The 218,778-nt window shown below is 57.4% G+C and carries 153 protein-coding genes, 1 tRNA gene and 1 riboswitch (1 of these 155 running past the window's edge); of the genes, 74 read left to right on the forward strand and 80 right to left on the reverse strand.

What is annotated here, in order from left to right; translation table 11 throughout:
• Nucleotides 1–207, forward strand: the end of a protein-coding gene (locus tag HB393_RS09785) for an outer membrane beta-barrel protein (RefSeq protein ID WP_213804985.1). 390 nt of this gene lie to the left of the window's left edge; only the last 207 of its 597 coding nucleotides appear in the window; its start codon lies beyond the left edge, outside the window; the stop codon is at nucleotides 205–207.
• A gap of 76 nt (nucleotides 208–283) precedes the next feature.
• Here the strand turns inward: HB393_RS09785 and dinB are convergent, their stop codons facing one another.
• Both dinB and HB393_RS09795 read right to left on the reverse strand, forming a co-directional pair.
• A complete protein-coding gene (gene dinB, locus HB393_RS09790; RefSeq protein ID WP_213804986.1) occupies nucleotides 284–1,417 on the reverse strand; it encodes a DNA polymerase IV in 1,134 nt (377 codons plus the stop codon).
• A gap of 37 nt (nucleotides 1,418–1,454) precedes the next feature.
• Entirely contained in the window at nucleotides 1,455–1,700 is a 246-nt protein-coding gene (locus HB393_RS09795; RefSeq protein ID WP_213804987.1) for a hypothetical protein, read from the reverse strand.
• A gap of 734 nt (nucleotides 1,701–2,434) precedes the next feature.
• Here HB393_RS09795 and HB393_RS09800 point away from each other — a divergent pair.
• The 5 genes from HB393_RS09800 to HB393_RS09825 all read left to right on the forward strand — a co-directional run bounded on the left by HB393_RS09800 (nucleotide 2,435) and on the right by HB393_RS09825 (nucleotide 5,560).
• A complete protein-coding gene (locus HB393_RS09800) occupies nucleotides 2,435–3,436 on the forward strand; it encodes an alpha/beta hydrolase (RefSeq protein WP_213804988.1) in 1,002 nt (333 codons plus the stop codon).
• Nucleotides 3,437–3,513: 77 nt separating this feature from the next.
• Nucleotides 3,514–3,711, forward strand: a complete 198-nt coding sequence (locus HB393_RS09805; protein WP_345945121.1) for a Ku protein — start codon at nucleotides 3,514–3,516, stop codon at nucleotides 3,709–3,711.
• A gap of 523 nt (nucleotides 3,712–4,234) precedes the next feature.
• Nucleotides 4,235–4,984: a hypothetical protein gene (locus HB393_RS09815; RefSeq protein WP_213804990.1), complete on the forward strand. Its 750-nt coding sequence runs from the start codon at nucleotides 4,235–4,237 to the stop codon at nucleotides 4,982–4,984.
• A complete protein-coding gene (locus HB393_RS09820; RefSeq protein ID WP_213804991.1) occupies nucleotides 4,981–5,295 on the forward strand; it encodes a helix-turn-helix transcriptional regulator in 315 nt (104 codons plus the stop codon). The genes HB393_RS09815 and HB393_RS09820 overlap by 4 nt, the downstream gene beginning before the upstream one ends.
• The gene (locus HB393_RS09825) at nucleotides 5,288–5,560 is read left to right on the forward strand and encodes a hypothetical protein (protein WP_213804992.1); all 273 of its coding nucleotides are present in this window, start codon (nucleotides 5,288–5,290) and stop codon (nucleotides 5,558–5,560) included. Before HB393_RS09820 ends, HB393_RS09825 begins: the two co-directional genes overlap by 8 nt.
• Nucleotides 5,561–5,716: 156 nt before the next feature.
• On the opposite strand, the gene HB393_RS09830 is transcribed toward HB393_RS09825, so the two are convergent.
• Entirely contained in the window at nucleotides 5,717–5,938 is a 222-nt protein-coding gene (locus tag HB393_RS09830) for a helix-turn-helix domain-containing protein (protein ID WP_213804993.1), read from the reverse strand.
• A 155-nt stretch (nucleotides 5,939–6,093) separates the two neighbouring features.
• On the opposite strand from HB393_RS09830, the gene HB393_RS09835 reads away from it, so the two are divergent.
• Nucleotides 6,094–6,672, forward strand: a complete 579-nt coding sequence (locus HB393_RS09835; RefSeq protein ID WP_213804994.1) for an HD domain-containing phosphohydrolase — start codon at nucleotides 6,094–6,096, stop codon at nucleotides 6,670–6,672.
• Nucleotides 6,673–7,166: 494 nt separating this feature from the next.
• Here HB393_RS09835 and HB393_RS09840 read toward each other — a convergent pair whose 3' ends face one another.
• Together HB393_RS09840 and HB393_RS09850 are read right to left on the reverse strand one after the other, a co-directional pair.
• Nucleotides 7,167–8,093: a LysR family transcriptional regulator gene (locus HB393_RS09840; RefSeq protein WP_213804995.1), complete on the reverse strand. Its 927-nt coding sequence runs from the start codon at nucleotides 8,091–8,093 to the stop codon at nucleotides 7,167–7,169.
• 1,248 nt (nucleotides 8,094–9,341) lie between these two features.
• Nucleotides 9,342–10,589, reverse strand: a complete 1,248-nt coding sequence (locus HB393_RS09850) for a site-specific integrase (RefSeq protein WP_213804997.1) — start codon at nucleotides 10,587–10,589, stop codon at nucleotides 9,342–9,344.
• 532 nt (nucleotides 10,590–11,121) lie between these two features.
• Here HB393_RS09850 and HB393_RS09855 point away from each other — a divergent pair.
• From HB393_RS09855 to HB393_RS09870, 4 genes are all read left to right on the forward strand, one after another.
• Entirely contained in the window at nucleotides 11,122–12,090 is a 969-nt protein-coding gene (locus HB393_RS09855) for a sugar phosphate isomerase/epimerase family protein (RefSeq protein WP_213804998.1), read from the forward strand.
• 63 nt (nucleotides 12,091–12,153) lie between these two features.
• A complete protein-coding gene (locus HB393_RS09860; protein ID WP_213804999.1) occupies nucleotides 12,154–13,422 on the forward strand; it encodes a Gfo/Idh/MocA family oxidoreductase in 1,269 nt (422 codons plus the stop codon).
• A 101-nt stretch (nucleotides 13,423–13,523) separates the two neighbouring features.
• A complete protein-coding gene (locus tag HB393_RS09865; RefSeq protein ID WP_213805000.1) occupies nucleotides 13,524–15,056 on the forward strand; it encodes a M81 family metallopeptidase in 1,533 nt (510 codons plus the stop codon).
• 44 nt (nucleotides 15,057–15,100) lie between these two features.
• Nucleotides 15,101–17,374 carry a PQQ-binding-like beta-propeller repeat protein gene (locus tag HB393_RS09870; protein ID WP_255550953.1) on the forward strand — a complete coding sequence of 758 codons (2,274 nt, stop codon included), beginning with the start codon at nucleotides 15,101–15,103 and terminating at the stop codon, nucleotides 17,372–17,374.
• Nucleotides 17,375–17,398: 24 nt separating this feature from the next.
• Here HB393_RS09870 and HB393_RS09875 read toward each other — a convergent pair whose 3' ends face one another.
• Nucleotides 17,399–18,538 carry an ROK family protein gene (locus HB393_RS09875; RefSeq protein ID WP_213805001.1) on the reverse strand — a complete coding sequence of 380 codons (1,140 nt, stop codon included), beginning with the start codon at nucleotides 18,536–18,538 and terminating at the stop codon, nucleotides 17,399–17,401.
• A 472-nt stretch (nucleotides 18,539–19,010) separates the two neighbouring features.
• Between HB393_RS09875 and HB393_RS09880 the strand changes: the two genes are divergently transcribed.
• The 4 genes from HB393_RS09880 (at nucleotide 19,011) to HB393_RS09895 (ending at nucleotide 26,230) form a co-directional block, all read left to right on the forward strand.
• Nucleotides 19,011–22,361 (forward strand): carboxypeptidase regulatory-like domain-containing protein, encoded by a 3,351-nt coding sequence (locus HB393_RS09880; RefSeq protein ID WP_255550954.1) that lies wholly within the window; start codon nucleotides 19,011–19,013, stop codon nucleotides 22,359–22,361.
• A 114-nt stretch (nucleotides 22,362–22,475) separates the two neighbouring features.
• Nucleotides 22,476–23,618, forward strand: coding sequence for a TIM barrel protein (locus HB393_RS09885; RefSeq protein ID WP_213805002.1), 1,143 nt, complete (start codon nucleotides 22,476–22,478; stop codon nucleotides 23,616–23,618).
• A gap of 123 nt (nucleotides 23,619–23,741) precedes the next feature.
• A complete protein-coding gene (locus tag HB393_RS09890) occupies nucleotides 23,742–24,545 on the forward strand; it encodes a c-type cytochrome (protein WP_213805003.1) in 804 nt (267 codons plus the stop codon).
• Nucleotides 24,546–24,556: 11 nt separating this feature from the next.
• The gene (locus HB393_RS09895) at nucleotides 24,557–26,230 is read left to right on the forward strand and encodes an acido-empty-quinoprotein group A (protein WP_255550955.1); all 1,674 of its coding nucleotides are present in this window, start codon (nucleotides 24,557–24,559) and stop codon (nucleotides 26,228–26,230) included.
• 50 nt (nucleotides 26,231–26,280) lie between these two features.
• Here HB393_RS09895 and HB393_RS09900 read toward each other — a convergent pair whose 3' ends face one another.
• The 3 genes from HB393_RS09900 to HB393_RS09910 all read right to left on the reverse strand — a co-directional run bounded on the left by HB393_RS09900 (nucleotide 26,281) and on the right by HB393_RS09910 (nucleotide 29,027).
• A complete protein-coding gene (locus HB393_RS09900; RefSeq protein ID WP_213805005.1) occupies nucleotides 26,281–27,129 on the reverse strand; it encodes a sugar phosphate isomerase/epimerase family protein in 849 nt (282 codons plus the stop codon).
• Nucleotides 27,117–28,100: a Gfo/Idh/MocA family oxidoreductase gene (locus HB393_RS09905; protein ID WP_255550956.1), complete on the reverse strand. Its 984-nt coding sequence runs from the start codon at nucleotides 28,098–28,100 to the stop codon at nucleotides 27,117–27,119. Before HB393_RS09905 ends, HB393_RS09900 begins: the two co-directional genes overlap by 13 nt.
• 198 nt (nucleotides 28,101–28,298) lie before the next feature.
• Nucleotides 28,299–29,027, reverse strand: coding sequence for a DUF1080 domain-containing protein (locus tag HB393_RS09910; RefSeq protein WP_255550957.1), 729 nt, complete (start codon nucleotides 29,025–29,027; stop codon nucleotides 28,299–28,301).
• 180 nt (nucleotides 29,028–29,207) lie between these two features.
• On the opposite strand from HB393_RS09910, the gene HB393_RS09915 reads away from it, so the two are divergent.
• The 3 genes from HB393_RS09915 to HB393_RS09925 all read left to right on the forward strand — a co-directional run bounded on the left by HB393_RS09915 (nucleotide 29,208) and on the right by HB393_RS09925 (nucleotide 32,415).
• Nucleotides 29,208–29,777, forward strand: coding sequence for a sigma-70 family RNA polymerase sigma factor (locus tag HB393_RS09915; protein ID WP_213805007.1), 570 nt, complete (start codon nucleotides 29,208–29,210; stop codon nucleotides 29,775–29,777).
• A gap of 8 nt (nucleotides 29,778–29,785) precedes the next feature.
• Nucleotides 29,786–30,127, forward strand: coding sequence for a hypothetical protein (locus HB393_RS09920; protein ID WP_213805008.1), 342 nt, complete (start codon nucleotides 29,786–29,788; stop codon nucleotides 30,125–30,127).
• Between the two features lie 1,022 nt (nucleotides 30,128–31,149).
• Complete coding sequence (locus HB393_RS09925) at nucleotides 31,150–32,415, forward strand: heparan-alpha-glucosaminide N-acetyltransferase domain-containing protein (RefSeq protein WP_213805009.1); 1,266 nt, start codon at nucleotides 31,150–31,152, stop codon at nucleotides 32,413–32,415.
• Nucleotides 32,416–32,490: 75 nt separating this feature from the next.
• On the opposite strand, the gene HB393_RS09930 is transcribed toward HB393_RS09925, so the two are convergent.
• Complete coding sequence (locus HB393_RS09930) at nucleotides 32,491–34,638, reverse strand: PQQ-binding-like beta-propeller repeat protein (RefSeq protein WP_255550958.1); 2,148 nt, start codon at nucleotides 34,636–34,638, stop codon at nucleotides 32,491–32,493.
• Nucleotides 34,639–35,097: 459 nt separating this feature from the next.
• Nucleotides 35,098–36,285, reverse strand: coding sequence for a substrate-binding domain-containing protein (locus tag HB393_RS09935; protein ID WP_213805011.1), 1,188 nt, complete (start codon nucleotides 36,283–36,285; stop codon nucleotides 35,098–35,100).
• A 245-nt stretch (nucleotides 36,286–36,530) separates the two neighbouring features.
• Between HB393_RS09935 and HB393_RS09940 the strand changes: the two genes are divergently transcribed.
• The 3 genes from HB393_RS09940 (at nucleotide 36,531) to HB393_RS09950 (ending at nucleotide 43,791) form a co-directional block, all read left to right on the forward strand.
• Nucleotides 36,531–37,979 (forward strand): arabinose isomerase, encoded by a 1,449-nt coding sequence (locus HB393_RS09940; RefSeq protein ID WP_213805012.1) that lies wholly within the window; start codon nucleotides 36,531–36,533, stop codon nucleotides 37,977–37,979.
• 337 nt (nucleotides 37,980–38,316) lie between these two features.
• Nucleotides 38,317–39,735, forward strand: coding sequence for a glycosyl hydrolase family 39 (locus tag HB393_RS09945; RefSeq protein ID WP_255550959.1), 1,419 nt, complete (start codon nucleotides 38,317–38,319; stop codon nucleotides 39,733–39,735).
• Nucleotides 39,736–40,434: 699 nt separating this feature from the next.
• Complete coding sequence (locus HB393_RS09950; protein WP_213805013.1) at nucleotides 40,435–43,791, forward strand: carboxypeptidase regulatory-like domain-containing protein; 3,357 nt, start codon at nucleotides 40,435–40,437, stop codon at nucleotides 43,789–43,791.
• Nucleotides 43,792–43,982: 191 nt separating this feature from the next.
• On the opposite strand, the gene HB393_RS09955 is transcribed toward HB393_RS09950, so the two are convergent.
• Nucleotides 43,983–45,248, reverse strand: a complete 1,266-nt coding sequence (locus tag HB393_RS09955; RefSeq protein WP_213805014.1) for a glycoside hydrolase family 27 protein — start codon at nucleotides 45,246–45,248, stop codon at nucleotides 43,983–43,985.
• Nucleotides 45,249–45,673: 425 nt separating this feature from the next.
• Here HB393_RS09955 and HB393_RS09960 point away from each other — a divergent pair, with 425 nt between their 5' ends.
• Complete coding sequence (locus tag HB393_RS09960; protein WP_213805015.1) at nucleotides 45,674–46,789, forward strand: M48 family metallopeptidase; 1,116 nt, start codon at nucleotides 45,674–45,676, stop codon at nucleotides 46,787–46,789.
• Nucleotides 46,790–46,921: 132 nt separating this feature from the next.
• On the forward strand, nucleotides 46,922–48,787 hold the full coding sequence (gene htpG / locus HB393_RS09965; RefSeq protein WP_213805016.1) for a molecular chaperone HtpG: 1,866 nt from the start codon (nucleotides 46,922–46,924) through the stop codon (nucleotides 48,785–48,787).
• Nucleotides 48,788–48,912: 125 nt separating this feature from the next.
• Here htpG and HB393_RS09970 read toward each other — a convergent pair whose 3' ends face one another.
• The 6 genes from HB393_RS09970 to HB393_RS09995 form a co-directional block, all read right to left on the reverse strand.
• On the reverse strand, nucleotides 48,913–49,653 hold the full coding sequence (locus HB393_RS09970) for an SDR family oxidoreductase (protein WP_213805017.1): 741 nt from the start codon (nucleotides 49,651–49,653) through the stop codon (nucleotides 48,913–48,915).
• Nucleotides 49,654–49,950: 297 nt separating this feature from the next.
• Nucleotides 49,951–53,259, reverse strand: coding sequence for a maltose alpha-D-glucosyltransferase (gene treS, locus HB393_RS09975; RefSeq protein WP_213805018.1), 3,309 nt, complete (start codon nucleotides 53,257–53,259; stop codon nucleotides 49,951–49,953).
• 60 nt (nucleotides 53,260–53,319) lie between these two features.
• Nucleotides 53,320–55,323 carry an alpha-1,4-glucan--maltose-1-phosphate maltosyltransferase gene (locus HB393_RS09980; RefSeq protein WP_213805019.1) on the reverse strand — a complete coding sequence of 668 codons (2,004 nt, stop codon included), beginning with the start codon at nucleotides 55,321–55,323 and terminating at the stop codon, nucleotides 53,320–53,322.
• 114 nt (nucleotides 55,324–55,437) lie between these two features.
• Nucleotides 55,438–55,857, reverse strand: coding sequence for a VOC family protein (locus HB393_RS09985; RefSeq protein WP_213805020.1), 420 nt, complete (start codon nucleotides 55,855–55,857; stop codon nucleotides 55,438–55,440).
• Nucleotides 55,858–55,979: 122 nt separating this feature from the next.
• Entirely contained in the window at nucleotides 55,980–57,410 is a 1,431-nt protein-coding gene (locus HB393_RS09990) for an ATP-binding protein (RefSeq protein ID WP_255550960.1), read from the reverse strand.
• Nucleotides 57,411–57,495: 85 nt separating this feature from the next.
• Nucleotides 57,496–59,142, reverse strand: a complete 1,647-nt coding sequence (locus tag HB393_RS09995) for a response regulator (protein WP_213805022.1) — start codon at nucleotides 59,140–59,142, stop codon at nucleotides 57,496–57,498.
• Nucleotides 59,143–59,423: 281 nt separating this feature from the next.
• Here HB393_RS09995 and HB393_RS10000 point away from each other — a divergent pair, with 281 nt between their 5' ends.
• Nucleotides 59,424–60,080, forward strand: coding sequence for a response regulator transcription factor (locus HB393_RS10000; protein ID WP_213805023.1), 657 nt, complete (start codon nucleotides 59,424–59,426; stop codon nucleotides 60,078–60,080).
• A gap of 130 nt (nucleotides 60,081–60,210) precedes the next feature.
• Here HB393_RS10000 and pruA read toward each other — a convergent pair whose 3' ends face one another.
• Together pruA and HB393_RS10010 are read right to left on the reverse strand one after the other, a co-directional pair.
• Complete coding sequence (pruA, locus tag HB393_RS10005) at nucleotides 60,211–61,839, reverse strand: L-glutamate gamma-semialdehyde dehydrogenase (protein ID WP_213805024.1); 1,629 nt, start codon at nucleotides 61,837–61,839, stop codon at nucleotides 60,211–60,213.
• Nucleotides 61,840–62,024: 185 nt separating this feature from the next.
• Nucleotides 62,025–65,579, reverse strand: coding sequence for a polysaccharide deacetylase family protein (locus HB393_RS10010; protein ID WP_213805025.1), 3,555 nt, complete (start codon nucleotides 65,577–65,579; stop codon nucleotides 62,025–62,027).
• A gap of 117 nt (nucleotides 65,580–65,696) precedes the next feature.
• Between HB393_RS10010 and HB393_RS10015 the strand changes: the two genes are divergently transcribed.
• The gene (locus tag HB393_RS10015; protein ID WP_213805026.1) at nucleotides 65,697–67,148 is read left to right on the forward strand and encodes a glycosyltransferase family 39 protein; all 1,452 of its coding nucleotides are present in this window, start codon (nucleotides 65,697–65,699) and stop codon (nucleotides 67,146–67,148) included.
• Between the two features lie 237 nt (nucleotides 67,149–67,385).
• Here HB393_RS10015 and HB393_RS10020 read toward each other — a convergent pair whose 3' ends face one another.
• The 4 genes from HB393_RS10020 to HB393_RS10035 all read right to left on the reverse strand — a co-directional run bounded on the left by HB393_RS10020 (nucleotide 67,386) and on the right by HB393_RS10035 (nucleotide 70,449).
• A complete protein-coding gene (locus HB393_RS10020) occupies nucleotides 67,386–68,063 on the reverse strand; it encodes an outer membrane lipoprotein-sorting protein (RefSeq protein WP_213805027.1) in 678 nt (225 codons plus the stop codon).
• Between the two features lie 77 nt (nucleotides 68,064–68,140).
• Nucleotides 68,141–68,536 carry a hypothetical protein gene (locus HB393_RS10025; protein ID WP_213805028.1) on the reverse strand — a complete coding sequence of 132 codons (396 nt, stop codon included), beginning with the start codon at nucleotides 68,534–68,536 and terminating at the stop codon, nucleotides 68,141–68,143.
• Nucleotides 68,536–69,864: a serine--tRNA ligase gene (gene serS, locus HB393_RS10030; RefSeq protein WP_213805029.1), complete on the reverse strand. Its 1,329-nt coding sequence runs from the start codon at nucleotides 69,862–69,864 to the stop codon at nucleotides 68,536–68,538. The genes HB393_RS10025 and serS overlap by 1 nt, the downstream gene beginning before the upstream one ends.
• Nucleotides 69,865–70,095: 231 nt before the next feature.
• The gene (locus HB393_RS10035; protein ID WP_218623933.1) at nucleotides 70,096–70,449 is read right to left on the reverse strand and encodes a hypothetical protein; all 354 of its coding nucleotides are present in this window, start codon (nucleotides 70,447–70,449) and stop codon (nucleotides 70,096–70,098) included.
• 749 nt (nucleotides 70,450–71,198) lie between these two features.
• On the opposite strand from HB393_RS10035, the gene HB393_RS10040 reads away from it, so the two are divergent.
• The 6 genes from HB393_RS10040 to HB393_RS10065 all read left to right on the forward strand — a co-directional run bounded on the left by HB393_RS10040 (nucleotide 71,199) and on the right by HB393_RS10065 (nucleotide 82,070).
• Entirely contained in the window at nucleotides 71,199–72,860 is a 1,662-nt protein-coding gene (locus HB393_RS10040; protein ID WP_213805031.1) for an alkaline phosphatase family protein, read from the forward strand.
• A gap of 50 nt (nucleotides 72,861–72,910) precedes the next feature.
• The gene (locus HB393_RS10045) at nucleotides 72,911–73,816 is read left to right on the forward strand and encodes a dihydroorotate dehydrogenase (protein ID WP_213805131.1); all 906 of its coding nucleotides are present in this window, start codon (nucleotides 72,911–72,913) and stop codon (nucleotides 73,814–73,816) included.
• A 26-nt stretch (nucleotides 73,817–73,842) separates the two neighbouring features.
• Nucleotides 73,843–75,432, forward strand: a complete 1,590-nt coding sequence (purH, locus tag HB393_RS10050; RefSeq protein WP_345945125.1) for a bifunctional phosphoribosylaminoimidazolecarboxamide formyltransferase/IMP cyclohydrolase — start codon at nucleotides 73,843–73,845, stop codon at nucleotides 75,430–75,432.
• 185 nt (nucleotides 75,433–75,617) lie between these two features.
• Nucleotides 75,618–77,714, forward strand: a complete 2,097-nt coding sequence (locus HB393_RS10055; RefSeq protein ID WP_213805032.1) for a tetratricopeptide repeat protein — start codon at nucleotides 75,618–75,620, stop codon at nucleotides 77,712–77,714.
• Between the two features lie 133 nt (nucleotides 77,715–77,847).
• The gene (gene dgt / locus HB393_RS10060; RefSeq protein ID WP_213805033.1) at nucleotides 77,848–78,990 is read left to right on the forward strand and encodes a dGTP triphosphohydrolase; all 1,143 of its coding nucleotides are present in this window, start codon (nucleotides 77,848–77,850) and stop codon (nucleotides 78,988–78,990) included.
• Nucleotides 78,991–79,427: 437 nt separating this feature from the next.
• Nucleotides 79,428–82,070 (forward strand): polysaccharide lyase family protein, encoded by a 2,643-nt coding sequence (locus tag HB393_RS10065; RefSeq protein ID WP_213805034.1) that lies wholly within the window; start codon nucleotides 79,428–79,430, stop codon nucleotides 82,068–82,070.
• 27 nt (nucleotides 82,071–82,097) lie between these two features.
• Here the strand turns inward: HB393_RS10065 and HB393_RS10070 are convergent, their stop codons facing one another.
• From HB393_RS10070 to HB393_RS10085, 4 genes are all read right to left on the reverse strand, one after another.
• The gene (locus HB393_RS10070; RefSeq protein WP_213805035.1) at nucleotides 82,098–84,737 is read right to left on the reverse strand and encodes an AMP-binding protein; all 2,640 of its coding nucleotides are present in this window, start codon (nucleotides 84,735–84,737) and stop codon (nucleotides 82,098–82,100) included.
• 52 nt (nucleotides 84,738–84,789) lie between these two features.
• Nucleotides 84,790–89,298, reverse strand: a complete 4,509-nt coding sequence (locus HB393_RS10075; RefSeq protein WP_213805036.1) for a glucoamylase family protein — start codon at nucleotides 89,296–89,298, stop codon at nucleotides 84,790–84,792.
• Between the two features lie 25 nt (nucleotides 89,299–89,323).
• Nucleotides 89,324–91,150, reverse strand: a complete 1,827-nt coding sequence (locus HB393_RS10080) for an ABC transporter ATP-binding protein (RefSeq protein WP_255550961.1) — start codon at nucleotides 91,148–91,150, stop codon at nucleotides 89,324–89,326.
• A gap of 95 nt (nucleotides 91,151–91,245) precedes the next feature.
• Nucleotides 91,246–91,323, reverse strand: a tRNA-Glu gene (locus HB393_RS10085).
• Between the two features lie 723 nt (nucleotides 91,324–92,046).
• On the opposite strand from HB393_RS10085, the gene HB393_RS10090 reads away from it, so the two are divergent.
• The 5 genes from HB393_RS10090 (at nucleotide 92,047) to HB393_RS10110 (ending at nucleotide 100,783) form a co-directional block, all read left to right on the forward strand.
• The gene (locus tag HB393_RS10090) at nucleotides 92,047–93,150 is read left to right on the forward strand and encodes an efflux RND transporter periplasmic adaptor subunit (protein ID WP_345945127.1); all 1,104 of its coding nucleotides are present in this window, start codon (nucleotides 92,047–92,049) and stop codon (nucleotides 93,148–93,150) included.
• 93 nt (nucleotides 93,151–93,243) lie between these two features.
• Entirely contained in the window at nucleotides 93,244–96,513 is a 3,270-nt protein-coding gene (locus HB393_RS10095) for an efflux RND transporter permease subunit (RefSeq protein WP_213805037.1), read from the forward strand.
• A gap of 93 nt (nucleotides 96,514–96,606) precedes the next feature.
• Entirely contained in the window at nucleotides 96,607–97,992 is a 1,386-nt protein-coding gene (gene fahA / locus HB393_RS10100; protein WP_213805038.1) for a fumarylacetoacetase, read from the forward strand.
• Between the two features lie 181 nt (nucleotides 97,993–98,173).
• On the forward strand, nucleotides 98,174–99,307 hold the full coding sequence (hppD, locus tag HB393_RS10105) for a 4-hydroxyphenylpyruvate dioxygenase (RefSeq protein WP_213805039.1): 1,134 nt from the start codon (nucleotides 98,174–98,176) through the stop codon (nucleotides 99,305–99,307).
• A 558-nt stretch (nucleotides 99,308–99,865) separates the two neighbouring features.
• On the forward strand, nucleotides 99,866–100,783 hold the full coding sequence (locus HB393_RS10110; RefSeq protein WP_213805040.1) for a patatin-like phospholipase family protein: 918 nt from the start codon (nucleotides 99,866–99,868) through the stop codon (nucleotides 100,781–100,783).
• Nucleotides 100,784–100,803: 20 nt separating this feature from the next.
• Here HB393_RS10110 and aceB read toward each other — a convergent pair whose 3' ends face one another.
• Together aceB and HB393_RS10120 are read right to left on the reverse strand one after the other, a co-directional pair.
• Nucleotides 100,804–102,417 (reverse strand): malate synthase A, encoded by a 1,614-nt coding sequence (aceB, locus tag HB393_RS10115; RefSeq protein ID WP_213805041.1) that lies wholly within the window; start codon nucleotides 102,415–102,417, stop codon nucleotides 100,804–100,806.
• Nucleotides 102,418–102,483: 66 nt separating this feature from the next.
• Entirely contained in the window at nucleotides 102,484–103,254 is a 771-nt protein-coding gene (locus tag HB393_RS10120; protein WP_255550962.1) for a fumarylacetoacetate hydrolase family protein, read from the reverse strand.
• Nucleotides 103,255–103,401: 147 nt separating this feature from the next.
• Between HB393_RS10120 and msrP the strand changes: the two genes are divergently transcribed.
• The 4 genes from msrP (at nucleotide 103,402) to HB393_RS10140 (ending at nucleotide 108,241) form a co-directional block, all read left to right on the forward strand.
• The gene (gene msrP / locus HB393_RS10125; protein ID WP_213805042.1) at nucleotides 103,402–104,394 is read left to right on the forward strand and encodes a protein-methionine-sulfoxide reductase catalytic subunit MsrP; all 993 of its coding nucleotides are present in this window, start codon (nucleotides 103,402–103,404) and stop codon (nucleotides 104,392–104,394) included.
• Nucleotides 104,395–104,692: 298 nt separating this feature from the next.
• Nucleotides 104,693–105,394: a protein-methionine-sulfoxide reductase heme-binding subunit MsrQ gene (locus HB393_RS10130; RefSeq protein WP_213805043.1), complete on the forward strand. Its 702-nt coding sequence runs from the start codon at nucleotides 104,693–104,695 to the stop codon at nucleotides 105,392–105,394.
• Nucleotides 105,395–105,557: 163 nt separating this feature from the next.
• On the forward strand, nucleotides 105,558–107,642 hold the full coding sequence (locus HB393_RS10135; protein WP_213805044.1) for a DUF1800 domain-containing protein: 2,085 nt from the start codon (nucleotides 105,558–105,560) through the stop codon (nucleotides 107,640–107,642).
• Between the two features lie 17 nt (nucleotides 107,643–107,659).
• Nucleotides 107,660–108,241 carry a cupin domain-containing protein gene (locus HB393_RS10140; RefSeq protein WP_213805045.1) on the forward strand — a complete coding sequence of 194 codons (582 nt, stop codon included), beginning with the start codon at nucleotides 107,660–107,662 and terminating at the stop codon, nucleotides 108,239–108,241.
• A 1-nt stretch (nucleotide 108,242) separates the two neighbouring features.
• On the opposite strand, the gene HB393_RS10145 is transcribed toward HB393_RS10140, so the two are convergent.
• From HB393_RS10145 to HB393_RS10165, 5 genes are all read right to left on the reverse strand, one after another.
• A complete protein-coding gene (locus HB393_RS10145) occupies nucleotides 108,243–108,689 on the reverse strand; it encodes a cupin domain-containing protein (protein ID WP_213805046.1) in 447 nt (148 codons plus the stop codon).
• A 9-nt stretch (nucleotides 108,690–108,698) separates the two neighbouring features.
• Nucleotides 108,699–110,090 (reverse strand): Gfo/Idh/MocA family oxidoreductase, encoded by a 1,392-nt coding sequence (locus HB393_RS10150; protein WP_213805047.1) that lies wholly within the window; start codon nucleotides 110,088–110,090, stop codon nucleotides 108,699–108,701.
• 42 nt (nucleotides 110,091–110,132) lie between these two features.
• On the reverse strand, nucleotides 110,133–111,362 hold the full coding sequence (locus tag HB393_RS10155) for a Gfo/Idh/MocA family oxidoreductase (RefSeq protein WP_213805048.1): 1,230 nt from the start codon (nucleotides 111,360–111,362) through the stop codon (nucleotides 110,133–110,135).
• Nucleotides 111,363–111,548: 186 nt separating this feature from the next.
• Nucleotides 111,549–111,896, reverse strand: a complete 348-nt coding sequence (locus HB393_RS10160; RefSeq protein WP_213805049.1) for a hypothetical protein — start codon at nucleotides 111,894–111,896, stop codon at nucleotides 111,549–111,551.
• Nucleotides 111,875–112,438 (reverse strand): sigma-70 family RNA polymerase sigma factor, encoded by a 564-nt coding sequence (locus HB393_RS10165; protein ID WP_213805050.1) that lies wholly within the window; start codon nucleotides 112,436–112,438, stop codon nucleotides 111,875–111,877. Before HB393_RS10165 ends, HB393_RS10160 begins: the two co-directional genes overlap by 22 nt.
• Before the next feature lie 107 nt (nucleotides 112,439–112,545).
• On the opposite strand from HB393_RS10165, the gene HB393_RS10170 reads away from it, so the two are divergent.
• Nucleotides 112,546–113,007, forward strand: a complete 462-nt coding sequence (locus tag HB393_RS10170) for a DUF6249 domain-containing protein (RefSeq protein ID WP_213805051.1) — start codon at nucleotides 112,546–112,548, stop codon at nucleotides 113,005–113,007.
• Between the two features lie 64 nt (nucleotides 113,008–113,071).
• On the opposite strand, the gene sseA is transcribed toward HB393_RS10170, so the two are convergent.
• On the reverse strand, nucleotides 113,072–113,911 hold the full coding sequence (gene sseA, locus HB393_RS10175; RefSeq protein ID WP_213805052.1) for a 3-mercaptopyruvate sulfurtransferase: 840 nt from the start codon (nucleotides 113,909–113,911) through the stop codon (nucleotides 113,072–113,074).
• A gap of 90 nt (nucleotides 113,912–114,001) precedes the next feature.
• Nucleotides 114,002–115,369, reverse strand: coding sequence for a hypothetical protein (locus HB393_RS10180; protein ID WP_213805053.1), 1,368 nt, complete (start codon nucleotides 115,367–115,369; stop codon nucleotides 114,002–114,004).
• Nucleotides 115,370–116,048: 679 nt separating this feature from the next.
• On the opposite strand from HB393_RS10180, the gene adh reads away from it, so the two are divergent.
• Both adh and HB393_RS10190 read left to right on the forward strand, forming a co-directional pair.
• Complete coding sequence (adh, locus tag HB393_RS10185) at nucleotides 116,049–117,590, forward strand: aldehyde dehydrogenase (RefSeq protein ID WP_213805136.1); 1,542 nt, start codon at nucleotides 116,049–116,051, stop codon at nucleotides 117,588–117,590.
• A gap of 5 nt (nucleotides 117,591–117,595) precedes the next feature.
• On the forward strand, nucleotides 117,596–117,973 hold the full coding sequence (locus HB393_RS10190; protein ID WP_213805054.1) for a DUF779 domain-containing protein: 378 nt from the start codon (nucleotides 117,596–117,598) through the stop codon (nucleotides 117,971–117,973).
• Between the two features lie 19 nt (nucleotides 117,974–117,992).
• Here HB393_RS10190 and pdxH read toward each other — a convergent pair whose 3' ends face one another.
• The 9 genes from pdxH to HB393_RS10235 form a co-directional block, all read right to left on the reverse strand.
• The gene (pdxH, locus tag HB393_RS10195) at nucleotides 117,993–118,592 is read right to left on the reverse strand and encodes a pyridoxamine 5'-phosphate oxidase (protein WP_213805055.1); all 600 of its coding nucleotides are present in this window, start codon (nucleotides 118,590–118,592) and stop codon (nucleotides 117,993–117,995) included.
• 63 nt (nucleotides 118,593–118,655) lie between these two features.
• Entirely contained in the window at nucleotides 118,656–119,390 is a 735-nt protein-coding gene (locus HB393_RS10200; protein ID WP_213805056.1) for a PIG-L family deacetylase, read from the reverse strand.
• Nucleotides 119,387–120,148, reverse strand: coding sequence for a ribonuclease HII (locus HB393_RS10205; RefSeq protein WP_213805057.1), 762 nt, complete (start codon nucleotides 120,146–120,148; stop codon nucleotides 119,387–119,389). Before HB393_RS10205 ends, HB393_RS10200 begins: the two co-directional genes overlap by 4 nt.
• Before the next feature lie 128 nt (nucleotides 120,149–120,276).
• Complete coding sequence (gene rplS, locus HB393_RS10210) at nucleotides 120,277–120,633, reverse strand: 50S ribosomal protein L19 (protein WP_218623934.1); 357 nt, start codon at nucleotides 120,631–120,633, stop codon at nucleotides 120,277–120,279.
• An 87-nt stretch (nucleotides 120,634–120,720) separates the two neighbouring features.
• Nucleotides 120,721–121,563 carry a tRNA (guanosine(37)-N1)-methyltransferase TrmD gene (gene trmD / locus HB393_RS10215; RefSeq protein WP_213805058.1) on the reverse strand — a complete coding sequence of 281 codons (843 nt, stop codon included), beginning with the start codon at nucleotides 121,561–121,563 and terminating at the stop codon, nucleotides 120,721–120,723.
• Nucleotides 121,564–121,600: 37 nt separating this feature from the next.
• Entirely contained in the window at nucleotides 121,601–122,191 is a 591-nt protein-coding gene (rimM, locus tag HB393_RS10220) for a ribosome maturation factor RimM (RefSeq protein ID WP_213805059.1), read from the reverse strand.
• Nucleotides 122,192–122,301: 110 nt separating this feature from the next.
• On the reverse strand, nucleotides 122,302–122,604 hold the full coding sequence (locus tag HB393_RS10225; protein WP_213805060.1) for a KH domain-containing protein: 303 nt from the start codon (nucleotides 122,602–122,604) through the stop codon (nucleotides 122,302–122,304).
• A gap of 416 nt (nucleotides 122,605–123,020) precedes the next feature.
• Nucleotides 123,021–123,275 (reverse strand): 30S ribosomal protein S16, encoded by a 255-nt coding sequence (gene rpsP / locus HB393_RS10230; RefSeq protein WP_213805061.1) that lies wholly within the window; start codon nucleotides 123,273–123,275, stop codon nucleotides 123,021–123,023.
• Nucleotides 123,276–123,458: 183 nt separating this feature from the next.
• Nucleotides 123,459–124,328 carry an alpha/beta hydrolase-fold protein gene (locus HB393_RS10235; RefSeq protein WP_255550963.1) on the reverse strand — a complete coding sequence of 290 codons (870 nt, stop codon included), beginning with the start codon at nucleotides 124,326–124,328 and terminating at the stop codon, nucleotides 123,459–123,461.
• 163 nt (nucleotides 124,329–124,491) lie between these two features.
• Here HB393_RS10235 and HB393_RS10240 point away from each other — a divergent pair, with 163 nt between their 5' ends.
• The 3 genes from HB393_RS10240 (at nucleotide 124,492) to HB393_RS10250 (ending at nucleotide 127,418) form a co-directional block, all read left to right on the forward strand.
• Nucleotides 124,492–125,202, forward strand: a complete 711-nt coding sequence (locus HB393_RS10240; protein WP_213805063.1) for an alpha/beta hydrolase-fold protein — start codon at nucleotides 124,492–124,494, stop codon at nucleotides 125,200–125,202.
• A gap of 53 nt (nucleotides 125,203–125,255) precedes the next feature.
• Nucleotides 125,256–126,236, forward strand: a complete 981-nt coding sequence (locus tag HB393_RS10245; protein WP_213805064.1) for a hypothetical protein — start codon at nucleotides 125,256–125,258, stop codon at nucleotides 126,234–126,236.
• Nucleotides 126,237–126,314: 78 nt separating this feature from the next.
• Complete coding sequence (locus HB393_RS10250) at nucleotides 126,315–127,418, forward strand: carboxylate-amine ligase (protein WP_213805065.1); 1,104 nt, start codon at nucleotides 126,315–126,317, stop codon at nucleotides 127,416–127,418.
• Between the two features lie 6 nt (nucleotides 127,419–127,424).
• Here the strand turns inward: HB393_RS10250 and HB393_RS10255 are convergent, their stop codons facing one another.
• Complete coding sequence (locus HB393_RS10255; protein ID WP_213805066.1) at nucleotides 127,425–128,534, reverse strand: VWA domain-containing protein; 1,110 nt, start codon at nucleotides 128,532–128,534, stop codon at nucleotides 127,425–127,427.
• A gap of 159 nt (nucleotides 128,535–128,693) precedes the next feature.
• On the opposite strand from HB393_RS10255, the gene HB393_RS10260 reads away from it, so the two are divergent.
• Nucleotides 128,694–129,776, forward strand: coding sequence for an aminopeptidase (locus HB393_RS10260; protein ID WP_213805067.1), 1,083 nt, complete (start codon nucleotides 128,694–128,696; stop codon nucleotides 129,774–129,776).
• A gap of 46 nt (nucleotides 129,777–129,822) precedes the next feature.
• Here HB393_RS10260 and HB393_RS10265 read toward each other — a convergent pair whose 3' ends face one another.
• From HB393_RS10265 to HB393_RS10275, 3 genes are all read right to left on the reverse strand, one after another.
• A complete protein-coding gene (locus HB393_RS10265) occupies nucleotides 129,823–131,169 on the reverse strand; it encodes an MFS transporter (protein ID WP_255550964.1) in 1,347 nt (448 codons plus the stop codon).
• Between the two features lie 301 nt (nucleotides 131,170–131,470).
• On the reverse strand, nucleotides 131,471–132,544 hold the full coding sequence (locus tag HB393_RS10270; protein ID WP_213805068.1) for a LacI family DNA-binding transcriptional regulator: 1,074 nt from the start codon (nucleotides 132,542–132,544) through the stop codon (nucleotides 131,471–131,473).
• A gap of 40 nt (nucleotides 132,545–132,584) precedes the next feature.
• Complete coding sequence (locus tag HB393_RS10275; RefSeq protein ID WP_213805069.1) at nucleotides 132,585–134,798, reverse strand: glycoside hydrolase family 3 C-terminal domain-containing protein; 2,214 nt, start codon at nucleotides 134,796–134,798, stop codon at nucleotides 132,585–132,587.
• A 291-nt stretch (nucleotides 134,799–135,089) separates the two neighbouring features.
• Here HB393_RS10275 and HB393_RS10280 point away from each other — a divergent pair, with 291 nt between their 5' ends.
• Nucleotides 135,090–137,498: a glycoside hydrolase family 31 protein gene (locus HB393_RS10280; RefSeq protein WP_213805070.1), complete on the forward strand. Its 2,409-nt coding sequence runs from the start codon at nucleotides 135,090–135,092 to the stop codon at nucleotides 137,496–137,498.
• Nucleotides 137,499–137,515: 17 nt separating this feature from the next.
• Here HB393_RS10280 and HB393_RS10285 read toward each other — a convergent pair whose 3' ends face one another.
• From HB393_RS10285 to HB393_RS10325, 9 genes are all read right to left on the reverse strand, one after another.
• Nucleotides 137,516–138,862 (reverse strand): O-antigen ligase family protein, encoded by a 1,347-nt coding sequence (locus HB393_RS10285; protein WP_213805071.1) that lies wholly within the window; start codon nucleotides 138,860–138,862, stop codon nucleotides 137,516–137,518.
• A gap of 28 nt (nucleotides 138,863–138,890) precedes the next feature.
• Nucleotides 138,891–139,781, reverse strand: a complete 891-nt coding sequence (locus HB393_RS10290) for a polysaccharide biosynthesis/export family protein (protein ID WP_213805072.1) — start codon at nucleotides 139,779–139,781, stop codon at nucleotides 138,891–138,893.
• On the reverse strand, nucleotides 139,782–142,082 hold the full coding sequence (locus HB393_RS10295; protein WP_213805073.1) for a polysaccharide biosynthesis tyrosine autokinase: 2,301 nt from the start codon (nucleotides 142,080–142,082) through the stop codon (nucleotides 139,782–139,784).
• 189 nt (nucleotides 142,083–142,271) lie between these two features.
• Complete coding sequence (locus tag HB393_RS10300) at nucleotides 142,272–143,423, reverse strand: acyltransferase (RefSeq protein ID WP_213805074.1); 1,152 nt, start codon at nucleotides 143,421–143,423, stop codon at nucleotides 142,272–142,274.
• Nucleotides 143,407–144,675, reverse strand: coding sequence for a glycosyltransferase (locus tag HB393_RS10305; RefSeq protein ID WP_213805075.1), 1,269 nt, complete (start codon nucleotides 144,673–144,675; stop codon nucleotides 143,407–143,409). Before HB393_RS10305 ends, HB393_RS10300 begins: the two co-directional genes overlap by 17 nt.
• Nucleotides 144,672–145,808, reverse strand: coding sequence for a glycosyltransferase family 4 protein (locus HB393_RS10310; protein WP_213805076.1), 1,137 nt, complete (start codon nucleotides 145,806–145,808; stop codon nucleotides 144,672–144,674). Before HB393_RS10310 ends, HB393_RS10305 begins: the two co-directional genes overlap by 4 nt.
• Nucleotides 145,805–146,761: a glycosyltransferase family 2 protein gene (locus HB393_RS10315; protein ID WP_213805077.1), complete on the reverse strand. Its 957-nt coding sequence runs from the start codon at nucleotides 146,759–146,761 to the stop codon at nucleotides 145,805–145,807. Before HB393_RS10315 ends, HB393_RS10310 begins: the two co-directional genes overlap by 4 nt.
• Nucleotides 146,762–146,840: 79 nt before the next feature.
• Nucleotides 146,841–147,941: an endo-1,4-beta-xylanase gene (locus HB393_RS10320; protein ID WP_213805078.1), complete on the reverse strand. Its 1,101-nt coding sequence runs from the start codon at nucleotides 147,939–147,941 to the stop codon at nucleotides 146,841–146,843.
• Nucleotides 147,942–148,035: 94 nt separating this feature from the next.
• Nucleotides 148,036–148,968, reverse strand: a complete 933-nt coding sequence (locus tag HB393_RS10325; protein ID WP_255550965.1) for a WecB/TagA/CpsF family glycosyltransferase — start codon at nucleotides 148,966–148,968, stop codon at nucleotides 148,036–148,038.
• 501 nt (nucleotides 148,969–149,469) lie between these two features.
• On the opposite strand from HB393_RS10325, the gene leuB reads away from it, so the two are divergent.
• Together leuB and HB393_RS10335 are read left to right on the forward strand one after the other, a co-directional pair.
• Nucleotides 149,470–150,588, forward strand: coding sequence for a 3-isopropylmalate dehydrogenase (gene leuB / locus HB393_RS10330; protein ID WP_213805079.1), 1,119 nt, complete (start codon nucleotides 149,470–149,472; stop codon nucleotides 150,586–150,588).
• A 324-nt stretch (nucleotides 150,589–150,912) separates the two neighbouring features.
• Nucleotides 150,913–151,236: a hypothetical protein gene (locus HB393_RS10335; RefSeq protein ID WP_213805080.1), complete on the forward strand. Its 324-nt coding sequence runs from the start codon at nucleotides 150,913–150,915 to the stop codon at nucleotides 151,234–151,236.
• Here HB393_RS10335 and HB393_RS10340 read toward each other — a convergent pair.
• Nucleotides 151,220–152,002 (reverse strand): SDR family NAD(P)-dependent oxidoreductase, encoded by a 783-nt coding sequence (locus HB393_RS10340; protein WP_213805081.1) that lies wholly within the window; start codon nucleotides 152,000–152,002, stop codon nucleotides 151,220–151,222. The genes HB393_RS10335 and HB393_RS10340 overlap by 17 nt on opposite strands.
• A gap of 261 nt (nucleotides 152,003–152,263) precedes the next feature.
• On the opposite strand from HB393_RS10340, the gene HB393_RS10345 reads away from it, so the two are divergent.
• The 4 genes from HB393_RS10345 to HB393_RS10360 all read left to right on the forward strand — a co-directional run bounded on the left by HB393_RS10345 (nucleotide 152,264) and on the right by HB393_RS10360 (nucleotide 158,733).
• Nucleotides 152,264–153,784, forward strand: a complete 1,521-nt coding sequence (locus HB393_RS10345; protein ID WP_213805082.1) for a CehA/McbA family metallohydrolase — start codon at nucleotides 152,264–152,266, stop codon at nucleotides 153,782–153,784.
• Between the two features lie 185 nt (nucleotides 153,785–153,969).
• The gene (locus HB393_RS10350) at nucleotides 153,970–155,346 is read left to right on the forward strand and encodes an alkaline phosphatase family protein (RefSeq protein WP_213805083.1); all 1,377 of its coding nucleotides are present in this window, start codon (nucleotides 153,970–153,972) and stop codon (nucleotides 155,344–155,346) included.
• A 76-nt stretch (nucleotides 155,347–155,422) separates the two neighbouring features.
• Nucleotides 155,423–156,964: a CoA-acylating methylmalonate-semialdehyde dehydrogenase gene (locus HB393_RS10355; protein WP_213805084.1), complete on the forward strand. Its 1,542-nt coding sequence runs from the start codon at nucleotides 155,423–155,425 to the stop codon at nucleotides 156,962–156,964.
• 791 nt (nucleotides 156,965–157,755) lie between these two features.
• Nucleotides 157,756–158,733: a zinc-dependent alcohol dehydrogenase family protein gene (locus tag HB393_RS10360; RefSeq protein ID WP_213805085.1), complete on the forward strand. Its 978-nt coding sequence runs from the start codon at nucleotides 157,756–157,758 to the stop codon at nucleotides 158,731–158,733.
• Between the two features lie 70 nt (nucleotides 158,734–158,803).
• Here HB393_RS10360 and HB393_RS10365 read toward each other — a convergent pair whose 3' ends face one another.
• The 4 genes from HB393_RS10365 to HB393_RS10380 all read right to left on the reverse strand — a co-directional run bounded on the left by HB393_RS10365 (nucleotide 158,804) and on the right by HB393_RS10380 (nucleotide 164,641).
• The gene (locus HB393_RS10365; protein ID WP_213805086.1) at nucleotides 158,804–160,372 is read right to left on the reverse strand and encodes a DUF4157 domain-containing protein; all 1,569 of its coding nucleotides are present in this window, start codon (nucleotides 160,370–160,372) and stop codon (nucleotides 158,804–158,806) included.
• A gap of 188 nt (nucleotides 160,373–160,560) precedes the next feature.
• A complete protein-coding gene (locus HB393_RS10370; protein ID WP_213805087.1) occupies nucleotides 160,561–162,216 on the reverse strand; it encodes a hypothetical protein in 1,656 nt (551 codons plus the stop codon).
• Between the two features lie 266 nt (nucleotides 162,217–162,482).
• Nucleotides 162,483–163,844, reverse strand: a complete 1,362-nt coding sequence (locus HB393_RS10375; RefSeq protein WP_213805088.1) for an aminotransferase class III-fold pyridoxal phosphate-dependent enzyme — start codon at nucleotides 163,842–163,844, stop codon at nucleotides 162,483–162,485.
• Between the two features lie 74 nt (nucleotides 163,845–163,918).
• Complete coding sequence (locus HB393_RS10380) at nucleotides 163,919–164,641, reverse strand: GntR family transcriptional regulator (protein ID WP_213805089.1); 723 nt, start codon at nucleotides 164,639–164,641, stop codon at nucleotides 163,919–163,921.
• 304 nt (nucleotides 164,642–164,945) lie between these two features.
• Between HB393_RS10380 and HB393_RS10385 the strand changes: the two genes are divergently transcribed.
• The 5 genes from HB393_RS10385 (at nucleotide 164,946) to HB393_RS10405 (ending at nucleotide 174,397) form a co-directional block, all read left to right on the forward strand.
• Nucleotides 164,946–168,368 (forward strand): TonB-dependent receptor, encoded by a 3,423-nt coding sequence (locus HB393_RS10385; RefSeq protein WP_213805090.1) that lies wholly within the window; start codon nucleotides 164,946–164,948, stop codon nucleotides 168,366–168,368.
• A gap of 99 nt (nucleotides 168,369–168,467) precedes the next feature.
• Nucleotides 168,468–169,784: an acetylornithine deacetylase/succinyl-diaminopimelate desuccinylase family protein gene (locus HB393_RS10390; RefSeq protein ID WP_255550966.1), complete on the forward strand. Its 1,317-nt coding sequence runs from the start codon at nucleotides 168,468–168,470 to the stop codon at nucleotides 169,782–169,784.
• Nucleotides 169,781–171,235, forward strand: a complete 1,455-nt coding sequence (locus HB393_RS10395; protein WP_213805092.1) for a sodium:solute symporter family protein — start codon at nucleotides 169,781–169,783, stop codon at nucleotides 171,233–171,235. Before HB393_RS10390 ends, HB393_RS10395 begins: the two co-directional genes overlap by 4 nt.
• A gap of 40 nt (nucleotides 171,236–171,275) precedes the next feature.
• Nucleotides 171,276–172,367 (forward strand): P1 family peptidase, encoded by a 1,092-nt coding sequence (locus HB393_RS10400; RefSeq protein WP_213805093.1) that lies wholly within the window; start codon nucleotides 171,276–171,278, stop codon nucleotides 172,365–172,367.
• A gap of 71 nt (nucleotides 172,368–172,438) precedes the next feature.
• A complete protein-coding gene (locus HB393_RS10405; protein ID WP_213805094.1) occupies nucleotides 172,439–174,397 on the forward strand; it encodes a hypothetical protein in 1,959 nt (652 codons plus the stop codon).
• 65 nt (nucleotides 174,398–174,462) lie between these two features.
• Here the strand turns inward: HB393_RS10405 and HB393_RS10410 are convergent, their stop codons facing one another.
• From HB393_RS10410 to HB393_RS10425, 4 genes are all read right to left on the reverse strand, one after another.
• The gene (locus tag HB393_RS10410) at nucleotides 174,463–175,443 is read right to left on the reverse strand and encodes a class I SAM-dependent methyltransferase (protein ID WP_213805095.1); all 981 of its coding nucleotides are present in this window, start codon (nucleotides 175,441–175,443) and stop codon (nucleotides 174,463–174,465) included.
• A gap of 131 nt (nucleotides 175,444–175,574) precedes the next feature.
• Complete coding sequence (locus HB393_RS10415; protein ID WP_213805096.1) at nucleotides 175,575–176,756, reverse strand: hypothetical protein; 1,182 nt, start codon at nucleotides 176,754–176,756, stop codon at nucleotides 175,575–175,577.
• The gene (locus tag HB393_RS10420; RefSeq protein ID WP_218623935.1) at nucleotides 176,753–177,913 is read right to left on the reverse strand and encodes a hypothetical protein; all 1,161 of its coding nucleotides are present in this window, start codon (nucleotides 177,911–177,913) and stop codon (nucleotides 176,753–176,755) included. The genes HB393_RS10415 and HB393_RS10420 overlap by 4 nt, the downstream gene beginning before the upstream one ends.
• Before the next feature lie 71 nt (nucleotides 177,914–177,984).
• Entirely contained in the window at nucleotides 177,985–181,575 is a 3,591-nt protein-coding gene (locus HB393_RS10425) for a carboxypeptidase regulatory-like domain-containing protein (protein ID WP_213805097.1), read from the reverse strand.
• A 346-nt stretch (nucleotides 181,576–181,921) separates the two neighbouring features.
• Here HB393_RS10425 and HB393_RS10430 point away from each other — a divergent pair, with 346 nt between their 5' ends.
• The gene (locus HB393_RS10430) at nucleotides 181,922–183,817 is read left to right on the forward strand and encodes a beta-galactosidase family protein (protein ID WP_255550968.1); all 1,896 of its coding nucleotides are present in this window, start codon (nucleotides 181,922–181,924) and stop codon (nucleotides 183,815–183,817) included.
• Between the two features lie 108 nt (nucleotides 183,818–183,925).
• Here HB393_RS10430 and HB393_RS10435 read toward each other — a convergent pair whose 3' ends face one another.
• The 3 genes from HB393_RS10435 to HB393_RS10445 form a co-directional block, all read right to left on the reverse strand.
• On the reverse strand, nucleotides 183,926–186,550 hold the full coding sequence (locus tag HB393_RS10435) for a glycoside hydrolase family 3 C-terminal domain-containing protein (RefSeq protein ID WP_255550969.1): 2,625 nt from the start codon (nucleotides 186,548–186,550) through the stop codon (nucleotides 183,926–183,928).
• Nucleotides 186,551–186,574: 24 nt separating this feature from the next.
• Complete coding sequence (locus HB393_RS10440) at nucleotides 186,575–189,154, reverse strand: glycoside hydrolase family 2 protein (protein WP_213805099.1); 2,580 nt, start codon at nucleotides 189,152–189,154, stop codon at nucleotides 186,575–186,577.
• Nucleotides 189,155–189,224: 70 nt separating this feature from the next.
• Nucleotides 189,225–190,592 (reverse strand): alpha-L-fucosidase, encoded by a 1,368-nt coding sequence (locus HB393_RS10445; protein WP_213805100.1) that lies wholly within the window; start codon nucleotides 190,590–190,592, stop codon nucleotides 189,225–189,227.
• A gap of 211 nt (nucleotides 190,593–190,803) precedes the next feature.
• On the opposite strand from HB393_RS10445, the gene HB393_RS10450 reads away from it, so the two are divergent.
• Nucleotides 190,804–191,589, forward strand: a complete 786-nt coding sequence (locus tag HB393_RS10450; RefSeq protein WP_213805101.1) for a DeoR/GlpR family DNA-binding transcription regulator — start codon at nucleotides 190,804–190,806, stop codon at nucleotides 191,587–191,589.
• Between the two features lie 23 nt (nucleotides 191,590–191,612).
• Here the strand turns inward: HB393_RS10450 and HB393_RS10455 are convergent, their stop codons facing one another.
• Nucleotides 191,613–193,814 (reverse strand): glycoside hydrolase family 20 zincin-like fold domain-containing protein, encoded by a 2,202-nt coding sequence (locus HB393_RS10455; RefSeq protein WP_345945130.1) that lies wholly within the window; start codon nucleotides 193,812–193,814, stop codon nucleotides 191,613–191,615.
• A gap of 13 nt (nucleotides 193,815–193,827) precedes the next feature.
• Nucleotides 193,828–194,502, reverse strand: coding sequence for a histidine phosphatase family protein (locus HB393_RS10460; protein ID WP_345945132.1), 675 nt, complete (start codon nucleotides 194,500–194,502; stop codon nucleotides 193,828–193,830).
• Between the two features lie 33 nt (nucleotides 194,503–194,535).
• Here HB393_RS10460 and HB393_RS10465 point away from each other — a divergent pair, with 33 nt between their 5' ends.
• From HB393_RS10465 to HB393_RS10505, 9 genes are all read left to right on the forward strand, one after another.
• Nucleotides 194,536–194,754 carry a CbtB domain-containing protein gene (locus tag HB393_RS10465; RefSeq protein WP_213805103.1) on the forward strand — a complete coding sequence of 73 codons (219 nt, stop codon included), beginning with the start codon at nucleotides 194,536–194,538 and terminating at the stop codon, nucleotides 194,752–194,754.
• A gap of 28 nt (nucleotides 194,755–194,782) precedes the next feature.
• Nucleotides 194,783–195,511, forward strand: a complete 729-nt coding sequence (locus HB393_RS10470; RefSeq protein WP_213805104.1) for a CbtA family protein — start codon at nucleotides 194,783–194,785, stop codon at nucleotides 195,509–195,511.
• 62 nt (nucleotides 195,512–195,573) lie between these two features.
• On the forward strand, nucleotides 195,574–196,347 hold the full coding sequence (locus HB393_RS10475; RefSeq protein WP_213805105.1) for an SDR family oxidoreductase: 774 nt from the start codon (nucleotides 195,574–195,576) through the stop codon (nucleotides 196,345–196,347).
• 85 nt (nucleotides 196,348–196,432) lie between these two features.
• Nucleotides 196,433–196,625, forward strand: a riboswitch (cobalamin riboswitch).
• 244 nt (nucleotides 196,626–196,869) lie between these two features.
• On the forward strand, nucleotides 196,870–201,231 hold the full coding sequence (gene cobN / locus HB393_RS10480; protein ID WP_213805106.1) for a cobaltochelatase subunit CobN: 4,362 nt from the start codon (nucleotides 196,870–196,872) through the stop codon (nucleotides 201,229–201,231).
• Nucleotides 201,231–202,925, forward strand: coding sequence for an ATP-binding protein (locus tag HB393_RS10485; RefSeq protein WP_213805107.1), 1,695 nt, complete (start codon nucleotides 201,231–201,233; stop codon nucleotides 202,923–202,925). The genes cobN and HB393_RS10485 overlap by 1 nt, the downstream gene beginning before the upstream one ends.
• A 311-nt stretch (nucleotides 202,926–203,236) precedes the next feature.
• Nucleotides 203,237–204,820: a PQQ-binding-like beta-propeller repeat protein gene (locus HB393_RS10490; RefSeq protein ID WP_345945134.1), complete on the forward strand. Its 1,584-nt coding sequence runs from the start codon at nucleotides 203,237–203,239 to the stop codon at nucleotides 204,818–204,820.
• 499 nt (nucleotides 204,821–205,319) lie between these two features.
• On the forward strand, nucleotides 205,320–205,718 hold the full coding sequence (locus tag HB393_RS10495) for a PQQ-binding-like beta-propeller repeat protein (protein WP_255550980.1): 399 nt from the start codon (nucleotides 205,320–205,322) through the stop codon (nucleotides 205,716–205,718).
• Complete coding sequence (locus tag HB393_RS10500; RefSeq protein WP_213805109.1) at nucleotides 205,669–206,883, forward strand: PQQ-binding-like beta-propeller repeat protein; 1,215 nt, start codon at nucleotides 205,669–205,671, stop codon at nucleotides 206,881–206,883. The genes HB393_RS10495 and HB393_RS10500 overlap by 50 nt, the downstream gene beginning before the upstream one ends.
• 223 nt (nucleotides 206,884–207,106) lie before the next feature.
• Nucleotides 207,107–208,063: an aldo/keto reductase gene (locus HB393_RS10505; RefSeq protein WP_213805110.1), complete on the forward strand. Its 957-nt coding sequence runs from the start codon at nucleotides 207,107–207,109 to the stop codon at nucleotides 208,061–208,063.
• 360 nt (nucleotides 208,064–208,423) lie between these two features.
• Here the strand turns inward: HB393_RS10505 and HB393_RS10510 are convergent, their stop codons facing one another.
• On the reverse strand, nucleotides 208,424–209,638 hold the full coding sequence (locus HB393_RS10510) for a hypothetical protein (RefSeq protein ID WP_213805111.1): 1,215 nt from the start codon (nucleotides 209,636–209,638) through the stop codon (nucleotides 208,424–208,426).
• 168 nt (nucleotides 209,639–209,806) lie between these two features.
• On the opposite strand from HB393_RS10510, the gene HB393_RS10515 reads away from it, so the two are divergent.
• The gene (locus tag HB393_RS10515) at nucleotides 209,807–210,133 is read left to right on the forward strand and encodes a PilZ domain-containing protein (protein ID WP_345945135.1); all 327 of its coding nucleotides are present in this window, start codon (nucleotides 209,807–209,809) and stop codon (nucleotides 210,131–210,133) included.
• 3 nt (nucleotides 210,134–210,136) lie between these two features.
• Entirely contained in the window at nucleotides 210,137–210,922 is a 786-nt protein-coding gene (locus HB393_RS10520; RefSeq protein ID WP_213805113.1) for a response regulator transcription factor, read from the forward strand.
• Between the two features lie 35 nt (nucleotides 210,923–210,957).
• On the opposite strand, the gene HB393_RS10525 is transcribed toward HB393_RS10520, so the two are convergent.
• The 4 genes from HB393_RS10525 to HB393_RS10540 all read right to left on the reverse strand — a co-directional run bounded on the left by HB393_RS10525 (nucleotide 210,958) and on the right by HB393_RS10540 (nucleotide 215,378).
• Nucleotides 210,958–211,545: a YceI family protein gene (locus tag HB393_RS10525; RefSeq protein ID WP_213805114.1), complete on the reverse strand. Its 588-nt coding sequence runs from the start codon at nucleotides 211,543–211,545 to the stop codon at nucleotides 210,958–210,960.
• Between the two features lie 121 nt (nucleotides 211,546–211,666).
• The gene (locus HB393_RS10530; RefSeq protein WP_213805115.1) at nucleotides 211,667–212,941 is read right to left on the reverse strand and encodes an MFS transporter; all 1,275 of its coding nucleotides are present in this window, start codon (nucleotides 212,939–212,941) and stop codon (nucleotides 211,667–211,669) included.
• Between the two features lie 452 nt (nucleotides 212,942–213,393).
• Nucleotides 213,394–214,323 carry an AraC family transcriptional regulator gene (locus tag HB393_RS10535; RefSeq protein WP_213805116.1) on the reverse strand — a complete coding sequence of 310 codons (930 nt, stop codon included), beginning with the start codon at nucleotides 214,321–214,323 and terminating at the stop codon, nucleotides 213,394–213,396.
• Nucleotides 214,324–214,478: 155 nt separating this feature from the next.
• The gene (locus HB393_RS10540; RefSeq protein WP_213805117.1) at nucleotides 214,479–215,378 is read right to left on the reverse strand and encodes an NmrA family NAD(P)-binding protein; all 900 of its coding nucleotides are present in this window, start codon (nucleotides 215,376–215,378) and stop codon (nucleotides 214,479–214,481) included.
• Between the two features lie 309 nt (nucleotides 215,379–215,687).
• On the opposite strand from HB393_RS10540, the gene HB393_RS10545 reads away from it, so the two are divergent.
• Nucleotides 215,688–216,455, forward strand: a complete 768-nt coding sequence (locus HB393_RS10545) for a phenylalanine 4-monooxygenase (RefSeq protein WP_213805118.1) — start codon at nucleotides 215,688–215,690, stop codon at nucleotides 216,453–216,455.
• Between the two features lie 140 nt (nucleotides 216,456–216,595).
• Nucleotides 216,596–217,174: a DUF296 domain-containing protein gene (locus tag HB393_RS10550; RefSeq protein WP_255550970.1), complete on the forward strand. Its 579-nt coding sequence runs from the start codon at nucleotides 216,596–216,598 to the stop codon at nucleotides 217,172–217,174.
• 210 nt (nucleotides 217,175–217,384) lie between these two features.
• Here the strand turns inward: HB393_RS10550 and cobA are convergent, their stop codons facing one another.
• Entirely contained in the window at nucleotides 217,385–218,164 is a 780-nt protein-coding gene (gene cobA, locus HB393_RS10555) for a uroporphyrinogen-III C-methyltransferase (RefSeq protein WP_213805119.1), read from the reverse strand.
• On the reverse strand, nucleotides 218,161–218,778 hold a 618-nt coding region (locus tag HB393_RS10560; protein WP_255550971.1), incomplete at its 5' end, for a bifunctional precorrin-2 dehydrogenase/sirohydrochlorin ferrochelatase. The genes cobA and HB393_RS10560, both read right to left, overlap by 4 nt.

Here is a 218,778-nt window from a genome sequence, read left to right on the forward strand (position 1 = left end):
TTTCCTCCTGATTCGAGACATCCCGAAAATGGATCCGTCGCAAATCTAGCCTATAACATGTGGGCGGGTGGTATCGGTGCTGATTATCACCTTGGTCCCTCTACTAATTTGCGTCTGGATTATGAACTTCAAAACTGGAATGCATTTCCTCCCCATGGCTTAAATCCACAGGTATTGAGCATCGGAGTGGCATATCGCTTTCATTGATGTCGCGACCCGCATGATCTTCGCTTGATCAGTCGCGGAGGTTTATTCGTATGGAACAGGCTTTCTGTTCCAACGGCTATCGCAGCAACTCGCCGGTATCGACGAGCAGCACGTCTTCGCCCGCCATGCTAATTTCTCCATCGCCTACTGCGGAGAATAGCGGAGGGAGGGTCTCCACATCGCTCTGAAAGTTACTTAGACCCACGCCCACCAAACGATAGAGCTGTTGGGGACCGAGGTCGACGCGACGACAGAGCGTCAACGCGATGGTCGCGAACTCTTCGCAAGACGACACCGGCGCCGTGACGGTCAGGCTTCGCGTCAGGGATCTGAATTCCTTGGTCTTCAACTTGAGGCCAACCGTCTTCGCTCCACGAGCGTTGTCGCGTGAAGCAGACCATACCTTTTCAGCCAGGTGTCGAATGTGAACTTCGCATTGCTCCAGAGGAAGATCTTTGGCGAAAGTGTCCTCTGCCGAGATTTGTTTACGCATCCGGTTGGAAACCACCGGGTTGTGGTCGATCCCGCGTGCCAACTCGTGGAGACGCGAACCATAGCGTCCGAAGTGTTCTTCGAGAGTAGACATCTCCATCGCATAGATGTCCCCGACGGTCTTGATGCCCACCTGGGCCATTCGGTTCTCCGTGACCTTGCCCACGCCGGGAATCCGGTCTACCGTAAGCGGAAGCAGGAATGCCTGGACCTCGTGCGGCTGAATCACGAATTGGCCATTCGGTTTCTTCCAGTCGGAGGCGATCTTTGCGAGGAACTTATTTGGTGCCACGCCAGCCGAGGCGGTGAGGTTCAGTTCGTCCCATATCTGCCGTCGAATCGCCTTTGCCACCAGTGTTGCAGTCGGCAACCTCAACTTGTTTTCGGTCACATCGAGATACGCCTCATCGAGCGAGAGTGGCTCGATGGCATCGGTATGGCGTTGAAAGATCTCGCGCACGGCCTGCGAGGCGGCTTTGTAGCGTGTGAAGTCGGGAGGAACAAAGATGGCTTCCGGACAAAGACGTTCGGCATGGACCGCAGGCATGGCAGAACGTACCCCGTACCGCCGAGCTTCGTACGAAGCCGCGCAGACGACTGACCGCTTGCCCTTCCATGCGACCACCACCGGTTTGCCTCGTAAAGACGGGTCGTCACGCTGCTCGACAGACGCATAGAACGCATCCATATCGACGTGCACGATCTTCCGGGAACCCATAACGGAATGCGTGTCTCTGATAGACGTATCGATTTCTTCAGGCATGGCAGAGCTCACAGGAACCGTAATGTTCGGAGAACGTCTCCCATTCGAGAATGCCGGCAAACGCCGAATTGTGAAGATTGATCAAGTCGCCAGGTTTAAGAAAGGCGAAGTCAGCGGGACGTGCTTCCGCAAAGGCCCGGAGAAGAGTCGTTCCCTCGGAACAGGGTAAGTTCTCGTCCATCGGAAACAACACCCCAAGCCTGTCGGCTAGGCCGTCATTTGAAACTCGTTGCGCCATCTGCTCTCCGTAGGAACCTCGCGACCATTGTTTCATGTTCGCCTTGCATTCGCCTACCCGATTCTATCTCTCGGCATGGTCGGAAGGCTCGGAGGAAGGGTCGTCTTGCTGAAATCTTTGGCCGGGAGGAGTTGCACTCCTCGCCTGTCTCCAGCCGCTGCGCGTCTTCCGCCCCCCTCCTCAGCGGGACGTTCCTTCCCGCAGCGCCCTCCCTGTAATTCCTGTGCACTGACGCGCACGAGAAATTGAGGCAACATGACAAAGAATTTTGGCTCGGCCCAGCTCGGGGACACAAAGTGAAAGTACGGATTGTTCAGGCTTGCAAAAGAAACGAGGGCTATTCAGGAATACGAAGGCGATCAATAATCCTCGATGGCGAATTTGAAAAGACTTTAAAAGAAACTCCTGAATACCGACCTGGTGGGGCGCTTGCGGTGGCTGTGATCAGGCTGGATAAAGGCCAAAGTGTGAGAGAATTGCCTTCCTCAAATGAAGTTTTAACCGACTGACACACGTTTTTTTGCATCGAAGGAAGGCTCAGTTCGGCCTAACCCTTACCGTCAAGGCCGCGACTCAGAGCAGGATTGAGTGGTATGTGCAGTTGAAGCTTGGTAAGCCACATTGTGCTCCGTAACTACCAGTTGTTCACGCGGAGAATCTCAAAGAAAACCGAGCGAAATGGAATTTCGAACGTCTGTCTTTAGAGGTACAAATTTCATTAATAGAAGGCCTAATTGCCACATTTACGGAAAATGAGTGTTCTCCTGCTCAGCTGCGGGCTCACATATGCACAGCGCAATGTGCCAGATTCCACTGACCACAAAGTGGAGTTTGTTACGGTAGAAACCGGAGTAAAGCTGGAGGTTCTGGATTGGGGTGGAACAGGACGTCCAGTTGTTCTTCTCGCAGGTTTGGGTGATGACGCGCACGTCTTCGATAAGTTTGCGCCCAAGCTGACTGACAAATATCACGTTTATGGAATCACCCGGCGAGGTTTTGGCGCTTCGGACACACCACCTGTGATTGAAGGAAGTTATGCGGCGAATCGGTTAGGTGACGATGTGATTGCGGTATTAGACGAATTGAAGCTTAGCCGACCAGTCGTGGCAGGGCATTCAATCGCAGGAGAGGAGCTGAGTTCTATCTGTAGTCGATATCCGGACCGAGTCGCAGGTCTAATCTACCTAGATGCTGGCTATCAGTATGCGCTATTCGTCGCCACGCAGAGGGACTGGACGATTGACGGAAACGAATTAAAGAGGAAGATCGATGCGATTGGGAAAGCGACGACTCCGCAGGAGCAGCGAGCGCTCGTAACAGAGCTGATAAAATCAGATCTCCCTCTATATGCGGAGGACATGACTGTAAGGCTCAAGAGGCTGCAGGACATTCCTGATCGACCCGTTCCTCCAGAGGCGCAGACCAAAAGTCGAGCCTTCGTAATTCCATCTGCTGTTGTGGCGGGAGAGCGCCGATACACGCAAATTCGCTGTCCAGTGCTGGCCATCTTTGCTGATCCGCACCACATCGTCCCGGCGGTGCCTGCTGATCCGAAAGGAGACGCGGAGTTTGCGGCGAGGGATTTAGCAAAAGTGCAGGCCCAATCGAAGGCGTTCGAGTCGCTCGGATCGAATGTTCATGTCGTTAGAATTCCTGATGCTGATCATTATGTTTTCTCTTCGAATGAGTCAGATGTGCTCAAAGAGATCAACGCCTTTATTGCGACCCTCCCATAAAGGGTAGACCCGACATTGTGTCACACAGTCATCTAAGCGAACGGCAACATTCAACTTGAAGTCTGGAGAACCCGCGGGTGCCGTCCAAGCACACGATCGAAGTCACGCAGTTTGTGGATGCGAACGAGCTGAGCCCTGAGTACGTGGAGAAGCCATACTTCGTGGTTCCCGAACCGGATAGCGTCGAGGCCTTCGCAGTCGCACGGAAGGCTCTGATGAAGACCGGCAAGGTCGCGATCGGAAAGATCTCGTTCAGTTACTCGAGCCGTATGTAGACGGTCCCCCCTTCGGCTCCCGCCTCGCTTCCGATGGTTTCAGAGCTCCAGATTCACACCCAATATCAGTATCAATCCAGTCCGCCAGCCTCGCGTGGTCCCGAGAGCCGTAAATTACGGAAAGATGCGAATGGAATTGGCAGTTCAATCCGTCTGTTTTTTTCGCTCGACTTTCTTCTTAGGCGCGGCCTTCTTGCGCGGTCTGCCACCGGGATCGGGAACGTAGGCCTCTACATCCTTCCGGCTGACAAACGTCTTTCCCCCAAATTTCAAAGTCCGAAGCCGGCCACGGAGCAATAGACTCCCTATTGCCTGCCTCGATACGCCACGCAGGCGGGCGGCCTCAGACGCACTAATCCAGTCGTCGGGGTTTTCTCTCTCAAAACCTATTGACACTGACAATATGTTTTGTTATTCTCCTTATGAGTTTAGTCACGGTTTAACTATAGCTGCGACGACGCACCTGTGTGCGCCGATGCAAACCCTTGTTTTCAAAACAGCTCTCTATCTCTGGAGGTCTGCCATGAAATGGGACTTTCGTCATCACCTGCTGCTGCAGATTGAAATGCTGCGCGGCGGCATATCGTGCGAGGAGTTCAGCGAAAGGCTCGGCGAGATGACCGAGCGCCGCCTGGCTCGCTACGTGGCCGGTAAAACCCACCTACAAGATAGCGAATTTAGGCTGATCGCTAAGGCCCTCAGCATCGACGCCCAAACACTCGCGCAAGCCTGGGCATCCTCTCTCGGTCTGCGTGTCTTCAACACCGATGCCGTGAGCCAGATGGTCCAACGGGCCTATTGTCGGTGGCGCCAACATTCACGTATCTCCGGTGTCCCTTCCAGCCCGTCTCCTATGGCCATTATTCGAGCCAGGTATGCCGATCGGCTTCCGATGAAGACTCCTCCTCTCCGGTTTGGTGCTCACTTTCGTAGCCGTAGTAGAAAGGACGCCCGGGAAAATCGGGCACGATTCGCGCGTGCTTACGAGATGCTCGTCGACTCTGTGCATGGTGGCTTGGCCTCTCGGGAGATCGGAGCGATGCGCGGAATCAGCGGTGAGCGAGCGAGACAACTCATGGTTTGCGCCGCTTACATATGGGCGAGTAGCGAACGGATCGACCTCTCCGACAGATCTGTCCCTTTCAAAAATGAGGCGAAGTTCGTGAAAAATCTCTACGCGGGGTTGAGGTTCTTCGCCCAACAACGATTCTATGACCTCGCTGCTGAGGCCTTGGCGAAGGGACCAGTCGTCGACGGAGACCAGATTCCATGAAGAAACAGACGGATGCTGCTGCTTTGGAACAGTACAGAAAAGAACATGATCGTTGTCTCGGCATCGCTACGATCGAGTTTCGAACGGAGAAGGGCCTGTCTCAAAGCGAAGTCGCGAAGCGAGCACTAGTTTCCGTTCTGTGGATCCAAAGGCTGGAGACAAATGAACTCCACACAGACTACACAATACGTAGGCTGGACCAGGTTGCCGGTGCCTTGGGGATCGAGCTCTATGACTTGTATAAACGCGTGAGTGAGATGATGGGGCCACCACCCTGGCTGAAAGGGGAAGGTACGCAAAACGATGAGTAACCCGAAACGTGCTGTGCTGGTGATCGATGAGGCCGAAGGAAAACGAATCCGCCAGTTGTCTTTGGCAGAGCCTTACCCAAGGTCCCAGGATATCTATCTAACCGTCGAGTTTGACGATGAGACGGAAATCTTGATTGAGGTGGGGTGTCGTCCGTGGTTTGGTATCACACATCTTGCCCGTGACGCACATGGGGAACTAGAGCCAGTGAAACAACCGTTGCGTGGATCAATCCGTTCGCTCACAAAACAAAAGAGCGGTCAGTGACCCCAGCGGCCGACCAACGCTCTTAGCGAAAGAGCACGAGTTTCTACGTTGATAAGTCCGGCACCGCGGCTGTTCCCGGGTGAATGCTTGCAGCTTGCCTAAGTAGATCAGTGGCCCCACAAATCCAGGCGTTACGAACGCTCAGGACTATTGTCTTTAGGGCAGGGAATCGAAGAGTTCTTTGGTCCTGACTGAAAGGGCCAGGGCCAATTTCACTATATTTTCAAGGGCCACGTTGCGCTCGCCTCGCTCGACTCCGCCGACGTAATTTCTGTGCAGACCTGCACGTTCCGCAAGTTCCTCCTGAGAGTAACCGCGCTGTTCGCGTAAAGCTCGGAGTGCTTTCCCGAAAATGGATTTCGTCGAGGGCTTAGGCACACCATAATATTTTTCTCTTGACCACTATGAGTCTACACACTATGAGTACATAGGCTTTTTCTGACGAATCAGCCTATGTACTCGCCCAAAAACATTGCCGGAAGAGGTGACCTATTAAATCCTTAACTTCAGTTTTGACCCAGGTGCAGCATTGGATGAAGGTTGCCTACGATTACGATCCATTGCTGTACTGGCACAGCTTGCATGTGGCGAGCTTCGCAGCGCCATTCACTGCGTACCTTGGATACCCTCCTCAAGATCAATATCGAATCGTTCAGGCCTCGCTATTGCACGATCTCGGAAAGATCTATATCCCGCATTCGCTCCTGAACAAGCCTGCACCTTTATCCGCAAGGGAGTTTGGAGAGGTGCAGCGTCACCCCGAGATCGGCTACGCGCTGCTCGCAGAAGAGGTACAGGACGATCTGATCCTCGACGTAGTGCTACATCACCACGAGCGCCTGGACGGTTCGGGCTACCCGGATCGGCTCCGGGGAACGGAGATCTCCGACTCAGTGAGGTTGGTTACCATCTGCGATATCTACGCCGCCATGACGGAGGTTCGTCCTTATCGAGCGCAGTTGTCGGCTCAGAAAGCATTCCAGACGATGTGGAGTATGACCGACGGCATCGATTCGATGCTACTAGATGTATTTAAGGATTCCCAGATCTGGAAAGAGCGCGAGCCGAAGCTGGCGGAACTATGCCCCATCGATTATAAGCGCGCGAACTAATCGGACAGTGATCGATGGTTATGCGGGATCCGCTATAAATACACTGCAATCGAGAAGCGGATTTGAGGCTGGCCCGCGTCCTGCGAGACCTCTGTGCTCTTCCACTTCACTTCCCAACAAAGCTTCTGCAGAGAATTCCGTAAGGCATTTCTTATCGATAGTTCGTTTTTAGTGTCGAATCGTTTGTGAGACGTTGACGAATTCCTGAATAGGAGAAAAGATGTTGCCAAAGGATCGGAAGGAGATTAGATGATCGAATGCGCCGAATTGGAAAATAAAGTGATCAGGAGTCTGAAGATCTTTCAGGAGCCCACTCCAGAAATACATATTGAGTTTGCCGATGGCACAATCTTTTCCGCTAGTCTGAACGCAACCTTGTCCGTCGACGCAAAGTGTATTCGCGACGAAGGCGGCGAACCAATAGTGCTAACTCAATACACCCCTGCAGTCTGAATGCTTATCGAATTGTCGCTTCTAGCCGCAAGGTCGGAGTTCTATGCCAGTCTTTGCAACTGGGATCCTTTATTCCGCAGAGCCCTCAGGTAGCTTCTGACGAAGCTGTTCACCAGCCTAGAATCATTGTCAGCTCGCAAAAATAGCGAAGTGTGCAGGACCAACTCCTCATCCCTAAGCGGGCGAAAGACGATCCCATCCTCCCGTGCTCGAAGGGCGGTCGATTGAGTAAGGAACGTGATGCAATCCTGTTCCAGAATCAACGGATACGCCTCCTGGGCAGTCAGAATGTGCTGCACTTCTTTGACGTTGATCCTCTGTCGACTGACGATCTCGAAGATTCTTTCGTACAGAATGGGATGGACCGTTTTGGAAAACACGGCCCAGCACTTGTCTGTGAGTTCCTGAAGCGCTACTGTCGCATTCAACGCGCGTGGATCATCTTCACTCAATGCGACATACAAGGGAGCGGATGTGAGTGGAGTGTTGGTTAGACTCCTTGGGGTTCCCGCCTCGGTCGCGATGGCGAAGTCCACTCTTCCGGTTGCGACCGATTGCACCAGGTCAAGCGAAAAACCGCTTTCGAGGTGTACCTTGACGATCGGGTACTGGGGAAGTTCTACCGTGAATAGCGCCGTGATCAGATCGGGGTCGGTATACGGAGTCCGGCCTACCGAGATGACTCGCTCGGCTCCATTCTCCGCAGCGCGTGCAAGATGGACCGCACGTTGCGCATGAAGGACAGCCAACCTTGCTTCGCGCAGAAATTCCTCGCCGGCCAGAGTAAGCGCAACGCGCCTCTTGTCTCGTTCGAACAGCGCGAACCCCAGATATTTTTCAAGCTCGCGGATTTGTTTTGTTAGTGCGGATTGGGTGATGTGTAGACGATTCGCAGCGCGCGTGTAGTTCAATTCATCGGCGAGTGCGATCACAGCCTCTTGAAAGCGAACTTCGACAGCGGTAGACATGAGACCCCTTTTCTCTGTTAGGAAGGGACGTTCACGTTCTGCCACGGGCATCCTCGTTTGCCCCGAGGCTTTAGATCGCCACATTTGCCTGTGGAAATCTCCCAGCCATTTTCCTCTTTTGTGAGGATTTCGTAAAGACCACCTGGATCCACGACTCCAGGAATCGAGCGAGGTCTCACATCACTGCGATTTCAGAGACGCATTATTTCGCGAGCTAAGCGTCGTTATTCCACAATGGAATGACACTCTCCCGAAATTTCATTGGACGATTGGGACTTGAAGCGCGACCCTCGCTTGTAAGAAAGGCAACGCAGCACTTGCGTGCAGAAGAGGAGTCATCATGTTCCACGAGAAGAAGCCACCGGCGAGTGCAGGAGGGCCAGATGGCCGTCCCCAAATCGACAGGGAGCTCTTGCTTGATAGCCATCAAGCGGCGGCCATTTTGAAGGTTCATCCGAGACTTGTGCATCGGGGCGAGATCGCCACCGTGCATGTAGGGAAGCTGTGGAGCTTCAGGGCATCGGCGCTTGCAGAATGGATCGACAGAGGACTTGCAAGCTAACGCTAAAAACATCGCAAAATCGGCCAATGGGATGCACAGTTGTTTACGAACAGTCTTGAGAGCCTGCCAAAGGCGTTAGGCCACGAGATTTCGCAGCAGCGCGCCTATAGGCCGGAGTATGCTATCGCTCACCCGAGCAGCAGATCACACCAGCGCTGGACAGAGAGGCGAGCATGGTTTGGAGTTGAGTCTTTGAAAACGTCCCAGTTGAGGGATGAGGCGTCATGGTAGGCAAATCACGGTAGCTCAAGACGGGGACGTTCAGAACACGCAAGAGAATCTTGTAGAGGAGATGAAACTATGTCGGCGGAATGGGACATTAATTTCGAGAGAGGCAAGGTTAAGTCGCGACAACGGGAGTACAGAGGGACAGAATTCAGGGATGGTCTCAAAAAGCTTCCCCAGCGGGTCACCGTGGCACCCGAAGACAAGCTGCTGGTGAGCCGTGAAGAGGCCGCTCAACTTCTGTCTATTAGCCAGCGTGGTCTTGACTACCTTGTGGCGTCGAAACGTTTGCCGATCCGGAGAATCGGAGGACGAGTTCTTATTCCCGTAGCCGACCTTCGGAAGTATGCTCGCTGTGATCATCCGGAACGAATCGTCGGCTGAAGCGGTGCGGCACACTTCATTTGCATGGGGGAACGATCACGTACGGTTAACCCGGATCACACCGATAACCTTGCGGATCAAGCTGCTCTTTTGCTGTTCAAAATGGATACAGCATTCTCTAGATGTCGTTGGTCCATGTGGGCATAACGCGCAGTCATCTGGATTGTTTTGTGGCCGGCGAGTTCCTGGATCGTCTTAAGGGGAACGCCAGCCTGGGCTAAACGGGAACAAAATGTATGCCTGTTGTCGTGCCAGCGGTAGTTTTTCACCTTGGCCTTTTTGAGCGTTTCAATCCACCACTTCTTGTTATCGCCGATCCCAAATATGGAATCCGAAGGAGCCTGATTGGGCATGTCTTCAGCGCGATTCTTGCGCGACAAGTCCATGGCAAGAAGCGCCCTAAATGCCCCATAGACATCGTCGTTCATAGGTATATAGCGAACTTCACCGTTTTTTGTCTCACGGACTGAAATGCGGCGACGCTCGAGATCCACGTCTGGCCTCTGAAGGCCATACTGCTCGCCCTTCCGCATACCTGTCCCAAGTGAAATAGTAAGCTCATGGATGCGATGCTCCAGCCGTTTCCGCATCTGCTTGTTCAACGTTGGGCAAGCGTCCACCGCATTCTGCAAGACCTTACGGATTCTTTCTTCTTCCTCCTCGCGCAGAAAGCGAATCACACCGTTGCCGATTTTTTTCTGTTTTACATCGCGAGCAGGATTCACTTGAACCTTGTCCCGTTCCTTGCCATAGCGGTATATGGACGAGAGCGTGACCTTAAGGCGATTGCGAGAAGCTGGAGCTAATGGTTTACCCGTCCTGTCATTTTTTACGGAGTCAAGCCAATCTGCGAGTTCAGGCGGCCTGATCGATGCAGCCACACGATCTCCGAACTCCCGCTTGATTAGGCCGATGCGGTAGACCGGATTCCTTTGGTCTTTGTACTCTTTCGGATTACGCTGGATATGGCGCAATAGGTCATCGCACAACTCGCTGACTGTGACCGAACCAGTGACGATCGGGGTGGCTCTCAGATCGTTAGCGGTCTGAGGTTTCTCTTTGGCTGTCTTTGGAATGTAGCCTTCTCGATCATCCCTGATCTTATGAATCGTGGCCAAATGAGCAATCGCCTTTTTCATGCCGGCCTTGTTGGGGCCAAAAGACTTCTTTACGCCAACGCCCTTGACCTTATAGCGGGCGTACCAGTAGCCATTGCGTTCATAAAGGCCAGGGAAATCCTCATGGGCGAACATTGAACCGATGGTCCTTGCTGTAAGGTTGGCAGCCACATCCACCTCCAAAATCTCGGCTTCAGAATACGCCAAAGTGGCACACCTTTGGTACACCACGGCCAAATTTTAATGCAGGATATTGCAACTGTTTTCAAAATCAGGAAGCATCACTAAGCCGAGTTATTACAAGGCATTAGACGCATCGGCCTGCAATCCTTCGAAGTGGAATGCAATGCCTTGAGCGCACTCCTAACGCGAAGGTCGCAGGTTGGACTCCTGCCCGGGCCACCACTCAAGTTATGACAACTACGTGGTTTATGTAGAGGGCTTGTTTTTGCTGTGGGTCCTAGGTATGTGCTGTTCTCGGCGCGTGGAGTGCGGAGTCGTCTTGTTGGCTCACCACGCTTAGGGTCAGACTAAACGCTATGGATAGGCGTTTGGTGTTGACACTCGGGGATAGTTCTCATAACCTTCATCAACCAAAGCAATCATTTTGATCGACTTTCGCAATCGCTCCGGGGAGATAGCTGGGATTATCCGGGGTGAATTAGATCACTTATTGAAATAAATCAAATGAGCCGCGTTTTTGCAATGCGGACGTTGCCGTAGTTTCTGGAGGTTCTGGATGCTTCGACGAGAGTTCTTGAGTTCTGGATTGAGCGCGGGACTTCTCTGTGGAGCCAGTGCTACGCCGGCGGGTGCGTTGGCTCGGGCGATGCTTTCTGCCGACTCTGCTTTGATGGAGATGGCGCCGGTTACCTGGAAGCCGATGGCTCTGGGGTTGCTGATCAAACCTGCACGCGATCCTGAGGGAACTATTGGACGGGTCAAGCAGCTTGGATTTTCTAACTGCTTTTTCTCGTTGGACGACTATCTGGGTAAGTACACGAAGGCTCTTGCCGAGCAGTTACACGGACTGCTCGATAAGTATAGGGTTACAGCGACTACGGCGGAAGTTGTTCAGCCTGGACCTTTGAAGTGGAACTTTACCGAGGGGCCTGCGACGATTGGCGTGGTCCCGCGGGCGACACGGACGGCGCGTGTGGACGCGTTGAAGCAGACCTCAGATTTTGCAAAGCTGCTTGGCATTCCGTATGTGCAGACGCATTGCGGGTTCATTCCTGAGGATCCTGCAGATCCGCTCTATGAAGAGACGGTGCTAACGATTCGCGGCCTTGCGGAGCACTGCGCGGGGAACGGTCAGTCTTTTCTGATGGAGACGGGGCAGGAGACTCCGACGACCATGTTGCGGGTTATTCGGGATGTGAACAATCCAAGTCTCGGAGTGGGGCTGGATACGGCTAACCTCATCTTGTACGGCAAGGCGAATCCTGTCGATGCGGTCGATATTCTTGGTCCGTATATCAAGAGCATGCATGCGAAGGACGGTCGATGGCCTACCGATCCGGCGAAGCTTGGGCAAGAGGTGGTGATTGGAGAGGGGCTGGTTGATTTCAAACAGGTCTTCGTCAAGCTCAAGAAGCTGGGTTATACAGGAGCGATTACTATCGAGCGTGAGACGTCGGGCCCGCAGCAGGTGGAAGATGTGAGGCGGGAGAAGATTTATCTCGAGCGCATCCTTTCGCAGATCTAGCTACAGGTTTGGTCACATATTTCGTCACAGGTCTGCAATGGTCAGGCTGGGAGAATCTAGGACATGGATCGAAGGAAGTTCATAACGAAGGCGGCGGCCGCTTCAGGACTTTTGATTTTGAAGTCGAAGACGGTGTTTGGGTATCAGGCCAACTCCGCTGTGCGTCTCGGGCTGCTTGGTTGCGGCAATCGCGGGACCTCGGTCGCCACCTCGTTTGCGAATAATACGGGCGCCCGCATCGTCGCGCTGGCGGATATCTTTCCTGACCAGTTGGCGAAGGGGAAGACTCACTTCGATGCGGTGAATGGCAAGCTTGGACATGGAGCGATCGATCCAAAGCTTATGTTTCGTGGGCATACTGCTTACCAGCAGCTTGCGGCTTCTTCTGAGGTGGATGCGGTTCAGATCTCGACGCCGCCCTGGTTTCATGTTGAGCATCTGGATGGCGTGGTGAGTGCGGGAAAGCATGCTTATTGCGAGAAGCCTGTGGGCGTCGATATTGCACAGACGGAGCGTGCGCTTGCCATTGCGAAGCGGGTAGACGGCAAGGTGAGCATGGATGTTGGGTTTCAGATTCGCAGCGCTCCGCCGTTTGTTGAGATTGTGCGTAGGATTCATGCGGGCCAGATCGGCAAGATCGCTGCGATCTCCGCGCACTACAACGCGCCTGCTTCGAGTTATCCGGATCGCACAGGCATGGCTGCGGATGAGCTCAGGTTGCGGGATTGGTTGTGGGACCGGACTCTCTCTGGAGATATCCTGCTGGAGCAGAATATCCATGTGATCGATGTTTGTAACTGGATCATGGGGGCTCCTCCGATCAAGGCCGTGGCGAAGAGCAGCCGCATGGCGGTCAAGCACTTCGGCAATACTTCGGATAACTATGAGGTGATCTTTACTTATCCGGGTGAGGTCGAGCTTAGCTTCTCCTCGACGCAGTTTGGGCATAACGGCTACTTCGATGTCGCAGAGCGGGTCTTCGGCGATGCGGGTATCGCCGAGGCGCCTTATTCCGGGCCGTTGCGCATTCTGGGGGCCGATCCGTGGACATGGGATGGAAGTGAAGCTCAGGATAATGCACCTGGCAAGTTCGCCGCGGACGGCGCGTTTACGAACAACCTGGCCCTCGCCGATCCTATGAAGGACCGCAGCTTTATCGAGAGCATTACTTCGGGTAAGTTTCATAACCAAATTGCGGCGGGTGTGGAGAGTGCACGCAGTTGCATGCTGGGCCGTCAGGCGGCGGTGTTGGGGCGCGAGCTCACCTGGAGCGAGATGATGAAGCACCCGGAGAAGTATTCGCTCAACATGGATGTGACGAAGTTCAACTAGAGGTTCTTGCAGCGATGGTTCGGTTGTGGAGGCGTTTTATGCGTGGGCCTCGATGTTCTCTCAAGCTATGACGTTCAATTTATTAGTAATGGAAGGAAAGTGTGAAGAGACGATCTTTCTTGAAGACGGCATCGGCGGCGACACTTATCTCGGCAGTCTCGCGGACTCTCCTGGCGGCTGCACCTAGTGGGCAACCACGGATCGCCTTCGGCGGCATCGGTATTGAGTCGAGCACGTATAGCCGCATTCGTGCGCGTATGGTGGATTTCAGCGTGCTTACCGGAGATGCGCTGACCGACTCGCAACGTTTTGCCTTCCTCAAGAAGTACCCCGTTCCTTTTCTTCCTACCGTGGTGGCTGCGGCTACGCCGGGTGGTCCTGTTGAGCGTGCGACGTATGACACCATTAAGGCAGATTTTCTGAAGCGGCTGAAGACGCTGCTTCCGTTGGATGGACTCTTCCTGCCTATGCACGGCGCCATGTTTGTCGATGGGATGGAGGATGCGGAGGGAGATTGGATGGAGGCGGCGCGCAAGGTGGTGGGACCTGATTGCCTTCTGTCGGCCAGCTACGATCTTCACGGCAACGTCAGTCAACGCGTCATCGATAACATCGATATGTTTTCGGCGTTCCGCACGGCGCCGCATATCGACCGCGAAGAGACGATGCAACGCTCCTGCGCGATGTTGATGCACTGCATTGAGAAGCGCATTCGTCCGACGCTTGTTTGGGCGCCTATTCCTGTCCTCATGCCGGGCGAACGGAGCAGCACTACCTGGGAGCCGGGGCAACGTCTCTGGGCACAACTGCCGAAGCTGAATATGGAACCGGGGATCCTCGATGTCTCTCTGTTGGTCGGTTATGTGTGGGCCGATGAGCCTCGTTCCTCGGCGAGCGCGGTTATCACAGGGACGGCGGTGGCGACGGAGAAGAAGATCGCGGTTTCACTGGCGCAACAGTATTGGGATGCGCGCAAGGAGTTTCAGTTTGGCACCGAGACGGGAACGATTGATTACTGCATCGAGCGTGCGATGAAGGCTACGACGCATCCGGCGATTCTGGCTGACTCGGGCGACAATCCGACTGGCGGCGGTACGAGTGATCGTGCAGAGGTGCTTGAGGCGCTGCTTCGCTACAAGGCGCAGAACACGGTCTTCGCCGGGATCACCGATCAACCTGCTGCAGACAAATGTTATGCCGCAGGCGTTGGAGCTTCGCTGCCCCTTTCGATTGGCGGGACGCTCGATCCACTTGGCAGCAGGCCGGTTAAAGCGAACGCCAAGGTGGTGTTTCTAGTGCCAACCAAAGATCCGTTGGAGCGGGAGGCGGTGGTTCAGATCGAGGGGATTACGTTGGTGCTCTCGGCCAAGCGTAGACCCTACCATGACATCGCGGACTTTACGCGGCTGGGGCTGAAGCCCGATACCTACAAGATTATTGTCGTTAAGTCGGGGTATCTGTCACCGGAGCTCGCCCCGCTTGCAAACCCAAGCCTGATGGCGCTGTCGGATGGTTCGATCAACCAGGACATCGTTCATCTGCCGGCGAACAAGCGCCGAATTCCTTCCTATCCGTTCGTCGCGGATCTTACCTTTACTCCCAAGGCGATTGTCTCTGCTCGCGCGCCGGCCTGATCCCTGCCATGAGATGGTGTTAGAGGCTGCTGTGGAGATACGTCATGATGCGTTGTAAGACACTGTCGAAGTTCTATGATGTTCGAGTCGCTCTGCGGTTCTCGATCCGGGGAGCCGTCTTATTTGTAGCGCTCGTGGTTGCGAGTTTTCATGGGCGAGCATTTGCACAGGACTCTGCGAACCGAACCGCCAAATCCAGTGCGCATACGACGTGGAGTGACTATGGAGGCTCTGCGGATGGTGCGCAGTACTCGGCGCTGCGTCAGGTGAGTCGCTCCAACGTCAACAAGCTGCAAGTAGCGTGGACTTATCCCATTGGAGACGATAGGAAGTACTCATTCAATCCGCTGGTTGTGGATGGGGTGATGTATGTTCTGGCTAAGAAGAACAATATCGTTGCGTTGAACGCTGCTACGGGCAGGGAGATGTGGACTCACCCGACCGATTCGAGTACAACTCTGATCACCAATCGCGGGATTAATTACTGGGAGAGCAGCGATCGGTCTGACCGGCGCTTGCTCTTTGCACTCAATAACTCGCTTCAGGCAATTGATGCGCGGACGGGGCAGTCCGTTACGAAGTTTGGCGTGAATGGCCATGTGGATCTGCGCGAGGGATTAGGACGCGATCCGAGGAGTCTCACGTTAGTGCAGTCTTATAACCCTGGGCGCATCTTTGGTGACTTGTTAATTCTGGGTTCCGCGACGAACGAGGAGTACGATTCGGGTCCTGGCGATGTTCGCGCCTATAACGTTCGGACGGGCGCCCTCGCCTGGACCTTTCATACGATTCCACATCCTGGCGAGGTTGGGTATGAGACGTGGCCGAAGGATGCATGGAAGACTGTGGGGGGAGCCAACTCGTGGAGCGGGATGGCGCTGGATGAGAGGCGCGGCATTGTCTATATTCCGACGGCGAGCCCTAAGTACAACTTCTATGGAGGGAATCGGCCGGGAGCGAATTTGTTTGGCGACTGTCTGCTTGCGCTGAATGCTCGGACTGGAAAACTTATCTGGTACTTCCAGATGGTTCATCACGATATCTGGGATTATGACAACGGGACGACTCCGATGCTGGCCACGGTTCGGCATAACGGCAAGATGGTTGATGTTGTGGCTCAGGCGGGCAAAGTAGGGTTCGTGTGGGTGTTCGATCGTGTGACGGGAAAGCCGCTTTGGCCTATTGAGGAGAGACCTGAACCTAAGTCGGATGTTCCGGGAGAGGAGACGTTTCCTACGCAGCCGTTTCCTTCAAAGCCACCTCCGTTTGCGCGTCAGGCGTTTACGGTGGCTGATCTGAGTCCTTTCCTCGAGCCGGCTGAGCGATCACGACTAGAGGAAGAGATGCGGGGTGCTCGTAATCAAGGGCTCTTCACGCCACCAGGGCTGGGCAACACTGTCGAGATGCCAGGGAACAATGGTGGTGCGAACTTTGGTGGCTCGGCGATCGATCCTGCGAACGGAAACTTGTACGTCGTGTCTAAGGACCTGCCTTCAATGCTTAAGCTCGAGCTGGCGAAGGAGATTGTGCGTGGGGGTTCTGCGGAGGCCCAGGGGCGGTCGATCTTCGAGGCGAACTGCAGTCTGTGTCATGGTGCGAAGCTTGAAGGGAGACCGCCGGCGATTCCTTCGTTGATTGGTGTGGGGTCGAGGTTGCCGGGGGATCGGATCGGAGGCATTGTGAGGCATGGACAGGGGCCGATGCCGTCCTTTGCTAAGTTGTCGGATGCGGATCTGCATTCGTTACTGGCTTACCTTTCGCGTCCGGATCTTGCGCCCGCGGCTGATACAGCCTCGAATGCTACAGCTACGAAGCCTGCCGCTGTTGATCCATTGACCACACACTACAAGAGTGGCTTTGGATTTATGTTCGCTAGCAGCGGTCTTCCTGTTATTTCGCCGCCGTGGACTTCTTTGACGGCTTATGACTTGAACTCGGGTACTATCCGGTGGAAGATTCCTTTAGGCGAGGTTCCGGAGTTAGCGGCTAAGGGGTTCAAAGATACCGGGTCCCAATTTCCGAAGGTGAATCCAGTGGTTACTGCTGGAGGGCTGATCTTTACCGGTACGCGCGATCGCAAGGTGCGCGCTATCGATTCGGCGAGTGGAAAGGTGCTGTGGGAGGCTGAGGTAGATGCTGCTGTTGAGGGAATGCCCGCGGTGTATGAGGTAGGTGGGAGGGAGTACATCGTGTTTTGTGCTGCCGCACAAGCGACTACCTACACGCATAACGTTCCTGGGCATCCGGCTTCTCAGGCTCCGATTCCTGGGGCTTATGTTGCGTTTGCCTTGCCTGACGCATCTGCCAGGCATGAGTGATTTACGTATCGTGATTGGTTACAATTAGAGTGATGTCAGGTATTCGAAGGCGGCGATCGATGCAGCGCTGCGTGGCAGGAAGCCCGGCTCTGCATCCATGAATAAGATTTGAGTCGATCCGAGGAAGCGGGGGAGGATGTTGTTTTCGATCGTCTGCCGAATTGCCGTTCGGAAGACACCGTTTTCAAAGCCCTCCATGTCGGTGAAGAGGATGCACTGGGGGTTGTTGATGTGGACCAGGTAGGCTATGCCAGCGCCTAGCGTTGCTCCGGCGGTGCGGAGGAGCCGGCTTGCCTCTGTGTTACCTTGTACGGCTAACACCTCGAGGTCGCGCATGCCGTTTATGGAGAGGCCGCATGCTTTGGCTGCAGCACGAAGCGCGAACCCACCGGCGATGGTCTCGAGGCAGCCATTGCGTCCGCAGTGGCAGAGTGCGCCCTTGGGATCGATGGTGATGTGGCCGATTTCGCCTGCGCCACCGTCGTGTCCGCGATAGAGCATGCCGTGCATGTAGTGGGCAGAGCCGATGGAGCGGCCAAGAATAATGCTTGTGAAGTTGAGGTAGTCGCGGGCGCGGCCGAAGAACTTTTCACCGACGGCGGCGGCGTTCGCGTCGTTGTCGACCCATGCGGGGAGTTTCAAGGCTGTGCCGATGAGCTCTGAGATTGGTACGTCTCGCCAGTTGAGAGCCGCTGAGTAGCGGCAGATGCCTAGATCCGAGTTCACGATACCGGCGACAGCGATGCCGACGCCACGTACTCGGCTGCGGGGGATTGCTGCATCGCGGAGGAGGGTCGTGTAGTTCTTGCGGACCGCGGCTGTAACTTCGGCAGGTGTTTTGCAAAATGGAATTGTCTGCCGCGCGAGGATGTGACCTTGTAGGTCAGTGACGACCATGAGGGTTGCTACCTCGGAGATGCTGATTCCAACGAAGTAAGAGTGAGATGACTGAAGACGGAGCTGTACGGAGGGTCTGCCCCGTTTGCCTGTCTGGGGTAGCAGTAACTCGACAAGTAGTCCTTGTTGCAGAAAGTTCTGGCTAACTTCCGTAATCGAAGCGGGACTAACACCGGTAATCTCGGCGAGTTCGGAGCGTGAAAGCCGTTCGTGTTGCAGGAGCGCAGCAATTGTCGCGCTTCTAGCTGACCGTAAGTACGGGTTCAACGGGGTTTCCTCCTGGATGTTACTGCTCGGGTATTTCAGGATGACTGGCTCCGGCTATAAAAACCAGCAAAAAGTGACTATATGCTTGACGCTATTCCGTGTGCCGCATATGATCCACCTACCGAAACGTTCTCCAAAGATTTAGTTCTACATCGTAGCGCGCCCCGCAACAGAACTGGACTTTATTTTTTTACTTAGTAAATAAATACGTCAGCCTGAAGCAGGGAAGCGCCAGATTTGTAGTTGTTCCGAGTCATCCGAGCATCAGGACTCGGAGGTGACACATTGTCTCGTTCGGCTGAGAAGTAGAACTTCGTAACGAGATTAAGCACAAAGTTACGGAGACGTTGTTCTACCGTCGGACAGCACTTAGGCCCAGTTTGGTGTGACACGAAGTGATCGGATAACTACAAAGAAGCCTGTGGACTTACAGGTACAACAACATCTGCTGCAGAACCTAGGAGGCCTGTACATGAAGAACTCTTCGAAGAATCATATGTGTACGGAGATCGTAACTGGATCGGATAGAAGCAGCGCGCGCCTTGGATTTGCTAGATGCCTGAGGCAGTGCATCGTCTGGGGTGTCCTTGCATGCGCGGCACTTTCGGGCGTGCCGCTGCTTGCGCAGAGCACTACTGCGGATGTGGTTGGTACTGTGACGGACATCAGCGGTGCTGTGGTCCCGAATGCAACGGTTCAATTGACGGATATTGAAACCCACGAGACGCGTACGGCGACCTCTGGATCTTCAGGGGAGTACACCTTTACTTTGTTGAAGCCAAGCCGCTACTCGCTCACAGCGAAGGCTCCTGGATTCAGCTCGTTCCAAATATCTTCGTTCGGATTGGCGGCAGGGGACCGCGCCCGTGAAGACTCGCACCTGACGGTGGGCTCCGAAGGCGACGTGGTTACGGTTGAGGCGGCTGCCCCGGCACTCCATACGGACACCGCTGCGCTCATCACCACTGTCACGGAGAAGCAGACGCAGGAGCTGCCGCTCAACGGCCGTAACTACATCAACCTAGTGCAGCTTACGCCTGGAGCCACGGAAGGGCTGAACAACGGTCTCGCCAGTGGCAACCGGCCCGATGATCGCCGCCAGACCTCTTCGGTCTCGGTCAACGGCCAGGCCGATGTTATCAACAACCAGTTGATTGATGGCATGGACAATAATGAGCGCGTCATCGGCTCCATTGGAGTACGTCCCTCTGTTGATGCCATCCTAGAGGTCAGCGTGCAGACCAACGTCTTCACCGCTGAGGTGGGCCGCACCGCTGGCGCCGCCATCAACGTGATCACCAAGTCTGGCAGTAATACGCTCCATGGCTCTATCTACGAGTTCTTCCGCAACGACGTGCTGAATGCGAATCCGTTCAAGTTTGGTGCGGCGATTCCGAAGCCGAAGTACCGCCAGAACCAGTTTGGCGGCAGCCTTGGCGGACCCATCTGGAGGAATCGTACCTTCTTCTTTGCCGACTACGAAGGCCTCAACATCGTCCGCAACCTGAACCCGACGACGACGACTGTACCCACTCTTTTTGAGCGCCAGAACGTCGGTAACTTCACGGACAGTTGCACGGTTGTTGCAGGAGTACGGACCTGCACGCAGACGAATCCAACCGTAACTGCTATTGATAGAGTGGGACTTCAGTACTTCAACCTGTTCCCGCTGCCGACCAATAATCTGACTGCCGGTAACTACATTGGAACGCCACGCAACACGCAGTTCGCCAAGACGGCCGACGGCCGCATCGACCATCGTTTCTCTGATGGCGACTCAGTCTATCTGCGTTACACCTATAACTCTGCGGATACCAATATCGGCAGTCTCTTCCCGCTGGTGAATTCGGCTGCCGGGAGTATCTTCCCGGGCGGCAATCTCGGTAGTTATCCCGGCCCTGCCGTTGCGCGTGCGCATCAGGCGCAGTTGAACTATATCCACACCTTTACGCCGAGTGTCCTCGTTGAACTGAAGGCGGGCTACACGTTGCTGGACAACGCGCAGTTTCCGCTGAACTTCGGCAACAACATCAACACGGCCTTCGGCCAGCCCAATATCAACGTGGATACCCGCACGGCTGAGCTCTCCGCGGTGACGGTGACTCAAGGCGCCAACCTTGGCAATCGTCCTCCCATCATTTATCACGAGAATACCTTTCAGTACGAAGGCATGGTCACTTACATTCGCGGCAAGCAGACGATCAAGATCGGCGCTGGCGTCATCCGCCGCCAAGGCAAGACCACGCAGACCGATACCGCCAATGGAAACTGGACCTTCCAGGACTTCTCTACGCTGCTCTCTGGAGACTATGTCAACGGCGGCCGCAACTCCATCCTGTACACGCCGCATAACTTTACCTGGGAGCCGCATGGCTTTGTCCAGGACGATGTCCACCTTACGACGAACCTGACGGTGAATCTCGGTGTCCGTTACGATCTGTTTACTCCGTACGTCGAGAAGAACAATATCCTGTCGAACTTCGACACGACACAGGGAATTATCGTGGTCGCGGGGCAGAATGGCGCTTCGAGGACAGGTAATGTCCGTACCGACTATAGCAACGTTGCTCCGCGTGTCGGCTTTGCCTATACGCCTCTTCCGAAGACGGTAGTACGTGGCGGCTTCGGCATTACCTATGCTCCGGAGAACATGACCTCGGGCGCCGCACTGGTCAACCAACCCTTTACTGCGACCTTCGGTCCCTTCACGCCGGGGCAGGCTGTCACTGCCCCGAACGGTGGTCCGCAGTTCGCCAAGTTCGCCGGCGGACTGCCGTCCCCTACCGTTAACAGCGCGACCAACCCGAGCGGTAGCGTCACGGCTGCACTAGATCCGAAGTTCCGCTCTACCTACATCGAACAGTTCAACCTAACGGCAGAGCGGGAGTTTGCGGGCTTCGTCGGCAGCGTTTCCTATGTGGGTGAACTTGGCCGCCACGTCGGCTACTACCTGTCGGACTACAACACTGTTACGCCGTCGATCTGTACCTTCACGTCGACAGCCCCGGGATGTCCCGCAAATTACAACTTCAACAACTTCCGCCGCTTTCATGCGACGGTTCCCAATGTCACCAGTATCCCGCTCCTTACTAGCAATGCGATCTCGAACTATCACGCGATGCAGGCTGTGTTGAAGCGCCGGTACAGCAAGGGACTCGACCTGCAGGTGACCTATACGCTGGCTCGCCTGCTGGATGACGCTGAGACCATCTCCAACAACGGCGGCAATGGTTTCGGCTCCCTCGCAGAGAACATTCCCACGCTGGAGTACGGCAACGGCAACCTCGATGTGCGTCACCGCTTTACCCTCACCTTCAACTACACTCTGCCCTTTGGGAAGGGGACTCACGGCTTCGTTGGTACATTGGTTAAAGGATGGCAGGCGAATGGCATCACGGTTTGGAACACCGGCATGCCGTTCTCTGTGACCAACGCGAATAACCGCTCGGGTACGCGTCCCAGCACCACTAACTCGGACCGTCCCAATCAGACCGGCTCCGGCAAGGTGGATCACCCGACGATCGCACGCTGGTTCAATACCGGCGACTTTGTCCCCCAGCAGTTGGCCACCTTCGGCAATCAGCGGCGCAACCAGCTCTATGGCCCTGGCCTGCAGCGTGTGGACCTGTCGGTATTCAAGAACTTCGACCTCTCCGAGCGCCTGAAGCTGGAGTTCCGTACCGAGGCCTTCAACGTGCTCAATACCGCACAGTTCGCCAATCCGACCGCCTCGCTTGGCAATGCGCTGAACGGTCAGATCACCGCCACCTCCCTTGCCTATAACCCGCGATTGATTCAGTTCGCAGCGCGATTGAAGTTCTAATACTGATCCTAGGGCGACTCGTTATGAGTCGCCCTTCTTTTCGTTGTCCTCAGGGCAGCGGCGTCGAGTTGTTGAAGGTCGGAATCGATACTTGTTTTCTAAGGAGTTCGTGCGATGAGTCTAAGCAATGGAGTACGCGGTAATCTGGATCGACGGAAGTTTTTGCAGGGCGCCGGTGGAAGCCTGGTGGCAGGTCTCATGATCGACTCCTTGAGCAGCAGCGCCGAAGCTCAATCTGTTACCCCCGAATCCATCGTCCATGCTGGTGCTTCTCGTCCACTCACAGACAAGGAGAAGGTGGCCCGCATCGCCTCTAATAGCTACCCGATTCGTTACATCTTCAAGACCCATGGCAATATCGGCGAGAAGGATACTGTCGCCCAGATGAAGAAGAAGTATGGCGAGATCACCATGCTCGATTATCCGGAGTTTACCAAGAAGACTTTCCCTGGAGTCTACAAGATGGATCTATGGTCCAGTCTGTTCGGCGATGCGGAGGATGACAGCCAATACGTCAAGAGCACGATTGTGGGTTATGACGGGACGAACCGGACGGTGTCGGAGTTTGATCCGTCCAGCGCTTCCGGCAGGAAGTGGCTGGAAAAGATGGCTAACAAGCAAGTCACTACCGGAACGCAGTGTCACCATATCTCAAACAATGCACCACGAGATATCTGCGAGTTGGATCCGGAGAAGCGCAAGGTGGGTGTCGAGGTGGCTAAGAAGTGGCTGGATGGCGCCGCGATACTTGGCGCGAAATCGATGCGTGTGAACAGTGGTGGGCCGAGAATTGCACCGAGTCCACTTCCGAATGCAAGCAGTTATCCGAAGAATAATTCGATCGAACAGTATCTGGCTAATTGCATTGAGTCTTTCAAAGAGATGGCAGATTACGGCGGCAAACTCGGAGTCAAAGTGACTTTGGAGAACCACTGGGGCCTGACGGCGAACCCGATCAACATCAAGATTATTATTGAGGAAGTGAATAATCCCTTTTGTGAGGCGTCTCCTGATTTCTGTAACTGGGAGCATAAGTATCTTATGTACCATGCGCTGCAGGATCTGGCCCCTTATGCCCACACCACAGTGCATGCAAAGTACTGGGATCGTTGGGATCAGCCGGATGTTCAACGGAACGTAAGAATTATGTTGAATAATAACTACACAGGAGTCTTTGCCCTGGAGTATGAAGCTGGTCCGTGGGATGGGATTGAAGGTGCACAGCATCTCTATCGCGAAGTGATGGCAGCGCTATAGCGAGCGATTAGGATAGATTGGTACTTCGCAAAGCAGAGTACAGGTTGCTTGAGGTTGAGGGGGTTCATGCGTTTCAAGACTCGTTCGTTGATCAGGGTTATGGTGGTGCTCTTGGTGAGCTCCATGACCTGGATCTTGGCGCAACAGCCTGAGGCTGGAAGGGCAAGCGAGCAGCAGGAGGCTGCGGGATTCGTGCCGGGACAGAAGCGGGTACAGATCGATCCTGCACAGGTGGCCCGCGGTAAGACTCTTTTCGGAATCAACTGCCAGGCGTGCCATGGGCAGGATCTGCGGGGCGGGGATTTGGGTGGTCCTAATCTGCTGCGTTCTCAGGTGACTCTGAGCGACAAGGATGGAGAATTAATCGTCCCCGTTATTCAGGGATCCCGCCAGGCAATGGGTATGCCGGCGATCGGGCTGAACATGGAGGACTCAAAGATCGTAGCCGCTTATATTCGCAGTGTTATCGGAACGATCGGCAGGCAAGGTGCGCCGCCAGGAAAGCAAAAGCCTCCTACGATTGTGGTCGGCAATGCGGGCGATGGGCGCGCCTATTTCATTTCAAATTGTGGGAAGTGTCACTCTGCTGAAGGCGACTTGCAGGGGGTTGCCTCGCGAATCACCGATCCGAAGGTGCTTCAGACTGCCTGGCTGCAGGGCGGTAGCCTTGCCGAGGCTCACGAAGGGGCGTTGGTCAAAGCCACGATTACTCTCCCGACCGGAGAGAAGGTGGACGGGACATTGGTTCGGGCCGATGATTTTCTCGTTACTGTAAAGCTAAGAGATAGTACGATCCGCACCTTTCGCAGGGACGGCAACGTGCAGGTGACTCTTCTCGATCCGCTGAAGGCCCATAAGGATTTGTTGCCGCTGTATACGGACAAAGATGTTCACGATATAACTGCTTACCTGGTTACGCTGAAATGATTCGAAAGTGCATGCTGCTCGTAGTTTCGCTTCTACTATTGCCGATCTCATTGATCGCGCAGGGTGGTGTCGTGGCGCCCGAAGATCTGCTTAAACCATTGGAGGACTCTTGGCCGACCTATAACGGCGATTACACTGGCAGACGTTACAGCGCCTTGACCCAGGTGAACCGTGCGACGGTCAAGCAGTTGACGCTGGGATGGATGTCGCAGATGAGCCCGGGAGTTGATGCTCCTAAGCCAAATGGTGGCGATCAACGGCGTGGCAGTCGTGATGTCGTGCGCTCGATCGTCGGGGGTGAGGGCCCGGGCGATATCTCGATCAGAGGCGGCTCCATCAAAGGGTCGGTGTTGGAGGTGGATGGTACGTTGTATGTCACCATGCCGGATAATGCCTGGGCCCTTGACGCGCGTGATGGGCGCCAGTTATGGCATTACTTCTGGAAGACGAGAGGTGGCACGCATATCGGCAACCGGGGCTTCGGTATGTGGAAGGGCTATTTGTTTATGGAGACGCCGGACGATTACCTCGTCTCTCTCGATGCCAAGACAGGCACGGAGCGCTGGCACAAACCTATCGCCGACTTGAACCAGGGTTACTTCGCAACGCCGGCTCCTATCGTGGTTGGAGATCATGTTCTGGTGGGCGTTGGCAATGACATCGATTCGCCGGGGTTTCTGCAATCCTTCGATGCTGAAACAGGCGACCTGCAGTGGAAACACTATACGGTGCCAATGCAGAAGGGCGACCCGGGGGAGAGCAGTTGGGCGAGTCTGGATGCGGCACGGCATGGCGGCGCGCAGACGTGGATTACGGGAGCGTACGACCCCGAGACAAAGCTTTATATCTTCGGGACAGGTAATCCGACGCCTGCTTATACTACCGGCGTACGAGGTGACAAAGACAACCTCTTCACTTGTTCGTTAGTCGCGGTGAACGTCGATACTGGTAAGATGGCCTGGTACTATCAGACCTCTCCACATGACATGCACGACTATGATTCGGCGCAAACCCCGGTGCTGGTGGATGGCATGTTCCAAGGCAAGATGCGGAAGATGGTTCTGACGGCCGCACGGAATGGGTACTACTTCACCTTGGACCGTGTTACGGGCGAGCCTCTTGTGACAAGCAGATATGGCTTGACGACGAACTGGGCGAAGGGCTTTACCCCTACGGGCGCTCCTCTGCACGATCCCACGAAGGACGCCACGGTCGGAGGGTCGTTGGTGTCGCCGAATTCCAGCGGGACGGTGAACTGGCAGCCCCCTGCTTTCTCCCCGGAGACAGGCCTGCTGTATGTGTATGAGGTCAACTCGTTTTCGATCTTCTATCTGACGGATTTGGATCCGCGTGGTTCGATGGGGTTAGGTGGAAAAGAAGAGGCACAGATTGGCTCAGCCGGGAGTTACCTGACTGCAATCGACTATCAGACAGGCAAAGCTGCATGGCGACATCGTTACTTCGGCGGCGGTGCCAGCGGTGGGGTGCTGGCAACAGCAGGTGGATTGGTATTTTCTGGTGATGGCTCGGGGAGTCTTGTCGCGCATGACGCGGCCACCGGCGACCCTCTGTGGCACACTCGCGTCGGACAGGTTACGAATGCGCCACAGACTTACATGTTAGACGGCCACCAATATGTTATTTGCGCAACGGGCGACATGCTTTGGTCCTTCTTACTTTATTAGGGTAGAAGATCGTTGGCGCTGTAAGGCATGAAAGATAGATAGGACTAGAGTCATAATTCAAGTTCCGCTTTCCATTGTTTCAACCGCGACACAGCTGTGTGAATATCAGCGATTCTCTTTTCACGATTGGGCTCTTCTCGCTCGATGCTTAAAAGACCTTGATATCCGATCTGCTTCAATTTTCGCAAGAACGCGGGGAAATCTACTTTCCCGTCCCCGAGGACGCATTCCGCGCCAAGAAGCCCGGAACCGGCTACAGGCGATGTAGCATCCTTGCAGTGAACGGAAGTTACGTGCGGACTTAGGATATCCAGTGCCGCCAGAGGATCACCTGAGTCGTACATGATCATATTTGCGGGGTCAAAGTTTACTTTGAGGTTCGGTCTTTCTACATTCTGGATAAATGAGAGTAAGACGTCTGCCGATTCCTGACCTGTTTCCAGAACAAAATTTTGGTTATTGCCTCCGCAATAGTCACATAACACTTGAGTTAGTTCGCGTAAGTCGGCATAAAGTTTGTCGTCCGAATTACTTGGGATAAAGCCTATATGACACGATATGGCGGAGATCCCAAGGGTGTGAGCGAAGTTGGATACGGCCTGGGTTCTTACAATTCGATCTGGTCTCAGGTCTGGTGTGGTAAATCCTACTGTCTTGTGAATCGTCTCCAGGTTCGAATAGTCTTCCCCTGCGTAGGAGCAGACAGCACTTGTGATCGCTAGCTGAGATTCTTTCAGAACAGCAGTCCACTGATCGACGACTACATCGCACACTAAATCGGGAGGCACGCCGAGTTGTCCGGCTGACAGGCTAAAGGCATCAAGCTCCCCGAGGAGGTTCCCGATATTTTGTTCTGTCCAAAAGACTAACCCAGTCTCCATTGGTGTTATTTCTCGCAAGATATTTCCTTTCCGTTTTGCTCTCTCGATGTTCTGAGTAAATTCGCGAATCGTACTGCCTGTGCGGACTCTAAGGGGGAACAGAGTTCTGGAGCTACATTGTTTCTGCAGCATTCGATGAAATATGTTAGCTCGTCGAGATATGCGTCATGCTCGGGTATCTCGACAGACTGTTCTCCAAAGGGAAGGTGGAGGGTGAGTTTTTCTTTTTGTAAAGAAAGGGTTTCTTCAGAGCCCGCAATCTCAAAACCGGCAGAGAATGGGACCTCCGGAGCAAACCATCCTCCTTCGATCAATACCTCCAGACCGTTGGCATAGTGTAGCTTTCCGCGCATTGTGTCGATCTCGCCCTGGGCTACTGCGCTGACAGACGTGGGGTGGCCAAATAGCTTGAGCGCTTGATCGATGTCGTGGCTAAGGAGGTCGAGAATTGCTCCGCCGCTTTGCTCGCCTCTCGAAAGCCAGTTACTCCATTGCGGATATCCGGTCGCGCGACTCATGGTGCATGCTTTTACTATGCCGTGACAGGTTGTCGAGACAAACGAGGAGGCATAGCGATATGGAAACATGAAGCGTAGCACCTGTCCCACCATGAAGATGCGATTGCTTCTACTCGCCGCTTCCAGCATCTCATCGCAGTCAGAGGAGTTCAGCGCCATTGGTTTCTCGCAGAGCACATGTTTTCCGCTCTCGAGAGCACTGAGAACTACCTCTTTATGAAGATAAGTTGGCAGACATATGTCGACGGCATCGATCTCTGGATCGAGAAGTAACTGCCTCCAATCGGAGTGCCATTTGACGGAGTCAGGCAAGGTAGCGGTCTTAAGGTGATGTAAATTACCTCTCGCCGGACCGCCTGCTACTGGTCGTGTGCGAGTGGCTACCGCGGTAAGCGTGGCATTTTCTATCCGCTCGATCGCGGCAAGGTGAACGCCACCCATAAAACCGAATCCTATTAATCCAATTCTCATTGTTCTTTGACCCCGCTAACGAGTGGCCACTTACGACCGTAAGCACGCCGGCTGCTTGTGCGGCTCAAGCGATGAGCGCAGATGAAATGGAGTATGCGAGCTGGATGATTTGTCCGCATTGGAGGTTAACCAATGAGAACACAAGCGAACGCGTTTGAAACTGGTACAAGAGACTCGGCGTAGGGAAAAGGGAGTGCCTCAGCGGGCTGAGAGATCTCGTATCCAAAGGTCCTTGAACTGCATGTTCCCGTCGCCACCGGAGTGAAGCTGGAGCGCAATCTTGCCGTCAGACGAACTTGGCTTCGGATCGGTAAAATCGACCATTTGCACACCATTTAAACGGGACCTATAACGATTCCCGATTACTTCGACAAGGTAGTCATTCCACTCTCCCATCCGTACGACGCCTTCGTTTTCCGGAGAAGGCCAAACAACCCAGCCTCTACCATCCTCGGCGTAGACGCCGCCTGTGTGATGCATCATTTTGCAATCGATCTCAAATTGCATGCCTTGTGTCGTGTCTACCGATCCTGGTTTGAACCCCGTGTGGAAAAATACACCGCTGTTGCCGTCGCCGACGCATTTGAAACGCAAAGAGAATTGAAAGCTCTTATAGTCCTTATCGGTCTCGAGATATCCGTAGGCCTTTGTGAGCCCCTTGCCGTGAATCAGCCCATCCTCGGCGGTCCAGCTTTCGGCACCGATCTTTTTCCACCCCGATAAGTCGTTTCCATTGAACAGAGAGATCCAATCGTTGCCGGGAAGCACGATCTTCTGTTGTGCTACGAGAACAAGTCCCGCCGCCATCGTTACAGCCAGGACCAAAGCACTGGCGGAGAGCCACCTTTTAAGCCAAAACCGTGCGCTCTGAGAGCGTCCCCTATGCTCGTTGTCAGAGCCGGGTGGAACAACACTGTAAGTGTTCATAGAGACCTTGATCCTTTCAAATAGGTGCAATTGCTGGCAATCGTACCATAGCGCTCAGTCACCTTTGCCTTTGAGTGCGGGCAAAGATAGATTTCTTCCGTCTCATACAATATTTCTCAGGCTCGCCCGTTAACACCTATAGACCTACTGAGCTTCACCGGTCAGAGCCAGAGGAGCAGAATGCCCAGCCGCGACGCGACGACCGCCGAGCAGGATCAGTTCATTGCGGAGGCATTGAAGCGTGACGAACCGCGGCTGCGAAGTTTCATTCGTCGGCGCGTGCTGGATACCGGAGACGCTGAGGACGTACTGCAGGACGTCTTCTATGAATTGATTGAGGCCTATCGGCTGATGAAACCGATGGAGCAGGTAACTGCATGGCTGTTCCGAGTAGCTCGAAATCGCATTACGGATCTGTTTCGCAGACAGAGGACTGCATCGTTGAACGATCCGGTTGCCGAAGATGGAGACTCCGGTGCGTTTGAAGATCTGTTGCCCTCGCCTGATGCGGGACCTGACGCGATCTATGCCCGGAACCTGCTTTTCGATGCGTTGGATGAGGCTTTGAACGAACTGCCGGAGAATCAGCGAGAGGCATTTATTGCGCACGAATTGATGGGCCGTAGCTTCAAAGAGATTTCTGAAGAGACAGGAGTGAGTGTGAACACACTTCTTTCCCGGAAGCGTTATGCCGTGCTGCATCTGCGGCTTCGGCTGCAAGAGATGGATGAAGATTTAGGAACAAAATGAGGAAAAAGATGAAGATCTATCGGATGTTGAGGGTGATTGTAATCGTTGTTGTAGCAAGTATTTTCTTCGGCTTTGTGATCCAGCATCTTTGGAACTGGCTGATGCCTGCCATCTTCGGTTTGCGGCCGATCACATTTACGCAAGCACTTGGTCTTTTCCTCCTCAGCAAGATCCTCTTTGGAGGATTCCATCGTCACTCTGGTGGTCGCGGCTGGAGACGGCATATGGAAGAACGATGGTCGCAGATGAGCCCGGAGGAACGTGAGCGATTTCGCTCCGGAATGCGTGGCCGCCGCGGCTGCGGATTTGGTTCACGTTCTGAGCCCAGCCCACAACAGGCTCCGCAGTGAACGGAATTATTGAATTCGATGTTTGCAACGTTGAAAAAAGTGCTTTCGTGAGAAGGTCGGGATCTGATGAGCGAGATGGAATTAGAACGCACCAGAGGCATTGAAGCTGAATCTCGGGATATGCGGGAGGCCGCTGGTAATCTAGGAGATAGACTTCGTCAGGAGTCTGGGATGGTTGGCCCAACGATCTCGAGCCGCACCAGCCTGAGCGAGAACATATCTGACAGTCGAGGGTTAGCTTCCACGGCCGAATTTCTGCCGCCTCACGAGCGTCTTGTTCAACTTGAGGGGGAGAACTTTCGCTTGAGGCGACTTGTAACGGAGTTGCTGATCAGGAATCAACAACTCCGTGAGCTGTTTTTGAACAGTTGAAGAGTTTGTGCTGCAGAGGACATGAATCCGGTAGGTTGATCTGCATCCGCTGGAACGTCTTTGTTCTCTTCCACTCTCACGTCTGAGGAGGATCAACGATGAGCCTGATCGGCCACGTTGCACGTATCTTCTGGCCAGGATCTGAGAGGACTACCTCACAGAATCTAACGGTATTTTCGCATGTATCGCTGCGCAGTTAAATTCGCAGACAAGTTATGGCCAAACTCTCCTAGTGCGGGCTACAAGAAGTTGACCTTTACATAAATTTCAGTCTTTAGGTATTGCCGTATTCTTCTGAAAAAACACGCGAAACCCCTCCTGTTGTGGGTGCGAAGAAAAATGCGTTCTTGGAACTATATGCCACACCTCATAGAAGAGTTGAGATGATGGCCTCGGAATTCTGAGGCAAAGCGGGCGGCGTTGTTAGGTGCCGTGGGTTGATTCAATTGGTATTCTTTTCATTATTCTCAATGGAGAGCGGGGATGAGAATGCAGGTGGACCTGTTATAAGAGGCGGCAGCGTGATGTCGGCGCCGTGTTCGCGTCCCGGCCTAGTTGTCAGCGTTGGAATACATCGGCTCCTCAATTGTTACTAATAAAGGATTCCATGGCGGGTACTGCTGGCGTTGGGGAGTTCTTGGGAGAACAGCATGAATTCAACTGCCACTACATACATCAGCGAGTCTCCGCTACGTCCTAATCGCGTCGCGCCCCAAGACCGTCCTATCCAGGTCAAGAAGCCTGTCGAACGCATCCCATCCGTCGATGTGCTTCGAGGGTTTGCCATGATTCTTATGGCGCTCAACCATACCCAGATCTTTTTCTTCTCAGGCGAGCACGCGATGCCTGCTCTTCTTAATTCAAATTTGCCCTTGTTCTTCACTCGTTGGACTCCCGGTTTTTGCGCACCTGTCTTTGTCTTTCTCGCTGGAGTTGCAGCGTACCTTCAACTCCAGCGGGGTAAAACCAAAGCCGAGTTATCTCGCTTCTTGTTTACGCGGGGTCTGTGGCTCATTTTGCTCGAAGTGACGATTATCAATTATGGTGCGTTCTTTGCACTGACTTTGCCAGTCCTGCAGGTCTTCTGGGCCCTTGGCATTTCCATGGTCATGCTTGCCGGCCTCGTCTGGCTCCCCATGCCGATCATTGCCGTTATAGGGATTACTTTCGTTGCTGGGCACAATGCGTTTGATCACGTACGTGCTGCTTCTCTTGGAAGCTGGGCTAATCTGTGGCGCCTCCTTCACGAGACGGGCCTGCTTTTATTTGCGGGCAAGCCCATTGCTTTTGTTGCCTATCCTGCTATTCCTTGGAATGGTCTCATGATTCTAGGCTTCTGCTTTGGCGAGATCATAATCTTGCCTGCAGTTCGTCGTATTCGTATCACGGCGATAAGTGGGGCTTGTCTTCTTATTCTCTTTCTAGGCTTGCGTGGCCTGCACGCTTATGGAGATCCCACGCAATGGAACGCTTCGACTGACGTTGCCACCAGCATCAAAACGTTCTTAGGCGTAAGCCATAATCCGGTGTCACTGCAGTTTTGTGCGATGGCGATCGGGGTTTCATTGCTATTTCTTGCATGGTTGGACTCTTTGCTCGTAGCTGGAAGGTCTTCGTGGCTTCGCAAATACGTCGAGGTCTATGGAGGTGTACCACTGTTTTATTACCTGCTTCATATCTATGCTCTTCACGCCTTATCGATCATCCTATGCGCGCTAACGGGACATGACTGGCATGTTCTTGCTGCACCTCTCCCACAACGTATGAAGATGCATCTTCCTGATGGATACGGTTTCGGCCTGCCTGGCGTTTATCTGATTTGGATTGCGGTGGTCACAGCTCTCTACTGGCCTGTTCGGCAATATGCAAACTACAAACGCGCACATCCGGAAAAAACATGGCTTAGCTATCTCTAGTTTTGTACACAACTAGAGCCCTTGGACGTCGGAAGCTGTTATGCGATCTTCTGTATACAGGTAGTGCGATACGCCTCAGTGAGGCAGCAAGCCGAAGATGGCTACACCGGTTTGGGTTCCGATGTACACCTTGCCATTCACGACGAGCGGCGTAATGAACTTGTTACCATTTCCAAAGCCATCGCGCGTGCCCGCCGCCTGGCTGCTGTTGTAGAACTCATGAGCCAGGTTTGTCGGGTCGTATGCGTGCAGAACTGCCAGATTGCTGATGGACGACTCCACCGCCCACACGATTCCATTTTGGAGTCCATTGGCTGAGATGGCCGGTGTGGTGCCAGGGTGAGCAAATCGTGCCACCGACAGGCTTGATGGAGTCGTCGCCATCTTCGCGTTAGTCAATGGAAAGGCCTTCAATGCGTCGCCATCCGCTCCGTAGTAGAGCACGTTGTTGAAGTAGGAGGGCGTGGTGTAGTTCAGGCCTGCCAATTGCCCTGTGATCTTCTGGTAGATATTACTGTCCATGGGAGCGCTGGAAGGATTGAATTTTCCTAAATTGTCCCTGTCAGCCAGATAGATGTTCTTATCCTTACCCGCTCCTACGATTAGATGACGAACCACTCCGTTTGCATCCTTCAGGTCAGGCAAGAGCAATGCACCACCCGACCCTAGATCCAAGTCCTGGCTGGACTGCGATACGGTGTTGTAGGATTCGAAGTAGTCGGCCACGGCTAGCTTGCCAGTTGTCGCTGTCAGCTTCAGCATGGCGTTGCCATAGTCTCCGTTTGCTGGGAACCCATTCGTGTCAAGAGTGGTATCGAACGTGCCATTTGCATCGAGTAGATAGATATTTCCACTGCTATCAGCGGCCAATCCATTGCCACTCATCCAGACTGATCCCATGTGGCCGTTGGGTGTTAGATTCAGGAGTTGGGTTTGCTTCAGGGTCGTCTCGCTATATGCCATGATCCATCCGGTATAGAGGCCCGCGTCACAATGTGAGGTCCAGCCGGTGTAGATGTTGCCGTTGAGAAGGAGTAGAGCCGCACGCTCCGCATACTGAGACGGGTCGAAGACCACGCTGCCATTGTGAGAGTTGTCCCCGATTCCGGGAGTGCTTCCAGTAATCTCCGTTGGGCTGCCGGTAATCTCTACGCCTGTCACGATATCGAGTGCGTGCAATCTCTGGTGGTAGATTCCATTTGTATCTTTGCTCATAGCGACCGTGAAGATAGTGCCGTTCACGCCTTGCTTCCTATCAATTACTGGCGTGGAGGTAATTCCTATTTCAGTTGTAATCTGGCTGCAGCCGTGGTCGTCGCTTGTCACCTCTCCGCTCGGAATGACGGATGTCTTCCATAGTTGCGTGTTGGTATCAGCATCAAAGGCGTATAGGCTGCCATGCTCGGTGGCCACATACAAGACATTGCGCAGCAGACCTGCGACAGTCAAGTTAGCAAGATAAAGAGGCTCGGCGTCTACCTTTCCGTCGACCGTATCGAAGCCGATCTTGCCGAACTGGGTTGAATTCACGTTGGCCGGCGTCAGGATGGTCTCCTGCGAATTCAGCCCATCGCGAGCGATGTTGTAATGATAGGTAGTTACATCCGGAGCGGCGGTTATTTGGGTGGCCTGCACGGTTAAAGGAAGCGATGCAATATGAGTAGTGCTGCCGGATGTTCCGGTGAACGCAACTGTCGACGTTGTTGCGGCGGCACTGAGAGATGCCGTTAGGGTTGTACTCTGAGCTGTGCCAGGAGCTAGAGTCAGCGTGGCTGGGTTCGCCGTTACACCCGTGGGAAGTCCTGTGATCGCGACATTCACCGTGCCAGTAAAAGAGTTGACTGCATTGGCTGTGACACTTACTGGGGCACCTACAGCTCCTGCCACGATGGTGAGTGATGTGGGCGATAGTGTAAGCGTGTAGTCCGGCGGTGCGGAGATGGTTGCCGCAACAGTAGCTGTATGGGTAAGTGCCGCCGAAGTTCCGGAGAGGGTGAGCGTCGCGCTGCCTGCAGTGGCAGTGGTGGCGGCCGTCACCGTTACGGTTTGTGACGTTCCTGGTGTTAGAGTCAACGTTGCCGGCTGTACAGTTACGCCTGGGGGCAGCCCTGCAATCGTGACTGTTACCATCCCTGCAAAACTATTAGTTGGAACTGCGTTCACGCTGATCTTTTGTCCCGCTCCACCCGGAACCAGTGTGATCGCCGCTGGTGTAGAAGACAATGAAAAGTCTGCTTTGGAAGTGGTTTCGTCGTTACAAGAAATTAGAGCAAAACAGAGAACCAAACTTAGACATGCACCAAGCACCTTCGGAAAAGAGCCCATATCAACCTCTCGGCAGATCATTTAGCTATCAGTCAGATTGAAACTATACTCGCCCTTTCCGACGACTTGTCACAGAGATGTCTTTAAAAGATAAAATCACTTTTCGTATGGCTTCGATGGGAAGAACTCTCTGCTGATATGCCTGACGAGCGACATCAATGCAGTTGAGTAGGGGAAGGAGTTAGAAGTAACTCTTTTCTGGGGCTTAAAGATCCATGCCGCCGAGCTTAGACTCTTGTTCCACCGAAATACAAATTCAACGAAAATGAGCAAAGTGATACAGCTTTATATCTCGTCCGGCGTACGGAATTGGTTATCTTTCGTTTAGATATAAGGTGATTGATCCGATGAACGTGATCAATGCCAACTGTACAGTAGAGAGTCGCCGTCACCTGCAGTGATCAGCTTGTCGTTGGGATAGAAGGAATCGACGTTTTTCGATGTGATCATCTGATGCCGCACAAAGGTAGCAGATGGGATTGCCTTTCCTTGCAGCTTGTCCAGCGCTAAAGAGAGTACAGCTTCACCATAGCGCTCGGGAAAGTATGCGACGGAACCCACCATGCGCGAACCCGCCCGCCGCATCTCTCTTCGGGCCTCGATGCTGCTGTTCTGTCCGACGGCAAGGCAATTTGCCCCTTGCCCGGCCTCTTCAAATGCCTGTAAGGCTCCAAGGCAGCTAGGGTCGTTCAATGCGCCAATCAGGACATGCTTCGCCTTGACATGCTGCAGGTAGCGCCGTGTTACTTGCAAACTATTTTCAAAGCGGCCATTGCCATTGATGAAGCGAACCCTTTGGTCTGGAATTTTGGGAAGAATCTCGCGAATGCCGGCGAGCATACCAGTAAGTCTTGATCGCGGAAGGGGCCCTGCCATGGCTAACTCCAACAGAACGACCTCATCCACCTGACCGCGCCACTCTTGGACAGCCGCGTGAGCCAGGGAGTGCCCTGCGATCAAGCCAGCTCGGTAGTTATTCGCGCCATAGTAATCAGCGCCCGGATGCGGGATTTCAATTGCGATGATGGGGATGCCCGCTTCTATAAGTTTGGACGCAACGACGGACGCACTCTGTTGGTTTGTTTGAAACTCGATTACCAAGTCGACATGTTCGCGAACGAACATCTCCGCGTTGCGGATTGCAACGGTGGGACTGTATCGGTTGCTCAACTCGAGCAAGTCTACACCTACTTCATAGGCATGGCTGCGGATACTGTCTGAAACCAGGCGCGAAAAAGAAAACTCCTCGCTCTGCGAAGCGTAACCGATGCGGTAGCGAGTATGTCTCCACCGCTCACTAACAGCTCGGTATTGGTTCTTCGCAGGCCGCTCCAGCATGCCTTGCTCCACTAAGGTAGCCAAGAGACGGAAAGCGGTTGTCCGACTGAGATTTGTAGTCGCGACGATATCGCTGAGCGTAAGTGTGGACTGGCATTGCTGAAAACATTTGAGAATATCGCACGCGCGCTGCACGGCCTGAATGTTGTAAACCGAGGATGGAATCGAAGTGAGCTTGGCCGGTTCGACTTTTACGCTCTTCTTCATTGGCTCGCTTTCTTTGCGCTCACATCCTATACCGAACTCCTATGATAATTCCACAAAATGGAAGACGATGTATCGCCCGAGTTGCGTATTTCTACAGTATTGCTGGCCCTTTCCAGGCGGCCTGCGCACAACGAGTCGCCGATTTTTTTTCCTATTATTTCGTCTAGTGGAATTCCATAAATATAAAAATAAAGCTAGTTGCCGCCTCCACAGCACCCATAAGCTTCTCTTCGTACTAGGGAGAGATGAGGCGAAGAGTGGAGATCGCTGTTAAAAAGCTTCGCGTGGGTTTGGCAGGCTTCGGTCTGGAGACCTATTGGCCCCAGTTTGAGGGCCTTGAACAGCGCCTCCGCGGTTATCTTGGTGTGGTTGAACAGAAGGTTGAAAACCGCGAGCGGATTGTAATTAATTTGGGCTTGATCGATAGTCCCACAAAGGGCGTCGAAGCAGGACATGTGTGCCGTCGTCAGGACATCGACATCCTTCTGGTCTACATCACGACCTACGCACTCTCTTCTACGCTCCTTCCTGTGATCTTGCGGGCAAAGGTTCCCGTCATCCTCCTGAATCTGCAGCCGGATGCAGCTATTAATTATGGCCGGCTAAATCAGATGGAAAGTCGCACCGCAATGACCGGTGAATGGCTCGCCTATTGCAGCTCTTGTCCAGTACCAGAGATTGCGAATGTCTTACGGCGGCTGAACATTCCTTTTCACCAGGTGACTGGAGTGCTGCACAACGATCCTGCGTGCTGGACCGACTTGGAGGGATGGCTTAACGCTGCGCAGATCACCAAGAGGCTGAGTCATAGTCGTATGGGGCTCATGGGTCACTACTATAGCGGCATGCTCGATATCGCCACGGACTTAGTGCAGGTAAGTGGTCGCTTTGGGACACATGTCGAGATCCTCGAGGTCGACCAGTTGAGTGGGTTACGACGCGAGGTGACAGAGCGGGAGACAGGGATTAAGGTCGAGGAGTTTCGCAGCTTCTTCGCAGTCGACGAAGATTGTCCGCCTGAGGAAGTAAGCCGTGCTGCGACCACCGCAGTCGCATTGGACAAAATGGTAGCGAACAACTCATTGGATATGCTGGCTTACTATTACATGGGCTCCGGTGTAGGAGAGAACGAGAATACGATGAGTTCTATCATTCTTGGCACCTCCGTGCTCACTGGCCGCGGGATCCCAGTGGCTGGGGAATATGAGGTCAAGAACGTCCTTGCCATGAAGATTATGGACGAGTTGGGCGCGGGAGGCTCGTTCACCGAGTACTACGCGATGGACTTCAACGATGATCTTGTCTTGATGGGCCACGATGGCCCTGGTCATCCGCGCATTGCGCAGGATAAGATTCGCGTGCGTCCGTTGCGGGTGTACCACGGTAAGGTCGGCCGGGGTCTGTCGGTCGAAATGACGGTGAAGTACGGACCGGTCACGCTACTCTCGGTTGTTGAGGATAAAGAGAGAGGCTTCTCGTTGTTGGTAGCTGAAGCAGAGAGTGTCGCTGGTCCAATTCTAGAAATCGGCAACACTAACAGCCGCTACAGATTCTCGTTGGGAGCGCGCGGTTTTGTAGAGGCGTGGAACGCTCGCGGTCCTGCGCATCACTGTGCCATTGGCGTTGGGCGCTGGGGAAGGCAGCTAGGTCAGCTGGCGGAACTGATGAACTTAGGTTTCCACCAAGTCTGCTAATGAGTGTAGGAGATAGTCGAAGGTTCAAGGATGGAAGTGCCGTCTATTTCATAGCATGGAAGATCGGTGAGAGAACAATTGTTGCGAATAGCTCTTACATCCTAATAATTGGTTACGCAATGTGATTGTATGTCCACGATGTGGAACACCTTTGATTCTTAGAAAGTTGTTGTCATACCCGGGCGGACTCTCTAGTCTCCGGCGCGTATCTACATATAAAGCTTGTTCGTTACGAGGAGACTTCATGAGGAACTTCCGTTCCCTTTTCATTACAGTGGTGCTCGGTTGTATCAGTACACCGATTGAGCTCATGGCTCAACAACCCTCGACGCCGGAGTTGAAGATCGATTGGTCCAAGACGGCCTTCGAATCCAAGTCGACGCCCACACTTCAGGTGGTAGTAAACCCGCAGATTCTTCGCGGTTCTACGATGCATGATGGAACCTTCGCCGCGTTGAAGATGTTGGGTGCGGACTATGTCCGTTATGTCCCATGGCTGCCTTATCCTAAACAGGCCGTTGCTGAACTCGATCCGCCCACTAAGGACAAGACATCTTGGAACTTCAAGTACATCGATCCGGCTCTGGAAGATTTTATGAAGGCGACGGAAGGCCACTCCGTCGTGATGAACTTTAGTACCATGCCAGCGTGGCTCTGGAAGACCGATAAACCAGTCACGTATCCGGACGACCCGAACCAGGTTTATTGGGAGTACACGCAGGGCACGGAACTCCGCGATCCTTCCATGAAGGAGGCTGCTGATTACTACGCACGGCTGTTGAGTTGGTATGAAAAAGGCGGCTTTACGGACGAGAACGGAAAGCACCACGAGTCCGGCCATCATTACAAGTTCGCTTACTGGGAGGTGCTGAACGAGATCGACTTCGAACATCACTGGACGCCCGAAGCGTATACGAAGTTCTACGATGCTGTGACCGCGGCCATGTTAAAGGTCGATCCAGACATCAAGTTCATGGCTGTCTCTTCCGCCAGCCCGCGAACACATGGACAGATGTATGAGTACTTCCTGGACCCGGCGCACCACGCTCCCGACACTCATCTGGATTTCCTCACATACCACTTTTACGCATCGCCTCCTGAATCCGAACCCTTCTCGGCCATGCAATATACCTTCTTCGATCAGGCAGATGGATTTTTGGCGACGGCCCGATATATCGAACAGATTAAGCACCGCCTTTCGCCGAATACGAAAACTGACCTCAATGAACTCGGCGTTATCCTGCCAGAGGACAGTAAGAGCAATCGTATTCCCGGCTATAAAGCGAAGCCAGAGCCAGAAGGATATTGGAACCTTGCTGGTGCCATGTATGCCTATATTTACATTGAGGGGGCAAAGATGGGTATTGATGTCCTCGGTGAATCGCAGTTAGTGGGTTACCCAACGCAGTATCCCAGCGTGAGCATGATGAACTACAACACCGCCAAGCCCAATCCTCGGTTCTGGGTATTGAAGCTGTTGAAGGATAACTTTGGTCCTGGCGACCATATGATGGAAACGGCTGAGCACAACAGAGATCTCGCCGTGCAAGCGTTTGGAACTGCAAAGGGCAAAAAAATACTAGTGATCAACAAGCGTGGCGTGGCCCAGGAGATCACGTTACCGGAAGGTACGGCGGCCACCTCGGTGAGCTACGTGGCTCCTTCTACCGGCGATGGCCAACCCGGAGTAAAGCAGATGCAAGGAAGTAAAGTGCAACTCGAACCGTACGAAGTCGCTGTGATCAGCGTCCAGTGACGGACCATTCGTCAAGTGAAGAGGACTGCCGCTAGTTTGTATCGGCGGCAGTCGTATCTTCAGCGTAGTCGCATGTAAGTCATTGCCGGCGGAAGTGGTCGGACCGGTTACGCTCGAACAACTGCGTGGGATTGAACCTTAGCTGCGAGGACGACATCGTTAGAACAACCTCGATGCGGAGCAAAGTGTGCCTATCGGCTGGACACTGCACCCCTGATCGAAGGATTTCGTCCTCTCTCTCTCACTCTATAAGTTCGGTAGGTGGAATAGATGACGGACGCATCGTGAGTATCGAATGCGGGCTGAGCCAGCCTATCAGCTTCAATCGCTTCACTGAGTGAAAGTCTAGCGAGTGGAGGAAAAGAGACTCAGCACTCTAATCCGCTTCGCCATATTTGAGGTTACTCGTTCACGCACGGGAGTTAGGCGTGAAGAAAGGCGTAGCCTGTTTCATCTAGAAATGGGTACCTTTCTTCACCGCATTGCACTCCTCTGTAACCTCTGTCGTCTGTCTTTTGCCGCAGAGGTTACGAACGCATAGGGAATCGTCTCGAAAGTGATTCGCGGCAAAAAATGTATCTTGACAGTCTTAGGAGGTTATGGATAGCATCCTCCCCGAATGAGACGTCTCAGAAAATCTCATATCAGGATCAGAACCTGGGTTCCCTTATGGCCCGGACAAATTTGGAGGCTTCACCAATGAACATCTCAACCACCCAGGATCGGCTCAAGCGGAAGGATGCATGCATCGTTAGCCGTGAGCAGACGTCCAAGCAGATTGGTGCGGGAGACGCCGTGCTGGATACTTTGCGTCGCACGTCGTTCGCGCTCCTAATGGCAGCCATGCCTCTTGTTGCGCTCAACGTCATCGTTCCATCGGCATTTGGGCAGGCGAGCTCAAGCTCCGACGCGGTGGGCAGGGTCACAGACACGAGTGGCGCAACCGTCCCCGGTGCAGTGGTGCATGTGATAAACAATGCCACGGGTGCCGAGCGCACAGCGACCACCAATGACAGCGGAGATTGGTCCATTCCCAACCTCCCGCCTGCGAACTATCGTTTGCGTGTCGAGAAGCAAGGCTTCAAGAGCAGCGAAATTACTTCATTGGACGTGGAGATTGGCAAAGCTGCAAATGGCTCTGTGACTCTGAGTGTTGGTCAAACCACCGAGACCGTGGAAGTGACCACGATTCCTCCACAGTTGCAGACCCAGGAGGCGACAGTCGGGCAGGTCATCAACCAAAAGCAAATCAACGATCTGCCATTGAACGGCAGAAATGTGCTTCAGCTCGCGACGCTTGCACCGGGCGTCTCTCCGCCGCAGACCGGCCAGACCGGCAGCCCAGGCCGTTTCGGTACACGCAGCTTGTTCATCACTGTCGATGGCGGTCGCGGTAGCTCCACGAACTATGTGCTGGACGGAACCTATGTCCGTTCGGTTCGGTTCAATAACATGTCACTGCAGCCGAACGTAGACACGCTGCAGGAGTTCAACCTCCTGCGTAACTCGTTCTCGACCGAGTACGGTCAGGGACAGGCGGTTGTCTCGATGGTAACGAAGTCAGGATCGAACTCGATCCACGGCACCGTCTATGACTTCGCTCGCAACAGCATCTTCGACGCCCGCAATTACTTTGCAACGACGGCCACGAATCCGGTAAAGCCACATTTCTCCCGTCAACAGTACGGCGGTACGGTTGGCTTTCCTATCAAGAAAGACAAGCTGTTTGTCTTCGGCGGGTTCGAGGGGCTTCGCACCAATCGCGACACGCCCGTCTACGGCGTCTTCCCAACGCAAGCGCAGCTTGGGACCCCTGCTGCATCCAACCAACTGGCGCGAGTGATGAATGGCACCTTCCCGGTACCCACTACCCCGAACGGGGCTGCTACCATCCTCGGCCAATATAACTACAGTGCAACCCCCACCACGACCGACAACTACGACGAATATACGGTGCGTGCCGACCAGACGTTATCCTCGCGCAACTCACTCTTTGAGCGGTATGTGGATTTCAACTCTCTCCAATTCCTACCTTCGGTTCAGGGTGGAATCAATAACAAGCTTATCGGTCGCAACGGTGTCCTCGGGCACACCTTCCTCATCACGCCGAATATCGTGAACGAAGTGCGCATTGGATACAACGAGTACTTCAACTTCGAACTCGGTGTCGGGTTTCAGCCTGGCACGAACTTCGCTTCCCAAGAGGGTCTAAAGTTTGTCACAGGACTTACGGACCCGACCCAGTACGGTCGAGCCAACGTCACCATTACTCCCTTTACCAACGTCTTCGATAACGTCACGAATCAAGGTGGCAACGAGAACATTCTCAGCCTCGGCGACTCGCTCAGTATCGTCAAAGGAAAACATACATACAAAGTAGGATTCCAGTTCCAAAACCGCAGGGTCATCCTGATCGCGGATAACAATGCCACTGGTTCTTTCACCTTTGGTCCGTGCACGGCAGCCACGGCAACCGGCAACGGTACTTGTGATGCAACAAACAAGATCAATCCGATAACCGGTGCACTCTACACCGCGCTGGAGAACTATCAGCGTGGTTATTGCACCTCTGGCTGCAACGGCAACTTCGGAACCACACGCGGTCACTATCGTGATAACACCTACGGCGCGTTCTTCAGCGACGTTTGGCAAGTGGGTCGTCGCGTGACGATCAACGCAGGTCTGCGCTGGGAATATAACTCTCCGTTCGTCGAGCAAAACGGTCTGGAAGGCACGTTGGATCCTACGACAGGGAAGATCAAATACAGCAAGGTTCCCGCATTCATTCCACAGGCTTTCCTTCCGTTTGTTGTTACGGACTCCACATACAGTCCCGGTATCATCAAGCCCAACAAAAAAGGATTCGGCCCACGTCTCGGTATCGCCTATGAAGCACACCCTGGAACGGTCTTTCGTGCCGGTGGTGGCATCTACTTCGACAACATCAACACCAACGAACTGCAATTTACTCGTTACGCCGCGCCGCTGTACTACCAGCAGTCGCTCAATAACCAGTTCGTTCAAAACCTGTTCCCTGACCCCACACTTGGATCCGCCGGACTGCCCGCACCGTTCTCCATTCGCCCCAACAACTCGACGCCGTACACGATGGAGTGGACCGCCAGCTTACAGCAGGATCTGGGCCATGGCGTCATCATGGAGCTTGCATACACAGCGAGCGGAACCCGCAAGCTATGGAAGCGGTATGACCAGAACATGGACCTGCTTTCCCCTGGGGTCAATGCCGCTGGCGCGAGTAACACCACGAACGTAGGGGTCCGTCCATTTCCCCAATATCAGCATGGGGTTTTGACCAGTGCCACTGCAGCCTCGGCCAACTTCAACGGTGGCTCCGTAAAGGTTGAGAAGCGGGCCAAGAACGATGGTCTCTTTGTGCTGGGTAGCTACCAGTGGTCGAAAAATCTCGATAACAACTCGGGTGAGGTAGAAGCGAACGATACGGCGTACTCGACCGACTTTTCCTTCGATCACTCCTACTCCCGCTTCGACGTCCGTCACCGCGCTGTGATCAGTGGAGGTTACGAACTCCCGTTTGGCAAGGGACACGCCATGTTGCAGAAGGGAATCGGTAATGTTCTGGTGGGAGGATGGTCGCTGCAGCCGGCGATTCAGCTTCGCACGGGATATCCCTTCTCGCCCTCTCGTTCGGGTGTCACCTTCGGCACCTACACTCCTGGACGTGTGAACCTGGCGCCTGGACGTACGTTGCAGAGCGCCTACAAGAACAGTCCGTCGATCTCTAGTTGGTTCGACCCTACGGCTTTTGTGGATCCAGGCGCAACCGTGCAAGGCAACGTGAGACGCAATACTCTCCGCGGACCGGGTACGGCTCAGGTCGACCTCTCGGCCATCAAGACCTTCCAGATCGTCGAGAGGCTCCATCTGCAGTTCCGCGCCGAGGCTTACAACATCATCAACCGTGGGATCTTCTCGCAACCCGCTTCAAACATCTCAACCACCAGCACGGTTGGCAAGATATCGTCCACTTCAGCAGACAACCGCAGCATTCAACTCGCGGTCAAGCTGTTGTTCTAAAGAAGTATTAACGGATCATAACGGTAAGTCTGAATTGAAGCCTGACAGACTCCTCTGGGAGTCTGTCAGGCTTTTCAGCATCAACTGAACTAACCACGCGCGGCACGATCAACGCGACTTCAATGACTGGACGTGTTTCCGGTGCCGCGCAATACGCGCACTCAAACTTATTCGCTACGAAGCTTTGTAAATCATGGACGTCTCAGTTCCAGGAGCTTACAGCCGTGAGGCGGTAGCACCAGATGCACTGAAGCTGACGTATCGCCATCGGTTTGAGACCAGAGTTCCCGTGTCTTATAAGAATCTCCGGGGAGATTATAGAAAGCATAGGGACGATCGATATTGACCGGCATGTCACTAAGATTGAAGAGCGCAAGATAGAGAATGCCTGGTCTGCCCTTCGCGCTCCATGTGACAGTATTTCCTTCGCGGGCGACCTGTCTCTGTTCATGGCCGAACTGATTGACATCGATGACATCTTTGTTTGTCAGAAGTTTGGTGGTCCAATCGTCGAGCTTCGTAAGATTAGCCCCGAGAATCAAAGGCGAACGTGCGATGGCCCAGAGAGTAAGCATCGACTGTTGTTCGTCGGTTGTAAGACGCGTGTTACGTGCCTTACCTTCTCCCGGCTCCGGACCTAGATAGCCAAGAGGCAGCATATCGGCGTCTGGCCAGTTGCCGGGGCGAGCGTATGAACTCCAGGCAGCCGTAAGCTCAAATTGGTCATGAACGCTACGCGGGAATGCCTTCGGATTAGTCCAATAATCCCAGACATCATCGGAGATGCGCCACATCTGTGCATACGAAGCGACTTCGCGAGCCAAACCAGGAGAGGTTGGTCCGGGCGACAGACTGAGGATGATCGGTCGTCCAGTCTTGAGAATGGCCCGATGGATCATGCGAATCTCTCCGGGTTTGTAGGGATGGTCGGAGATGCAATCGACTTTAAGAAAGTCAACTCCCCAACTGACGTACTGCGCAAGAAGCGAGTCGTACCATGCCTGACCCGCAGGTGTGTCGCGGACTCCCCAGTTGGTCGGGTCCCACGGACAGGCATCGGTCTTATCCGCTACATCTTGTGCGTGGAAGCGACTGCCTGCGACTGGAAGGTTGCGAACAACAGACTCACGCGGAATACCGCGAACGATATGGATTCCAAACTTCAATCCGAGCGAATGAACATACGCTCCGAGAGCAGCGAAGCCAGTATTGCGTCCGTTACTCAATGACGAAGGAAAGCGGGCCGGTACAGGGATGTAGCGACCATTTGCGTCAAGCTCAAAGATCAACTTCTCGGGAGTTGGACGATCCAGTGGATTCTTCATAAACCAGCCCTCGTCGATGACGGCATAGTTCCAACCGAAGGGTTTCAGAACCTTCGCTAGAACATCGACGTTGTCGCGGAATTGCGACTCAGTGATGGTGAGGCCGTAAGAGTCCCAACTGTTCCACCCCATAGGCGGCGCCGAAGCGACTATCGTCCGAGACGGATTAATGGGTGCAGGTACTTGAGCGATGGCGGTTATATATGCGGCAACGGTACCAAGAGCGAGAATAGAGCGAAAGCGAAAGGACCTCGGCAAGATGAAGATCTCCCTTACAAGGCTAGTTTCTATGCGAAGATAGTACGCTTTGCGGGATAGTTTCGGCGATCCAGTGATTCGTTCGATGGTTGACGAACATTTGCATTAACGATACTGTTTTATTGATAGCATATTGTAAGTAATCTTATGGCGATTCAATAATCTCGGGGCAATTAGGAGCTGGCATAACCATCCCCCTGAATGATTCAACGAGAGACAGTGACGGTACGAACGCAAACGTAAGCCGGAACACCCTCCCTCACAAGCAGCCGGCGGGCCTATCTCCCACCGAGAGACCTATGCGAAATCTTCTCTTAGCCGCCCTTCTTCTCCTTACTCCGGTTGGTTACGCTCAGACGCAAGATTCGACTCCGAAACAAACAGCAAATCCTCCCGCCGATCCTCCCACCACAACGAAAGCTGAAACCGAGACCAAACCGGCTACAGCGAATGCTGCTAAGCCATTGCCATCCCCCGGCGACTCGCTCGATCCAAACATCAAGCCCGGAAGCGAGGATGACGTATCCGCCGTTGGAACTCGAAACATCGGCGGCCGTGGCATGAGTAACTGGTACTCTGTCGATTGGGAGATTCGTGCCGGTAAGCAGTACTCCATGGAGATCGAGAAGTCCGCCCATCTCGTCACAGATCCCGTTGTTGCAGAGTATGTCAACCGCATCGGTCAGAACATCGTCAAAAACTCCGACTGCAAGGTGCCCTTCACCATAAAGGTCATCGACTCGGACGAGATCAACGCCATGGCTCTTCCCGGCGGCTACTTCTACGTCAACTCCGGTCTCATTATGGCTGCCGATGAGGAGGCCGAGTTGGCCGGAGTCATGGCCCACGAGACGGCCCACGTCTGCGCCCATCACGCGGCCCGCCAGATGACCCGCATGAACTACGCTCAGATCGGTTCGATTCCGTTAATCATCTTTACCCAGGGCTCCTGGACTGGCTACGGCATCTATGAAGCCTCGCAACTCGCCATTCCGATGGCATTCCTCGAGTTCTCACGCGAACATGAGGCCGAGGCCGACTATCTCGGTGTCCAGTACATGTATAAGGCTGGCTACGATCCACAGGCCTTCATCCAATTCTTCGAAAAGCTCGACGCCCTCGAGAAGCACAAGCCGGGAGTAATTGCCAAAGCTTTCGCCGACCACCCGCAGACGCCCGATCGCATCGCCCACTCCGAAGATGAGATCGCCACTATCCTTCCTGCGAGGCCCGACTATGTCGTCAACACCTCCGAGTTCGACGACATCAAGGCCCGCCTGGCTCGCCTCCAGAACAAACGTAAGATCACCGATGGCAAAGGAGGAAATAAGCCCACCCTTCGGCGAGCTGGCGGTACCAATAACGATCCCAACTCCACGGGCGACGACCGCCCCACTCTGGGACGCCGTAACTAACTGTTAAAACTTGGTTTTTGCTTCCAGAAGGCGACTGGGAATAGTCTCTAAAGGGTCGATTCCATAGAACCCTCCCAAATGGCGGCGACTCCGGAAGCTCTCGTTTTATATTTGTTATGGTGATAAATACCTATGTCTAAACGCGAATTTCAGACCGAAGTCAGCCAGCTATTACAACTGATCATCCACTCTCTTTATTCTCACCCTGAGATCTTCCTGCGGGAGCTCATCTCCAACTCCTCTGACGCTCTCGATAAGCTCCGCCACCTCACCCTCACAGAGGATAGCTATAAGGCTCTTCCTTTTAACCCACGCATCGATCTAGAGCTGGATGAGGAGAACAAGACCCTCACCATAGCCGATACAGGCATCGGCATGAATGAGGAGGAGCTGGTCTCCCATCTCGGCACGATCGCACGCTCTGGCACGAAAAACTTCCTCTCTCAACTCTCAGGAGACGCGAAGAGAGACTCGAATCTTATCGGTCAGTTTGGAGTAGGCTTCTACAGCGCCTTCATGGTCGCCGACAGCATCGAGGTCATCTCCCGCAAGGCTGGCGAGGATCAGGCCTGGCGCTGGGTCAGCGATGGTAAGACCGGCTTCGAGATCGAGCGTGCAGAGCGTCCCACTGCCGGCACCACCATCCTCCTGCACTTCAACGAAGAAGGCAAGCAGTACGCCAATAGCTGGCGCCTGCAAGAGATCGTGAAGAAGTACTCCAACCACATCGCCTTTCCCATCTTTCTCACCTACGACAAGAGCGAGTGGGACGAAGCCGAAAAGAAGTCGACTAAGATCCGCACCACGGAACAGGTCAATGCCGCCAGTGCGCTCTGGCGTCGTCCCAAAAGTGAGCTCAAAGAAGAGGACTATAAGGAGCTCTACAAATCTGTCGCGGGCGGTTGGGAAGATCCTCTCTTCTGGTTTCACACCAAGGCGGAAGGAAGCCTCGATTACACGACCCTCTTTTACGTGCCGTCTAAAGCGCCCCTTGATCTCTACCAGGCTGAATATAAGGTTGGCGTCAAGCTCTACGTAAAGCGCGTCTTCATCATGGACGACGCCAAAGAGCTCCTGCCCCAATATCTACGCTTCATCCGCGGCATCATCGATAGCGAAGATCTCCCCTTGAACGTCAGTCGCGAGATCCTGCAGCAGAATCGTGTGCTAACCAGCATCCGCACTGCCAGCGTCAAGAAGATCCTCTCCGAACTGAAGAACATCGCGGCCAATCAGCCCGAGCAGTATCTTAAATTTATAACCGAGTACAACCGTCCCTTGAAGGAAGGTCTTCACGGCGACTTTGCAAATCGCGAGACACTGCTCGACCTCGTCCGCTTTAAATCCACCAAGGTAGAGGGCCTCACCAGCCTGGCCGACGTGAAGTCGCGCATGAAGGAAGAGCAGAAGAGCATCTACTACATCACCGGCGGAGCCGAACCTCTGCTCCGTACCTCGCCTCTTCTTGAGATCTACAAGAAGAAGGATCTCGAGGTTCTGATCCTCGACGACGACATCGACGAAATCGTCTTCTCCGGCGTCGACAAGTACGGAGACATCGACCTCAAGGCCGTAAACAAAGCCTCGACGAGCGAAGATCTGAAAGACGAGGCCGAGCCCGAAAAGGCCGAGGCGCTTCAGCCGCTGCTAGATAAGTTAAAGGCAACGCTTGGAGAAAATGTGAAAGAGGTGCGCGCCTCCGTGCGTCTTGCGGACAGCCCCTCCTGCATAGTCTCTGACGAAGAAGAGCCTTCCATGAAGATGCAGCAGATGTTGCGTGCGATGGGCCAGACAGATATACCAGCGCTTAAACCCACGTTGGAGATCAACCCGGATCACGAGATCGTCAAGAAGCTCCTCGCCCGTTCGGACGATGCCACCACCCAGGATGCGGCGTGGTTGCTCTTTGACCAGGCTCTTCTTATGGAGGGCGTCCCACTCCAGGATCCTGCCGCCTTCGTTCAGCGTCTTAACCGCATCTTAAACCTGTCCATCTAGACGCTTTCGTGCGGCTGCGTTAACACGCAGCCGCCTTCTCCTTTCGAAGAAAAAACCTCCCGTGGAAGCTTCTCAAAGCGCCACGGGAGGTAGAGAGATCGACAACCTGAAGACTGCGAAGCAGTTTAGGCAAAGCCGCCATTGACGCGAATTACTTGGGCGTTAACCCAGCCGCCATTCGGTCCGAGGAGAAAAGACACCATATTGGCGATATCTTCTGGCTGCCCAAGACGTTCGAGAGGCGACAGCTTTTTGAAATCTTCAACCTGGGCATCCGTCTTGCCCTTGAGAAATAGATCCGTTGCTGTAGGCCCGGGAGCCACGGCATTTACCGTGATGTTTCGGCCGCGCAACTCATTGGCGAGCACACGGACCAAACCTTCGACTCCCGATTTGGCTGCGATATACGCTCCATAGTTCGGGAACGACTTCGCGAGAACACTGCTTGAGAAAGCAACAATTCGTCCTCCCTCTGGAAGGTGTTTTGCCGCCTGAGACAGAACTAGAAAAGCTCCGCGCAGGTTCGTAGCGATCACCTTGTCGAAGGTCTCAACGTCTCCGCCGGCGATCGGAAAGAGAGGCATGATTCCTGCAGAATTAACCACTGCGTCCAGGCGGCCAAAGACCTGGATCGTCTCTCTGAAGATATACTCCACATCGGCGGCAATGGCGACGTCGCCCTTCAGGGCAATAGCTGTTCCGCCGTTGGAGGTTATCTCCTTCACCACCTCCTGTGCCTTTTCGGAGTTTCCGGAGTAGTTAACGGTTACAGCAAAACCATCCTGCCCCAACCTCTTCGCCACCGCATGTCCGATTCCTCCGGTGGCACCCGTCACGATAACTGTCTTAATCTTTCCATCTGCCATAAATGCTCCTTCTCCATTTCTACGTTAGGTCATGTAAAAATCTTCTTGCCAAAGCGCAGCGAATGAACGCCCTTCAGGACGACTGGGAAGACGAAGCCTCTTATCCCGGAGCAAGAACCAACAGGAACGAACTTATAATCTGCTGCTACTCATCGCGACGGCATTGAACTAAAGACGTTATAGATATCTGCAGTAACAGGATCATAAACAGCCGTTACAAAATCCCAACCGCTACAAGTTCTGGATAAGTGGAACCGCTTTTATCGACCCATGTCACATCCCACCAGGTAAGCACTACTATGGCAACGCCAGAATGCCTGCCAGTGGGATGCGAACCCACAACGGTCGATTATCAAGCTCATACAGAAGCTCGTAAAGGGATTTCTCCAGAAGATAGGCGTTGAGCAACACCTGAGCCTGCTGTGGCTGAGGGAGCAGCTTTGAATTGGTCGAGTTCATCGCCTGTTGGTATGCCTGGAGAAACTCTGTAGAGACCGCATTCTGCCAAAGACGAGTCCACGGCTCCAGGTTCTTCGCATCGTCAGGCCTGCGTTGAGCAAACGCATTGAGCCCGGCATAGGCCGCATAGCTGAAAGAACGAAGCATGCCCGCCACATCCTTCAAGGGAGATTGTTTGGCCCGCCGCACGTTCAGCGGTCGAGCAGGCTCGCCTTCGAAGTCGAGGATGACGTAGTCTCCCCGGGAGCGAAGCACTTGCCCAAGATGATAATCCCCATGGATACGGATGCGTTGGCCAGCCTCTTCGGGACTAGCCGATGCAATTGCTTGGACTCTGCTCAGCAGCTCGATCCGGCGGCTCAAGACCAGCGCTGCGCCGTCCGTGGTGGACTCAGCCAACTGGGACATGCCGCGCTTCAACGCCGATAGGGAGCGAGATATTTGTTCCTCAATTCGTTGCGCATCGGAAGCCATATCCGCTGCAGTGAAAGCCTCCGCATGAAAAGCAGGATCGTTGGTCGGTGTGGCCAGCGCGAGATGCATCTCTGCGGTGCGTTGTCCAAGCCGCCTTGCAGCGTCAAGATACAACCCCGCATGTTCACGAATCACGTCTGGAAGCTTACCCTCTGCGAGAAAGCTGGGACTGGACCCCAGATCCTTCGGCGGCGGTAACGTCGCGACGCCGTCGTAGTACTGAGAGAGCTCCTCGAGCGTCCACTGCCACCCATCACCCTCATTCTCGACCAGACCTTGCAGCATCGCGACCGTGGCAGGTTCACCGTTCTGGGTGCTAAGCGTGATACTGCCCAGGAAGGGAGCGATGCGTGGAAAGTGCGCCGTCTCCGTAAGAAATCTACCGATCTCGGTATCTGGATTTTCCCCAGGCTCAAGACGGCGGAAGAGCTTCATGATCAGCTTCGCGTCATAAAGGATCGAGGTGTTCGATTGCTCCGCAGACCCTACGCGCGCCGGTAGCGGTCCATCTCCGCGAACCTCGGCAAACGCGCTGCTCTTCTGACCGCGAAGCGTACCAGCCCTGGTCTTAAGTTCGCCATTCGTCTCAATCAGAGCGAGGATCGCTTGACGAACATCCTCCCGGCCCACAGCGTCATGCAGAATCGCTGGACCATTCGGCGTGGAGACCGTAGCGACGATACTCGCCGGATCGGCGGCCCGGATCGTCTCAGCGGCCTCGTCCGCGCTGATCGCGAGAGGCAACTGATATGCATCGGTACTACCGTCGCTATACGTCACTTCAAGAAACACCAGGGCCGCGTTGAGACCTGGAAGTTCAGCCGAATCGATCACCTGAACGCTTTGGATAACTTTGGACTTCGCCCCGAACCACCGTTGCCGGGGCAGGTAGGTATCTTTCAGAAGCGCCAACGCAGGTCCAGTCAGTGCCTCTTCGATGCCCTCATGAGCGAGATGGAGAATCGTCTCCTTCTCGGGCGCCTGCGGAAGCTCGGGCACCAGAGGAGCAGGTTGCAATTCAAGCCACAGGAAGGAATAAGGCGCCAGCGTGAGCGGATACGGTTGTGAAGTGATGGCCGGGAAGGTGACATAGCCAAGCATCTCAACCGGTATCATTCCCGCGAACTTATTGAGGTCCAGAGAAACAGGTTGTGAGAAGCGAGACAGATTCGCGACACACAGCACAGTCTCCGTCATCCCGTTCGTTGGATCGTCATAGCGGCGGATGTAGGCAAGGATCTTCCGGTTCTCTGGATCGAGAAACTCCTGCGTCCCGCGTCCAAAGACGTGGAAGAGCTTCCGCAACGCGATCATGTTGCGTGTCCAATGCAGAAGCGACGACTGATCAGACTGCTGAGCCTCGACATTGATCGACTGATAGCCCCACACCGGATCCGTAATAACAGGAAAATAAAGCCGCGCCGGAACAGCCGTAGAGAAGCCCGCGTTTCGATCCGAGTTCCACTGCATCGGAGTGCGCACGCCATTGCGATCGCCCAGGTAGATATTGTCACCCATGCCGATCTCGTCGCCGTAGTACATAATCGGCGTGCCCGGAAAGCTCAACAACAGAGAGTTCAGCAGCTCGATGCGGCGGCGATTATTGTCGACCAGCGGAGCGAGTCGCCGACGGATACCCACGTTGATGCGCATGCGCGGATCGGCCGAGTAGGCCAGATACATATAATCGCGCTCATCGTCCGTGACCATCTCCAAAGTAAGTTCATCGTGGTTACGAAGAAAAAGACCCCACTGGCAGATCTCCGGAATAGCTGGCGTCTGCGCCATAATATCCGTGATCGGCAACCGATCCTCCTGCCGCAGCGCCATGTAGATGCGCGGCATAAGAGGGAAGTGGAATGCCATGTGGCACTCGTCGCCATCTCCAAAGTAAGGACGGACATCGGTAGGCCACTGGTTCGCCTCCGCAAGAATCAAGCGGTTGTCATAGTCTTCATCGATCGCCGCGCGAATCTTCTTGATCGCCGCATGAGTCTCAGGAAGATTCTCACAGCTGGTACCATCTCGTTCGACCAGGTAAGGAATCGCATCCATGCGAAGAGCATCGACACCCATGTCGAGCCAGAAGCGCATGGCCTTAAGCACCTCTTCGATCACCGCCGGGTTATCGAAGTTCAGATCCGGTTGATGCGAGAAGAAGCGATGCCAGTAGTACGACTTTGCAACCTCATCCCAGGTCCAGTTGGACTTCTCCGTATCGGTGAAGATGATGCGGGCGTCCTTGAAGAGCTGATCCGTCTGCGACCACACGTAGAAGTCTCGCTCAGGCGATCCAGGCAGCGCTTTGCGCGCAGCTTGAAACCACGGGTGCTGATCGCTCGTGTGGTTGATGACCAGTTCGATCATCACCTGCATACCACGCAGATGGGCCGCATCCAGAAACTGCTTGAAGTCGTTCAACGTCCCATAGCTCGGATTGACGTCGACGTAGTTCGCGATATCGTATCCGTCATCACGTAGCGGAGAAGGGAAGAAAGGCAACAGCCAGAGGCAGGTAACGCCAAGGTCCTGGAGGTAGTCCAGTTTGGACATCAAACCTGGAAAATCACCTATTCCATCCGCATTCGAGTCCATAAAGGCTCGTACGTGAATCTCGTAGATGATGGCGTCTTTATACCAAAGCGGATCGGTAGCGCTGCCGGCTTTTTTCACTCGTTTGCCTCGTACTGGATGACTCTATCGAAAGAATATCGTTGAATGTTGTTAGTGAATTTACGGCTTTACGGATGTACCGATTCGAAAGACGTGCGCGGGCATTACATCCGGTCGCAGCGCGACATAGTTGCTCCGGTCACGCCACTGGTAATGCGCGCCTGTAAGCAGATCTTCCAGATCGAATACCTCATTGTGAGGAACTGCGAGCCTTTTGAGATCGAGGTCAATCCAGCCGGACTGCTCCTGCGTAGGATCGAGATTGACCGCTACCAGAATCCGATTGTCCCCAACCGTCTTGCTGTAGCAAATAATCTGCGGATTATCCACCGGATGAAAGTGTAGCGATCCATCGCTCTGCAGCGCCACATTGTCACGACGAATCCGATTGATCGTAGTGATCAGAGGAGCAAGACTGTGGCTCGCCGAGCGGTCCCAATGCCGAATCTCGTACTTCTCGCTGTGGAGATACTCTTCGCTTCCTGGCTTGGCAGGAGCATTTTCACCAAGCTCGAAGGCCGGTCCATAGATCCCGTAGTTAGCTCCCAGCGTAGCCGCGAGAATCAGCCGCTGCACAAACGCGGGCCGTCCGCCAATCTGCAAAGCCGCATGAAGAATATCGGGCGTATTCGGCCAGAGATTGGGATGAAAGAAATCCGTTACCGGAGGCTTGGTAATCTCTTCGAAGTACTCTTGCAACTCCACCTTGCTGTTACGCCATGTGAAGTAGGTATAAGACTGCGTAAATCCCGCCTTCGCCAGCGAGTACATGACATGCGGACGAGTGAAAGCCTCTGCCAGAAAGATCACGTCCGGATTCTTCTTATGCAGATCCGCGATGCACCACTCCCAGAAGGGAAGCGCTTTGGTATGCGGATTATCGACACGGAAGATGCGTACGCCCTGCTCAATCCAATAAGCGAACACATCCCGAAGAGCCTCCCATAGCCCCCTCCAATCCGAAGATTCGAAGTTCAATGGGTAGATGTCCTGATACTTCTTCGGAGGATTCTCAGCATACTGAATCGAACCGTCGGGACGCACGGTGAACCAGTCGGGGTGCTCCGCAACCCAGGGATGATCCGGCGAGCATTGAAAGGCAATGTCGAGCGCAATCTCCAGTCCAAGTTCTTTGGCATTAACAACCAGAGCCTTGAAGTCGCTCAACGTTCCAAGCTCCGTATGGATCGCCTTGTGGCCACCCTCCTTGGCTCCGATCGCCCAAGGACTACCCGGGTCACCCTCTGCGCACGTAACACTATTATTCGGGCCCTTGCGAAAAGCCGTCCCGATAGGATGAATCGGCGGCATGTAAAGCACATTGAAGTCCATCTCCGCGATACTAGGCAACAGAGCCCTTACATCCGCAAAGGTCCCATGGCGACCCGCATCGGGAGCGGTTGAACGTGGAAAAAGTTCGTACCAGGATGAGTAGCGTGCTCGCTCGCGATCGACCCACACAGGCAACTCTTGCGGATAGCGCATCACAAGCTTGGGATCGGGATACCGTGCAGCTAACGCTGGAACCTCATCGCTGATCGGGTACTCATACACGGCGGCATGATTTGCAGCCAGAGCTTCGAGATCGGCAGCCGTCTGAGCAAAGAGCTTTCCATCCGCCCCCTTGGCGCGCTGCGCAAGTTGTTTCAGCAAAAGAGCCCCGGTCCGCAACGCCAGCGGAATGTCCTGTGGCTCCACCTTCGCTGTAGTCGAATCTCCCGTACCGGTCTGAGCCGCCAGCCGCTTCTGTAGATCGGCACACCACGTATCGAAGTGATCCACCCACGCCTCAAGCGTGTACTGCCAGTCCCCCAGTTCTCCTACAGAGAAGGACGCGGACCAAAGATCGTTGTTAATCGGAACAAGCTGGGTAGAGTGCCAATCGGTCTCACTTGCATGCCGAAACAAGAGCCGTCCTGTCACATGATCGTGGCCATCGCCAAAGACGGCGGCGGTTACGGTTACAACGTCACCAAGAATCCGCTTTGCGGGGTAACGCCCGCAATCCACCTGCGGACTCACCTCTTCAATCACAACGCGTTTGCGGCCTTCAAGAGGTTTCATATCACCTGGATTTCAAGAACACTTAACGGTCTCGCTACAGTCGCCCCTCAGGCTTCCACGGGAGACACCTTGTTAGAAAGGATGCATAAAGGAGCACATGCGTTTGCTGGCAACCTACTTTGCGAAGAGCTGGCCCAGATCCGCGAATGCCTTGAACTCCAGAGCATTGCCCGACGGATCGAGAAAGAACATCGTAGCCTGTTCGCCAACCTCTCCTTTGAAGCGGACGTAAGGCTCAATGACAAACTCTGTGCCCGCCTCGCGTAACCGCTCCGCCAACGCCGTCCACTGCTCCATAGCCAGAACCACTCCGAAGTGTGGCACCGGAACATCGTGCCCATCCACAGGATTATGGTGCGTCTTCTCCGAAGCAGAGGCTGGTTTGAGGTGGGCTACAATCTGGTGGCCAAAGAGGTCGAAGTCGATCCACTGCTCGGAGCTGCGGCCCTCGGGGCAGCCCAGCTTAACGCCATAAAACTCGCGTGCCGCATCAAGATCGGTTACAGGAAAGGCGATATGAAAGGGGGTAAGCAAGGCATTCTCCTCTCGCCATCATACTGCGGGTCGTCGGAGAAAAGGATGACAGCAAAACGCACAGATCCACCCATACAAGTCATGCCAGCAAACGAGACGACCGAAGCAGACCTCCGGCCGGTTTAGGCTCGGCTCCCTGCCTCTGCGGGTAACCGCACCACAAACTCGGTACCGTGGTCATCGGAGCTGAAATGGATCGCCCCACCGAACTGCTCTACGATGCGATGCACGATCCCCAGTCCCAGCCCAGTCCCCACACCCACCGGCTTGGTCGTATAGAACGGATCGAAGATATGCGGCTGAATCTCCAGCGGAATCCCGCTTCCATCGTCGCGAATGGAGATGCACAGATCCGTGTGTAAACCATTGGAGGCCGAGTCCACCTGTTCCCGCCAGGTCTTCACATGGATGTGTCCTTCTTGTGGCACGGCGTCAATCGCATTATCCAGCAGGTTCGTCCAGATCTGGTTGAGCCCGGAGCAATCCGTGCGAAGCGGTGGCAGATCCGATGCCAGCTCTTTCTCCAGCACCACCTGCTTCTCGCGGAGCTTGTGGCCCAGCATCACCAGCGTCGCATGAATACTTCCGTTCACATCCAGATCCTGCCGCTGATTCTTGCCCTCATAGGCGTACGCCTTTACGGCCTTTACGAGGTCGGAGACCCGCCCAATGCTGTCCTCGATCGTTCCCACTAGTTGCATACTAGAGACCATCGCCTCCAGCCAGCTCAGCGCATCGGAGAACACCGGCCCCGGAAACTCGCTTCTCGCGCACTCCAACTCCTTGGAGTCGATCCCCACCGCCACCAGCGTCGGAGCCAGCTTCCAGGCATTCTCAATCTGGGACTCCTCCATCCACTCCACCAGCGCATCTTCGGCATCGCTTTGTTCGAGCGAGTTCATCATCAGGGGACGCTTTACCGTCAATACCTGCTCCTGCAACTCAAACAGGCACTCCTTCTGCTGCACGCTCATGCTGGTCTTGCTGAACTTCGCGGTAAGCTCATGGAGCCGCATCAGATTCTCGCGCAACTGTGATGCTGCACGCGTGGCCGCCGCTCCAGGATTATTCAACTCATGCATCAAACCCGCGGCAAGCGTCCCCAGCGAAGCCATCTTCTCCTGTTGAATCAGCCCGCTCTGCAGCTTCTGCAGCCGAATCGCCATATTGCCGAGAATCGCCTTGCGCACCTGGGGGCAGGAGGTCATCAACTCCCAGAACTCGTCTTCCGTGAACTTCATCAGCCGGCTCGGCTTCGTCGTCACATAGCTGCCCGGATTAGGACTGTTCGAAAGCAGCGGAAGTTCGCCGAACGTAGCTCCGTTCGAGAGGGTCGCAAACGTGATGTCCCGCCCATCGGGAACGGTCTTGTAGACGCGCAGCTCGCCACTCAGTAGCAGCCAGAAGTGGTGCTGCATCTCGCCTTGGCGAGCGACATGCTCCCCAGCAGGAAGATCCACCTGAGCGATGTCGTGCATGCACGAGAGCTCTTCTTCGCTCAAGGAAGAGAGGATATCCACCTCGCGCAGCTGCGCCAGTAGTTCGGGGCTCATGCTTGCCGTGACTTCTTCCGTTGCGAGATGCGTCTCTTCGTTCATAGGATTGCCTGAATTCTCAAAAAAATCTCTCTCTCCAACCTCAAAGGCTGGCCAGATACTGATGCACAAACTGGATCGCGATCGAACCTTCCCCTACAGCCGACGCACAACGTTTTACCGAGTTATAACGAACATCCCCAGCCACAAAGATGCCGGGCACACTTGTTTCGAGCAGATAGGGCTCTCGATCCAGCGGCCATTTTGCACTGCTCTTCGTCTTCAAGTCCGGCCCCGCCAAAACAAATCCCTTGCTGTCGCGTGCCAGTCCCTGCGGCAGCCAATCCGTCTTAGGAGCCGCCCCGATAAAGATGAATAGCGATGACGTCGCTCTAGTCTCGTCCCCACGGGGAGTCCTGACCGTCAGGCACTCCAGATGGCTATCTCCAGCCAACGCCGCCACCTCGGTGCACGTCTCGACAATGATGTTCGGAGTATTCGCAATCTGGTCGATAAGGTACTTCGACATGCTGCTCTCGAGCGACTGCCCCCGAACCAGCATGTGGACCTCCTTCGCATACCGCGCGAAGTGCATCGCCGCCTGTCCCGCTGAATTGGCTCCGCCCACGATGTAGACGGTCTCTCCGGAACAGCCCATGGCTTCCGTCTGAGCGGCCCCATAGTACATTCCTGCCCCGCTGAACCGGTCCCCACCCGGCACATCCAGCTTGCAATAGGCGACGCCTGTGGCGATCAGGCACACATTGCACGTCACCTCGCGGCCATCGCTCATCTCCACGATGTGGTACTGGTTCTCCGTACGAACCCCCGTCACCCGCTGCGTCAGGAACTCAGCTCCCAGTCGCGTCGCCTGCAGGAAGGCTCGCTTCGCCAGCTCCTCGCCGCTCAATCCCGCAGGGAAGCCGAGGTAGTTCTCGATCCTGGAACTGGACCCCGCCTGTCCGCCCGGAGCCTCCGGCTCGACGATCAGCGTCCGCAGCCCCTCAGAAGCCCCATACACCCCGGCAGCCAGCCCCGCAGGACCAGCGCCCACGACGACCACGTCGTAGAACTCCTGTTGAGCTTGAGTCCGCAGACCCACCTTACCCGCCAGCTCCGTAGTCGTAGGCTGAACCAACGCCGTGCCGTCCCCAAACAGAACTACCGGCAGCTTCGTATCGTCGATCCCTTTTTCCTTCAACAGCTCCAACGCCTCCGGAGCCTGCTCAGGATTCATCCACTGATAAGGAATTCGATTCCGTGAAAGAAAATCTCGAACCATATGGTCCGCCGGGGACCATCGCACCCCGATCACCCGAATTCCTTCAAACGGAGCCTTGTACCCCTGCTTCCAGGCTTCCAGGAGGTCGTCCAGAACCGGATAAAGCTTCTCCTCCGGTGGATCCCAGGGCTTATTCAGGTAATAGTGAATCTTGGCGGAGTTAATCGCCCGGATCGCCGCCTCGGTATCGGCGTAAGCGGTCAGAAGCACACGTTTAGCATCTGGAAAGATCGTCAGAGCCTGCTGCAGAAAGTCCACGCCGGTCATTCCCGGCATCCTTTGATCAGAAAGGAACAGCGCTACGATCTCTTTGCGTTCCTTCAACTGGCGGCAGATATCCAAAGCGGCGCCGCCCGAAGCCGCGCGGACGATCCGGTACTCTTGTCCGTAGTGGCGGCGCAGGTCTTGGACCACCGCCTCCAGAACGCTGGTATCGTCGTCGATTGCGAGCAAAATTGGCTTAGGCATGATTCTTTTCTATCACTAGCGAGGCGCCGGCCCCATTCTTCTCTGTATTCGATTCCCACAGGCTCCCAAAGGTGCAGAAAACAAATCCTGTAAAAAGTACAACTTCTGCGTTAACCTCAACTTATAACTCCCCCATTGGATCGGAAAGCATATCCGAATCGGCTCCCCCGGCCCCTTGTTGTTTGTTTGAATAACAGAACTCTTCTTCCACTGTTCGCCAATTTGGTCGATAAGGGAATTTGCAGGGCAAATACGCCCACAGCAGGAGACCGAACCAGACCATGATCCGAATCATTCTCGCCGATAACCAGGCCATCTTCCGAGCCGGAGCCGCACGCGTCCTCGCACTGGAGGAGGACGTTCGCATCGTCGCTCAATGTGATGACCCCGGCCGCCTAAATCTCGCCATCGAAGCTCACCATGGCGCAGTCGTCCTGGTCTCGTCCACCCTTCATCTCGACATCCCCGCCTTCATCGTCCAGGCTCGCGCCCTCGAGTCCCGCCTGGTCCTTGTAATCGAAAACACCGAGACCATCCCTGACGAGCTCTGCTCCTCGCTCGAAGGCGTCGTCTGCCGCAACATCAGTGGCCCAGACCTCGTCGATTGCATCCGCCGCGTCGCCCGCGGCCAGCGTTGGGTTCAGCGAACCAACGTCACCACCATGCAGATCGCCGACACCGTAGGCACCCGCGTCCGCGACCGCCTCACCCCCAAGGAGATGCAGATCGTCGCCCTCATCGTCCAGGGCTGCAAAAACAAGGAGATCGCCCTCCAACTCGGCACCAAGGAGCAGGTCGTCAAAAACTACCTGCGCAGCATCTACGACAAATCCGGCGTCTCTGACCGCCTCGAACTAGCCCTCTTCACCATCCACCACCGCGCCCTGGCCGAAGCCGCCGGAAGAGCCGGCAAACTCCTCCAAATGAAATCCGCCTGAAAGCAAAAAAAACACCATCGAACAGCAGCATTAGACAGGGCAGCGCAACAGCAATAACCGCTCTTATCAGCCGTTATCCCTGGAATCACCGTTACGCCGTAAGGTTCTCGCACAGCCGTCAACCTTACGGCTAAATCCCCATAGGCTCATCCTCAGCCTCAGCAGCAACCCCAACCTTCTCAGCAACACTCTTAGCCTGCGTAAACAGCAGCAGGTAGTCCGGCCCCCCAGCCTTGGAGTCCGTTCCACTCATATTGAATCCCCCAAACGGATGTGCCCCAACCATCGCCCCGGTGCACTTCCGGTTCAGGTAGAGATTGCCCACATGGAACTCCTCCCGCGCCCGCTCCAGCTTCGTCCGCGACTTCGAGTAGATCGCCCCCGTCAGCCCATACTCCGTATTATTCGCAATCTTCAGCGCCTCATCGAAGCCCTTGGACTTGATCACCGCCAGCACCGGTCCGAAGATCTCCTCCTGCGCAATCCGCGCCGCAGGAGCGACATCCGCAATCACCGTAGGAGCGATGTAATAGCCATTGGACTCCGTTTCCATCGCCTCGCCCCCGATCAGCACCCGCCCTTCACCCTTGCCGATCTCGATATACTCCAGCACCCGCCGGTAGGCCTTCTCGCTGATCACCGGTCCCGCCGCGAAGTTCTCCACCGGATCGCCCACCTTGATCTTCCTCACCCGTTCGACGAGCCGGTCGCAGAAGCTGTCGTAGATGCTCGCATCTACAATCACTCGCGAACAAGCCGAACACTTCTGTCCATTGAACCCAAACGCACTCGCCGCCACACCCTCGACCGCCGCGTCCAGATCGCAATCGCTCTCCACCAGGATCGAGTCCTTCCCACCCATCTCCAGAATCGTCCGCTTGATGAAGATCTGTCCCGGCTTCGTCTTCGCAGCCTGCTCGTGAATCTCTAATCCCACAGCTTTGGACCCCGTAAACGCCACAAAACGCGTCTGCGGATGCGCAACCACGGCCGCGCCAAAGTCCGGCCCCTCCCCAGGACAGAAGTTCACCACCCCATCCGGTAGACCCGCCTCCTGCATCAAGTTGAAGAACCGTGCCGCAATCGTTGAAGCATCCACCGAAGGCTTCAAAATCACCGTATTCCCACACACAATCGCCGCCACCGTCATCCCCGCCATGATGGCGAACGGAAAGTTCCACGGGGGAATCACCGCACCTACCCCCAGTGGGATATAGCGTAGCTGGTTCCGTTCCCCAGGGAACTGGATCGGCGTCTCGGCCCGGTCCAGCCGCAGCGCCTCGCGTCCATAGAACTCCAGAAAATCGATGGTCTCGCCCACATCTGCATCGGCCTCCGCCCAGTTCTTGCCGACCTCATAGGTCAGCCACGCGCAGAACTCGAACTTCCGCTCGCGGATCATATCCGCCGCCTTGAACAGCAGCGCCGCCCGCTCCTGCACCGGAACCCGGCTCCAACTCGCAAACGCCTTCTGGGCAGCCTCCATGGCCACGGCAGCATGCTCCACCCCCGCCCGCTGATGCACGCCGACCACCTGATCCGGGCGCGCCGGATTCTTCGAGATGATCTTCTCCTCGGTCCGCAGCCTCTTCCCACCGATCACCATGCCGTACTCGAGCCCTAACTGGTTCCTCACCTCGGTCAGCGCCGCCTCCATGGCGCGTCTGTTATCGCCGTTGGAGAAATCGACAAACGCCTCATTCACAAACGGGGCGCGCACAATGGTGTCAGGAGGGGAAAAAAGATTCGCAGTGGCCATCTTTCGGCTCATTTCTAGCGCACAAAGCGCTGGGTAATTTTGACGCAGGGCAGGGAAGCATAGAGGCCTTCGGAATTAGCGCAGAGCTTTAGCCCTACGAAAAACCTCTGATGTTGGTGGGGCTTCAGCCCCGGGCACTCTTCATAGCGACGACCCTAATCCATACGCCCGCAAGTCAATTCGAGCTACACGCTCTCCGTCAGTTTATCGGTTTCCACGGACATCTGCGCCGTGCGCTCCAGCTTGTCCCAATTGAAGGGCTTACCGTCGATCGCCCGCTTCAGCGTCTTGAACAGCACCACCGAGAACACCTGCCTGTAAGTAAACCGCTGAATCCAGATATGGACCAGCAGCCACCCGTCGCCCTTGCTCGCCGGATGCTTCCTCTCCAACGCAAACGCCAGCGCCGAAGCCATGAAGTCGATCATCAGGAAAGCCCCGAAGTACGTAATCAGCTTGTACAGGCTCGCCGTCGAAGCCGTGTCCGGATGGAAGTGAAGATCGATGAAGTAATGCACGATCCCCGCGACAAACATCAGATCGATAAACGGAGACAGCAGCGGCAGCAGGATCTGGAAGATCAAAATATTCGGCAGCGCAAACAGCCCCATCGCCCGGTGCTTCGAGATCGCGCCGCGATGCTTGAAGATCGCCTGCAGAATCCCGAACGACCACCGGAACCTCTGCCGCATCAGCCCGTCCACATTCACCGGAGCCTCTGTAAACGCCAGCGACCGGTCCTCATAGATCACCGAGTAGCCTTGTTCGAGGATGTTCATTGTCAGATCCGCATCCTCGGCCACAGTGTTCGAGTGGTAGCATCCTCCGGCCTTGACAGCCGCCGTCCGCCAAGCTCCAATCGCCCCCGGAACCACCATCACCACATCGAAGAGATCCAGCGCCCGCCGCTCGAAGTTCTGGCTCGTGATGTACTCCAGCGCCTGCCAGCGCGTCCACAGATTCACCCGGTTGCCCACCTTCGCATTGCCCGCCACCGCGCCGATCTTTGGATTGGCAAAGTGCGGCACCAGGTTCGTAATCGCGTCATGCGCAATCACGCCATCCGCATCGATCCCGACGTAGACCTCCTCGTCGGTCGTCTCCAGCGCAAAGTTCAAAGCATCGGCCTTGCCGCCATTCGGCTTCGTAATCACCGTCAGCCGTCCGGAGGCGATATCGTTCGGATAGGCCTCACGCGCCACATCGTAGGTCCGGTCCTTCGATCCGTCGTCGATCACCACGATCCGTATGTTCTTATAGTTCGACATCATCACCGAACGAATCGTCCGGACGATCACCTTCTCCTCGTTATAGGCAGGAATCAACACCGCCACCCGCGGGTTGTAGTCCTCCGTCGCGAAGTTCTTGCGCTTGCGGAACCGGTCCAGAACCGCGCACACCCCAATGATGATCAGCCGCGCACTCATCAGCACGTCGCCGACGAAGAACATCCACACCACAAAATTAGTAAAGAAGCCGTAGAAGAAGAACGCGACCGAGTCCACCCGCGCCTGCCAGCGCTGCTTCGACGTCAGGGACGGCATCACCTGCTCCCGCGTCTTACCCACCAGCTCCGACACCGGAACGATCTCGTATCCCCTCGCCCGCAGAGCCTGGATCAGCACCGGCAACGCCGCTACCGTCGGCGCTCGGTCCCCGCCCCCATCGTGCATCAGGATGATCGATCCCTTCGCCCACGGTCGAGCCTCCATGGACGCAATCTGTTGGAAGACGCTATCCGTGATCTCCTGCGGAGACTTCCGCGGATGCTCATCCCAGTCGTTCGTGTCGATCTTGTTCCCGATAATGACGTAGCCCAGCCCCTGAATCCGCTCTACCGGCGCCGCCTGATCGTTCGTATCCGGCTCCTGGTCGATCGAGTACGGCGGACGGAAGTACAGCGGCTGTACCCCCAGCTTCGCCGCAAACAACCGCTCCGTCAGATTCAACTGCAGGTCCATCTGCTTGGTCGAGATGTCGCTGATGTCCGGATGCGTGAAGGTGTGATTCCCGATCTCATGGCCTTCCTGGTACACCCGCTTCATCACTCCGACGTTGTTCCCCGCCACCTCGCCGATCATGAAGAACGTCGCATGCACCCCGTACTTCTTCAGCACATCCAGAATGCGCGGAGTCCACTCCGGATCCGGCCCGTCATCGAAGGTGATCGCCACCTTCTTCGGGTGATACCCGTACTGCTCCACCGTGTACGAGAGCGGATACGAGTCCATCGACTCATCCGTGATCGACCGGTACTGCGAAGGCACCGCATTGTCGTCATCCATCGTGACCGTGCGCCGTCCCGCCTGCGGCTTCCGCGTCACCTTCAGAACGTCTCCCTCGCCCTCGGTATCCACGTCATACCCCGGCTCCACCTGCGCCAGATCCTTCACAGGATCGGCATGCAACGGCGAATCCCAGACCTTCCACAGCGAGTCATCCTCTTGCCCCAGCCGCCAAAGCGCATACGTCTGCAGCCCCAGCGCCCGCGCCGCCCGCATCTCGTTCAACACTGTCACCGCATCCAGAAACCACACCTGGTGCCGCACATGCGCATCCACATCGTCATACGCAAAATGGACATTCAGCGAATCCCCATCCAGCTCAATCTGCGACTCAGAGTCCGCCGCCGCCTGCCAGGCCTCCTGCGTCGAAAGATTATCCACCCGCAGCACCTTGTCCGGAGCCTGTGGACCCGGCTTGGCGCCCTTCTTTCCTCCCGCCGTAGGAGGAGGAAGCGCCATGGTCCAGTCATACCCATAGCTCCCCATCGAGCAGATGATCTTCTCCTTCGGAACGATCTTCAGCACCGCCCGCAGGTTGTCGATAAACCAGTCCTGCGAAGCAATCGGCCCAGGCCCACTCTCCGACTGGTGCTGGTCATAGTTCATCAGCAACAATCCATCCGCGTGGTCCGAGATCGACTTCAAGTCGAAGTCGTCATCCCCCACCGGAGTATTCACATACAGCCTCAGCTTGCGCGGATGGAAGTCGTTATACAGCTCCGTAATCAGTGCCAGAAACCCCGGCTGCGCCTCCGTCGGAATCTCCTCAAAGTCCAGCGACAACCCGCGATAGGTAGGGTTCGCCGCCAAAAATATATCCATCTTCCGGATGAAGTTGGCTCGCGCCGTCGGGTTCGAAAGAAAGTCCCCTACCGAAGGCAGAAAGATCCCCTTCACCGGGTCGTAGTTATTCACCAGCGGGAAGACCTCGGTATCCACACCCTCTCCCACGATCGTTCGGGCTACCTTGTTTTCGCGGTCCACCGAGTGCACGCCCGCCTGATCCACCACCGCATACGGACGGTTATCGATCGTATACGCCGTCAGGTTCCCGTCCGGACTCACCACATGAATCCACTCCGGAAACAGCAGATCGATCTGCTTCACATGCTGCTTCAGCGACGAGTAGCTCGCCGGGTCATCCTCCACGTAGTAAGCCGCCCGCAGACCCTCACCCGAGTTCAACGGCACATCCGAAGGGCTCAGGTCCGTCTTGCGATGCGCCGACCGGTGCAGTTGCTGTCCCGGCTTCACCACCGGCACCGGAGGCGTCGCCAGCGCGCGGTAGTTCCGCTTCGGAGTCGACAGCAGCAGCTCCGGCAACGGCTTCATCCGCAGCACCCCGGCCAGAAACAGAGTTCCTAGCGCAAGCCCCAGTAGGGCAAGCACATCGAAAATGCGTCGAAGCCGCTTCCATCGTTTGCGTTGCGGATCGTAAAAGACTGGCTTGTTCATTTTTGGGGTTGCAGGCTGCTCTCGCCGGTGCGGCTAAGCTCATCGTATGCAGACGACTCGCCCGCGTCAACGCGTCCTCTGCCTGTCTCCTCTTTCCTCACAGTATGATGCTGCTACATGACCTCTGAGGAATCGATTTCAAGGCCACGCAGGCGTCTCCAAAGCCTGTCCATCGCCGCGGCCCTGACCGCCGGACTCCTCCTGCGTCTCTGGTTCATCCTCCACGCCGCCCGCATCGCCGGCGACACCCTCATCTACGGCGATATAGCCCTCAACTGGCTCGACCACGGCATCTACGGCTTCACCCAGACCGCCGCCCCACCCCTCCCCACCCTTATCCGCCTCCCCGGCTACCCGGCCTTCCTGGCCCTCTGCTTCACCGTCTTCGGCCGCGAGCATTACACCGCCGTCATGATCGCCCAGGCCTTCATCGACCTCGCCACCTGCCTCATCCTCGCCGTCCTCGCCGGACGCCTCTTCGGCCGCCGCGCCTTCCACGCCGCCCTCTGGTTCGGAGCCCTCTGCCCCTTCACCGCCAGCTACGTCGCCGCCCCCCTAGCCGAGACCCTCACTCTCACCTGCATCGCCGTCGCCTTCTACGCCCTCCACCGTTGGCAGCATCTCTACCGAACCCAGCCCCAGGCCGCCCTCTCCAATCGCTGGCTCTACCTCCTGGCAGCCTCCCTCGCCTACGCCATCCTCCTCCGCCCGGAACAAGGCCTCCTAGCCGTCGCCATCCTCCCCGCAATCCTCTGGACCACTCTCCGCTCCAAACCCACCCCCAGCCTCCTCCACCGCGCAGCCCCCGCGCTCCTGGTAGCTGTCCTCACCCTCCTGCCCCTGGCTCCCTGGACCTTGCGCAACTGGCATACCTTCCACGTCCTCCAACCCCTGGCCCCCCGCTACGCCACCGACCCCGGCGAGATCGTCCCCCTCGGCTTCCAGCGCTGGTACCGCTCCTGGGCCATCGAATTCACCTCCACCGAGGACGTCTACTGGAACTACGACGGAGCCCTCGTCCAGCTCAGCGACATCCCCACCCGCGCCTTCGACAACAACGCCCAACTCCTCGCCACCAACGCCCTCCTCGACGAGTACAACCAGACCGCCCGCACCAACCCCACCCTCGACGCTCGCTTCAGCGCCCTCGCCTCCGAGCGCATCCACGCCGACCCCCTCCGCTACTACCTCGCCCTCCCCGTAGCCCGCCTGCTGAACATGGCCCTCCGCCCCCGCACCGAAATGCTCCCCATCGCCCTCGAGTGGTGGAAGTTCCGCGAACACCCCGCCCAATCCATCCTCGCCGCATCCTTCGGAGCCCTCAACCTGGCCTACTTCATCCTCGCCGGCCTCGGTCTCCGCCGCTGGAGCCGCCTCACCCGCAACGGCCTCCGCTGGAACGGATACCCGACCCTAGCTAAGGCCATGATCGCCACCATCGCCCTGCGCTCAGCCCTGCTCATGACGCTCGACAACTCCGAGCCCCGCTACACCCTGGAGTTCTTCCCCATCTTCATCGTAGCCATAGCCGCCCTCTTCACCACCCAGCGCACGACCGAAGCACCCTAAGATGCAAGTTGCATCAAGCCACAGAGCACAAGCTTGCCCCGGCAGCGCGCAAACTTGCCCCGTATGAAATTGACCATCACCCCAAGAGCGCAGACTTGCTCCGTATGCAATTGACCATTACCCCAAATTTGTCATCCTGAGCGAAGTCACTCGCAGCTTCATCGCGAGTGACGCAGTCGAAGGACCTGCGGTTTGCCCGCAGCGGCACAGAATCCCACACCAAGTCACAGCCAGAAATTAACTACAACTACCCTTGCACTTAATCTCATAAACCTTCAAATCAACCGGCCGGTTGTACTTGATATTCAAATAAGTAGCAGTCTGCTTATCCCCCGAGGGAGCAATAAACTCCTGCTTCAACGCCACCCCGCGCTCCAGATCCATCCACAAAGTCACCTGGGTAAACGTCCCCTTCACACTAGGATCCTTCGGCACCAGAACCAGCTTCTCCACCTTGACAGGCTTGCCATCCGTCAACGACTCAGACCCCTGGTCATCCACCGTCCAGGCCTTCAACAGATCCTGCCCGCTCCCGCCAAACCCCAGCGTAAAGAAGGTCTCGAACTTCGCCTGATTCTCCGCCGCCGCGATCACCTGCAGATGATTCGCTCCCGGGTCATACAGCTTGACCTTGCCATCCTTGTACTCCACCACCCGAGCGTAAGGCGGCAGAATCTTCAACCCCATCTGCGTCGCCGCGCCCTTGCGAATAAAGTAGACGCTTCCCACCTGCGTCGTCGTCTCGCGTACCACCCGCTCGTAGATATCCCGATGCAGGTCCGCCTCCGCCGATTGGAACTTCGCGCTCGCCGCATCCAGCTTGCGAATCGTCTCCGTCAACTGCGGAGATCCCTGTCCCCAGGCCTGCAAACCAGAGACCGCAAAAGCAACCGAGAAGGCCAAACCGAAACTCATTCGACGTACATTCAATCTTCGCAAGGAATACTCCCAATCCGTCTCCGGACTTTGATGCAATTCAAGCCGTTGAGGTACTACCGCAACACCCACGCATCGTATGCAATCACCTTGCCCTGGGCATCCACCACCGGCTCATACCGCTCCAGCGTCACCTCGCCTGAGATCGGCTCCACCACCCTCAGAATCGCCGCCCTCAACTCCGCATCTGTCTTGGCTCCGCCGATCTCATCCGCGCGCACCTGGTACACGAACCGGCTGCTCGTCCCCACCATCCCGGCCTCTTTTACCAGAACCTCGCTCGCATGCAGAGCCACAGTCTCCACCGGCTTGTCCTTGAAGTCGATCACATGCGGCGACAAAAACAGGAACAGCAGTATCAGCGTCACCATCACGTCATAGTGAAAGCTCCCGCGCTCATACGTCCAGAAGAAGTAACTCTTCACCACTTGCCCAACCGATCGTCTTGCCATCAGCCCTTGCCCTTCTGCTTGCCGATCACGGTATCGCAGTTCATATACGGCACCAGCGCCTCCGGAACCTCGACCGTCCCATCCGCCTGCTGGTAGTTCTCCAGAATTGCCAGATACGTCCGTCCAACCGCCAGCCCACTCCCGTTCAAAGTGTGAAGAAACTCCGTCTTCTTCGCTCCCGCTGGACGATACCGGATATTCGCCCTCCGCGCCTGGAACGACTCACAGTTCGAGCACGAAGAGATCTCCCGGTACAGCCCTTGCCCGGGTAGCCAGACCTCCAGATCGTAAGTCTTCGAAGAAGTAAAACCCATGTCCCCGGTGCAAAGCAACATCCGCCGGTAGGGAAGCCCCAGCAGCTCCAGCACTCGCTCCGCATCCCGGGTCAGCCTCTCATGCTCTGCGGCGGACTCCTCCGGCTTTGCAAACTTCACCAGCTCGACCTTCTGGAACTGGTGCTGCCGAATCATCCCGCGAACATCCTTGCCATAACTCCCCGCCTCACTCCGGTAACAAGGCGTATAGGCGCAAAAAGAGATCGGCAACTGCGCCTCCTCCAGCGTCTCGTCCCGAAAGAGATTCGTCAGCGGAACCTCCGCCGTAGGAATCAGCCAGTGATCTCCATCCTGAAACACCCCCGCCTCATACGCACCCTTGTCGTCGCAATGAAACAGATCCTCGGCAAACTTAGGCAACTGCCCCGTCCCGAACAGCGACTTCGAGTTCACCATATTCGGCGGCAGCACCTCGGTATACCCATGCTGCCCGGTATGCAGATCCAGCATGAAGTTCGCCAGCGCCCTCTCCAGCCGAGCCCCCTGCCCAAACTGCACCACAAACCGCGATCCCGAGATCTTAGCCGCCCGCTCGAAGTCCAGAATCCCCAGCGCCTCGCCAATCTCCCAGTGCGACCGGGCAGGGAAGTCGAACTCCGGTTTATCCCCCCACACCTTCACCTCGACGTTGTCATGCTCGCTCTTACCCACCGGCACATCGTCCTGCGGCAGATTCGGCAGCGTCTGCATCGTCTCCCGCAGCCGCTCATCCGCTTTCGCCGCCGTGGTCTCCAGAGACTCCAGCTCCACCTTCAAAACGCGCGTCTTCTCCGTCAGAGCGGCAGCATCCTCGCCCGCCCTCCGCAGCTTCGCAATCTCCTCGGTCAACTTGTTCCGTTGCGCCTTGAGCGTCTCCACCTCGGTGATAGCCTGCCGGCGCTCACGGTCCACCACGACAAAATCGCCCAGCGCCACCGCAGGATCCATCCCACGCGAACGCAGCTTCTCCTCAACCAAGGGCAAATTTGCCCGAACAAATCCCAAATCGATCATTCCCGCTATTCTACCGTCTCCATCCCCACCACACGCCCCGATAGTTGCTGCTTGTTTTCACGCCCTTGCTGTCGATCGTCGTGCTTCTTTGCCGTTGTTTGTTTTACGCCGTCATCCTGAACGTAGTGAAGGACCCTGTATTTCACCGCCATGTCTGCCCGTGGGATCCACGCATTAAACAAAAAGCCCCACACTCAAACGAGTGCAGGGCTTTGCTAAAAAAGAAACGAACTAGTACCGAGGCCCAGGACCACCCGGTCCACCCCCGCCCATCAAGTGCCGCACGCCGACATCATACCCACGCCGGAAGCCGTCCTTATAATCCCGTCTCAAAGACCCTCCAACAGGAGGATGACGGAACTCATCGCGGTTATTCACATTCGGCGGCCGATGGTTCTCGAAGTCGCGTCGCGCCCCTTCAATTCCATCCCGGAACCCGCGCTGCTGGACGTCACGAAACTCCCGCGGCGGAGCATCCCACCCTCCACCCGGTCCACCCTGATAATTTCCCGGCGGCGGGCCCTGCGGCGAAGCATACTGCGCTTGTACCGAGACTGCACCAGCCATAAGTCCTACCGCTAACATGCCGAAAATCTTCTTAATGTTCACTGTCGTACCTGCCTTTCAAACTGTCAGAACATACACCAGCGTCATTAGAGTAAGGAACCCCTCCCACCGTTGCTCCACCCCATCAAATCAACCCACCACCCCACAAAAGCCCTCTTCACCCAACCCCAACCGCCGGGTGCCCCATCCTTTTTGCAGTTTTATCGCAAATAGGGTGGGGTATCGTGCGAAGCGCGACCGCCTATTCCATAAAGCACCAAAGCCCGGGTGGGGAATCTCACACAAGGGCCTCCCGTTCTTCACCAACCCCAACCGCCCGGGTGCCCCATCCTTCGCGCCTTTGTCTCTAGCGAAGGGTGGGATGTAAAACTTCCCTCCTGCCTCCTTCCTCAGCCCAAACTCCCATCCGAATAAATAATCTTTAGTCTCACCCTCAAAAAACCCAGCAAAACCAAATGTCAACCCCCAAACCCACCCAACCCCAACAAAACAAACCGAATAAACTTGCAAGCGAGTTTCAGCCAATCCCATAAAATAGAAACTAGAGATCGAAAAAGAGCAGGCCGGTCCAAAACCGGGCCTTAACTCTTTAGCTGACACAAATTTGGACGCAACCCCTGCAATCTCAATAATTTGAGTCGGCGGGGTGCGCCCAACTGTGTGGAACAAAACCGCTTACACCCAGGCAAGGGGGGGAGGCCCCCCGGAAAGGAGAGAAGGATGCAAACAACAACCCGCAACCCGGCCCAACCGTTTACCCTAACCCTATGCGAAAGTGCGTCGTCGTTGCTCTTCTCTCCCTGCTGCCCTTGGTCCCCGCTGTCTCCCACGCCGACGCCTACCACGCCAAGCCCAAACTCGTCGTCATCCTCGTCATCGACCAGTTCCGCGGCGACTACCTCGACCGCTACCGCTCCGACTTCAAGACTCCCAGCGGCTTCAACCTCTTCCTCAACCGCGGAGCCCACTTCACCGACTGCTACTACGACTACGCCAACACCATGACCGCCCCCGGTCACTCCACCATCGGCACCGGAGCTTACACCGACGGCCACGGTATCTCGCTCAACGAGTGGTGGGACCTCAAGCGCTCCACGACTCACCCCGTCAGCTCCGTGGAAGACGAGCGCTACGCCGTAGTCGGCGACCCAGACTCCAAAGACGTCGGAGCCTCGCCCCGCAACCAGCTCGCCTCCACCGTCGGCGACGAGGTGGTCCTCGCCTCTGGCGGAAAGTCCAAGCTCTTCGGCATCTCCCTCAAGGACCGCGCCGCCATCCTCACCTCCGGCCACGCCTCCAACGGAGCCTTCTGGCTCGACCACGCCAGCGGCAAGTTCGTCACCTCCACCTACTGGGCCACCGAACTCCCCCCCTGGGCCCAGGCCTTCAACAACAGCGGCCGCGCCGCCCAGGCCCTCCACGAGGCCGGAGCCCAACCCGGACACTTCTATGAAGAGGTCGGAGCGACTCCTGCCTCCGTGACTTACCTCCTCGACTTCGCCAAATCCCTCGTCTCCGGCGAGCAAATGGGCCACCACGATACCACCGACGTCCTCACCATCAGCATCTCCTCCACCGACATCCTTGGCCACAAGGTCGGCCCCGACGCGCCCGAACAGCGCGCCATGATCGACGCCATCGACGTCGACCTCAACGACTTCTTCACCTGGCTCGACAAGCACGTCGACGGCGGCATGGCCAACGTCTGGGTCGCCCTCTCCGGCGACCACGGCGTAGCTCCAGTACCCGCGGTCGCAGCCAAAGAGGGAATGCCCGCTACCCCCTTCAGCTCCCCCAAGCTGATCGCGGCCCTGGAAGTCAGCCTCAACAAGCGCTACTCTCCCGGCAAATCCACCAAATACATCCTCGGCGGAGAACTCCCCTACATCCAGATCGATCCCCGCGCATTCACCGCCCTCAAGATCACCGAGGCCGAAGCCGAGCAGACCGTCGCAGACATGCTTCCCGATGCCCTCGAATCCACCCTGCCTCCAGCCCCTGAAGGCGTCAGCCAGACCCGCCTTCCCCCTCGGCCTCTCATCCGCCGCACCTACACTCGCCTCCAGATGGCCGCCGGACAGATCCCCGCGACCGACGAGGGCCGCCTCGTCCTGCACAGCTACTCGCCCAACGGCGGCTGGTACGTCATGTTGGCCCCCGGAATGTACGAGATGGCCTCCGCCTCAGGGACCAACCACTTCACCCCCTACTCCTACGACCGTCACGTCCCCCTCGATCTCTTCGGCTCCGCCTTCATCCCCGGCACCTACCACGATCGCGTCGCCCCTATCGACATAGCCTCCACGCTCGCCTCGCTGCTGCGCGTCAACCAACCCTCAGCCGCCGCGGGCCGAGTCCTCACCATGGCGATCCGCCCCGAACCAGCAGCCTCCTCCCGAACTCCAATAAAGGTGGCCCCAGCCAAGTGAGTCAGCCGCCCGTACCCGCCAAAGCCCCCAAAGCCCCCAAGGGCCCCGACATGCGAGTCACCCTCGCCGGAGTCGAACTAGCCTCGCCTGTCATCGCCGCCAGCGGGACCTTCGGCTACGGAGTCGAGTTCGAAGAGATCCTCTCCCTCGACAAGATCGGAGCCTTCGTCACCAAGGGCCTCTCCCGCGAGCCGATGGCCGGCAACCCGGCCCCACGCATCATCGAAACCCCCGCCGGAATGATGAACGCCATCGGCCTGCAGAACATGGGCGTCCAGGCCTTCATCGCCGAAAAGCTCCCCAAGCTCCGCACCATGAAGGGAGCCGTCGTCATCGCCAACGTCTTCGGCTACACCATCGAAGACTGCGTCGAAGTCATCCACGCCCTCAACGACGCGCCCGGCGTAGCCATGTACGAACTCAACGCCAGCTGCCCCAACACCAGCCACGGAGGAATGGTCTTCGGCACCGACCCCGACTCCCTCTACAACCTCGTCCTCCACTCCAAGAAGGCCGCCAAGCGCCCCTTGATGGTCAAGCTCTCCCCCAACGTCACCGACATCGGCCTCATGGCCCGCGTCTCCTCCGACGGCGGAGCCGACGCCATCTCCCTCGTCAACACCTTCCTCTCCCTCTCCATCGACATCGAGACCCACCGTCCGCGCATCGCTAACGTCACCGGCGGCCTCTCCGGACCCGCCATCCGCCCCATCGCCGTCCGCATGGTCCACGAGGTCCGCCGCGCCGTCCGCATCCCCATCGCCGGAATGGGAGGCATCGTCCGCGCCGAAGATGCCGTAGAGTTCATGCTCGCCGGAGCCACCGCAGTCCAGGTCGGCACCGCCAGCTACGCCGATCCCCGTGCCGTAGAAAACATCGCCACCAACCTGAAAAAATGGTGCACCAGCCACAATATTCCCCGCGTCTCCGAACTTACCGGCGCAGCCATCCTCTAACTCACACCGAAAGCTAAAATATCCAAGTGCCTACCGATCTCAAGCCCATTCGTCGCGCCCTCCTCTCCGTCACCGATAAAACCGGCCTCATCGACTTCGCCCGCGCCCTCGTCTCTCACAACATCGAACTAGTCTCCACCGGAGGAACCTCCAAGGCCCTCCGCGAAGCCGGACTCACCGTCCGCGACATCTCCGACCTCACCGGATTCCCCGAGATGCTCGACGGCCGCGTCAAGACGCTCCATCCCAAGGTCCACGGCGGAATCCTGCACATCCGCGACAACGCCGAGCACGTCGCAGCAGTCAACGCACACGCCATCGAGCCGATCGACATGGTCGTCGTCAACCTCTACGCCTTCGAGAAGACCGCCTCCAAACCCGGCGTAGCCTTCCACGAGATCGTCGAGAACATCGACATCGGCGGCCCCTCCATGGTCCGCTCGGCTGCCAAAAACTTCGCCGACGTAGCTATCGTCACCGCCACATCCGACTACCCGCTCCTGGCCGAGGAGCTAGCCGCGAACTCCGGCTCCCTCACCCACGCGACCCGCTGGCGACTCGCCAAACAGGCTTTCGCCACCACCGCCGCCTACGACGCCGGAATTGCCTCCGCCCTTGAGTCCATCGCCGAGCCCTCTGGCCCTGCAGTCTTCGTGGAATCCCTCCCCCAGACAATCCGCGTCATCGATCCGCTGGTCTCCACCCTCCGCTACGGCGAGAACCCCCACCAGAAGGCCGCTCTCTACACCGACGGCAGCGGCAAAGGCGTAGCCTCCGCCCTACAGCTCCAGGGCAAGGAGCTCAGCTACAACAACATCGTCGACCTCGACGCTTGCTGGGAGCTGGTTAGCGAGTTCGACTCCACCAGCGACGCTGCGGTAGTCATCATCAAGCACACCAACCCCTGCGGAGCCTCCACCGGAGCTACCGTCCTCGAAGCCTATCGCCGCGCCCTCGAGGCCGATCCCGTCTCCGCCTTCGGTGGTGTCCTCGGCATCAACCGTGAGGTAGACGGCGAAGCCGCGGAGGAGATCGCCAAGCTCTTCGTAGAAGCCATCGTCGCCCCCTCTTACACCCCAGAGGCCCTGGCTCGCTTCGCCTCCAAGAAGAACCTTCGCCTCCTCCAGATCACGCCTGCCGATACCCCTCGCGTCCTCAAGCAGGTCTCCGGCGGTTTGCTCGTTCAGGACGCCGACCGCCTTCGCATCGCCGAGGCCGATCTCAAGATCGTCACCGAGCGCCAGCCCACCCCCGAAGAGCTCCGCGCCCTCCTCTTCGCCTGGCGCATCTGCAAACACGTCAAATCAAACGCCATCGTCTACGCCCGCTTCTCCCAGGGTCACGGTCAGACCGTCGGAATCGGCGCAGGGCAGATGAGCCGTGTCGACGCCGCCCGCTTTGGCGCGATGAAGGCCATCCTGTCGCTCACTGGCAGCGTAGCCGCCTCCGACGCCTTCTTCCCCTTCGCGGACGGCCTTGAAACAGTCGCCGAAGCCGGCGCCACTGCCGTAATCCAGCCCGGAGGTTCGGTCCGCGACGCCGAGGTCATAGAGGCCGCCAACAAACGAGGCATAGCCATGGCTTTTACAGGAATACGACATTTTCGCCACGGATAAATGTGCTGAAAGCGCTGATAATAGGAGGAAGGCCCTCGCACCACGGCTATAATCACGGAAATCCGGGCCAGGCTGTACGAGTGGTCTTCCTCGGTGCTGCATCCAATACTGTAACGGTACCGTCTAAAAGGTGTCTTTCGTTCTGTTTCAGTACAGGCCAACAACGGCCGAGGAAACCACACTTCATGACCTTGTCTCAGCGCGCACCCCGTCTTCGCCCCTTCGGTCTTCTTTCGGCGTCCGCCCTTGTTCTTTTTACGGCTTCAACTTTGTACGCCGAAAAACCGGTTCCGCAAGCGGCAGCACCCCAGATCCAAGATCGTTCCGCTGCCTACTATCACTACGGACTCGCACACCTCTACGAGGATCTAGCCGTCAACGCTGGTCGATCCGACTACGCGACCCAGGCCGTCGAGGAGTACAAGCTCGCCCTCACCGCAGATCCCGACTCGCCGCTCCTCCAGGACGGACTCGCCGACCTCTACTTCAAGATCGGCCGCATCCGCGAGGCAGTCACCGCCGCGCAGGAGCAGGTTAGCCGCAACCCGAATGACATCGACGCGCACACCCTTCTCGGCAAGGTATATCTCCGCTCTTTGGGAGATATGCAAAGCGCTCAGTCCGGCCAGATGCTGCAACTCGCCATCGCGGAGTACGAAAAGCTAGCCCAGCTCAAGCCCAACGACGTTGAGGTCCACCTTCTCCTGGGTCAGCTCTACGGCTTCAATCACGACTCCGCCAAGGCGGAGCAGGAGTTCAAGGCCGCTCAGAAGATTGACGCGAACTCCGAAGAGGTCGTCCTCAACATGGCGCGCCTCTACAGTGAGCAGGGCGATGCCCAGCGCGCCGCGGATACTCTCAGCTCCGTCCCCGTCGGAGACCGTTCGGCACGGATCGAGTACGCCCTCGGCATCAGTTACGATCAGCTCCACAAGTCCAAGGAGGCTATCGACGCCTACCGCCGGGCCTGCGATCTGGATCCCGACAACGTCGACTCCCAGCGTGGTCTAGCTAACGCCCTCCTCGCCGACGGTCAACTGGACGAAGCTCTCAAGAACCTCAACGCCATCGTCGCAGCCGAGCCCCAGGACGCCGTCTCCCAAATCCACATCTCCGAGATTCAGCGCCGGCAAGGGCACTACGATGAGGCGCTCGATACCCTCAAGAAGGCCAAGCCGCTCGCGCCTGACTCTCTCGAACTTACCTATAACGAAGCCTTGATCTACGACTCTCTCGGCCGCTACGACGAGGCCACAGCGGTTCTCGTCAAACTTCTCGAGGGCTCCGCTCATACCGACGGCAAGTACTCCGACGCCGAGAAGGCCAACCGCGCAATCTTCCTCGATCGCCTCGGAATTATCTATCGCGAGCAGAATAAGACCACGGAAGCGGTAGCGGCTTACAAGCAGATCCTCGATCTGGGTGGCGACTTCGTCAAGAGCGGTTATCAAGGCGAGATCGACTCCTATCGCGACGCTCATCAGTGGAAGGAAGCGACCGCTGTCGCTGCCGATGCCGCGAAGGCTCTTCCCAAGGATCGTCAGGTTCAGTTGATGTACGCAGGCCAGCTTGCGGATATAGGACATCTCGAGCAGGGAATCACCCTGGCTAACGCTCAACTCGCTCCCGCACCCGGCAATCCGGACGACCGCGACGTCTATCTCGCTCTCGCTCAGATTTATACTCGTACCAAAAACTTCAAAGGCGCCTCCGAGCAGATCGAAAAGGCTTCCGCTCTCGCAATGCGTCCTGAAGAAAAGCTTTACGTCAGCTTCCTCCGTGGAACTCTTTACGACCGCGAAAAGATGTACGACCAGGCCGAGGCCGAGTTCCGCAAAGCGCTCGTCATCGACCCGAACAATGCGACCGTATTGAACTATCTCGGTTACATGTTTGCCGACCGCGGCGTCAAGCTTCCCGAGGCTCAGGCCCTGATCCGCAAGGCAGTCGATCTGGATCCTCAGAACGGCGCTTTCCTCGACTCTCTTGGCTGGGTTCAATTCAAGTCCGGCCAGTACGCCTTGGCGGAAGAGAACCTCCGCAAGGCGAACGAACGGATCAATACCGACCCCACTGTCCACGATCACCTCGGCGAGGTCTATGAGAAGACCGGCAAGCTCAAGCTCGCCGTCGCTCAATGGGAGCGCTCCATGACCGAGTACGCCCGCTCTCTTCCGGCGGACGCTGATCCTGCCGACGTATCCAAGGTTCAGCGCAAACTCGAAAACGCCCGGGTCAAGCTGGCCAGGGTCACACCGACAGCCGATAAGACGGCAAAATAGCGAAACGCCATCGCCGCAATCCTTCCCTGGATTGCGGCAGACTCTCACCCATCCGAGACCGCCGCTGTCCGCTTCGAACGGACCAGCGGCGTCTCCGTATCACGCACCGGATTCGTTACACTTATTAGAGAACATGGCAGGTCCACTCCAACTCTGTGCCGTCACAGGAGATGAGCACAACCCTCTCCTTGCACGGGTCTATCCCGCGCCCTCCCGTGCGTCGCGCACCTCCTTCCAGCGCGACCGGGAGCGCATCGTGCAGGCTCGCGCCTTTCGTCGCCTCGCCGGCAAGACTCAGGTCTTCACCAGCCGCGCCTCCGACCACTTTCGCAGCCGCCTCACCCACACCATGGAGGTCGCGCAGATCGCCCGCGCGACGGCCTCCACCCTCGGCCTGAACGAGGACCTCGCCGAGACCTTGGCTCTCGTCCACGACATCGGACATCCTCCCTTCGGACACGCGGGCGAGCGAGCCCTCGACGAATGCCTGAAGCGCCACGGACGCCGCTTCGACCACAATCTCCATGCTCTCCGCATCGTGGAGCACTTTGAGCAGCGCTACGCAGCCCACCGCGGCCTCAATCTCACCCTCGGCGTACGCGAAGGCATCATCAAGCACTCCCGCGACTACAGCGCGGAGCAGCACCCCGAGCTAGCCTCCTACTTCCTCGGCGAGCGCCCGCCCCTCGAGGCTCAGATCATCGACCTCGCCGACGAGATTGCCTACCTGACCGCCGACTTAGATGACGGCGTAGAGTCTGGCCTCCTCGACATCAACCACATCTGCGACAACGTCCAGATTCTGGCCCGCTGTTATAGCGCTGTCGCCAAACAGCACGTAGGAGTAGATCAGAAGTACCTCTTCAACGAGGCTCTGCAGTTGATGCAGAACATCCTCACCGACGACCTCATCCACACCACCCTCGAGAACACCCGAGTGCTGGGCGCGACCTGCTTGGACGACATCAGGAGCCACCCTTCGCGGCTGGCCATCTTCTCCCCGCAAGTGGAAGCGGAGCGGCTTCAGGAGAAGCAGTACCTCTACGACACCCTCTATACCTGCACCGTACTCGAAAACGAGCACGACAAGGCCGAAGAGGTCGTGACCTCTCTCTTCAACTATTGGATCGAAGAGCCCGAAGAGCTTCCCCCCTCCTACTTCGAAGAGGTCCAGACCGAAGGACTCGCCCGTACCGTCGCCGACTACATCGCGGGCATGACCGACACCTTCATCCTCCTGCAATACGCCGAGATCAAACGCACGATCCGTCGCTAGAGCGAATCCGAAGACCGTAGAGGCATGCCATCGCCTCCAGTGGTTGTCAGTGAAGTGAGATTCTTGGTCATTGCCAAGACAAGATGAGACCAGATGTTCCGTTAAGGGACTGGGATCATTGTGAAACGAATCCTCTTGCGGCATTGATCTTAATTTCACGAAATTATTCGCACCCATCTCCAAAACTCTATTGACGGTCGCGAGTTTTGCGCTTATCGTTTCGGTCGTTCTTAAACCAATAGAGAGACAGTTTCTTCATGAGCTACACCTCTGTCCGGAACGCGCGAATCTTACCCACCGACCATCCTGCACAACCGCATAAATTGTCTTCGCTTAGTACAAGCTGACCAGGCAACACGCCTGAATCAAGAGCGCCTGTCTTTAGGCAGAACCATGGATGAAAACCTTTGAGGGAACCAATGAAAGCAGAAAAGCTTATGCGCACTCCAGCAATCCATTGCGCCCGGATCGCGGTCTTGATTCTGGTTGGTCTTCTCGCTTCGCCCGCGAACGCCCAAGCCAATCCCGATGTGCAGGTCCTGCTGGATGGCGCGCCCGCGGCGGTCGGTACCTACTCGTTCCCATTTCCATCGGGTTCGTCAGGACTCGTCCTCGATAACGGTCTCGTTCGATTTACCTTCAACGGAAAGAACGCCACGTCGAAGACCATGCTGGCACTCTCCATCGTCGCCAACGGCCAGGAGCTCGCGCCGCTTGACGGGCAAAATTCTTTCTACGTCGACGCCAGCGGCGGCACACCCAGCCTGTCCTGTTCCCAAGTCAAGATACTACGCAACTCCGCAGACCTGGTCGAAGTAGCCTTTGTCGATACGACCACAGCGACTCTGCGCCCCGAACATCACCTCATCATGCGTCGCGGTAAACGCGGTCTCTACGGCTATGTCATCGAGACCGCCGCCAGCGCGTTCAGCATCAGTGAGCTTCGCGTCGTTACCCGTTGGAATCGCACGCTCCTCGATCACGTCTTCAACTGGGAGCGAGGCAGCCCGGACGCGCCTGGCACAGCATTGAACGGCCAGCAGCCTACCTACGCGTACCTGGCGACTCAAACCAACATCCAGGATGAGACATGGCGGGTCGATGGCATCAACAATCCTGCTCTGCCCCCTCCCGATAGCAACTCTGGCAACCTTCCCAACGGCTACGTCTATACGAAGTACAACTGGTCTCTCTACCATCACGAGAACCCTATGTTCGGCCACTATGGTCACGGCTATGGAGCCTGGCTTACACCGTTGGGAGGCGTCACGGATCAGACGCTCGCCGCGTTTTATGGAGTCGGTCCCAATCACCAGGATCTGGCCGTACACCAGGACGGAATTGTCTTGAATTATTTTGGAGCGAACCACTACGGTCTGCCCAGCTACCCTCTGCCCGCTGGCTATAAACGCCTCTATGGCCCCTGGTACTTCTTTGTGACGGTTGGAGACCCCGTCAATCCGCAGAGTGTCCTTCGCGATGCCTACGATGTTGCGCAGGAAGAGATCGCCGAAAATCGTGCAGGCTCCGATTGGATGAATGATCCTCTCTACCCAACGCCGGCGCAGCGCACGACCGTCACAGGCCATCTGCAGATCGCCGACGGAAGACCGGCTGATGGCTTCTGGGCTCTGCTCTCCACTCAGAACGTCACCGACGTCTACACCATTCACGAGCCCACTTACTTCGTAAAGACCGACGCCAATGGCAACTTCACCATTCCTGGTGTCCCTCCGCCATGGGCTCCCGGCACGACGAACCCCGGGAGTTACACTCTCTACATCTTTGCCAGCAAGGGCTCCATTACGGACCAGTACAAACAGACCGGCATCACCTTTAGCGGACCTACAGCAGATCTCGGCACTATCGCGTGGACTCCGACCAATCGCACCACCTTCCTGTGGCAGATCGGCAAAGCCGATCGCATGGGCGGAGAGTTCGCTCTGGCGACGAATCCCGCCGACGGATCGAACCCCCGCGCCTATGAAAAGCCATCGCAGATACCAGGAACGCTGACGTATACCGTCGGCAGCAGTTGGGAGCCGAAGGACTGGTACTACGCACAGACCAACGCTGGCACCTGGACCATCAACTTCAACCTCTCTCGTCTCTATACCGGAACTGCCTTTCTCACCGTCTCAAGCTCGATGCAGCAGGGCAGTGCGCCCACGGTGGCCGTCAATGGCTCCTCCGCCGGCATCACCGGTTCGTTGCCAACCAATAACGACTCCACCATCGCTCGGCAGACCGATCGCAGCGGATATCCACGCTTGGCCACTCTTTCCTTCCCCGCATCACGGCTTGTAGTCGGCGCTAACACGATAACGCTCACGCGTGGCGCAGGCTCGGCGGCCGGAAACGGCCTGGGCTGGGACACCTTTGTCATGGAGGTCAACGAAGGCATCTCGCCTCCGGCAGCTCAACTCGCCGGCCAGGTGGTGGGCATTACCGGCACCTCCACAAGCAACGTCGTAACGCTGCAGATCAACAATACTGGCGCGGGAGACGCGAACGATGTTCGTCTGGATGGCTTCACCTTCCCACAAGCGGGCGCCTCTGATACACCAGCCATTACCGGTCGAGACCCCAATCGATTTCCTGTTCCGATCGTCAACAATATTCCCGCGGGAGGCTCGACGACAGCAACCGTTCAATTGGATTTCAAGAACGTTCCGCACTCCGGTTTCAATGCGGTGATTCCATTCAGCGCCAACGGCGGCAGAGTCCGGGGCAAAGTAAATGCCAGCGTATCGCCCGTCATCGCTGGGAGTGTCAATCTGGTGACCACCTCCACCATCGCAAAGCAGGGAGACGGCAGCTACCTGGGAACGGTGAAGATCACCAACCTGGGCAGCGGAACAGCGCAAAACGTGCAGTTGACGAGTGCAGCTCTGGGTGCGGCGGCAGGATCGGCCGTGCCGAACATGATCGGCAATATCGCACCCGGCGGTGGCCCGGCAGTCGTCACTGTAGTGTTCCCCGCAAGTGCAGGCGCTACGGGCGCAGCCGTGCTTGAAAAGTTCTCAGGAAGCTATACCGGTGGAACCTTCAGTGGCACGCTGCGCTGGGTCTTGCCATAGAGAGGCCAATCCATCCCGAATCGCAGATCACTCTGAGGCCGCCTGCTTGATAAGGCGGCCTAGAGCTTCCTCTAACGCGCGAGTCAAATCTTCTGGTTCTACCGCTTCATCCATCGCAATAGGATCTCCGATCCGAATCGTAAGCTGTCCCGAACGAAACCAACGACCGTCTCGCCGCATCTTCCCTAGGCCTATCAGAGCTATCGGAAGAACGGGGACTTGTGAGTCGTGCGCCAGCAGGCCAATGCCCGGGCGAAAGGACGCCATCTCTCCGTCGTCGCTGCGATGCCCCTCCGGAAAGATCAGCACTGAATAGCTTCGATCGAGAGCTCGACCCGCATAGGCAAAACTACTCCGAAAGCCGCGCAGTCGCGGAAGAGGAAACGTGTTGAAGAGCCCAGTGATCAGCCAATACGCAAACGGAGCAAGAGCGTTCCTCCACCAGTCTCCTTGATTGCGTCCCTTCCGGAAGTCCAGCAGCATCTCTCCAGCCATCGCAACGCTGACGCGCCGCCGTAGCCGGCCAGGAAGTGCATACAGAATCAGAGCCCCATCGTATGCCGTGACGTGATTTGCAATCAGCAGAAAAGGCCCGGCAGGCAGGGAAGTGAGATCGTTCACTATCTTCGGCGCAGCCAGAAACCAAACGAGTGGACGCATGACCAACTCCACAAACAAGACTCGTACGATCTGCACGGGAAGCGCCCAGGGCCACTCGGGATAGATATGCTCACTGGCGATAGTGCCTACTTGTTTGGGAGCTTTGTGCGATGAGGCCTTCGGTTTGGTCTGCTGCTCTGCTAGGTCTGTCGATTCGTCGGAAGCAATGCTGATCGGAGGATGACTCGTGTAAGCCGATGACGCGGACTCGACCAAGGTGCGAAGTTCTTGAAGTGTCTCTACCTCCGCCATAACATCATCCGAGAGCTCAACTCCAAGCCTCTGCTCCAGAGTCGACTGCAATTGCACTCTGCCAAGGCTATCGAGGTGCAAATCCTCCGAGAGCCGACGAGTAGCATCTCCGCTCGCAACTGGCTCACCGGTGATGGACTCGATAACCCGAAGCAACTCATCTTTGTTGTAGCCGTTAACCTCTTCCAGGGAATGCTTACTCTGATTGAGAGCTGTGCAAGCCCACTCAGCCACCGCACGGCGCAGAAGCTTCCCTGTGGAGGTATACGGAAAGCTAAGCTCAGGCCAACGCAGGAAGCGGCGAATCTCCTGAAAAGAAGCTAACCGGTCGTTGGCACGCCGGACCGCGGTTTGTAACTCGGCATCATCGCCCGAGAAGAGTACAACCGCGACCGGCTCAGAGCCTCCGCTGGCCTCGCAGGACACCACCACGCACCCTCGCACGCCCTCTTGATTCGAAAGCGCGTTCTCAAGATCGGCTGGATGGATGTTCATGCCCGAAGCGGTAACAATGACATCCCCCTTTCTTCCAACGAAGCGGAGGTCGCCGTTTTCATCCTGCTCTGCGAGATCGCCGGTAGCAAGCCATTGTTCTTCGCGCGGCTTCATCTCTCCGCCCTGCCACGTCGCAGCAGAAAGCATGCCTCCACGCACCAGAATCTCGCCGTTCTCAAGGCGTAGCTCTCGCCCGGGAAGCGCCTTGCCGATCGTTCCGCGGCTGATATGCAACGGATGATTGAGAGTGATCAGCGCAGCCGTCTCCGTCATGCCGTACCCCTGGATAAGTGCGAAGCCCAGAGAGTTCCAGAAGCGCTCCAGGTCCGCGGATAACGTGGCTCCGCCACAGATGAAGGCCCAGAACTTCAAGCCGAAAGCGCGATGAACCCGTCGAAACCGCCACCAGCGCTTCCATGCCGGCAGACTTTGAGACCCATCGAGTTCTGCTCCAAGCTCAGGGAAGCGGCTCTGCAGATGCACACGCAGCAGATGCAGCACTCGCGGAACGGCAACCAACACGGAGATCCGTTCGCGATGAATGACCTCCACCATGCGAGCCGGCTCCAACTGCGACTGAAAATGCACCTCCGCAGCCAGCAGACAGGGAATGTAGAGACCCATGAACTGCCCAAACACATGACTCAATGGGAGTGTGTGAAGAAAGCGGAGCGGATGCACCACGCGCTCGTACTTACTATACTTAACAATCTCCTCTTCAATAGGACCAAGGCTCGCCAGCACATTGCCATGCGTATGCACGATTCCCTTTGGCTCGGAGGTCGTCCCTGACGTAAAGACGATCTGAAATGGAGTCTCCGATTTAACCGTTGGATGAACGTCAAACAAGGCCCGCTCGGGCAGGCTTCGATCGAAGTCAGAGAAGCTCAACTGAGAAGTCCCAGCTCCTAACGTCCTTATCAACGCTGCGTCTCCAACGATCAGCTTTGGAGTAGTGTCTGCGATCACCCGGTCTGCAAATCCACATACCCCAGCCGCATCCAGAGGAACGACGACAACACCGCGCAAGAGACACCCGAAGAAGGTGCCCACCCACTCTGCACAGTTCTCTCCCCAGAGAACCACACGTTCGCCCGGTGCAATACCTTGCCGCTCAAGCTCTGCGCTGAAGCGCCCAGCCAAAATGGCAAGATCCTTATAGCTCGTTCGGTAAGTCCGGTTCCCACGGTGCAACACAAGAGCCGTCTCATCTCCATGATCGCGGAACTCTGCAACGAGACTGGCAAGATGCAAACGCATAGCTGGCGGCTTCACTCTTCCATACAGCGAGAGAGCTCCAACGGCAACCGGACTACTCCGCTTTGGCGCTCTCTGTCGATAGGGTTCGTGTCTCAAGACTCTTGAGTGTCTGCCTGCTCAAAGGACGCTCATGCAGCAGAAGCTCCGCGGCCCTCACCTTGGGATTCGCATGGAACCAATTCTGGAACGCGTTTCCGCATAGCAGGTTGGTGATCGCGAGTAATGACATCCCCTGGTGATGCGCCATCCACGACCGCACCATCTGTGGCTCGCCCCCATCGATATAGTCGGCAGCTTCATAGAAGCCGTAGCCTCCAATCCAACCCATACCGGCCATTCGGTGCAGGTTTGAGAGAGCCTCCTCCCGGCCGAAAGGCAACGCCAGGAAGGTGGAGTATGGCGAGATGATGGGTCCGTCCTCTGCTCCATACTTCAGTGCAAGCTCAGGAATGCCCCACGCCTGATATCCATACCGCCCCTGCGGATCGGTCTTGGCAAAACCCGACTCTGAGATGCCCCAGGGAATCCCGCGAACATGCTGCCGTTGTATCGCAACAGAAGACTCGAGCGAGCGCGAGATTAGAGTATCCGGAAAGCTGCGCATCCACAGCGTAGGCATCAGGTACTCGAACATCGTGCCGGTCCAGGAGAGCAATGCCGCCCGTCCCTTGACCAGCGAGTGGGTTCGATCGAGCCGGAACCAAGCCTTCTGTGGAATATCGCCACTCGCCACCGCCAGGAACGATGCGATCCGAGCCTCTGAGGCAAGCAGGTCGTAACAGGCGGAGTGAATCTCCTGCGTCTGCCCATCGAATCCGATTGAGAGTAACTGCCGCGACTCCACAAAGAGAAAGTCGTACCGCATCGCATCCGCATGCCGCTCTGACTCCTGCAGAATACGGTGGACGCTCCCATCCAACTGCGTAATGCCGGCAATCGCATCCGGCATCAGCGTCCGCAGCGCGACCGCCAACTCGCGTTCTGACGAGCCGTCCGAAGCGGAGGCCGCCAGCTCACTCAATCGCGAGTCCATCGCATGCGCGTACTGCACAGCACGCTCCAGCGTCGGAATCACTGCATTATCAGGGTCGCTGAAGTGCAGCACCCCGAACAGCGGAGTGAACTGCGGCAGCAACCACGGAGTGCATGTACTCACGAACGCAGCCAAAGCGTCGCGCCGCCGGATCATCTCCTGCTCTTGCCAGCCGGTGATAGACTCCTGCGAAGTGTTCGCCTGCAACACCGCCGGCTCCGACTCCTGCCACTGAATCAACCAGGCCACGGCCTCTCGAAGAGAAGCATCCTCCTGGAACGATGGCGCCTTGCTATTCCGCTCGTTTCGCTGCAACATCCGCACCAGCGAGACGAAAGACTGCATATCCAACAGCGGAAGCTTCAGCAGCTCAAGCGTCCCACCATGCAGCGCATAGAACGACGCCGCCAGATTACCGCTGTCGACAGTAGATACGATATGAGGCGCGATAGGCCGCAGCGTCTCAATGTCGTACCAGTTATAGATATGCCCGCGCTGCTTCTCAAGACGATCATAGGTGGCAAGCGTCTCCGAGGTGGCAAGCGCAAACTCAGGCAGAGTAAGGAAGCCAAGGCGAAGCGCAGCCTGACGCGCATTTAGCAACATGCCGAGATTGGTCGGAGACAGCTTGCGAACCTGATGCAACCCCTTCTCTTCAACGTTGTCCGGAATCAGCCAGTGATTTTCAGCTCCGCCAAACTCCCCAAAGTAGCGCCAGATGAGAAGTGCCTGCTCCTCCAGAAAGCGCTGCTCTTTAGCAGGCAGAGCCCCGGCGACCTTACGAGGCGGAGAGTTTAGCCATCCCGCGATGATCGGAGCCAACGCCCACAGGAACAGAATCGGCCCGGCAACATAGAGTGCCCGATAGTGCACCAGCGCCACAACTCCACCCAGCACAAAAGAGACCAGCGGACAAAGCTGCAGATAGAGATCTAGCGTACTGCCCGATTTACCAGTCTCAGCCTGCGCCGCAGTCTCCCACTCCAGCAGCCGCTTGCCTGTCACAAACCGCCGCACGAGCGAGCGCGTAATCGCATCGAGAGAGAGCAACGTCTGGTGAGGGATGAAGACCAGCGTAAGAAGATGGAAGCCCAGCGACGCGAAGAAGGTCCGAAAGCCATCCATCGCTCCTGCCGTACTCAGCTTGAGAGCAGCCCGGCCCAGGTTGAATCCAAGCTGCACAAACACCGGCACCAACATCAACGCCAGCGTGACCAGCGTCCAGTACAGCGCGCCGCCTGGCAAAAACAGCCAGCCCGAGACCAGCAGCAGAAAAGTAATCGGCTCAATCAAGCTGCGCCGCAGATTGTCGAAGATCTTCCATCGCGAGATCGTGCTGATGGGGTTGGAGACCGACTTACCCGACTCATCCGGCACCTTGCTGAACAGCCACTGCGTAATCTGCCAGTCGCCCCGAACCCAACGATGCTTCCGTCGCGTATGAGCAGAGTAGTGCGATGGATAGTCGTCGATCACCTCAATATCCGTAGCAAGTCCCGCCCGTGCATACGCACCTTCAATCAGGTCGTGCGAGAGCAGGGCATTGCGCGGGAATCGGCGGTCCAGCACCAGGTGCAAGGTCGAGACCTCATAGATCCCCTTGCCGGTAAAGATGCCCTCTCCGAACAGATCCTGGTACACATCGGACACCGCACGCGTATAGATGTCATAACCCGTCTCGCCCGAGTAGAGTGCCGCCAGCCGCGACCGCGACGCCGAAGACACACTCACCCCCACCCGGGGCTGCAGAATCCCATAACCTGCCGTAACGATGCGACGCCGCGGATCGACGATCGCCTGGTTCAGCGGATGCGCCATTGCGCCAATCAAGCGTGCGGCAGTGCCTCGCGGCAACTGCGTGTCGGAGTCCAGCGTAATCACATACCGAACCTTCTGCAGCACATGAACCGGTCCCGCCTTCAGCGGAAAGCTATCGAACTCCCCCAGCAGCAGCTTATTCAGATCCAGCAGCTTGCCACGCTTGCGCTCCCACCCCATCCACACGCCTTGCCGTGTATTGAAGACCCTATGCCGATGCAGCAAGAGGAAGCAGCCTGCGTTCTCCGCGCCATACTTGCCGTTCAGCTCATCGGTAAGATGGATCGCCAGCTCGACCAGGCTATTGCGATCCTCCGGCTGCGGCCGCTCCTCCGAATCCGGCAAGTCAGTCAGCAGACCGAAGTGAAGATGAGGATCGTGGTTGGAAAGATACCGCGCCTCCAGGTCCTCGAACATCTCCCGTATCTGCGCCTCATGGATCAGCAGCGTAGGCACGACAACGAAGGTGGTCTCCTCTTCCGGAATCCCCTTCGCAAAATCCAGCTTCGGCAACGCCCGCGGAGCCAGCATTGCGCTCACCGCGTTATTCACCAGGTCGGATGCACCCTGCGTCGCCGGCAGCAGTGCCAGAAGTAGAGTCCCCATCACCGGTAGGAACTCATGATGCGGCACCAGCGGAGCAATGAACGCCGCAATCAAACCGATCGACAGAACGTAGATCCCGAAGATGTACACATCGACATTGTTCTTCCGCAGAAAGCTCCGCAGCCGCTCCTTAGGAGGAGCGTGATAGCCGATACGCCGAGAAAGCTCCTCGAAGCCCTCCTCGAAGAGGTAGTAGCCAACATGCGACATACGCAGCGTAAGCCGCGGATTACTCCCAGACCGCGCCGCTGCCTCCCGCGTCATCTTGAGCACTACCTGCGCCAGCTCAGTCTCGCTGCAGTCCGAGTCCTTGGCCAGCTCGGCGACACGCTGCCTGTAGGTGCCGCGAGTCTCCTCCTCCATGCGCGCATACGCGCCCGCCGGATCCTCCGCAAGCACTCCGTTGAACGCCACCACCTGCTCCAGCAGCAACTGCCACTCGAACTGATTCAGACGCCTCATGCTATGGATCGGCGCGGAAAAAGGCGACTCCTCAATCGAAGGCATCGGCCCTGCACTCGGCGCATAGGCCTCATCGGCCCGGTCGAGAATGAACTCCAACTGCGCGAGCTTCAGCGCACCGGGAAGCAAGAGCACCTCGGCCAGCAGCAGCGGATCCTCCCGCTGCACAACGCCGATATAGAGCGCGAGAGACTCCTGCGACCAGATACCCTCCGCAGCCGCGATATATTCCTCCGCCAGATTCACCACACGAGGCACTGCTCCGTCCGGCACCTTGACATAGGGAACCTTCTCGAACTGCCTCCGGCTCGCGGTCAGCCCCGTAAGCACCGCCTCGAACATGCGGCCGCTCTCCAGGAACTCCAGCGTCGGCGTCAACTCTTGTGACGTCACCAACGCCTTGCAGGCGCGTAGCCGTTCCGCAAGACGAAGCAGCAATTTCTTCAGACGCGCATCGAGATCGGCCGCCCGCTTGGCAGGCTGTACCTGCTGCATCTTCGTTGCCAGATGAGCGGCATGGTCTCGTAGCACGTCATCGGAGACGAACGGGCGCTCCGGCAAGCCGGCCACCTTCAAATCGGATACTGGTGCCGTCGGAGGAAGCAACTGCTCCGTCCCTGGATTGTTTTCAAGCTCGGGCATGAATCCTTTCCAATTACCTGCAGACTTAACGATAGCTCGCGGCTTGCATCTCGAACATCTGTGCGTAGAGTCCGCCGGAGCTCATCAATGTTTGATGATTCCCCTCTTCGATCAATCGGCCCTCTGACAGGACCACAATCCGGTCCGCGATCCGAACCGTGGAAAAACGATGCGAGATCAACAGCGCCATCTTTCCCTGCGTCAGCTCTGCGAACCGTTCGAACACCTCAAGCTCGCTTCGTGCGTCCAGCGCCGCCGTCGGCTCATCGAGGATCAGCAGTTGAGCCTCACGAAGATACGCTCGCGCCAGAGCCATCTTCTGCCACTCTCCGCCAGAGAGCTCGACACCGCCCTCAAAACGCCGCCCTAGGATCTGATCATAGCCATGCTCCAGCTTTTTCACCACAGTATCCGCAAGGCTCTTGTGCGCTGCTATCTCGATCGCCTCCCGCTGCTGCACCTTGTTGACGCTCCCGACCGCGATATTGTCGAGCGCGCTCATCTCGTAGCGCATGAAATCCTGAAAAATAACTCCGATCTCGCGATGCAGATCCTCCACCGAATAGTCCCGCAGATCGACTCCGTCCAGCAGAATCTGCCCCTCCGTCGGATCGTAGAGCCTCGTGATCAACTTCACGATCGTAGTCTTCCCCTGGCCGTTCTCGCCGATCAGCGCGACCCGCTCCCCCGGAGCCAGCGTAAAGGTGAAGTCGCGCAATACCGTGCGCGACGTCCCCGGATAAGTAAAGGATACGTTGCGGAACTCGAAGCCCCTCTTGATCGGACGCGGCGCCGGCAAGGCATTCGGCTTGGAGGCGACCGTCCCCTTCATCTCGAAGAAGGCGACCAGATCCGTCAAAAACAGCGCCTGGTCCGCAATTCCCGAGGCCGTAGAGAAGACCTGCTGCAGATTCGAGCTCGCCTGCTGGATCGCCGTCGTAAGGAAGGTGAACTGCCCAATATCGTAGCCGCCCTGGATGGTCCTCCAGATGACGTAAATATAGGCACCGTAGTAGCCCAGCGTCCCGATAATCCCCAGCAGCCCCCCCACAATCAGCTTGGAGCGGGAGAGAGCGACGTCCTCACGGTAGATCTGGTTGGCCAGCACCTGGAAGCGCTCGGTAAAGAAGGTGCTAAGCCCGAAGAGCTTGACCTCTTTTGCACCCTCCCGGCTGCCCGCGACCTGCCGCAGATAGTCCATCTGCCGCTTCGCCGGAGTCTGCCGGAAGTTCTTCGCATATCCCAGAAAGGCATAATGGGTCTCGCCCAGGAACGATGGCAAAACTCCCGCCGCCAGCAACAGCACCAGCCAGGGCGAAGCCCACGCCAGCGCCACCGAGAAGATCACGGTGGTGATCACCTGCTGCAGCAACCGGCCCATCTGCTGGATCATCGCCAGACGATCCGTCGCCTGCACCCGCGCCCGCTCCAGCCTGTCGTAGAAGACCGGATTTTCGTAGGTCGTCAGGTCCAGCCGCGCGGCCTGCTCCATCACCTTCACGCTGACGTACTGCGTATAGCTGTTCGCGAGGAGCGAATCGGTGTAATCCACCGCCCGCGTTATCAGACCTAATCCGACGTTGAGTCCGACCTCGATCCCGACCAACTGCCAGAAGTGCGGGGAAAGAGGACGTCCCCGAAGCACATCCGCGATGCCGTTGATGATGTATTGGGCGACCTTCGCAATCAGGAACGGCAGGGAAGCGACGACAAGCCGCAGCAGTATTCCCCAGCTCACCGCCCCTTTGCTCGATTCCCAGAGGATATGCAGTACAGGCGGCATGTTCCGCAGCGCCCGTAGACGATCGCGCCATGGACTCGTGGCGCCTACACTTTCAGCGGTTTTGTCCATAAATTTCTGCTTGGCTCCCCACGCTCTCTAGCTAGTCCGATGCTGGCTGCCTTGGTCAGGTTGGTTCGCCGATGGCTGCAGAATCTCGCGGTAATTGGCGTCCCCGACAAGATTCGAACTTGTGTTGTCGCCCTGAAAGGGCGGTGTCCTGGGCCGGGCTAGACGACGGGGACGCGATGAATTGGCGGTAGCGCCCACATTCCGCTACCAGGGTCAACGCTAACAATATCTCTACCCCCTGTCAAAGCTTCGTCCCGGCAGATTGAGGCGGAATTTATGATAGAAAAGAGCGTAGCCACTCTCTCCAATCTCTTTCGGCCGCGGCCCCAGGTACTGGGTCGTCGGTATACCTCATTGCTGGTCTCATAATCTCATGCATAACCAAGCCATGCGTGATCGGCCTCTTCGTAGTCAGTGGAGCGGCGACGGTGCCACAGTTCGACAAAGAAGCGTTAAGAATCCATCAATTCCGTCCCTGTCCTCACTTCGCTGTCGCCGAAGCGCAAGATTGGCGGACTTATAGACGGTACGATCCTAGCCCGCCGCTCAGGGAACTCTTATATTCTCCCCTTTCCGTCGCTTGACGGTATCCCAGGAAGCTTTGAAGAAAATTCCCGAAAAATCATTGCGCACCCTTAACTGCCTTAGTTCATCTAAGTAAAGAAACCTCTACTTGTTACATGCTTTCTTCCCGGCGGGATCCGCCTATTGCACCGCTTTGTCATGCTCTCAGGTTGGTAATGTTTATCGAGAAACCATGCAGAAGCTGCAATAATTGGTAACCTCCCGGGTCATTCGTATGCCTTCCGACGCCTCGGCTAAACTGAAGAGCGGCCACGGCCTCGATTCGGAAAAGTTTTTGATGTATCGCTTTTGAAAGATTAAGGAGAAGCACTGTGTCACAGACCCTCCAGACCCGTCGCACCCTGCCCGTAGCTCAAATTGCGTTCGGCAGCGTACTTGCATTTCTTATTGTTGGCTGCAAACCTGCCGCTCCTCCTCCGCCCGCCATGCAGGCTATGCCCGTTCAGGTCGCTCCGGTCACACTCTCGCCTGTACCGAACTCTGACGTCTACGTCGCGACCATCAAGAGCCGGCGCTCTGCCACCATGCAGCCCCAGGTGGACGGCAATTTGACCCGTATCTATGTTAAGTCTGGCGACTCGGTCAAAGCCGGCCAGATTCTCATGCAGATCGACCCCCTGAAGCAGGTCGCGACGGTGCAGTCCCAGCAGGGAACCGAAGCCCAGAAGAAGGCCGTCTATAACTACAATCAGACCGAGGTAGAGCGCCAGCGCAAGCTCTACGAGTCGGGCGTTACCTCGAAGCAGAGCTACGATCAGGCAGTCCAGGCCTACGAAAACTCCAAGGCCGACCTCGACTCCTCCTCCGCTCTCACCGGCACCCAGAAGCAGCAGCTCGCCTACTACGAGATCCGCGCGCCCTTCGCCGGTATCGTGGGTGACGTCCCCGTCCACCTCGGCGACTACGTCTCTCCGACCACCCTCCTTACCACCGTCGATGAGAACAAGGACCTCGAAGCCTACATCTACGTTCCGACCGAGCGCTCCGCTCAGCTTCGTCAGAACCTCCCGGTCGAGATCCTGGATACCGCTGGCAACGTGCTGCTCAAGTCCAATATCAACTTCCTCTCCCCTCAGGTAGATAACGGCCTCCAAAGCATCCTCGCCAAAGCCCCCGTCCCGCATACCTTGCAGATGCTCCGCAACTCCCAGCTCGTCAAGGCCCGTATCACCTGGAACACCGCTCCTGCCCCCACCGTGCCGGTCCTCGCTGTGACTCGCGTCGGCGGACAAGCATTCGTCTTCGTCGCAACCCCCAAGGGCGATGGCTTCGTCGCTCATCAGGTCGCGGTGACGTTGGGTGAGACAGTCGGCAACACCTATCCGATCCTGGCTGGACTGAAACCTGGAGACAAGGTCATCCTCTCCGGCCTGCAGTTCCTGCAAGATGGCGCGCCCGTCAAGCCCCTGGGCTAAGCTCGCGCCCGTCTGCCTCCGTGGAGCCGGCATCTCGGCTCCACTCAGTTCTTCGCACACCGCCCGGGTAAAGTCCCCGGTCAGAGGTTCATCTTGGTAGATTTTTTCATTCGACGCCCGATCTTCGCCACGGTCTGCGCGCTCCTCATCGTTCTTGCGGGAGCCGTCTGCATTCCCACGCTGCCGATCTCTCTCTATCCGCAGCTCGCTCCTCCACAAGTCGTCGTAACCAGCAACTTCATCGGCGCCAACTCCAAGGACGTAGAGTCTGCCGTTACGACCATCCTTGAGCAGTCCATCAACGGCGTCGAAGGCATGCGTTACATGAGCTCCACCAGCTCAAACGACGGCACCTCCGCCATCACTATCACCTTCGATACCGGCTACGACCTCAACATCGCCGCCGTCGACGTTCAGAACCGCGTCGCCTCCGCGCAGGGCCGCCTTCCCGCCGTCGTCAATAACACCGGTATCACCATCACCAAGGCCAACGCCAACTTCGTCCTCGCGGCCGGCTTCATCTCGCCCGACCACTCGCTCTCCCAGGCCTTCATCTCCAACTACATCGACGTGTACGTCAGCGACGCGCTCAAACGCGTCCCCGGTGTAGGAGCCGTCATTATCTTCGGCGAACGTAAGTACGCGATGCGCCTCTGGCTCGATCCCAATCGCCTCGCCGCCCGCGGTCTAACCGCGCTCGACGTCACCAACGCTCTCGCCGAGCAAAACGTTGAAGTCGCTGCCGGACAACTCGGCCAACAGCCCTCCGATGAGAAACAGCAGTTTCAGATGGCGGTTCGCGTCGTAGGCCGTCTCACCGACCCGCATGAGTTCGAAAACATCATCATCAAGAACAACGTCGCCAACGGCGGCATCGTCCTGGTTAAGGATGTAGGCCGGGCCGAGATCGGCGCCGAAAACTACAACACCGACCTCAAGTTCTCCGGCGGTGAGGCCATCGGAGTCGGCGTCCAGCAGCTCTCCAACGCCAACGCCCTCGACGTCGACAAGCGCTGCCGCGCCGTCCTCGCCGAGCTCGAAAAGTCCTATCCCCCAGGCATGAAGGGCATCATCGCCGTCGACACCACCACCGTCGTCAGCGACTCCATCCGCGAGGTCGTCCAGACCATCGGCGAAGCCATCATCATCGTCATCATCGTCATCTTCCTCTTCCTGCAGGACTGGCGCGCAACCATCATCCCCGCGGTTACCATCCCCGTCTCGCTGATCGGCACCTTCGCCTTCATCAAGGTCTTTGACTTCTCCATCAACTCGCTCACCCTCTTCGGCATCACCCTCGCTACCGGGCTCGTCGTAGACGACGCCATCGTCGTCATCGAGAACGTGCAGCGCCACCTCTCCGGCCACGCCATCATCCCGGAGCGCTCCGAGCAAGTCGATCCCGACCCCTACGCCCCCGACGTCATCACCGAGCAGAAATCCTCCGTCGCCAAGGGCATGGAGACCACCTCGGACGACCCACACCGCGCCACCAGCATCGCCATGGCCGAGGTCACCAGCGCCGTCATCGCGACCTCGCTCGTGCTCATCTCCGTCTTCATTCCGGTCAGCTTCTTTCCTGGCACCACCGGCATTCTCTACAAACAGTTCTCGCTGACGATCGCCTTCTCCATCGCCATCTCAGCGTTCAACGCCCTCACCCTCTCCCCGGCGCTCGCAGCTATCCTGCTTCGTCCGGAGCAGAAGCACACCGGCCTCATGGGCCTCTTGCTGAACCCCATCGAGCGCTTCATCCAGTGGCTCATCCGCATCTACGCCAAGGCCGTGACCTTCGTCGTCCGCGTCCGCTACGCCATGGTGGTTCTCTTCTTCGCGGCGCTTGCAGCCACCGGGTACATGTACAACCATGTCCCCACGGCCTTCGTCCCGCAGGAAGACCAGTCCTACTTCCTCATCATCATTCAGACGCCGCCCGGAGCCTCCCTCAGCTACACCTCGGAGTTTGCCGACCGCGCCGCCGCCCTGGTCCGCCAGAACGAGGGCGTCTTCGGCACCTTCTCCGTCATGGGCTTCTCTCTCTCCGGCGGCAGCTCACCTAACTCCGGACTCATCTTCGCCCCGCTCAAGCCCATCGATGAGCGCACCAAGATGGGAGCCAAGTTCACCGCCCGCGACATCGTCGCCGACGTCGGACCCAAGCTCTTCGGCGTCCCTGGCGGCATCGCCTTCGCCGCCGAGCCCCCAGCCATCGCCGGCATCGGTACCGTCGGCGGATTCCAGTTCATCCTCCAGGACGCCGGACGGAACACCTTCGGCGACATCGACCGCGTCGCCCACACCATCGTCGGTGCGGCTCGTGCCCCGGACTCCGGTCTCACCGGCATGAACACCACCTTCACCTCGAACGACCCCCAGCTCCTGGTCAACATCGATCGTCAGAAGGCCAAGACCATGGGCATTCCCTTCAGCCAGATCACTGCGGCCCTCAACACCTTCATGGGCTCCAGCTACGTCAACGACTTCGACTTCAACAACCGTTCCTACCGCGTCTACGTCCAGGCCGATCAGCAGTTCCGCAGGACCTCGCACGATCTGCGCGAGTACTACGTCCGCTCCGACAGCGGTCAACTCGTCTCCCTGGATAACGTGGCCTCCATCTCCGAGACCTCCGGTCCCCAGGTCATCAACCACTACAACCTCTTCCGCTCCGCCGAGATCGACGGCTCACCCGCCCCCGGCCTAAGCTCCGGCCAGGGCCTCGAAAAGATGCAGCAGCTCTTCGAGAAGAACAAGCTCCAAGGTATGACCTCCTCCTGGACAGGTCTCGCGCTCGAAGAAGTTGAGTCCGCTGGCAAGGCCATCATCATCTTCGGCCTCGGCTTGCTGGTCGTCTATCTCACCCTCTCGGCCCAGTACGAGAGCTTCGCCCTCCCCTTCATCATCCTGCTGGCCGTACCCATGGCCATCTTGGGAGCTCTCTCACTGGTCGCCGCCCGTGGCTTGGTCGACGACGTCTACGTTCAGATCGGTCTGGTCATGCTCATCGGCCTCTCCGCCAAGAACTCCATCTTGATCGTTGAGTTCGCAGAACAGCTCCTCGGTCAGGGCCGTTCCATCATCGACGCCGCCATCGAGGCGGCCGAACTTCGCCTCCGCCCCATCCTCATGACCTCCATCGCCTTCATCCTCGGCGTATTTCCGCTCTACGTCGCGACCGGCGCCGGCGCCTACGGCAGACACTCCGTAGGAACCGCGATCATCGGAGGCATGGTGCTCTCCACCATCCTCAACCTCTTCTTCATCCCGGTTCTCTACGTGATCCTGAAGACCATCCTCGGCCGCTTCAACAAGAAGGCTCCGCGAAAGGGCGGGGAAATAGCCCCAGCCCGGTCGGCCCACTAAAAGCCGCCGCACTCTGAACTGAAGAGCCACGTCCGGCCCCCCGGACGTGGCTTTTTCACTTCACCCCCAGCCCATCCCGGCTATCATCTCTCGATGACTCAGCCTCCCCCCATCACCTCTCTCCAAACTCAAAGCTGGGTCTTCGGAGCCAACGACCCCACCCTCGGCCTCGGCCTCACGCACCTCCCCTACTGCGCCTTCCAGCATCCCGAGACCGGCGCCCCCCACCTCGGAGCAGTGATCGGCGCCTGCATCCTGGACCTCCACGCCTGCAGCGCCACCGGCCTCCTCGACGAAAGCCCAACCCTCGCCGCCGCCTGCCTCACCTCCACCCTCAACGCCTTTATGGCCCTCGGCCCTGCAGCATGGTCCACCCTCCGCACCCGGCTCCAGACCCTCCTCCGCACCGGTGTAAAACAAGAAAGAAAGAAGACCGAAGCCGCTCTCCTCCCCCTCCGCGACACCACCTTCCTCAAACCCGTCGCCATCCCCAACTACACCGACTTCTACGCCTCCATCTTCCACGCCACCCGCGTCGGTCGCCTCTTCCGCCCCGACCATCCCCTCCTTCCGAACTACAAGCACGTCCCCATCGGATACCACGGTCGCACCTCTTCCCTCATCCTCAGCGGCACCCCAGTAACCCGTCCCTACGGCCAAAGCAAACCCGATCCCTCTCACCCCGACATCCCCAACTTCTGCCCCACCACAGCCCTAGACTACGAGCTCGAACTCGGCCTCTACATCGGCCAGCCCAACCCGCTCGGAACCCCCATTCCTATCGACCGCGCCGCCTCCCACCTCTTCGGTGTCAGCCTCCTCAACGACTGGTCCGCCCGCGACCTCCAATCCTGGGAGTCCCAACCCCTCGGCCCCTTCCTCTCCAAAAACTTCGCCACCACCCTCTCCCCCTGGATCACCCCGATGGCCGCCCTCGCACCCTTCCGTGCCCCATCCCTCCCGCGCCCCACAGACGACCCCCAACCCCTCCCATACCTCCTCGACCCAACAGATCAGCAAGCCGGAAACCTAAATATAAAACTTGAAGTATCCCTCCTAACTGAGGCAATGCAAGCGAAAAACGCAAACCCCTTCACCCTAAGCCGATCCAACTCCTCCGACCTCTACTGGACCCCAGCCCAACTCATCGCTCACCACACCAGCAACGGCTGCAACCTCCAGATCGGCGACCTCCTCGGCACCGGAACCATCTCCGGCCCCTCCGAAGACTCCGCCGGATGCCTCCTCGAACTCACCCGCAACGGAGCAATCCCCCTAACGTTACCCAACGGCGAAACCCGCACCTTTCTCGCCGACGGAGACGAACTCATCCTCCGCGCCTACTGCACCTCCCCCAACCACCCCCCAATCACCCTGGGCGAGTGCAGAACCACAATCCTCCCACCAAACCCAAACCCAAACAAACCAACCAACCTACCCAATAAAAAAACTCCAAACATCTCCCGGAATCACCCATAGCCTCAACCAAATCGGTGTCATCGTCTTAAATCGGTGTTAAGCCGTTGTAGTTGTAATCAGCTTTGCCGTAGCTCTTATCAGCAGTTATCCCAATCATCACCGTTACGCCTTCTCCACCCTAGCCAACCAACCCCCAGTCGGCATATCCTTCCGCGAGCAGCGCATCACTCGGAGATCGCCCATGTCGACGACCACTCGCCCCGACCCCTTGAAGCCCACCCTCCCCACCGACTTCCTTCCCCTCAAAGGGACGGACCACATCGAGTTCTACGTCGGAAACGCCCGTCAGGCGGCCTACTTCTACCGCGCCGCCTTCGGTATGTCCCTGGTCGCCTACTCCGGCCCCGAGACCGGCCAGCGCGACCGCGCCTCCTACGTCCTCCAGCAGGGCAAGATCCGCTTCGTCCTTACCACCGCCCTCCGTTCCGACTCCGAGATCGCTCGCCACGTCCACATCCACGGTGACGGCATCCGCTCTATTGCCCTCTGGGTCGACGACGCCCGCCAGGCCTGGATCGAGACCACCATGCGCGGAGCCCGCAACATCCAGGAACCCGCTACCTCCTCCGACGAGTACGGCCGAGTCACCACCGCCAGCATCGCAGCCTACGGGGATACCATTCACACCTTCGTCGACCGCGGCCACTACAACGGACCCTTCCTGCCCGGCTTCCAAACCATCCATTACGACGCGGTAGTCCGTCCCGTCGGCCTCCTCCACATCGACCACTGCGTCGGCAACGTCGGTTGGAACTCCATGAATCAGTGGGTCGACTTCTACTCCCACGTCATGGGCTTCGGCCTCTACCAGCACTTCGACGACAACGACATCTCCACCGAGTACTCCGCTCTCATGTCCAAGGTCATGGCCAACGGCAACGGCTACGTCAAATTTCCCATCAACGAGCCCGCCGAAGGCCGCCGCAAATCCCAGATCGAGGAGTACCTCGACTTCTACCAGGGCCCCGGCGTCCAACACATTGCCTTGGCCACCGCCGACATCCTCGCCACCGTCTCCGCCATGCAGGACCAAGGAGTCCAGTTCCTCACCATCCCCCACTCCTACTACTCGGAGCTGCAAGCCCGCGTCGGCGCCATCGACGAACCCATCGACGAGCTCGAACGCCTCGGCATCCTCGTAGACCGCGACAACGAGGGCTATATGCTCCAGATCTTCACCCGCCCCGTCGAAGACCGCCCCACCGTCTTCTACGAGATTATCCAACGCAAAGGCTCCCGCAGCTTCGGAAAGGGAAACTTTAAGGCTCTCTTCGAAGCTATTGAAAGAGAACAAGATCGCCGCGGCAACCTATAGGGGCATTCTTTCAACCTAGTCAACCGCCCGGGTGCCCCATCCTTCGCGCCTTTGTCTGTAGCGAAGGGTGGGATGTAAACCTCAACCCAGCCACGCACCCATCTTCGACAGTCTCATACTCGCTAAGTTGGGCATCGCGAAAGCACCAGACCAGAGTGAATCAAAGCTGAAAACAACAGATCGACCGCATCGCTCTTGCCTTCACTTTTATTTCCCGAAAACCCCAGCAAAGTCACATGTCAACCCCCAAAATCACCTAACCCAAACAAAATCATCAACATCCAAGTGGCACTTTAGTTATCCCCAAACCCATAAAATAGAAACAGAAGAAAAACTCCGCCCAGCGCGGAGAGCATCACCAGGCTCTTTCAAATGCATAGGCGATCGAAGTCCCACCCTAAGCCAAATCAAATGAATAATTTGACCCAATTAGCCGGGGGAGGGGTCTCCACCAGGCACCCCAACCGGAATAACCGGCAGCCGTAACGTGTTCTATCCACACATCCCAGTGGGCGAATACCACACCCCGGGATGAAAAACATTCCTGGAGATAGGCCGATGACGGACGCTCTTGTTCTAGGTGCAGGCGGCTTAACAGGCATCGCATGGGAGACCGGACTGTTAGCGGGACTCTACGATGCCGGCATCGACCTCACCGATGTCACCAGCATCACCGGCACCTCGGCAGGCGCGGTAGTCGGAGCGAATCTGGCCTCGCTGGACTCCGGACGAAGCTTGGAAGCCCTCTACAAGACCCAGATCCACGCCTTGACCACCGGCACCGGAGAAGACTCCTTGGCCGTCCCGGATCTCTCCGGCGTTCGCGCCGCCTTCGCCAAGTTCCACCAGACCAGTAAAAGTCTTCACGAACTGCGTGCCGCCATCGGACAGAAGGCCCTGGAATCGATCGCCCAAGGCGGAGAGGAACGGCGTAACCTCATCCGCGCATGGATGCCGCACGACAAGTGGCCCGAACGCGATCTGCGCATCCTAGCCGTGAACGCCCTCGACGGCCACCTCAAGATCTGGGATCGAAACTCTGAGGCGACGCTGCTTCAGGCCGTCACATCCAGTTGCGCCATCCCTGCGGTCTATCCGATGGTGGAGATCGCAGGAGGCCGCTACATGGACGGTGGAGTCGGCTCCACCACTAACGCCTCGATCGCCGAAGGATTTGAGCTCGTGATCGTCATGGACCCGATAGGCGACTCCCGCGGCGTCAGTCGCCTGCAAGGAGAAGTAGAGCAGCTCGAACGAGGCGGAACCCGCACCCTGGTGATCGTCCCCGACGAAGAAGCCATCCGGGCCCTTGGGTCGTCGCCGTTGGATCCCAGCCTCTGCGTCGCGGCAGGTCAGGCTGGCCGCAAACAGGGAAGACGTGTCTCAGCCGCCGTAGCAGCAGCCCGCGAGAAGATCGAAGATGCCTTCTTCGATCTTCCCCGGCAGCAACGCAGAAGCGCCCCGCGTTATCAATAAGATAAAGCGGAATACTTCATCTAGTGCTGGAGGGTTAAATCTTCTGTCGCAAGAACTCGAGCATAAGCTGGAACTGTAAGGAAGTCCTGGAAATGTGGAGCCTTCACCAGCTCCCGCATCAGGAAGCCCGCATGTTTGTAAGCTTCAAACCGCTTCGCATCCACGCGAATCTCCGCGAGTCCCAGCTCCCGGTCGATCTCGCTCTCCACCAGCTCCGCAGTCACGGTCCGGCCATCCGCCAGCACCGCGCCATGATGAACCCACTGCCAAAGCTGCGCCCTGCTGATCTCCGCCGTCGCCGCATCTTCCATCAGGTTGAACAGTGGCACGCATCCGATCCCGCGCAGCCAGGCCTCGACATACCCGAGTCCAACCGCCACGTTCTGCCGCAAACCCGCCTCGGTGATCGAGCCCTCCGGCACCTGCAGCAGATCCTCCGCGGTCGCCTCGAAGTCCGGCAACTGCTTGTCGATCTGGTTCGGCTGCGGCATCACTCGGTTGAAGACCTCCAGCGCCACCGGAACCAGCCCCGGATGCGCCACCCAGGTCCCGTCGTGCCCGTCGGTGGCCTCGCGTTCCTTGTCCGCGCGAACCTGCGCCAGCGCCTTCTCGTTCGCCTCGGAGTCGGTCTTGATCGGGATGAACGCGCTCATCCCGCCCATGGCGCTCACGCCTCGTCGATGGCATGTCTTGATCGCCAGCTTCGAGTAGCTCCGCATGAAGTGCGTCGTCATCGTTACCTGCCCCCGGTCCGGCAGCAGAATCGTGGTGTCACCCGCAAACTTCTTGATAAAGCTGAAGATGTAATCCCATCGGCCGCAGTTCAGTCCAGCGGAATGGTCCTTCAGCTCCCACAAGATCTCATCCATCTCAAACGTAGCCAGAATCGTCTCGATCAGAACTGTCCCCTTGATCGAACCAGCCGGAATCCCCAGCTCCCGCTCCGCCTGCACAAATGCATCGTTCCAAAGCCGGGCCTCCAGATGACTCTCCATCTTCGGAAGGTAAAAATAAGGTCCAGAACCGCGAGCCAGCAGCTCCTTCGCATTGTGGAACGCATACATCCCGAAGTCGAACAACGATCCGCTGACCGGCTCGCCATCGACGTGCATATGCGCCTCATCCAGATGCCATCCCCGCGCCCGCACGAACAAAACTGCAGGATCGTCGATCAGCTTGTAGCTCTTGCCAGTCTTCTCATCGGAGAAGGTAATCGTCCGCCGAACCGCATCTCGCAGGTTGATCTGCCCCTCGATCACGTTCTCCCACGTTGGAGTCGTCGAGTCCTCGAAGTCTGCCATGAACACCTTCGCGCCCGAGTTCAGCGCATTGATGATCATCTTCCGCTCCACTGGCCCGGTAATCTCCACGCGCCGGTCCAGCAGGTCCTTAGGAAGCGGAGCGACTGTCCACTCACTCTCCCGGATCTGCTTCGTCTCCGGGAGAAAGTCCGGACGCTCGCCAGCGTCCAGAGCAGCCTGCCGCACCACGCGAGCCGCCAGCAGCTCCTTGCGTCTTCCGTTGAATGCCCGCTGCAGACCGACCACAAACGCCACCGCTTCGGGTGTTAGGATCTCCGCATACCGCTCCGTCACCGGAGCCCGAAACTCCACACCTGCACCGAAATCCGCCATTGCCTGCCCCCGATAAAATCGTTGATTTGTAATCTCCCGCGAAGCGGAAGCACCTGCTTTAGTCAGTTACTCAAACCGCAGTCCGACATTGCCAGCCGTATCGAACCGCACATCCACCGAAGTCCCAGCACTCGCTTGAATATTGCCAGTCCAGCTTCCCGTCGTGATCCACTGTCCGGCCTTCAACCCGCCCGTTCGTGCTGCTCCTTCGTTCGCCAGATACGGCAATAGACGCAGAAAGTCTCCCGAAGTATTCGAGCCCGTCCGCTCCACCCGCACTGCGCCGTCTACTGCCAGAGTTACATGTTCCTTCGTAAAGTCGATGCTCTTCCAATCCGCCACTGCCGGCCCAAAGATCAAGCCACCATGCATCTGTAGATCGCCAACCATCGAGAGCTTCACCGCAGCTACAGGATCGACCAGCCCACTTTCTAATTCCTCGATGACCGGATGACAGCTCGCGATCGCCGCGATGACCTCGTCCCGCGTATAAGGTGTCGCGCGCGGCGGAAGATCCTTCCCCAGCAGAAACGCGATCTCTGCCTCCAGCCCTCGGTATCGGTGCGTAGAGGCGCTCAACGCGACTCCACTCGGCTTCAGCCAGATCTTGGGCATCGGTCCGAACATCGGCGTCGCCTCTGGCGTTGGAGCCCCGATCTTCCATCCGCCGATCTCACCGTAAGCCGCAGCGATCGTATCCTGAACGAAATAAGCCTCATCCTGTGTCACCGGCTGCAACTCCGCCGGCAGATCCACCATCGGGTCCATCGTCCGGCGAGCATTCAGAAGCAGGTTTGCTGCTTCAATCAGTTGTCCTTCGCGAGCGCCATTCATCATCCATCCAGTTTGCCATTATCCGTCGCGTCTGTCTTCCCGCGGATTTTCCAATCTGTTGTCCCCTCAATGGCGTAATGTAGCCAGAGAACCCTTCAGCGTGCTCACAGAGTCCAATTAGCAGGCGATTTCAGTGAGAAAGAGACCAGCATGCTTCTCCGCAACTCCGGCTCCGCAAAGACCACCATTCGCTCCTCGGATATCACTCCAGAGCAGACCTTCCATCAGCATAATCAGGCTCGCCGCCGCTTTCTGGCTGGCGCTGGAACCCTTGCCGCAGGAGCGCTGGCGACTCGCTACATGCCAGACCTCATCAGCCCAGCGTCCGTCGTTCACGCGGCTGGAACTCCGCTTAAGACCGTCCCCGGCAAGTACAACGTAAACGAACCCCAGACGCCCGAATCCAAATCCACGACCTATAACAACTTTTACGAGTTCGGTACCGATAAGTCCGATCCCTCCAAGAACGCTCATACTCTCCGCACCCGCCCGTGGACCGTCCAGATCACCGGAATGGTAAAGAAGCCCCAGACTCTCGATATCGATTCCATCATGAGCTATCGCCCTATTGAGAGCCGTGTCTACCGCCACCGTTGTGTCGAAGCCTGGTCGATGGTCATCCCCTGGGACGGCTACTCTCTCTCGGAACTCATCAACTTCTGTGAGCCGTTGCCCAGCGCCAAATTTGTTCAATTTCTCTCTCTCGTCGACAGGAAACAGATGCCCGATCTTCCGGGCGGATACGACTGGCCCTACTCCGAAGGCCTCCGCATCGATGAGGCCATGCACCCTCTCGTTCTTCTCACCTTTGGCTGCTACGGCAACACCTTGCCGAATCAGAACGGAGCCCCAATCCGGGTCGTCACGCCCTGGAAGTACGGCTTCAAGAATGCAAAGTCCATCGTCCGTATCCACTTCACCGATAAACAGCCCAAGACGACCTGGAACCAGCAAAGCTCCGAGGAGTATGGCTTTTACTCGAACGTCAATCCGACCGTGAACCACCCTCGCTGGTCGCAGGCCCACGAGCGCCGTATTGATGCCTCGTCCTTCCCCCACAGCATCCCTACGCTCCCTTTTAATGGCTACGCCGATCAGGTCGCGGGTCTATACAGTGGTATGGATCTAAAGAAGTTCTTTTGATTTAGCCAAAAGTTGTAGCCGCAAACACGATCGAAAGAAATCCTTTCTTCGGCCTTAAGCGTCTGTCTTAACAACACTGCCATTTCTGTTACTTTGTGACATACGAGGATATCCTCGGCCTGTTCTCTCCTTGACCCTTCATTCTCTGAATCAGAGTGGAGGGTCATCCTTTTTGGGGCTGCGGATTGTTAATCATATGAAGCATCCATCAGTCAGTTAGTCCATCCAATAAAGCACTCTCGGCTTATTGTGCCGGAGTTCAAGCTACACTTAACTTGTCGCACCATCGTCCAAATTCATGCCCAAACGCGCCATCCTAGCCATCAAGATCTTTCTGCACCTCGGCCTGTTGGCTCCCTTTGCCTACCTGTTGCAAATCTCCCGCAATGGCACGCTCGTGCAGAACGCCGATCCCGTCAACTACATCACCCATTTCACTGGTGATTGGGCTCTCTATATCTTGCTTGCCTCACTCGCAATTACCCCTTTGCGACGTCTTTCGCCGCAGATTGCTTTCCTCATCCGTTTCCGCCGTCTTATCGGCCTCTACGCGTTTTTCTATGCCTCTTTGCATCTGGCTACTTACATCTTTCTCTTCAGCGGCTACGACCTTCCTACCGCTCTCATCGCCCTCAAAAACGGGCAACCGGGCGAACTTGTCACTCAAGCGAAGTTTGTCTGGCCGACCATTTGGGACGATATCCGCAAACGCCGCTTCATCCAGGTAGGCTTCGCCTCCTGGGTTATTCTCTTGTCCCTTGCGTGCACTTCGCCTGCGTTCATCATGCGCGCCATGGGTGGCAAGAACTGGCAGCGCCTCCACCGCCTTGTCTACGTGGCGGCCATCGCTGCTGTCGTCCATTTCTGGTGGCTCGTAAAATCGGGCGTGCGAACTCCCTGGAAGGTCACTGCTGTGCTCATTCTGTTGCTCGGCGCTCGTCTGGCCTATACTGCTCTCAAAGCTCGATCCAAACCAACGCCCAAGCTCGCAACACAATAATCGCGAAGACTCTCCCTTTCACGAAGTGCCTTCGGGGCTACAAGCAATTGCGAGATCCGGTCTTCCTTGTTCTTGTCCAGAAGGAGGCTTAAAGTGGTGTCAATTCTGGTTTTGGCGCAACTTACCATCCCAAATCCCTGTCTAACTAAGACAGAGGTACAGCATGCACAAACGACACCTCGCCCTCTTTGCAGTTGTGTTTAGCATTACCCCTCGCTATTTACCAGCTCAGGCTGCCTCTCAACCTCATGCCGGTAAAACGGCTAAAGCGAAAGTCGCTGTTGTCTCCAAGCCTGCGCCTCTCATCCCACTCAGCCAGCGGGATCGTGCCGTTCAGATCGTCAATCGCTTCACCTTCGGCTCGCGTCCAGGGGATGTCGAGCGTGTTCTTGCACTGACTCCTGAAAAGTGGTTCGATCAGCAGCTCAACCCCGCAACCATCAACGACGACGTCCTCAATCGCCGGCTCAACGATTACTCCACCCTCAATCTTCCACCTGACCAGGCTCTTACTCTCTTTCCCGACCGTGGCATGATCCAACAGGTTGTTGAAGGGAAGCGTCCCTCTCCGACTGATCCATTACTCGCCGCAATGTACGAGGTGCAGATCTTCAAGTTCAACCACGATAATGAGCTCAAGAAGATTAATCCCGACGGGACTCACGCCTTCCCGCAACCCACGGAAGCCGAGCTTGCCGACCAGAAGAAGACAGACCAGGCTACTGCGGCTCGTATCGCTGGAGAGCTCTTCTCTCTGCCGAAGAACCAACGCATGGCCGCTCTCGTCAAACTCCCGGTCGCCGATCGCATCGCCTTCACTAGCTATGTTGCAGGCGACCAGAAAAATCTTCTTCTCGCCGAATTCAATCCCCGCGAGCGAGAGATCTTTTACGCGATGAATGCCAACATCGGAGCCTCGTATCAGATCATTAGCGAGCTCTCTCAAGCAAAGCTCCTCCGGGCTATCCTCTCTGAGCGCCAGTTGCAGGAGGTCATGACCGACTTCTGGTTCAACCACTTCAATGTCTATATCGCAAAAGATTCCGACCAGTGGTATACCACCAGCTACGAACGCGACGCCATCCGCAAGAACGCCCTAGGCAAGTTCAGCGATCTGCTCCTTGCCACTGCTCAGTCGCCTGCCATGATGGTCTACCTCGACAACTGGCTCTCCATCGGCCCTGACTCGATCGCCAACGGCGTTAACCCTGCTAACCCGAAGTCCAAGAGAGGAGCCAAAGGGCTCAACGAAAACTATGGCAGGGAGGTCATGGAGCTCCATACCATCGGGGTCAACGGTGGTTACTCTCAGGCGGACGTTACCTCTCTCTCGGCTATCCTCACCGGCTGGGGAGTCGACCGGCCAAACCAGGGCGGCCCCTTCCTCTTCGATCCTAAGAAGCACGAGCCTGGCCCCAAGCAGTGGCTTGGACACACCATCGATGGCTCACCCGCGAGTCCCACCCCGAGCATCGACGGCATGAAGCAGGGAACTGAAGCTCTCCGGATCCTCGCGTCCAGTCCCAAGACTGCGCACTTTATTAGTTACAAATTGGCCCAACGCTTCGTCGCCGACGAGCCCCCGCCGGCGCTGGTCGATCGCATGGCGGCTACGTACCTCTCTACCGACGGTGATATCAAGGCCATCCTGCGTACTCTGGTTCAGTCGCCCGAGTTCAACTCCAAGAAGTACTTTCGCAATAAGGTCAAGACTCCCGTGGAGTTTCTCGCCTCCGCCTTCCGCACCACCGCGACGGACCCCTCGAACCCTGGCGCTCTCGTCAACACCCTCAAGACGATGGGCATGCCGCTCTACTACGCTCTTCCGCCAACCGGATACTACCTTACGGCTGACCATTGGATGAACTCCACTGCGCTGGTTGACAGGCTGAACTTCGCTTATGCTCTCACCGGCAGCAAATTTTCCAATCAGAAGTTCGACTCCGCTCACGTCATTGCCCTTGGCCTCATGGCCCAACCCGCCACTGTCTCTGCGGCTGCCCACCCTCATCCGAAGTACTCGGAGGCGGTACTCACTCAGCCAGCAACGATAGTTGCCACGGAACCCGCAGGCACGGATTACGCTCTTCACATCCTCGAGACCACTCTCACGGGAGCCGATGTCTCTCCTCAGACCAATCAACTCATTCACAAACAAATAGCCGAGATCCCTCAGACCAACTCCACGGAAACCCTGAACCTGCTCACTGCCCTGGTGATGGGTAGCCCAGAATTTCAACTCCGCTGATAAGCGCCGAGAAGTCCATGACCCACCTCGACCGTAGACAATTCGCCACCGGCATGGTCGCCGCAGCCATAGGAGGATGTTCCGTGTCCGTATCATCTCCCACGCCCGAACAGCTTCACCTCAAGCCCAACGGATGGGTCCCCAACAATACTCTGCCAGTTCTGATCTATCGCAGCGCCGTGCCGGCGACATCGCACGATCCAGCCTCTGAGATGGAGCGTCTCTTCACCGCTCATCAGTGGCCTCCACAGTGGCGCAACGGTATCTATACCTTCCATCACTTCCACTCCACTGCGCACGAAGTCCTCGGCATCGCTGCGGGACAGGTCAACGTAGTTCTCGGAGGAGAAGGCGGCTCATCGGTCGTCGCTAAAGCAGGCGACATTCTCGTCCTGCCCGCAGGTACGGGCCACTGCCGCATCTCCGCGTCTGATGACCTCCTGGTCATCGGCGCTTATCCTGAAGACGAGCACTGGGATATCTGCCGCACCGCGCTCACACCCGAGGCGCTCGAACGCATGAAGCACGTTCGATATCCAGCCTCCGATCCCGTCACCGGCCCCGGAGGCCCACTGCCAACGCTCTGGAAATCCGCCTGAGTTATTCCTTGGGCGTCTTGTCTGTACGCCAGTTGATGACGTGGTACTGCGCGGGTGTGTTCCCCACGTTACGTAAGGCATGCGTGACATTCGACGCATTGAAGATGATGGAGCCCGGCCCGAGCCGCTTCCACTCGCCATTTACCAGCGCCTCCACCGTCCCCGTATCCAGCAGTACCAGCTCTTCGTTCGGATGCTTATGTGGCGGATGCGAAGCCAGCCCTGGGTTCAGCGTCGTCACATGCATCTCCAGCTCGTCGAGCGTCGCCGTCGGACCCTTCACCACCGCACGGCTCTCTCCGACCGGCGTCTTTACTACGGTCAACTTGTTCCAGTCGTAGACCGACTCGCCGATCAGCGGGCTCGCCGCGCCGACCCCTGCGACGGCGGCTAGCGTCGCCGTCATCACTACCAGACCTACTGCAAAATCGCGCCGCGTGATGATCATCAATAGCTCCTAGGCCCAACTGCTCTTTTCAAACGTGTACGGCGATCGTTGCGGCCGCGACAACATCGCATTCGCACTCTCATCCCCCTTGAAGCGTTCTCGCTCGGGGTCCCAGTGCAGCCTGCGCTTGGTCTTCATCGCGATGTGGTGCAGCAGGCAGGTCGAGCACGCCCGATGCCCAATCTCCACCGGAGCCAGCGGCTGTCGCCGCGTTCGAATCGACTCCAGCCAGTTCCCATGGTGCTCCGGACTCGTCTCCAGATGGATCTCATCCGGCCCGATCACCGAAGTCAGTATCTTCGGGTCGCTCGCCATCAGGGGTTCGATCTTCACTGCTGGCCCAGCCCCTGCCGTCGGAGTGGTCATCTCATCGCGAGTCACGAACAGCCATCCCTTCGTTCCCACCCACTTGATGCCGTTCGGAAAGTCTCCCGAGATATCCATGGTTACGCCGTTCGCATAGATCGCATGCGTCAGAAACTTTCCATGCACGTTCCAAAGCCCTTGCGTGGGGAACTCCGCCTCGCCCCATATCTCGACAGGTCCGGTGTACTCCGTGTTCATCCCCCAGTGCGCCGTGTCGACATGGTGTGCGCCCCAACCCGTGATCATCCCCGCTCCGAACTGCTCCATCCTCAGCCAACCCGGCCGATCGAAGCCCGACTGCGGCATCACCCGATCCACGGTATAAGGAGCCTCAGGAGTAGACCCCAGCCACGCGTCGTAGTCGAATCCCTCCGGTACCGGCATTACCTTCGCGTCGCCACCCGCAGGGTCTCCCGGCAACCCGATCTCTACATGTGTTACATCGCCGATGCGTCCGTTCCGTACCAGCTCGCAGGCCCTGTGAAACTGCTTCCACGACCGCTGCTGGCTCCCTACCTGCAAGATTCGCCCCGAAGCCTGCACTGCATCGCTCAGGTAGCGACCCTCTGCAATCGTCAGCGAAGCCGGCTTCTGCAGATACACATCCTTGCCGGCCCGCACCGCCGCTGCTGCTAGAATGGCGTGTTGATGATCCGGTGTAGAGATCACCACTGCATCGATATCCTTGTTCGCGAGTAGCTCGTGATAGCTCTTGTACCCTCGAACCCCGTCATAGGGCTTACCGTTCTTGCCGGTGTAGAAGTCGTTGACGAACTTCTTACCCAGCTCCACCCGCTTCGCATCCAGATCGCACACCGCGACCACGCGTGCGCCGTTGTTCTTCAGGATCGCAGGTAGATCGTGACCCCGCGAGATCCGTCCCACCCCGATCGCCCCTACCGTAATCTGCTTGCTCGGAGCCATCTGTCCGAGAACATACGAGGGCACAATAACCGGAAAGCCTGCCGCGGCTACTGTGCCCGTTGCCGTCTTCAAAAAACGCCGCCGCGAAATCTCAGCAACACGCCACGCCATGGTCGTTCTCCTTTAGAGCAATTGCGGTTGAGCCTTCTGCGACTAAGCCTTCAACGTCACATGCTGTGCCTTCATCTGCGCCCGCACTACGAGCTCAGCCGCCAGCAGGCACTGTGTCTGATCCTGTGCAATATGCGTGCGGTTCACGATGTCTGCGACAAACTGTGGCCCAAACGGCAGCCCAACGTCGTTGCAGTCGATAAACCGCGACTGGTTCTTGTCAACGATGAACAGGTTGTTCCCCTGCTTCGCGCGCGCCACATCCGTGTACTTCCTCACCTCGATGTAGCCTTCCGTTCCCAGGATGAAGAGCCTTCCATCGCCCCAGGTCCCCAGGCCATCTGGAGTGAACCAGTCCAGCCGCACATAGCCAAAGCCCCGGTCGCCGCGCAGCATCATATCGCCGAAGTCCTGGAACTTGGGCTTCTGCGGATGCGCCGTATTGGCGACTTGCGACGCCACCACCTCGGCTTCTTTCGATCCCGTATAAAACAGGAACTGATCCACCTGGTGCGAACCGATATCGCACAGGATGCCGCCATACTTCACCGGCTCCCAGAACCAGTCCGGCCTTCCGCCAGCGCCACCCGCATAGGGATCGGCGCCCTTCTGCACGATCTGGTGCGGCGCAATGTTGATTGTCTGGATCACCCGTCCGATTGCGCCCGCCTGCACTAACTCTCCGGCCTTTACCGCGGCTTTTACTTCTAGCCGCTCGCTGTACAGGATCGCGTAGATGCGCTTGGTCTCCGCGATCGTCTTGCGAATCTCCTCGATCTGCTCCAGCGTCGTCGCGCCCGGTTTATCGCTCAGATAATCCTTGCCTCGCTTCATCACGCGAACGCCCAGCGGAGCACGCTCATTTGGAATCGTTGAGCTCAACACCAACTGGATGGACTTGTCGTCCAGTATCTCTTCTTCCGACTGCACCATCTTCACGTCAGGAAATCTCTTCTTGAACCCTGCCACCTTGTCCGGCTCCGCCCCGTACGCCGACACCAGCACCCCACCGCCCCGCTGCACCGCTCCTACCATCCCGTAGATGTGGTCATGGCTCATCCCGCAGACGGAGAACTTGATCGAATGCTTCGGCTTCTCGCCCTCCTGGTCGAAGTACTCCCCACGTCCTGCCACCTCGTGGACCACCCGTGGATCTGCCGGCGCCATTCCGAATGCGCTCTCAGGAAGACCCGCCAGCAAGCCAGCCGACCCCAACACTCCACTTGCCGCCGTCTTCAAAAAATTACGCCGTCCCACAATCTCTTCGCTCATTTGGTCTCCCGATGCCCTTCCGACAAAGTCTTCGGCCATTTCTTTCGCGTCCCGGAGAAAACGATTTTTTGGCCACAACAAAATTACGTTGCCAAGCCTCTCTTGGCAAACGACGAGCCTTCCATCCGCTCTTATCAGCGCTTTATCCTTTGGATCACCGTTAACGTCTTACGGTCAAAACCGGGCCTACCGCATCCAGTCCCGCCGCATCCCAGACCACATCGCCAGCAAAATAAACTGCCCGCAAAGCACCCACTCCAGTCCCACCCAAACAGCCGATCCAGCTCCCGCACGCGGCGCAAGCCCCAGCATCGCCACAAGCAATAACACCATCCCCACCCACACCATGCCGAACCCATACCGAGTCCGCCGCACCGCCGCCGTAGCCGCTATCCGCACTGGCGCCTGACTCGCCACCCGAGCCGCAAACCCCGCAGGGATCCTCACCGCTGGCTGACGCTCCAGCGCTCGAACTACTCGCCGTTCAAACTCCTCGGCTGCGTCGCCTGCTGTCATCCTCGATTCGTCGTCCATGCCACCCTCCTCTCCTCGACCTGCTGCGCCTGAATCCCCTCACGCAGCTTCTTCCGTCCGCGGTGCAGATGAGTCCGGATCGTCCCAATCGGCATACTCAACGCCAGCGCAATCTGCTCATAGGTCCGTTCTTCCTGATGATAAAGAACCAACACCGTCCGTTCCACACCGCTCAGCCTTTGCAACTGCTCCTCCACCACTTCTTGAAACTCACCCTCCTCCATCTGCTCCTCGGCGTTCCGATCCGGATGCTGCAGCCTGTTCTCCCAACCTCCGTCTTCATCTGAGATCGAGACCATCCTCTGCGTATCCTTCCGTCGCCGCTTCCACTCATCCTGAGCAACGTTTACCGTGATCCGGTAGAGATACGTCGTAATCAGAGCCTCTCCGCGAAACTGCGACAGCGCCCGGAACAGCCGCAGAAAGACCTCTTGCGCGAGATCGTCCAGATGTTCTCGGCTTCCCGTTAGCCGCAACAGCGTCCGAAACACCATCGCCTGGTGCTCGCGGACCAGTTGCTCGAAGCTGAGGTTGTTGTCCAAGCAGGGTTAGACCATACACCACTCTCAAAGTTTCATGAAGCCCAATGAAACTTTGAGAACCATCTCAGGTCTAACGCGGGCAGAAACTGAAATCAGGAGGAAGCACCATGGGAGTCTTTACTACGCCCTTCATCGTACCGCTCGGCGCCTTCACGGTCGCCATCGTGGCCATCGTGGCGGTAGTCGTCGGCCGAGTCCAATTCCGTAGAGTCAAGGCGGAACAACGTATGGCGATGATTGCGCGCGGCATGTCTATCGCCGACATCGAGCGCCTCATCGGGACCAAAGAAGAAGAGGATCGTCCCGCCGGCCTCAGAGATCCGCTTCGCAGCCTGGCCAATGCTCGCCGCGCCGGGATTATTCTCGTCTCCTCCGGCGTCGGCATCATCCTCTTCCTGGTCACCGTCAGCGTCGTGGTCCAGGAGCGCGACGTTCTAGCCGGAGCTGCTACCGGACTTGTCCCGCTGGCCATCGGGATCGGCTTCTTCATCGACTACAGCCTGCAGAAGCGCGAGTTGTCGCGCTTCGGTCTTGAGGTGGAACCTTCTGCTGGTTCAAGCATCGGTTAGCGACTTATCTCGTGCCCAATAGATCCTGGCAGATTGCAGGCTTTCCTGTAGGGAGCAATCGAAGTTAGGTATTCTTCTCGATCACTGCCTCCGGATGTTGGGCGTATTCGGCCCACGATCCGTCGTACAGGCTGACGTGTTCTGCTCCGGTGATCTCCAGGCCGAGTGCGATGACAGCGGCTGTTACGCCAGAGCCGCAGGATGTGGTGATTGGTTTCGTCATGTCCACGCCTTTGGTGACGAAGACTCTGTGGAGCTCTTCGGCGGGTTTCAGACGTCCGTCTTCGACCAGTTCGGTGAAGGGGAGGCTGGTCGCTCCGGGCATGTGGCCGGAGCTGAGTCCGGGGCGAGGCTCTGGAGCGGTTCCGGCGAAGCGGCCTGCGGAGCGGGCGTCGAGGATCTGGGTGTGTTCGGCGATCTCCTGCTGGATCTGGGTGAAGTCCTTCACTGCATTCTGGTTCAGCTTGGCCTCGAAGCTGGCCTCGGCGCGATGGACCTCGCCAGATTCCGTGGGGAGATCGGCTTCTATCCAGGCCTTCAATCCGCCGTCGAGGATGTAGACTTTCCGGGCTCCGAAGGTGCGAAGCATCCACCAGGCGCGAGGCGCGGAGAAGATGCCTTCCTGCTCGTAGATCACGATGGTCATCGCATCGCCGATGCCGAGCGCTGCCATGTCGCGCGAGAAGGTCTCGGGTGCGGGAAGCATGTGAGGCAGCGGCGTTGCGTGGTCGGAGAGCGCTTCGATATCGAAGAAGACAGCTCCGGGAATGTGCTTCGCGAGGTATCGAGCGCGTGTGTCTACGGGCGGAGTTACTCCGACTGGGGGCAGCGTGGCGTCGAGGACTACGGTGTTGGAGTCCTTGAGGCTGCTGGCCAGCCACGAGGGAGTTACGAGAGGATTCATCGAAGTTGCTCACTTTCTTTGGCGCGATCGTCTGATCGATGGCGTGGAAGGTCGGTCTGTCAGCCGTCGTTCTGGAAGGCTATTTCCAGATCATACCGCTGCCATCTCCTCTTGCACTCTGCGTAGGATCTCGGGTTCCTCCAGTGCCTTGAGGGGCTTGAGGAGGTGGCGAATCGCGGAGAACAGCTCGTGGAAGGCTGCGTCGCGGGCTGCGATGCGGCTGACGGCGCCGCGAAACCTGAGTTTTTCTTCCAGGTCGAGAGGGCGTTCTCCGCGTGTCTCGGGGTAGGCGAGGTCGGGGAGGGCGGATGTCTCCCAGGCGTCTTCGATGAGGAGTTCGGCGTTGGCCAGGAAGGTCTGTCCTAGCTTGGCGAGCGGGTCCTTCTCTGAGGATTGCAGTTGAAGCAGTTGCTGCAGCATATTCGCCTCTTGCAGGGCGACGGTCATTCCCTGACCGTAGACAGGATTGAGGCGGCAGATTGCGTCTCCGATCGGGAGCAGACCGCGTGGGAGGTCGCGGAGTCGTCCGAAGTGCCGCCAGACGCTCTCGCGGAAGCCGAACTGTGTGATCTCGCCTACGCGCGTTGCGTTCTTGATGGCGTCGTAGATTGAGGATGGCTCGATCTGCTGCGCGTATTTCAGGAAGCCATCGCCGTCGAATGGAGGGACGTCGTTGCCTCTTCCGATCAGCAGGACCTGCCAGCGGTTATTCTCCGCGGCGTAGAGGTAGCCGTAGCGAAGCTGCACCGGTGGTTTCGGGTAGGTGAGCATGATCTTGAACTCACCGGCGGCGACGGGAGCGCTGAAGACAGCGCTGGAGTAGTGCGTCTCCATTCCGATCACAGTCTCTTTGGGAAGCGCTCTGCCTGTGGCCTTGAGGAAGGCCAAGGTGAGCGTTCCGTGGGCGGAGGCGTCGACGACTAGATCCGCCAAGAGTGTCGTCGGAGTTCGGGTGCTCTCCGGAGCTCTATCGCGGGTCTGGTATGAGACTCCTATGACGATGCCGCTGCCGGATGCGCCCAGGATCTCCATGACGCGGCAGCCTCCGCGGATGGTGATCTTTCGGTGCTGCTCGACTCTTCTGCGCAGCGTTAGCTCCAGCAGGGGCCTCGACATTGCGTAAGAGTGCCATTCGAAGCGCTGCCTGGGAGATTGTCCCTGGCCGAGACGCTCAAAGAGGACGTCGTAGCCTGGGTTGAGCTTTACGGCTCCCGCCTGGGCGAGGTCGCGGCCGAAGCCGGGAAGGAGATCTTCGAGCGCTTTCAACCCTCCGGCGAGGAGTCCGTGGGGATGTCTTCCCTGGGGGACGCCGGTTCGGGGTATTGGAACGGCTGGGAGGCTATCCTGCTCCAGAACCACCACCTCGTCGAAGGAGACCGTGAGTGCCTGGGCTGCTGCCAATCCGCCGATACCGGCACCGATCACTACTGCCCGTTTGCCAACTTTTGAGCCTGCCATTTCCTACGTTCCTATCTCAGTTCTCGTTCGGTCCCATTTGGTTTGGACACCGGATCGAGGAGGATTATTCCTCTCTGCGCTCTGTGGCCCATCCTGTCCCGTCCCGTACTCTATGCCCCTCTCCGAGGGGTACCCCCCCGGGGGGTATTTGGGCGTAAGTGGCGTATTTGCTTACGCTTACGGGCAGCAATCTCTTCCATGTGACAGATTCTAAACGGCTTGTGTCCAAATACGTCAGCCAGCTTGAGTTAGAGCTGTTTGAACTCGGTCTGCTCCCCGGCACAGATTAAAATACTGAAGCCCGGCGAGTTTCGCCGGGCTTCTTTTTTCGATCCTGTTTCTATTTTAGAAGATGGCACAAAACTAAAGTGCCACTTGTAAGTCCTTGTCGGCGGTTGGTTAGCTTGTTTTAGGGCTTGACATGGGTTTTTGTGGGGGATTGAGGCGAAGTTTTCTGTAAGGGCTTGTGGGCGGTGAGTTAGGCGGAGCCTTCGCGGTTGGAACGAAGCTGGTGCCGAGTTGAGCTTGGTTGAGCTAGTTTCTTTCCCAAAATAGAAATTGGTGTGGAAGACATACCCAACGGAGGCTTGCCGGGCGTATCGTGTTCCCCGCGAGCGGGAAGCTCTTCTCGCGCGATTGTATAAAGTTTCAATCCGAAGGAGCATCGCCCATGTCTACCATGACATCTTCTGTCTCCGCGACACCTAAAGTTACTCCGGGCTCCTATGGCTTTCCCGTCACGTTCCGTCCACGCTATGGCAACTTCATCGGAGGGCAGTGGCTGGAGCCCGCCTCGGGGCTCTACTTCGAGAACGTCACACCCATTACGGGTGAGGTGCTGTGCAAGATTCCACGTTCCAATGCCGTCGACATCAATCGCGCCCTGGATGCCGCCCACGGCGCCAAGACTGCCTGGGGCAAGACATCACCCGCGCATCGCGCACGCGTTCTCGAGCAGATCGCCCAGCGCATGGAGGACAACCTGGAGATGCTGGCTACGGTCGAGACGTGGGACAACGGCAAGCCTATCCGCGAGACGATCAACGCGGATCTGCCGCTGTGCATCGACCACTTCCGTTACTTCGCGGGCTGTATACGGGCGCAGGAGGGCGGGATATCGCAGTTGGATGACGATACTGTCTCTTACCACTATCACGAGCCTTTGGGCGTGATCGGGCTGATCATCCCGTGGAACTTTCCGCTTCTGATGGCTACGTGGAAGCTCGCGCCTGCACTTGCTGCGGGCAATGCCGTGGTTCTCAAGCCCGCGGAGCAGACGCCTCTCTCGATCCTGGTGCTGATGGAGTTGATTGGGGACCTGCTGCCTCCGGGTGTCCTTAATGTCGTCAACGGGCTGGGCGTGGAGGCAGGGAAGCCGTTGGCCTCGAGTCCCCGGGTCAACAAGGTGGCGTTCACAGGCGAGACGACGACTGGCCGTCTCATCATGCAGTATGCGTCGCAGAACATTATCCCGGTGACTCTGGAACTCGGCGGGAAGTCCCCGAACATCTTCTTCGAGGACGTGATGCGAGAAGACGACGCGTTCTTCGACAAGTGTCTAGAAGGTTTTACGATGTTCGCCTTCAACCAAGGCGAGGTCTGCACCTGCCCCTCACGCGCACTGATCCAGGAGTCGATCTACGATCGATTCATGGAGCGCGCACTGGGGCGGGTGAAGGCCATCAAGCGCGGCAATCCTCTGGACAAAGACACTATGATCGGAGCGCAGGCCTCTTCCGAGCAGTTGGAGAAGATCCTTTCGTACTTCGATATTGGGGTGCAGGAGGGTGCGAAGGTGCTCATCGGCGGGCATCGCTCGGAGATCGGTCCGGAGTTCGCCAAGGGCTTCTACATCGAGCCGACGATCTTTGAAGGTCATAACAAGATGCGGGTGTTTCAGGAGGAGATCTTCGGGCCTGTCGTGTCTGTTACGAAGTTCAAGAATGAAGAGGAGGCGCTTGCGATTGCGAACGACAGCCTCTATGGATTGGGGGCTGGTTTGTGGACTCGCGATACCAATCGCACCTACCGCTTTGGCCGTGGTATCCAGGCGGGGCGGGTGTGGACGAACTGCTATCACCTGTATCCTGCGCACTCGGCGTTTGGAGGGTATAAGCAGTCCGGCATTGGGCGGGAGAATCACAAGATGATGCTGGACCACTACCAGCAGACGAAGAACCAGTTGATCAGCTATAGCCCCAACGCGGTAGGGTTCTTCTAAAGAGCATGCCGCGCCTCCCGGACCAGGTTCTTGCCACCGACGCAGCTATCGCCCTTATCGCCACGCTTCATGACAAGCATGGCGACCTGATGTTTCATCAGTCGGGCGGTTGCTGCGACGGGAGTTCGCCGATGTGCTATCCGCGAGGGGAGTTTCTGACCGGCGAAGAGGATGTCCTTATGGGCACGCTGGGTGATACGCCGTTCTATATCAGCCGCCCGCAGTTCGAGTATTGGAAGCACACCCAACTGATCCTCGATGTGGTTCCGGGCCGGGGCGGCATGTTCTCGCTGGAAGGTCCGGAGGGGGTTCGCTTTCTTATTCGCTCGCGGGTCTTTACGGATGAGGAGATTGTTCAGCTTCGGGAGGCTGCGCGTATCTGATCGCGGTTGACGGCGATGCTTACGGGAACAGCCTCTCCGCGGTCCAGCCAGCGCTATCGCGGAGGAATAACATTCGATCGTGCAGGCGGTCGGGGCCTTCTTGCCAGAACTCGATTCTCGAAGGGGATAAGACGTAGCCTCGCCAGAAGTCTGGCCGCGGAATCTCTCCGGGATAGAGGGCTTCTAGCTCGCGTACACGCTCTTCCAGAAGCTGGCGGCTCTGCAATGCGTGGCTTTGCTGCGAGGCGGCGGCTCCCAGTTGGCTGCGACGCGAGCGGCTGTGGAAGTATGCATCGGCCTCGGTGCCGGGCAGCTCGGTTACGGTGCCGTCGACTCTTACCTGGCGGCGCAGCGACTTCCAGTGAAAGCACATGGCGGCCTGCGGGTTCTCGGCTAGCTGCGTCCCTTTTTGGCTTTCGGCGTTGGTGAAGAATCCGAAGCCGCGTTCGTCCAATTGCTTGAGCAAGACCATGCGCACCGATGGCGCGGCTCCGACTGTTGCTGTGGCTAAGGCGGCTGCGTTCGGATCGTTCAACTCTGTCTTCTCCGCCTCAGAGAGCCAGACTCGAAACAAGGCGATGGGGTCGGAGAGATCCTCAGCAGGGAATTCATCGCTCATGGTTGGCTCCCTCTGGTGCTGGCCTATTGTCGAACGCCCAGCCGCGCAAGGGAAGGGATGAGGTCACGACTCTTTGAGCCCCTCGAACAAATCGTCCGACAATTTGGCGGCGTGCATTCCCTCGGTGGCGATCAAGGTATAGAGCTCTTCGGAGCCGTACTGCTCGAATAGCAGCCTGGTCGTCTCCATGACGGGTCCTTGAGAAGGATGGTTCCGGAAGGCCTCGGCCTTGCGCTGCTGGACGCTGCGGATATCGAGCTTCACCGTCCAAGGCGAAGGCAGAGGCACGGGGCGGTCGGGGATGAAGAAGTTTGCGGTCGCGTAGAAGAGCCGCCGGGGTTGAAAGGGTGTCGCGAGATCGGGGTACCGTTTGGCGCGGCCGGCCCAGTGGAAGGCCGAGGTGGTGAGGGCCGAGACGATCATGTGGTCGTTGTGGGTGTTGAGGCCACCGTCGCCGCCGAAGGTGATCACGACGTCCGGCTTGAAGCGGCGCATGCGCTCTACGAGCCGGCCTGCGGCTTTGGAGAAGTCGACGAACTCGAGCCGGCCATCCTGGTAGTCCATCAACTCGTGGTGGGTTACGCCCAGGACCTTGCAGGAGGCGGCGAACTCGTCTCGCCGTATCTTGCCCAGGGCTTCCCCTGAGGCGGCCTCGCCACGGTAGGTGGCGGCCTGTCCGTCGGTGAGGCAAAGGACGTAAGTCTCGATTCCTCGATCGGCGGCGGTTGCGAGGGCTCCACCAAACGCAAAGCACTCATCATCGGGATGGGCCCCTACACACATCATCTTCAAGCTCAAAGGATTGCATCCTCCAGATCGTCTTCTTCAAACATCAAGTCGCCCGTCAACTGCTCTTCCAGGAGAGCATCGGGATCCACGGCCCAGACGGGAGCAAAGCTGCGGCGATGCAGCGCGCAGGGTCCGTGCTCCTGCAACGCACGCCGGTGTTGCGGGGTTCCGTATCCTTTGTGAGAGGCCAGACCATAGACCGGGTGCACGAGATCCAACTCGCGCATGAGGCCGTCGCGGTGCACCTTGGCTACGACCGAGGCTGCGGCGATGGAGAGGCTTAACGCGTCGCCGTAGAAGAGACGGGTCTGCGCGCACATGTGGTCGATTCGCATCGCGTCGATGAGGAGGTGGTCGGGCTGCACGGAGAGGCCTTGTACCGCGGCCAGCATTGCGAGGCGTGTCGCCTGATAGATGTTGACGCGGTCGATGGTCTCGGCGTCGATCTCTGCGACGGAGACGCAGAGGGCCATCTTGCGAATGCGCTTGTCGAGCTTCTCGCGGTCTTCGCGGGTCATCTGCTTGGAGTCTTTCAGGCCAGCTTTGGCGAGAGAGGCCATCCGCTCGGGGAGGACGACGGCAGCCGCTACGACGGGGCCGAAGAGCGCTCCACGGCCTACTTCGTCGACTCCGGCGATGCTCTGAAAGCCGAGGTGGCGCAGGGCCTGCTCGGGTGCATCGCTGCAGACGAGCTGCTTCAACATCCGCTGCTTCGCGGCTGCTTTGCCTAGAGTCTTCGTCCTGGGAGTTGGGGAAGTAAGTGCCATGCCCTTCCGTCTCAGTCTATATCGGCTGCGGCTCTGTTGCTGAGTGGAAGGTTCGAGGTTAAAGACAAAGCCACGACCCGAGGGCCGTGGCTTTTTGTGAGAGCAAAATCTTAGAGGAAGCTGGAGGGTTACTTGGCGCGCTCGACTTCGCGCAGACGAGCAGCCTTACCACGCAGACCACGGAGGTAGAAGAGCTTCGAGCGGCGAACTTCGTAGGAACGAACTTTTTCAACCTTGTCGACGACCTTGGAGTTGAAGGGGAAGATACGCTCGACACCCTGACCGAAGCTCATCTTGCGCACGGTAAAGGTGCCCTGCGCGCCCTTGCGGCAGGCGATAACCATTCCTTCAAAGGCCTGAAGACGTTCTTTCTCGCCTTCTTTGATCTTTACTTGAACGCGGACAGTGTCGCCAGGGGCGAACTGCGGTAGATCGGTCCGCTCTAACTTGGCGGCCAGCTTCTGCATGATTGGATGAATTGACATGACTACTTTCCTAATCTGAACTCGAATCCTTAGTGTACACGAAAATTGGCTTCTGAGGCGCGTAAATGCTGCATCTACTGGCTCGGATTACGCTTTGTCCTTGATGGGGGAATCCGGGTTCCGTTCGTCGCGGAGCTGGCGGAGGATCTTCTCATCTTCTTTGGTAAGAGCCGCTTTTTCGAGTAGATCAGGGCGGTTGCGGAGGGTTTTTTCGAGGGACATGCGGCGTCTCCAGCGACGGATTACGTCGTGATTGCCGCTCATGAGGGCTTCGGGGATGGGAATGCCACGGAATTCGGCGGGGCGGGTGTAGTGCGGGTAGTCCAGAAGGCCTCCGGAGCCGTGAGTGGAGCGGGGCGGGCCGTCGGCTGTTCCGGGGGTGTCTGCTACTTCATCCGCGCCGAAGCTCTCGAAGCGGGCTGAGTCCGGGTTTCCGAGGGCTCCGGGGAGTAGGCGTACTACGGCGTCGATTACTACCGCGGCTGCCAGCTCGCCGCCGGAGAGGACGTAGTCGCCGATGGAGATCTCCTGGTCGCAGAGGAGGTCGTTGATGCGCTCGTCGATGCCTTCGTAGCGTCCGCAGAGGATTACTACGCGATCTTTTTGGGCCAGATCGTGCGCCAGCGCCTGGGTGAAGGGTCGGCCTTGTGCTGAGAGGAGGATGACTGTCTCGCGGGTTGGGTCGCGTTGAGGCTTTGCTGTCATTCCTAGGGACTCAAATGCGTCCCAGATGGGCTCTGCCTTCAGCACCATGCCCTCGCCGCCGCCGAAGGGACGGTCGTCTACGGTGCGATGGCGGTCGTGGGTGAATCCACGGAGGTCGTGGGTGTGGACCTCGACCTGTCCGGTGGTCTGAGCGCGCTTGAGGATGCCGTAGTCCAGGGGACCCTGGAAGAAGCCGGGAAAGATCGTAAGAATATCGAAGCGCATGTAGGACTCTAGAAGAACGGTGTGCGTGAAAGAGGGATTAGCGGTTTACGTCGAGCAGGCCTACCGGGAGGATCATATCGACACGTCTTGCTTCGGCGTCGACTCGTACCAGGAAGTCTTTTGCGAAGGGAACCAGGAGCTCGTCGCCGTTGGGACCGGAGGAGCGGAGGACCAGCATGGGGGCTGTCTCTTCGAGGCGGCGGAGGCCGTCCGGGGTGGTCGCGAACTGGACGTCTTCGATGATCCCTACGGGCTCTGGGCCGTCATAGACGGTGCAGCCTACCAGGTCGCTGATGTAGTTGGCTTCCTCGTCGAGAGGGAGGCGCTCTTCGTGCGGCACGATGACTTCCAGACCGGCGAGCTTTTCAGCGTCGGAGATGGAGTCGATGCCGGCGAGCTTTAGGACTACGCGTCCTTGATTCTTGCCGACGGGGAGCCAATGCGATTCCACCTCGGCGGCGCGTGCCTCCGAGGTGTCTCCATTGAAGTCTTCTACTGCCAGGTATACCCGGCAACGATCTGTAAACCGTTCGGGGAAATCGGTATGCAATTCTGCCAACAATTCTCCTTTGCGCCCTTGCGGGCGCAGGAGTTGTGCCAGAACAATCCAATTCGAGTCATCTTCCATGAATAGAGCATGACACCGGATACTGCTCTCGGCCAGCAACCGCCTAAAAAATCAGCGATTGCTGCAACGAATGCCAAGATCAAAGAGGGAATTGCATCCTGGAACGAAGCTCAGGAGGCCAGGCTCTTTGTCTCGTCTTCGATGATGTCCAGAGCGAAACGATGTTTCATTTTCATGCTGGCGGCGCTGAGGATCGTACGCATCGAGCGTGCTGTCCGTCCTTGCTTGCCAATAACTTTCCCCACGTCGGTCGGAGCGACGCGCAGCCGAAGCAGCGTGCCCTCTCCATCTTTTAGAGCCTCAACCAGCACCTTATCTGGGCTGTCGACCAGTGCGCAGGCAATTCCCTTTACCAGTTCAACCATGTTCTGTGAAAGCACATCGGTTGCTGCCAGCGTATCGGTATCCGTCATTACCATCCTCCTCGGTCCCGGTGCAGCACTCCCTTTATTTAACCCGTTATCTCCATCTGATGCGAGATGTCCGTGTATCAGGCAGAACGCAACAAAGGTTTATGAAAGCGTCTAACCAAAACACTTTCCAGGGCACGAGCAAAAATAAAGCAAGAGTGCAGCGAAACTTTTATGTATGGCTAAAGTTTACAGGAGGAAGAGGGGATTTACATGTAATAGAATCAACAAGATAATAAACTTTGGGAACCGCGTTTCGGTTCCCAAAGTTTATTATCGATTGTGTACTGAAGTTGTAGGAACTGTATATAAAAGCGTGATTTTGCAAGATCGACTTGAGGCGACAGGACCAAAATCATGCTTAAATCTCATCGTTTGGATTCGGAAGGGGGTCCCTAAAGATTCGAATCTGGTTACTTCTAAGCGGCCGCAGTAACCGTTTCAGTTACCGGTGACGCAGCAAGCAGTTTGCCGACGCGATCTGAGAGCTGGGCTCCATTACCGGTCCAATAGTCGATACGATCCCGCTTGAGATCGACGGTGGCTGGGTTGGTGCGGGGATTGTAGGTGCCGACGACTTCGACCGAACGTCCGTTGCGGGCGCGGTCCTTTTCGATCACAACGATACGATAGTGGGGCTGCTTACGCGCGCCAACGCGCGCCAAACGAATCATCAACACTGGGAATGCCTTTCAAAACATTTTAATTGGGCAAAAGAGAGAATCACCGACAGTCGATTTTCAGTCCGTACCCGGGTGGGGGCCGCAGAGCAGAATCACCCAACATCTAAGTATCGCGGATATTACGGTTTTCCGCAATCATTCCCAGCGAATTTAACTCCATTTCCCGGCAACGAGCTATCTTGTTGTCCCTTTGGGTGTGCGCGATGGGAAGAGGAAGCGCAGCACGTCTCCCAGGCGTTTTGCCCAGGCGTCTTCATCGTGCACAGCGCCTGCGGCTTTCATGTACATGAGATCGGCGCCTGCCTGCCATCCCTGCTTGAGAAGCTGCTTGTAGAGCAGATCTGCGTCGCGCACATGGCGTGCTCCTTCGGCCATGCCTATGTCCATCCATATCTGCAGGGTGGGTTTTGGGTTTGCCTGATTCACGATCTCAAGGATGCTGCGATGGTCCCACCAGAGGGAGGGCGACAGGACCGCAAGCTTGCCGAAGACGCCAGGATTTTCCAACCCCAGGTAGAGCGAGATCAGACCTCCAAGCGAAGATCCGCCTAGTCCAGTCGATGTGGCTTCGGGGCGGGTTCTGAAGGTCTCGTCGATGAAAGGCTTTAGCTCCTCTATCAACAGGCGTCCGTAGCTCCGGCCTTCACCGCCTCCCATCTTGAAGTCGCGGGTCGGCGTATATTCGGCCATCCTTCGGAGCCCTGTGTTGGCTACGCCGACCAGGATGACGGGCTCGATCTCTCCTGCCGATGCCAACTTATCCGCCGTCGTCTGTGCTTGCCAGGTTCTGCCGGGCAGATAGGAGGTTAGGCCATCGAAGAGGTTCTGGCCGTCGTGGAGATAGAGGACGGGATAGCGATGATCTTGATTGTCAAAGTATTGGGGAGGCAGATAGACCATGATGTCCCGCGCACCGGGGAGGATAAGGGAGTGAAGCTCGTAGACCTTATATCGCGGATTGGCCAGGAGATCCGGGGAGGCTGCCTTCTTGCGGAGGAGACGCAATTCTCCGGAGCCGGCGGGGACACTTGTCGAATTCTGCATGGACTCAGCGTCCCTCATCGAAGAGGGAAGAGACCAAGGAGGGAAATCCTTCGTCGCCGCAGCTGGTTCCTATTCGGAAGGAACTCTCCCGCAGGGTACTGCTTTGGCTACGGCAAGTAGGAAACTGCTCTAACATGGCATCAGGTTAGCAGAGGCTCCGCCTATGAGACGCGAATATCAAAAGTGGTTCTCCCCTTCACTCGAACGCGAGATGGAACTCCTCACCTTCGGGCATGCCGGTATGCCGGTCCTTGTCTTTCCTACTTCCTGTGGTCGCTTCTTCGAGTTCGAGGACCGAGGCATGGTCGGAGCGATCCACGAGAAGATCGAGCGCGGGCATCTGCAGTTGATCTGTGTCGACTCGGTGGATTCGGAGAGCTGGTACAACCGCGATGTTCCGCCGCGCTGGCGTATTGCGCGCCATGTGCAGTATGAGCACTACGTGATGCAGGAGGTTCTGCCCCTGGTTCGCAGCGGCAACCGTACTCCCAATGTCGCCGCTATGGGGTGTAGCTTTGGCGGCTACCATGCCCTCAATATCGCGCTGCGGCACCCGGATATCTTCCAGTCGGTTCTCTCTTTGGGAGGTGCATTTAATCCGGTGAACTTCCTCGACGGATACTACGACGACGACTGCTACTACAACCTTCCGATGCATTACATTCCGAACACTACCGATCCCTGGTTCCTGGATCGCTATGGCCGAAGCACCTACATTCTCGCTACGGGCGTGGAAGACCAGTGCAAGGGAGAGAACGAGCGGATGGCCGATGTTCTGCGGGCCAAATCCATTCCTTGCCGGCTGGATGTCTGGGGCGATCATACGGGCCACGATTGGCCATGGTGGCAGCGCATGGTGCAGACCTACCTCTAGAAGATTCGACGAAGATACGTGGCAGCGTGGCAGTCCTCACACGGAGGTACTACTTGAAAAAGATCGGCGTCCTGTTCGGCATGGAGAACACCTTTCCAAGCGCCCTGGTAGACAAGATCAACTCGCTAGAACTCAACGATATTTGCGCGGAGTTCGTACACTTGGGTGGAGTCACCATGGCGGAGCCCTCGGGCTATGCGGTGATCGTCGATCGCATCTCGCACGATATGCCGTTCTACCGTGCTTATCTTAAGAACGCTGTTCTTACCGGTACGCAGGTGATTAATAATCCATTCTGGTGGTCGGCTGACGATAAGTTTTTCAACTATGCCCTGGCGTCCAAGCTGGGGGTTGCGGTGCCGCGGACTGTCTTGCTTCCGCATAAAGAGTATCCGCCGCAGATCAATACAAAGTCGCTTCGCAACCTGGAGTTTCCTTTGGATTGGGACGCTATCTTCGACTACATCCAGTTTCCGGCCTTCCTCAAGCCCCATGACGGAGGGGGATGGCGCGATGTCTTCCATGTCCACAACCGTGAAGAGTTTTTTGTGGCTTACGACCAGACTCGCGATCTTTGCATGACGCTTCAAGCGGCGGTCAACTTCAAAGAGTACTTTCGGTGTTACGTAATTGGCCAGACGCAGGTCCACATCATGCCGTACGATCCGCGCCGTCCTCATGAGAGCCGCTATGTCCTCGATGCTCCGCCCTACGATAAGAAGCTGCTCAAACGGGTCGAGAAGGATGCACTGACGCTGTGCCGGGCTCTGGGCTATGACCTGAACACGGTGGAGTTCGCTGTGGAGGATGGGATTCCTTATGCCATCGACTTTATGAATCCCGCCCCGGATGCGGATCTTCATTCTGTTGGTGAGGCTAACTTCAAATGGATCGTGGATGCAGTGGCCAAGTTGGCTGTTGAGAAGGCTCAGAGTCCGAAGACGCCTGAGCTTCGTTGGGCTGCTTTTCTTGGTGTAGGGAATGAGGTCGCCGCGCCTGCGTCTGCGGTCAAGAAGGCTGCAAAGAAAAAGTAGTACGAAACCTCCGGCCTCGTTTTATTCATTTCATTCGCATTGATCCGTGTTAGGTTGTTCATCTCGACTGAGGGCACAATGCGTCCGTCCTTTACACTAGGCATCGAAGAGGAGTACCAGACGATCGATCCGGAGACCCGCGATCTTCGCTCGCATATTGCGACGGAGATGCTGGCCAAGGGCAAGCTTCGCCTGGAAGAGCGGGTGAAGGCGGAGATGCACCAGTCGGTCATCGAGGTAGGCACACGCATCTGCCAGAACATCCAGGAGGCAAAGGAGGATCTCTTCGATCTGCGCCGCAACATGGTGCGGCTTGCAGAGGAGCATCATCTCGTCCTGGTCGCGGGAGCTACGCATCCTTTTGCAGACTGGCGTGTGCAGGAGATTTATCCCGATCCCCGGTATGCGCAGGTGGTCGAAGATCTTCAGCTTGTGGCGCGGGCTAACCTGATCTTTGGGTTGCATGTCCATGTCGGGATTGAAGACCGCGAAGCGGCGATTCGCATCATGAACTCGCTGCGGTATTTTCTTCCTCATATTCTGGCGCTTTCGACTAACTCACCGTTCTGGCTTGGCATGGAGACGGGTTACAAGAGCTATCGCGCGAAGGTCTTTGAGAACTTTCCGCGGACGAATCTTCCGGATAGCTTCAGCAGCTACTCGGAGTTTGAGAACTACGTCGCGCTGCTGATCAAAACCAACTGCATCGACAATGCAAAGAAGATCTGGTGGGACGTTCGGCCGCATCCCTTCTTCAATACGGTGGAGGTTCGGATCTGCGATATTCCGCTGACCGCGCAGGAGACGATCGCGATCGCCGCGCTGATCCAGGCGACGGCGTGCAAGCTGTGGCATCTCCACTCCTGCAACCAGGACTTTCGACAGTACTCGCGGGCTCTGCTGATGGAGAATAAGTTTCGCGCGGTTCGCTACGGCCTGGATGGCAAGATGATCGACTTTGGAAAGCAGCAGGAAGTTCCGGCTCGCGACCTCATCCTTGAGTATCTGGACTTTGTTAAGGACACGGTGGAGGAGCTGGGGAGTCAGAAGGAGATCGCCTATATCCACACCATGCTTGAACAGGGTTCGGGCGCTGATCGTCAGTTGAAGGTCTTTCGCGAGACGAACGACCTGAAGGCCGTGGTCGACTATATGGCCTCTGAGACTAAAGCTGGACTCTAGCCAGGCTTAGGGCTTTGGCGCTGTGGCTGCCTCTTCATCGACCCAATAGCCGTTGCGCGCTGTTACGGTTACGCCCTTGTATTCGCTTAGGGTTACTCCGATGGCGTGCAGACCGGCGTGCGGTGCTTGCGGATGAAAGCTCAGTACGTAGCGGTTCGACATGTGGTTGGAGATTCTGGTTAGATCGCGCTCGAGGCCTTTGAGATCGCTGAATTTGAAGTACTCGCCTCCGCTTACTCGCGCTACGGTCTCGGGGACGTTCTGGCGGAATCCGTTTCTTGCGGCGATCGCTGCCATCTTCGCCAGACGCAACGGGGGTGCGAGCAGGCTCAGGCAGTCATAGGCTTGCGTTGCTTTGTTCCTCTTCGCCGCTGGATCTGCGTTGGGATCGTCGGCCATGCATCCGCCCGGGGGCCCAGGCTCGCTGCTGCCCAGCATCTCGCCTGTCTCATGCTTCATCTGGGAGCGCGTGCTGGAGAAGCCGAGGCTGTAGATGGCGGTGTTGGTGTCGCTGATGGTTCGCAGGGCTTCGTCGGCCTTCAGGTGGCTGCCGTGGTCGATGGTCTCGCTGATGAGCAGGATCGCGCGGCGGTACTGCGGGGGTTGTTTGGCGAGTATCTCGACGGCGAGGCCCAGGCCGTCGAAGATTGCGCCGCCGGCGTCTCCTTCGGCCATTCTCTCGATGGTGGAGCTGACCTTGTCCAGATCCTGGGTGAAGTTTTGCGAGACTCCGGCTTCGCTGTCGAATTCGACTACGGCTACCTTGTGGGGCACTCCACCTACTACGGCTTCGATCAATGGGCCCAGCCCGCGGTATTTGTCCATCTGAGGTACCGCGGATCCGCCGGTCTCGATGACTACGACCAGGGCCAGCGGCTCTCCGCCGGTGTCCTCTTCGAGGGAGATCTTCTGTTCCACGCCGTCGTCTGTGACGACAAAGTCCTTTGCCTGCAATGTGAAGACGGGCTCGCCCGCCTTCGTCGTAACGAGCGCGGGCACCAGCACCAGCGTTGTGCGCGAGGTGAGGGTGGGGGTCTGCGGCTCCTGTGGCGGCGGGTTCTGCGCAAAGAGTGCCGGTACCCACAAAAGCAATGCTGAAGCGAGAAGCTTGCGCATGAACACCTCCAGATAAGTCTAACGTCCTCTATGACAACCCGGCAGCTACGACTTTTGCCGCAGGCTTATGACACCAACGGGCCTCTCTGAGGTCACGTTTCTTCCTATCGACAACTGCACCAAACGTTTACTCTAGAAGCATATTGGAGTAACCGAACCATGACATCCATCGTCGATCAGGAAGCACTCCAGGCAGGTGAATCCCAGTCCGAGGCCCTTCGCAACACCCCTTTCCCCACTGATTTCATTCCCGGTGCGCGCAATGCTGTGACTACTTGTCTGCGTATTCAGCCGCACGAGAAGGTTACCCTTATCACCGACCAGAAGTGTTTGGCGATCGCGGCTTCGCTGGCCTCTGAGCTCGACCGCATTGGCTGTACCTGGAACGCTTTCGTTCTTGAAAATATTGCTCCGCGGCCGCTTGCTGGAATGCCTGTGGAGGTTTTGGCGGATATGGAGTCCTCGGGCGTCAGCATCTTTGCGGTGGAGGTTCAGCCCAATGAGCTTCGCAGCAGGATGGAGATGACCGATGTCGTCAATCGCCGGCGCATGCGCCATGCCCATATGGTCAACATTACCGCCGAGATTATGACCCAGGGGATGCGGGCTGACTTTCTTGCCGTCGACAGTCTGAGTCAGGCTGTGCTCGATCGCGTCCGTCAGGCCACGTATGTTCGCGCTACTACGCCTGCTGGCACGGATATTCATGCGGAGCTCTCTCCCGACTATCGGTGGTTCAAGACGTCGGGCATTATCAGCCCTGAAAAGTGGGGAAATTTGCCGGGTGGGGAGTGCTTTACCTCGCCGCTTGAAGTGAACGGCGTGTTCGTTGTGGATGGAGTTGTTGGCGACTTCCTGTGCGCACGCTACGGGATCCTTCGTGAGACGCCGCTTACGATCCATATCGAAGGCAATCGAATCACGAAGATCTCTTCCAAGAACAAGGATCTTGAGCGCGACTTCTGGGCCTATACCCATACCGACGAGAACTCGGACCGGGTTGGGGAGTTCGCCATTGGGACTAACATCGGCGTTGATCATGTCATCGGAAATATTCTTCAGGACGAGAAGTTTCCGGGCATCCACATTGCTTTTGGAGATCCCTATGGAGCTCATACGGGAGCGCCCTGGAAGTCTTCTACTCACATCGATGTTGTGGGGCTGGAGTTCAATATCTGGCTTGGCAATGCAGCTGGGGAAGAACAGATCATGCGGGACGGCCAGTTCGTCATCGACGCATAACTTCGTTGCGGTTGCATCTGGAATGCAGATGCAACCGCCCGAAGATTTAGATGATTGAGGAAGACTGAGCCAAGCTTCCATCCACTGCAATGTCGCCGCTATATCGATCGGACAGGTATTTGACTGGCGCGAGGAGCGTAACGAGCAGCCCCATGCAGGTGACGGCGGCGATGTAATGCGCCGGTCCCATTCGATTGAGGTGGACGAGCCATGAGACAAAGAGTGGGGTCACTCCGCCGAAGATGGCGTAGGCGATGTTGTAGGAGAAGGAGACTCCGCTGAAACGAACGGGCGCCGGAAATGCGCGAACCATCAGAATGGGTGTCAAAGTGACGGCCCCTGCCCCGATTCCGGCCAGTATGTAGAGCGGCAGCAGCGCGGAGGGCATGCGGAGGGCTCCGTAGTAGAGACCGTAGGTTGCGACGATCAACAAGAGCATCATCGGAACGGCCACGCGGCGTATCCCGAAGCGGTCTGTCGCGACACCCACTGCCAGTGCGGAGACACAGAGTCCTGCTGTACCGCCCAAGTTTGCTAATTGTGTTGCAAATGGCGGCAGTCCGAAGGATTTTTGCAGTAGCGCCGGAGTCATCAGGATCACGACGACAATTGCTGCCGTAAGCGTCCAGGTACTTAGAATCGATGCAAGCACTGCCAGTCCGTGGCTTTTCAGGACGGTGCGCAGTGGAAGATCGCGGGAGACGGCTGCGCGCATTCTAATTTGCTCAAATACAGGGGTTTCCTGGAGCCAGCGGCGGAGGAACATTGCGATGAAGCCGAATATTCCACCGATCACGAAAGGGACCCGCCAGTAGCCGTCGATCATTTGGGCCTGGGTGAACTTCAGATTCATGCCAGTCGCAACCAACGAACCGAGCAGGATACCGCAGGTCAGTCCGCTGGTGAGCAGACCCACTGCGAGTCCGACCCTGCCGCGCTCCGCATGTTCGGCGACGAAGACCCAGCCACCAGGGGCTTCGCCTCCGATGGCGATTCCCTGGAGAATGCGCATCGCAAGTAGAAGCAGCGGGGCGGCTACGCCGATTGAGCTGTAGGTGGGCAAGAACCCGATCAGCAGGGTAGGAATCGCCATGAGCAGAACGCTGAGTGTGAACATGCGCTTGCGGCCCTGCTTGTCGCCGAAGTGCGCCATCACAACTCCACCTAAGGGACGAGCGAGATAACCGGCTGCGAAGAGACCGAAGGTCTGGGTCTGACGCACCCAATCCGGAAGGCTCGCAGCGAAGAATACTTTGCCGATTACGGTGGTGAAGAAGACAAAGATTACAAAGTCGTAGAACTCAAGCGCACCACCAAGCGACGCGAGGGCAAGCGTGCGAGCCTCTGAAGCTGTCGAAGGAGGATTCGATAGGGGGGAGTAATTTTTCATCATGGCTTCTTTCAAAGAAATCTGACTTTTGCCGGTTGGCCGCACCGCTCGAAGGCAGTCCGACTCTGCATCTCCCGTTACATCCGATCGTCGTCCCTGGAACCAACTGGAGGATGAATGGATGTACGGCGAAGGCTCAGCTAGTAGCACTCTTGCATTAGAGACACCTTTATGGCGTTTTTATTCCAAAGAAATATCTTCATTTTTCATTTTTTCTATCATTTTTCTATGACGTTTTTGGAGCGCAGGTTGAGATCCACGAGGTTAGGGTGGACCATTTCGTTGCGGAGTTTGGTTCAGGTCTTTATTCGACGGGCGGCTTTTGGCGAGTGGATTTTCGCTGTTGTCGCACTAGGCCGGTCGATTCCCGGATCATCAGTTCGGGTTCGAACATGATGGTGTCGGGATAAGGCTCGTGTGGATGCTGAATGCGTTTTACGAGCAGTTGCGCGGCCATCTCACCCATTCTGCGCAGTGGCTGGCGGATGGTGGTCAGGCTTGGCGTGTGATAGGCGGCGCTGGAGATATCGTCGAAGCCGACGACGGAGATATCCTGCGGGCAGCGCAGACCGGCATCGACGATGGCACGAATGGCGCCGATGGCGGCGATATCGTTGAAACAAAAGATCGCAGTGAAGTCGCGGCGCGAGGCCAGGAGATCGCGGACGACGGGATATCCAAGCTCGGGAGACCAGGAGTTTGTCCTGATGTGGACGCATAGCTCCGGGCGTATGCGGATGCCGATCTTTTCTGCGAACTGAAGGATGCTCTGCCAGCGGGACTCGGAGTCGAGGGCGTGAGGTTGACCCTTCATAAAGGCGATATCCCGGTGTCCGAGGTCGTAAAGATGCTGTAGAGCAAGCTGGGCGGAGTGGTCGTGGTCGAGCATGGCATTGCAGACGCCGCGCATCTTTTTGTGACCGGAGATGGAGACCACGGGGACGTCGAGTGGTGCGCGCAGCAACGTGTTTACCAGGAGAAAGCCGTCGACGGCGCGCTCTGTGAGCAGGCGGGGATACTCGTCGATGAGATCGGGTCTTCCCTGGTGGCTGACGACGAGGTGCAGGTAGCCGGTCTGGAGAAGGTGCTCTTCCACCCCATTCATGACCATGGTGAAGTAGCCTTCACTGAACTCCGGCACAATGACGCCGATGGTGAAGGTCTGGCGGGTGCGAAGCGAGCGCGCGAGAAAATTGGGCTTATACTCGAACTTCTTTGCCGCCGCGAGGACGCGCTCCCGCGTTTTGAGCGCGATGCTCTTCGCGCCTGGCGCATTGTTCACCACCAGAGAGACGGTTGCAGGGGAGAGACCGAGATGTTCGGCCAGGGTCTTAAGGCTGATGGGGCGATCTTGATTCTGAGATATCGGTCGCTTCATGGGATGGGATAGTTCTACCACTCCGAAGATGCTATCGACATCAGCGAATTTGTGTCACTCCCTTAAGTAACGCTGTGTCGGATGCACCACCTACCGCGATTCTGTACTCTCCCGGCAGCAGCTTCCACTGGTTAGCGGGGACATCGAAGATGGAGATGTAAGCCGGGTTGAGGGGCAGGGAGATGAGCTTCGATTCGCCTGCCGCGAGGGGAATACGCTGCCACGCGGCGAGGCGTTGGAAAGGCTCTTCGGAGCTTGCGGGAAGCGTTACATAGAGCTGAGCGATCTCGGCGCCGGGGAGCTTTCCGGTGTTGGTGAGGCGGAACTGGACGCTACGTTTTTCAGCGTCGATCCTGAGGTTTGAGTATTGAAATGTCGTGTAGGAGAGGCCGTGTCCGAAGGCGAAGAGGGGTTGCCGGTGCTTTATCTCAAACCAGCGATAGCCTACGGCGACGCCCTCGGGGTAGGTCATGTCAAAGCCGGTATGCGTATCTTCACTAAGCTCTCGCCGTGGCTTGTTATCTTCGGTCATGCCGGCGATGCGGGGCTGCGGCAGATCCGCGTCCTGCTTTGCGAAGGTGATGGGCAGCTTGCCGGACGGGTTCACCACGCCGAAGAGCAGGTCCGCGATGGCCTCTCCGCCGCCGATCCCTGGATACCATGCGGCAAGTACGCCGCTGACATTGCCGATCCAGGGCATGGAGACTGGACCTCCGGTTTCGAGCACGACGATGGTATGGGAATTGGCCGCCGCGACTGCCTGAATGAGCGCGTCCTGGGCGTCGGGCAGGGAGAGGGTCGGCGAGTCTACCGACTCGGACATGTATTGGGTTACGAAGACGATGGCCAGATCGCTCGAACGGGCTAGTTGTGCGGCTTCCGCGGGTTGTTCGCCTGATGCGTACTTCACAGCGACGTGGGGAGCGAGTCTTTGAATCGCCTTCAAGGGCGAGGAAGGGAAGTAGACCGGCTTGCCCCAGAGCGCGGAGCCTTGTTCTGGAGCGATGGCGTTGCCGCCGGGTGCGTCGACCTGCGCGGAGCCTCCTCCGGAGAGCACTCCGACGTCGGCGTGGCCTCCGATTACGGCGATGGTGTGAAGGGTAGCGGGATTGAGTGGAAGCTGGTGGCCCGCGTTCTTGAGGAGCACGATGCTCTCTTCGGCGATGTGACGGGAGTCGTCCTTGCCGCGAAAGGGATCGACCACGCTACGAACAGGAGGATGGTCCACGACGCCGGCGGCGAACATACTGCGCAGGATGCGGCGATTCATATCGTCGAGGCGATCCATCGAGACTTTGCCGGTTGCGACTGCTTGTTTGAGGGGAGCTCCGAAGAAGTCGTCTCCGGGTAGTTCCTGATCGAGGCCGCCGTTTGCAGCCTGGACGGTGCTATGGGTGGCCTCCCAATCGGAGAGGACCCAGCCTTTGAAGCCGAAGTCTTTCTTCAGCACTTGATTCAGGAGGTAGTCGTTCTCGCAGGCGTGAGCGCCGTTGACCAGGTTGTAGGAGCACATGACGCCAGCGGGGTGGGCGAGCTTGATGGCGATCTCGAAGGCGAGCAGATCGGTCTCGCGCATGGTGCGCTTGTCCATCTGCACGTTGACGACGCTGCGGCCGGTCTCCTGGTCGTTGAAGGCGAAGTGCTTGATGTCTCCCATGACCTGTTGCGACTGCACGCCGAGCGCCAGTTGTCCGACGATATTGCCGGCTAGCACCGGGTCTTCGCCTACATATTCGAAGTTCCGGCCGTTGCGGGGTTCGCGGGTGAGGTCGACTCCGCCGCCGATGGACATATTGAAGCCTTGCGCCCGCAACTCGCGGCCTATGACCTCTCCGTAGAGGTGTGCCGCACTCTCGTCCCAGGTGGCGGCGAGCGCCATGGCGGAGGGGAGCAGGGTGGCATAGCGGCTTTCGGGAGCGGCCATGCGGACTCCTACGGCGGAGTCCGCGAGATTGATATCGGGGACGCCGAGCCTTTCGATCCCGGGGACGTAGCCGGCTCCCATGTTCGAACGAGGCGGTACGGGGGCTCCCTTACGCAGCACGCCCCAGCCCGTTCCGTGTACCAGGCTTAACTTTTCTTCGAGTGTCATTTTTTCCAATACCATCTCGGCGCGACGGTCGGCGGACAAGGTGATGTCCATCCAGGGCATCTTTGCGGGCGCAGGGGCCGATTGGGCAAAGGCGGTGGTCCAGGTAAGGCAGATGGCAGCCGATATGACTGTCACAAGACGAGCAGGGAAGATATCTTTCATTGCCTAGTCCAAATCTCGCGGCGCTTGCTTTAGTAGGCTGCGTCCGCTGGAAAGAGGTTGTCTTTGATGACTGCGCGTTGTTGCGCCGTCGCTCTACTCTACGTCGCGGCGCACTGAGTTGTGAAGCCGTATGAAAAATATAAATCGATATAGTAATGGAGAATTGATAGCTATACAGACTAACCGCGTGCAGTTTAGAGTACCGAGACAAGCTTCCAATTGTGACGGCATCGGCTCTGGGGGATGTCCGCAAACATCCTTCGGCGAAACATAGAAAGAGATAATGACCGCATGAATGTATCGAAGACCCTTGCCCTCCCTGGCTGGACCCTTTATCGCCACTCCGTTGTTGCTGGCTTGCTTGGGATGCTCGCTGTGTTGCCGGTCGCATATGCCCAGGAGCTTCGCTTGAGCCGTGCCGAGGCGACGGTGCTGGTGGAGCCCTATGCTCCGAATGTCGTTCGCGTCAGCATCAGCCTGCGCAAGGAGGACGCGCTTGCTGCACCGGGGTATGGCATCACGGCTGCCCCGGCGGCTAAGGGCTGGAGCGTCGAACAGGGCAAGTCGGGCGATGTGCTGCGATCTTCGCGGATGATCGTTACGGTTGCGCCGGAGGGTGGAAGATCCGTCCGCACGGGCACGGCGGCTGATATTGCTAAGTTCTTCAATGGATCGACGCCTGGGGTAGGGATCTCGATTACTACTCCGGAAGGCGCTTCGCTTCTGCAGATGCATGGCTGGCAGATGTCCGTGCCCAACCACAAGGACGGCAACGCCGACATTCTGTACGACCGCCGCCCTACGGATCCGCCTTTCTTTCAGGTCGGCGCTACCTTCGCTTCGCCGCCGGACGAGCACTACTACGGTCTGGGCCAGAACCAGGAGGGATTTCTGGACCGCCGCGGGCATGTGCTGCGGTGCGCACATGACTATAACGCTCCGTCGGGGCAGAGCGTCTGTGTTCCGTTCGTGGTTACGAACAAGGGCTATGGAATTCTCTGGGACAATCCCTCGGCTACGACGGTGGCCTTTGGATTCAACGACTCCACGCGCTGGACCTCGGATGTCGGGCAGCGGGTCTCGTTCTTTGTCATCGCTGGTGCGACCTATGACGAGGTTTACACGGGCTATCGGCTGCTGACGGGGGATACTCCCATGCTGCCTAAGTCCGCCTATGGCTACATTCAATGCAAGCAGCGCTATACCAGCCAGGAGGAGTTACTGGCTGTAGCGAAGGGCTATCGCGACCGCCATCTGCCTATCGACGATCTGGTGATCGACTGGTTCCACTACACGAAGATGGGTGAGATGGATATGGATCCCTCCAAATGGCCTGATCCTGCCGGGATGAACCGGCAACTCCATGCGATGAACTTTCATACGATGATCAGCGTGTGGCCGCGTTTCGTACCCGAGTCGCGCTTCTACGATACGGTTTTGAAGAACGGATGGTTTGAGAAGCTTGCCGATGGCACACCTACCAATGGTCTGCCCTATGATCGTGCTGGATCGGACATTGATACCACCAACCCCGATGCTGCGAGATGGTACTGGAACGTCGTGAAAGAGAACTATGTGAGTAAGGGTTTCGATGCGTTCTGGGCCGACGAGACTGAACCAGATCTACCTCCGAACGGAAGTTACTTCCATGTCGGTCCTGGGACGCAATACTTCAACGTATATCCGCTCTTTCACACTGCAGCCTTCTATAACGGCTTCCGCAAAGATCTGCAGACTAGGGCGCTTATCCTGGCGCGCGATTCCTACATCGGCGCGCAGCATAATGGCACGATCTTCTGGTCGTCGGATATCAGTGGGAACTGGGATACGCTCAAGCGGCAGGTCCCAACTGGAATCAACTTCGTAGCCTCGGGGATGCCCTATTGGAGCACCGATATTGGTGGCTGGCAGTATCTTCCGTCTACCCACACCCCGGAGCGTGCGCCCTTGCTGGACCCCTCCGATGCACGAGATAACGTTGGGCACTACGATGACTATCCGGAGCTCTACGTTCGCTGGTTCGAGTATGGTGCGTTTCAGCCGAACTTTCGTAGCCATGGCAGCCGTCCGCAGAATGAGGTGTGGTCTTACGGTAAAGAGGCAGAGCCGATTCTGGCGAAGTACCTTCGGCTTCGCTACCAGCTTATGCCGTATCTCTACACGCTGGGCCACATGTCGCATGAGACGGGAGCACCCTTCATGCGCGGCCTATTCATGGATTTTGGCGATGATCCGAAGGTCGCGAACATTGGAGACGAGTATATGTTTGGGCCGTCGCTTCTGATTGCGCCGGTGACGGAACAGGGGCGAACGACACGCGAGGTCTATCTGCCGGCCGGAACTGACTGGTACAACTTCTGGACGAATGAGCGGCTGCAAGGTGGCCAAAGGGTCACTGTGAACGCACCGATCGATACCATTCCGGTCTTCGTGCGTGCCGGCTCTATCCTGCCGCTGGGTTCGGTTGTGGAGAGCACAAATGAGGTACAGAAGATCGCAACTCTGCGGGTCTTTCCTGGGAAGGATGCGGACTTCGATCTCTATAGCGACGATGGAACCACTTATGACTATGAGAGAGGCAGATCGGAGTTGACACACATTCATTGGTCCGACGCCGCCAAGAAACTGACGCATACAGGCGCAAGACTGAATGTGGTCTCGGAGCAGAGTCTAGTCGACGTTGTAGGAGTAGCGCGCTAAGTGATGGTGAAGCTGTATCAGCGAAGCTGGGATGCCAGCAGGCGTTTTCGTTCCAGTTTCAAACCTACGCAGGCGATTACAAACATCAGCGAGCCAAGATGCTTGGGCTCGAAGAGGAAGCTTTCGTCCAGGTTGTAGATGAGAGTGAGGATAACGATGATGAGATACCACTCCACTGCTCGAAGCAGGCCTTCGTCTCGGGAACCTAAGAGGCAACTCAACCCGTCGCGGAAGGCAAAGCCGAAGATGAGGAGCACGAGGGCGAGCCCTATGACGCCCATCTCCAAAGTTACGTCCAGGAATCCGTTCTGTGCTTGTCCTAAGGCCCACGTTACAGTGAGGATGATGCGATAGGACTCGCCTTTGAACCCAAGCCAGAACGCCTGATATCCATAGCCTAGTAAGGGCCGTTTGGCGATCGAGCCGAGGACGGCGTCCCATATCTCGGTGCGGCCGGTCAGGGTTACATCTTTTCCCAACAGGCTGAACAGGAATGTGGGCTCGAGGACGATCATTGCAATGACAGAGCCGAAGATCACCGCGAATACGATGAAGGTGACGAAGTAGTCTTTCTTGCGAAAGCCGCGAAGGATATTCGTCACTACCGCATAAGCGATGTAGACCGCAGTCAGCATATAGCTGGTTGCGGCCCTGGAGAAAGCGATGGCGACTAAGCAAAAGAAGATCTGCGAGAGGCGTAGGGATCGAAAGAACGAGGTGCGAGGACGGTACGCTACGGCCACGGTCAGGAAGAACAACGCCATGTTGCCGAGATAGTTCTTCGCGCTGAAGATGCCTTTCCAGGCGCTGGAATGGCCGCCCATCAGGTCTCGACCGTACTGGGGCAGACCGAGCGCAAACAAGATGCTTGCGACGATCGTACCGGTACCGAGGACGAGGAAGATCTCCATCACCTCGTTGAAGGTGTATCGAGACATGATGTAGAGCATCAGAAAGATGCCCCCCAACAAGACGGTGCCGGAGCTGATCGTTCTTGTAACCTGCTGCGATACGGGTGCGAGAAGAATCGCGACTATGGGAAAGATCGTTATCAGCCTGACCTTGAGGCTGAGCCTGCGGATCGACTCATGTCTGCGAATGACGAAAAACATGCAGGCGGCAAAGATCAGGATATTGCCGAGGCGATCTATGATAGCTCCTCCCGCCGAGCTGGTCATCACAGCCCGCATGGCGGTTCCCCCGTTTACGAAGGGAGATACGCCGTCGAGGGCGAAGTAGAGCAGCGGAGCCAGGAGGCCCCAGGTGGAAGCGCGGCCCCAGAACTCATCTGTTGCTTCGGTCTTACTTGCTGGCCGTCTATGCTCGCCGGCTATGGGCGGTCTAAGAATTTGCGCGGTTGCCAAATTAGACTCCTCGTTGGTAGTAGAAGGTCTAATGCGTATATACGACAGCCGAGGTGGCCGATGCCAGGATCGATTGACCGTTCACAACAACGTTGCGCATAAAGCTGAAGGGAACATAGATCACGTCATCCGGCTTCAAAGCTATGTCCGCCTTTTGGCCTTTCTGCATCGCGTTCACTGGAAGATCGATCTCTTCAACTCCACCTGGAGTTTTGCGGACCAGCTTCGACTTGCTTACCGCTGCGGTATGATTCGCGGAGCCAGCAAGCGAGATGGCCTGCAGTACGGTCATCTGCGAGTTATTGGTGTTTACGGGATAGCCACCAGGCTTCAAGACGTCGCCGAGAACATAGACAACTGCAACCTTGGGTACGATCACCGTATCGCCCGGGTAGACCATTGGATCGTCATCCAGAGCGGTTCCGGCGGTGTTGGAGTAGTAGTAGTCGAACTTCTTATCTGGGTCGCCGTGACGCTCAATTGTTATGTGCCGATCTGCGGCGTCGGTTAGACCTCCGGCGAGGGCCAGTACTTCGATTACTTTGCGGCGAGTATCTGTTTCGTAGAGCCCAGGTTTTATTACCTGTCCCATCACTGCTACGTTTTGAGTGGCGTATAGATCTACTCTCACCGTCACCTGCGGGTGCAACATGATGGCTGAAGCGATCAGGCTGCGTTCGATCTCTTTTGCAGCCTGTCCCGGTGTCATGTTGCTTACTTTTACGTTGCCCAGGAAGCTGAGCGGGATATCGCCGGAATCGGTGACGCGGGCGCGTTGCTCCATCTCTGGCGTGTCATAGACCTGGATGTGTAACGTATCGCCAGGTCCGATCAGTAAGGTCTCCTTCTGGGCTAGCGAACTCTGGGTTACGGAAAAAACAAAGAAGGATAGAGCGAAAATTAGAGTTAGCTTCTTCATTTAGGTCCTCACAGATTCTTTTCCTAGATACTCATAAAATACATGGCCGGCCGCTGGCTGTTCGCGCACTCCATTGACCAAGACATTGATTTTACGGTTCCTCTCAGACGGTACAGATTCCAACATCTGGTAGCTCCGCTCAAGTGCAGAGAGGGGTGTCTTTTGATGGCGGGCAATGAGAAGAACTGAGTCGACGAACGAGCTTAGAACAACCGAATCCGTCACCGGCAGTACGGGGGCAGTATCCAGAAGGACTAAGTCATACTGTGACTCCCATCCCTTCAGTAGTATCGCCATCATGTCCGACGACAGGAGCTCCGCAGGATATGGCGGAATAGGTCCAGCGGGCATCAGATAGAAGCCAGGAACCTCGGGCACGGGAATGACGGCAGAGGCTCCATAGTCGTCCGAGAGCCCAGTCAGAACTGTGCTCAATCCAGTCTCCACATTGATCTGCAGATCCCGATGCAGACGCGGTCTGCGGAGGTCGGCATCGCACAGTAGAACGCGCTTTCCCTGTTGTGCAAACAGAATGGCGAGATTCCAGCTTATGAAGCTTTTACCTTCTCCTGCCAACGGACTTGTAACCATGATCAAGCGTGGAGGCGAGCCGCTTCTGGATAGCAGCAGGGAAGTTCGCAGCGAGCGAAGGGACTCCACGAAGATAGAGCGAGGGCTGTCCAGAGTTGGCAGCCTCACGATTGGAGAGTTGGCCACAGGATTGGACTTTGCAGGGAGACCCGAATACTCCTTCTGGTATGGAAGTACGCAGAGCGGCATCTCACCAAGGCCGCGTGAGATCTCACGTACGTCTTGAATCTTCGCGTCCGTTACATCACGCAGCAGCGCAGCGGCAGCACCGAAGAACAAGCCTCCCGCAATCGCTCCGATCAGGTAGAGCAACGTCACGGGCTTAGCTGGTTTGTCGGCGGCCCGACCGGGGTCGACGATCGAGATATTCGTCGAGCGGAGTCCAGCTAACAGTCCCGACTCTTTCAGGTGACGTAAGAGATCGTCATACAACGAGCGGCTCTGTTCGGCTTCCTGTTTGACCATCTGATATTCGATGGTCTTGTTGTTGAGCATCTCAGCCTGACTTCGGTCAGCCTCGAAGTCTTTGCGGGTATTCAGCTCTGTCTGCTCAGCGACGACAAAGTCGTTGCGTGCGCGCTCTGCGACTCGACCTACTTCCGCATGGATCGCTCCCTTTACCGCATTCAGATTGCCGCGTAGCTCGGAGAGTTTCGGGTAAGAGGCTCCAAACTTCGCTGAGAGCTCATCCAACTGACCTTGTAAGTTGGCCTCCTGCAGTCGAAGGTTTTGAATCAGTGTTAGTGAGCTGCCGATTCCCGAAGAAGAGCTTGCCAGGATGGTATTTCCGCTCAATCCCGAGATCATCTCAGGGTCGCCGGTCTTCACGACGTCGTAGATCGCGCCCTTCAGGATGCGATTTGATTTTGCCTGTGACATCGCCTGCGTTGCCATCTGCAACTTGTCGAGCGTTGGGCTGTAGACCTGGTCTTTTCCTTCTCTATCGACCTCTCCCAGAGCGAAGACGCCGGAGTCCTGGCGCAATTTGACGACCTTCGACTGCAACTCTTGCGTCTGAGCGCGCAGATCTCCAAGCTGCTCGTTCAACCATGTCGAAGCTTGTGTCGTTGCGTCATAGCGTGCCTGAAAGCCGCTTTCGATCAGGGCTTGCAGCATGTGGTTCACAACTGCCGCTGCCAATTGGGGATCGGGGCTCAGATACTCCACGTCGATGAGACGGGTTCCATCGACTACTTTTACGGTTACCTTGCTGTGAAAGGTAGTTAGAACTCTCATTCGGCGATGAGGGGAGTTCTCGAGAGTCGCTCCTTTGGGGTCTGGCTTTCCTTTTTGGCTTAGCAAGCCAAAGACCCAACTGATGGGACTCCACTTCTCCTTGTAGTCATCCGTCTGCTCAAGGTGAAGCTCGTTGATCACGCGAAGCGCGAGCGAGTCCGATGCCAGGATTTTGGCCTGCGTCTGCAGGACCATGTTCTCTTCAAGAGCGTCGGAGGGAGCATCCGCGCCGGCAGTCTGCAGGCCAAGGGAGCTGATGGAATCTTTTTGTACCTGAATCTCCCCGACCGACTTGTAGCGTCGCGTTGACACCATCAATGCGAGGATCGCGAGCAGAAGGAAGACGGCGACGCTGCTATAGATGATGATACGGCGCCGCCACAACATCATCCATATCTCACGAAGTGTGAGTTCCGGCGTCGATGGGCCGACCGAGATAACGGTATTCGAAGATTGAAGTGCGAGCTTATCCATATGGGCCTTCCTTTAAGGTGAATAGAGAGTTGGTGGCAGGAGGCTAAGGATCAGGTTCGGCAAAAGTATTTCAAGGTCATGATTCCGTTATAAAAATTTTATCTTCCCTTAAGTCATACGAGCTAAATGTAAGAAGGTGATTTATCTGGCACAACGATTTGTTGAAAATATTCCCGACAAATATGCTCCTTAGACTGGCCTGCTGAGAACTCTGGCGAAGCGATCCTTTAGTCGCAGAAAAGGTGACTCGACCCATCGATACGAGGCGAATGCCAAAATGATTGTGAGAACAAATCCCACAGCTTTGGTGGCGAGGATCGCAGTTCCCGATACCGGATGAAAGAGACCTTTTGCCAGGAGTAGTCCTGTCAGATGCAGCAGGTAAAGCCCATAACTGACCTTGCCTAGACTTACCACCCAGGAACCTGTTAATAGTTTGCTTCGGCTATGGAGACAACCGTAGAGCATCGCTCCTGCGGCGAGTGAGATGATCAATCGTCCCGGAACTTCGCGCATGCTGATGGGGCCTGGTTGATCCGTCAGCCAGGCGGAGGCGAGAATCCAGCCTAGGAGACCGCCGCTTACCAATAGGAGACGTGCAAGGGTTCCAAGTTTTGGCAGACGATCTGCGAAGAGCGCAATCAGGATACCGAGAGCGATCGAATCACAACGTGCGGTGCTGCCGTAGTAGATGAATCCTCCACTGATCCCCGCAACTACAAAGACTGCACGGCATACCGTCGCGAGAATAAACATAACGATGGCCGATATGATGATTCCGCGACGCTCGAGCACCTTCACCATCAACGGCCAGATCAGGTAGAACTGCTCTTCGATGGAGACGGTCCACAGAGGAAACGCGATAGACTCTGGCCGCCCGAACACTGCATGTACCCAGTTGCCGACGAAGAGAAGATAGCCTGCGACGTAATACCACGGCAGATTCTGCTTCGCTACCGTATGCGAGAGTCCAATGCCCAAAGCTATTACCAGGAAGTAGAGTGGCCAGATCCGCAGGATCCGTCTCAGATAAAAGTATTTGAGTGAGATTTCACCAGTCTCCTGTTTTTCTTTCAACAAGAGGGACGTGATCAGGAATGCACTTAGCGCGAAGAAGAGGTCGACGCCTGCTGCTCCGGCCTTGACTGTCGCACCCCAGAACCATGGAAGCGGCAGATGCAGACCATGGTAGAAGCTAGCTTCGAATGGCAATGTGTGACACAAGAACACACCAAGGAATGCATAGAACCGTAGGCCATCGAGCTCCGGCTGGTAGAAGCGGCGTGCCACCGGTGCCCTTGATGATGCAACTTCACTCACGATCTCAGTTGATAGACCCACCGGCAACGCTCCTTCCATCATATTTCGCGGTTGATTGAGGCAAAGATTCGGACGGGAAAGCGGCGGGCGCTCCCTGCAAGGAATAATTGGGGATGCTGTTCCCCTCGTTTGCTAGATGTCTCTTCGGCGAGGCGATGATATCTCCGAAGAGGTCCTCGAGGCGCTTCGTTTGAAGCGCCAAGTTGAAGCGCTCCACTACTCGTCTGCGACCCGCGAGGCTGAAGCGCTGCCATAGCTCGCCGTCTTGCAGCAATCGCAGGATGGCTTGGGACAGTCCGTCAGGATCGTTTTGTGCGACGAGGAGACCGGTCTCTCCATCTTCTACAGCCTCCGGAATCCCGCCGCTTCTTGTGCTGACGACCGGTAATCCCATGGCCTGTGCCTCGATAAACACGATGCCGAAGCCCTCTGCATCGCCCGAAGCAGCAACCAGACTCGGGACACAGAAGACCGACGCCTTGGCCATCCATTCCTTCACGACGGCGGGTGGCTGCGATCGCAAAAATCTGCAGCGGACTTGCCGAGCCGCGGCCAGCTCTTCGCAGGCCGCACGAAGCGGGCCGTCCCCGATCACGATCAGTTCGGCTTCGGGGCAGTCTCGCTGCACCTTGGCCATGGCTTCGATCAGGCTGGCGCAACCTTTTTTTTCTACCAACCGCCCGACAAACAAGACTAACTGCCCCTCGCGTTGAGTCGAAGGAGGCTGGAACTCCGTAATGTCCACACCGATGGAGTGAACAATTGTGCGATCGGCAGGATATCCGCGTTCAATAGCTCGCGCGCGGACATATGCAGAACAAGCCACGAAGAGCGCGCCTTCCTGCTGTAACTTGGCGCGTCCTTTCAGGTACTCGCGTCCAAGACGGGTCTCGCCCAGGACATTGTCGTTTATTGTTACGTCGTAGCCGTGCAGTGCTGTCACGAGTGGCACGTCAAGCTGTTTTGCAAGACGCATCGCTGCGTAGCCATCCAATGCAAAGTGCGCGTAGACGAGCCTAGGCGATTGTGTCTGAAGTCGCGCGAGGTTATCGGCTGTGGGGCCCAGGTAACGGAAGCGCAGCTCGCGAAGTTTTCCCCACTGGCTGCCATTGTCGGCCGTCCAACTCCTATCTTCAGGAACTTCCAATCCGGCTACCCTGCGCCATCCTACGAAGTAAGGCTCAAAGCGCCGCATTGCCGCAGCCTGGGTGACGATAAAGGTCTCGGAACGCGGCAATAGTTGAATGCGGAAGATTACGATTCCCTCACTCATAGTGCCACCATGCTTGTGTTTGGAACGGTCCCGAGTACGTGACTGTAGATTCGCTCGTACTGCGGTACGATCTCTGTCCAAGAGAATCGCCGTGTCGCATTGCGCGCTGCCTCTCCCATGGTTGCTATCTGTCTTGGCGATATCTCCAGCGCGCGCATCAAGTATGCAGAGAGGTCCTTCGCCTCTGCATCCACCAAAAATCCGTTTACTTCATGCTGGATCACATCAGGATGGGCACCCACTGCGGTGACTACTGGCACCGTCGCTGCGCTCATCGCCTCGATCGTCGACAGACCGAATCCCTCATAGGCCGATGCTGACACAAACAAATGAGCCCGTTCGAGCAGGCTGTACAACTCCTCTCGAGTGGTCGCGCCGCGAAAGCGGACTCGTCCGCCGAGACCAAGCTCGATAGCACGGCGTTCGAGTGGATCGCGAAGCCCAGCGAAGTCCGCACCGACCCATTCGAGCTTCATCGCCGGATAGCGATCCTTCAAAGGAGCCATTGCCTCTAAGACTTTGTGAACGCATTTGTTTTCCGCCAGTCGCGAGATCCCCAATAACAGACCGGGCTCCACTCGTTTCTTCACGCTCCAAAAACGATCGATGTTGGCGCCGTTTTCGATCAGATGGATGCGTTCCGGTTCTACGATCTCTTCGAATTTCTCGCGATCCTGTTGGCTTACACATACCACCGCACCCACGCCTCCCAGCGATAAGCGGGTTATCGTGTTGAAGTACATTTGCTTAAAGCGGCTTGCCCACTTCGTGTGAAAGATGCCTCCATGGGTACTGACCACCAAGGGGATGCGGTGGAGCGGCCGCAATATGCTCAGATAGTCCACGAAGAAATCGATCGCATGGATATGCACCAGATCGTATCCGCGAATCTCCGCGAGGGCCGCAGGCGCAACAGGATAGCGGCGCGGCCCCCAATGCCGCATACGCCGCACCGCCAGTCCTGCTTCAACCGATTCTTTCGATGCCATCGTCCCGCTGGCAAACAGCGACTTTAACGTAGCTACCTGTACAGTATGTCCCCTCTGTTGCAGGGCACAGCCGAGCCCCTCCACAACACTTTCGATTCCGCCTTCGGAGGGAAGGAACTGACGAGTTAGCTGAAGAATCTTCATCGCGAGTGCACCAAGGCTCCCAATGCTGGACGTCGAGCCATCCAATCGCGCAAACGCCGACGATGCCGACGAGGCAGCAACCACATAGCCAGAAAGATCGAATAATCACGAAGCGTAGTCTTGCCGTGGCGTAGAACTTCAAATAGAAGTGTGGGGAAGGCACGCCATTCCGCCTGCTCTGATGCCTCCGGCGCAATTTGGTGCAGAACAAAGCCAGTCAGTGCGCGAGGAGTAAAGAGATGCCGATCGCGGCGCACCCACTCCAGTGAGTAACGCCAGTTCGACTTACTGCTTACCGAAGCGCGTTCTTCTTCAATGTAGTGAATTGCCATAATCTCATTGACAAACACGGGCTTGGCGCCAGGTAATTGACCCACTCTTAGCAGCCACTCGGTGTCCTGGTGTTTCAACTGGCCGCTTTTGAATGGCTGGGCTTGCATCAAGGTGCGGCGCACAAAGAAGGTCGATGTTTGAATGGATCCTTCACCGCGAGAGAGGGTACGACGCGCCAATAGATACTCGCAGAGCGGCTCATTTGGTTCCGGCATTCGGCGCGGCCACACGTAGTCCTTACCAGGTGTGCGTGCAATGATCTTGCAAGTCCCGATTACAACTGGCGCCGTGGATGCTGTCACCGCGTCGAGCTGAGCTTGTAGCTTGCCGGGGAGCCATTCATCGTCATCATCGAGGAACGCGATCCATTCGCCTGAGGCTTCAGTCACTCCACGGTTGCGCGCATCGGATCCTCCGATGCTGGTAGGTAACGCGACCACACGGACTCGGCTGTCCTCCTGAGCTAAGCTTGTCAATGCTTGTTCTGTGGCCGGGTCTGTGCCGTCGATGACAACCACTGCCTCGACCTGTCGTAGAGTCTGGGCCAGAACGCTGCGCACCGCACGAAGCAATAGCTCCGGTCGCCCTCGCGTTGGGATCACGGCTGAGACAAGAACCATAGCTCAAACTCCTTTAGCTTTCGGTTTGCAGTGAAGATGACTCGTTAGACACCTGGAGCTATTTGCAAAAATTGCGAAATCAGGCCCGACGAGGTGCTGTCTCAAGTGCATCCGCTATGGCGTAGTAGGCCGGCTTGGGTTGACAGTTCGCGTCGAACGCAAGAGGGCGCGCAGGTAAACCATCTTTACGTGGAGCATATCCGGAGAGCCATGTGAAGGCATCCGAGAGGCCCCATGCAATCACACCTTTTACTGCCGACTGCCGCAAGGTAGCAGTAAGAAATTTCTTGTAGATATCAGCGACTGTTTGGTCACGCTCGCTGACGTCCGCGGGCAAGGTTACATCTTGAATATCAAGCTCCGTAATGAAGATCTTCATCCCGCGTTTCGCGAGTTCGGCAAGAAATGCTTCGTAGCTGGCATCGCCTAGAACATTTGCCTGGTTGCCTCGGAGGTGCGATTCCAGTCCGATGCCATGAATCGGAACTCCCTGCTCCAATAGAATGTCAAGCTGGGCGAGCATCGCTCTGCGCTTCGCAGCGCCGAACCCATTGGACACCTCGAGATAGTTTTCGTTCCATATCAGAAGAGCATGAGGATCGGCAGCAGCCGTGGCGCGAAATGCCTTCTCTATGTAGTCCACACCGATGTTTTGCAGCCAAGGACTTGTCCGGAGTCCATCCTGTCGTTGACTGCCAGGATCCAACGCTTCATTTACTACGTCCCAGGAGTAAAGCTTTCCAGCGAAATGTCCGGCGACTGCATGAATATGATCCAGCATGATGGTCTCGGCGGTCGTTGACGAGAGGCGGCCTGGTATCCATGCGGGCAGGGAATCGTGCCATACCAAAGTGTGTCCTCGCACCTTGATGTGGTTCGTCTCGCAAAATGTAACCAGTTGGTCGGCCGATGCAAAGTCGTAGACGCCCGGCTGATGACTCAGGGAGTTCCATTTCATTTGCAACTCCGGCGTTGCGATATCGCACTGAGATATAAATAGCTGTTTGTAAGCAGGAGATTGGGTGAAGTACTTCAACGCCAGCGAAGATCCAAACATTAATCCTTTGTGATCAGCCAACTGCTTCAAAGGCGACATCGCGGCATGTGCAATCGCTGTAGACGAACTCCAATTCGCGGCTGCTGCCGCTCCTAACGCCGTTACAAAGTCTCTGCGATTCATTGTGATGTCTCCTCCGGTTAAGCCTTGTTCCCGCGGTCAAGATAACTTATGCAAACGTTCGACCGATTCTGTAAACCTGCGTCAGAGTGCTTGCTCAACCCCCTCGTTGTGCTTTGGCCTTTAGTCTGCCGCCGGTACGTAGATAATCCATCATCAATAAACTTAGGACGTACCAGGGCTCCACGCAGTAACGCCTGAAGAGGCGACGAGGCTCGTTTACCAGACGGAAGGCCCATTCCAAACCCATACGGCCGGCCCAACGTGGCGGCGTAGGTACAGCACCTGCGATGTAATCGATGGCCGCGCCGTTCGATGACAGGATCACGCTTGCTTCAAGCCGAGCCGCATTCTCATATGTCCAATACTCCTGTCGTGGCATGCTCATTCCTACCATCAACAGATCAGGGCGATATGAATTGATGCGCTCCAACAGAGCTTCATTCTCTGCACTGCCTTGCCTGGCATCGAAGTATCCACCACTTACCTCGATCTGAAGACCGGGATACAACCTGCGGAGTTCCGCCGCGCCCTTCTCAGCTACTTCGTGAGGTGAACCGAGGTTGAAGACTCGCCATCCTCTTTGTGCTGCTACCGCCATAAGCGGAAGAAGAGAGTCGGCCAGCGTAACTCGGTGCTCGCGCTTCAGTGGATAGCCATAGAGCCGTCCTAGTGCCACCAGCGGCATCCCGTCGATAAAGGTCCAGTCTGCATTTGCATAAAACTCGCGCAACCTGGGGCGACGGTGAAAGAGATAGACGCTGTGTAAATTATGGTTGGAAATAATCCATCTTTTGTCCCCTACAACACCTTCTTCCACTAATGCAACTAACTCAGGCAACGACTTGGGATGTAGCGTTAATCCAAAGAAGGAGACTGCGCCATTGTCTTTGAGCTGTGCTGAGGCAACAGTAGCTTCTCGAAGGGGAGAGATAGGTTCGCGTATGTGCATAGCCTCGAAGTGGACATCCGAATCCGATGTTAGGGGTTTGTCGAGGGCTCTCACAAGGAACAGAAATGACTGAATCATGCTTCGCCCGCAGTGCTTGATAAGCAGGCCTGAAGGAATTAGTACCAAAGTTCTATAGACCTTTTCTCATAGTTTCCGTATGGTGATGATCTGGATGTACGTCGTGCCGTCGTATTTTCCAAAAGGCGCGCGATCCGATCCTCTTCCTTCTAGAAATCAGCGTATTTGGAGATAGTGTTGAGCCTTTCTTGACTTCAGAGAGGCGAAGCACTTCCACCATGCAGAGGCCCTAAGACCCAATCTCGCGTGCAGAAGGGTGTGCTTTCACCGAGAATCAGGTTTCATGAATTTGAATGGATATTCATGAGCTGAACTTTGCTGAGATCCTGCGGTGGAGTTCACTTCCTTCGCTTCTGGTACAAGCAGAGGAACTCCTCAGAATCAGAAAATGGCACGTCTACGCTACACTGGCTATCCCCGCAAAAATACAGGTCTAGCACGGTTACAGTTCTTCAAGTGCCGGAATGACCAGTTGCGAGGTAAAGGAGTTAGCGAATTTCCATGAATAAGAGGAAGAAATTTTCGTTGCTGGTACTACCCGGCGATGGCATCGGACCCGAGGTGATGCGTGAGGCCCTTCGTGTCGTGGAGTGGGTCGGTCAATATGCCGGAGTGGAATTCGCAATCAACCTTGGAACCGTTGGCGGCGCGGCAATCGACGCCTATGGCACCCCCATTCAGGACGAGACAATTGAAGAAGCCAAACAGGTGGATGCGGTTTTATTCGGGGCGGTAGGCGGTCCGCGATGGGAGAAGCTAGATTTTTCGTTACGGCCAGAGATTGCGATTCTGCGCCTACGACGGGATCTTTCCCTCTTCGCCAATCTGCGGCCTGTTACTGTCTTCGATCCACTGATCGAGACCAGCACAATCAAACCAGAGGTGATTCGCAATCTTGACCTGGTGATCGTTCGCGAATGCATGGGCGGCCTCTACTTCGGTGAGCCGCGAGGGATTGAGACCATGCCGGATGGGCAGACCCGCGGCTTCAATACGGAGACCTATTCGACTAACGAGATAGAAAGGGTTGCGAGAGTTGCCTTTGATCTAGCGCGACGTCGCCGGCGTATCGTGTGCAGTGTGGAGAAGGCAAATGTAACGGAGAGCGGTCTGGTATGGCGGCAGGTCATCTCGAAGCTTCACGAACGAGAGTTCGAAGATATCGAGCTCCGGCACATGTATGCGGATAACTGTGCCATGCAACTGGTTCGAAATCCGAAGCAATTCGACGTCATTGTTACTGGCAATATCTTTGGAGATATTCTTTCGGATCTTGCGTCGATGCTGACGGGGAGCTTGGGAATGCTGCCTTCAGCGACGATCGGTAGCTCGACTGGAGATTCTTTTCGCCCTGCGTTGTACGAACCGATTCACGGCTCTGCGCCAGATATTGCAGGTAAGGGCATCGCAAATCCTATGGCCCAGATTCTCAGCGTGGCGATGATGTTACGCTTATCCCTCGATTTAGAGAAAGAAGCAGAGCTGGTAGAACAGGCCTGTATTCAGTCACTTGCGAGGGGAGCAAGAACTGCGGATCTAGCCCTAGCCGGAGAGCCGGCTCTTACGACGACGGAGATGGGGGACGCTGTCCTACGAGAGCTCGAGAGCCTAATAACGTAGTTCAAGTAGAGGCTCAGTCCGCTCTGGCGGGTTGATTGATTGTCGGTCGATTTTGCCAAGTCGCAAAGTCCCGTGTATGCTGCGAAACATGTCGCACACGATCTTGCGAATCTCTGAATGCGTCCCGTCGCACCTTCAAATCTTTGGATTGGGGAGAGAGATTCCTGTGCAAATTAGCATTATTGCGATTCGTATGGATGGCGGAACCTGACGTTCAGAATAATTGCCCTGAATGAAAGCCGCCATAGAAAGCTATGGCGGCTTTTTCGTGCAGCGAACCATAACAATGGATGCATAGGAACCAGGCGAAGAGGCTAGACGACGATGGAGTGGACTTACAAGATCAACGCTACATCCGGACCGAGGGTGCTGATGAGGATCGCGCAGGTATTCGACCAGCAGATGGTTTTAATACGTGCATGCCACCTGCTCGATAGCGGTAACGAACTTAATATCGCGATCACAGTCGACATTGGCGCGGAATTGGCTCGGCGAATTCACGCAAAACTCTATAAGCAACTGGATCTGGAGCATATTGATCTCGTCGCTGGACGCCTACCTCACTTGCAGGATGACAAGGTAGAACGCCCAGCAATTTACGAGATTTCCTCCATGAATGAAGAGGTGCGGACTAGAGAGGCGGAGTGAAGCGCCCATCGATCGCAGTCCAGCCGCCGTCGACAATGGTCAAGGTACCAGTTACAAAGGATCCGGCGTCAGACGCAAGATACACGACGGCGCCGGCCATCTCATGTGGCTTGGCCCAGCGTCCCAGGGCGCTCTTCTGCGCATAGGCGTTGTACCAATCCTTATTAGCAGCAATCGGTGCTGTAAGTGGGGTATCGACTACTCCTGGCCCTATGGCGTTGACGCGCACGCCACTTGATGCGAGCTCGGCGGCGAGGGTTCGGCACATCTGCAGCACTCCTGCCTTCGTGGCGGCATAGACTCCTTGACCCGGTTCCACCGTGATAGCCCGGATGCTGGCGAAGGCGATGATGCTGCCTTTGCCACGCTTCTTCATGTTGCGTCCTGCCGCGGTGATGAGACGGAAGGTGCCTTTGAGGTTCAATGAGACGACTCGATCGAACTCCTCTTCGGTCATATCAAGCAAGGGCTTGCGGACATTGATTGCAGGTGTGCTGACCAGAACATCCAGATCCGGCAACGCTGCAATAGCTTGAATGACACCATCCCCATCACGCATGTCGAAGGCCAGGGCTTCAGCTAGGCCGCCTGTTTCCTTGATGCTATCGGCCACTTTTTGCGCTGCTTCGAGGTTGAGATCCGCGCAAAGAACGTATGCTCCATGAGCCGCGAGACCAAGTGCGGCGGCCTCGCCTATACCGCTGCCTGCGCCTACGACGAGTGCTTTTCTTCCCGTCAGATCGAAAAGTTTCTTGTAGTCAAACACTGTTTTTACTCCCTTTAGGAAAATGTCTCAGCAGCGGAACGTCTCTTTTCGAGAGTGTTTCGCCGCATGGAGGTGCAATAGTTGTCGGATTTCTGGTCGCAGACTGTAACAGTGATTGACTCTAAATCTTATTTTCGGTTTTGCCTATGACCTCGCTTTCTGATGAGGCAATGATTGGGCTTTGAAGGGATATCTTTTGTGGGCTGATATGCTTTTGCTTAAATCAGTGCAAAAAATAGGAACTTTTAGAAAGTGATCTCTATGCCCTCTTGCGTGCGTTTCTTCCAGGCTAAATTCGGAGTCTTAGCCGTAGTCATAGCTGCAATGCTTGCCAGCACGTCGCTTCTGGGAGAGACGCAAGCCGCTGCTGCGAACGTCCCTGCACCTGGCGAGGACATTGTGCTCCATGGCGTGATTACAGCGGAGAAACTAGGCAAGCATGAGATGCTGCCCTTCACTGTGCCTGCGGGGATAGAACGCATGACAGTAGAGTTGATCTCCCCTGGCTTCCAGAAAGGGATGTATCTCACCGCTGGATTGTTCGATCCGCAGCGCTATCGTGGCGAGGGCCGTAGCGTATTTACCGTTTCAACAGTCGATGCCACCGGCCCATATCTACCGGGTCCGATTGTGCCGGGAACGTGGCGTCTGGCCATCGGATACAACTTCGTTGCGGCGAACGCGAAGGGGGAATTTACAGTAAAGATTCACCTTTCAAAGCAACTCGATCTGGAGCACTACAAAGTAATTCGTTCGAAAGCGGGCTGGTACAAGGGAGATTTGCACTCGCATACCGGTTTGACCGATGCGATGTGTAAGAGCCAGTCCGGAGCGGATGTGCCGTGCCCGCCATCGAAGTTGTTCGAGGCTGCGGCCAAGCAGAAGTTGGATTTTCTCGCGGTTACTGACCACAACACAGCAGCCACGTTCAACGAGATTATGCAGGCGCAGTTGTACTACGACCAGATGTTACTGATCGGCGGCGAGGAAATAACGACCGTGAAGGGCCACGCCAATGTCTGGGGGACGGAAGGCTTTTTAGACTATCGAGTAGCGGAAAGTGGTTTTACGGCGAATGATCTGTTCGACCAGGCCCATAAACTGCATGCGTTGGTAAGTATCAATCACTCCTACTGGCCCTATGACGGCCGCTGTCCTGGGTGTGGTTGGGGCTGGGAGCAGACGGACTTCAGCAAGCTCGATGCGATCGAGATTATCAATGGCTACCATGAGCATGGTTCGTGGTTTACTCCGCCACCCGGCAATGGGGTTCCTTTCTGGGAGCAGCAGCTCGCGAGAGGATTGCGGCCGACGGGAGTTGGCGGAGGGGATGAACATCGTGCAGGGGAGCAGCTTGCGCTGCACGATGGCGTTGGGATTCCGACGACAGTCGTTTACGCTCGGGAGCTCTCACAACCTGCAATTCTCGAGGGGATCAAGGCTGGTCATGTCTTCGTGCAGGTCACAGGGCCGGATGGAACGCCGCTCTACCTCAGTGCAGGCTCCGCCATCATGGGAGATGCAATCGTCGCAGAGGCCGGGAAGCGTGTTTGGTTCAAGATGACAACGCAGGAGTTCGGACAGGCAAAGCTAAGACTGCTCGTCGATGGCATAGCGGTGAACGACTTGCCAGCAGTCCAACAGAGTACCGCGGCAGAGGTGAATTGCCTCTATGACTGGCTTTCGGACGGAAAGCGCCACTGGGTTCGCGCAGAGCTGGATAGTGCCGACGGGGACCCGATCACGCTGACGAACCCGATTTATGTCAATTGGGGACAGTGACGGGCATTTTGGTGCAAAAGTTTCGTTATTTGTCGGTATACCGATTGTTGACATATGGGCACAGGCTGTCTACGATCAAGTCCACACCGATTAGAAGCATTTTTGAAACTCCTTTTGGGGGAGCGTGTCGAAGTGCCGCTGCATCTTTGCATGTCGAATCAGGATCACGACCAGAGGTCTCACGGATGAGACGGATCGACCGTTCGCACCTTGCCAGTCAGAGACATCGGATCGTGCTGGCTTTGGCGCTGATGTGCCTCGCGCAGAGATCATACGCGCAGAACTCGTCCAGCGAACGCCAAGTCATCGTGATCTCCATCGATGGTTTGACTCCCGTAGAGTACGAAGAGCTAGCGGCTCATCACCTGCAAATCCCGAATCTTGAGGCAATGCGTGCAGGTGGCTGCGCGTCGCCTGGAGTGTTGGTCACTCTGCCGGCGAGTACGTATCCCAATCACACTGCGATGATCACTGGCGTTCCTCCGGCGCTTCATGGAGTTATCAGCAACACTCCGATCGATCCCTTCAACCTGGAGAACGGCGGTTGGTACTACTACGCCGACAAGATCAAGGTTCCGACGCTCTGGCAGGTGATGCGCCGCGCTGGGGTGAAGACCGCGGCGGTTTCGTGGCCCGTGACAGTGGGAGCGGAGATCGACTACCTGTTGCCGGAGTATCGTCCTGTGCGGACGGAGGAGGATGCGGCGCTGATGCGTGCTCTCTCTACACCCGGACTCTTCCACGAGGCTGAGGTGATGGGGAAGGACAGTGGTCCTGCGATGGGAGACGCGTGGCGAACGGAGGCAGTGATCGATATCCTCCGTACGCGCAAGCCGCAGATGATGTTCCTGCACCTGAGCGGATTGGATGAGGCGCAGCACAAGTATGGGCCGCATTCGCCGGAGTCGCATGCCGAGCTTGAGGTGCTGGATGGCGATATCGGCAAGATACGGCGATCGGTCGAGACTAGCGGAAAGGCTGGGAATACGGCTTGGATCATCGTCTCCGATCACGGGTTTCTGGCGGTGTCGAAGGTGATGAATCCTATGGTCGCGCTTCGCGAGGCTGGTCTGATCACGACCGATGCCAATGGCAAGGTGACCGCTTGGAAGGTATATCCTCGCAACCACACTGGATCGCTCTTCCTGGAGGCTAAGGACAAGGGCGATGCTCAGAGTATCGCGAAGGCGACTGCGGTGATGCAGGAGCTGGCGAAGGATCCAGAGAATGGGATCGCCAAGCTAGATTCCGTCGAGGATCTGAAGGGTTTGGGCGCAGATCCGGATGCGTTTCTGGCGGCGGAAGCTGCTCCAGGATTTGGTTTCGGCAACGGCATTAGCGGGCCGTTGCGGACGAGCTCTGCGCAGAAGGGCGCTCATGGATACAGCCCTTCGCTGGCGGAGATGCATGCTTCGTTCATCCTGTTCGGAGCGGGAGTTCAGCCTTGCAAATCATTGCCTGGCGTGAGGATTATGGATGTGGGGCCAACTGCTGCAGCGTTGTTAGGTGTGACGATGCCGAATACACAGGGCGTCGCTGTGGACCACGTCGCGGGCCGATAGAGCTCTCGAAGGTTCATAATGTTTGGAGATTTTGAGACTATTCTCGGTTCGCCGGAAAAAATGAGGTAACGAAATTATGTCTACTGTTGTGACTCCCGACTTGACTTCTGTATCGAACGAGACTGTCCGCACGATCAACCATTGGATTAACGGCAAAGCGGTGGCCGGCACCTCCGGCCGAACCAGCGATGTTTACAACCCTGCGACCGGACGGGTGCAGGCCAAGGTGGCCCTAGCCAACCGTGCGGAGATGGACATGGCGGTCGACGCTGCCGTGGCGGCGTTTCCGGGCTGGGCCGCGCAGCCTCCCTTGCGGCGCGCGCGGGTGCTGTTTCGCTTCCGGGAGCTGTTTGAGCAGCATCTCGATAAGTTTGCCGAGTTGATCACATCGGAGCATGGCAAGGTGCTCTCCGATGCCAAGGGCGAGGCGACACGCGGGTTGGAGGTCGTCGAGTTCGCGACCGGAATTCCGCATCTGCTGAAGGGCGAGTTCTCCGAGCAGGTTGGGACCGACATCGATAGCTGGTCGATGCGGCAACCGCTGGGCGTCGTTGCAGGCATTACGCCGTTCAACTTCCCGGCGATGGTGCCGATGTGGATGTTTCCTGTCGCGCTGGCTTGCGGCAACTGTTTCATCCTGAAGCCTAGCGAGCGCGATCCGAGCGCTTCGCTGTTGATCGCGGAGTTGCTGAAGAAGGCGGGCCTTCCGGATGGCGTCTTCAGCGTCGTTCACGGCGATAAGGAGGCTGTCGACCTCATTCTGGAGCACCCGTCGATCCAGGCGGTGAGCTTCGTCGGTTCGACGCCGATTGCGGAGTACGTCTACCGGACGGGAACAGCGAACGGCAAGCGCGTCCAGGCTCTGGGCGGAGCGAAGAACCACATGATCGTGATGCCGGACGCGGATCTGGATCAGGCCGCGGACGCGCTGGTAGGCGCTGCCTATGGCTCGGCCGGAGAGCGCTGCATGGCGATCTCGGTTGCGGTTGCCGTGACCAATGCGACTGCGGATGCGCTGATCGAGAAGCTGACTCCGCGCATTGCGAAGTTGCTAGTGGCCGATGGCACCAATCCTGCCGCTGAGCTGGGGCCGCTGGTGACAGGCATCCACCTCGAAAAGGTACGAGGCTACGTCGAGCTTGGAGCCAAAGAGGGCGCCGAGTTGCTGGTCGACGGGCGCGATGCCGCGCTTCCGCGAGGCGACGGCTTCTTCCTGGGAGCCTGTCTGTTCGACCATGTGAAGCCGGAGATGCGGATCTACAAGGAAGAGATCTTCGGGCCGGTGCTGGGCATCGTGCGGGCTCGCGACTTCGAGACTGCGCTGGAGTTGATCAACGACCACGAGTTCGGCAACGGCACTGCGATCTTTACCCGCGACGGCGATACCGCACGCACCTTCGTCCACAAGGTGAAGGTGGGCATGGTGGGGGTCAACGTACCGATTCCGGTGCCGATGGCGTTCCATAGCTTCGGTGGATGGAAGCGCTCTCTCTTCGGCGATCATGCGATGCATGGGCCGGAGGGTGTTCGCTTCTACACGCGGATCAAGACGGTGACGGCACGCTGGCCCACGGGTATCCGCGTGGGTGTCGATACGAGCATGCCTACGCTGGGGTAGGTCTCCTTTCCCGGGGGGTGCCCCTTCGCGTCTTTGTGCTTGCGAAGGGGGCGCCCCCGGAAAATTAACCTTCTCACCCACCGCTTTTAACCCACAAAGCCGAAAGGCATCCAACCAACTTCTGGGATGTCGTAAAAACTAAACCGAAGTCGCCACCCCTCTGCCGAAACGAGGCTCCTGCGTGCGAACTACTTGCTAGTTAGGATGGGGACCCCGAATGAAGGCGAAGCCCGAAACGACAGATCTATCTTCCTTGCTTGTTCTCCCCAAACCCCAGCAAAATCACTTGTCAAGTCCCAAAATCGCCATCTCTTTCAAAACAAAGCAAATAAATCGAAATAAAAGTGGCACTTTAGTTTCAAGCAAATCCGTAAACTAGATTTAGAGATCAAAAAAAGCAGGCTCGGCTCCGCAGCCGGGGCATAACTCTTTTATTTGTGCCTATTTGGATGTAAGCCTTTTGTTTCAAGAATCTGAAATCAGAGGCCCCCTAAGCGCTTCAAAAAAACCCGCTTACGCGCGGGCAAGGGGGGCACCCCCTGCTACTCCCGTTCGGGGTTGGGTAGCACCCTTCGCAAGAACAAAGGCGCGAAGGATGAGGCACCCGGGCGGTTGTGGGTGGGTTGAGGAAGACGGACGTGCTTCGCACGATACCCCACCCTATTTGCGATGAGGCTGCAAAAAGGGTGGGGCACCCGCTTTTGTGCTACTTCGGTTTAGAGCGGGTAGTACGATCCCATAGGCGAGTTGCTCTCTCGAATATTAGAAGGCTGCAGTAAGAAAGGAACGATATGCAGGCCTATGTGGTTGAAGAGGTCGGCGGCGGTTTTCGGAAGGTCGATCTTTCTCGTCCCGCGCTCAAAGCGAATCAGGTTTTGGTCAGGATTCAAACCAGCGGGGTGAATCCGCTGGATGCCAAGATTCGTGCAGGCAAGGCGGCGCATGCGAAGCAGCCGCTTCCAGCGGTGCTTGGTCTAGATATGGCTGGCGTTGTGGAAGAGGTAGCCGCCGGCGTCACTGCCTTCAGGCCGGGCGACGAGGTCTATGGCATGGTGGGCGGAGTCGGTGGGCTCCAGGGTACTCTTGCAGAGTTCATCGCCGCCGATGCGGACCTGCTCGCGCATAAGCCCAAGAATCTTTCGATGCGTGAGGCTGCGGCGCTTCCGTTGATTACGATCACCGCCTGGGAAGGGTTGGTGGATCGCGCAAAGGTTCACGCTGGCCAGGCCGTGCTGATCCATGCGGGGGCGGGTGGCGTTGGGCACATCGCGATCCAGATTGCGCGCGCTTATGGAGCTAAGGTCTTCGCCACTGTCTCGCCTGGCAAGCGAAGCCTCGTGGAGGACCTCGGCGCTATACCCATCGACTACCGCTCTTCTTCCGTCGAAGAGTATGTTGCCGCCAACACCGAAGGGAAAGGCTTCGATATCGTCTACGACACCGTAGGCGGCGCTACGCTGGACGCGTCTTTCCTTGCCGCGAAGCGCTATACCGGCCACGTTGTAAGCTGCCTCGGCTGGGGATCGCATTTGCTCGCTCCGCTCTCTTTTCGAGGAGCGACCTACTCCGGCGTGTTTACCCTGTATTCGCTGATCAGTGGCGAGAGCCGTGCGCATCAGGGCAAGATACTTGCCGATGCGGGAGCACTTGCCGAAGCAGGAGGCTTGAAGCCCATGCTAAGCGACCAACGTTTTTCCATTGCGGAGATTGGCGCGGCCCATGCTCTGGTCGAATCCGGCGTTGCAGGAAAGGTTGTCGTGGAGCTTTGAACCAGCGGGGAATGGATTCAGGAATGCGAATCCTGCGCTTATTCCCCTAGAGTTTCTGCGCAGATTGCGACTACCCATGCCTCTCTATTTGCGGCTTGACGTCGATAGCGTGGGAGTTGTTAAGCGCAATAAGATACTTAAGCACATCGCGGCCGATGCCGTGCCACATCATGTAAGGTATGTCTCTTTGCATCTGGCGAAATTCGAGAATCGTTCCACGATGCCTTTCATTGTTTGGTCTTGTGCGGCCCACTGGATCGAATCGAAAACCTAAGAGCCCTAGCGCCCGCAATCGATGGGAACCATCCACAGCAAGTAAATTGGGATTTCCGGCTTTGGTTAGACGATCCGTTCCGGTCGCCATGTCTTTGAGCCAATTGTGGCGTGTCAACGAAATTTCCGCGCCTGGACGAGGACCAGAGGGACCATCTGTAATTCTTTGGTTGATCAGCCGCTGGCCTCCTGTATTTGGCATATTCGCAGCGTTCAGACAATAGTCGACCCATTTTTCCGGAGAACTTTCGAAAAATTGACGTTCCGCGATGGGGAGCTGTTTGAACATACTGGCAAAGTCGGTTCGGGCCATCGTGTATGCGACGTCCTTAACATATGCGCGAGCTCCCCCTCCTGAACCTTGAATGAGGTACTGACAGACGAGGGCAACGAGCCCACGAAGCTTGTTGCTGGGGGCATTCCCAGACACCGGAGGGAGAGCGGCCGCAATGTCTCTCAGTTGGGCGGTCTGGAGGGCAAAGTAATTCGATTCGGTGCCATACCGCTCGAAGAGTCCGACGTTGGATTGTTGGCGCAGGCGAGACATCTCCGCAAATAGATCAGGAACGCGTCCGAGGCGCACGCCTACCGTGAGTTGAGGCTGCGCCATAATGTCTTCGCCGTCGGGCTTGATTACGATGGAACTGTCGATGCCGCTCATGAAGAGTTGAGGATGGGTTTTGGGCGTCAGTTGGGGAAGATTGCGATAGAGGCAGAGCTTCGAGATAAATGTGTAGAGCGATCGAAAGACCCGGTCTAATTCCCGCAAGCCATCGTCGGATTCTTCGATCGGTGGTTCTATTACGAACTCGATCTCATCCCCATCCGTCTCCATACTCCAACCATTGGCAGAGTTTCTTCCTCCGTACAGCACCGTTTCTTTGGGTAGGACCGTGTCCCTATTTTCAGGGAGCTTGAAGCGATGAAGAACGAGTGATTTTCGGTAGACCTTCCATCCGGTTTGAAATTCAAATCCAATAGCAGGCTGGAAGACAAGTGGCTCGGGGAAAAAAGAGGGTAGCTTGCGAGTGATGGTAGAGGGCCGCGTCATCGCTGTAGTGGAAGGACTGAATGAGTTCGCCTCCGATTCGAGCTGGTCGTCCGTGATGATGCCTGCGAGACCGTTCAGCTTCCCTGACCACTGCTGCAAGCTGTGCATCAGTTCGTGGAAGATCAGACGCCTTCCGGCGTGCGTGCCCGGATTGTAGGATCCGTGTGCGAAGAGTAGATGAGAGCCGCAGGCGAGCGCCGGGACGCCTAGCGAGGTGGGAAGAGAGCACTCCTGAATCTGAACTTCTGAAAAATCTATACGTGTCGACTTCCACAGTTGGACCAACAGATCTTCCGGAAGAGCTTTGAAAGACAATTCATCACCTCGTTCAAATGCGGGCGGAAGCAACGAGCTATGCCATTTATCTCTCGGCCACTACTTCGCCCAGCGCGAGAGACTCCTGACACAAAAGAGTAACCCGTAGGCTTGCGGATTATTCCCGGCGCACATGAGGAATCTTCTGGGCTGTTTGCGCGCTGAAGTTCAGTGGTGATGGGATGTGGTTAGAGGTCGTCGATGTGGAGGGTGATGTCGGCGTGTTTCCAGGCTGCGTCGAACTGGGTTTTGACCAGAGCGGCGTCGGCGTCGCGTCTTTGCATGAGGAGGCTTTGCCAGAGACCGAAGAGGGAGCGGCCGTTGCCGGGGTTCTGCTGGAGGTCGTGGCGGAAGGTGGCCTCGGCTTCTTTGGGCTGGCCGTTGCGTAGCTGTGCTCCGCCGAGGGATTCGCGGACGGGGTAGTACCAGTCGGCAGGCTCGTTGTAGGAGAAGGTGTCGAGGGTGGCGACGGCTTTCTGCCATAGGGCGAGGGCTTGGGCTTTATCGCCTTTGGCCTCTGCGATTCGGGCGTCGAGGACGTTCAAGGTGAGTTCGAAGGTGGTCTTGGCGGGGTTGTTGAAGTCGGTGGCGAGGGCGGGAGGGATGTTCTGGGCGAAGTCGGCGAGGGCTTTGCGTTCGGCGGATGCCTGTTCGAACTTATGGGTGGCCGCGTAGGCGGAGCCGCGTGCGTAGTGGACCATCGCGGTGACGATGGGGAGATCTTTGGAGGGCGCGGGGGCGTTTAGGATGGTCTGCCACTGCTTGAAGCGGACGAGGACCCAAGGCTGGGTGGGAAGGTACCACTCCATCTGCTTGATGGTTGAGACCTGCGGGGCGACGTGGTCGAAGAGCTGGTTTGCGGCCTTCTGGGCGCAGGCGAAGTTGCCCTCCATGCTGCAGGCGGAGGCGAGGAAGTGCATGTTGTGGGTGTAGTACATGCCGTCGTACATGCTGGGGAGGCCTTCGATGTTCTGGCTGCGGAAGTAGGCACGGTCGGCGTCGACGGCGCGCTCGTTGGCGATGGCGGAGTTGTTGAAGTCGCCTACGCGCTGGTAGATGTGGGCGGGCATGTGGACGAGGTGTCCGGCGGTGGGGGCGAGGGTCTCAAGCCGTTTGGCGCTGGGCAGGGCGAGGGATGGGTCGGAGGATGCCTCGACGGCGTGGATGAGGAAGTGGTTGGCGCCGACGTGGTTGGGGTCGCGGAGCAGGACGGATTGCAGGGCGTCGACGATCTGGGTGGTGCCTTCGACGGGCTTGCCTTCGGCGGTCCAGAGGCGCCAGGGGTGGAGGTCCATGAGGCTTTCGGCGTAGAGGGTGGTGGCGTCGAGGTCGTCGGGGTGTTTGGCGACGAGGGCGGCCATGGCCTTGCTGTAGCGCTCTCCCTGGACGTGGAGATCGTGGTTGGAGTCTTGCGCGTAGCGGTCGGCGAGGGCTTCGATGTAATCGACTTCGATGGCGGGGCCGGTAGTGGCGAGTTGTTTGGCCTTGGTGATGGCGGTGACGGCTTGTTGCTCGCGGGTGTGGCCGATGTCGATGTCGTTGTAGTTGGGGCCGACGGCCAGGGCTACTCCCCAGAGGGGCATAGCAGCTTTCGGGTCGAGCAGGCTGGCTTTTTCGAAGGAGCGGCGCGCCTCGTCGTGATTGAAGGCGAAGAGGTAGTCCATGCCTTGATCGAAGAACTTCTGGGCTTCGGGGTTGCTGGTGCGGATGGTGTGGTGGGAGTTGCCGAGGCCGGAGACGAGAGGGACCGGGCGCTTGTCAGGGTCGCCGGGCATGGGCATGGTCATCTGGGCGAGGGCGAGTTGAGTGGTGAGGAGGAGAAGGGGGATGGTCGCTTGTCTCATGGGTTCTCCGGGGATACTGGTCGCGAGACTACCTTTGGCCTTGGTTATTAGCTTATAAGATCAGTCCCCACCCTTCGCAAAGGCGCGAAGGATGAAGCACCCGGGCGTTTGTGCTTGGTTTCAGATGGCAACGGCTAGAACAAGCAACAGCAAGTGCAACCGCGGGTCCTTCGACTGCGTCTCTCGGGATGAGGCTGTGAGAGACTTCGCTCAGGATGACATTCTTTATTCTTACTCAGCTTCGAATCATGCTTGTGTTCCGAGAGCTAGGCTATGGCTAGTTCAGGTTGAAGCAGGGCGTCTGCCATTAGCAGGGCTTCGTCCAGGGCTTCTACGGCTTCGTCGATTTGGGATTTTTCTATGATGAGCGGGGGAGCGAGGACGAAGTGGCTCATCCAGGCTTGCATGGCTACGCCTTTGGTGAGCATCTTTGCGGCGATCTGATCGACGAGCATGGGCTTGCCGTCGAGTTTGTCCTGCCAGGTGTTGAAGGGGGTCTTCTTCTGCTGGTCCTGGACGAGTTCAACCGCCCAGAAGAGGCCGATGCCGCGAACCTCGCCGATGGAGGGGTGTTTAGGCTTCAGGGCGTGGAGCTTTTCGCCGAGGTAGGCACCCATCTCGTTGGCGCGGTCGATGAGCCCGAGGCGCTGCATCTCGTGGATGGTGGCTACGGCGGGGGCGAGGGTCATGGGGTGGGCTTCGTAGGTGTGGCCGTGGGCGAAGTAGTTGTCTTCGAAGAATGCGGCGATCTTCTCGGTGGTCGCGCAGAGGCCGAGGGGCATGTAGGCGGAGGTGATGCCCTTGGCGGTGGTGAGGATGTCGGGCTTTACGCCCCAGTGGTTGACGGCGAACCATTGGCCGGTGCGGCCCCAACCGCTCATGACCTCGTCGGCGATGAGCAGGACGCCATGGTCGTCGCAGATGCGGCGCAGCTTGGGGAAGTACTCGGGTGGCGGGATGAGGACGCCGTTGGTGCCGACGACGGGTTCGACGAGGACGGCGGCCACGTCGCTCTCATTGGCGATCATGTGCTCGAGGTAGTCGGCGCAGGCTATGCCGCAGCCGGGGTAGGTGTGGCGGATGGGGCATTTGTAGCAGTTGACCTCGGGAGAGAAGACGAGGCCTTGTCCCTTGCCGCCGGGTTCCATGGGCCAGCGGCGCGGGTCTCCGGTGGCGGCGATGGAGGTGCCGGTAGAGCCGTGATAGGAGCGGTAACGGGTGATGATCTTGGTCTTGCCGGTGTACATGCGGGCGATCTTGAAGGCGGCCTCGTTGGCGTCGGTGCCGGAGGTGGTGAAGAAGAACTTGGTGAGGCCTTCGGGCAGGACCTCGAGCAGCAGCTTGCTGAGCTCGGCGCGGGCGGCGGTGGCGTAGGAGGGGGCGGCGTAGGCCAAGGTGGCGGCCTGGTCCTGGATGGACATGATGACCGCGGCGTTGTTGTGGCCGAGGTTCATGCACATTAGTTGGGAGGAGAAGTCGAGGAAGCGCTTGCCGTTGCCGTCGGTGAAGTAGCAGCCGTCCGCGCTGGCGAGGTGGGAGGGATTCCAGCTCTTCTGCTTCCGCCAGGTTCCGTAGTTGTGCTTCTTGGTGAGGGCGATGATTTCTGACGATGTGAATGGAGTGGACATGGCTCTCCTCTAAACTGCGGTGCAGTACCGGGTGTGCCGAATTTCTACGACTCGAAGGTGTGAGGCGAAGCTTTTTATATACGAGGGACGATGTACTTCCGTGCCAACTGCGAGTCGCCCATTTCGGGAGATGCCTCGAAGACTGCCTCGCCGAAGCGGATGGCGCCCATGAGGAGCTTGGCGCTTCGTTCGATGGCCTTGCTGATGTGATCGGTGGCCATGTGGCGAGCTTGTTCGATGTCGCGGTTGCGAATGGCTTCGACGAGGCTGATGTGCTCGGCCACCAGGGTTGGGCCGTGGGATTCGAACGACAGACCGAGGTAGAAGAAGCGCATGAGACGGACGTGGATGTTGGAGACGACGTCGGAGAGCCGCTTGTTTTTGCTCGATTGAGCTATAAGGCTGTGGAGCTGATAATTAGTCTGGAGAAACTCGTGATAACTGTTCTTGTCTTCGATGTTGTACTCGTAGGTGGCTAGCTCGCGCATCTCGTCCAGCTCTTTCTGGTTGGCGCGTTCCGCTGCCAAGGCTGCGGTGGCTGGCTCGAAGATGAGCTGCATCTCCTGGAGATCGTGGAATTCGGCGACTGAGAGGGGAGCGATGGAGTATCCGCGGAAGGGAATGATCCGGACGAGGCCTTCGTGTTCCAAGCGTCGACAAGCCTCACGGACTGGGGTACGGCTGGCGTGATAAAGGCGTCCCAACTCGGCTTCGGAGAAGGACTTGCCTGGCGTCAGCGCACACTCGACGATGTCTTTTCTAACTCTACGGTACAGGGGTTCACTGATGGTTGACATAGGCCTCATCAGAGGAATATCAGCGGTTTCGGCGGCTGTCAACAAAAGTTGGAGCAGTTTGGGTGCGAATTGCGTACAAAATCCGCAAGGTTGGAATTTAAAACAAGAAATCGGTATACCGAGTGTTGACGTCCGCCCGGACGTAGGGTATGTTCTGTTCATTCACCCAAAGTTTTACGCAACTTTCATACTCTCTTTTGAGGGATTGAAGGTTTCTCCATCGACACACTTGCATTGGTTTCAGCCATGAAGTTGAAGTCGTAGACGCACTCGTCTCAATTCCACTTGCCGACACGGAGATACCATGTTTAGGAAATTGCTGACCCCCATTCAATGGAGCGCCTCGAAGATTCAGCCACGCGTACTTGCCGATGTGGTTTTGCCCTGCCTGCTGGGAGCTTTGTTCCTCTTCATGCCAGGGCGGGCCCTTGCCCAGGCGACTGGACAGATCTCTGGAGTTGTCACGGACCCCTCGGGTGGCGTCCTGGCGAACGCGAAGGTCGAGCTGATGAGCGCGGCTACGGCCCAGGTGCGAACGACAACCTCTGGCTCGGACGGCGCGTATACGCTTCCGTTCGTCAATCCGGGAACTTACCAGGTGCGGGTGAGCGCGCCCGGCTTTAGCATGAGCCTTACCAAGAGCGTCGAGGTGTTGGTCAACGGCACGACGCGGGTCGATGCCAAGCTGGTGGTCGGCAGCACTAGCGATGAGGTGACGGTCACAGGTGTGGCTCCGCTGGTAGAGACTGGCAATGCCACGATGGGCAATGTGGTGGACCACGAGGCAATCGTCGACCTGCCGCTGAATGGGCGCAACTTCGCACAGCTTGGAACGCTGATCCCGGGCGTGGTTGCGGCGCCGAGTGCGTTGGGTGGAGCGAGCGGAACTGCGACGCCGGGCGGATTCGGCAACTCGACTGGAAGCTTCAATGTAAACGGCATGCGGAATCAGTCGAACAATTTCCTACTGGACGGAGCGCCCAATAACGACTCCTTCAACAGCGGCTTTGTGATGCGGCCTCCTCCGGATGCGATCGAAGAGTTCAAGATCATGACGCACTCGTACGATGCGCAGTATGGGCGCAGCGCGGGCAGCGTGGTGAACGTGGTAACGCGGGCGGGGACGAATACGTGGCACGGCAGCGCGTGGGAGTTCAATCGCATTTCGGCGTTGGCGGCGAAGAATTACTTTGCGGGCACTGGTCCGAAGCCGGTCTATCTGCAGAACCAGTTCGGAGCTGCGGCTGGTGGGAAGATTATCCCGGACAAGTTGTTCGTGTTTGGCTTTTATGAAGGCTTCCGGTTGAAGGATGCGACGAGCAACACTCTGAATCAGCGGGTTCTGACGGCGGCGGAGCGGAATGGCGACTTCTCGCAGTCCGGTGTGACGATTCGCGATCCGTTGGCGGGCGGAGCGCAGTTCAACTACCTGGGCACTCCGAACCGGATCGATCCTGCGCGGATCAGCTCGATCAGCAGATCGCTATTGTCGCAGTATGTGCCGTTACCAAATAGCGGCAACCAATTTGTTGCCTCTCCAGCAAATATCGACAATCGCGATATGTACGGTGTTCGCGGAGACCTGAAGCTGGGGAGCCACTCGATCCTCGGGCGGTATATGTACTCGCATCAGAACTTGTTTGGGCCGATTACACCGTCGAACTTCGCGCCCACAGGCAATCTGCAGATTATTACTTTGCAGGACGGGATGGGATCGGATACGTGGATCGTCAACTCCCACATGATCAACGTGGCGCGGTATGCGCGGCAGTGGATCAACGGCACGCCAAACAAGACCAGCGGAATCGATCCGACGACGCAAGGGTTTGCGTTTGCTTCGACCAATGTCCTGGCGCGAGGGCTGCCGAACATCACGACCGGTACGGGCTTCTTCACGTTGGGCGATGCGCAGCAGCCGTTTGCCTCGCGCACCAATAGCGTGGATACGATCTCGGACGACTTTACCTGGACCAAGGGGCGGCATCTGCTCCAGTTCGGAGGAGAGGCTCGGCGAGACGCGATCGGACTGCTGTATATCAACCGGCCGAACGGCGCGTTCACCTTCTCGACGACGTTTACCGGCTACCAGCTTTCGGATTTTCTGCTGGGATATCCGACGACCTTCCAGCAAGGTTCTGGCGATCCGTCGATGAGCGGTACTTCGTGGAACTACTCGGGCTATGCGCAAGATCAGTTCCGAATCAACCCTCGTCTGACGGTAGTGGTGGGAGCACGCTATGAGGTGAACAAGCCCTACACCGAAGCGAAGAATCACCTGGCGGCACTGCATCCGGGACAGCAGTCGACGGTGCAGCCGAATGCGCCGCTTGGGCTGGTCTATCCCGGAGATACGAATACGCCGCGAGCGACGTACTACGCGGATACGAACAACATCTCACCGCGTATCGCTGCGATCTTCGATCCTGCGGGCGATGCCAAGACGGTCTTCCGCATCGGTTGGGGCATTTACTTCGACACCATTCCGGGGCAGGGCGACTTCTTCCAGAACGGAACACTCGCTCCGCCGTTCCAGCCGCTGCAGCAGATCGATATCAACCTGCGGCCCGCGAATACGGCGTCGCCGACGTGGTTTGCGAATCCTTACGCTGGCGTGACTGCCGGGCCGGTAGGATTTCCGGCGGGGCTAACGTTTATTGGATGGAGCGATCCGCACTCATACAAGGCGGCGAACATTCAGCACTACAACCTGAGCATGCAGCATCAGTTCACGGCGCAGACTGGGATGGAGATTGCCTATGTGGGATCGCAGGCGAAGAATCTGCCGATCTTCATTGAGGTGAATCCGACCAATGTTGTTCCGGCAGCGGCTACCTCCACAAATGCCTTTGCGGGTGGAACCCGGGCGGTGTTTCCATCTTTCGCGCTGACGCGGCCGACGTTCTCTGCGGCGAATAGCTGGTACGACTCGCTGCAGGCGCGATTTACGGTGCGCCGTTGGCACCGTGCAACAGCGACGGCGGCGTATACGTGGAGTCATGCGATCGATGACGTGTCGGGTCTGAACATCGGCAACGATTCGCGGCCGATCCTGCCGGTTACGATCGGAGACCAGCATTCGATTGACCTTGCGATGGACCGCGAGCGGGGCAATGCGTTGTTCGATACGCGTAACCGCTTCGTCCTGAGTTATGCATACGAGCTGCCACGGATGGATGGGCGCAGCCTTGCGGAGCGGCTGATCGTCGGCGGTTGGCAGTTCAACGGCATCTTCCAGGTGCAGTCGGGGAATCCGTTTACGGCGGTGAACTCGACGACGACGGCACAGTCGTTGACGTTCCGTCCGAACCTGACGTGCGATCCTAACTCTGGCCCGAAGAAGGCAGGCAGCACGACGACTTACATCAATATTTCCTGCTTTGCGCTGCCTACGGTTTCTGCCAACGGAGCCGTGAAGGTGGATAACAGCAAGTCGGGCAACTCACCGCGTGGAACTCTTGTAGGGCCCGGTTTCAATACGACCGATGCCTCGTTGTTCAAGATCTTCCGGGTCACCGAGAACCAAAAGGCTGAGTTTCGCTTTGAAGTCTTCAACGTCTTCAACGAAGCCCATTTTGCCCAGCCGAATCTGACGTTCACGGCGGATACGACTGGAGGTGCGAACTTCGGCAGGGCGAGCACCAGCAGCTCGTCGACATTTGGACGCATCACATCGACGGTTGGCAATGACTCACGCGTGATCCAACTGGCGGCGAAGTATTCGTTTTAGACTGACAGCGGAGGAGAGATACCTCCGCTGCTTCTTTTTTGTCTTGTTCCGGCGCAAAGGCTGGAGTAGATCCTCCCCCAAAGAGAGTTCGAGGTTTCGATGGCATCACCGGCGGTTTCTCCGAAGATCCATGATGTAGTTTGTAGAAGCGTGGAAGAGATTGGGTCGGAGATGATCTCTTTTCTCCAAGACCTGGTTCGAATTCCTACGGTCAATCCGCCCGGCGAGAACTATATCGCTGGAGCAGAGTTTATCGGGAACAAGCTCAAAGAGTTTGGTTACAACACGCATTACATCGCGGCAGAGGGTCTTGCAGAACATACACCGAGTTATCCGCGAGTAAATGTACTGGGGCGGATGGAAGGCTCTACCCCGCGTCCTTCGCTTCACTTCAATGGCCACTTCGATGTTGTACCGGTAGGGGATGGCTGGACGGTCGATCCATTTGGGGGGCTGATCCGCGATGGCAAGTTGTATGGCCGGGGAATCTCGGACCAGAAGGCGGGCATCGCCGCATCGATCTTCGCTATTGAGGCGATTCGCCGTGCTGGGATACGGCTGCTGGGGACGGTGGAGCAGAGCGGCAGTGTCGACGAGGAGAGCGGCGGATTCGCTGGAGTTGCTTTTCTCGCAAAGCAGGGATGGATCGGGCAGGATAAGACGGATTACGTGATCATCACCGAACCCACCAATGTGGACAGGGTCTGTCTCGGACATAGAGGTGTCTACTGGTTCAAGGTCACGACGCATGGACGGATCGCGCATGGCTGTATGCCGCACTTCGGTGTGAGCGCCATCGATCATATGGCGGATTTTCTGCACGGTGTGACGCATGAGTTGAAGCCTGCTCTGGCGACTCGTAAGACCGCGGCTCCGGTGGAGCCTCCGGGATCTCGCTTTGCGAGCATCAATGTAAACTCGGTCTTTGGTGGACAGCCGGAGGAGGGAATCCAGACGCCGTGTGTTGCGGATCGCTCCGGTGCGATCTTCGATCGGCGCTTTCTCTCCGAGGAGTCATTCGAGGATGTGCGTGGCGAGATTCATGCCATGCTCGCGGATCTGCAGGCGAAGGATCCGGAGTTCAAGTACAACATCGAAGACTTGATGGTGGTTCATCCCGTACATACGGATGAGAACTGCGATCTCGTTCGGACGATCAGCGGAAGCGTGGAGAAGATCTTCGGACGTAAGCCAGAGCTGACGGCGAGCCCGGGTACGTACGATCAGAAGCATGTGGTGCGCATCGCAAGCGTCTCCCAATGTATTGCGTATGGGCCGGGCATTCTCAATCAGGCTCATCTGCCGGATGAGTATTGCCTTGTGGAGGATGTCATCAACTCCGCGAAGATTATGGCGCTTACCGCGATGCAACTGCTCGGCGCGGAAGAAGCCGGCCTCTCCCAGGCGACGCGATGAATCTTTACCTCGGTGCGTTGCTCTTTTACTCGGTCTTCCTCATGGCTTTGGGGTTGTTCATCAGCCGCCGGGTTAAGAGCTCCTCCGACTTTCTGGTCGCTGGCCGTAGTCTTGGCCCGGGCAGACTCTTTGCTACTTTTCTGGCTGCGAACATTGGTGCTGGTTCTACTGTGGGCGCTACAGGGCTGGGATATCGCTTTGGGCTGTCGGCGTGGTGGTGGGTTGGTTCAGCGGCTATCGGAAGCTTGCTGCTTTCGCAGTTTCTTGGGCCGAAGCTTTGGAGGATCGCGAAGCAGCATAGCCTCGCTACGCTGCCAGACTTTTTGGAGTTTCGTTACGGCAAAGCGGTGAAGGCGCTCATCTCCGTGCTCTTCTGGTTTGGCGCGATGGCGATTCTTGCGGCGCAGCTGATTGCTATTTCGACGATTCTGAATGCGGTTGCCGATATCCCCAAGTGGGAAGGGTGCATGATTGGCGGCGTGGTTGCCATTGTGTATTGCACGGCCGGTGGTTTGATGTCGTCCGCCTTCGTCAATATGTTTGAGTTGGCTGTAACGATGTCGGGTCTGCTGCTTGCTGTTCCATTTGCGCTGCATGCGCTTGGGGGATGGTCTCATCTGCATGAGTTGGTGCTTGCGCAGAAGGGGAGCGGGGCTGCGACCGACTCGATGTTCAGCATGGTGGGGGTCGGCTCGAAGCAGATCTTCGCATGGATCGCGATTCTTGTTCCGTCGTTCATGATCTCTCCGGGGCTGGTGCAGAAGGTCTATGGAGCGCGGGATGTAAAGGCGGTTCGGGTGGGTGTCGGGCTGAACTCGCTGGGGCAGGTCATCTTTGCGTTTGTTCCGGCGGTGTTGGGGCTGTGCGCCTTTGCAGCGTTGCCCCATCTGGCAAATCCTGATCTTGCGTTGCCTTCGGCGATGAAGTTGTTGTTACCACGGTGGCTTGGCGTATGGACGCTGGCTTCTATCTTTTCCGCGGAGTTGAGTGCGACCGATGCCATTCTCTTTATGCTCTCGACGTCGCTTGCCGTGGATCTTTATAAGACGTTTCTCAAGCCGAACATCTCGCAGAAGAAGCTGCTCGTGGTTAGCCGGATTACTTCCGCTGGGGCAGGCGTCTTAGGGATTTTGTTGGCGACGCTGTTACCTTCGATCATTACCGCGGTCAGCATCTTCTACGGGTTGATTGCCGTGTCGCTGTTTGTTCCCGTGGTCGCGGGACTCTACTCTCGGCGGGTACTCTCTACCGCGGCCATCTCGAGTATTCTGAGCGCCGTCGCTGCGACGGTGGTGACGATGCGGCTTACGGCGAATCATGGAGTAGGTTTGCTCTCTCCGCAGGCTGTCGGAATTGTGACGGCTGCTGTGGTGATGCTCGGGTTTCGTTTTCTTCATCCCGGCCACGTCGAGGACAATACAGCGTTTGCTGGTGGTACGGATTCGCGATAGATAAGTTTGACCGTTGAATTTCAAGATAAGAGGGAACATTATGCGCCGCCGTGAATTTACTCGAAATCTGCTTGGACTTCCGCTTGCTGCTGCACTCCCTGGCATGGCCTTTGCCGCAGCCGGCTTCGATCCGAGTACCCTGCCGCAGGGTGGCTCGATCACTGATGTTCCGGGATTGAAGGTTGGGCATTACACGCTTACGGAGCGCCCTACAGGCTGCACCGTTCTGATCTGCGAAGAGGGTGCGACGGCGGGGGTGGATGTGCGTGGCTCTGCTCCTGGCACGCGCGAGACGGACCTGCTTAGCCCGATCAATGCGGTGCAGAAGGTCAATGCGATCATGCTCTCTGGCGGGAGCGCGTATGGTCTCGATGCGGCCAGCGGAGTGATGCGCTATCTCGAAGAGAAGAAGCTCGGCTACAAGATTGGGCAGCTTGGTGTAGTGCCTATTGTCCCGGCAGCGATTTTGATGGATCTGGGTGTGGGCAACTTCAAGATTCGGCCTAATGCTGAGTCTGGTTATAAGGCGTGTCTCGCAGCGAGTAGTGGTCCTGTTGCTGAAGGCAACGTTGGTGCGGGCGCGGGTGCGACTATCGGCAAGATGTTTGGGCCGAAGTTCTCGATGAAGTCGGGGCTTGGCACGGCCAGCGTGAGCATTGGCAATACCGGTATCGTCGTCGGGGCGTTAGTGGCTGTGAATGCGGTAGGCGATGTGGTGAGTCCGCAGACGGGTAAGGTTGTCGCCGGGGCTCGCGGTGAGGATGGAAAGGGCTATCGCGATTCGATGGCGGCGATGATGAATGGGTATCGTGTCGTGGTTCAGAATGCGGCGAACACGACCATCGGAGTCGTGGCTACGAACGCGAAGTTTACCAAGACGCAGATGAATAAGATCGCGCAGATGGCGCATGACGGATATGCCCGCGCGATCAATCCTGTCCACACGATGGGAGATGGAGACACGATCTTCTCGATGTCGACGGGCGCTTCGGACGTGACCGCAGATGTTACTGCGATCGGCGCGATTGCCGCGACGGTGATGGCGCGGGCAATCGTGCGTGCGGCCATGCAAGCTACCAGCGTTCCGGAGTTAGGGCTCGTCGCGTATCGCGACTATGCGGGCCGTGGCTGAACAAGATTTCCACTAGTTAACAAAGCTACATCGTCGGTTTTTCTCAACTCATTTTTACCTACAGGAGACCTATGCGCATTTTTAAGTGTTGTCCCTACTCATTGCTGCTCGCTCTCCCTCTTGCTTTGGGCGCACAATCCAAAGTTCCGCAACATCCGTTGGATGGCCTCACGACGGACGAGTACTGGAAGGTGCATGACGTCCTGCAGAAGAGCGGACATATTAACGAGAAGACGTTGACGTCGAGTTTGCTGCTGCATGAGCCAGCGAAAGATACGGTGCTGGCGTGGAAGGAGGGTCAGCCGATTCCGCGTGAGGCGGATGTGATCCTGCTCGATGAAGGAAAGACCTTTGAGGCGCGCATCGATCTTACGGGTCAGAAGCTCGAGTTCTGGAACGCAATTCCTGGCGTGCAAGCGCCTGTAACCGGCTCGGAGTTCGCCGCCATGGGGGATATCGTCAAGCATGATGCTCGCGTGCTCGCGGCGCTCAAGGCGCGAGGCATCACCGATCTCTCTACGGTGAACTGCGGCGCCGGGCCCTTGTCGTTCCTGGTCTTTCCCGAGCAGGATGGGCAGAGAATCGGATGGGGCGAGTGCACGGATATTCATGGCGCATACCATAGCTGGGGGCGCACGGTGGAAGGCATCCACATCCTTGCCAATCTGACTACAAAGAAGGTGTTGCGAGTTCTCGATACTGGAGCCGTTCCGGTTCCCAGTGGTCCCACGTCGTTTGAAGAGGCCGAGAGCACTCCCCGCGCCGGAACTACTCCTCTTATCGTGATGCAGCCGATGGGACCCGGTTACAAGATAGACAAAGGTGAAGTGAACTGGCAGAACTGGCACTTCAGATTTCGCCTCGACCCGCGTGTCGGGCCGGTCGTCAATATGGTTCGCTATCAGGATGGAGAGCGGCTCCGTTCGGTGCTTTACGAGGGCTCGCTCTCAGAGATGTATGTTCCTTATATGGATCCGGAGGAGGGCTGGAACTCGCGGGCGTTCCTCGATGCGGGAGAGTTTCTGCTAGGCGGACTCATCAAGCCGGTGGGCCCGGATGACTGCCCGGAGAACGCCGAGTACTTTACAGGCTACGCACCGTCCGATCACTCCGCGCCGATCCGCAAGGCTCAGGCAGCGTGCATGTTCGAGCGTGCAAGCGGCAATCCGGCGTGGCGTCACTTTGAAAATAACCAGATCAATGGCCGTCCCAGCCGCGAACTGGTGCTTCGTACTGCTGCGGTGGTAGGGAACTACGACTATCTGATGGACTGGATCTTTCAGCAGGACGGTACGATTCGTGTGGCGGTCGGCGCAACAGGAATCGTGGAGACGAAGAGTGTCAAAGAGACCTCGGTTGAGCCTATGAAGCATGATGGCATGGCTAAGCCGTCCTATGGCACACTGGTCGCCCCCAACACCGTAGCGGTGAACCACGATCACTTCTTCTCCTATCGGCTTGACCTTGACGTCGATGGAACGAACAACAGCTTCATGATCGATCGCATGGTCGCACAGCCGATCAAGCAGCATACCCGCACCAGTATCTGGGCTGTCGAGTCGTCGCTCGCGCATACCGAGAAGGATGGCATTCTGGATATCGATCTCCACAAACCTAGTATGTGGAACTTCATCAGTACGTCCGAGCATGGGAAGCTCGGCCATCCTACCGGCTTCGAGATTATGCCCGGAGCCACTGCCGTCTCTCTCGTATCGCCGGACGATCCTGCGCAGAGGGTGGGGGCATTCTCAGCGCATCAACTTTGGGTGACGCCGTACAAGCCGGATGAACTCTACGCAGCGGGGACTTATGTGACCAGCAGCAAGGGTCTCGAAGGGCTGCCTGCCTGGACCAAGGCGAACCGCTCTATCGAGAACACCGATATCGTCGCCTGGTACACGCTGGGCTTTCATCATGCGGTCCGTGTTGAAGACTGGCCGGTCATGCCTACGATGTGGCATGACTTCCTGATTCGTCCCGTCAACTTCTTCGATGAGAATCCAGCGATGACTCTTCCACATAAACCCTAGCAGGGAGGCATACGGAGCGGCCTTTGCCATCAATGAAAGGCCGCTTCGCTACTGCATCAGCTCTGCTAAGTAATCACTGGGTGGATTGCGAGTGGTGAGTTGCAGGAGTATTTCCGCAACGGGTCATTGCGACCCTGACGGATCTCGTAAGTGATCACATTCAAGTGTGGAACATTGATGTCGTCAGAGTTTTTGACTAGTGTGTAAGAGCCGGTCCTGCGACTCCGAGTTACATTGATCCCCGTAATGTTGCTCATCCATCTTGCGAGATCTGGAACTTGTCTTGGGTCGTGGTTTGTTGCGTTTGGCATATCGATCTCCACTTGGATCGATGTAAATACCAGCACTCCTCCGACCTTTAATAGGCTAAGGTATCGCTTCAGATCCTCCACCAGGGTTTGGGTGTAGTACATGACTCCATTCAGGTCTGTAATAAGGTCGAACTTCCCTCTTTCCAGATGGAGTTCAGCGTCAGAGATGCCTGAGAAATATTTGCCTGAGACATAATCGAACCGGTCAGGGTACTTCTCTTTCGCTGCTCTGACCGATGGAGCGGCAGTCGTCGGGATTTGATAGCCGGTAGCTATACATTGCCCTTTACCTCCGCCATCCAGATACGCGATCATGGCTCGCGCTTCGCCCGCACCACCATCGAGCCAGCGGCTACTGGCCGTCATACTGGCTAAAGCATTTGTAAAAGCACTTCCAAAGGAGTTCGTGTATTCCTGCGAATCGGAGGTGACGCGGAAGCTATTCTCAGCCAGGCGCCTGACCTGTTCCCTGGACTCCAGCATGATCTTTTCCATCGCCAACGTCATCTTCAACTGCCTAAAAGCGCTGACGTATTGCAGCTTTTTCCCTCCCGGCAAACGGTCGAGGCACATTTCGATGAACCGGAGGCTCTCCGGCGAAGGCGCTCGGTTATAGGTATCGATAGCGTCCAACGTCTCACGGAAGGAACTTCGGGAGCGGGTCCAGCCTGTTACGCTGGCATTACTCTCCCCAATCATTCGTGAAAATACCCTAAGATCGTTTGCCGAGATCATGAAAAATTACACTCCATCTCTGGACTGGTTTCTATCCTTTGATGGATAACAAAACGAGTTGCTGTTTATTCCATTCCGCGAGAGGAATGCGTCGGGGACAACCTGGGTCGCGCAGCCTGTGTATCGCTCTTCTAGGTCGTAAGCCGCAGAAGAGCTTTGAGCGTAATAGGGGATTGGCTCTGCGCATTTCCGGGCATGCCGTTGCCGATGAGCAAAGCCTGTCCGTAGCCTTCATGCCATACCAGGAAGCTCGCGCCTTCATCGGGAAGGCGCTGAAGATTCAGGTAGCTCAGGTAGGCTCCCATCTCCGCATCGATCAGCGAGCCGCGGCCATCGGGTGGAGGCTCCAGTTCAGGATAGGTAAAGCGGAGGTCGATGGAAGTGGCTTCGCTGCGAGGTGTGAAGCGAGCCAGCAGGGTTTGGGGCTGAGCGCGTCGTAGAACTTCGCGAACGGTCCACTGGACGAAGGTCGTCGCGTATAACTGGGTGCCTGATCCGCCGGTGAAGATCTCCATGGCGAAGGCCCGCAGTACCGGGTCGGGCATGGAGGCGAGGCCGATCTGCTCGGGCGTCAGTTGGAGGAGCGTATGCCGCAATCCTTCAGGACCGCTGGCTCCATCCGTGTTGCGCGTCGCGTTGAAGCGAGCGAGGAGTTGTTGACGAGTCGACTTGAGACCGTCATAGGAGAGCGATACCACGGAAGCAGGCGAGGGTGAACGATCTGCTTCGCCGGAGAGACGCCAGTGCGCATAAGGCGCGGGGGCCGCGGCTGCACGAGCCGATAACCACTCTCCAAGGGTGTTGGGCTCTTCGTCTTTGACGTTGGGGAAGAAGGTGCCGTGAGGGCGAAGCTTGAGAAACAACGAGGGCGTGCTGGACTCTGCGCTGAGACGCCGGTCGAGAGCAATCGTGACGAAGCGAGCAGGCTTGATGGGAGGAGATGTCTGGGTGGGAAGCGTAGCCGGAACGAGCAACTTTGCGGCGTCGTGAAATGCACCGATCTGGCCTGAGCTCCAAAGCTCGGCGCTCATCTTCTCTACGAAGCTTGCGGGGTCCGTGGCCCAGTCGAGATGCTGCAGTTCAGGGGAAAGTTGCAGCGCGGCAAAGGCGCGAACCGCCGCTTCTATCGCTGGGGAGTGAGGGGATGCGAGGGCTTGAAGCGACCGTTTGAGTTCTTGGAGTTCGACAGGGAAGAGCCGGTCCGCGCGAGCTATCTGCTGCATCATGATCGCCGCGAGTGGGATAGGCAGCTTTCGCAACAGCGGAAGCTGCTGGGTCGCGAGGGACGAAGGCTTCTGCGCATCGCCGATCACAAGCCGAGCTCCCGAATGAGATGGCCCTGCGACATGCGGGCGTCGCAGCCAAATAGCGCCGCCACGGTGGGTGTCAGGTCGATCGATTCGATTGGACGGTCGACGACTGTGTTTTGTCGTACATCGGGTCCGAGGGCCATCATCCATGTCGTTCGCGAGAGAGCGTCGCCGGTGCGATGATGCTGGAAGCCATTGCCTCCGGCGTCTCCATCGGAGTCGCGGCCAAAGTCCGGAAGGATGAGCAGATTGGTCTGGTCCTTGTACTCGGGTTCGCTTTGGATAGTGCGCCATAGCTCGGCGCAGATGGTGTCAGAGCGGCGGATGCCCTCAAGATAGAGGGAGAACGCGCCGGTGTGGGCTACGTCGATATCGTGGAGCGTCACCCACAGCAGGCAGGGAGCGACCTCCCGCATAATACGGCGGGCGACGAAGAGAGATAGCTCGTCGGGGCTATTCAACGTGCTGGCGTGAGCGGCGAAGTCCGCGACCGAGAGCTTCAGCATGGAGGCGACCTGCTCGGAGGGCATCTCCGATGCAAGCGCAACCGGGGCCTGGATGGGGGACTCGTAGTTATCGTTGAGCAGGTGCTCGAGCCCGCCGAATGCGGCTGAGCCATCCGCGTGGGCGAGCAATCTCTTGGGTAGGATGACGCTGGCTCCTGCTCCCGTATAAAGACCATGGGAGCTTTGGCCGATGCGGTTGAAGCCATTGCTTGGCGCGACCACCCATGCGTCGGACGCCGGGCGCTTGAGACTCTGCCGAAAGTATTCGAAGAGGGTAGGGTTCTCGGGCGAGACGTCGGCGAAGTTGTTGAAGCGCTCGTAGACGCCAGTGGCGAGCGATGCGGTCGCGACATAGTGGCCGAGGATACCGCGATTGACTACCTGGGTGAAGAAGGCCGCTTGCGGCATCAGTTCTTGCAGCATTCGCGGGATATTCTGCTGTCCTTCGGGGGCGAAGGTCTCCTCGTCGCGGGCACCTCCGCCGAAGGTAACGACGACTACCTTGCGGCGCTTCACGGCGCTGCCCCAGGCGCGTCGCGGAAGGACGCTGGAGACGGTGGTCGCGAGGGCGGAGCCACAGAGGCCGCGCAGGAACTCCCGCCGGTCGTAGCTCCGTCCCGCTGCCAGCCGATTCCATTGGTCCACTTGATTCATCGCTGCCACCCGCGGAAAAAGAAAGCCGCCCCGGAATTATAACGACCGGGGCGGCGGTTAGGGTAACGAGGTTAGAAGGAGAGGCGCATCGCGAGCTGGATGACACGCGCGTTGGGAAGGATCCCGCTAAACCTCGTCTGGGTGATTGCCTGTCCGCTAGAGCCCTGTAAGGCGGAGCCAGGATTGCTGAAGCTGGGGTGATTGAGCAGGTTGAAGGCATCGCCGCGAACCTGCAGAGCCGATTCGTGGAAGGGGATCTTGAAGCTCTTGAACAAAGACATATCGAGCTTGTTGAAACCGGGTCCGACGATGGATTGACGCCCTCGAGGTCCGAAGGGAGTCAATCCTGCGATGTTCGACGCGATCAGGTTCTGGCTGGCATCGGAGACGGTAGACGCCTGCGGGGGATTGGCGAATGCGCAAGGATTGAACCATTGCTGTAGGGTTCGCGTCTTTGTTGCGCAATTGAACTGCGGCTGCGTAGCAGGGTTGGCGGTACCTCCAGACGCGAATGGATCGCCGATACGGAAGGGATAGCTGGAGCCCTGGTTGGTTGAGGTAAGGAAGATGGGGTTGCCGCTCTGCACCTGGAAGATGAAGCTGGTCTTCCAGCCACCGGCCAGCGCGTCGACGATACCACCCTTGTTCAGGAACTTTCTTCCTTTGCCGAAGGGCAGCTCGTACTGGGGCGAGAAGGTAAAGCGATTGCGCACATCCTGCGTGCAGGCGCCGTAGTCGTAGCGGAAGCCCAGAGCCGTCGGGTTACGGTAACCGCCTTGCTGGCTCTGTCCGATGGGACCAAAGGCATCGTCGAGGCAGTGAGCCCAGGTATAACCAGCCAGGAAGTACAGGCCATTCGAGTACTTCTTCTCGATCTTGGTCTGCAGGGAGTCGTAGCGGCCGATGCCTTGATTTGCAACGTTGACGATATTGAAGTCAAAGAACGGCTGCAGGCTCTGCCCGTTGGCGCCCTTGGGAACTGCTCCGTTGAAGACGTTGGGGTTGTAGCTCATCCTGAGGTGCTTGCTCTCGTTGCCCTGGTAGCCGATGGTGAACGAGAGAGTATCGCTCAATGCGTGCTGCAGGTTGAGATTGTACGAGGTGGTTACGGCCGACTTGGCGTTCTGGTCGTTGGCATAGATAGTGCCGATGCTGGCAGCGTTCGCCAACGCCGCAGGATCGTTCGCAGCCGCGCCGAAGCCGGTCTCGAGGGTCTGTCCATTGGTGGGGCAGGTGACGACGTTGTTTACATTCTGGCAGACGTCAGGGGTTGGGATGAAGTTCGCATTGGCAAAGAAGGGCGCATTGTTTGCGAGGTTGAGTCCTAGACCGATGTTCTCCAGGCCACCGTAGAAGAGACCTCCACCGGCGCGAATGACGGTCTTAGGATCGGCTGCAAAGGCGAGGCCGATGCGAGGAGCAAAGTTCACCTTGCGGGGGTTCACCAGGTAGTCGTTGTTGGAGTACTGGATCCCGATGTGGTCTCTGGCAAACGTCTGCAGAAGAACGGGGGCAATGGGGAAGTTCTGCTGTGACTGGGGAATGATGTAGGTTCCCGTTCCCTGGTTGTTCGGCGCATAGTTGCCGACGAAGTTGGCCTGGTGATTGTTCAACTCGCGCACCGGCTGGGTGTACTCCCAACGGAGACCGAGATTGAGCGTCAGGCGTGGTGTGACCTTCCAGTCGTCCTGCGCGTAGGCTGCCTCGTACCAACGCAGATCAGTCAGTGGGGTCACACTGTTGAGTGCGGAATTGTTCATATCATCCAACAAGAAGTCGGCGACTCCGGAACCAGTCACCACGGACGGTTGTCCCGGATCCGAGGTATAGACGCCGCTGAAACTCTGGGTGCCGATACCGTTTGGCGGCTGGAGGCCGAAGAACCGTATGTGCTGGAAGTTGATGCCGACCTTCACACTGTGGCGTCCCCAGACCTTCGATACGTTATCGATGATCTGAAGCACATCCTGCTTTTCGTCGGAAGGCAGAAAGCCGGGAACGCCAATTGTGTGAAGCGTTGAGCTTCCGCCTATTCCTGTGGTGCCGAAGCTGATGAGAGGAAAGCCGCCGAGAGTCGGACCAGCCGGAATACCACCTAGACCAAACTGAGCGGCGATGTCTGTCCCGCTATTGACCTGGAGGTAAGAGGCGTGGAGGAAGTTGTAGCCGACGCGAAACTCATTCGACAAAGTAGGACTGAAGAAGTGCGTCTCTCCGAAGACTCCGCTCTTTGCATAGTTTGAGCTTTGTCCGGTGGCTCCGAAGCTCCCGCCATCGAGAATTCCCAGCGGTGGTGTATAGGTGGTTGGATTGTTGGAGTAGCTGTAACGTCCGAAGATCTGATCGTGCTCCGAGGGATTGAAGTCGAGGCGCGCATCGTACTGCGTTGTGTTGATGGTGAAGGACGTCGCCGGAATCGTGTAGTTCTGAAATACCTGATGGGCTGCACCCTGGTTCGGGGCGGGGAACAGGTTCAGAATCCTTTGGGCGACAGGGCTGATCTGGTTCGGACAGATGACGTTGCGGACGCCGTTGCAGGTGAGAAAACGCTGAGGAGTACCGGGGGTCTCTGTGCCTCCGACGGAAGTCGTGTTGTTGCCGCCAGGCAGATAGAGGGCGATCGCTCCGGCGCCGTTCGTGTTGGCTGGGTTGAGAAGCTCAGTGAAGTCACCGTTCCGCATCTGGGCGGTCGGGACGGATTGGTTCGGCTGAGAGGGCACAAAAGAGGAGATTCTGTCGCCTTGCGCGTCGGCGAAGAAGAAGAGCTTGTCATGCCAGATCGGCCCTCCGAAGGTGGCGCCGAACTGGTTCTGGTGAAATGCGGTCTTACCCGTTCGGTTGAAGTAGTCGGAGGCAGCGAGGCGGTCGCTCTCGAAGTACTCCCACAGTGAGCCGTGGAACTGATTGGTGCCTGACTTGATCGATGCGTTGATAGCGGCGCCGGTCGAGTGGCCGAGCTCCGCGCTGTACTCGCTGCTCTGAACCTTGAACTCCGCCAGGGCATCCGGCGGAGGACGAACCGCATAGGTCGCGCCGTTCAGGAAGTCCTGCAGGTTGGAGTTATTGTCGACGCCGTCCAGCACGAAGTTGTTCTGCGAGACGCGGCTTCCGTTGGAGCTGAAGTCTCCGGACTTTGCGACCTGTCCGAATCCCTGGTTGGGTGCGGCCACGCCGGTGGTCAACTGCGCGATGAAGACGTAGTTCCGTCCGTCGAGTGGTGTGTCGGCTACAGTCGCAGCCGAGAAGACCTGACCGGTAGAGGCGTCTTCCGTCTGCAGCTCCGGGGTGGTGGTGACCGTGACTGTGTCGCTGACCTCGCCTGGTTTGAGCTTGAGATTGAGCCCGACGGTCTGGCTCACGCTCACGTTGATGTTTTGCTGCTTCAGGGTCTGGAAGCTGGGGGCGCTAATCGTCAGGGTATAGGTGCCGATCTTGATGGGGGAGAAGGTGTAGGAGCCGTTGCTGCCGGTCGAACGGGAGAAGGAGAGCCCGTTGTCCTGATTGAGCAGAGTAACGGAGGCACCCTGCACTGCATTGCCTGCGGAATCCGTAATGGTTCCGGTAATGCCGCCTTGATCGATCTGCGCAGACGCGAACGGTGCCGCGGCCAGACCAAGCAAAACTGCAAGGTGGATAAAGATGGTCTTTAGGTGGCGACCCACATAAATCTCACTACACATAGAGAAGGACCTCACAATTCGCTGCGGATTCCGAAACAAGGCGGATGGCAAATTTTCTCTATAAAATGATCATATGTCAATCAGTCAGTCAATTTACTGATAGCGTAAGCGGTGATGCAACCAAATCGTCCTGTCAGTCGTCTCCGCTTTACCACCCAAAACGTTCGTGCAGAATGAGTGAGGGACATCTGGAATGAGAGTTTTATAACGCGACGTAGAAGAGCGAGAAGACGGTTCGTGAACTCCTCGGGCCAGATACCGGGGATGGACACCTTTACGAAGGCTTTGGTTGTCTCTCTGCAGCAAAAAAAAAGATACGGGAGAAAAGATGAATCGGGCGCAGAGAGATGGCGGTCGTGGGATGCGGCGTTTGGTAGTGGCCGGGGCAGCGTTGTGGATGGCTGGACTGTTGAATCCATCGGCTGGGGCGCAGGAGAAGCAGGCGGCAACAGCGCCGCCGTTGCAGGTGGTGGGGGATAGATTCCTGCTTCGGGGTAAACCGTTTCAGATTCTCTCCGGTGAGCTCGAATACGCCAGAATCCCACGAGCCGATTGGAAGGATCGCCTGCGGAAAGTACACGCGATGGGCTTGAACACGATCACCATCTACGTCTTCTGGAACCTCCACGAGCCGCGCCCCGGCGTCTATGACTTCTCTGGGCAAAAGGATGTGGCCGAGTTCATTCGCGAGGCTGCAGCCGAGGGGCTGTACGTCGTCCTGCGACCCGGCCCCTACGTCTGTGCCGAGTGGGATCTAGGCGGATATCCGGCATGGTTGTTGAAAGACCACAGCATGGTGCTGCGGAGTTCGCAGGCGAACTTCCTCGATCCTGCTCGTCGATGGATGAAGCGTCTGGGGCAAGAACTTGCACCACTGCAGGCCAGCAACGGAGGGCCGATTCTGGCGGTGCAGGTAGAGAACGAATATGGCTCGTTCACCGTGCCGGACGACGGTGGCGTCTACTTGAGACACATCCACCAGATCCTGCTCGACTCCGGCTTCACTGGATCGCTGCTCTACACTGCGGATGGCGGTGATGTGATGGCCAAGGGCACCCTGCCGGGCGTCTTTGCAGCCGTCGACTACGGAACCGGCGACGCGCAACGCTCGCTCGATCTGCTGAAGCGTTTCCGGCCGGACACGCCGGTCTATGCCGCCGAGTACTGGGACGGATGGTTCGATCACTGGGGAGAGAAGCATCAGGTGACGGACGCGGCGAAGCAGGAAGCAGAGATCCGTGGCGTCATCGAAAAGGGCTACTCGATCAATCTATACGTGATCCATGGAGGGACCACCTTCGGTTGGATGAACGGCGCCAACTCGGACCACGATGGCTACCAGCCGGACGTCAGCAGCTACGACTACGACGCGCCGATCGATGAGTCCGGAAGGCCGAGGCCGAAGTACTTCGCACTCCGCGACATGATCCAGCAGGTCACCCACCAGACCCCGATTGCGGTACCCGACTCGCCACCGATGATGGCGTTGCCGGAACTGCGGCTGAGCGAGACACGTTCTTTGTGGGCAGGTCTACCTAAGCCGATTCACTCCGAGACGCCACTTTCCATGGAGGACGTCGACCAGGCCTACGGCTACATTCTCTATCGCACGACAGTGCCGAAGGGAAGCCAGGGAGATTTGTTACTGCACGTAGATGGCCTCCACAGCTACGCCCGCGTCTATGTCAACGGAACTCTGTCTGGTGTCATGGACAGGCGCCTGGCAACGAATGAGTTGAAGCTCTCAGTGCATGGCGGCGAGCGGCTGGATCTCCTGGTAGAGAACTCCGGACGCATCAACTTTACGACGAAGCTTCTCGGAGAGAGGGCCGGTATTCTAGGCGATGTCCACCTGGGAAGCGACGTACTGCATGGATGGGACATCGTCCCACTCCCGATCCCACAGGCCCCGACAGCCGGCTACAAGAAAGCAGCGTGTGCGGGCCCGTGTTTCTACCAGGGCGATCTACAGGTAAGTGCGCCGGCTGATACCTATCTGAACACCGAGCGGCTCGGCAAAGGCGTCGTATGGGTGAACGGACATCTCCTAGGCAGATTCTGGAACATCGGCCCATCGGGCAGCCTGTTTCTTCCCGGCGCATGGCTGCAGGCAGGAAAGAACCGGATCACCGTACTGGATCTAAACGGTGGACCGGAGAAGCTGCTCAAGCCCGAAGATTACCAGACCTATGTTGAGCCAAGGCAAGAGAGGACGAGTGACTAGGGCGATTCTCCCGTAGGCGTACCGGGGAGACTTCGAATCGGTGGCCGTTTTTCATCTAAGAAAAACGGCACTTCTCTCCTTCCATTCCACTGCAATAGGAGAATGGCTCTAGAAGTCCATCGCTCTCTCACCCGTGATCTGGAATGCGATGCCTTTATCGTGCTCCAGATCCGGCTGTGTGCTACCTAGAAACAGGCGGTAGTCGCCAGCCCGCACAGCACGCTTGCCAGTCGGATCGACAAAGCTCATCTGCGCCGGGGACAACGTAAACGTAATCGCACGAGACTCGCCCGCCATCAGTTGCACGCGTTCGATCCCCTCCAGCGCGAGCCTTGGATTGCCGTCGGCCCGAGGCGGCGCCACATAGAGCTCCGCGACCTCCATACCGCTCACCTTGCTCGTATTGCGTAAAGTCACTGTCGCTGTAAGCGCCTCTCCCGCGGCGAGCGTGTTCTTCGAAAGCCGCACCGTACCGTAGTCGAACTTGGCATAGCTCAAGCCAAAGCCGAACGGATAGAAAACCGGCCCATCGAAATACCGATACGTCCGATGCTCCATGCTGTAGTCCGAGAATGAAGGCAGATCCTCCGCGGATCGATAGAACGTAACCGGCAGCCGTCCTGAAGGATTCGCCCTTCCTGCCAGCAGATGCGCGATCGCACGTCCGCCCTCCTCACCCGGATACCACGCCTCCAGCACAGCCGCAGCCTTATCTTGCTCCGGTCCTAGCGCTACGGCGGAGCCAGAGGTCAACACCACCACCATCGGCTTATGCAGTTCTTGCAAGCGATTCAACAGCGCCCTCTGACTCGCTGGCAGACCCAGACTCACACGGTCGCCACCAGCAAACCCATCCAGGTGAATACCCAGTGCCTCGCCCTCAAGATCAGGCGAGAGACCGACAAACGCAACCACCACATCCGAGCGCTGCGCCGCTGCAACCGCCTCTTCGAGCAATGCCTCTGTCGGTGGCTCCCACTCCAACGCGACGCCCTCATCCTGCCCCGTGTGCAAGTACTCCAAACGAATCACATGAGGCGCGGTATCGCCGAAGTGTAGCGTCACGCGATCCAGCTCGCCCTTTGCACCGCTCTTATTATCGAGAGCCAGCTTGTCATCGACGAAGAGACGAAACGCATCATGCGTCGTACAGTCCCAGCACCGCTCCACATTTACACGAAGCACATAGTCGCCCGCCGCTATCGGAACCAGGTAGGCACTCCAACGAGCGGCATAGTGAGTGGGCGATACCTCAGCCACAGGACCAACGCGGTCAAGATCCAGATCTACTTTGGAGACTGTCTTCGTCACCACAGCCTTGCCTGAGAAAGAAGCCTCCGCGAAGTACTCCGCAGTCAGTCCTGCCTTCGCATCGGAACCACTACCCACACGCAACGCCGTCTCCGGTATCGGCGCGGACACACCTGTCGCAAGCAGGCTTCCCTGCGCATAGCGAACCGTCTTGAACTCCTCACGGATGCCCTCCAGCGGAGTCACCGGATGCGAAGCCGTGCCATGATAGTTCGCCTCCAACACCTTCACCATATTCGCGGTCGGCCCAATCACCGCGACGCTCTGGCTTGCGGCCTTCAGCGGCAACGTCCCATCGTTCCGCAGCAACACCGCAGACTCCTCCGCCGCCCGCAGCGCGAGCCTGCGATGCTCCGGCGTATCGTTGTCCTTCTCTGAGATGCGGTCATAGGGCGAGCATCCACTGGCATCCATCATGCCCAGCCGCACCCGCGCCAACAGCAGACGATGCAGCGACCGGTTGATCGTCGCCTCCGTCACCAGCTTTTGATCGAACGACTGCTGCAACGCGTCATAGGTCTTGCCGCAGTCCAGATCGACGCCTGCATTCAGCGCATCCGCCGCTCCATGCGCATGGTCCTTTGTGTAGTGCTGATACGAGGTAATGTTCCCCACGGCATCGCAGTCCGAGACCACATAGCCGCGAAATCCCCAAAGCCCCCGCACCCTCTCTGCAAGAAAGCCATCGTTCGCGCAGGAGGGCGTTCCGTTGATCGCGTTGTAAGAGCACATCAGAGCCGCAGCTCCGGCCTTCCTCGTCACCGCATGAAATGCTGGCAGATACGTATCCGAAAGATCATGGGCGGAGACCTTAGAGTTGAATCCATCCCGTCCTTCCTCCGGCCCACTATGTGCCGCGAAGTGCTTCGGTGTGGCATCCGCCTTCAGATAAAAGGGATCTTTCCCCTGAATCCCCTCAACGAACTGCGTCCCCAACGTCGCCGTCAGAAATGGATCTTCCCCATATGTCTCCTGCCCACGCCCCCAACGCGGATCGCGAAAGATGTTGATGTTCGGCGACCAGATCGTCAGCCCTCCATACCTAGGAGAGTCCGCTTTGGCATGTGCATTGAACTTCGCTCGCGCCTCGGTGGAGACAGTATCCCCCACCTCATGCAGCAGCGCGGCATCCCACGTCGCTGCCAGCCCGATGGCTTGCGGAAACACCGTCGCATACCCATTCCGCGCCGATCCATGCAGCCCTTCGTTCCACCAGTTGTACCCCTGTATGCCGAGCCTTGGTATCGCCGGTGCCTGATCCTGCAACTGCGCGATCCTCTCCGGCAGAGTCATCTGCGCGATCAACGTGTCGATCCGGCGATCGATCTCCTCTTGGGTCTGCCGGTTGGAGCAGCTACTCTGCGCCATCCCAGTCACACTCGCCAACACCAACGAAGCCAAACTCAAACAGATCCCGCGCATACTCATCTCCAGATCCCACCATCTTTACTTCGCAGCATCCACAAGCGAACGCAGCTCCAGCGAAGCCTTCACCTGTTCCAGCGAAGCCTTACTCGCTACATGAATCTCTCGGCTCTCATTTGGGAGCAGATCGAAGTAGTTATCCTCCGGCTTAGCCTCCACGCTGCCGAACCCCAACGCAACCGCCCGCGCCAACACAGGGGAACGCAGCTCTACCACGTATCCCGTCTTATCCACACGAACCTGCTGCACGATCTTGGCCTCAGGCAGAAACAAATCCTTCGACCGCGCAAAGTAGACAGTGTTCGTAGCGATTACTTTTCCATCCTGCTCCAGCGTCAACACCGCGACCGTCTGCTTTGCATCGAAGCTCTTCAGGTGGATAGGTTCAACAGCCGTACTGGCCAGAGCCGCGACCTGCACGCTCTGCCTCGACTCCTGCTGCAACGTTCCATCGAAGCCCAGCAGGCGCAAATGCAGCTCCGCCCGCCGTGGTTGCAGCTCATCGGAAACTACATGCACCGTAAACTGATTCTCCTTAGCCTCGGCCGCAACCAGCACTGGCGCGTAGAACCGAGCCGCATAGTAGTGCAGCGCCTTCCACCGGCCAAAGTAGTCGAGCGAAGACCACGACGCCACCGGCCAGCAATCATCGAGCTGCCAATATAGTGTGCCCATCGTCTCCGGACGCAGGGTGCGCATATGCTCCACGCCAAACTTGATCGCCTCCGCTTGCATCACCTGGCTCAGATAGACGAACGAAGCGAAGTCTCGTGCCGGTTTGAACTCATCCTTCAGGTACTGCTGCATCCGGTCGAAGCCATGGATAAACCGCTCATGATTCAAAAGCGCCGGCGAAGTCAGATCCTCATTCGAGCCTGCGAATGCTCGCACGGTCCGCAGGTCGGGCATCGACTGGAAGCCAAACTCCGACAGAAACCTGGGCGCATTCGTAGCATATTCAGTTACAGGTGCGCCCGCGCTCCATACCTTCCACGAGTGCATATCGCCGTTCTCTTGCCCCGCTGGCACATCATCGAAGTTCGACCCCGGCGAGCTCGGCCAGTAGGGAACACCGTTTCCGTACGTCGCCACCGTACTCTTCAAGATGTCCCGGAACATCACGACATAGTCCTGCCACACTCGCTCGCGTTGCTCCGGCGTGACGCTCTTCTGGAAGGCGATCTGGTCGCCCCAGCCATGCCACGCGGTCTCGACCTCGTTGTTACCGCACCACAGCGTAAGGCTCGGATGATCGCTCAACCGCTGCACCTGTTCAACGCTCTCTGCCCGAACGTTATCTTGAAACGCCTTGTCCCCCGGCACCATCGCACCGCCGAACATAAAGTCGTGCCACACCATCAACCCAAGTTCGTCGCATAGATCGTAGAACTCGTCGGTCTCATAGAATCCACCACCCCAAATGCGCAGCATGTTCATGTGAACATCGCGTGCCGCCGTCAGAATCTCTCTTCGCTTTGCATCCGTCGTATTGGACGGAAAGCTATCGAGCGGGACAAAGTTCGCTCCCTTCGCAAACACCGGAATGCCGTTGATGATGAAGGTAAAGCTAGTCCCCCACTTATCCGGCACGCGCTGCAGCTCTACCGACCGCACCCCCGTCTTCAACTGCGACTGCGCAATGACCTTGCCGTTCCGCACCAGCTCTGCCTTCATCGTGTAACGACTCTGTTTGCCGTATCCATTGGGAAACCACCGCTCCGGATGCTCGATCCGCATCGGCAGCATCAGGTGATTTTCGCCCTTATCTAGCTGCACCGGTGTGATCCGCACCGGCAACGCGACACCTTCAGGATTCGTCACCCGCACCTGCAACGACGCTGCGCCCGCGACATCTGCTTGCACCGTAAGGTTTGCCTCCAGTACAGCGCGCTCTTCATTCACCGAGTCTTGCCGAACATGAAAGCTCGCCACCCGCGCCGCATCCCAGCCCTCTAACCGCACAGGTCGCCAGATCCCCTGGGTGACGAACTTCGGTCCCCAGTCCCACCCGTAGTTATAAGGAGCCTTGCGCATGTAATGGCTCACCGGATAGATACCCTTCGCGCGATCCAACTGTTCGTATCCAGTCCCCGGAATCACATACGGTAGCTTCGCAACCATCGGCGTAATACGATTCGTCGGCGAATGAAACACAATCCGCAACGTATTCTTGCCTGCGTGCAAAGAATGCTTCACATCCAGACGCCAGCTCCGAAACATATTGTCCGCGGAGAGCAGGGAAGTGCCATTCAACGAAACATCTGCAAACGTATCCAACCCATCGAAGACCATCTCGACGTGCCCATGCCGAACCATCGCCTCGCTGACGTTGAACTCGTCCGTATACTCCCAGTCCGTCAGTCCGATCCATTGCAACTGCTTCTCGTTATCGCCGAAGAATGGATCGGGAATCACGCCGGCGCGATACAGATCTGTCTGCACCACGCCCGGTACGGTGGCCGAATGCCACTGCATGGCGTCGGCGTGATCAGGGGCGGCGATCGCTCGAAACCGCCACCCCTCATCCAGCGAGACCTGCATCACCTGCGCCGACGCCGTCACTGCGCCTACACAAGCCATCAACGCACCGGCTGTAGTCAAAACAAGACCACGCCAACCGAAACCACACCAGGCAGACCTATTGCTATGCATTGAAAGCCCTTCAGGAGTTCTACTTCGTTTGCCCATCCAGAGAGAACACCTGGAACTCTCGAATACGAGCCTCACCTGCGCTCGTCATGATATTCAATCGAATCCGCTGTGCTGTCACTGGCGCAAATTGATCGATCTTTTTATGCCCAATCGCGTAGCTCGAGACCAGTGGCTTCCACTGTCCTCCCTGCCAAGCCTCAATCCGATACTGCAGCACCTGCTGCCCCTCGGTGAGCCACTCCATCGTCAATGCATGGTCGAACGTGATGGGCGTAGGCATATCCACCACCAGGGTCGCGCTGTGCGATCCTGCAGGCGCACTCCAGAAGGTATCCGGATCTCCATCCAGCGCACGCGAGACATTCTCATCCGTCCTCACATGTTCCTTCAGCAAGTTATTGCCATACCGTTGACGCAGCGCAGCGCCCAACTCCCGCAGCCGCTTCGCGTCCGAGTCAGGCAGCAAGCCACGATTATCCGGCGCCACGCCCAGCATCCACTGCCCTCCATGGCCCACAGAGTTCTCATAGCTGTCCAGCAGTTCATCCACCGTCTTCAACGACGCCTCATCATTCGGATGCCAGAACCAATGCAGCTTGCGAAGCGGGGTATCCACCTCGACCGGACGCCAACGAATGTAACCATGCCGGTCGATCACATTCCAGTTCTGATACTCGATCTTCCCCGTCTCGTCTCCAGCCCACCGGGCATCGCCGTACTCAAACAAGGCAGTATCGGCAAACACAATCGTGTTGGGTTGGTACGTCCGCAGCGTCTCGATGATCTTCGGAAAGTTATAGGTGCGCCCGGTGCTTCCCGCGCCATCCAGCCAGAACTCCACCAGATCCCCATAGTGCGTCGCCAACTCTTCCAGCTCCGCGTTGTAATACTTGTCATAGGCCACAGGATCTTTGTATCGAGGATCATGCCGGTCCCAAGGCGACAAATACACGCCGAACTTCAGTCCATTCGCTCGTGCAGCCTTCGCAACTTCACCCACCACATCGCCCTTGCCGTCCTTCCACGGACTCTGCTTGATGCTGTAGTCCGTCTGCCCCGTCGGCCACAGGCAGAAGCCGTCGTGGTGCTTCGCCACCATCACCACATACTTCGCTCCGGACGCCTTGATAGCCTTCATCCACTGATCCGGATCGAACTGCGTCGGATTGAAGACCTGCGGGCTGGCCGTTCCGTCACCCCACTCGCGATCCAGAAACGTATTCGTATCGAAGTGGAGGATCACCCCAAACTCCAGATCCTGCCACTCCGTCTGCTGGGGGGACGGCTTAATATCGACCGCATTCTGCGCCAGCGCAGCCCCATTGAGCGTGAGCGCCGCAACGCCCAGCAATCCACTCAAAAATCTCCCGTTCCAACCTCGCCTCATCTTCGATTCCTCTCCAACCATCCATATACCGTTGTTAATGCCAAAAATCCAACGACGTACGTTACGTACAGACGGGGAAATCCTCGACCGTGACGGCGCTCTTCGTTCTCATTTGGGAAAACTGCTCATTTGAAGCCTATTTGATCATAATTATTTCCGTTTACAGAATTTTTTCGGAGATTTAGCTCATTCCTGGGCTAGACTGGCCCAAATGTCAAACAAGATTGAGGCACGCGCCGACAGAATCATGAAGGCTCTCCTTCGTGCGGGAGATATCTCCGTTCAGGAACTGGTCGACCAGGTTGGAACCTCCTCCCCAAGCATCCGTCGCGACCTCGCGCGCCTTGAGCAGCGCGGTCTCGTCCTCCGCACCCATGGCGGAGCGACCCTCGTAGAGCCTCTGCTCTACGAGCCCTTCCGCCACGACACCTCCTTTCAGACCCGCCAGCTCCGCTCCGCCGACGAGAAGCGCCGCATCGGTCTCGCCGCCGGCGAGCTCATCGCGGAAAAAGAGACCATCGGCATCACCGCCGGAACCACAACCACGCAGATCGGTCGTTCCCTGCGCCACCGTCGCGGCATCACCGTCATCACCAACGCCATGAACATCGGCATGGAGCTGTGCAATCAACCCGCCATCAAAACCATGCTCACCGGAGGAACCATCGCCTGGGCCTGGGCCTTCGCGCTCGCAGGACAAGCGACCCTCAACTTCCTCAAAGACGTCTACCTCGACAAAGCCTTCATCGGAGTCACCGGCTTCGACCTCGAGCGCGGCGTCACCACCCTCGAGCCTGAAGAGGCCACCGTCTCGCTCACCATGCTGCACCAGGCAAAGCAAGTCATCGTTGTCGCGGACTCCACAAAGATCGGTCAGGTCAGCACCGCGCTCATCTGCCCCGTCTCCTCCGTGCATATTCTCGTCACCGACACCCGCCTCCCCAAGGACACGCACCAAGCCATCCTCGACCGTGGCATCCAGGTCATCCTCGCCTGAACGCCACGGCAGCTTGAACATCCTTACTGCTTCAGCGGAGCCGGAGGAAGCCCGATCCTGGCCGCAGGCGGCAGCGTCTTCGTGCTCTGCCACTCGTCGATCAGTGTATTCACCTCGTCCCCTCTTCTCTGCCACTGTTGAATCTGAAGGTCGTAGCGAACCAGAACGTTGTCCAGCCAATAGGGCCTGTTCTCCGCCAGCCAGCTCTCGCGATACAGACCCTTCAGCATCGAGTAGCCATCCCGCAGATCCTGGCACCGGCCGTTCATGCTGCTGATCGAATACAGCAGCTCTCTGGTCTCCGTCTCGTGCCTCTTATCGTTCTTCAGCGCGGAGGCCTTGGCATACGCCCGGCTCATCTCATCGGACAACTGAAACTTCATTCCGATAAAGTCGATCCTGCGTGCGCCCAGCTCCATCGCCTGTAACGCAGCAACCTCGTGCAACGAAGAATCCGTAGCGCGAACGGTCTCGATCAGCTCGATGGCATTCTCCGCATGCAGCCGGGCGGCAGGAATCTTCTCTCGCATCTTCGCCGCCTTCATCTGCCCCGCCTTGCTCCACGGATCCAGCCAGAACGCATCGTCGGAGACATCGATCAGCTCCTCCGCCATCATTAACTCCCGCTGCGCCTCATCGATCTGCCCCGTCCTGTCGCCATAGAAGGTGCGCCCAAACGCAGCCTGGTAAGCCGTGCCATCGCTCCTCCCGGACTGCCACCCGGCGGCTGCCCCAAAGAGCACTCCAAACCAATCCTGGTTGAACAGCCCTTCGCCGTCATCGTTCCAGACCGTATTCAGCACTCCCGTACTTCCCAGCCGCTGACCCGCCTCCACAAACCCGGAGATGTTATCCAGCGCCGCCTTCCCCAGCGGATACACAACCTTCCAGTTCGCATCCCCTGGAGCGACCCACGTCTCGATCCCAGCGTTCTTGAACGGCAGAATATCTTTGTCGTAGCTGTCCTTGTGCCAGTAGATCCAGGGAATCGCAATCATGTCCTTCGGCAGATGTTCCACCGCTGAAGGATCGCTCTCCGCCACATCCCCCCAGAACAGCAGCCTCCGATGCAACGGAGAGAGCGTCTCGTGGATCGTCGTCAAAAAGTCCGCGTACACCGGACCCAGCCCGCGCTTGTCTACCTCGGCCTTCGTCCTGCCAGTTCCCAGTTCGAAGGTCTCGTCAGCGCCCACATGCAGAAAGGGACCAGGAAAGTCCTCGGCGATCTGGCTGAACCAGCTTTGGATCAGTTGCTGCGATCCCGGCTGCCCCGGAGCGATCACATGCCCATGAGGCGTCTCCGCCAGGTTCGAATACTTCTCATACTTCAGCATGTGGTGCAGATGCCCAAAGGCCTCCTGCTCCGGAACCACCATCACATGTAGGCTCCGCCCAAACGCTGCCAGCTCCTGCGCCTCCGCCCTCGTCAACGAGCTCCCCGGAGGCGCGGCCAGTGGATCGCTGGAGTACTGCAACGTGTGCTCGAAGTAGGGCGAATACAAGTTCACCTTGTACGCAGCCAGCACTTCGAGCTGATGCTTCTGAAACGCCAGTGTAGGAAACGGTCCCCGCGAAAGATCGTCGTCGACGCCGCGATACTTCATCGCCGGCCAGTCCCGTATCGTCCCCGTCCAGATCCTCTTCGTACTTCCGCCATCGTCGATCAACTGCTTCAGCGTCTGCGCCCCGTAAAAGACACCTGCGGCCGTACCTCCAATGATCGCGACCGTGCCGTTCCGTGAGACCAGCACATACCCCTCGTCCTGCATCCCCTCTTCAAAGGAGAGCTTCTCCTCTTTCAGAAGCTTCTGCGCCTGCGTGGAGTCCTCGCGTAAGAGCACCACCCGCAGGTCCGCCGCTCCAACCGCAGGCGACACGGCAATACCTTCCTCCGCCATCGCTCTGCTCAGGTTCTGAGCCGCGAAAAAATCCTCGGCATCTCCACCCGGCACACTCACCGACACCGAGCTCACGCCCATCATTCCCGCAGCGTGCATCTCTCGAGGCTGCGGCGTTAGCGTGAGCTCAGGCGCCTTCCCAAGCGCCACCCCCACGGAAAATAGGCAGAAAGACGATAACCCAAGGCAGAATTTGACATGAGTCGAGACAGTCGTACAGCGACGAATTTCAGCGCACATAATTTTTATCGGGTCCTTGAAATGATCATTTGACGTAGTATTGATCATTCCCAAAGTCATAATACAGCCATAATGCTCGCATCCCATGGAGGGCTGCGACTTAAGTCAACGGCAGACCCACGGAACGCAACGTCCAGAACCTGCCGTTGAAGCGAAGATCCGTAACGGTAAGCGGTGCGATATCGACCTTCCAAAACGCCTCTGGCGGAGCGCCCAGCGCATGAACCAGCGCAGCCCGAATCACAGCAGGATGAGTAATAGCCAGCATATGATCGCCACCTTGCTGATCCTCCAGCCAACGCCCGGCGCGTTCGATCAGTTGCACAATCGACTCGCCGCCATGCGGGACCGCGGCGACATCGGTTAGCCAAGCCATCAAACCCTCAGGATCAGAAGTCTGCAACTCCTCCAACTGCTGGCCACGCCATGCGCCGTAGTCGCAGTCGCGCAGATCCGAACTCGGAACCGCAACAAGCCCCAGCGCGACGGCGGTCTGGCAAGCACGCCGCTCAGGTCCACAAAGGATCTGCTGCGCACGAGGCGCGATCCAACGCATCGCGGCGATCTTCTCGACCTCCGTCGATTCAAGCGCGTCGTCCAAAGGAAACGCTACGACGCGCTGCGCCGAAGTCGCAGCATGGCTGAGGAAGGTGATGCGCGCAGGTGGAGAGTATGCTTCCATCGTTTTACCGGGAGGCGGATCGTTTATCCCCTCCGTCTTGACAGGGTAGCCGACCTTCACTAGGCTGAAAAAAGTTGTGAGTTCGATCGACACTCGATCAAGAGCGCCAACCCAGGAGGCTTCATCATGGCACAAACCGCCATCGGATCGATCGATCAACCCACCCTAGTCCCTGTCATCCCCATGCGGGAGCTATTGCCTTGGGCGCTCTTCGGTGGGTTGCTGATGCTCCTTGCGATCTACTTCGTCGGCGCGGAACAGGGTGCAACCTCGCTCCTCCATGGCCGTACCGTCCATGAGTTCGTGCACGACGGTCGGCATCTCCTCGGCTTCCCCTGCCACTAATCCCGTCTTCCCGTAGGACGTCTCTTCCATGACTCGAACGTTGTTGCTCCGCGGCATGCTGGTGGGCATCGTCGCGGGATTGCTGGTCTTCCTCTGTGCCCGTATCACCGGCGAACCCGAGGTAGACCGCGCCATCGCCGTTGAAGCCGCCATCGATCACGCACAAGGCGAGCCCCCAGAGCCGGAGATGGTCAGCCGCAGAATTCAAAAGACCGCCGGACTGCTCACCGGCGTCATCGTCTACGGCGCGGCGATGGGCGGAATCTTCGGCCTCGTCTTTGCCTTCGCCTACGGCCGCATCGGCCTGACGCGCCCCCGCGAGCTCGCCGTCTTTCTGGCGGCTGCCGGATTCATCGCCATCGCGCTCGTTCCCAGCCTCAAATACCCCGCCAGCCCGCCCTCGGTAGGGAAGCCCGAGACCATCGGGCTTCGCACCGCAGCATATTTCCTCATGATGGCCTTCTCAATAGCCGCCATGAGCCTCTCCGTTCAAGCCGGCCGCCGATGGAGTCGACGCTTCGGTTCCTGGAACGGCTCCCTGCTCGCCGCCGGCATGTTTCTGGTTGTCATCGGAATCGTCGCCCATCTGCTACCGGTCATCGACGAGACTCCCGCGGCATTCCCCGCCGAGCTGCTGTGGAGATTCCGCCTCGCCGCCTGGGAGATGCAGGCCGTCCTATGGACCACCCTTGGCCTTCTCTTCGGAGCCCTCACAGAACGAGATCGGCAACTTCCACAGCCTCAGAACCAGTTGTAGCCAATGAACCTCAATCTTTGCGCCCCTGGGGAACAACTCGCGAAAGCTTCTAAAATAACGCGATGGATCGGTACCAAAACGGAAGACTAAAAAACAAATGCGCTCTTCTGATCGGAGCAACCAGCGGAATCGGCCAAACCTGTGCCGAGATGTTCGCTCAGCAAGGAGCTCGCGTCGTCGTAGCGGGCCGCCGAATCGCTGAAGGCGAAGCAGTAGCACAGAGCATAGTCGCCGCAGGTGGCGATGCAGCGTTTCAGGTATGCGATGTAACCGAACCAGAATCGGTGGAGGAGGCCGTCCGCCAGACGGTCGGCCGCCTGGGACAGCTTGATATCCTGCTCAACAACGCAGGCGGCTCGGGCAAAGCGGACGGCCCAGTGACCACAGCCTCCCTCGACGAGTTCTGGAACAAGATGCGAGTCGATCACTTTGGCACGTTCCTCACCCTTCGCTTTGCGATCCCGGAGATGGTCAAATCCGGAGGCGGATCGGTGATCAACATGGTTTCCATGGCGGGCTTCGGAAATCTGACGGGCGGGCGCTCGGCCTACGCCTCGTCGAAGGCCGCCGTCATGAATCTCACTCGAAGCACAGCGCACGCCTTCGCCAAGGATCGAGTCCGGGTCAATGCCATCGCGCCCGCGACGGTCGGCACCGACCGAATCAAGAAGATGATGGCGGACCGACCGGACGTCAAGGTCGCCCTTGCAACGCAGCAGTTCGGTCTGATCGAGCCTGAGGACGTCGCCTACGCGGCGCTCTTCTTAGCGTCCGACGAGTCCCGCATGATCACTGGCCACATCCTTCCCATCGATGCAGGCTCATTCGCCGATTGAGCAGGACCAATGGCGTTTCTATGACGCACACTGCATTTGCTGGGACACCATGCACAAGCGGCGCTCAGAAAAGGGCTCTCGTGCTTTAATGAAGTAGACCCAGGGTGCCCAGCGTGGGCTTAAAAGGGAAGTCCGGAGCGATACCGGCGCGGTCCCGCCACTGTAAACAAAGAAAAGCCGCTTGCAAGTCCACTCAGGAACCTCTGGGGAAGGAGAGCGGTCCGGTAGAAAGATACCGTCTTTGAGCCAGGAGACCTGCCGGGGTTCAAACTGCAATTTCTGCGGAGAACAGAAACCTTGCGTCTCATTCCTGATTCCCTCGAAGAGAGTTCACGTCCCCGCCTGACCCACCGGTCTGCGCGGAGCCATCCCCTGCACCCCCCAGTCTCGCGGACGGTCCGGTCTCTATGGCCCTGACCTATAGCGATTCAGCGGCTGCTCTGCTCCCTTTCATCGGGAGCCCGGTAGACCGCATTAGGTCCATGCCATCCGTCACCGAACTCCTTCGGAGGAAATAGAACCATGTCGACCTCATATCGCCAGCGCGTGATTCGCGCCGATGGCCGGACACTCAATATCGTGCAGCACCGTGCACACCTCTCCTACTGCTTCACCGGCTGCTGCTGTGGACGAACCGATCGCGGATACGCGGCGGTGCCCGTCGACGTCTACAAAGAAGAGTGGACCAAGCGCAAGATCCGCAACGCAGTTCATCTCACCAAGGGCGGCTGCCTCGGACCCTGTGTTCTGGCCAACGTCGCAAGCTTGGTCTTCGATGGCAAGTCGGTCTGGTTTCACTCCGTCAACAGCCCCTGGCAGGTCCGCCAGATCTTCGACTACATCGACTCCATGTTGCAAGCCGACAGATTCTTAAAGCCGCCCGCCGAGCTGACCGAGTTCGTCTTCAACTACTACGACTGGGACGTTCGACTTCCGATACTGACAGACGAGCCCGCAGAAGCAAAGGCCCCGCAACTCGACGGCCGCATCATGCTCATGTCGCACGCCGACACCGATGTCCTCACCCTCATGAAGGCCCGCGAGCTTCTTCCAGCCGAGTTGAAGGTAGGCGCCTACTCCCTCAACTCACTCCACAGCGAAGACCAGATGGACGTCCTGCTCGCCGGAGATCTCGGCAGCGCACGCGTCATCGTGCTACGCGTTCACGGTCCGTTGAGCTGCGTCCCCGGCTTCGATAAGCTGCGCGCGACCTGCCTCGAACGCGGACAATCCCTGGTCCTCGTCAGCGGAACCGGCGAGCTCACCCCCGAGTTCTCCCAGACCGTCCACGTCCCCGCAGACGTAATGGAGACCGCCGCCAATTATCTGGCGCTAGGCGGCATCAACAACTACCTTGAGCTCTTTCGTTTTTTGTCCGACCGCCTCCTCCTAACCGGCTTCGGCTACGCCCCTCCAGACGCCATGTCCGAGCACGGAATCTACCTTCCCGACATGGACATCGCGACCCTCGAAGATTGGCAACGGCAAGCGGATGCAACCAAGCCCACCGTCGCGGTCCTCTTCTACCGCGCCCACCGCATGAGCGGCAATACCGGCTTCATCGACGTGATCGCCCAAGCCCTGCAAGCCCAAGGCGCGAACGCCCTCTGCATCTTCACCTCCAGCCTCAAATCAAAGGAAGCGGGCCGCCCCGCCGCATTCCAATGGATCGAAGGCCGCGCTGACGTCCTGATCTCCACCCTCTCCTTCGCCCTCGGCGAGATCAACACCGGCGACGTCACCGAGGCCGGCGAGGCCGTCGCATCGCTCGAACGCCTCGGCATTCCAGTCGTCCAAGCCATCGCCAGCACCATGCCTCGCGGAGCCTGGGAAGGATCACGTCGCGGCCTCAACGCCATCGACACCGCCGTCAACGTCGCCATCCCCGAGTTCGACGGACGCATCGTCTCCGTGCCCGTCTCCTTCAAAGAGCGCGGCGACGCCGGCTCCGAGAGCCTCTACATCGCCCACGAAGAACGCGCCGAGCGAGCCGCTGGAATCGCCGTCCGCCTCGCAAAGCTCCGCCACACCCCCAACCCGGAGCGCCGCGTCGCCTTCGTCCTCACCAACTCCGCGGCCAAGGCCTCGCAGGTCGGAGGAGCCGTAGGACTCGACTCCCCAGCCAGCCTACTCACCACCCTCCACGCCTTAAAGAGCAGACGCTACACCATCGGCACCGTCCCGCAGACCTCCGATGAGCTGATGCAGGATCTCCTCTCCCGTGGCAGCTACGACGACCGCTATCCCCTCGACCCCGCACAGGCCCTCCGCTTCTCTCGCACGGCCTACCGCAAGCTCTTCACTGCCTTTCCAGAGAGCGCAAAGCGCAAGATGGAAGACTTCTGGGGACAGCCCCAGGATCGCGGCTCCAGCCTTCGCCCGGTAAAACCCAAGACCGACAAGAAGCTCCTGGGTAGCCTCGCCGGAAAGATCGCAGCCTTCGACGGCGAGCCCTGGAGCGACGACCACGACTACCACTTCGCCGCCATGACTTTCGGCAACGCCCTCATCGCCCTACAGCCGCCACGCGGGTACGGCATCGACCCCGACGCCATCTACCACACCCCCGACCTTCCCCCCACCCACCATTACGCCGCCTTCTATCGCTGGCTCGGAACTCCGCAATCCGAAGGCGGATGGGGCGCGGACGCCATCGTCCACATGGGCAAACACGGCACCCTCGAATGGCTGCCGGGCAAGGGAATCGGCCTCTCCTCCGAGTGCTTCCCGGACCTGCTCTTGCAGGATATGCCTCTGATCTACCCCTTCATCATCAACGACCCCGGTGAAGGCAGCCAGTCGAAACGCCGCGCCCACGCCGTCATCGTCGACCACCTCACCCCACCCATGACCTCCGCCGAGACCTACGGCTCCCTCGCGGAACTCAACCAACTGGTCAACGAGTACTACGCCGTAGAAAAACTCGACCCCACCAAGCTCCCCTACCTCCAGCAACAGATCTGGGACCTGGTGCAAAAGGCAAACCTCCAGTCCGACCTCGACCTCAAGAGCATGCTCTCCCGCGATCACGGCGACCACACCCACGAGTGGGACGACGAGCTCACCCCCGAGGGCGTTCCCACCACGCTCGCCGAGATGAGTGGCAGCGACGTAGCCCACCTCATCGAAAACCTAGACGGCTACCTCTGCGAACTCGGCATGGCTCAGATCCGCGACGGTCTCCACATCCTCGGCCAGATGCCTCCACTGCCGGAGATGCTTCGCTCCCTCACCCGCCTCTCCAACGCCGGAGCCGCAAGCCTCCAAACCACTCTCGCCACCGCCTTCGGCTTCGACCTGGCGGCGCTCCTAGAAAAGCCCGGCGAACGCCTCCCCGCCAGCTGCCTCGTCCTCACGCAGACCTGCCACACCCACGCCGACGTCCTCGAAATCCTCGACCGCGCCGCCCTCGATCTCTACACCATGCTCGAGAGCCTCGGCTTCCGCCCCGATACCATCGCCGACGTGCAGCGATCCATCCTCGGCCTCCAATCCGAAGAGGTCGGCAAGGTCCTCGCCTTCGCCTGCACCGAGCTGGTGCCGAAGCTCGAACAGTCCGGCGACGAGATCGAGCACCTCCTCGACGCGCTGGAAGGGAAGTACATCCCCGCCGGACCCGCCGGAGCCCCCACTCGAGGCATGGCCCACATCCTTCCCACCGGACGAAACTTCTACGCCGTCGATCCCCGCGCCCTCCCTTCGCAAGCCGCCTGGCGCGTAGGCCAGCAGTTAGCCCGCGAAGCCATCGAACGCTTCCGCAAAGAAGAGAACACCTACCCCGAGATGATGGGCCTCAGCGTCTGGGGCACCTCCCAGATGCGCACCCACGGCGACGACATCGCCGAAGCCCTCGCCCTCCTCGGCGTCGAGCCCACTTGGAACCCCCAGTCCCGCCGCCTCGAAGGTGTAGCCCTCGTCCCCCTCGAAAAACTAGCCCGACCGCGCATCGACGTAACCCTGCGCATCAGCGGCTTCTTCCGCGACGCCTTCCCCCACCTCATCGACCTCTTCGATCAAGCAGTCTCTCTCGTCATAGAGCAAGACGAGCCGCTTGAACAAAACTTCCCCCGCAAACACTACCTCGCCGACCTCGAAAAAAACAAAGACCTCCCCGCCGAAGAAGCCGAAGCTCAGGCCCGCTACCGCATGTTCGGCTCGAAACCCGGAGCCTACGGCGCAGGCATCTTGCCTTTGATCGAAACCGGCAACTGGGAGGGCGACGCCGACTTCGCCCGAGCCTTCCTGGAGTGGGGTGGCTACGCCTACGGCCGCGACGTCGACGGCATCGACGCCCGCCCCGTCTTCGCCGAGCGATTGAAGTCCGTTCAGGTCGCCCTCCATAATCAGGACAACCGCGAGCACGATATCTTCGACTCCGACGACTACTTCCAGTTTCACGGAGGCATGGTCGCCTCCATCCGTGCCCTCACCGGAGTACAGCCCAAAGCCTACTTCGGCGACAGCTCCCGCCCCGATACCGTTCAGGTCCGCGACCTCCGCGAAGAGGCCCTGCGCGTCTATCGCTCCCGCGTCATCAATCCCAAGTGGATCGAGAGCATCCAGCGCCACGGCTACAAAGGTGGCCTCGAGCTCGCTGCCACCGTCGACTACATCTTCGGCTTCGACGCCACCGCCCAGATCGTCCCCGACTTCGTCTACGAAGGCCTAGCCGAGCACTACGCCCTCTCCCAGCAGATGCGCGACTTCCTCAACTCCTCCAACCCCTGGGCTCTGAACGCCATCGCCGAACGCCTCCTCGAAGCCGCCAACCGCGAGCTTTGGGAGAACCCCTCACCCGAGACCCTCGCCGCCCTCCGCGGCGTCCTCCTCGAAAGCGAAACCCTCCTCGAACAACAAGGCGAGCGCAAGCGGGAGACCGTCTAATGAAGCCTCCCCTCTACCCCTTCGCCGCCATCTTCGGCCAACAGGAGATGAAGCTGGCCCTCCTCCTCGCAGCCGTAGACTGGCGCGTCAGCGTCCTGCTGCGCGGCGACAAAGGTGCAGGCAAGACCACCGCCGCCCGCGGCCTCGCCGCGCTACTCCCCGAGCCCGCCCCCTTCATCAACCTCCCCATCGGAGCCACCGAAGACCGCCTCCTCGGTGGCCTCCACCTCGAGCGCGCCCTCAAGGGCGACCCCGCCCTCAAACCCGGCCTGCTCTCCGAAGCTCATCGCGGAGTCCTCTACGTCGACGAGGTCAACCTGCTCCCCGGCCACCTCGGCGACGCCTTGCTCGACGCCGCCGCCAGCGGAGTCAACGTAATTGAGCGCGAGGGCTTCAGCGCATCGCACCCCGCCGAGTTCGTCCTGCTCGGCAGCATGAACCCCGAAGAGGGCTCCCTCCGCCCCCAACTCCTCGACCGCTTCGCCCTGGCAGTAGACATCCAGGCGCCACTAGATCCAACCGACCGCCAAGCCCTCGTAGAACGAAGAATCGCCTTCGAACGCGACCCCCTCCACTTCGCCTCCGACTGGTCCGAGCACCAGCAGCACCTCCGCGAGCAGGTAGCCAACGCCCGAGCCCAACTCACCTCCATCACCTGCTCCAGCGAGATCCTCGCCCACATCAGCACCGCCGTCTGCGACAAGGGAGTACGCTCCCTGCGCGCCGACCTCTCCGCCGTCCGAGCCAGCATCGCCTACGCCGCGCTCTCCGGAGACACCGCAGTGGAGCCCCACCACGTAGCCACCATCCTCCCCTTAGTCCTCGCCCACCGCACCCGCCAGGGAGGACGCCCCCCAACTCCCCCACCCCGGCAACCCCCACCTCCACCGCCATCCGAAGCCCCAGGCCAGGAAGCAAACGAGAGCATGGAGCGAATCTTCACCCCCCGCCAGATCGAAGCCCCGCAACTACAAGCCCACTTCGAGGGCGAACCAGCAAGAGGAGTCAGCGCCCAAACCACCAACGGCAACCACGGCCCGGTCATCGGAGCCCGCCGCACCGAAACCCCCAACGAACTCGACCTCCGCGCCACCCTGAGCCACACGCTCCTTGCAAATGGCAACACCCAACCCCGCCTCTCCGACTTGCACGAGCGCATCCGCAAGCCCCGCACTGGCACGCGCTTCCTCTTCGTCATCGACTCCAGCGGCTCCCACGCAGCGCAGGAGCGCATGCGCCTCGTCAAAGGCGCGGCCACCAGCCTCCTCGATCGCTCCTTCAAGAATGGAGACGAAGTAGCCCTCATCGTCTTTCGCGGCCCCCTCGCTCAGGTCGTGCTGGAGCCTACCACCATCGTGCAGGACGCAAAGGCCGCCCTCGAATACCTCCCCACCGGCGGCAGAACCCCCTTGGCCCACGCCCTCGACCTCGCCCGCAACTACATCACGCCCTCCACGATCCTGGTACTCCTGACCGACGGACGCGCCAACGTCCCCTTGCACGGAGGAGACCCTTGGAAGGAAGCGCTGGACGTAGCACCCCAACTACGCGCCAACGGGCTCCTCATAGATACCGAAAACGACCTGCAGCGAGTAGGCCAGTCTCGCGCTCTGGCGGAAGCATTGGGAGTGACCTACATAGAACTGGCGAACCTATATGACAGCGACGTACTTACGTTGGCGCTCCAGCCGTAAAGATCCTTCCGTAGTTCACCTGTTCGCCCGCGGCCCCGTTGGGAATAGGCCCGGAACAGCCGTGTTTTATTCAGATAGTAAAACCAAAAATGGCCGTAAGTAGAGGGCCAAAGTAGATCATGTCTCTCCCTCCCCATAGGAAGGGACGCCTGTATCAATCCTGCCCATAAGGTCCTCCTGGTGGCATACCTCGTTATGTCTCATGACTGGGCGAAGACTGAGATCAATCCTCTCGTGTGCCCACGGCAAGGAACTGCGTCTCCTCTGCGGTGGACATAGCAAGAACCGAGAATTACCTGATAGGAGAAATTGTGAAACTCACTTCTATGGATGTAACTTGCCTTAAATCCGCCTTGTTTCTCTCAGTACTGTGGTGCGGAGCCAACATATCAAGTAGCGCCCAATCCCTGACTACACCAGCATGGCCATCCGCCGGACAGAACCTCAGCAACACCCGTCAACAGCCGAACGAGGCCACCCTCAATCCCTTCAACGTCAAAGGCCTCAAGGTGAAGTGGGTCTTCACCACCGGAAGCAGTGTCTCCGCAACACCCACAGTAAGTCACAACGCCATCTACGCACCCGATTGGGCCGGAAATCTATTTGCAATCCGAGCCGATACCGGCAAACAAATATGGAGCCACCAGGTATCCTCCTACGACGGAATCACCGGAGCCATGTCGAGGATCAGCCCGCTCGTCCTCGACAACGAAGTAGTCATCGGCGACAGCGTAATCGACCGCTCCGCAACGCATCCAGGAGCCAGCGTCATAGCCGTCGATCCTGCCTCCGGGGCCTTGAAGTGGGTCACCAAAGTAGAAGATCATCAGGCGGCAGTGATCACCGGCTCACCCATAGCATTCAATAACATCATCTACGTCGGCGTCTCCTCCAATGAGGAGGGACTGGCAAACGTGGCCGGGTATCCATGTTGCACCTTCCGCGGCAGCTTGGTGGCACTCAACGCCCAGACCGGCGCCCTGCTTTGGAAGACCTTTATCGTTCCCGACAATCAAGGTGCCACCGACGCCTATAGTGGCGGCTCCATCTGGAATCCGCCCGCCATCGATCCAACGCGCGGTCTAATCTACATCGGCACGGGAAACAACTACACCGTTCCCGCAAGTGTCAAAGCCTGCGAAGTAGCCGCTCTCCAGAATAACGATCACCACTCCTGTACCCCTGACGAGGACCACATCGACAGCGTCATGGCGCTCGATCTGAAGACCGGCGCGATTAAATGGTCGACGAAGCTGAATACCTACGATGCCTTCACACTCGCTTGCAGGACCATGCCGCCCGGCGTCGCATGCCCCTCGCCCTCCGGTCCCGACGCCGACCTTACCGCGGGCGGCCCGAACCTGGTCAACAACACGGTCGGCTTCGGTCAAAAGAACGGAATGTACTGGGCCCTCAACCCTGACGATGGACACATCGTCTGGGCGAACCTAGTTGGTCCCGGAAGCGTCGAGGGAGGAATTCAGTGGGGCACCGCTACGGACGGAGATAGAATCTACGTTCCCATCTCAAACTTTAATAACACCAGTTATCTCTTACAGCCGAGTGGTCCTCGAATCAATTGGGGATTCTGGTCCGGTCTGGACGCCAAGAAGGGCAAAATCCTGTGGCAAACCGCGGATCCAGATGCAGGCACCTTCGATACAGGCGCTCCCAGCGTCGCAAATGGAGTCGTATACTTCGGCTCCATGTCCGGAACCATGTACGCTCTCAACGCCAAGACAGGAGCCATCCTCTGGAGCTTTGCCAGCGGCGGCTCCGTGATTGATGCTCCATCCATCGTGGATGGCACCGTCTACTGGGGTTCAGGCTTCCACTCCGCAACCATCCTAGGAAACAACAACAACAAGATCTACGCCTTTAGCTTGGCAAACTAGCAGCTTCACCATCCAGACAAGATTGCTCGCGCCCGACGCGAGCATTCTTGTCTGGATCACCATAAAGAAAAAACAAATCACTTCCTTCATGAACGCCCCAGCATGAATCGCGTCTCCGTAAATTGTCACCATTTTGTATCTTTTTGGAGCAAGGCCCCTCCCGCCTCGAATCCGTTGGAATAGTTCCAGTCTCTGGTGTGTCTTACCCGTCACTGAACTTAGAATGGCCCAGCACAAAAGGCCAAAAGCAGAGCTTTCTCCCTCTCTCCCTCACTAGCAGACTATATAACTTGCCCCATAAGTTTTCCTTACCGGGATAACTCGCCATGTCTCATGGCTGGGGCAACGAGTAGTGAATTTCCGTGATAGTTCGCACTTTGCGAACTACCTGCGATCCATCTCGTGTGTCCGCTGGAATGAGCAGCCTTAGCTCTGCAGTGGAAGAGGAACGAACAAGGAACTACTACCTGATCGGAGAAAGAACTTGAAAGCCAATTCTATGGACGTCTCTCGCCTTAAATACACCTTGCTTCTCTCAATATTATGTTGCGCAGCCAATCTATCGAGCAGCGCTCAATCGCTGGCCGCAGCTACATGGCAATCCGCAGGACAGAACCTCAGTAACACACGTCAACAAGCCAGCGAAACCACTCTCAATACATCAAACGTCAAGGGCCTCAAGGTAAAGTGGACCTTCATCACCGGAGACAGCGTCTCCGCGACACCGACAGTAAGTGGAAACGTAGTCTACTTCCCCGACTGGGCAGGAAACCTATTCGCCGTACAAGCCGACACTGGAAAACAAATCTGGAGCAAAAGTATCGACCTACGATGGCATGAGCGGAGCAATGTCCAGAGTCAGTCCACTCGTTCTCAGCAACGAAGTAATCATCGGTGACAACGTAATCAATCAGTCGGCACATGCGGGTGCCAGCGTCATTGCTGTTGACCCCGCAACCGGCGCTTTGAATTGGGCAACAAAGGTGGACACCCATCCCGCCGCAGTGATCACCGGATCGCCCATCTCCTTCAACAATGTCATCTATGTGGGTGTCTCCTCGGTAGAGGAGGGCTTGGCTGCCGACCCCAGCTATCCATGCTGTACCTTCCGCGGAAGCCTCGTCGCACTCAACGCGCAGACGGGAGCAGTGCTTTGGAAGACCTTCACCGTCCCGGACAATGGTGGCCAGACGAAGGCCTACAGCGGAGGTTCCATCTGGAATCCCCCAGCGATTGATACCACTCGCAATCTGATCTATGTAGGTGCGGGAAACAACTACTCGGTTCCTTCCAGTGTAGAAACCTGCGAAGCAGCCGCGCTGTTGAATAAAAGTACCGCTCCCTGTACTCCGCCGGAAGATCACTTCGACAGCGTCATCGCATTCGACCTGACCACGGGAGCAATGAAATGGTCGACTCAGATGAGCAGCTATGATGCCTGGACGGTCGCTTGCCTCACCGTACCGGTAGGCGTCTCCTGCCCTTCGCCCTTTGGTTCAGACGCGGACCTGTCAGGCGGAGGTCCGAACTTGGTCGGAAATATCGTCGGCTTCGGCCAAAAGAACGGAGTGTATTGGGCTCTTAATCCAGATACAGGCAAGATCGTCTGGAGCACAATGGTCGGTCCCGGCAGCTTGACCGGAGGGGTTGAGTGGGGCAGCGCCACAGACGGAAAGAACGTCTACGTCCCCATCGGAAATTTCGGCCACATCAACTACACTTTGCAACCCAACGGCCCTGTCATCAGTTGGGGGTCATGGGCTGGCCTCGACGTCAAGACCGGCAAGGTCCTATGGCAGACAGCCGATCCACAGGTTGGTGCCTTGGATACAGGCGCTCCGAGTGTGGCAAACGGAGTCGTCTATGTGGGATCCATGTCCGGATCGATGTATGCCCTGAACGCAGCAACAGGAAGCATCCTTTGGAGCTTCGCAAGTGGCGGCTCTGTCGTGGACGCTCCCTCCATCGTCAACGGAACCCTTTACTGGGGCTCAGGATTTCATATCGTCAACCTCATCGGTACGGGCAACAATAAACTCTACGCCTTCAGTCTAGGGAACTAGAAAGCGGGCATAAACGTTCCACCACGCATCAAATGCCTATCTGCAGCGGGTCTTCGAGCACTCCGCGCTTCGTAGTTCACCGCGAAGCGTGGAGGTGCTCGATGGCCTCTCCCTGATTTCGAGGAATCAGGACAGGTATCTGTCCGCATTGCCATGATGAAAATTAGGTTCGATGGTTCATGAATCATCATCGAAACCCATCCCTCCTGCATCGAATCCATTCATGGAAACCAAACAACTCGGCAACTCAGACCTTCACATCACTTCTCTAGGCCTGGGCGCCTGGGCCATCGGCGGAGCCGGTTGGGCCAGCGCATGGGGCCCCCAGGACGACAACGACTCCATCGCCGCAATTCATCGCGCGCTCGATCTCGGCATCAACTGGATCGATACCGCCGCCGTCTACGGCCTCGGACACTCGGAAGAGATCGTCGGCAAGGCCCTCAAATCCACCTCGCACAAGCCGTATGTCTTCACCAAGTGCGAACGGGTCTGGGATAAAGATGGCGACATCACCGGCTCTATGAAGGACATCCGCCGCGAGGCCGAGGACAGCCTTCGCCGTCTTCAGGTCGAGGCGATCGATCTCTACCAGGTTCACTGGCCGATTCCCGACGAAGACCTTGAAGAAGGCTGGTCCACCATGGCCGACCTCCAGCGCGAGGGGAAGGTTCGCTGGATCGGCACCTCCAACTACAGCGTCTCGCAACTGGAGCGCGCCCTCAAGATCGCTCCCATCACCTCCAACCAGCCGCCCTACTCCATGATCAATCGCGCCGCGGAGCCCGAGATCCTCCCCTTCTGCCTCAAGAACGGAATCGGCACCATCAACTACGCGCCGATGCACTCCGGTCTGCTCACCGGTGCCATGAGCAAGGAGCGTGTCGCCGCCCTCCCTCTCGACGACTTCCGTCGCACCGCCAAAAACTACCAGGAGCCGTACCTCACCCGAAACCTGGCCATCGCGGACCACCTCAAGACCATCGCAGCCCGCCACGGCGTCGCCGCGGGAGTCATCGCGATCGCCTGGACCCTCCACAACCCTGCGGTCACCGCCTCAATCGTCGGCGCTCGCGGTCCCAAACAGGTCGACGGAACCATCCCCGCCGCAACCTTCCGTCTCACCGACGCCGAGTATGCCGAGATCAACGCTTTCCTGGCCGCCAACCCAGCGCCCTAAAACCCTGCGAAAGCTGTCAAGCCCTGCAACCCGGAGAAAGTCATCCGCGTTGGTCTCAACTGAAAGAAAAAGAACAACTTGCCCTTCAAAAATAAGTAAGACAAAAGTGGCACTTTAGTTATGGTCAAACTCGTAAAATAGAACTAGAAAGATCAGGCCCGCCCTCATAAAAGGCGGGCCTGATCTTTTAGACCTGACAAACCGGAGGGGACGTACTTAACCTGTTTGTTTGAACGGATTTGGCCGTAACCCTTTTGTTTCTTAGATTTTGGCGCGCCTTTCCTGCCGTAAGTGGCTGAAACGAAAACGCTTGCGCCCAGGCAAGGGGGGAGGGGGCATGGGGAGCCAGAGGGTAGACGCCTAGGCGAGGCTGCGAGGGAACAGCGCAGCCGACCCGCCCACCCACCCCTGGTCCCGGTTATGATCGACCCCCATCATCATCCCCCGCCCCAGGCGGACGAGACCGATGGTCGGCTCCATCGTCCCACCGTCGGGCCAGACGTACAGAACCCTCACCTCCGCTTGGGTGAGCCCCTCCGGAGTCTGGATCACAGGCTCAAAGGAGACTCTCTCCTGCATCAGGTAGAGACGCCGCTCCCCTACGGGAATCGCGGCCAGCTCCGCGTCGGTAGGCGCGAACTTGATCCCTTTGCCGGCAAAAGAGTAGAGCGGCTTCAGCAGCACCCGCTCCCGCTCCTCCGGCAAGTCGGAGTTCCCGGCGAACCACTCGTCCAGAAACACCGCCTTCGGAACTGAGGGATGGTTGAGGTAGGGAAGTGAGAGTTTGCTGATCTGGAAGTACCAGTTCGGATGGCCAGCCCACTCGACGTCCAGATCGTCTCGAAGGTCGAAGGCCAGTCGGGTACCCTTGCGTTCCATCTCGTCCGCAATGGCGCGGTTGAAGATGCGGTGAATCGGAATCCACCGCCCACCCTTCTGGTAGAACAGCCGCTCGCCTTCCTTGCGGAGCTTTGTGATATCGACGGTCGCGATGCCGAGCTTGTCCTCATAGACCTTGAAGTCCGGGAGCGTCTTCTGTCCATCTGGCTCAACCTCGGTAAGGACAACGTTCTCCGGATCGTGTCCGCCCAGAATGACCTCGCCAAGCAGCCGCCAGTAACTGGCCTTGGTACGTTTGCCCAGCAGCCACTCGAGATTCTCCGAAAGGCCGAACGTCTCGATGTACTGCTGAGAGAGAAGGCTCTGATAGCCAAAGATCGAGGGGAAAGCCTGTAACTCCACGAGCTTTGGCTCCAGCGAACCATCGGCTTTTTTGACGAAGCCAAAATCTACCGTCATAAAGTGCGGATGATCGCTCCAGCCGCTGACGCGATACGTATCAGGAATAGCGTCGCGAGAGACCTTAAGGTAGGCTGGACTATCGAGAAGTTGGTTGGTTAATTCAACGCCAATAGCCGCCAATTTATCGATAACTTCTCGCGCGAAGAAGCACGGTGTCTCGCAGACCCGGAACGGAATCTCAACACCGGTTTTGCGGCTCAAGTCGCGCCGAAGCGCCTTATAACCTTCGTCTGTAAAGCGAAGATTGAACTCGTTCCGGTAGGGTTGAAGCATGGGTGCTAGTGTAATCCGTCCGACCTATGCAGCCCTCCGCATTGTTAGGCACCATAGCTCGGAAAGTAGCTGAAATATCTCATGCGAATCACGACGAGGTACGATAAACTCCTGTTAATCGATCAGCAGTCGGGGTGGCCGCCACCAGTCGGCCGGAAAAGAGGACGTGTGGCTCGTCAGCAGAAGCCAGACGGGGAAAATCCCGTACGTACTGCAGTACGTTTTCCGATGAAGCTGGCCCTTCGCGTTCATAGCGCTCAGGGTGAATTGGACGCAGTGACTGAAAATATCTCCGCGAACGGCTTGCTCTTCGTCGGTGAGATTTTGCCCGCAGTCAATTCCAGAATTGAATTCACGATTGCGATGCCTTCGTCCGTGATGGGTTCACAGAGAGACGTGACAATCCATTGCGTCGGCCGCGTCGTACGTCATCAGATGCATGGCGATACCAAGCAGGCGGCTGCGGTGATCGACGAATACTTCCTAAAGGCCTGAACTATGACGGTTGTAAATTTTGGTCAGACTCAGAACCACGAGAAAGATCATGAAGAAAACGGTATAGCAGCGCCAGGGATTCGGGTTATTCTGGCTGACTCGCAAGCTATCTACCGTGTCGGAATGAAGAAGATCTTTGCGATTGAAGATGACATTCGGGTTGTCGCTCAGGTGGAGACGCTTACCAACCTCTATTCAGCACTCCAGCGCTATCCAACCGACGTAGTGTTATTGGAAGGGCAACTGATCGCGGGAACGATCGACGCAATACCAGAGCTTGTTCGTCAGGCTCCCGATGCCAAACTCATCGTACAGGTCACAGAGACCGACGAATCAAACACGGTCGAACTCTACCGCCGCGGCGTTCGCGGCGTTGTGCCGCGCTCCATCTCGCCCGATCTGCTGGTCAAATGTATTCGTAAGATCGCAGATGGCGAAACCTGGATCGATAACCAATCCATCAGTTGGGTCATCGAAGCATACCGTTCCCAGGCAACGACGCTAACAGACCCGAAGGTTCAGCCCAAGCTCTCCAAGAAGGAACTTGCGATTATCAGTTGCATTACTCGCGGAATGCGTAACAAAGAGATCGCTTACCAGATTGGCACGACCGAGCAGGTGATCAAGAACTACCTGCGGAAGGTATACGACAAACTCGGCGTCTCGGACCGCTTGGAACTAGCTCTCTATTGTCTCCACCACGAGCTCCTGAAGAAATATGTACAGGACTCCGAATCGACCACCTTCACCCAGCAGGAGCCATCCCAACCGCTCCGCGCAAAAATGTAACCGAAGAGGACTCCTGAGAGTCCTCTTCGGTTCTCCTACTGTTTGTCGATCTCAAGATCGATCGTGAACTTGATTTCATCGCCGATCGTTGGACTTGCAGAAGATTTCGTTCCAAACTCAAAATCCTTCCGACTGATCAATCCGCTAGCCGAAAACCCACTAATCGTAACTCCTTTGGGAGTCTTCTGAGGCGCGCTCGGACCATCGATATCGAGCGTTACGCTCTTGGTCACTCCAGCCAACGTCAGATCTCCGACCAGCTTTAGCTTGCCAGGTGTTCCAGTAATCGCAGTGGATTTGAAGAGTAACTGAGGATACTTCGCAACATCGAAGAAGTCAGGAGACTTCAGATGCTTATCGCGAGCTTCAGTACCAGTATTGACTGTCGCTGCATCGGCAGAGGCGTTGATCGTGGACTTTGTGATGTCCTTCTCGTCTTGCACAATCGTACCTTTGACTCCTCCGATCGATCCGCGAACAGTGCTGACAGCCAGGTGACGAACCTGGAAGTTGACGTTGGAGTGCGCTGTATCGATAGTCCAGGTTGAAGTCTGGGCCTTGAGAGGAGCGCTGGCGAGAGTCGCTCCGGCGAATGCAAAGGCCAGGAAGAATTTAGTTCTCATCGTGATGTCGTCCTCGTGCTTCTTTCTGATTGATTAGATATTTTGGAGAGCGTCTTAGAATATCTGCATCTTCAGAGTCTATGCGAACTTCTTTGGAGAAGCTTCACATTCGGCAGCAAGGCTATCGTTCGACAACGGTTAGGTTAGCTCCTTTTGCCTCGGATCCTAAGGCAGTCACGACTGCTACTAGTAAGGCGACGATTACGACGGTTCCAGTGAGTGCCATATTCAGCATTCCGCCTGAGAAGCGATTCGCGAAGGCTGCCTGGAAGACGCTGTTGCGGGATGAAAATAGATTGCCGAGTTGGTAGGCGAGTCCGGGGAAGATGGCTCGGACGGGACCGGGAGAGAGTTCGTTGAGGTGGGCTGGAATGACTCCCCACGCGCCTTGCACCATGAATTGCATCAGGAAGCCTCCGATGGCTAGGGTGGCGACGGAGTGGGACCAGGCCCAAAGTGGGACCATCGGGAGGGCGAGCAGCGCGGCGAGGATGATGGTCTTCTTGCGTCCGAGGCGTTCAGAGATTGTGCCACAGCAGATTCCTCCTAAGAGCGCTCCGATGTTGGCGATGACCACGATGAAGCCTACGGAGCGTGGTGCTAGAGCGTGATCTTTTTCTAGGAAAGTTGGGTAGAGGTCCTGGGTTCCGTGGCTGAAGGAGGTGAACATGGTCATCAGGACGATGAGGAAGAGGAAGGATGGGAGGTAGGTAAGGATTTCCTTCCACTTCGCTCCCTGCACGCGTGGGGCACTGCGTTCGAGCGCGCGGGCGTCTTTGCCGGCGAGCCAGGCGGGGGACTCCTTTACCTTGAAGCGGAGGTAGAAGGCCAGGAGGGAGGGCAGGGCTCCGATCATGAACATGACGCGCCAGGGGGTGAACATTCCCGTCCCGTGGAGGTGGGGGAAGAGGAGGCCGTAGAGGGCGGCTGCCATCAGATTGCCGACGACGTAGCCCTCTTGCAGGAGACCGGAGAAGAAGCCTCGGTTGGTGGGAGGCAGGGTCTCCAGGGCTAGAGCGGCTCCGACGCCCCACTCGCCGCCCATCGCGATGCCGAAGAAGGCGCGGCAGATCAGGAAGGTTCCGAGCGACGGCGCGAAGGCGGAGGCCAGCTCGAAGACCGAGAAGGCGACTACGTTCAGCATCAGGGTCGGACGGCGGCCGAAGCGCTCGGCCATGAGGCCGAAGAGGAGAGCTCCGACGGGGCGCATGACGAGGGTCCAAAAGATGGCCTCGGCGACCTCTTTAACTCCTACGTGGAACTCGCCGGCGATTGCCTTGACGCATAACGTCAGGAGGAAGAAGTCGAAGGCATCCATGCTCCAACCCAGGAAGCAGGCGGTAAAGGTGTTTCTTTGTATGGGGGTAAGGGAGCGCAACTCTCGTAGAAGGGCCATGATGTCCTTGATGAACGATATCGTTGCATCCTAGCATTGCTCCTTTGCCACCCCTTCCTCACCTTCGCAACCGACCCCCACCCCCACCCCCCCTTGCCCGCGTATAAGCGGTTTGTTTTGTTGCGGATAGCGTGGAAGGTCTGCGCTAAAATATTCCAAACAAAGGGCTTGCGTCCAAATAAGTCTCCTGCAATGAGTTAGACCCGGCATGGTTCGCCGGGCCTGACTCGTTCCTTCTTGTTTCAATCTCTGTACTTCTATTTTACCGAGGCGGCCATAACTAAAGTGCCACTTTTGCCGGGGAAATTTTGTTTGTGTATGTGATTGAATGGGCAGTGGTTAGGCTTTGGATTGCGTCGCTGGGGTGGTTCTTGGGGCTTGACAGGAAATTGGTTGGAAGGCGTAACGGTAATTCAAGGGATAACTGCTTGATAAGAGCTTAAAGAGCTTGGTCAAAGTGGTTTGTTTGTTTCGTGTTTGGGATCTTTGTTTGAGGTTTGCTTTCTGAAGCTGGCTGGGGTAACTCCGAGCCGGACACGAAAGACGTCTGTCATATGGGATTGGCTTGCGAATCCACACTGTGTGGCGACTTCGACCAAGCTGTTGGTACGGCGTTGCAGAAGCTCTTGGGCTTTCAGGAGACGGCTCTCGAGGACGTATTGATGTGGGGTCTGGCCGGTTGCGGCCCGAAAGACGCGGTGGAAGTGGGTTGTACTGCAGCCGACTTCCTGGGCGATGCGGTCCAAGCTTAGATTTTCGTGAAGATGAGCTTCGATCAGGTCTTTGACCCTCCGAAGGAGGGGAACTGACAATGTGTTCTCCCGCCGAAGCGAGTTCGTCTGAAGAGGGAATTTGTTGATTATAGCCAGACGCAGGATGAGCGCATTGAGAAGAGAGTCGCTGTACAGGCGGCCAGAGGGTGCACCTTCTTTCGCTTCTTTGTGCAGGAGTGAGATAAGCGTGGTTGCGGGCTCGTCTCTCTGGCCGATCGCAAAGCGTACATCTGCTCTTGCAAAGATCTCGGAGTCGTCTTCAAAGAGGGACTGGACGAAGGACTTTTCGATGAAGACCAAGAAGAAGGCCCCCGGCGTCAATAGCCGTATCCGTGGATTGGATTCGGAGGGGATGATACATAGATCGCTGCGCCGCTTTCGGTAAGACTTTAATCCGTATCCGCGGTCGTACTCCCCCGTGGCATGTGGCGAAAGAAGCTGCACCATCAGATGGCAATGTTGGGGCAGCGTCTCTAACGCCTGTTCTACAAAGACATCAGGCGGGAACTCTCTGTGGATCACGGAGACGGAAGGAGTGAGTATGTAAGGGTTCTCCTCTGTCTCATTCAAAGCGGGTTGAAGAGGCTCAGGGCATTCTCCTGGGGTCATCTGTACTCCTTAGCTGCTTCGCAGCGGGCCGTTTTGATGAACGGTCTAGTGAAGAAAATATTCCAAGCGTGTTTCTTTCAGCCGACACGCGCTCCTCCGTTACAGGGCTAAGAACATGCACGGCTCGGATTTCTTCGCCGTCTTTCTCTCAGCGCTTAAGCGAGGTGTGTCTCTAGAAGTTCACGCACAGAGGTCCAATGGAGGTCAGGATAGCGCTGGTTGTCGAACGGCTCTACTTCGGCAGCCCCGCTAAACATTGTCCTTACGGACATCATGCTCTGCCACTCAGGATAAAGCTCTGTCTTGTTCGGCTTCCAGCCGAGTTGGAGCACGGAGACGATTTCACTTAGATCGGAGATGCTGCCTGCCTGGATCAGTTCAAAGGGAGCTCCGGTAACCTCCTCCGCAACGGCGGCGAGTTCGCGGGCACTGATGCGTTCCCCGACGATCCGCAGCGTTCCGGGGGTTGACTCGTCCAACGCTGCGAGCGCGGTGAAGGCGGCGACGTCGCCGAGCCTTGTAAATTCCAGTTTGTAGTCGGGATCTCCCCAGCAGGTCACGGTTCGGTCCTCCAGGTTGAAGGCGGGGGAGGGGCTGAGAAGCAGATCCATAAAGGTTCCGGTCAAGATCGACGTCGAGGGGATTGCCTGATTATTAAGACTGAAGTCCCGACGAAGATCCAAGGTGCGATCTTCGTGTCGTGGCCATTTTTTGTAGTCGAATGAGAAGTCCGATGGGATAAAGCGGGGCACGGAGGCTTTAATGCTTCCTTCCAAGAGAGTCTGCTGCGTGTCGACGATTACGTCGCGCAGGCCTAAGAGGGCAGAGACGACGCAGGAGGCACCCTCGCAGACCTTCGCAACCTGATCTGGGTTACGGAGGTTGACTTCTACGATGGCTGCTCCGGAGTTTTTCAGTATCTCGCGTTTGGCCTTGGTTGTACTGGGGCGAACGAGAGCTCTTACTGTGGCTCCTTCTTTGATGAGTGATTTTACGATTTGGCCACCGAGGTTTCCGGTGGCCCCGGCGACGACGATTGTCGTACTGTCGGGCATTCCATGTCTCCTTTTGCCTGCAGTGCTTTGTGGCGTAGTGACTCGGCTGCGGGCGAGACATCGTGCATGCAAGAGCTCACTTTCCAACGCTGCGAGAGTGTTGCACGCTCCTGCTCTGCAACCGCAGGCTAGGTCGATGTTGGCTGTATGGGGAAAATAAAGATTCCATAAAACGCCTATATTTCCATAAAACGATCAATTTGTTGTAAGCCGTTGATATTCCTAAAATCAGGAGAGTGCGAGGGTTAGTTGGAAGGATGTATCCTTTTCGCTCAAGAGAATGGGAACGGTGGCGGAGAGCAGGTATCTATGCCGGTGTTGAGCAAGCTGGAGCAGGCGCAGAGCAGGTTATCGGTAGCGGCCTCTTTTCTGATCGAACAGGACTGGACAGCCTACACGGCGGAGCAGCATGGGTTGTGGGCGGAGCTGGTGAGCCGGAGGATGCCACAGTTACGGGCGTCGGCTTGCCGGGAGTATCTGGAGGGGTTTGAGCTGATCGGGTTGAAGGAGGATGCGTTGCCGGAGCTGGCTGCCGTAAGCGTGAGGCTGGAGCCGAGGACGGGGTGGCAGTCGACTCCGGTGAACGGCTTTCTTCCGGCGGATGCGTTCTTCGAGATGCTGGCGGCGAGGATGTTTCCGACGACGACGTGGCTGCGGAGCAGGGAGAGCATGGAGTACACGCCGGAGCCGGATATCTTTCATGACGTCTTCGGGCATGTGCCGATGCATGCTCATCCGGTGTTTGCGGACTTTCTGCAGCGTTATGGGCAGATCTGTTCGGCGTTAATCGCAGATCCGGTGGCGCTGGAGAGGATGGGGCGGCTGTTCTGGTTTACGGTAGAGTTTGGCTTGATACGGCAGGACGGGGATGTGAAGGTCTATGGGAGTGGGCTGATCAGCTCGCATGGGGAGTGTACGCGGGTGCTGGCGGGTGGGTGCGAGGTGAAGGACTTCGACCTCGATGCTGTGCTGGAGACGAAGGTCGATACGGGGGCGATGCAGCCGGTGTTGTATGCGGTGGAGTCGTTCGAGCAGATCTTCGAGGCGGCTAAGGTGGCGGGGGGGCGTTTAGGGTAAGGCGTAACGGTGATTCGGGGGATGAACGGCTGATAAGAGCAAAGACAACGGCAAAGGCAAAGGCTTAACACCGATTTTAAGAACGATGACACCGATTTTTGTTGGTTACTTTTTGATTTTGGGATGGGAGAGTTTTGATTATGCGGGTAGTTTTTCTTTTGGTTTTATTGATGGGGGTTTCGGGGTTGGGGTTTGGGCAGGGGGTTGGGTCTGCGGTGGGTGGTGGGGAGGAGACGATTCTTCCTACTCGGCCGATTCCTTCGGGGCTGGCTCCGGGGATGCAGGTGAAGTTGGTGAAGGATACGGCAGACGAGAAGGTGTATGCCGTGGTCTTTCAGAAGGGCGATGAGGTGTTAAGTGGGCTGACGGACTTTGCGATTCAGCACAAGGTGGAGGATGCGCACTTTACCGGCATTGGCGCGGTGAGTGGAGCTACGTTGGGTTGGCTGAATCTGGGGCGGAAGGTGTATCACGCGATTCAGGTGAAGGAGCAGGTGGAGGTGCTCTCGATGATGGGGGATGTCGCGACCTTCAACGGGAGGCCAGTGGTCCATACGCATGTTGTGCTGGGGAAGCATGACGGGTCTACCGTGGGAGGGCATCTGTGGGAGATGCATGTGAACCCTACGCTGGAGGTGTTCGTTACGGTAAATAGCGTGCCGCTGCGGAAGAGGCCGGATGAGGCTTCGGGGATGAAGGTGATTGACCCTACTCAGTAGGGTGACTGTGGATTTCGTGGATGGGCGGATGAAGGCGTAACGGTGATTATGGGGATAAAAAACTGATAAGAGCTAAGGCAAAGGTTAACTGCAACTGCAACTGCAACTGCAAAGGCCTAACACCGATTTAAAACGATGACACCGATTTTTTATGGCGCCGATTTTTGAGCTTTGGGTGTTTAGTGGTGGGTGGTTTTGGTTGAGTGTTGGTTATGGCTTTGGGTTTGTTTGGATGGCTTGGCCGATTAGGAGGAGGACTGGGGCTGGGCCTATGGGGGCGGTACCAAGGTGTTCCAGGGTGGTGGGGCAGACGTGTTCGTCGGGGGTGGAGGCTTTGCTGACGGCGACGCAGGGGGTGGTGGGTGGGATGCCGGATTCGATGAGGCTGGCGGCGAGGGTGGTGAAGTCGCGGCCGGGCATGTAGAGGACGAGGGTGGAGTCGTCGGGGAAGGCTCCGGACCACATTTGTGAGGGCGTCAGGGTGACTTTGCCGGCGGCGTGGTGGGCGGTGGCGAGGATGAGCTTGCTGGCGGCGTTGCGGTCGGTGAGGGGCGTTTGCAGGGAGGCGGCTACGGCGAAGGCGGCGGTGATGCCGGGGACGATCTCGAAGGGGAGGCTGTGTTCGCGGAGGAAGGCGATCTCTTCGCCGGCGCGGCCGAAGACGAGGGGGTCGCCGGATTTGAGGCGGAGTACGGAACTGCCGGGTTCGCCGTCTTTGGAGCTGGCGTGTTGGAGCATGAGGTCATGGATGCCAGCCTGTGTGATGCGAGGCTGGCCGCAGCGTTTGCCGACGGGGATGATGAGGGCGGTGGGGCTGGCGAGGTCGAGGACGGCGTCGGAGACGAGGTCGTCGGGGAGGATGACGTCGCAGGTGCGGAGGAGGTGGGCGGCGCGGAGGGTGAGGAGCGACGGATCGCCGGGACCTGCGCCAACGAGGTAGACGTGGCCGGGTTGGGCGTCCAGGTCGCTGTTCTGGGGGTTGGAGCTCATGCTTCGTCCTCTAGTTCGGAGAGTACAGGGAGGGGATTGGTCTTGGCGTGCTCGCGAGCGAGGGTGCGGGAGGGGCAGCCGTCGTAGCCGCAGACCTCGCGGGAGGCGAGCTGGTGGAGGAGGAGCTTGCGGGAGTCGTTGAGGGGCTCGGCGGCGACGACCTCGCGGCGGAGGTTGCCGAGGTCGGCGAGCCAGTCGCCGGTGTCGAGGGGGAGCTGGGCGTTGATCTCCTTGCGGAGGCGCTGGGCGAGGGCGGGACTGGCTCCGGCGGTGGAGATGGCGATCTGGAGGTCGCCACGGCGGACGACGGAGGGGAAGTAGAAGTCGCAGAAGGGTGGGTCGTCGACGGCGTTGCAGAGGACGTTGGCGGCGGTGGCCTCGTGGTAGACGGCGCGGTTGACGGCGGGGACGTTGGTGGCGGTGACGACGAGGAACCAGGCGGGGACGGGGTTGGAGACGTCTCCGGGGGCGAAGGGGCGGGGGGTGTCCCCGCTCCCCCCCGCGGCCGCGCGGGCGAGCATGGGGGGGGTCGGCCGGGGAGCGGCGGCCGGGCCCTCGCCGTTCGCGGCGCCGGGGGACGCGGCGCTGGGATCGTCGTGGGTGCTGGGCGCCGT

Source organism: Granulicella sp. dw_53, assembly GCF_018449545.1.
GTDB lineage: Bacteria > Acidobacteriota > Terriglobia > Terriglobales > Acidobacteriaceae > Edaphobacter.

What these genes read in the sequence shown, in the direction of transcription:
- HB393_RS10265 (WP_255550964.1), bottom strand. Translation starts at nt 131,169, where the DNA reads ATGATGAAAAATTACTCCCCCCTATCGAATCCTCCTTCGACAGCTTCA.
- HB393_RS09925 (WP_213805009.1), top strand. Translation starts at nt 31,150, where the DNA reads ATGAATTCAACTGCCACTACATACATCAGCGAGTCTCCGCTACGTCCT.
- HB393_RS10160 (WP_213805049.1), bottom strand. Translation starts at nt 111,896, where the DNA reads ATGGACGACGAATCGAGGATGACAGCAGGCGACGCAGCCGAGGAGTTT.
- HB393_RS10290 (WP_213805072.1), bottom strand. Translation starts at nt 139,781, where the DNA reads ATGAAGAAGCTAACTCTAATTTTCGCTCTATCCTTCTTTGTTTTTTCC.
- cobA (WP_213805119.1), bottom strand. Translation starts at nt 218,164, where the DNA reads ATGAGCTCCAACCCCCAGAACAGCGACCTGGACGCCCAACCCGGCCAC.
- HB393_RS10535 (WP_213805116.1), bottom strand. Translation starts at nt 214,323, where the DNA reads ATGACCCCAGGAGAATGCCCTGAGCCTCTTCAACCCGCTTTGAATGAG.
- adh (WP_213805136.1), top strand. Translation starts at nt 116,049, where the DNA reads ATGACATCTTCTGTCTCCGCGACACCTAAAGTTACTCCGGGCTCCTAT.
- HB393_RS10075 (WP_213805036.1), bottom strand. Translation starts at nt 89,298, where the DNA reads ATGCCCGAGCTTGAAAACAATCCAGGGACGGAGCAGTTGCTTCCTCCG.
- HB393_RS10505 (WP_213805110.1), top strand. Translation starts at nt 207,107, where the DNA reads ATGGAAACCAAACAACTCGGCAACTCAGACCTTCACATCACTTCTCTA.
- HB393_RS10140 (WP_213805045.1), top strand. Translation starts at nt 107,660, where the DNA reads ATGACCCACCTCGACCGTAGACAATTCGCCACCGGCATGGTCGCCGCA.
- HB393_RS10385 (WP_213805090.1), top strand. Translation starts at nt 164,946, where the DNA reads ATGTTTAGGAAATTGCTGACCCCCATTCAATGGAGCGCCTCGAAGATT.
- HB393_RS10055 (WP_213805032.1), top strand. Translation starts at nt 75,618, where the DNA reads ATGACCTTGTCTCAGCGCGCACCCCGTCTTCGCCCCTTCGGTCTTCTT.
- HB393_RS09860 (WP_213804999.1), top strand. Translation starts at nt 12,154, where the DNA reads ATGGATCGAAGGAAGTTCATAACGAAGGCGGCGGCCGCTTCAGGACTT.
- HB393_RS09940 (WP_213805012.1), top strand. Translation starts at nt 36,531, where the DNA reads ATGAGGCGAAGAGTGGAGATCGCTGTTAAAAAGCTTCGCGTGGGTTTG.
- HB393_RS09995 (WP_213805022.1), bottom strand. Translation starts at nt 59,142, where the DNA reads ATGCCTAAGCCAATTTTGCTCGCAATCGACGACGATACCAGCGTTCTG.
- trmD (WP_213805058.1), bottom strand. Translation starts at nt 121,563, where the DNA reads ATGCGCTTCGATATTCTTACGATCTTTCCCGGCTTCTTCCAGGGTCCC.
- HB393_RS09990 (WP_255550960.1), bottom strand. Translation starts at nt 57,410, where the DNA reads ATGAGCCCCGAACTACTGGCGCAGCTGCGCGAGGTGGATATCCTCTCT.
- HB393_RS09905 (WP_255550956.1), bottom strand. Translation starts at nt 28,100, where the DNA reads ATGAGAATTGGATTAATAGGATTCGGTTTTATGGGTGGCGTTCACCTT.
- HB393_RS09950 (WP_213805013.1), top strand. Translation starts at nt 40,435, where the DNA reads ATGAACATCTCAACCACCCAGGATCGGCTCAAGCGGAAGGATGCATGC.
- HB393_RS10530 (WP_213805115.1), bottom strand. Translation starts at nt 212,941, where the DNA reads ATGGCCCTTCTACGAGAGTTGCGCTCCCTTACCCCCATACAAAGAAAC.
- HB393_RS10455 (WP_345945130.1), bottom strand. Translation starts at nt 193,814, where the DNA reads ATGGGATGCGAGCATTATGGCTGTATTATGACTTTGGGAATGATCAAT.
- htpG (WP_213805016.1), top strand. Translation starts at nt 46,922, where the DNA reads ATGTCTAAACGCGAATTTCAGACCGAAGTCAGCCAGCTATTACAACTG.
- HB393_RS09955 (WP_213805014.1), bottom strand. Translation starts at nt 45,248, where the DNA reads ATGGGGTGGAACAGTTGGGACTCTTACGGCCTCACCATCACTGAGTCG.
- HB393_RS10205 (WP_213805057.1), bottom strand. Translation starts at nt 120,148, where the DNA reads ATGGCACTTACTTCCCCAACTCCCAGGACGAAGACTCTAGGCAAAGCA.
- HB393_RS09920 (WP_213805008.1), top strand. Translation starts at nt 29,786, where the DNA reads ATGAAGATCTATCGGATGTTGAGGGTGATTGTAATCGTTGTTGTAGCA.
- HB393_RS10310 (WP_213805076.1), bottom strand. Translation starts at nt 145,808, where the DNA reads ATGAAGATTCTTCAGCTAACTCGTCAGTTCCTTCCCTCCGAAGGCGGA.
- HB393_RS10235 (WP_255550963.1), bottom strand. Translation starts at nt 124,328, where the DNA reads ATGCAGAATTCGACAAGTGTCCCCGCCGGCTCCGGAGAATTGCGTCTC.
- HB393_RS10145 (WP_213805046.1), bottom strand. Translation starts at nt 108,689, where the DNA reads ATGATCATCACGCGGCGCGATTTTGCAGTAGGTCTGGTAGTGATGACG.
- HB393_RS10540 (WP_213805117.1), bottom strand. Translation starts at nt 215,378, where the DNA reads ATGCCCGACAGTACGACAATCGTCGTCGCCGGGGCCACCGGAAACCTC.
- HB393_RS09890 (WP_213805003.1), top strand. Translation starts at nt 23,742, where the DNA reads ATGACCTGGATCTTGGCGCAACAGCCTGAGGCTGGAAGGGCAAGCGAG.
- HB393_RS10255 (WP_213805066.1), bottom strand. Translation starts at nt 128,534, where the DNA reads ATGCGCAAGCTTCTCGCTTCAGCATTGCTTTTGTGGGTACCGGCACTC.
- HB393_RS10045 (WP_213805131.1), top strand. Translation starts at nt 72,911, where the DNA reads ATGCGAGTCACCCTCGCCGGAGTCGAACTAGCCTCGCCTGTCATCGCC.
- HB393_RS09880 (WP_255550954.1), top strand. Translation starts at nt 19,011, where the DNA reads ATGAAGAACTCTTCGAAGAATCATATGTGTACGGAGATCGTAACTGGA.
- HB393_RS10450 (WP_213805101.1), top strand. Translation starts at nt 190,804, where the DNA reads ATGTCAAACAAGATTGAGGCACGCGCCGACAGAATCATGAAGGCTCTC.
- HB393_RS09815 (WP_213804990.1), top strand. Translation starts at nt 4,235, where the DNA reads ATGAAATGGGACTTTCGTCATCACCTGCTGCTGCAGATTGAAATGCTG.
- serS (WP_213805029.1), bottom strand. Translation starts at nt 69,864, where the DNA reads ATGATCGATTTGGGATTTGTTCGGGCAAATTTGCCCTTGGTTGAGGAG.
- HB393_RS10020 (WP_213805027.1), bottom strand. Translation starts at nt 68,063, where the DNA reads ATGAGTTTCGGTTTGGCCTTCTCGGTTGCTTTTGCGGTCTCTGGTTTG.
- HB393_RS10320 (WP_213805078.1), bottom strand. Translation starts at nt 147,941, where the DNA reads ATGAATCGCAGAGACTTTGTAACGGCGTTAGGAGCGGCAGCAGCCGCG.
- HB393_RS10120 (WP_255550962.1), bottom strand. Translation starts at nt 103,254, where the DNA reads ATGATGAATGGCGCTCGCGAAGGACAACTGATTGAAGCAGCAAACCTG.
- HB393_RS10190 (WP_213805054.1), top strand. Translation starts at nt 117,596, where the DNA reads ATGCCGCGCCTCCCGGACCAGGTTCTTGCCACCGACGCAGCTATCGCC.
- HB393_RS10510 (WP_213805111.1), bottom strand. Translation starts at nt 209,638, where the DNA reads ATGCTTCAACCCTACCGGAACGAGTTCAATCTTCGCTTTACAGACGAA.
- HB393_RS10380 (WP_213805089.1), bottom strand. Translation starts at nt 164,641, where the DNA reads ATGTCAACCATCAGTGAACCCCTGTACCGTAGAGTTAGAAAAGACATC.
- HB393_RS09915 (WP_213805007.1), top strand. Translation starts at nt 29,208, where the DNA reads ATGCCCAGCCGCGACGCGACGACCGCCGAGCAGGATCAGTTCATTGCG.
- HB393_RS10550 (WP_255550970.1), top strand. Translation starts at nt 216,596, where the DNA reads ATGCGGGTAGTTTTTCTTTTGGTTTTATTGATGGGGGTTTCGGGGTTG.
- HB393_RS10360 (WP_213805085.1), top strand. Translation starts at nt 157,756, where the DNA reads ATGCAGGCCTATGTGGTTGAAGAGGTCGGCGGCGGTTTTCGGAAGGTC.
- HB393_RS09825 (WP_213804992.1), top strand. Translation starts at nt 5,288, where the DNA reads ATGAGTAACCCGAAACGTGCTGTGCTGGTGATCGATGAGGCCGAAGGA.
- HB393_RS10520 (WP_213805113.1), top strand. Translation starts at nt 210,137, where the DNA reads ATGACGGTTGTAAATTTTGGTCAGACTCAGAACCACGAGAAAGATCAT.
- HB393_RS10035 (WP_218623933.1), bottom strand. Translation starts at nt 70,449, where the DNA reads ATGTTAGCGGTAGGACTTATGGCTGGTGCAGTCTCGGTACAAGCGCAG.
- HB393_RS10130 (WP_213805043.1), top strand. Translation starts at nt 104,693, where the DNA reads ATGCCCAAACGCGCCATCCTAGCCATCAAGATCTTTCTGCACCTCGGC.
- HB393_RS10500 (WP_213805109.1), top strand. Translation starts at nt 205,669, where the DNA reads ATGTCCAGAGTCAGTCCACTCGTTCTCAGCAACGAAGTAATCATCGGT.
- HB393_RS10315 (WP_213805077.1), bottom strand. Translation starts at nt 146,761, where the DNA reads ATGGTTCTTGTCTCAGCCGTGATCCCAACGCGAGGGCGACCGGAGCTA.
- HB393_RS10435 (WP_255550969.1), bottom strand. Translation starts at nt 186,550, where the DNA reads ATGCGCGGGATCTGTTTGAGTTTGGCTTCGTTGGTGTTGGCGAGTGTG.
- HB393_RS09855 (WP_213804998.1), top strand. Translation starts at nt 11,122, where the DNA reads ATGCTTCGACGAGAGTTCTTGAGTTCTGGATTGAGCGCGGGACTTCTC.
- HB393_RS10325 (WP_255550965.1), bottom strand. Translation starts at nt 148,968, where the DNA reads ATGATTCAGTCATTTCTGTTCCTTGTGAGAGCCCTCGACAAACCCCTA.
- HB393_RS10070 (WP_213805035.1), bottom strand. Translation starts at nt 84,737, where the DNA reads ATGCGTTTGCATCTTGCCAGTCTCGTTGCAGAGTTCCGCGATCATGGA.
- HB393_RS10170 (WP_213805051.1), top strand. Translation starts at nt 112,546, where the DNA reads ATGGGAGTCTTTACTACGCCCTTCATCGTACCGCTCGGCGCCTTCACG.
- HB393_RS10155 (WP_213805048.1), bottom strand. Translation starts at nt 111,362, where the DNA reads ATGAGCGAAGAGATTGTGGGACGGCGTAATTTTTTGAAGACGGCGGCA.
- HB393_RS10410 (WP_213805095.1), bottom strand. Translation starts at nt 175,443, where the DNA reads ATGATCTCGGCAAACGATCTTAGGGTATTTTCACGAATGATTGGGGAG.
- pdxH (WP_213805055.1), bottom strand. Translation starts at nt 118,592, where the DNA reads ATGAGCGATGAATTCCCTGCTGAGGATCTCTCCGACCCCATCGCCTTG.
- HB393_RS10135 (WP_213805044.1), top strand. Translation starts at nt 105,558, where the DNA reads ATGCACAAACGACACCTCGCCCTCTTTGCAGTTGTGTTTAGCATTACC.
- HB393_RS10250 (WP_213805065.1), top strand. Translation starts at nt 126,315, where the DNA reads ATGCGTCCGTCCTTTACACTAGGCATCGAAGAGGAGTACCAGACGATC.
- rpsP (WP_213805061.1), bottom strand. Translation starts at nt 123,275, where the DNA reads ATGATTCGTTTGGCGCGCGTTGGCGCGCGTAAGCAGCCCCACTATCGT.
- HB393_RS09970 (WP_213805017.1), bottom strand. Translation starts at nt 49,653, where the DNA reads ATGGCAGATGGAAAGATTAAGACAGTTATCGTGACGGGTGCCACCGGA.
- HB393_RS10275 (WP_213805069.1), bottom strand. Translation starts at nt 134,798, where the DNA reads ATGAAAGATATCTTCCCTGCTCGTCTTGTGACAGTCATATCGGCTGCC.
- HB393_RS09935 (WP_213805011.1), bottom strand. Translation starts at nt 36,285, where the DNA reads ATGAAGAAGAGCGTAAAAGTCGAACCGGCCAAGCTCACTTCGATTCCA.
- msrP (WP_213805042.1), top strand. Translation starts at nt 103,402, where the DNA reads ATGCTTCTCCGCAACTCCGGCTCCGCAAAGACCACCATTCGCTCCTCG.
- rimM (WP_213805059.1), bottom strand. Translation starts at nt 122,191, where the DNA reads ATGGAAGATGACTCGAATTGGATTGTTCTGGCACAACTCCTGCGCCCG.
- HB393_RS10355 (WP_213805084.1), top strand. Translation starts at nt 155,423, where the DNA reads ATGTCTACTGTTGTGACTCCCGACTTGACTTCTGTATCGAACGAGACT.
- HB393_RS10485 (WP_213805107.1), top strand. Translation starts at nt 201,231, where the DNA reads ATGAAGCCTCCCCTCTACCCCTTCGCCGCCATCTTCGGCCAACAGGAG.
- HB393_RS10150 (WP_213805047.1), bottom strand. Translation starts at nt 110,090, where the DNA reads ATGGCGTGGCGTGTTGCTGAGATTTCGCGGCGGCGTTTTTTGAAGACG.
- HB393_RS10430 (WP_255550968.1), top strand. Translation starts at nt 181,922, where the DNA reads ATGAATCGGGCGCAGAGAGATGGCGGTCGTGGGATGCGGCGTTTGGTA.
- HB393_RS10350 (WP_213805083.1), top strand. Translation starts at nt 153,970, where the DNA reads ATGAGACGGATCGACCGTTCGCACCTTGCCAGTCAGAGACATCGGATC.
- HB393_RS10270 (WP_213805068.1), bottom strand. Translation starts at nt 132,544, where the DNA reads ATGAAGCGACCGATATCTCAGAATCAAGATCGCCCCATCAGCCTTAAG.
- leuB (WP_213805079.1), top strand. Translation starts at nt 149,470, where the DNA reads ATGAATAAGAGGAAGAAATTTTCGTTGCTGGTACTACCCGGCGATGGC.
- HB393_RS10420 (WP_218623935.1), bottom strand. Translation starts at nt 177,913, where the DNA reads ATGAATCAAGTGGACCAATGGAATCGGCTGGCAGCGGGACGGAGCTAC.
- dgt (WP_213805033.1), top strand. Translation starts at nt 77,848, where the DNA reads ATGGCAGGTCCACTCCAACTCTGTGCCGTCACAGGAGATGAGCACAAC.
- HB393_RS09885 (WP_213805002.1), top strand. Translation starts at nt 22,476, where the DNA reads ATGAGTCTAAGCAATGGAGTACGCGGTAATCTGGATCGACGGAAGTTT.
- HB393_RS10400 (WP_213805093.1), top strand. Translation starts at nt 171,276, where the DNA reads ATGCGCCGCCGTGAATTTACTCGAAATCTGCTTGGACTTCCGCTTGCT.
- HB393_RS10180 (WP_213805053.1), bottom strand. Translation starts at nt 115,369, where the DNA reads ATGGCAGGCTCAAAAGTTGGCAAACGGGCAGTAGTGATCGGTGCCGGT.
- HB393_RS10375 (WP_213805088.1), bottom strand. Translation starts at nt 163,844, where the DNA reads ATGTCCACTCCATTCACATCGTCAGAAATCATCGCCCTCACCAAGAAG.
- HB393_RS09835 (WP_213804994.1), top strand. Translation starts at nt 6,094, where the DNA reads ATGAAGGTTGCCTACGATTACGATCCATTGCTGTACTGGCACAGCTTG.
- HB393_RS10445 (WP_213805100.1), bottom strand. Translation starts at nt 190,592, where the DNA reads ATGAGGCGAGGTTGGAACGGGAGATTTTTGAGTGGATTGCTGGGCGTT.
- HB393_RS09795 (WP_213804987.1), bottom strand. Translation starts at nt 1,700, where the DNA reads ATGGCGCAACGAGTTTCAAATGACGGCCTAGCCGACAGGCTTGGGGTG.
- sseA (WP_213805052.1), bottom strand. Translation starts at nt 113,911, where the DNA reads ATGAATCCTCTCGTAACTCCCTCGTGGCTGGCCAGCAGCCTCAAGGAC.
- cobN (WP_213805106.1), top strand. Translation starts at nt 196,870, where the DNA reads ATGTCGACCTCATATCGCCAGCGCGTGATTCGCGCCGATGGCCGGACA.
- HB393_RS09980 (WP_213805019.1), bottom strand. Translation starts at nt 55,323, where the DNA reads ATGAAACCTCTTGAAGGCCGCAAACGCGTTGTGATTGAAGAGGTGAGT.
- HB393_RS10025 (WP_213805028.1), bottom strand. Translation starts at nt 68,536, where the DNA reads ATGGCAAGACGATCGGTTGGGCAAGTGGTGAAGAGTTACTTCTTCTGG.
- HB393_RS10240 (WP_213805063.1), top strand. Translation starts at nt 124,492, where the DNA reads ATGAGACGCGAATATCAAAAGTGGTTCTCCCCTTCACTCGAACGCGAG.
- HB393_RS10225 (WP_213805060.1), bottom strand. Translation starts at nt 122,604, where the DNA reads ATGACGGATACCGATACGCTGGCAGCAACCGATGTGCTTTCACAGAAC.
- HB393_RS09960 (WP_213805015.1), top strand. Translation starts at nt 45,674, where the DNA reads ATGCGAAATCTTCTCTTAGCCGCCCTTCTTCTCCTTACTCCGGTTGGT.
- HB393_RS09895 (WP_255550955.1), top strand. Translation starts at nt 24,557, where the DNA reads ATGCTGCTCGTAGTTTCGCTTCTACTATTGCCGATCTCATTGATCGCG.
- HB393_RS10280 (WP_213805070.1), top strand. Translation starts at nt 135,090, where the DNA reads ATGAATGTATCGAAGACCCTTGCCCTCCCTGGCTGGACCCTTTATCGC.
- HB393_RS10370 (WP_213805087.1), bottom strand. Translation starts at nt 162,216, where the DNA reads ATGAGACAAGCGACCATCCCCCTTCTCCTCCTCACCACTCAACTCGCC.
- HB393_RS10305 (WP_213805075.1), bottom strand. Translation starts at nt 144,675, where the DNA reads ATGAGTGAGGGAATCGTAATCTTCCGCATTCAACTATTGCCGCGTTCC.
- rplS (WP_218623934.1), bottom strand. Translation starts at nt 120,633, where the DNA reads ATGTCAATTCATCCAATCATGCAGAAGCTGGCCGCCAAGTTAGAGCGG.
- HB393_RS10000 (WP_213805023.1), top strand. Translation starts at nt 59,424, where the DNA reads ATGATCCGAATCATTCTCGCCGATAACCAGGCCATCTTCCGAGCCGGA.
- HB393_RS10040 (WP_213805031.1), top strand. Translation starts at nt 71,199, where the DNA reads ATGCGAAAGTGCGTCGTCGTTGCTCTTCTCTCCCTGCTGCCCTTGGTC.
- HB393_RS10475 (WP_213805105.1), top strand. Translation starts at nt 195,574, where the DNA reads ATGGATCGGTACCAAAACGGAAGACTAAAAAACAAATGCGCTCTTCTG.
- aceB (WP_213805041.1), bottom strand. Translation starts at nt 102,417, where the DNA reads ATGGCGGATTTCGGTGCAGGTGTGGAGTTTCGGGCTCCGGTGACGGAG.
- HB393_RS10010 (WP_213805025.1), bottom strand. Translation starts at nt 65,579, where the DNA reads ATGAACAAGCCAGTCTTTTACGATCCGCAACGCAAACGATGGAAGCGG.
- HB393_RS10390 (WP_255550966.1), top strand. Translation starts at nt 168,468, where the DNA reads ATGGCATCACCGGCGGTTTCTCCGAAGATCCATGATGTAGTTTGTAGA.
- HB393_RS09840 (WP_213804995.1), bottom strand. Translation starts at nt 8,093, where the DNA reads ATGTCTACCGCTGTCGAAGTTCGCTTTCAAGAGGCTGTGATCGCACTC.
- HB393_RS10395 (WP_213805092.1), top strand. Translation starts at nt 169,781, where the DNA reads ATGAATCTTTACCTCGGTGCGTTGCTCTTTTACTCGGTCTTCCTCATG.
- HB393_RS10335 (WP_213805080.1), top strand. Translation starts at nt 150,913, where the DNA reads ATGGAGTGGACTTACAAGATCAACGCTACATCCGGACCGAGGGTGCTG.
- HB393_RS10015 (WP_213805026.1), top strand. Translation starts at nt 65,697, where the DNA reads ATGACCTCTGAGGAATCGATTTCAAGGCCACGCAGGCGTCTCCAAAGC.
- HB393_RS09910 (WP_255550957.1), bottom strand. Translation starts at nt 29,027, where the DNA reads ATGAACACTTACAGTGTTGTTCCACCCGGCTCTGACAACGAGCATAGG.
- HB393_RS10405 (WP_213805094.1), top strand. Translation starts at nt 172,439, where the DNA reads ATGCGCATTTTTAAGTGTTGTCCCTACTCATTGCTGCTCGCTCTCCCT.
- HB393_RS10080 (WP_255550961.1), bottom strand. Translation starts at nt 91,150, where the DNA reads ATGGACAAAACCGCTGAAAGTGTAGGCGCCACGAGTCCATGGCGCGAT.
- dinB (WP_213804986.1), bottom strand. Translation starts at nt 1,417, where the DNA reads ATGGGTTCCCGGAAGATCGTGCACGTCGATATGGATGCGTTCTATGCG.
- HB393_RS09870 (WP_255550953.1), top strand. Translation starts at nt 15,101, where the DNA reads ATGATGCGTTGTAAGACACTGTCGAAGTTCTATGATGTTCGAGTCGCT.
- HB393_RS10470 (WP_213805104.1), top strand. Translation starts at nt 194,783, where the DNA reads ATGACTCGAACGTTGTTGCTCCGCGGCATGCTGGTGGGCATCGTCGCG.
- HB393_RS10465 (WP_213805103.1), top strand. Translation starts at nt 194,536, where the DNA reads ATGGCACAAACCGCCATCGGATCGATCGATCAACCCACCCTAGTCCCT.
- HB393_RS10525 (WP_213805114.1), bottom strand. Translation starts at nt 211,545, where the DNA reads ATGAGAACTAAATTCTTCCTGGCCTTTGCATTCGCCGGAGCGACTCTC.
- HB393_RS10065 (WP_213805034.1), top strand. Translation starts at nt 79,428, where the DNA reads ATGCGCACTCCAGCAATCCATTGCGCCCGGATCGCGGTCTTGATTCTG.
- HB393_RS10110 (WP_213805040.1), top strand. Translation starts at nt 99,866, where the DNA reads ATGACGGACGCTCTTGTTCTAGGTGCAGGCGGCTTAACAGGCATCGCA.
- HB393_RS10260 (WP_213805067.1), top strand. Translation starts at nt 128,694, where the DNA reads ATGACATCCATCGTCGATCAGGAAGCACTCCAGGCAGGTGAATCCCAG.
- HB393_RS10495 (WP_255550980.1), top strand. Translation starts at nt 205,320, where the DNA reads ATGGACGTCTCTCGCCTTAAATACACCTTGCTTCTCTCAATATTATGT.
- HB393_RS09820 (WP_213804991.1), top strand. Translation starts at nt 4,981, where the DNA reads ATGAAGAAACAGACGGATGCTGCTGCTTTGGAACAGTACAGAAAAGAA.
- fahA (WP_213805038.1), top strand. Translation starts at nt 96,607, where the DNA reads ATGACTCAGCCTCCCCCCATCACCTCTCTCCAAACTCAAAGCTGGGTC.
- hppD (WP_213805039.1), top strand. Translation starts at nt 98,174, where the DNA reads ATGTCGACGACCACTCGCCCCGACCCCTTGAAGCCCACCCTCCCCACC.
- pruA (WP_213805024.1), bottom strand. Translation starts at nt 61,839, where the DNA reads ATGGCCACTGCGAATCTTTTTTCCCCTCCTGACACCATTGTGCGCGCC.
- HB393_RS10345 (WP_213805082.1), top strand. Translation starts at nt 152,264, where the DNA reads ATGCCCTCTTGCGTGCGTTTCTTCCAGGCTAAATTCGGAGTCTTAGCC.
- HB393_RS10545 (WP_213805118.1), top strand. Translation starts at nt 215,688, where the DNA reads ATGCCGGTGTTGAGCAAGCTGGAGCAGGCGCAGAGCAGGTTATCGGTA.
- HB393_RS10295 (WP_213805073.1), bottom strand. Translation starts at nt 142,082, where the DNA reads ATGGATAAGCTCGCACTTCAATCTTCGAATACCGTTATCTCGGTCGGC.